Annotated in this window: 147 protein-coding genes, 2 tRNA genes, 1 other RNA gene and 1 riboswitch (1 of these 151 running past the window's edge); of the genes, 63 read left to right on the forward strand and 87 right to left on the reverse strand. The window is 72.0% G+C overall.

The genetic code is table 11. The features are described from left to right. Positions 1–54 carry the 5' end (the start) of a winged helix-turn-helix transcriptional regulator gene (locus tag ACZ56V_RS08095; protein ID WP_398910586.1) on the reverse strand. The gene continues 495 nt to the left of window position 1, outside the view, so only the first 54 of its 549 coding nucleotides appear in the window; it begins with the start codon at positions 52–54; its stop codon lies beyond the left edge, outside the window. A 143-nt stretch (positions 55–197) separates the two neighbouring features. On the opposite strand from ACZ56V_RS08095, the gene ACZ56V_RS08100 reads away from it, so the two are divergent. The 3 genes from ACZ56V_RS08100 to ACZ56V_RS08110 all read left to right on the forward strand — a co-directional run bounded on the left by ACZ56V_RS08100 (position 198) and on the right by ACZ56V_RS08110 (position 3306). Then, positions 198–1604 carry an MFS transporter gene (locus tag ACZ56V_RS08100; protein WP_468940234.1) on the forward strand — a complete coding sequence of 469 codons (1407 nt, stop codon included), beginning with the start codon at positions 198–200 and terminating at the stop codon, positions 1602–1604. Positions 1605–1714: 110 nt separating this feature from the next. Beyond that, positions 1715–2749, forward strand: a complete 1035-nt coding sequence (locus tag ACZ56V_RS08105; protein ID WP_398910582.1) for an SEC-C domain-containing protein — start codon at positions 1715–1717, stop codon at positions 2747–2749. 98 nt (positions 2750–2847) lie between these two features. Next, positions 2848–3306: an SRPBCC family protein gene (locus tag ACZ56V_RS08110; protein WP_468940236.1), complete on the forward strand. Its 459-nt coding sequence runs from the start codon at positions 2848–2850 to the stop codon at positions 3304–3306. A gap of 119 nt (positions 3307–3425) precedes the next feature. On the opposite strand, the gene arr is transcribed toward ACZ56V_RS08110, so the two are convergent. Then, positions 3426–3836, reverse strand: coding sequence for an NAD(+)--rifampin ADP-ribosyltransferase (gene arr / locus ACZ56V_RS08115; RefSeq protein WP_467378335.1), 411 nt, complete (start codon positions 3834–3836; stop codon positions 3426–3428). Between the two features lie 159 nt (positions 3837–3995). Here arr and ACZ56V_RS08120 point away from each other — a divergent pair, with 159 nt between their 5' ends. Further along, a complete protein-coding gene (locus ACZ56V_RS08120; RefSeq protein WP_468940240.1) occupies positions 3996–7145 on the forward strand; it encodes a DEAD/DEAH box helicase in 3150 nt (1049 codons plus the stop codon). A gap of 31 nt (positions 7146–7176) precedes the next feature. On the opposite strand, the gene ACZ56V_RS08125 is transcribed toward ACZ56V_RS08120, so the two are convergent. Then, entirely contained in the window at positions 7177–7839 is a 663-nt protein-coding gene (locus ACZ56V_RS08125; RefSeq protein ID WP_467378338.1) for an ATP-binding protein, read from the reverse strand. Between the two features lie 198 nt (positions 7840–8037). On the opposite strand from ACZ56V_RS08125, the gene ACZ56V_RS08130 reads away from it, so the two are divergent. Together ACZ56V_RS08130 and ACZ56V_RS08135 are read left to right on the forward strand one after the other, a co-directional pair. Beyond that, on the forward strand, positions 8038–8880 hold the full coding sequence (locus ACZ56V_RS08130; RefSeq protein ID WP_468940244.1) for a helix-turn-helix domain-containing protein: 843 nt from the start codon (positions 8038–8040) through the stop codon (positions 8878–8880). Between the two features lie 3 nt (positions 8881–8883). Then, positions 8884–9090 carry a DUF397 domain-containing protein gene (locus tag ACZ56V_RS08135; protein ID WP_467378340.1) on the forward strand — a complete coding sequence of 69 codons (207 nt, stop codon included), beginning with the start codon at positions 8884–8886 and terminating at the stop codon, positions 9088–9090. A gap of 281 nt (positions 9091–9371) precedes the next feature. Here the strand turns inward: ACZ56V_RS08135 and ACZ56V_RS08140 are convergent, their stop codons facing one another. Both ACZ56V_RS08140 and ACZ56V_RS08145 read right to left on the reverse strand, forming a co-directional pair. Continuing rightward, positions 9372–10652: a hypothetical protein gene (locus tag ACZ56V_RS08140; RefSeq protein ID WP_468940246.1), complete on the reverse strand. Its 1281-nt coding sequence runs from the start codon at positions 10650–10652 to the stop codon at positions 9372–9374. 251 nt (positions 10653–10903) lie between these two features. Then, positions 10904–11875: an SDR family NAD(P)-dependent oxidoreductase gene (locus ACZ56V_RS08145; RefSeq protein ID WP_468940249.1), complete on the reverse strand. Its 972-nt coding sequence runs from the start codon at positions 11873–11875 to the stop codon at positions 10904–10906. 56 nt (positions 11876–11931) lie between these two features. Here ACZ56V_RS08145 and ACZ56V_RS08150 point away from each other — a divergent pair, with 56 nt between their 5' ends. From ACZ56V_RS08150 to ACZ56V_RS08190, 9 genes are all read left to right on the forward strand, one after another. Then, positions 11932–12354 carry a MerR family transcriptional regulator gene (locus ACZ56V_RS08150; RefSeq protein ID WP_468940252.1) on the forward strand — a complete coding sequence of 141 codons (423 nt, stop codon included), beginning with the start codon at positions 11932–11934 and terminating at the stop codon, positions 12352–12354. Between the two features lie 88 nt (positions 12355–12442). Then, on the forward strand, positions 12443–13006 hold the full coding sequence (locus ACZ56V_RS08155) for a GNAT family N-acetyltransferase (RefSeq protein ID WP_467378347.1): 564 nt from the start codon (positions 12443–12445) through the stop codon (positions 13004–13006). A gap of 274 nt (positions 13007–13280) precedes the next feature. Continuing rightward, positions 13281–15935, forward strand: a complete 2655-nt coding sequence (locus ACZ56V_RS08160; protein ID WP_468940256.1) for a hypothetical protein — start codon at positions 13281–13283, stop codon at positions 15933–15935. Between the two features lie 561 nt (positions 15936–16496). Further along, positions 16497–18050: an ATP-binding protein gene (locus ACZ56V_RS08165; protein ID WP_468940259.1), complete on the forward strand. Its 1554-nt coding sequence runs from the start codon at positions 16497–16499 to the stop codon at positions 18048–18050. Positions 18051–18052: 2 nt separating this feature from the next. Beyond that, complete coding sequence (locus tag ACZ56V_RS08170) at positions 18053–18475, forward strand: roadblock/LC7 domain-containing protein (RefSeq protein WP_398910548.1); 423 nt, start codon at positions 18053–18055, stop codon at positions 18473–18475. Further along, positions 18472–18825 (forward strand): DUF742 domain-containing protein, encoded by a 354-nt coding sequence (locus ACZ56V_RS08175; protein ID WP_356361491.1) that lies wholly within the window; start codon positions 18472–18474, stop codon positions 18823–18825. Before ACZ56V_RS08170 ends, ACZ56V_RS08175 begins: the two co-directional genes overlap by 4 nt. A 103-nt stretch (positions 18826–18928) precedes the next feature. Continuing rightward, complete coding sequence (locus ACZ56V_RS08180; protein WP_356361697.1) at positions 18929–19477, forward strand: GTP-binding protein; 549 nt, start codon at positions 18929–18931, stop codon at positions 19475–19477. After that, the gene (locus ACZ56V_RS08185) at positions 19474–20706 is read left to right on the forward strand and encodes a cytochrome P450 (protein ID WP_468940264.1); all 1233 of its coding nucleotides are present in this window, start codon (positions 19474–19476) and stop codon (positions 20704–20706) included. Before ACZ56V_RS08180 ends, ACZ56V_RS08185 begins: the two co-directional genes overlap by 4 nt. Positions 20707–20717: 11 nt before the next feature. Continuing rightward, on the forward strand, positions 20718–21944 hold the full coding sequence (locus ACZ56V_RS08190) for a cytochrome P450 family protein (RefSeq protein WP_467378354.1): 1227 nt from the start codon (positions 20718–20720) through the stop codon (positions 21942–21944). Positions 21945–22004: 60 nt separating this feature from the next. On the opposite strand, the gene ACZ56V_RS08195 is transcribed toward ACZ56V_RS08190, so the two are convergent. Continuing rightward, positions 22005–22478, reverse strand: coding sequence for a carboxymuconolactone decarboxylase family protein (locus tag ACZ56V_RS08195; RefSeq protein WP_467378355.1), 474 nt, complete (start codon positions 22476–22478; stop codon positions 22005–22007). A 101-nt stretch (positions 22479–22579) separates the two neighbouring features. Continuing rightward, the gene (locus ACZ56V_RS08200; protein WP_468940269.1) at positions 22580–23464 is read right to left on the reverse strand and encodes an alpha/beta fold hydrolase; all 885 of its coding nucleotides are present in this window, start codon (positions 23462–23464) and stop codon (positions 22580–22582) included. Between the two features lie 152 nt (positions 23465–23616). Here ACZ56V_RS08200 and ACZ56V_RS08205 point away from each other — a divergent pair, with 152 nt between their 5' ends. Further along, positions 23617–23919, forward strand: a complete 303-nt coding sequence (locus ACZ56V_RS08205) for a hypothetical protein (protein WP_467378358.1) — start codon at positions 23617–23619, stop codon at positions 23917–23919. Positions 23920–23935: 16 nt separating this feature from the next. On the opposite strand, the gene ACZ56V_RS08210 is transcribed toward ACZ56V_RS08205, so the two are convergent. The 3 genes from ACZ56V_RS08210 to ACZ56V_RS08220 all read right to left on the reverse strand — a co-directional run bounded on the left by ACZ56V_RS08210 (position 23936) and on the right by ACZ56V_RS08220 (position 27302). Then, positions 23936–24295, reverse strand: coding sequence for a VOC family protein (locus tag ACZ56V_RS08210; protein ID WP_104635398.1), 360 nt, complete (start codon positions 24293–24295; stop codon positions 23936–23938). A 49-nt stretch (positions 24296–24344) separates the two neighbouring features. Beyond that, positions 24345–25859: an MFS transporter gene (locus ACZ56V_RS08215; protein ID WP_467378359.1), complete on the reverse strand. Its 1515-nt coding sequence runs from the start codon at positions 25857–25859 to the stop codon at positions 24345–24347. A gap of 72 nt (positions 25860–25931) precedes the next feature. Continuing rightward, positions 25932–27302 carry a DUF445 domain-containing protein gene (locus tag ACZ56V_RS08220; protein ID WP_468940274.1) on the reverse strand — a complete coding sequence of 457 codons (1371 nt, stop codon included), beginning with the start codon at positions 27300–27302 and terminating at the stop codon, positions 25932–25934. Positions 27303–27501: 199 nt separating this feature from the next. On the opposite strand from ACZ56V_RS08220, the gene ACZ56V_RS08225 reads away from it, so the two are divergent. Continuing rightward, positions 27502–28866 carry an SGNH/GDSL hydrolase family protein gene (locus tag ACZ56V_RS08225; RefSeq protein ID WP_468940277.1) on the forward strand — a complete coding sequence of 455 codons (1365 nt, stop codon included), beginning with the start codon at positions 27502–27504 and terminating at the stop codon, positions 28864–28866. Between the two features lie 20 nt (positions 28867–28886). Here ACZ56V_RS08225 and ACZ56V_RS08230 read toward each other — a convergent pair whose 3' ends face one another. The 4 genes from ACZ56V_RS08230 to ACZ56V_RS08245 are packed head-to-tail and all read right to left on the reverse strand — an operon-like array spanning position 28887 to position 32452. Then, positions 28887–29696: a DUF1707 SHOCT-like domain-containing protein gene (locus ACZ56V_RS08230; RefSeq protein ID WP_468940280.1), complete on the reverse strand. Its 810-nt coding sequence runs from the start codon at positions 29694–29696 to the stop codon at positions 28887–28889. A gap of 33 nt (positions 29697–29729) precedes the next feature. Continuing rightward, positions 29730–30797: an ATP-binding cassette domain-containing protein gene (locus tag ACZ56V_RS08235; RefSeq protein ID WP_398910531.1), complete on the reverse strand. Its 1068-nt coding sequence runs from the start codon at positions 30795–30797 to the stop codon at positions 29730–29732. 4 nt (positions 30798–30801) lie between these two features. Beyond that, positions 30802–31644, reverse strand: coding sequence for an ABC transporter permease (locus ACZ56V_RS08240; protein ID WP_468940482.1), 843 nt, complete (start codon positions 31642–31644; stop codon positions 30802–30804). A 1-nt stretch (position 31645) separates the two neighbouring features. Further along, positions 31646–32452, reverse strand: a complete 807-nt coding sequence (locus tag ACZ56V_RS08245) for an ABC transporter permease (RefSeq protein ID WP_398910529.1) — start codon at positions 32450–32452, stop codon at positions 31646–31648. A gap of 193 nt (positions 32453–32645) precedes the next feature. Between ACZ56V_RS08245 and ACZ56V_RS08250 the strand changes: the two genes are divergently transcribed. Next, positions 32646–35120: a transglycosylase domain-containing protein gene (locus tag ACZ56V_RS08250; RefSeq protein WP_468940284.1), complete on the forward strand. Its 2475-nt coding sequence runs from the start codon at positions 32646–32648 to the stop codon at positions 35118–35120. On the opposite strand, the gene ACZ56V_RS08255 is transcribed toward ACZ56V_RS08250, so the two are convergent. The 3 genes from ACZ56V_RS08255 to ACZ56V_RS08265 all read right to left on the reverse strand — a co-directional run bounded on the left by ACZ56V_RS08255 (position 35114) and on the right by ACZ56V_RS08265 (position 36303). Continuing rightward, the gene (locus tag ACZ56V_RS08255; RefSeq protein WP_019325643.1) at positions 35114–35434 is read right to left on the reverse strand and encodes a DMT family transporter; all 321 of its coding nucleotides are present in this window, start codon (positions 35432–35434) and stop codon (positions 35114–35116) included. The two genes, ACZ56V_RS08250 and ACZ56V_RS08255, sit on opposite strands and share 7 nt — an antisense overlap. A gap of 31 nt (positions 35435–35465) precedes the next feature. Next, a riboswitch (guanidine-III (ykkC-III) riboswitch) is annotated at positions 35466–35533 on the reverse strand. 57 nt (positions 35534–35590) lie between these two features. Further along, positions 35591–35947: a GroES family chaperonin gene (locus ACZ56V_RS08260; RefSeq protein WP_003975911.1), complete on the reverse strand. Its 357-nt coding sequence runs from the start codon at positions 35945–35947 to the stop codon at positions 35591–35593. Positions 35948–35970: 23 nt separating this feature from the next. Continuing rightward, positions 35971–36303, reverse strand: a complete 333-nt coding sequence (locus ACZ56V_RS08265; RefSeq protein ID WP_398910525.1) for a DUF3618 domain-containing protein — start codon at positions 36301–36303, stop codon at positions 35971–35973. A gap of 94 nt (positions 36304–36397) precedes the next feature. Here ACZ56V_RS08265 and bcp point away from each other — a divergent pair, with 94 nt between their 5' ends. The 4 genes from bcp to ACZ56V_RS08285 all read left to right on the forward strand — a co-directional run bounded on the left by bcp (position 36398) and on the right by ACZ56V_RS08285 (position 38393). Then, on the forward strand, positions 36398–36865 hold the full coding sequence (gene bcp, locus ACZ56V_RS08270; RefSeq protein WP_467378367.1) for a thioredoxin-dependent thiol peroxidase: 468 nt from the start codon (positions 36398–36400) through the stop codon (positions 36863–36865). Between the two features lie 133 nt (positions 36866–36998). Beyond that, complete coding sequence (locus ACZ56V_RS08275) at positions 36999–37643, forward strand: HNH endonuclease signature motif containing protein (protein WP_467378369.1); 645 nt, start codon at positions 36999–37001, stop codon at positions 37641–37643. Continuing rightward, entirely contained in the window at positions 37640–38356 is a 717-nt protein-coding gene (locus ACZ56V_RS08280) for an HNH endonuclease (protein ID WP_356361699.1), read from the forward strand. Before ACZ56V_RS08275 ends, ACZ56V_RS08280 begins: the two co-directional genes overlap by 4 nt. Further along, positions 38320–38393 (forward strand) — tRNA-Leu (locus ACZ56V_RS08285). Before ACZ56V_RS08280 ends, ACZ56V_RS08285 begins: the two co-directional genes overlap by 37 nt. A gap of 48 nt (positions 38394–38441) precedes the next feature. Here the strand turns inward: ACZ56V_RS08285 and rdgB are convergent. The 4 genes from rdgB to ACZ56V_RS08305 form a co-directional block, all read right to left on the reverse strand. Continuing rightward, positions 38442–39044, reverse strand: a complete 603-nt coding sequence (rdgB, locus tag ACZ56V_RS08290) for an RdgB/HAM1 family non-canonical purine NTP pyrophosphatase (protein ID WP_467378370.1) — start codon at positions 39042–39044, stop codon at positions 38442–38444. A 44-nt stretch (positions 39045–39088) separates the two neighbouring features. Then, positions 39089–39493, reverse strand: a complete 405-nt coding sequence (locus ACZ56V_RS08295) for a hypothetical protein (RefSeq protein WP_398910517.1) — start codon at positions 39491–39493, stop codon at positions 39089–39091. 187 nt (positions 39494–39680) lie between these two features. Next, positions 39681–40418, reverse strand: coding sequence for a ribonuclease PH (gene rph, locus ACZ56V_RS08300; protein ID WP_356361524.1), 738 nt, complete (start codon positions 40416–40418; stop codon positions 39681–39683). A gap of 76 nt (positions 40419–40494) precedes the next feature. Further along, complete coding sequence (locus ACZ56V_RS08305; RefSeq protein WP_003975905.1) at positions 40495–40728, reverse strand: PTS sugar transporter subunit IIB; 234 nt, start codon at positions 40726–40728, stop codon at positions 40495–40497. A gap of 158 nt (positions 40729–40886) precedes the next feature. Here ACZ56V_RS08305 and ACZ56V_RS08310 point away from each other — a divergent pair, with 158 nt between their 5' ends. Next, complete coding sequence (locus ACZ56V_RS08310) at positions 40887–42182, forward strand: PTS transporter subunit EIIC (protein WP_356361527.1); 1296 nt, start codon at positions 40887–40889, stop codon at positions 42180–42182. A 227-nt stretch (positions 42183–42409) separates the two neighbouring features. Next, on the forward strand, positions 42410–43660 hold the full coding sequence (locus ACZ56V_RS08315; RefSeq protein ID WP_356361529.1) for a PTS transporter subunit EIIC: 1251 nt from the start codon (positions 42410–42412) through the stop codon (positions 43658–43660). Between the two features lie 83 nt (positions 43661–43743). Here ACZ56V_RS08315 and ACZ56V_RS08320 read toward each other — a convergent pair whose 3' ends face one another. Next, entirely contained in the window at positions 43744–44496 is a 753-nt protein-coding gene (locus ACZ56V_RS08320) for an MBL fold metallo-hydrolase (protein ID WP_398910516.1), read from the reverse strand. 205 nt (positions 44497–44701) lie between these two features. On the opposite strand from ACZ56V_RS08320, the gene ACZ56V_RS08325 reads away from it, so the two are divergent. Continuing rightward, complete coding sequence (locus ACZ56V_RS08325) at positions 44702–45166, forward strand: type II toxin-antitoxin system PemK/MazF family toxin (RefSeq protein ID WP_398910514.1); 465 nt, start codon at positions 44702–44704, stop codon at positions 45164–45166. Between the two features lie 6 nt (positions 45167–45172). Here ACZ56V_RS08325 and ACZ56V_RS08330 read toward each other — a convergent pair whose 3' ends face one another. The 7 genes from ACZ56V_RS08330 to clpS form a co-directional block, all read right to left on the reverse strand. Beyond that, positions 45173–46123, reverse strand: coding sequence for a PLP-dependent cysteine synthase family protein (locus ACZ56V_RS08330; protein ID WP_104635382.1), 951 nt, complete (start codon positions 46121–46123; stop codon positions 45173–45175). A gap of 6 nt (positions 46124–46129) precedes the next feature. Then, positions 46130–46408 (reverse strand): MoaD/ThiS family protein, encoded by a 279-nt coding sequence (locus tag ACZ56V_RS08335; protein WP_104635381.1) that lies wholly within the window; start codon positions 46406–46408, stop codon positions 46130–46132. 99 nt (positions 46409–46507) lie between these two features. Further along, positions 46508–46603 (reverse strand): putative leader peptide, encoded by a 96-nt coding sequence (locus tag ACZ56V_RS08340; RefSeq protein ID WP_309546867.1) that lies wholly within the window; start codon positions 46601–46603, stop codon positions 46508–46510. A 79-nt stretch (positions 46604–46682) separates the two neighbouring features. Continuing rightward, the gene (locus tag ACZ56V_RS08345; protein ID WP_030180146.1) at positions 46683–47105 is read right to left on the reverse strand and encodes a M67 family metallopeptidase; all 423 of its coding nucleotides are present in this window, start codon (positions 47103–47105) and stop codon (positions 46683–46685) included. 166 nt (positions 47106–47271) lie between these two features. Beyond that, positions 47272–48699, reverse strand: coding sequence for an amino acid permease (locus ACZ56V_RS08350; protein WP_356361537.1), 1428 nt, complete (start codon positions 48697–48699; stop codon positions 47272–47274). Between the two features lie 351 nt (positions 48700–49050). Then, on the reverse strand, positions 49051–49659 hold the full coding sequence (locus ACZ56V_RS08355) for a DUF2017 domain-containing protein (RefSeq protein WP_104635379.1): 609 nt from the start codon (positions 49657–49659) through the stop codon (positions 49051–49053). 41 nt (positions 49660–49700) lie between these two features. Further along, on the reverse strand, positions 49701–50018 hold the full coding sequence (clpS, locus tag ACZ56V_RS08360; RefSeq protein WP_003975895.1) for an ATP-dependent Clp protease adapter ClpS: 318 nt from the start codon (positions 50016–50018) through the stop codon (positions 49701–49703). Positions 50019–50127: 109 nt separating this feature from the next. On the opposite strand from clpS, the gene ACZ56V_RS08365 reads away from it, so the two are divergent. Both ACZ56V_RS08365 and ACZ56V_RS08370 read left to right on the forward strand, forming a co-directional pair. Beyond that, positions 50128–51474: a nicotinate phosphoribosyltransferase gene (locus ACZ56V_RS08365; protein WP_467378379.1), complete on the forward strand. Its 1347-nt coding sequence runs from the start codon at positions 50128–50130 to the stop codon at positions 51472–51474. Positions 51475–51523: 49 nt separating this feature from the next. Next, the gene (locus ACZ56V_RS08370; RefSeq protein ID WP_356361542.1) at positions 51524–52111 is read left to right on the forward strand and encodes a nicotinamidase; all 588 of its coding nucleotides are present in this window, start codon (positions 51524–51526) and stop codon (positions 52109–52111) included. Positions 52112–52128: 17 nt separating this feature from the next. Here ACZ56V_RS08370 and ACZ56V_RS08375 read toward each other — a convergent pair whose 3' ends face one another. After that, on the reverse strand, positions 52129–52473 hold the full coding sequence (locus tag ACZ56V_RS08375; RefSeq protein ID WP_398910507.1) for a hypothetical protein: 345 nt from the start codon (positions 52471–52473) through the stop codon (positions 52129–52131). Positions 52474–52619: 146 nt separating this feature from the next. After that, positions 52620–54965, reverse strand: a complete 2346-nt coding sequence (locus tag ACZ56V_RS08380; RefSeq protein ID WP_468940302.1) for an immune inhibitor A domain-containing protein — start codon at positions 54963–54965, stop codon at positions 52620–52622. Positions 54966–55393: 428 nt separating this feature from the next. Here ACZ56V_RS08380 and ACZ56V_RS08385 point away from each other — a divergent pair, with 428 nt between their 5' ends. After that, a complete protein-coding gene (locus tag ACZ56V_RS08385) occupies positions 55394–55693 on the forward strand; it encodes a hypothetical protein (protein WP_468940305.1) in 300 nt (99 codons plus the stop codon). A 13-nt stretch (positions 55694–55706) separates the two neighbouring features. Here the strand turns inward: ACZ56V_RS08385 and ACZ56V_RS08390 are convergent, their stop codons facing one another. Both ACZ56V_RS08390 and ACZ56V_RS08395 read right to left on the reverse strand, forming a co-directional pair. Next, entirely contained in the window at positions 55707–56378 is a 672-nt protein-coding gene (locus ACZ56V_RS08390) for an RDD family protein (RefSeq protein ID WP_398910501.1), read from the reverse strand. Positions 56379–56584: 206 nt separating this feature from the next. Next, a complete protein-coding gene (locus ACZ56V_RS08395; protein WP_468940308.1) occupies positions 56585–58024 on the reverse strand; it encodes an RDD family protein in 1440 nt (479 codons plus the stop codon). Between the two features lie 246 nt (positions 58025–58270). Between ACZ56V_RS08395 and ACZ56V_RS08400 the strand changes: the two genes are divergently transcribed. Next, positions 58271–58699 carry an SsgA family sporulation/cell division regulator gene (locus ACZ56V_RS08400; RefSeq protein WP_398910497.1) on the forward strand — a complete coding sequence of 143 codons (429 nt, stop codon included), beginning with the start codon at positions 58271–58273 and terminating at the stop codon, positions 58697–58699. A gap of 13 nt (positions 58700–58712) precedes the next feature. Here the strand turns inward: ACZ56V_RS08400 and ACZ56V_RS08405 are convergent, their stop codons facing one another. Continuing rightward, entirely contained in the window at positions 58713–60155 is a 1443-nt protein-coding gene (locus ACZ56V_RS08405; RefSeq protein WP_467378388.1) for an FAD-binding oxidoreductase, read from the reverse strand. A gap of 91 nt (positions 60156–60246) precedes the next feature. Here ACZ56V_RS08405 and ACZ56V_RS08410 point away from each other — a divergent pair, with 91 nt between their 5' ends. After that, the gene (locus ACZ56V_RS08410; protein WP_468940313.1) at positions 60247–61683 is read left to right on the forward strand and encodes a tetratricopeptide repeat protein; all 1437 of its coding nucleotides are present in this window, start codon (positions 60247–60249) and stop codon (positions 61681–61683) included. A gap of 11 nt (positions 61684–61694) precedes the next feature. Here the strand turns inward: ACZ56V_RS08410 and hppD are convergent, their stop codons facing one another. After that, on the reverse strand, positions 61695–62840 hold the full coding sequence (hppD, locus tag ACZ56V_RS08415) for a 4-hydroxyphenylpyruvate dioxygenase (protein WP_468940316.1): 1146 nt from the start codon (positions 62838–62840) through the stop codon (positions 61695–61697). A gap of 126 nt (positions 62841–62966) precedes the next feature. On the opposite strand from hppD, the gene ACZ56V_RS08420 reads away from it, so the two are divergent. From ACZ56V_RS08420 to ACZ56V_RS08440, 5 genes are read left to right on the forward strand one after another with little or no spacing between them, the layout of a single operon-like run. Then, entirely contained in the window at positions 62967–63458 is a 492-nt protein-coding gene (locus ACZ56V_RS08420) for an Lrp/AsnC family transcriptional regulator (protein WP_356361562.1), read from the forward strand. A gap of 29 nt (positions 63459–63487) precedes the next feature. Further along, positions 63488–64135: an ABC transporter permease gene (locus tag ACZ56V_RS08425; protein ID WP_468940320.1), complete on the forward strand. Its 648-nt coding sequence runs from the start codon at positions 63488–63490 to the stop codon at positions 64133–64135. Then, on the forward strand, positions 64128–65399 hold the full coding sequence (locus tag ACZ56V_RS08430; RefSeq protein ID WP_104636339.1) for a betaine/proline/choline family ABC transporter ATP-binding protein: 1272 nt from the start codon (positions 64128–64130) through the stop codon (positions 65397–65399). The genes ACZ56V_RS08425 and ACZ56V_RS08430 overlap by 8 nt, the downstream gene beginning before the upstream one ends. After that, a complete protein-coding gene (locus tag ACZ56V_RS08435) occupies positions 65396–66256 on the forward strand; it encodes an ABC transporter permease (RefSeq protein WP_398910488.1) in 861 nt (286 codons plus the stop codon). The genes ACZ56V_RS08430 and ACZ56V_RS08435 overlap by 4 nt, the downstream gene beginning before the upstream one ends. Further along, a complete protein-coding gene (locus tag ACZ56V_RS08440) occupies positions 66253–67221 on the forward strand; it encodes a glycine betaine ABC transporter substrate-binding protein (RefSeq protein WP_468940325.1) in 969 nt (322 codons plus the stop codon). The genes ACZ56V_RS08435 and ACZ56V_RS08440 overlap by 4 nt, the downstream gene beginning before the upstream one ends. A gap of 11 nt (positions 67222–67232) precedes the next feature. Here the strand turns inward: ACZ56V_RS08440 and ACZ56V_RS08445 are convergent, their stop codons facing one another. From ACZ56V_RS08445 to ACZ56V_RS08460, 4 genes are all read right to left on the reverse strand, one after another. After that, entirely contained in the window at positions 67233–68012 is a 780-nt protein-coding gene (locus tag ACZ56V_RS08445) for a S16 family serine protease (protein ID WP_467378395.1), read from the reverse strand. Between the two features lie 57 nt (positions 68013–68069). Next, complete coding sequence (locus tag ACZ56V_RS08450) at positions 68070–68729, reverse strand: IclR family transcriptional regulator (protein WP_356361571.1); 660 nt, start codon at positions 68727–68729, stop codon at positions 68070–68072. A gap of 302 nt (positions 68730–69031) precedes the next feature. Then, on the reverse strand, positions 69032–70828 hold the full coding sequence (locus ACZ56V_RS08455) for a DEAD/DEAH box helicase (protein ID WP_398910482.1): 1797 nt from the start codon (positions 70826–70828) through the stop codon (positions 69032–69034). Positions 70829–70982: 154 nt separating this feature from the next. Next, the gene (locus ACZ56V_RS08460; protein WP_467378397.1) at positions 70983–72434 is read right to left on the reverse strand and encodes an MFS transporter; all 1452 of its coding nucleotides are present in this window, start codon (positions 72432–72434) and stop codon (positions 70983–70985) included. A gap of 183 nt (positions 72435–72617) precedes the next feature. Here ACZ56V_RS08460 and ACZ56V_RS08465 point away from each other — a divergent pair. After that, positions 72618–72692: transfer RNA gene (locus ACZ56V_RS08465), tRNA-Cys, on the forward strand. Here ACZ56V_RS08465 and ACZ56V_RS08470 read toward each other — a convergent pair. The 10 genes from ACZ56V_RS08470 to ACZ56V_RS08515 all read right to left on the reverse strand — a co-directional run bounded on the left by ACZ56V_RS08470 (position 72661) and on the right by ACZ56V_RS08515 (position 85120). Further along, a complete protein-coding gene (locus ACZ56V_RS08470) occupies positions 72661–73335 on the reverse strand; it encodes an SUKH-4 family immunity protein (protein WP_468940330.1) in 675 nt (224 codons plus the stop codon). The two genes, ACZ56V_RS08465 and ACZ56V_RS08470, sit on opposite strands and share 32 nt — an antisense overlap. A gap of 170 nt (positions 73336–73505) precedes the next feature. Beyond that, positions 73506–75827: a xanthine dehydrogenase family protein molybdopterin-binding subunit gene (locus ACZ56V_RS08475; protein WP_468940333.1), complete on the reverse strand. Its 2322-nt coding sequence runs from the start codon at positions 75825–75827 to the stop codon at positions 73506–73508. Beyond that, a complete protein-coding gene (locus ACZ56V_RS08480; RefSeq protein WP_468940336.1) occupies positions 75824–78076 on the reverse strand; it encodes a 2Fe-2S iron-sulfur cluster-binding protein in 2253 nt (750 codons plus the stop codon). Before ACZ56V_RS08480 ends, ACZ56V_RS08475 begins: the two co-directional genes overlap by 4 nt. After that, positions 78073–78966, reverse strand: a complete 894-nt coding sequence (locus ACZ56V_RS08485) for an FAD binding domain-containing protein (RefSeq protein ID WP_104636069.1) — start codon at positions 78964–78966, stop codon at positions 78073–78075. Before ACZ56V_RS08485 ends, ACZ56V_RS08480 begins: the two co-directional genes overlap by 4 nt. Before the next feature lie 290 nt (positions 78967–79256). Then, positions 79257–80891: a beta-N-acetylhexosaminidase gene (locus ACZ56V_RS08490; protein ID WP_398910473.1), complete on the reverse strand. Its 1635-nt coding sequence runs from the start codon at positions 80889–80891 to the stop codon at positions 79257–79259. Between the two features lie 4 nt (positions 80892–80895). Further along, the gene (locus ACZ56V_RS08495; protein WP_104636067.1) at positions 80896–81741 is read right to left on the reverse strand and encodes a carbohydrate ABC transporter permease; all 846 of its coding nucleotides are present in this window, start codon (positions 81739–81741) and stop codon (positions 80896–80898) included. After that, positions 81738–82703: a carbohydrate ABC transporter permease gene (locus ACZ56V_RS08500; RefSeq protein WP_467378404.1), complete on the reverse strand. Its 966-nt coding sequence runs from the start codon at positions 82701–82703 to the stop codon at positions 81738–81740. Before ACZ56V_RS08500 ends, ACZ56V_RS08495 begins: the two co-directional genes overlap by 4 nt. Further along, on the reverse strand, positions 82700–83998 hold the full coding sequence (locus ACZ56V_RS08505) for an extracellular solute-binding protein (protein ID WP_467378406.1): 1299 nt from the start codon (positions 83996–83998) through the stop codon (positions 82700–82702). The genes ACZ56V_RS08500 and ACZ56V_RS08505 overlap by 4 nt, the downstream gene beginning before the upstream one ends. A 234-nt stretch (positions 83999–84232) precedes the next feature. Continuing rightward, positions 84233–84517: a DUF3039 domain-containing protein gene (locus ACZ56V_RS08510; protein ID WP_030402030.1), complete on the reverse strand. Its 285-nt coding sequence runs from the start codon at positions 84515–84517 to the stop codon at positions 84233–84235. A 30-nt stretch (positions 84518–84547) separates the two neighbouring features. Next, positions 84548–85120, reverse strand: coding sequence for a YqgE/AlgH family protein (locus ACZ56V_RS08515; protein WP_198601862.1), 573 nt, complete (start codon positions 85118–85120; stop codon positions 84548–84550). A 233-nt stretch (positions 85121–85353) separates the two neighbouring features. Here ACZ56V_RS08515 and murA point away from each other — a divergent pair, with 233 nt between their 5' ends. Then, entirely contained in the window at positions 85354–86700 is a 1347-nt protein-coding gene (murA, locus tag ACZ56V_RS08520; RefSeq protein WP_356361597.1) for a UDP-N-acetylglucosamine 1-carboxyvinyltransferase, read from the forward strand. A gap of 185 nt (positions 86701–86885) precedes the next feature. On the opposite strand, the gene ACZ56V_RS08525 is transcribed toward murA, so the two are convergent. From ACZ56V_RS08525 to ACZ56V_RS08550, 6 genes are all read right to left on the reverse strand, one after another. Further along, complete coding sequence (locus tag ACZ56V_RS08525; RefSeq protein ID WP_004987462.1) at positions 86886–87167, reverse strand: HU family DNA-binding protein; 282 nt, start codon at positions 87165–87167, stop codon at positions 86886–86888. A 352-nt stretch (positions 87168–87519) separates the two neighbouring features. Next, positions 87520–88935, reverse strand: coding sequence for an NAD-dependent malic enzyme (locus ACZ56V_RS08530; RefSeq protein WP_104636062.1), 1416 nt, complete (start codon positions 88933–88935; stop codon positions 87520–87522). A 423-nt stretch (positions 88936–89358) separates the two neighbouring features. Further along, entirely contained in the window at positions 89359–91665 is a 2307-nt protein-coding gene (locus tag ACZ56V_RS08535; RefSeq protein WP_468940345.1) for a HelD family protein, read from the reverse strand. An 82-nt stretch (positions 91666–91747) separates the two neighbouring features. Then, positions 91748–92533 carry an anti-sigma U factor RsuA gene (rsuA, locus tag ACZ56V_RS08540; protein ID WP_398910464.1) on the reverse strand — a complete coding sequence of 262 codons (786 nt, stop codon included), beginning with the start codon at positions 92531–92533 and terminating at the stop codon, positions 91748–91750. A gap of 71 nt (positions 92534–92604) precedes the next feature. Beyond that, positions 92605–93129: a sigma-70 family RNA polymerase sigma factor gene (locus ACZ56V_RS08545; protein ID WP_007450155.1), complete on the reverse strand. Its 525-nt coding sequence runs from the start codon at positions 93127–93129 to the stop codon at positions 92605–92607. A 195-nt stretch (positions 93130–93324) separates the two neighbouring features. Then, positions 93325–93915 (reverse strand): CGNR zinc finger domain-containing protein, encoded by a 591-nt coding sequence (locus tag ACZ56V_RS08550; protein WP_467378412.1) that lies wholly within the window; start codon positions 93913–93915, stop codon positions 93325–93327. A 186-nt stretch (positions 93916–94101) separates the two neighbouring features. Here ACZ56V_RS08550 and ACZ56V_RS08555 point away from each other — a divergent pair, with 186 nt between their 5' ends. Further along, positions 94102–94659: an anthrone oxygenase family protein gene (locus ACZ56V_RS08555; protein WP_468940350.1), complete on the forward strand. Its 558-nt coding sequence runs from the start codon at positions 94102–94104 to the stop codon at positions 94657–94659. Between the two features lie 363 nt (positions 94660–95022). Here ACZ56V_RS08555 and ACZ56V_RS08560 read toward each other — a convergent pair whose 3' ends face one another. The 7 genes from ACZ56V_RS08560 to stgR form a co-directional block, all read right to left on the reverse strand. Beyond that, a complete protein-coding gene (locus tag ACZ56V_RS08560; protein ID WP_398910459.1) occupies positions 95023–96201 on the reverse strand; it encodes a uroporphyrinogen-III synthase in 1179 nt (392 codons plus the stop codon). Between the two features lie 109 nt (positions 96202–96310). Then, complete coding sequence (locus ACZ56V_RS08565) at positions 96311–97690, reverse strand: nitrate/nitrite transporter (RefSeq protein ID WP_468940353.1); 1380 nt, start codon at positions 97688–97690, stop codon at positions 96311–96313. A gap of 132 nt (positions 97691–97822) precedes the next feature. Further along, a complete protein-coding gene (locus tag ACZ56V_RS08570; RefSeq protein WP_468940356.1) occupies positions 97823–98749 on the reverse strand; it encodes a hypothetical protein in 927 nt (308 codons plus the stop codon). 97 nt (positions 98750–98846) lie between these two features. Next, complete coding sequence (locus tag ACZ56V_RS08575; protein WP_398911119.1) at positions 98847–100079, reverse strand: acyltransferase; 1233 nt, start codon at positions 100077–100079, stop codon at positions 98847–98849. A 98-nt stretch (positions 100080–100177) separates the two neighbouring features. Then, positions 100178–102382: a polysaccharide deacetylase family protein gene (locus ACZ56V_RS08580; RefSeq protein ID WP_468940359.1), complete on the reverse strand. Its 2205-nt coding sequence runs from the start codon at positions 102380–102382 to the stop codon at positions 100178–100180. Next, positions 102382–103626, reverse strand: a complete 1245-nt coding sequence (locus tag ACZ56V_RS08585) for a DNA polymerase III subunit gamma/tau domain-containing protein (protein WP_468940362.1) — start codon at positions 103624–103626, stop codon at positions 102382–102384. Before ACZ56V_RS08585 ends, ACZ56V_RS08580 begins: the two co-directional genes overlap by 1 nt. A gap of 301 nt (positions 103627–103927) precedes the next feature. Continuing rightward, positions 103928–104899, reverse strand: coding sequence for a LysR family transcriptional regulator StgR (gene stgR, locus ACZ56V_RS08590; protein WP_467378425.1), 972 nt, complete (start codon positions 104897–104899; stop codon positions 103928–103930). A gap of 83 nt (positions 104900–104982) precedes the next feature. Here stgR and ACZ56V_RS08595 point away from each other — a divergent pair, with 83 nt between their 5' ends. Further along, positions 104983–106278 carry an MFS transporter gene (locus ACZ56V_RS08595; RefSeq protein WP_468940365.1) on the forward strand — a complete coding sequence of 432 codons (1296 nt, stop codon included), beginning with the start codon at positions 104983–104985 and terminating at the stop codon, positions 106276–106278. A 161-nt stretch (positions 106279–106439) separates the two neighbouring features. Here ACZ56V_RS08595 and ssrA read toward each other — a convergent pair. From ssrA to ftsE, 5 genes are all read right to left on the reverse strand, one after another. Then, positions 106440–106839: a transfer-messenger RNA gene (gene ssrA / locus ACZ56V_RS08600) on the reverse strand. Between the two features lie 104 nt (positions 106840–106943). Next, positions 106944–107423: an SsrA-binding protein SmpB gene (gene smpB, locus ACZ56V_RS08605; RefSeq protein WP_052841735.1), complete on the reverse strand. Its 480-nt coding sequence runs from the start codon at positions 107421–107423 to the stop codon at positions 106944–106946. A 46-nt stretch (positions 107424–107469) separates the two neighbouring features. After that, positions 107470–108657: a S41 family peptidase gene (locus ACZ56V_RS08610; protein WP_468940369.1), complete on the reverse strand. Its 1188-nt coding sequence runs from the start codon at positions 108655–108657 to the stop codon at positions 107470–107472. A 68-nt stretch (positions 108658–108725) separates the two neighbouring features. Next, on the reverse strand, positions 108726–109643 hold the full coding sequence (gene ftsX / locus ACZ56V_RS08615; RefSeq protein ID WP_052841736.1) for a permease-like cell division protein FtsX: 918 nt from the start codon (positions 109641–109643) through the stop codon (positions 108726–108728). 31 nt (positions 109644–109674) lie between these two features. Next, the gene (gene ftsE, locus ACZ56V_RS08620; protein ID WP_003975843.1) at positions 109675–110364 is read right to left on the reverse strand and encodes a cell division ATP-binding protein FtsE; all 690 of its coding nucleotides are present in this window, start codon (positions 110362–110364) and stop codon (positions 109675–109677) included. Positions 110365–110577: 213 nt separating this feature from the next. Here ftsE and ACZ56V_RS08625 point away from each other — a divergent pair, with 213 nt between their 5' ends. Then, positions 110578–110772: a hypothetical protein gene (locus ACZ56V_RS08625; RefSeq protein ID WP_398910443.1), complete on the forward strand. Its 195-nt coding sequence runs from the start codon at positions 110578–110580 to the stop codon at positions 110770–110772. 140 nt (positions 110773–110912) lie between these two features. Here the strand turns inward: ACZ56V_RS08625 and ACZ56V_RS08630 are convergent, their stop codons facing one another. From ACZ56V_RS08630 to ACZ56V_RS08645, 4 genes are all read right to left on the reverse strand, one after another. Then, a complete protein-coding gene (locus ACZ56V_RS08630; protein ID WP_468940372.1) occupies positions 110913–111797 on the reverse strand; it encodes a hypothetical protein in 885 nt (294 codons plus the stop codon). Between the two features lie 325 nt (positions 111798–112122). Further along, positions 112123–113229 carry a peptide chain release factor 2 gene (gene prfB / locus ACZ56V_RS08635; protein WP_159328787.1) on the reverse strand — a complete coding sequence of 369 codons (1107 nt, stop codon included), beginning with the start codon at positions 113227–113229 and terminating at the stop codon, positions 112123–112125. Positions 113230–113304: 75 nt separating this feature from the next. Then, the gene (locus tag ACZ56V_RS08640; RefSeq protein WP_398910437.1) at positions 113305–114558 is read right to left on the reverse strand and encodes a serine/threonine-protein kinase; all 1254 of its coding nucleotides are present in this window, start codon (positions 114556–114558) and stop codon (positions 113305–113307) included. 105 nt (positions 114559–114663) lie between these two features. Then, positions 114664–116307: a serine/threonine-protein kinase gene (locus ACZ56V_RS08645; protein WP_398910435.1), complete on the reverse strand. Its 1644-nt coding sequence runs from the start codon at positions 116305–116307 to the stop codon at positions 114664–114666. Between the two features lie 397 nt (positions 116308–116704). On the opposite strand from ACZ56V_RS08645, the gene ACZ56V_RS08650 reads away from it, so the two are divergent. The 9 genes from ACZ56V_RS08650 to ACZ56V_RS08690 all read left to right on the forward strand — a co-directional run bounded on the left by ACZ56V_RS08650 (position 116705) and on the right by ACZ56V_RS08690 (position 134532). Continuing rightward, positions 116705–120649: an FHA domain-containing protein gene (locus ACZ56V_RS08650; protein WP_468940377.1), complete on the forward strand. Its 3945-nt coding sequence runs from the start codon at positions 116705–116707 to the stop codon at positions 120647–120649. Between the two features lie 242 nt (positions 120650–120891). Further along, entirely contained in the window at positions 120892–122292 is a 1401-nt protein-coding gene (locus ACZ56V_RS08655) for an ABC transporter substrate-binding protein (RefSeq protein ID WP_468940380.1), read from the forward strand. A 4-nt stretch (positions 122293–122296) separates the two neighbouring features. After that, on the forward strand, positions 122297–123652 hold the full coding sequence (locus ACZ56V_RS08660) for a carbohydrate ABC transporter permease (RefSeq protein ID WP_468940383.1): 1356 nt from the start codon (positions 122297–122299) through the stop codon (positions 123650–123652). Next, positions 123649–124584, forward strand: coding sequence for a carbohydrate ABC transporter permease (locus ACZ56V_RS08665; protein WP_398910428.1), 936 nt, complete (start codon positions 123649–123651; stop codon positions 124582–124584). The genes ACZ56V_RS08660 and ACZ56V_RS08665 overlap by 4 nt, the downstream gene beginning before the upstream one ends. 165 nt (positions 124585–124749) lie before the next feature. After that, on the forward strand, positions 124750–127035 hold the full coding sequence (locus ACZ56V_RS08670) for a bifunctional glycosyltransferase/CDP-glycerol:glycerophosphate glycerophosphotransferase (protein WP_467378440.1): 2286 nt from the start codon (positions 124750–124752) through the stop codon (positions 127033–127035). Between the two features lie 74 nt (positions 127036–127109). Next, a complete protein-coding gene (locus ACZ56V_RS08675) occupies positions 127110–129320 on the forward strand; it encodes a bifunctional glycosyltransferase/CDP-glycerol:glycerophosphate glycerophosphotransferase (protein ID WP_468940388.1) in 2211 nt (736 codons plus the stop codon). Between the two features lie 7 nt (positions 129321–129327). Continuing rightward, positions 129328–131562 (forward strand): bifunctional glycosyltransferase/CDP-glycerol:glycerophosphate glycerophosphotransferase, encoded by a 2235-nt coding sequence (locus ACZ56V_RS08680; protein ID WP_467378444.1) that lies wholly within the window; start codon positions 129328–129330, stop codon positions 131560–131562. Beyond that, positions 131559–132875: a hypothetical protein gene (locus ACZ56V_RS08685; protein WP_468940391.1), complete on the forward strand. Its 1317-nt coding sequence runs from the start codon at positions 131559–131561 to the stop codon at positions 132873–132875. The genes ACZ56V_RS08680 and ACZ56V_RS08685 overlap by 4 nt, the downstream gene beginning before the upstream one ends. A gap of 103 nt (positions 132876–132978) precedes the next feature. Beyond that, entirely contained in the window at positions 132979–134532 is a 1554-nt protein-coding gene (locus tag ACZ56V_RS08690) for a hypothetical protein (protein WP_468940394.1), read from the forward strand. 16 nt (positions 134533–134548) lie between these two features. Here ACZ56V_RS08690 and ACZ56V_RS08695 read toward each other — a convergent pair whose 3' ends face one another. Next, on the reverse strand, positions 134549–134962 hold the full coding sequence (locus ACZ56V_RS08695; RefSeq protein WP_104635062.1) for an organic hydroperoxide resistance protein: 414 nt from the start codon (positions 134960–134962) through the stop codon (positions 134549–134551). 141 nt (positions 134963–135103) lie between these two features. Between ACZ56V_RS08695 and ACZ56V_RS08700 the strand changes: the two genes are divergently transcribed. Together ACZ56V_RS08700 and galE are read left to right on the forward strand one after the other, a co-directional pair. Then, on the forward strand, positions 135104–135574 hold the full coding sequence (locus ACZ56V_RS08700) for a MarR family winged helix-turn-helix transcriptional regulator (protein ID WP_356361643.1): 471 nt from the start codon (positions 135104–135106) through the stop codon (positions 135572–135574). Between the two features lie 77 nt (positions 135575–135651). Continuing rightward, the gene (galE, locus tag ACZ56V_RS08705) at positions 135652–136632 is read left to right on the forward strand and encodes a UDP-glucose 4-epimerase GalE (protein ID WP_398910420.1); all 981 of its coding nucleotides are present in this window, start codon (positions 135652–135654) and stop codon (positions 136630–136632) included. 26 nt (positions 136633–136658) lie between these two features. Here galE and ACZ56V_RS08710 read toward each other — a convergent pair whose 3' ends face one another. From ACZ56V_RS08710 to ACZ56V_RS08725, 4 genes are read right to left on the reverse strand one after another with little or no spacing between them, the layout of a single operon-like run. Beyond that, on the reverse strand, positions 136659–137096 hold the full coding sequence (locus ACZ56V_RS08710) for a glutaredoxin domain-containing protein (RefSeq protein ID WP_398910418.1): 438 nt from the start codon (positions 137094–137096) through the stop codon (positions 136659–136661). Next, a complete protein-coding gene (locus ACZ56V_RS08715) occupies positions 137093–137704 on the reverse strand; it encodes a DinB family protein (protein ID WP_398910416.1) in 612 nt (203 codons plus the stop codon). The genes ACZ56V_RS08710 and ACZ56V_RS08715 overlap by 4 nt, the downstream gene beginning before the upstream one ends. Positions 137705–137732: 28 nt before the next feature. After that, complete coding sequence (locus ACZ56V_RS08720; protein WP_468940401.1) at positions 137733–138128, reverse strand: GNAT family N-acetyltransferase; 396 nt, start codon at positions 138126–138128, stop codon at positions 137733–137735. Positions 138129–138178: 50 nt separating this feature from the next. Continuing rightward, entirely contained in the window at positions 138179–138811 is a 633-nt protein-coding gene (locus ACZ56V_RS08725; RefSeq protein ID WP_398910414.1) for a TetR/AcrR family transcriptional regulator, read from the reverse strand. A gap of 172 nt (positions 138812–138983) precedes the next feature. Between ACZ56V_RS08725 and ACZ56V_RS08730 the strand changes: the two genes are divergently transcribed. The 4 genes from ACZ56V_RS08730 to ACZ56V_RS08745 all read left to right on the forward strand — a co-directional run bounded on the left by ACZ56V_RS08730 (position 138984) and on the right by ACZ56V_RS08745 (position 144827). Beyond that, positions 138984–139937: an ABC transporter permease gene (locus ACZ56V_RS08730; protein WP_398910412.1), complete on the forward strand. Its 954-nt coding sequence runs from the start codon at positions 138984–138986 to the stop codon at positions 139935–139937. Beyond that, entirely contained in the window at positions 139930–140769 is an 840-nt protein-coding gene (locus ACZ56V_RS08735) for an ABC transporter ATP-binding protein (protein ID WP_398910410.1), read from the forward strand. The genes ACZ56V_RS08730 and ACZ56V_RS08735 overlap by 8 nt, the downstream gene beginning before the upstream one ends. Positions 140770–140898: 129 nt before the next feature. Continuing rightward, complete coding sequence (locus ACZ56V_RS08740; RefSeq protein ID WP_468940405.1) at positions 140899–143115, forward strand: CDP-glycerol glycerophosphotransferase family protein; 2217 nt, start codon at positions 140899–140901, stop codon at positions 143113–143115. Beyond that, positions 143112–144827 carry a glycosyltransferase family 2 protein gene (locus ACZ56V_RS08745; protein WP_467378451.1) on the forward strand — a complete coding sequence of 572 codons (1716 nt, stop codon included), beginning with the start codon at positions 143112–143114 and terminating at the stop codon, positions 144825–144827. The genes ACZ56V_RS08740 and ACZ56V_RS08745 overlap by 4 nt, the downstream gene beginning before the upstream one ends. Before the next feature lie 222 nt (positions 144828–145049). Here ACZ56V_RS08745 and ACZ56V_RS08750 read toward each other — a convergent pair whose 3' ends face one another. The 3 genes from ACZ56V_RS08750 to ACZ56V_RS08760 all read right to left on the reverse strand — a co-directional run bounded on the left by ACZ56V_RS08750 (position 145050) and on the right by ACZ56V_RS08760 (position 151715). Next, complete coding sequence (locus ACZ56V_RS08750) at positions 145050–150011, reverse strand: NAD-glutamate dehydrogenase (RefSeq protein ID WP_467378453.1); 4962 nt, start codon at positions 150009–150011, stop codon at positions 145050–145052. 470 nt (positions 150012–150481) lie between these two features. Then, positions 150482–151153 (reverse strand): HAD family hydrolase, encoded by a 672-nt coding sequence (locus ACZ56V_RS08755; protein WP_398910404.1) that lies wholly within the window; start codon positions 151151–151153, stop codon positions 150482–150484. A 58-nt stretch (positions 151154–151211) separates the two neighbouring features. Continuing rightward, on the reverse strand, positions 151212–151715 hold the full coding sequence (locus ACZ56V_RS08760; protein WP_398910402.1) for a DUF6912 family protein: 504 nt from the start codon (positions 151713–151715) through the stop codon (positions 151212–151214). Positions 151716–152708: 993 nt separating this feature from the next. Here ACZ56V_RS08760 and ACZ56V_RS08765 point away from each other — a divergent pair. Beyond that, positions 152709–152978, forward strand: a complete 270-nt coding sequence (locus tag ACZ56V_RS08765) for an Rv3235 family protein (protein ID WP_398910400.1) — start codon at positions 152709–152711, stop codon at positions 152976–152978. Between the two features lie 81 nt (positions 152979–153059). Here ACZ56V_RS08765 and secA read toward each other — a convergent pair whose 3' ends face one another. Further along, positions 153060–155903, reverse strand: coding sequence for a preprotein translocase subunit SecA (gene secA / locus ACZ56V_RS08770; RefSeq protein WP_398910399.1), 2844 nt, complete (start codon positions 155901–155903; stop codon positions 153060–153062). Positions 155904–156183: 280 nt separating this feature from the next. On the opposite strand from secA, the gene ACZ56V_RS08775 reads away from it, so the two are divergent. Both ACZ56V_RS08775 and ACZ56V_RS08780 read left to right on the forward strand, forming a co-directional pair. Beyond that, a complete protein-coding gene (locus tag ACZ56V_RS08775) occupies positions 156184–156753 on the forward strand; it encodes a GNAT family N-acetyltransferase (RefSeq protein ID WP_398910397.1) in 570 nt (189 codons plus the stop codon). Between the two features lie 192 nt (positions 156754–156945). Further along, the gene (locus ACZ56V_RS08780) at positions 156946–158121 is read left to right on the forward strand and encodes a winged helix-turn-helix domain-containing protein (RefSeq protein ID WP_104635077.1); all 1176 of its coding nucleotides are present in this window, start codon (positions 156946–156948) and stop codon (positions 158119–158121) included. 29 nt (positions 158122–158150) lie between these two features. Here ACZ56V_RS08780 and ACZ56V_RS08785 read toward each other — a convergent pair whose 3' ends face one another. From ACZ56V_RS08785 to mtnA, 7 genes are all read right to left on the reverse strand, one after another. Beyond that, positions 158151–158909: a response regulator gene (locus ACZ56V_RS08785; protein ID WP_398910395.1), complete on the reverse strand. Its 759-nt coding sequence runs from the start codon at positions 158907–158909 to the stop codon at positions 158151–158153. A 226-nt stretch (positions 158910–159135) separates the two neighbouring features. Further along, positions 159136–159828, reverse strand: a complete 693-nt coding sequence (gene hpf / locus ACZ56V_RS08790) for a ribosome hibernation-promoting factor, HPF/YfiA family (protein WP_016326377.1) — start codon at positions 159826–159828, stop codon at positions 159136–159138. Between the two features lie 313 nt (positions 159829–160141). Beyond that, positions 160142–161056, reverse strand: coding sequence for a ComF family protein (locus ACZ56V_RS08795; protein ID WP_467378456.1), 915 nt, complete (start codon positions 161054–161056; stop codon positions 160142–160144). Between the two features lie 102 nt (positions 161057–161158). Then, the gene (locus ACZ56V_RS08800; protein WP_398910392.1) at positions 161159–163006 is read right to left on the reverse strand and encodes an LpqB family beta-propeller domain-containing protein; all 1848 of its coding nucleotides are present in this window, start codon (positions 163004–163006) and stop codon (positions 161159–161161) included. Next, positions 162996–165071: a two-component system sensor histidine kinase MtrB gene (gene mtrB / locus ACZ56V_RS08805; RefSeq protein WP_398910390.1), complete on the reverse strand. Its 2076-nt coding sequence runs from the start codon at positions 165069–165071 to the stop codon at positions 162996–162998. The genes ACZ56V_RS08800 and mtrB overlap by 11 nt, the downstream gene beginning before the upstream one ends. 1 nt (position 165072) lies before the next feature. Then, a complete protein-coding gene (gene mtrA, locus ACZ56V_RS08810) occupies positions 165073–165762 on the reverse strand; it encodes a two-component system response regulator MtrA (RefSeq protein ID WP_003975799.1) in 690 nt (229 codons plus the stop codon). Between the two features lie 4 nt (positions 165763–165766). Then, a complete protein-coding gene (gene mtnA, locus ACZ56V_RS08815) occupies positions 165767–166909 on the reverse strand; it encodes an S-methyl-5-thioribose-1-phosphate isomerase (protein ID WP_468940417.1) in 1143 nt (380 codons plus the stop codon). A gap of 140 nt (positions 166910–167049) precedes the next feature. On the opposite strand from mtnA, the gene ACZ56V_RS08820 reads away from it, so the two are divergent. From ACZ56V_RS08820 to ACZ56V_RS08840, 5 genes are read left to right on the forward strand one after another with little or no spacing between them, the layout of a single operon-like run. Beyond that, complete coding sequence (locus ACZ56V_RS08820; RefSeq protein WP_467378461.1) at positions 167050–168423, forward strand: DUF7847 domain-containing protein; 1374 nt, start codon at positions 167050–167052, stop codon at positions 168421–168423. A 4-nt stretch (positions 168424–168427) separates the two neighbouring features. Next, positions 168428–169177: a DUF4129 domain-containing protein gene (locus tag ACZ56V_RS08825; protein WP_468940420.1), complete on the forward strand. Its 750-nt coding sequence runs from the start codon at positions 168428–168430 to the stop codon at positions 169175–169177. Beyond that, complete coding sequence (locus tag ACZ56V_RS08830) at positions 169174–170391, forward strand: DUF4350 domain-containing protein (RefSeq protein WP_468940423.1); 1218 nt, start codon at positions 169174–169176, stop codon at positions 170389–170391. The genes ACZ56V_RS08825 and ACZ56V_RS08830 overlap by 4 nt, the downstream gene beginning before the upstream one ends. Further along, positions 170391–171380 (forward strand): AAA family ATPase, encoded by a 990-nt coding sequence (locus ACZ56V_RS08835; RefSeq protein ID WP_398911117.1) that lies wholly within the window; start codon positions 170391–170393, stop codon positions 171378–171380. The genes ACZ56V_RS08830 and ACZ56V_RS08835 overlap by 1 nt, the downstream gene beginning before the upstream one ends. Continuing rightward, on the forward strand, positions 171380–172690 hold the full coding sequence (locus ACZ56V_RS08840) for a DUF58 domain-containing protein (RefSeq protein WP_468940426.1): 1311 nt from the start codon (positions 171380–171382) through the stop codon (positions 172688–172690). The genes ACZ56V_RS08835 and ACZ56V_RS08840 overlap by 1 nt, the downstream gene beginning before the upstream one ends. Positions 172691–172834: the final 144 nt, after the last annotated feature.

Below are 172834 nucleotides of genomic sequence, written 5' to 3' on the forward strand. Positions count from 1 at the left end.
CAGCGCGCGGGCGATCGAGCACTCCTGCGTCGCGTAGTCCTTGCCCAGTGCCATGCCGTCCACTGTAGCCACTTTCCGCCATGAGGTTCAGTCATCGAACCGACGGTGCTAGGTTGGCTCACCTCAAGTAAGTTCGTTGACCGAACCCACTAGGTGAACCCATCCTCCGTCGAGCCATCGAGAGCGGACCGCCCCTCATGAGCGACCTTGGCACGGACTCCCCCACCACCCCGGCACCCACGGCAGCCGCGCCGCCCGCGGAACGGGCCTCCCCACCCCCGCACCCCGGCCGCACCCTCGCGCTGACCAGCGCCGCGACCGCGGTGGCCCTGATGGCGTTCACCGCGCCGATGGTCACGCTCCCCGAGACCGCCGCCGACCTGCACACCCCGCTGTCCGCCCAGGCCTGGCTGCTGAACGGCACCCCGCTCGGCCTGGCCGCCCTGCTCCTGGTGGCCGGCAGCCTGGCCGACGACTACGGGCGCCGCCGGCTCTTCGTCTCCGGCACGCTGGCCCTCGGCATCACCACCGTCCTCGGGGCCTTCGCGTCCACGACCTGGCTGTTCACGCTGGCCCGCATCGCACAGGGCGCGGCGAGCGCGGCGCTGCTGGCCAGCAGCCTCGGCCTGCTCGTCCACGCCTTCCCGACCCCCGCCGGGCGGCTGCGCGCGACCGGCGTGTGGGGCGCCTTCGTGAGCGGCGGGATAGCCGTGGGCCCCGTCCTCGTCGGGGCGATTCCCGACTGGCGGGTGGCGCACGGCATCCTCGGCGCCGCCGCGCTGGTGGTGGCGGGACTCGGCGCGCGGGCCCTGTCGGAGTCGCGCTCACCGCGGCCCGGCCGGCCGGACCTCGCCGGGGCGCTCACGTTCGGACCGGCGCTGGTCGCGCTCGTGGCGGCGCTGACGCTGGGCCGGGACGGGTGGCTGCGGGCGCCGGTGGGCCTGTTGCTGGGGGCGGCCGTCCTCCTCGGCGCCCTGTTCGTCGTACGGGAGCGCCGCGCGGCCGCCCCGATGATCGACCTGGCGCTGCTGCGCCGCCCGCTCTTCCTGGCGTCCTCCGCGGGCGGGCTGTTCACGGGCCTGTCGGTGATCGGCTTCTTCAGCTTCCTGCCGACGGTGCTGCAGCGGGCGCTCGGCCTGTCCCCGATGGACACGGCACTGCTCTCCCTGCTCTGGGCCGGTCTCGCCTTCGCGGTGGCCCTCCAGGCCCGCCGCATCGCCCACCGCGTCTCCGCGCGCCACCAGTTGACCGTCGGTTTCGCCCTGCACGCGGTCGGCGTCCTGACCATGCTCGGCGCGGTCGGCGCGAGCTCCTGGGCGCGGCTGCTGCCCGGTCTGGCGCTGGCGGGCGTCGGCAGCGGCCTGCTGAACGCCGCGCTGCCGCTGCTCGCGGTGGAGTCGGTACCGGCCGCCCGCGCGGCGATGGGCTCGGGCGCGCAGCAGACGTTCCGCTACATCGGTTCGTGCGCCGGGGTCGCCCTGACGGTCGCGATCGCGACGTCGGCGGGGAGCCCGGGGGCGGGCACGGACGTGGCGCTGTGGGTGTCGGCGGGGCTGGCCGTGGTGGCGGCGGTGCTGGTGGGAACGCTGCGGGAACGGCGCTGAGCGGGCCGACGCCACCCGGGCCTTCTCCGGCACCGCTCCCCGGCCTCCGGCCGGGCGGCGCCCCCCGGGGAGGCTGACCCTTGTCACCTCACGGCAGTACGGTGTCCCCCATGCGCCCCGACACGCCCGCCGAGAACGTCGACCACGCCGCCGAGGCGGCCCGCCTGGAACGGACCGCCGGCCTCTATCCGGAGGACGCCGAGGCCCTGCTCCTGCGCGCCGCCGCCCACCGGGAACTGTCCGGCGACCGCCCGGCCGCCACCACGCTCTACGACCGCCTGCTGGCCTCCGAGACCTCCACGCCTCTGGACAACCCGTCCCTGGTCCGCGCCCTGAAGGCGTCGAACCTCTGGGAGTACGACCACGAGGCGGAGGCCAGGGCGATCATCGACGGCGTGCGCGCGGCGTCGCCGCGCGACCCGGCCCCCTGGGTGATCGTGGCCGAGGCCCTGGAGTCCCACGACGAGTTGGAGGCGGCGCACGAGACGTTCACGGAGGGTGCCCGCCTGCTCCTGACGGACGTGCCGGAGCCCCCGTACTCGACCCACCCCCTCCTCTACGGCCGCCACCGCGTCCGCAGGATGCTGGGCCTGGCCCACGACGAGTGGGACACCCTGGCCGACACCCTGCACTCGATGCCGATCTCCCTGGACGAGCTGCACGACCCGAAGCGCGTCTGGTCCCTGGGCTCGGACAATCCGGCGGACCTGGAGGCGGAGATCTCCCGCCTGCGCGCCGAGCTGGGCGCCTACCGCGAGGCCCTGTCCCGCCCCTTCCCGGTCGCCATGCTCCACTGGCCGGCCGACGAACTGACGGAACTGATCGAGGCGTACCCCTCCCTCTCCTCCGAGTACCCCTCCTACGACGACCACCTGGCGTCGATAGAGGCGGCCCTGCGCGAACTGGCCTCGTCGGGCACCGCCAACCTGGGCGTGGTCCCGGGCACGGTCCCGTCCTACGAGGCCTTCGCGGCGTCGGAGGGCGCGTCCCCGGCCGACCCCACCCTGCTCCCGCAGTACGCGACGACCCTGGCGGCCCGGGGCCTCGCGGTGGCGTGGCCGCCGCAGCGCGGGGCGGCGTGCTGGTGCGGCTCGGGTCGGACGTACGGGGAGTGCCACGGGGAGGACGTCGCCGGGGGCCGATGAGATTCGGCGGCGCCGGGCGTCTACAGGTGCGAGAGCCTGACGCGGAACGCGACGCGTCAGCGGAGTCGACCCGATCCCCACCGAGGAGACACGACGACATGAGCACCGACCAGACGCCCACCGCGGCCGGCGACGGCTTCTCCTACACCCTGACCCGCACCCTGGACGCCCCCGCGCTCCAGGTCTGGCAGGCCTGGACCACCCCCGACCACTACGCCCGGTGGGCCTACGCCGTCCCGGGCTCCGTGGAGATGGACGTCCGTCCCGGCGGCACCTGGAAGGCCACGATGCGCACCCCGGACGGCACGGAGTTCCCGTTGACCGGCTCCTACATCGAGGTCGCCGAGCACCGGGCCCTGACCATCGGCATGGACGTCCCGGGCCGCCCGGACCCCTCGACGATGACCGTCGAACTCACGGAACAGGGCCCCCGCAACACGGTGATCACCCTCCGCCAGACCTGCGACACGGCAGAGGAGCGGGACGGCGCGGAGCAGGGCAGCACCATGCTGCTGGACGGGCTGACGGGGTTCCTGTCGGGCGGGGCGAAGTCCTGATCATCTTTCCCCGGCCGGACCCACTGCCAGAACACCGACCTCGCGGGGCGTGAACACTTCTCGGTGGAGTGTTCACGCCTCGCTCATAGGCCCAGCCCGTTCCCGCACTCCCGCTCGCGTCAGTTGATGATTTCGGCGCGCCCCTCCAGAACCATGGCGGCCAGCCGCTCTCGCCACATCCGGAGAGCTTCGGGAGTCTGTCGCGTCCAGTCGGTGGCCTCACCAACGACCCGCAGCGGCTCCTTGCTGCGATAGGAGCGGGTGGGGTTTCCGGGGAACTTCTTATCGGTGACGTTCGGGTCGTTCTCGAACTCCCCGGTCGGCTCGACGACATACACGCGCGGGTCCCCGTCACCGGCGGCAAGCTCGGCGGCGAGGCCCGCGCCGTCGCGCAACGCGGTGAAGTAGATGTGGTTCATAAGGATCTCGGGCCGGTAGTTCGAAGGAAAACCCGCGGTGAGGTGATCTCCGACCCGCAGATCGGCCTTCGTGCCGTGAAAGAAGGGGCCGCCGTCCAGTACCTCGTCCATCGCGGCAGGTTATCAACCACGCCGCCGCGACCACGGGCCGTTCACGATGCCCCCCCGACGCCGGTTGATCGGACTGAATACCGCCGGTCACTCCGCCTCGGTGTCAGTGGCTCCTGCTACAACTGCCTCCACATCAACGTGGTGCTGAAAGGGGTCGGGGTGGAGCAGCCGGGGAGTCCGGAGGGGCCGGTCGCGGGGGTCTACGAACAGTTGGTGACGGATCGCCTGCGCGGTGATCTGGATCGGCTGGAGACCGCGGGTTGGAAGACCATCGAAGCCGAGGTCGGTGCAGAATCGTCACCCCACGTGCTGGCTCGCCACGTCGGCGACATAGTGGCCCGCCATCTCAACCAACTCAGGCCCGAGGACCGAGTTCCCTTCGCAAATCGCGTTCTTGAGTCCCTGGCCGCCGATGCCGGTGAGCAGAGCGGTGCGGAGCCCGTCAGCACGATCGTCGAAGGGCCCCGCCAGTTGCTGGCGCTGGCAGAGCAGGAGGCGCCGGGCGCCTATGCGATCCGCCCGCTCACGCCCCTCTCCGAAACATCCCTCCTCACCAACTCGCCTGAAGACCTCAATCTGGGCGCCGAGCTGCGGGCCGAGCTGGCCACGGCGGATCGAATCGACCTGCTCTGCGCATTCGTGAAGTGGTACGGCATCCGCGTGCTGGAGGACTCGCTCCTCGCAGCGAAGGAGCGGGGCATCCCGATCCGCATCATCACCACGACTTACATGGGTGCCACGGACCGCCGTGCGCTCGACCGGCTCGTGCGCGAATTCGGCGCCACCGTGAAGGTGAATTACGAGACCCGATCGACGCGGCTGCACGCCAAGGCATGGCTCTTCCGGCGCAGGACGGGATTCGACACGGCGTACGTCGGCAGCTCGAATCTCTCCCGTGCGGCGCTGCTCGACGGCCTTGAGTGGAACGTACGCCTGTCGTCGGTGGCCACACCGGCGGTGATAGACAAATTCGAGGCCACCTTCGACGCCTACTGGAACGACGTGGCGTTCGAGACGTACGACCCTGATCGCGACGATGAGCGTCTCGACGCGGCGCTGGCCCAGGCGGGTGGAACGGCGTCGCCTACCACATTCCAGATCAACCTGTCCGGTCTCCAAGTGCGCCCTTTCCCGCACCAGCGGGACATGCTGGAGCGGCTGAGCGCGGAGCGCGAAATCCGGGGACGGCACCGCAACCTGTTGGTCGCAGCCACCGGCACCGGGAAGACCGTCATGGCGGCGCTCGACTACCGCGAGTTGAGCCAGGAGGGGGCCTCCGGTCGACCCAAATTGCTGTTCGTGGCGCATCGCAAGGAGATCCTCAAGCAGTCCTTGCGTACGTACCGCGAAGTGCTGGTCGACGCCTCGTTCGGCGAGTTGCTGCATGGCGGCGCCGACCCACAGGAGTGGAACCACGTCTTCGCCAGCGTCCAATCGCTCAACGTCCAGAGGCTGGAGCAACTGGCGCCGGATCACTTCGACGTCATCGTCATCGACGAGTTCCACCACGCCACGGCCAGTACGTACCGACGGGTGATCGAGCACTTCACGCCGAAGGAGTTGCTGGGGCTCACCGCCACACCCGAGCGGATGGACGGGCTCAATGTCCAGGACGAGTTCTTCGATGGCCGCATCGCCGCCGAGATGAGGCTTTGGGAGGCCCTGGAAAACGACCTGCTGTCCCCCTTTCACTACTTCGGCATCCCGGACGGAACCGACCTCACCAACCTCACCTGGCAGAAGGGGTCATACGCCGATCAGGAGCTCGGGAACCTCTTGACCGGCAACGACGCGCGCGCCCGCATCATCATCAAGCAGATCCGGGACAAGATCTCCGATCCCGGTGGCATGCGCGCGCTCGGCTTCTGCGTCACGAAGGCACACGCCCACTTCATGGCCGACTACTTCCGCAAGGCCGGGTTCCGGGCTGCTGCCCTCGACAGCGACTCTTCGGCCGAGGTACGCGCCCGAGCACTGTCCGACCTCCAAGCTGGCGAGCTCCAGGTCATCTTCTCGGTAGACCTGTTCAACGAGGGGCTCGACATCCCTGACGTGGACACCCTCCTTCTGCTGCGGCCCACCAACAGCGCCACGGTCTTCCTCCAGCAACTGGGGCGGGGGCTGCGGCGCACGGAGACGAAGCCGGTCCTCACGGTCCTCGACTTCATCGGACAGCACCGAGCGGAGTTCCGCTTCGAGGAGCAGTTCCGGGCCATGACCAACCTGTCGCGCAATCGGTTGGTCGAGCACATCGAGCGGGGCTTTCCCCAGTTGCCGTCCGGCTGCCAGATCATCCTGGAGGGCAAGGCGAAGAAACTGGTCCTCGACAACATCAGGACCCAGTTGGCCGCCACGGTGAAGACGCTGGTGAAGGAGGTCAAGGAGTACAGCACTCCGCTGCTCGCCGACTACCTCCACGAAAGCCGCCGGGAGATCAAGGAGCTGTACAAGAGCAGCAACTCCTGGACCCTCGTACTGCGCCGTGCCGGCCTGGCCACCGAACCGGGTCCACCGGGCGAGGAGGCGTTGCTCAAGCGGGTCCACGCTTTCCTGCACGTGGACGATCCCGAGCGCGCTCGGGCTTACCTGAGCCTTTTGGCGGATGACGCCCCGCCATACGAGGAGCTCGACCAGACCGGCCAGGCTTACGCACGCATGCTGTTCTTCAACCTCTGGGACAACGCGGGCGGTTTCACCAGTTATACGGAGGGCCTCGCGTCGCTACGTCCGCAGCGGGCCCTGAGGGACGAACTCCGGCAGGTGCTGTCGTACGTCATCGACCGAGCCGACCATGTCCCGATCCCACTGTCCGACGGCCTCGGCAGCCTGCCGTTGAAGGTCCACAGCTCGTACAACCGGTCGGAGATACTAGCCGCCCTCGGCATCGCCCGGTTCGGTGGACAGATGCCGAGATCCTTTGCCCAGGGCGTGCAGTGGGCGGAAGAGTTCCAGACGGACGCGCTGCTGATCACGCTTGAAAAGGACGAGAAGGACTTCTCACCCACCGTCCGGTACAAGGACTATGCGATCAGCCCGAATCTCTTCCACTGGGAGTCCCAGAACGCGACCTCCCCCGATTCCGCCACGGGCAGGCGCTACCAGCAGCACGCCGATCGCGGCACCAGCGTCCTGTTGTTCATGCGCCGCTACGCGAATACGGACACGGGTAAGTCCCAGCCGTGGATGCTCCTGGGACCGGCAACCTACGTGGAGCACACCGGCAGCAAGCCGATGGCGATCACCTGGCACCTCGATCATCCAATCCCGGCCGATGTGTGGTCCTACTCGGCGGCGATCCAGGCGAGTTGATCCACTTACGTCGGCCCATGACCGGAACGACTCAGGACAGTCGCACCTCACACTCCGCCTCGAAGTGCGACTGCGCCCGGTCGAGCGCGTCGTCCACGTCCCACCCTTGTGCGCGGAACCAGTAGAGCAGGTCGGTGATGGCGGTGATCGCGGCCTCCGCCGCCGTAGCCGCCGCCAACCGGCTCCGATCGATCGACTCCGGCATGGGCCCTGAACCGCTGTACAGGCTCAGCACGTCCGCGGCTCTCGCCAGCCGCGGCCTCGGCATGTGCTGCCGTTCGCCTCGGGTCGCGTCCATGCGGAACGCGCACCAGGTCACCTTGCGATCACCGGAGAGTTCCACTCCCCATCGGTCACTCACGGCGTCGACCAGCGCCATCCCCCGGCCCGCCTCCGCGTCGAGGCTCGCGCACGTGAGCGTCGGCAGGGCGCGAGCATCGGGATCGTGAACTTCGATGCGCAGGTGGGAGCCACCGAGTGAAGCGACGATGGTGGCCGGCGTCTCCGGCCCGACGTGCTTGATCACATTGGCGACGAGTTCGCTTGCGCAGAGCTCGGCCGCGTCCGTCAGCTCATGCAGTCCCCAGTACTCCAAGTGGATCCGCAGAGCGCGCCGAAGGGCCCACACCTGATCTGCCGCCGCCAGAAACGGCAGCGTCCACGGCTGCGTCGGCCTCCACAGGACGTCATCCATGTCTGTCTGCTCCCCACCGTCGATACCTCACTGTGATGCTTACGCAACTCAGAGTTGCATTGAAACTCTCGAAATGGAACTCTCATTACGCAGAGGCGAGAGCACGCGACCTAGTCACACGCCCCCGGCGCACACCGTCTTGCCCCCGCCGCAGGCGGGGCACCACGATCTACTGGACCAACGCGAAGGACTGAGGACATGCCAGTCGGACCCACTACTCGTAGGCGCCAGCTGGGCGCCGACCTGCGACGACTCCGGGAACGCAAGGGGCTGACGCTCGAAGAGGCGGGATCCCGCGTCGGCATCTCCAAGGCGACGCTGAGCCGCTATGAGACGAAAGAGGGCACGGTCAAATGGCCTGCCGTAGATGCCCTGTGCCGTGAGTACTCCGCAACGGACGAAGAGCGCTCGGCCTTGGTGGAGTTGGCGAAGGGCGCCAAGATTCAAGGATGGTGGCGATCACTCGCCGACCCCATCCCCGACTCCATGAACCTCATGCTCACCTTGGAAGACGAGGTCGTGCGCGAGGACCACTACGCGTGCATGTATATCCCCGGACTCCTCCAGACGCGCGCCTACGCGGAGGCGGTCCATCGCGCCTCAGAGGTGCACTGCGACGAGCGCGAAGTCCAGTACATGGTCGACATTCGGATGAAACGCCAGGAGTTGTTGGAGCGCGATGAGCCTCCGCGCATCTGGTGCGTGATCGATGAAGCCGCGATCCGCCGTCAGGTCGGAGGACTTGAGGTCATGCGTGAGCAACTCGCACACCTGTTGACCTGTGCCCAGCGGCCACATATCACCATCCAGGTGCTCCCGTTCTCTTTGGGTGCGCATGCTGCCGCAGTCGGAAGCTTCGTCGCACTTCGTGGCCAAGCCCGTGAACTGGACGTCGTCTACGTGGATCTTCTCGGTGGTGGGCTGTTCATGGAGAAGCCCGAGGAACTGGAGCGATATAGGTTGGCCTTCGACTACCTCAGCGCACAGGCGCTCGACCTCGAGTCCTCGGTCGAACTCATCGACCGGGTCAGCAAGGAGTGAGTCTTGATAGCAGCCAACCCGGCAGTCCACTGGTTCAAGTCCTCATACAGCGGTGGCAGCGGCACTGAATGCGTGGAGTGCGCGCACGTCTCACACGGCCTGTTGATACGCGACTCTAAGCGCATCGACGGCCCCGTACTCAGGGTAAAACAGACGCCCTGGCGCCGATTCATCGACTCGGTACGGCACGACGTGCAGAAGTCCTCCTGACGCACGCGGAGAAACAGACACGTGGCATCCTCACTGCCACCACCCTTGCGAACCGTCGGTGACCTGAGAGCCGCCCTGTATGCCGGTCACCGCTTCCCTGGCGACCTGGATGCCTTCGAGACAGACCTTCAGCGTGCGCTGGAGAGTTCCTCGGCGACCGACCTCACAGCCGTAGCCTCGGTGATCAGCGGTCCGGCGAAGGACTCCCCCAACTGCGGCTGCCTTTGGACTAACAACCGCCGAGCGGCCCCGTGCGGAGCCGCCCGCGGGGTTGGGGACCGTCAGACCCCGGTCAGGTCGAACGTTCCCGTGCCGTCCTGCCTGCCGGTGGAGTACTGGCGTATGAACTCACCGTCGGCGTACCGGTCGTAGCCCATCATGGAACCGGTGTACTTGTTCTGCACGCCGATCTTCGAGCTGCCGGGTACGTCGCGGTAGATGTAGAACCGCTGGAGGTCGTCCTCCGCGCAGGAGGCCGTCATCAGGACCGCTCGGTCGGTGGCCGCGTTCCCCGGGGTGATGGTCGCGCATCCGCCGTTGCCCCAGTTCCACAGGGTTGCCTCAAGGACCCCGTTGTTCTCCGTCACGTCGCACAGGCGCCAGTTGTCCAGGTGGGCGCTGAAGATGGACGAGGGCCGCAGCCGGACACCGTCGTCCGCCAGGAGCGGCGCGCCCCAGGACAGGGGCTTGCCGGGTACGGCGATCTTGTACACCTCGGCCGAGCAGTCGAGGGCGGCGCGCGCACGGTGCTCGGTGGCCCTGGGCTGTGCGGCGACGGAGGTGCCGCCGGTGGGAGCCGGGCCGGGGGCGGGGCGGGCCTGCTTCTGCTGTGCCGTCGGCGCCGCCGCACCCGCCGGGTGGTCAGCCTTCGCGGCCGCCGAGCCGCAGTCGAGGAGGGCCTGTGCCTTGGCCATGATGCTGTCGGCGGGCACGCTGTCCTGGCAGCGCACCGCGCCTTCCTCAAGGGTGGTGAAGGTGGTGAAGCTGCCGCTGCCGGGCCCCTCGGTCCACTCCAGCGCCCAGCTTCCGTCGTCCTGTTGGGCGCGGTTGCAGTTGAGGCTTCCGTACGTGCCGGTGACCTTCTTGGTGCCCTTGTAGAAGCCGTAGTAGCCCGGCTGGGTCAAGTTCCAGGTGACCGAGTTCGACTCCTTGCTGGTGGAGGTGTACTCGAGCTTCACGTCCAGACCGACGGCCGCCTTGACGTTGCTGAGCGCCTCGACCGCGAAACTGGTCTCGATCGTGTCGTTGAGGCCGACGGAGACCGCGATGACCGTCGTGGTGTCGGTGCTGACGGTCTGCTGGCCGGTGGTGCCCTCGGTGACGTACCAGCCCTTGAAGTGGGTGATCGTCGGCGACACTTCGGTGGACTTGATGTACGGGTGGCGGGTGCCGAGGTCGGCCGCCGTACAGGCGTCGCCGGGCCGGGGTGCCGTGGTGTCCGTGGGTGCCGCGGCAACCGGTGATGCGGCGAGACCCATGACGGCAACCGCCGAAGCGGCCGCCGTGGCGGTCACCGCCATGAGTGATCTGCCGATGCGACTGACGGTTCCTGTGGAGCGCATCGTTGCCTGTTCCCCCCTGGTCGAGTGGGCTCGGTCCGGGTGAATGTAGCGGCCACACGGGGTGGTGGTGTGAGCCCCGAACTAGCCACAAATGATCACGGAGGGTCTTATTCCGCCCCTGGCGGAGTCGTTTTCGGAGGTCGAGTCGGACAGAGTTGCACGAGGGCGAGAGGGCCAATCGCCGGCGCACCCGGATCTCTCCGCAGCTGCCCGCTCGCCGGGCGCCGCGCCGCATCATGCGGAGCGCGAGGTCATCGGTTCGTCGGCGAGGCGCCCGTCGCGGCGAGGGACATCTCCCAGAGCCGGGCGGCGTTGTCCGGGTCGACGGCGTACGCGCGTACGCCGTCGTCGTCCATGGGGGTGTCGGGGGCGAAGACGCGGGCGACGTCGCAGTCCGCCAGGTAGAGGCCGCCGCGGTCGTCGAGGAGTGGGGAGGTGGCGGCCCACAGGCCGGTGGCGGCACCCTGTGAGGGGGTCTTGAAGTCGGCGCCGACGACGTTGCCGTGCTCGTCCACCCAGCCCGCGTCGATCTGTTCCTGGAGCGCCATCTCCCGCTGGAGACCGGTGATGATCTTGCCGGGGTGGAGGGCGAACGCCCGGATGCCGTCGCCCTTGCCGAGGGCGTCGAGGTGCACGGCGAACAGGGCGTTGGCGGTCTTGGCCTGGCCGTAGGCCAGCCACCTGTCGTAGCCGGTGCGGAAGTGCGGGTCGTGCCGGCGGATGTCGGTCATGGCGTGTCCGGCGGAGCTGTACGCCACGACACGGGCTCCGTCCGCGGCGGCCAGGAGCGGGTAGAGCTCGCAGGCGAGCGTGAAGTGTCCGAAGTGGTTGGCGGCGAGCTGGAATTCCCATCCGGGCCCGACGCGCCGCTCCGGGGTGGCCATGACTCCCGCGACGGCCATCAGGAGGTCGATGCGGTCGAAGCGGGCGCTGATGTGCGCGGCGGCGGAACGGACGCTGCCGAGGTCGGTCAGATCCATGGGGACGACCTCGCTGCCCTTCACGTCCTGCAGGGCGGCTCGGGCGATTTCGGGCCGACGGGCCGGAACGACGACGCGGGCCCCGGCGGCGGTCAGGGCCCGGGTGGTCTCGAGGCCGAGCCCGGAGTAGCCCCCGGTCACCACGGCGGTCACGCCTGACAGGTCGCGGCCGGCCATGACGTCCTCGGCGGTGGTGGCGGCGGAGAAAGGCGAGTTGATCGGCTGCTGGTCGGTGTCGGTCATGCCGCCGACGCTACGATCTAGAGCGAGGTCTAGATCAAGTCCAGGGGGTGAGCGGCGTGACCAGCACCGAAGTGTCCGGGCAGTCGCTGAGCATCGGCGAGGTGGCCGAACGGACCGGACTGAGCGTGCACGCGCTGCGCTTCTACGAGCGCGAGGGTCTGCTCGTCGGGCCGGTCCGGCGCACGTCGGGCGGCAGCCGGCGGTACGGCTCACTCGACGTCGACTGGCTCCTGATCTGCGTCAAGCTCCGCGAATCCGGCATGCCGCTGGCCGACCTCAAGCGGTTCGCCGAACTGGTGCGCCAGGGACCGGGCAACGAGGCGGAACGCCTGCGTTTGCTCGACGCCCATCAACAGCGCGTCGACGCGCAGATCCAGGCGCTGGAGGAGTGCCGGTCCGTCATCGCCTGGAAGGTCGGTGTCTACGCCGAGCATCTCGCGCGCGGTGAAGCCGGTGGGCTCTGGGACCCGACGGCCTGAGGCCGTGGGTCCCGGTCGAGCGCTTCGACGACGCCTCGGTCGGATATTCGCTGTCCTGCCCGCCCCCCGAGAGCGCAGGATGACGGCCATGACTCTGGCCACCCCCACCCTGCACACCGATCGCCTGCGGCTGCGGCCCTTCGACGAGGCCGACGCGGACTTCCTCTACGCCATGCACAGCAGTGCCCATGTGATGCGCTACTGGGACTCCCCGCCGTGGACCGAGCGGGCTCGCGCCGAGCGCTTCCTCGCGATGTGCCGGACGATGGCGGACGAAGGCACCGGAGTGCGGGTGGCCGTCGAGCGCGCTTCCGACGGGGCCTTCGCCGGATGGGTCTGCCTGGTCGAATGGAACCCGGTCTACCGCAGCGCGTCGCTGGGCTACTGCCTCGACGAGGCGATGTGGGGCCACGGCTACGCGACGGAGGCCGCGCACGCCCTGCTGACATGGGCCTTCGACACGCTGGACCTGAACCGGGTCCAGGCCGAGGCGGACACGCGCAACGCGGCGTCCGCCCGGGTGCTGGAGAAGATCGGGTTCGTGCGCGAGGGGACGTTGCGGGAGGACTGCGTCGTGAACGGCGAGGTGTCCGACTCCTGGGTGTTCGGGCTGATCAGACGCGAGTGGCGGCCGTCGGCCATGCCGGTTTGATCGCACACGTCGTTGGGAGCGGTGGGGCCGTTCCGGCGACCCATGGTGCTGAACCAGCCGTTGGGACCGGCGCCGATGAAGTCCGGTGGGACCCGACCAGGGAACGCCCGGGCGGTCGTCGGCCGTCAGGTCCAGGACCCGTCCCGCGGGCTCACGTACGGGTGGGCGACGCGTTCCGCACGTGTCCCTGAAGTGTTTCCCCGCCACACCCCTTCTGTTCGCCGTGCCCGGCTACCTTCGCGTGGCCCGGTCCGGCAGCAGGAGAGGTATGTCCATGAGCGCCCCTGTCCAGCGCATCTCCGAACGGCCTTCCGCGGCCGCCCTGGCAGCGGCCCGGCAGCGTCGGGAGGAAGGAAGGACCGGGGCTTCGTCCGGGTCCGGGACCTCCGCGGAACAGGCGTTACTCGGGCTCCAGTCCAGCGCGGGGAACCAGGCGGCGGCCGCCACGGTGCAGCGCGCCAGGGGCAGGACGCTGGAGCGGGTACCGGAGACCGAGGCCGCCCGCCCCGGCTCGGCGCCCGGCGCCCGGCCCGGTCCCGCCGGTCGCACCCGGCGCGGCTCCGAGTCCGGCACCCACGGCATGGAGGCCGACCCCGCCCTCCGGGAGCAGGCCACCACCGCGAGGCGCGCCGCCCTCGCGGCCAGGTTCCCCCCTTCGGGCCGCAGCCGACGCGGCTCCGACACCGACACGCGGCCCGGCCCGGCCGGTCCCGCCCGGCGCGGCTCCGAGTCCGGCACCCACGGCGTGGAGGCCGACCCCGCGCTCCGGGAACAGGCCACCGCCGCGAGGCGCGCCGCCGAGGAGAAGGCGGCTGCCGAGGAAGCGGCAGAAGTACGACGACGGGTGCGGGCGGGGGGAGAAGCCGCGGCAGCCACGGCACGGAACCGCAACACGGCGAAGAGGGCGGCAGGCGAAGCGGCGGCGAAGGGAGCGCGTCTCCTCGAAGAGGCGGAAGCAGCCGCAGCGGAGGCAGCGGAGACAGAGCGACGACGTCGCGCGGGGGCGGAAGCGGCGGCGGCCAAGGCACGACAGCGCATCGCGGCAGCCCAAGCGGCAGCGGCGGAGGAAGACCGGCTGCGCCGTGAAGCGGAAGCAGCCGCCGAAGCGGACCGGCGTCGCCGTCTCGAAGAAGAAGCACGTCCGGCCGTCGTGGCGGAGACACACACCGCCGTCGATGAGGAAGAGGCAGCAGCGGCACGCACCCCCGTCGAAGAGGAGGAAGAAGCACGCACCGCCGTCGAGGAGGTCACGCTGACACCCGAGGAACGCGCGGCCAGGGACGCACGCCTAGCCGACCTCGCGGCCCGCTTCACCTCGTCGGGCCGCACGCGACGCGGCTCGGACCTCGACCTCCGGCCCGCCCCCGCCGACCTCACCCGACGCGGCTCCGACTCCGGCATCCGGTACTCGGAGGTCGGCACCGATCCCCGCGAACGCACCGACACGACCAGGGACGACACGAGCACCACCGCCGAGGAAGCGGCCCCTCCCACCGAGGAGGAGGCACGCCGCTCCGAAGAACGCGCCGCCGCCGAGGCCCGCTCGGAGGTCAGGAGTGATCGTCTGAAGGCGGTCGCCGAGAACGCGGACCAAGGCAAGAAGCTCCTCGAGCCCACGGACGCCTTGGGCAAGGGCGTCCAGGCCCCCACCGCCGCCGGCCTCGGTCAGGAGGCCACCGAGATGGCGGCCGCCGCCCCGAAGAACGACACCGCCGCCGCCGCGGACGCCTCCGCCCTGAAGCACGACGCCTCCGCCGCCGGGGTCTCCGGCGCGTCACTGAGCGCGGTCACGGAACTCCTCTCCTTCGGGGCCAGCGTCGCGGATTCGTTCAGGAACCTGAGGACGGCCCTGCGCAAGGGCAGCGGAGCCGGGTACCACAACGCGCACAAGAAGGGGAAGACCAAGGCGACCGACGCGGGCGTCAGTGTCGTCAGTACGGGCGCCAACGCCGGCACCATCGCCAAGGAGGCGGTCAAGCTCCAGGGCGTGGCAAGCACCGCGGCCTCCGCCGAGGCGAGCGGTGTACTCAGCGGTGTCGCCGGTGTGGCCAAGAGTGTCCGGGCCGCTTTCAAGTCCAAGGGTGCGATCGAGAAGATCCACGGTCTGAGGCAGCTCCAGAAGGCCAACGCCGCCCAGTCCAAGCGGCTGCTCCGACTGGAGGCCGAGGCCAACACCGCCGAGCTCAACGCCCGTTTCGCCCGCGAGGCCGTAGAGCGGGCGAGGAACGACCGCGAAGGCCGTACGGAGGACCAGTGGGCGGCAGGCATCAGAGCCGCCGGGGCCGCGTACGAGCAGGCGGCGCTGATCGAGGCCCGGGCCAAGGCCGACTTCCTCGGTAACGCGCGGGACCTGGAGGACCTGAACTTCGCCACGCATCTCGCGAAGAGCAGGAAGGTCAGCCAGGCGGTCAAGGAAATGGGGGGCGGCGTCATGGGCGAGGGCCTCAAGGGAGCGGGCGGCATCGCCACCGTGGCCATCGTCGCCACCGGGGCTCTGGCGTCCAACCCTGCGGGCTGGATCACTGCCGCGGTAGGGGCGGGCCTCGTCCTCACTACCGCCGCCTACAAGGGAGGCAGTGCGGCGTACGGACGATTCCAGGAGGCCCACCACCCCGAGCTCTACACGCCGGAGGGCGAGCCGATACCCACGGCCAAGGACACCGGGGATTCGCTGCTGCACGCCATGAAGTTCTGGAAGAAGATCACGAGGTACAAGCGCCAGCTGGCGGCGCACAAGCTCTACAACATGGTCTCGCGTGAGGGCACCGATCCCGCCCTGCGCGACTCCGCCCTGCAATTGCTGATCCTGATCAAGGCCGGTCACACGGACCACAAGATGGAACGGGAGGAGTGGGAGGAGAGCCTCAGGCAACCGGCGAAGAAGGCCGACTGGATCAAGGAGATCACAGACCAGCTCGCCTCCAGTTGACAGCAGCGGCTGCTGGACGAGTGGCTTAAGCGCCTCGCCGACGGCGCCTGAGCCTTCGCCGGGGCACCCGACCGGCCACTACCAGCGCACCGCCCGCTGAGCCAACTCTGTTTTCGGTCAAAGGGGTTTGGTCGCCATCCGCGCATTTTTCGCGTCAAACCCCCGGCGGCGCCGGGTCGTGCTCACGAGGCACACACCACGCATGAGCACAACGTGAGCACAAGCGGTATGGTCCCTTTCCGTACGTCGAACGCCGGTCGTGGATACGGGAGTTCGAGGCGCCTCGGGACGCGCGGTCCCGTTCCGTCTCGAGTCCGCGTCGTCGGCGCCCCCTGCTCGTACCGGCCCTCGCGTGTCCCTGGGAGATCCATGTCGTGCGCCTTCGCCGTCGTCCGCGTCGCTGCTGACTCCGCAGCGCGGGGTGGCCGTGGGAGACACCGGTCCGCTCCGGCCTGTTGAGAGCCCGGTCGTCATCGGGCCGGTCGGCGCCCCCGCCCCTGCGCGCCGTCCCGCCTCGGCCACCCTCGCCCACACCGACGGCTTCCGATCCGTGAGGACCTGATGACTGAACTGATAGTGACCGCCACCGCCGTGCTGGCGGTGGTTGGAGTCGGGGCCGCGTGGTACTTCCGGCGCAAGGGCGAGCAGGCCCGGCGCCGGGCCGAGCAGCTGCGCGAGCACGCCGACCGGCTCACCCTGCAACTCGTCGCGGCCGAGCAGTGCGTGGGACACCTCGCGACCACCGTGATCCCGGCGGCGGCGAAGGCCGGGCCCGGCGGCGCGGGCCCCGAGGGAGCCCTGCTCGTACCGGCGCAGCTCGACGGGACACCGCTCGCCGAGCGGCTGCGTGCCGTACCCGGCGCGGTGGCCTCGGCGGTGGGGGACATACGGGCGCGGGAGCGGGCGGCCGCCGAACAGGCCGCGGCCCACGCCGCCGACCTGGTACGGCAGGACACCGAGCGGCAGATCGCCCAGGTACGGCGCGAGTCCGTCGGCGTGGCCCGGGCCGCGGTGCGCGGCTTCGCCAACAACATCGTGGCCCGCTCGGCACGGCTGGGCCGGGCCGTCAGCCAGGGCGTACGGCGGCACATCTCGGACGAGGCGTACGCGACGCTGGTGGAGATCGACCACCTCGCGCAGCAGATGCTGCTCACGGCGTCGGGGTACTCCGTGCTCGCCGGGGACAAGCTGTCCCGGCGCTGGCCCGCCACCACGTTGACCGACATCGTGCGCGCGGCCATGGGCCGGATCGAGGGGTACGAGCGGATCAAGCACCCCGAGATGGGCTCCGTGGTGGTCGAGGGCCGCGCCGTGGAGGCGGTCGTGCACGCCCTCGCCGTACTGCTGGACAACGCGCTGCGCTACTCGCCGCCCGCCGCCAGCGTCCACGTCTCGCTGGAGCAGGGGCACCACGCCTGCTTCCTGATCGTGGACGACGCCGGGCTGCGCATGGACGACGAGCGGCTGCTGTGGGCCAGCGACGTGATGTCGGGCGAACAGCGCGACGACATCACGCGCCTGGGCGCCCACCCCCAGACCGGGTTGCGGGTCGCGTCCCTGCTGGCCGAGAACTACGGCTTCCGCGTCGAGCTGACCGCGCCCAACATCTACCAGGGGACCCGGGCCATGGTCGTCCTGCCGAAGAACCTGATCGTCGACCCGGGGGCGGCCCAGCCGGTGCCGCAGGCCGCGTCCCGGCCCATCGCGGCCCCCGCGCCCGCCGATCCGCCGGAGACCGCACCGGCCGATCCGCCGGAGGCCGCCCCCGTCCCCGCCCGTGCCGCGGCCCCCGCCGCCGAGCCGGTGCCCGAGCCCACCGCGGCGCACTCCGCCGCCACCCCCGCGGCCGCCGTTTCCCCGACCACCACCGCCAGCGGTCTGACCGTCCGCCGGCGCTCCACCGCGCCCACCCCCGCGCGCCGCCCCGCCGCCCCCGACGACACCGAACCCGGCCGTCCCGCCGTCGCCGCCGCCTGGGCGGCCGGCACCCGCAGCGGCCGGGAGGGGGAGCAGCCCTCGCCGGCCTCCGCCGACACCACCCGCACCGCCACGCACACCACCCACTCCGCCGCCCGCACCACCCCCCACGACGCCGCTGACGACGAAGGACTTTGATCGTGCAAGACACACACACCAACAGCCTGGGCTGGCTGCTGGACCAGGAACTCGGCAGCGTCGAGGGCGTCCGGTACGCCGTGCTGATGAGCAGCGACGGGCTGCTGAAGGCCCGCACCCGGACGATCGGCCAGGACGACGGGGAGAAGTTCGCCGCGCTGACGGCGGCGCTGCGCGCGGCGGGCAAGGCCTGGGACGAGTTCACCGGCGGTGCGGGGATGCGGCAGCTGCTGATCGAGTCGGTCGGCTGCATCGGCCTGACGACGACCGCCGCGAAGAACACCATGCTGTCGGTGTGCACGACCGGTCCCGACGCCGACGTCGGGCTGATCTCGCACCACATGGTGCGGCTCGCCACCCGGGTGGGACACGAGCTGGCCACGGAGGAGCGCGTCCCGGCCGCGGACGGCGGCTCACCGGTATGAGCGGGCCGCGGCGCGATCCCGACATGGTCCGGCCCTACGTCCGCACCGGGGGCCGGGTCCGCGCGCGCCAGGACGTGCGCCTGGAGAGCGTGGTCATCGCCGCGACCGGTCCCACGGACACCCTCGGCCCGGACGCCCGCCGGGTGATGCGGCTCTTCGCGGGTGCGGACGGCGGCCTGGCCGTCGCCGACATCGCGGCCGCGCTGGAGCTGCCGCCCTCCACGGTGCGCATCCTCGTCTCCTCGCTGATGGACTCCGGCCACCTCTCCAGCCCGGTCGCCGCGAGCGACGACCAGCCCGACTTCGACCTGCTGCAGGAGGTACTCCGTGGACTTCGCTCCCTCGTCTGACCGGACCGACGCGTCCGCCGGGGCCGAAAGCGCCGTCCGGTCCGGGCCGGACGACCGGTCCGTCACCTACGTTCCCGCCACGGTGACCCGGTCGGCCAAGATCGTGGTCGCGGGCGGCTTCGGCGTCGGCAAGACGACGCTGATCGGCAGCGTCTCGGAGGTGCGGCCGCTGCGGATGGAGGAGCCGATCACGCAGGCCAGCGCCGGTGTGGACGACCTGCGCGGCACCCCGCACAAGACGACGACCACCGTGGCGATGGACTTCGGCCGCATCCACATGGCCGGCGGCCGGCTCGCGCTGTACCTGTTCGGGCTGCCGGGGCAGTCCCGTTTCCAGCCGCTGTGGGAGGACCTGGCCGAGGGCGCCCTCGGCTGTCTCGTCCTGGCCGACACCCGCGACCTCGACGCCTCCCACGACGCCCTCGGGCTGCTGGACGGCGCCCGGATTCCGTACGCCGTCGCCATCAACACCTTCCCCGGCGCCCCGAGTTACCCCGAGGCCGAGCTGCGCGAGGCGCTGGCCCTGGAACCGGCCACGCCCCTGACGTACTGCGACGCCCGCGACCGCACCTCCTCCCTGCACGCCCTGATCACGCTCACGGAGTACCTCTCCGAGCACCGTTCAGCCGCCCTCCTGGAGTCCCGCCGATGACGTTGCCCTCCACCGAGACCGCGCCGACGAGTGAACCGGGCCGGATCGCCCTGTACGCCCCGGAGTTCGCCGCCGACCCGCACGCCGCCTACCGGAGCATGCGCCGCACCCACGGTCCGCTGGTCCCGGTGGACCTGGCGCCCGGCGTCCCCGCGACCCTGGTGATCGGCTACTACCAGGCCCGCCGCATCCTGAACGACCCGCTGCACTTCCCGGCCGACCCCCGCGCCTGGGAGAGGCTGATCCCGGCTACCTGCCCGGTGCGGCCGATGATGGAGTGGCGGCCCAACGCGCTGCGCTCGGGCGGCGCCGAGCACGCCCGCTACCGGGCGGCCAACACCCAGGCCATCGACCAGGTCGACCAGCACGGGCTGCGCGCCCTCGTCGAGCAGGTCGCCTCCGACGCGATCAACGGGTTCCGCGCCGTCGGCTCGGCGGACCTGCTCACCCAGTACTCCTTCCCCATCGCCTTCCGCGTGCTGAGCGCGCTGCTGGGCTGCCCGGACGAGATCGGGCAGCGCATCGCCGACGGCATGGCGAAGATCTTCGACACCACCAACGCCGACCAGGGCAACCTGATCCTCGCCCAGGCCGTGTCCGACCTCGTGACCCTGCGCCGGACCCACCCCGGCGACGACATCACCTCCCGGCTGGCCCTGCACCCCGTCGAGCTGAGCGACGAGGAGATGAGCCACCAGCTCGTCACGCTCTACGGCGCCGGGATCGAACCCATGACCAACCTGATCAGCAACACGATCCTGAAGATCCTCACCGACGAGGAGTTCTCCGCGGACCTGCACGCCGGGCTCTCCACGGTGCGCGACGCGCTCGACGCCGTCCTCTACACCGACCCGCCGATGGCGAACTACTGCATCTCCTATCCCCCGTACCCCATCGACGTGGAGGGCGTGCTGCTGCCGGCCGACCAGCCGGTGGTGATCTCGATGGCGGCCGCGAACAACGACCCGGCCCTCACCGAGGGCGTGCCCGCGGGACAGCACGGCGGCAACCGCGCCCATCTGGCCTGGAGCATCGGCCCGCACACCTGCCCGGCCCGCTCGCACGCCTACCTCATCGCCGAGACCGCGGTCACCCACCTCCTGGACGCGCTGCCCGAGACGGACCTCGCCCGTCCCGCCGCCGAACTGACGTGGCGCCCCGGTCCGTTCCACCGCGCCCTCGAATCCCTGCCCGTCACCTTCCCCGCCGCGCAACCCGCCGCACACTAAGGAGCCAGGCCATGGCGACCCAGCAGCCCGCCCTCGTCCTCGACCCCCACGGCGCCGATCACCACGCCGAGCACCGCGCCCTGCGGGAGGGCGGCCCCGCCACCCGGGTGGACGTCCTCGGGGTCCAGGCCTGGTCGGTCAGCGACCCCGCCCTCCTCAAACAGCTGCTCACCAGCCCCGACGTCTCCAAGGACGCCCGGGCGCACTGGCCCGCCTTCGGCGAGGTCGTCACCACCTGGCCGCTGGCGCTGTGGGTGGCGGTGGAGAACATGTTCACCGCGTACGGGCAGGGCCACCGCAAGCTGCGCCGGCTGGTGGCGCCCGCGTTCAGCGCCCGTCGCGTCGACGCGATGCGGCCGGCCGTCGAGTCGATGGTGACCGGGCTCGTCGACCGGCTCGCGGAGCTTCCCGCGGGTGAGCCGGTGGACCTGCGGCAGGAGCTGGCCTACCCGCTGCCCATCGCGGTGATCGGCCACCTCATGGGCGTGCCCGAGGACCGGCGCGCCGGCTTCCGCGCCCTCGTGGACGGCGTCTTCGACACCACCCTGGACCAGGCCGAGGCGCAGGCCAACACCGCGCGCCTGTACGAGGTCCTGGACCAGCTCATCGCGGCCAAGCGCGCCACGCCGGGCGACGACATGACGTCCCTCCTCATCGCCGCGCGGGACGACGAGGGGGACGGCGACCGCCTCTCCCCCGAGGAGCTGCGCGACACCCTGCTGCTGATGATCAGCGCCGGGTACGAGACCACCGTCAACGTCATCGACCAGGCCGTGCACACCCTGCTGACCCGCCCCGACCAGCTCGAACTGGTCCGCAAGGGCGAGGTCGCCTGGGGGGACGTGGTGGAGGAGACGCTGCGCCACGAACCGGCGGTCAAGCATCTGCCGCTGCGGTTCGCGGTCAGGGACATCCCGCTGCCGGACGGTCGGACCATCGCCCGCGGGGAGGCGATCCTCGCCTCGTACGCCGCCGCCAACCGCCACCCGGACTGGCACGAGGACGCCGACACCTTCGACGCGACCCGCACGGTCAAGGAGCACCTGGCGTTCGGCCACGGCGTCCACTTCTGCCTGGGCGCGCCGCTGGCCCGCATGGAGGTGACCCTCGCGCTGGAGAGCCTGTTCGGCCGCTTCCCGGACATCCGCCTCGCCGATCCGGCCGAGGAGCTGCCGCCGGTGCCCTCACTGATCAGCAACGGCCACCAGCGGCTCCCGGTCCTGCTGCACGCCGGCTGAGCGGCGCGCCGCGGGACCGGGGGGCGTGACGCCGGGGACCGACGGCCGGAGCCGGTGGGCTCAGCCGAACATCCCCGGCTCGTAGTCGCCGGCGGGCTGCTGGGTGATGACGTTCAGGCGGTTGTAGGTGTTGATGACGGCGATCAGTCCGACGAGGGCGGTGAGCTGCTCCTCGTCGTAGTGCTTCGCCGCGTTCGCCCAGGCCTCGTCGGTGACGCCGCCGGAGGCGTCGGCGAGGCGGGTGCCCTGCTCGGTCAGTTCGAGGGCGGCGCGCTCCGCGTCGGTGAACACCTTGGCCTCCCGCCAGGCGGCGATCAGGTTGAGGCGCAGCGGGGTCTCCCCGGCCTCCGCGGCGTCCTTGGTGTGCATGTCGAGGCAGAAGCCGCAGCCGTTGATCTGGCTGGCGCGGATCTTCACCAGCTCCTGGGTCGCGGCCGGCAGCGTCGAGTCGCCCACGGCCTTGCCCGCGGAGTTGATGTGCCGCAGCAGCTTGCCCGCGAGCGGGTTGGTGAAGAGGTCGAGACGCGCTTCCATGATGGTTTCCTCCGTCGTCGCCGGTTGGTCGTACACAGCTACGACGTATGCCGGCGGCCCGGTGTGACAGGCCGGGGCGCGGCCCGTCTGTGACCTGCGTCTCACCCGCTGCGGGTGGTTCGTTCCAACAGCCGGCCCAGTGCCTCGGTCACGGCGGCCGGGCGTTCGTCCATCACCCAGTGGCCGGCGTCGTCCAGCATCGTCAGCTCGGCGCGGGGCACCGACCCGGCCAGCTCGGTCGCGATGGCCGGGCTCAGGTACGGGTCCGCGCGGCCCCAGACGACCGCCGTCGGGCAGGTGATGTCCCGCAGCCGCCGACGCAGTCCGGGGCGGGCCGGGGTGCGGTAGTCGCCGAAGTAGTGGAGCAGCCAGCGGCGGCCCTCGGGCGTGGCCATCCAGCCGACGTAGCCGTCCAGGACACGCGGGTCGAGGTGCCCGGCGCGCACCAGCGGCGCCAAGGCACGGCGGTGGAGGGTGGCGTACGGCAGGTGCCGGGCCGGGCGGCGGAGCACCCGGCTGCGTCCGACGAGGCTGATCAGGCTGAACACGGCGTACCAGCGGCGGGTGAAGGTGGCGTGCGCGCGGCTGTTGAGGAGCGCCAGCCTGCGGACCCGGCCCGGGTGGTTCTCGGCGAAGCCGAGGGCGAGGAAGCCGCCGTAGTCGTGGCCGACCAGGTTCACCGAGTCCAGCTCCAGCGCGTCGAGGAGCCGGCCGAGCCGGGCGACCTCCGTGTCGTAGTCGAAGGACAGGTGCAGGGGGCGCTCGGAGGCGCCCCAGCCGAGGAGGTCCGGCGTGATGACCCGGTGGCGGGCCGACAGGGCCGGGACCTGGTGGCGCCAGCACCGGTGGTCGGCGGGGTAGCCGTGCAGGAGCAGGACGGGCTCGGCGTCCGGCGGTCCCGACTCCCAGCAGGCGACGCGGGCGCCGTCCACCGTGATCGTCCGGGGGCGGGGCGGGTCGTACGTGCCGGGACGCTGTGTGGTCATCGGTCTCCTCCGGGTGCTCGTCCCTCCCAACGGAGCGGATACCCGGAAGTGTCACGATCAGGGCTCGGTGTTCGGCCGAAAGGGGCGGGGATTAGCCTCGGTCCCGACAAGTCGGTACGGCCGGAGTCGGTCCGGCGGAGCAGGAGGCAGACATGGCGAAGGTTCCCAGCGCGGTGGTCGCCGCGGGCGGTCTCGTCGGCGGGTACGGCGTGGCCCGCTGGACCAGGAAGCGGCAGCTGGGCGGCGTCGTGCTCGCCGTCGCCGGGGCCGCCGCCGCGCAGCAGTGGCGGGCGCGGGCCGGCGGGAGGGCCGCGGGCGCGCTGACGGCGGCGTACGTCGCCGGGTTCGCCGGGTCGCACCCGCTGGCCAAGAAGGTCGGCGCCTGGCCCGCCGTGTTCGGCGTCGCGGGCGCCGTGGCCCTGGCCTCGTGGGCGGTCGCCGACCGGCGCGCCTGAACGCCCGCGGCGCGGGTCAGGAGCGGTGGGTGAGCACATTGATCACCCGGCCGTTCGGGTCCCGTACGAAGAAACGGCGTACGCCCCAGTCCTCGTCCCGCGGCTCCCGTACGATCTCGGCGCCCGACGCGACCACCTGGGCGTAGACCGCGTCGACGTCCTCGACCTCGACGCTCAGATCGGGGACGACGGGCGCCGTGCGCTCCTCGGTGAAGAGGCTGATCTGGGCGGTGGGGTTGGACGGGGAGGCCAGAGTGGTCACCCAGCCCATGTCCATGACCTCCTCGAAGCCGAGCAGGCCGTAGAACTCGCGGCTGGTGTTCCACTGCCCCTCGGCCTCGACGTGGATGTTGGGGACGATTCTGCGGATGGTCATCGGGGCTCCTCGACGTCTGTGCCGGGTCGGGTCGGCGGCGTGTGCGACGCTAGCCGGTCTTCGCGGCGGAGCCCGCCGTTCCGGGGGTGTCCGGCGCCGCCGTCGACAGCGGTTCCGCGATGTCCTCCAGCGAGCGCCGTTCCGCCTTCACCGCGAGGAACGCCGCGACCAGACCGGCCGCGCACATCAGCCCGGCGCCGATCTGGAAGGCCAGGACCGTGTCGCCGACCACACCGGACTCGGTCAGGTCGGCGAAGAGCAGCGGGCCGCTGATACCGCCGGCGGCGGTGCCGAGGGCGTAGAAGAAGGCGATGGCCATGGCGCGGGTCTCCATCGGGAAGATCTCGGAGACGGTCAGGTACGCGCTGGAGGCGCCCGCCGAGGCGAAGAACAGCACCACGCACCAGCAGGCCGTCATGGTCGTCGCCGTGAGCGAGCCCTGGTCGAAGAGCCAGGCCGTGCCGAAGAGCAGGATGCCGGAGAGCAGATAGGTACTGGAGATCATGATCCGGCGGCCGACGGTGTCGAAGAGGGGCCCGAGCACCAGCGGACCGCAGAAGTTGCCGGCGGCGATGACGGCGAAGTAGTAGCCGGTGCTGCCGGTCGGCACGTCGAAGAAGGTGATGAGGATGGTGCCGAAGCCGAAGGTGATCGCGTTGTACAGGAAGGCCTGGCCGATGAAGAGGGACAGGCCGAGGACCGCGCGGCGCGGATAGCGGCCGAAGACGGTCTTGGCGATCAGCCCGAAGCCGATGCTCTTGCGCTGGTGGATGGTGATCTCACCGGCGGGCGGCGGCAGCTCCTCGCCCTTCTCCCGCTCGATCTCCCGTTCGACGGAGGAGACGAGGGTGTCCGCCTTCTCGCCCTGGCCGTGGATGAACTGCCAGCGTGGGCTCTCCGGGACGTGCCGCCGCACGAGGAGGATGACCAGACCGAGGACCACGCCGAGGGCGAAGCTGAGCCGCCAGCCGAGGTCCTTCGGGAAGATGCCGGTGTCCAGCATCACGATCGACAGCAGGGCGCCGCCGATCGCGCCGAGCCAGTAGCTGCCGTTGATGATGAGGTCGACCCGGCCCCGGTAGCGGGACGGGATCAGCTCGTCGATCGCGGAGTTGATCGCCGCGTACTCGCCGCCGATGCCGAAGCCGGTGAGGAAGCGGAAGAGGAAGAACCACCAGGACTCGAAGGAGACCGCGGTCAGCGCGGTCGCCACCAGATAGACCACCAGCGTGATCATGAACAGCTTCTTGCGGCCGTGCCGGTCGGTCAGCCACCCGAAGAACAGGGCGCCGGAGCACGCCCCCGCCACGTACAGGGCGGCGGCGAGGCCGGTGATCTGGGCGGAGCTGATGTCCAGCCCGCTGCCGTCCTCGGCGATGCGCCCGGCGACGTTGCCGACGATCGTGACTTCCAGGCCGTCCAGGATCCAGACGGTGCCCAGACCGATCACGATCATCCAGTGCCAGCGTGACCAGGGCAGCCGGTCCAGGCGGGCGGGGACGGCCGTGGTGACCGTCCCCGTGGAGGCGGGCACCGAGCCCGACGACGACGCTTCTGCTGTCATGGCTCCCTCTCCGTCGAGCGAACGCCTCACGTGTGCCCGGCGCCGGAGGGAACACGCCCGCCGCGTCGGGAGCTACGCCCCCAGGATGCGGGAGACCGTGTAGATCAGCAGCCCGGCCAGCGAGCCGACGACGGTGCCGTTGATGCGGATGAACTGGAGGTCGCGGCCGATGTTCGCCTCGATCTTCTTCGTGGTGTGCTCGGCGTCCCAGCCCGCCACCGTGTCGGTGATCAGGGAGGTGATCTCCTTGCGGTAGGTGGTGACGACGTACACCGCGGCGCTCTCCACCCAGCGGTCGACCTTGCCCTGCACCTTGGGGTCGGAGGCCATCCGGGAGCCCAGGGACAGCAGCGAGGCGCGCACCCGCAGCCGCAGTTCGCTGCGCTCGTCCTCCGCCGCCGAGACGATCATGGACCGTACGGCCGTCCAGGCGGACGCGATCAGGTCCTGGACCTCGCCGCGGCCCAGCACCTCGGTCTTCAGCCGCTCCACCCGCGCGCGGGTCTCCGTGTCGGACTGGAGGTCGGCGGCGAAGTCGGTGAGGAAGCGGTCGAGGGCGCCGCGCGCGGGGTGGGCGGGCATGTCGCGCATCTCGGTGACGAAGCGCAGCAGCTCCTTGTAGACCCGGTCGCCGATCTTCCGGTCGACGAACCGGGGGGTCCATCCGGGCGCACCGCCCTGGACGGCGTCCATCACCGAGTCGCCGTGCAGGATCAGCCAGTCGTGGGCGCGGGAGACGATCAGGTCGACGGCGCGCCGGTGACCGCCGTCGGAGACGACCCGGTCCAGCATCTTGCCGATGCCGGGGGCGATCTCCTGGGCGTCGGCACGGCGCGTGATCGCCTCGCCGACCACCGCCTGGACGTCGGAGTCGCGCAGCACGGTGAGGGCGCCGCGCAGGGCGGCGGACAGCTCCGCCGTCACCCGGTCGGCGTGCTCCGGCACGGCGAGCCAGGCGCCGAGGCGGCTGCCGATGCCGACGGCGCGCAGCCGCTGGCGCACGACGGCCTCGGAGAGGAAGTTCTCCCCGACGAACTCGCCCAGCGAGACGCCCAGCTGGTCCTTCTTCTTCGGGATGATCGCGGTGTGCGGGATGGGGATGCCGAGCGGGTGGCGGAAGAGGGCGGTGACCGCGAACCAGTCGGCGAGCGCGCCGACCATGCCGGCCTCGGCGGCGGCCGACACATAGCCCGCCCAGGCGCCCGCGCCCCGGTGGGAGGCCCACTCGGACAGGACGTAGACCACGGCGACGAAGAGCAGCAGACCGGTGGCGGTGAGCTTCATCTGCCGCACACCGCGGCGCTTGGCCTCGTCGGCCGGGCTGAAGGACGTCATCGCGCGGTCGCGGACCGCCCCCGCGCCGGTCGCAGCGGCCCCCGCGCCCTCCCGGGCGCCTCCAAAACCTCCGGTACCTTCAGGAAGTTCCGCTTTCGTGCGTTCCATCCGCTCCACCGTTCGCTGATACGTCCCTCACACATTGTCCCTTCCTGACCGACTCCCGGAACGGAACACAAGTTCCCGGCGTCTGTCCCGGGAGAGGGAACGCCCGGGGCTCCTGCGGCCTTTCCTCCGCCCATGACGCATCATGGGTTCATCGGACCGGAGCCTCGGGGCTCCCCTCGCCCGAGGAGAACAGAACAGCATGACCCGGGGTCGTGACGGGGGTGCGGGGGCGCCTCCCACCAAGCACCGTGCCCTGCTCGCGGCGATCGTCACCCTGATAGTGGCGATCTCCGCGGCGATATTCGCCGGAGCGTCCGCGGACGACGGCATCAGGGACCACGCGCTGCAGGCCGGAGGCCGTCTCCCACGGGGTGACGCCGCCCCCGCCTCCACCGGCGCCTGGGTGGGCGCCTGGGCCACCGCGCCGGCCGCGGCCGAGCCGGGCACCGAGACGACCGGCATGGCGGGCCGCTCCGTGCGCAACGTCGTGCACACCTCGGTCGGCGGCACCAGCGCGCGGATCACCCTGTCCAACCTGTACGGCCAGTCGCCGCTGACCGTCACACACGCCTCGATCGCCCTGGCCGCGGGGCCCGGCACGGCCGCCGCGAACCCCGACACCATGCGCGTGCTGACCTTCGGCGGCAACACCCGGGTGATCATCCCGGCGGGCGGTCAGGTGATGAGCGACATCGCCCGCATCGCCATCCCCTACGGGGCGAACGTCCTGGTCACCACGTACTCCCCGGTCCCGTCCGGGCCGGTGACCTACCACCCGCAGGCCCGCCAGACCAGCTACCTCGCCGACGGCGACCGCACGGCCGACGTCACCGCCGTCGCGTACACCACGCCCACGCCGTACTGGCGCTACCTGACCGCACTGGACGTGCTGAGCCACGAGGCCGACGGCACACTGGTGGCGTTCGGCGACTCGATCACCGACGGCCTCGGCGCCGAGACCGACGCCAACCACCGCTGGACCGACGTCCTCGCCGCGCGCCTCCACGAGGCGGCCGGCACCGGCCGGGACACGCCCCGCTACAGCGTCGTGAACGAGGGCATCAGCGGCAACCGGATCCTGACCAGCAGGTCGGGCCGCCCGGCCGACAACCCGAGCGGGCTGAGCCGCTTCGAACGCGACGTGCTGGAGCGCACCAACGTCAAGGCCGTCGTCATCGTCCTCGGCGTCAACGACATCCTGAACAGCCCGGAACTCGCCGACCGCGACGGCATCCTCACCGGCCTGCGCACCCTCGTCGACCGGGCGCACGCCCGCGGACTGCGCGTCGTGGGGGCGACGATCATGCCGTTCGGCGGCCACCGCGGCCACACGAAGGCCCGCGAGACGATGCGGCAGGAGGTCAACGAGGAGATCCGCTCCGGCCGGGTCTTCGACACGGTCGTCGACTTCGACAAGGCCCTGCGCGACCCGTACGACCCGCGCAGGCTGCGCTCCGACTACGACAGCGGCGACCACCTGCACCCCAGCGACAAGGGGTACGCGCGCATGGGCCGGTTCCTCGACCTGGACGCACTGAAGGGCGCTGCGCCGGTGGCGGCGTAGCTCACCGGCCGGGGCGGCGCTCAGCCGTCCCGGCGCCGGTCGCGTTCCCGCTCCAGCTCGCGTTCGCGGTTCCCGCCGTGCAGGTCGTGCAGGTCGTGGCGGGAGGCGTCCAGCTCCCTGCGGCCCGAGCCGCGCTCCAGCCGTTCCCGCTCCCGCTCCCGGCGGCGCTCCAGCTTCTCCTGTCGGCGCTCCTCCCTCAGCCGCTCCCGCTCCGCCCGCGTCACCTTGCGTTCGACGCCGACGCCGCCCCAGAAGGCGAAGCCCGTCACGACCACGCGCGGGGCGCCCGGGTCGCCCGGGACGCCCTCCTCGCTGTGGTCGAAGCCGCCCATGATGCCGATGCCGCGCACGACGACCTCGACGCCCGGCGGCACGACCACCTGCATCCCGCCCATGATCGCGACGCAGTTGATCACGACCTCGCCGGCCGAGAAGTCCGCCTCGCGCAGGTCGATCTCCCCGCCGCCCCAGAACGCGAAGCAGTTGAACCGCCTCGGCACCGTCCAGCGGCCCTTGCGCTGGAAGCCGGACATCACGGCGACCGCCCAGGTCGACGAAGCCTCCGCGCCGGTGATCCGCCCCGCCCAGCCCCCGTCCCGCACGGGCTCCTTGGTCATCGACACCCGGGGTGCCGCGGCCCCCGCGCCGACCGGCAGGTCCCGGGTGATCGGCGCCAGCTCCCCGTACGTCCGCGCCTTGTAGGTGGCGTCCAGCCGCTCCTCGAACTCGGTCATGTCCAGCCGCCCCTCGGCGAGGGCGTCGCGCAGGACCTCGGCGACTCGTTCACGGTCGGCGTCGGAGGCGCGGAGTTCCGGGGCGTCGTCGGTCATGTACAGCAGCCTACGAGGTCACCGCGCCCGGCACTACGCGCCCGCGCGTTCCGCGTACATCTTCGCGATCACCGATTCGATGTCCGGCTCCCGCACCGACAGGTCCACCAGCGGATACTCCGCCGCGATCCGCGCCACCAGCCCGGCCGCCGACGCCGACGCCGGGAACGCCAGCCACTGCCGCGGCCCCTCCACGCGCACCACCCGCGCGGGCTCCGGCGCCTCGATCGGCGGCAACTCCCGTTCCAGGTCCACCACCAGGGTGCGTTCGCTCTCCCCCGCCTCGTGCAGGCCGTCCAGGGGGCCGTCGTACATCAGCCGCCCGTGGTCGATGACCATCACGCGCGAGCAGAGCTGCTCGATGTCCTGGAGATCGTGCGTGGTCAGCAGCACCGTCGTGCCGCGCTCGGCGTTCAAGTCCCGCAGGAAGCCCCGCACCTTGGCCTTGGAGACCACGTCCAGGCCGATCGTCGGCTCGTCCAGGTACAGCACCTCGGGGTCGTGCAGCAGCGCCGCCGCGATGTCGCCGCGCATCCGCTGGCCGAGCGACAGTTGCCGCACCGGCACGTCCAGCAGCTCCCGGAGCTGGAGGAGTTCGACGCAGCGGTCCAGGTTCTCGCGGTAACGGGCGTCCGGGATGCGGTACATGCGGTGCATCAGCCGGTAGGAGTCGATCAGCGGCAGGTCCCACCACAGCGTCGTCCGCTGCCCGAAGACCACCCCGATGCGGTGCGCCAGCCGGGTCCGCTCCCGGGACGGGTCGATGCCGGCCACCCGCAGCCGCCCGCCGCTGGGCGTCAGGATGCCGGTGAGCATCTTGATCGTGGTCGACTTCCCGGCGCCGTTCGGACCGATGTAGCCGACCATCTCGCCGCGCGACACCGTGAACGACAGCCCGTCCACGGCCCGCACCTGCCGCCGCTCCCGCTTGAGGAACCCGGCCTTCTTGCGCACCTCGAAGACCTTCTCGACGCCGTCCAGCTCGATGAAGGCCCCCGCCGCGCCCACCGCCGCCGAAGCCTTCCTCCCCGTATGCAGCCCCGTACCGGTATCCGTATCCGTATCCGTCCCGGACTCCGCCATCTCCGCCCTCTCCGCCATCTCGTCAGCTCCCCGTACTCCGGTACGAACGCAGGCCCGCCCGCCAGGCCAGCCCGGCCGGCGCACAGCAGGCCGCGGCCACCAGCGGCGGTGTGAACGCCACCCACCCGGGCAGGTCCAGCGGGTACGGCCGCCCCAGCACATAGCTCGCCGGCAGCCAGTTCACGAACGCCAGCGGCACCACGAACGTCGCCCCGCGCACCAGGTCCAGCGCGAACACCGTCGGCGGGTACTGCAACATCGTCGTACCGCCGTAGGTGAAGGCGTTGGACACCTCCGAGGCGTCCTGCGCCACGAACTGGAACGCCGCCGCCGCCACGAACACCGCGCAGAAGATCGCCGCCCCGCTGAGCACCGCCACCGGCATCAGCAGCAGCTTCCCCGCCGTCCAGTCGACGTCGACGACCACCAGCGCGTACCCGAGCACCAGCAGCCCCTGCACCACCCGGCCGAGCCGGCGCAGCCCGAACCGGTCCGCCGCCACCTGCGCCAGCACCGGCACCGGACGCACCAGCAGCGTGTCCAGCGTGCCGTCCCGCACCCGGCGCCCCAGCCGCTCCATCGAGCCGATCGAGAGGTCCGCGAGCCCGAAGGACACCCCGGACAGCCCGTACAGGAACGCCACCTCGGGCAGCGACCAGCCGCCCAGCGCGTCGACCCGGGAGAACATCAGCAGGATCGCCACGAAGTCCAGCGCGGTCATCGCGAAGTTCCCGAACGTCGTCAGCGCGAAGGACGTCCGGTACGCCATCGTCGACCTGATCCACATCCCGGCGATCAGCCCGTACGCGCGCACCCCCTCGACGACCCGCCCGCGCCGCACCTCCGTCCCGGCCGCCTCAGGCACCTCAGCCACCCTGGACCACCACCCGTCGCGTCGCCGCCGACTGCACCAGCCGGCCCAGCGCCAGCAGCGCCACCGCCCAGGACGCCTGGAAGAGATACGTCCCCAACGGATCCGCCTCCCCAAGGAGCACGTCCGCCGGCGCCTGGAGCAGCGACGACCACGGCAGCGCCCGCACCACCTCGCCGAGCACCCCCGGGAACACGTTCAGCGGCAGCAGCATCCCCGAGCAGAACAGCCCCGCCAGCCACGCCATCTGCGTCACCCCGGTGCCGTCCAGCAGCCAGAACGCCGAGAGCGCCACCAGATAGCGCAGGGCGAAACCCACCAGCATCGCCAGCAGCAGCGTCACCAGGAACGCCGCCCACACGGACACCTCCCGCGGCAGCGCCACCGGGAAGAACAGCGACCCGAACACGAACGGCACCACCCCGCGGCCCAGCAGCTGGAACAGCGCCCGGCCCACGTCCGCCGCCAGCCACCACAGCTGGAGATCCGCCGGCCGGTACAGATCGACGGCCACGTCACCCGAACGGATGCGCTCCATCAGCTCGTCCTCGAACCCGCCGCCCCCGATCGCCAGCGCCGCCAGCAGCGCCTGCCCCAGCCAGACGAAGGTCACGGCCTGCGCCTGGTCGTACCCGCCGAGCTGCGGCTTCTCGTCCCACAGCGCCAGGTAGGTGTACACCAGGATCAGTCCGAAGACGGTGTTGGTGAACACCCCGGCGGCGGTGGCCGCCCGATACGTCGCGTACCGTCGGAATCCACCCGCCGCGACGGCCACGTACAACCGCCCCGAGCCCGTACGCACTGCCCCTCCCCTCCGACCGGCACCAAAGCGCAGGAGCCTAGTGCGCCCGAGGGGGCCCCTGCCACGGAATTTCACGGGTGTGCCGTCGAGTGGGAACGGAACCCACGGTGCGAGAGTCTTCTTCAGAAGAACTCAGACGTTCCGAAAACCGTACGAAGCAAAGCAGAAGCCGAAACAGGAGTCCGTGCACGAGATGAGCGACGAGCCGCAGCCGCAGCCGCCGAACCAGGGCTGGGCCCCGAGAGAGCCACAGGCGGCCGGCGAGGGGCACACGGCGGAGCCCGGAGCACCGGGAACGCCGGACGCGTCCGGCAAGGCGAAGAAGCCCAAGCGGCCCAAGCGCACCGGATGGCGCCGACTGGTCCCCACCTGGCGCATCACGCTGAGCACCGTCGTCGTCGGCCTCCTGCTGATCGTCGGCGGCTTCTTCCTCGGCTACCACCTCGTGCAGATCCCCGCGGCCAACGCGCTCGCCACCAAGCAGTCCAACGTCTACCTCTACGCCGACGGCAGCGTCCTGGCCCGCGACGGCGAGGTCAACCGCGAGAGCGTCGGCCTCGCCCGCATCTCCAAGGACGCCCAGCACGCCGTCCTCGCCGCCGAGGACCGCGACTTCTACACCGAGTCCGCCATCGACCCCGGAGCGATGGTCCGGGCCGGCTGGAACACCGCCACCGGCAAGGGCAAGCAGTCCGGCTCCACGATCACCCAGCAGTACGTCAAGAACTACTACCTGGGCCAGGAGCAGACCGTCACCCGCAAGGTGAAGGAGTTCTTCATCTCGATCAAGCTCGACCGGGAGAAGAGCAAGAGCGAGATCCTCGAGGGCTACCTCAACACCAGCTTCTTCGGCCGCGGCGCCTACGGCATCCAGGCCGCCGCCCAGGCGTACTTCGGCGTCGACGCCAAGGACCTCACCGCCGCCCAGGGCGCCTACCTCGCCTCCCTGCTCAACGCCCCCAGCCAGTACGACGTCGTCGCGCACCCCGAGAACAAGCCCGCCGCCGAGGCCCGCTGGAACTACGTCATGAACGGCATGGTCGACAAGGGCTGGCTCAGCCCCGCCGACCGCGCCGCCGCGAAGTTCCCCAAGCCCAAGCAGTCCACCGTCTCCACCAACATGTCCGGACAGCGCGGCTACGTCGTCAACATCGTCAAGAACTACCTGACCGAGAACGGCATCGTCGACGAGGAGGAACTCGGCCGCGGCGGCTACCGCATCACCACCACCCTCCAGAAGGACAAGCAGGACGCCTTCGTCAAGGCCGTCGACGACAAGCTGATGTCCCAGCTGGACCAGAAGGAACGCAAGGTCGACACCTACGTCCGCGCCGGCGGCGCCTCCGTCGACCCGAAGACCGGCAAGGTCGTCGCGATGTACAACGGCATCGACTACGTCAAGCAGTACACACCCAACGCCGTCCGCCGCGACTTCCAGGTCGGCTCCACCTTCAAGCCCTTCGTGTTCACCTCCGCCGTCGAGAACCACTCCGAGACGCAGAGCGGCGAGACGATCAACCCGAACACGCGCTACGACGGCACCAGCGAACGCCCCGTCCAGGGCTGGGACGGCGGCCGCTACGCCCCCGAGAACGAGGACCACCGCGACTACGGCCACGTCACCGTCCGCGAGGCCACCGACAAGTCCATCAACGCCGTGTACGCCCAGATGGCCGTCGACGTCGGCTCCGACAAGGTCAAGCAGACCGCGATCGACCTCGGACTCTCCAAGAACACCCCCGAGCTGACCCCCTCCCCCTCCATCGCCCTCGGCGTCGCCACCGCCAGCCCCCTCGACATGGCCGAGGCCTACGCCACCCTCGCCAACCACGGCAGGCACGGCGCCTACACGCTGGTCGAGAAGGTCATGAAGGACGGCAAGCAGGAGGTCGAGCTGCCCGAGCGGCGCGAGCACCAGGCCGTCAGCCGCGAGGCCGCCGACACCACCACGTCCGTCCTGCGCAGCGTCGTCCAGAACGGCACCGCCACCGCCGCCCAGGCCGCAGGCCGCCCCGCCGCGGGCAAGACCGGCACCGCCGAGGAGGACACGGCCGCCTGGTTCGCCGGCTACACCCCGGACCTCGCCACCGTCGTCGCCGTCATGGGCCAGGACCCCAAGACCGCCGCCCACAAGCCCCTCTACGGCGCCATGGGCCTCGCCCGTGTCAACGGCGGCGGCGCCCCGGCCGAGATCTGGGGCCAGTACACCCGCCACGCCCTCGAGGGCGAGCCGGTCAGCGACTTCGACCTCCGGCTCCAGGACGGCGCCGACGTCACCGCGCCCCCCTCCGGTGACGCCTCGGACGAACCGGGTGGCGGCGACGAGAGCGGCAGCGGCGAACCCGACGAGAACTCCACCGGCGACGAGAACGGCTCCGGCACCGAGACCCCGGGCGACTCGGGCAGCAGCACCGCGCCCGGCGACTCCGGCGGCACCGAGTCCGACCCGCCGTCGACCGGCGGCGGCACCCCCACCACGGGCGGCCCCAGCACCGAGCCGGGCCCCACGGGCGGCGGCGACGGAGGCGGCGACGACTCCTCGAACGGGGGCACGGGGCCGGGTCCGGGCGGCGGGGACTCCAGCGGCGCGGGCGGCGGCGACTCCGACGGCACGGGCACCACCGCCGGTGCGGTCGCCGGCATCCCCGTCACACCCCGGCGTCAGTGACCGGAGGTCGCCTTCAGACCCACCACGGCGACCAGCAGCAGACAGATGAAGAAGATCCGGGCGGCGGTCGCCGGCTCCCCCAGCACCACCATGCCGAGCACCGCCGCCCCGGCCGCGCCGATGCCCACCCACACGCCGTAGGCCGTACCGATGGGCAGCGTCCGGGCCGCGTACGACAGCAGCATCATGCTCGCGACGATCCCGGCACCGGTGAACACACTCGGCCACAGCCGCGTGAAACCGTCGGTGTACTTCATCCCGATCGACCAGCCGACCTCGAGCAGACCGGCGACGACAAGCAGAACCCACGCCATGACAGGCACCTCCGTGAACGAACTGAACGGTGGTGCGTCGTCTTTGCCTTCAGCCCGGTACGGCGCGTCTCGTCGGGGTGCTTCCCAAGGTAGCAAAGGAAAGGGAAAGGGGCTGGTGACACCGGTCACCAGCCCCTACTGCCCTACTGCCGCCGCTTACAGATACAGCCCGGTGGAGTCCTCCGACCCCTCGAACCGGTCCGCGGCCACGGCGTGCAGATCACGCTCACGCATGAGCACGTAGCCCACACCCCGCACCTCGACCTCGGCACGGTCCTCCGGGTCGTACAGCACCCGGTCGCCCGGCTCCACGGTCCGTACGTTCTGCCCGACCGCGACCACCTCGGCCCAGGCCAGCCGCTTGCCGACGGCCGCCGTCGCGGGGATCAGGATGCCGCCCCCGGAACGCCGCTCGCCCTCGCCGGTGTCCTGCCGCACCAGCACGCGGTCGTGCAGCATCCGGATGGGCAGCTTGTCGTCCTGGGGACCGTGCTCGTTTCTCTTGGCGCTCACGCCCTGAACCTACCTGCCCGCGCTCAGCGCCTGCGCCGCCGGGTGCCGCCCAGGGCGAGCAGCCCCACGACCCCGACCACCACCAGGGCGACGGGCACCACCCGCTCCATCCGCGGGGCGCCCTCCTCGTCCACGAACTGCGACTTCACATCGCTGACCACCCGATTGACCTGAACGTACGCCCGGCCGAGGGTGTGGTCGACGCTGGAAGCGACCTTGGCCTTGGCATCGTCGACGATCGTCTTCGGGTGCACCCGCATCCCGAGCTCGTCGAGCGTCTCGGCCAGCGCCTCGCGGCGGCGCTTGATGTCCGCCTCGATCTGCGCCGGGGTTCTGATGTCCGACGTGTCCGCCACCGTACGCCTCCGGAGTCTGCTCTCACGCTGTCCCGGACAGTCTGTCAGCTACTCGCTCCTCCGCACTGTCAGGACCCCCCGTTACGCTGGATCGATGAGCGAGCGACTCCAGCCCGGGGACACGGCCCCCGCCTTCACCCTCCCGGACGCCGACGGCAACGAGGTGTCCCTGTCCGACCACCAGGGCCGCAAGGTCATCGTCTACTTCTACCCTGCCGCGCTTACCCCCGGCTGTACGAAGCAGGCCTGCGACTTCACGGACAACCTGGAGCTGCTGACCGGCGCCGGGTACGACGTGCTCGGCATCTCCCCCGACAAGCCGGAGAAGCTGGCCAAGTTCCGCGAGACCGAGTCCCTGAAGGTCACCCTCCTCGCCGACCCGGACAAGAAGGTCCTCGACGCGTACGGCGCCTTCGGCGAGAAGAAGAACTACGGCCGCACCTACATGGGCGTCATCCGCTCCACGATCGTCGTCGACGAACAGGGCAAGGTGGAACGCGCCCTGTACAACGTCCGCGCCACGGGCCACGTAGCCAAGATCATCAAGGACCTGGGGATCTGAGTTCCTCTTTGGCGGGGCCCGTGCCGAACCTTCCTGGTACGGGCCCTTCCGCATGCCGTACGTGACTGTCCGATAACCGGTTCGTTACTCCGTACGAGGCTGTGAACGCGCGGCTGGGAACGGAGGGGATCCGATGGGGGCGAGCGCGTACAGCCGGGAGCGGCTGGAGGAGGCGGCTCGGGGGGCACGGACGTTGTCGGAGGCGTTGGGGCGGTTGGGGGTGGAGCCGAAGAGTTCTACGCGGCGCTACGTCCTGGCGCGGATGAAGAAACTGGGGGTTGACACCTCACACTTCCAGCGTGAGGGAGTGAAGTGGACCCCGGATGTCCTCCAGGAGGCAGTCACAGCCTCGACGAACATGTGCGAAGTGCTCCGACATCTCGGACTGGAAGTGGTCGGCGGGCACCACACGCACATCAGCCGACGCATCAAGGCATATGGCATCGACATCTCGCATTTCCGGATGCCGACCCGGAAGGGGAAACCTTGGCGCCCCCGGACGCCTGAGGGCTTGCTCGTCGAGCAGGCGCCCGCCGCGGCGAGGCGTGTCCCCAGCGATCGCATCAAGTGGGCGATGGCAGCCGTGGGCGCACCCGAGCGGTGCGCCCTGTGCGGCAACGACGGCATGTGGCACGGACGCCCGATCCCCTTGGAGGTCGACCACATGGACGGCGACTGGCGCAACAACCGCATCGAGAACCTTCGGCTCCTGTGCCCGAACTGTCACTCGATCACGGACACTTACCGAGGACGTGGCAAAGGACGTGCCAACCGGTGAGCAGTGGCGTGCGATACACGCGTGATCGACTCGCAGAGGCAGCCGAGCAGTGCTCCGACCTCGATGAAGTGATCGACTTCTTTGGCGCTCAGCCGTCCGGCCAGCTGCGGAGGTACCTAGCGAAAAGGTTCACCCACTACGGAATCGACATCTCGCATTTCGCCCCTGCCACTAGCCAGCTCCGGCCTTCTGGTGAGGAGCTGCGTGCCGCAGTCACCGAATCCGTTTCGGTCGCGGGTGCGCTCCGTCGACTGGGGCGTCCCGACAGCGGTGCGCAACGCACCCTCTTGCGACGATGGATCGCTGACGACCATCTGTCGACAGCGCACTTCCTGGGGCAGGCACACCGACGGGGCAGGCCCAGCACGGCCACACCGCTCAGACAGCCTGAGGACATCTTGGTCAAGCACATCGGCGAACGCCGAACGAAGACCGCACTGCTGCGTCGTGCACTCCGCGCAGTTGGCGTACCCAACAAATGCGCCGAGTGCGGCACAGACCCCGAGTGGCTCGGCAAGCCCATGACGTTGGAAGTGGACCACGTCAACGGGGACTGGAGCGACGATCGCCAGGAGAACCTGCAGTTACTGTGCCCCAACTGCCACGCCGCCACTGCCACCTGGTGCCGAGGCGGCCGACGACGGCATACTGCGCCCAGTAAAGTAGGCCCGGACGGGCGCCCGTACGCCAACTGGCCGAGCGGCAATCTTTAGGTGGTTGTGTTTGTCGGTTCGAATCCGACCGGGCGCACAGGGCCCTGTACCTACGAATCGCAGGTATAGGGCCCTCATTCTTGAGTCACCCCAAAAGCTCCCGCACCACCGGTACCAGCGCCCGGAACGCCTTGCCGCGGTGGCTGATCGCGTTTTTTTCCGCTGCCGTCAGTTCCGCGCAGGTGCGCATCTCGCCGTCCGGCTGGAGGATCGGGTCGTAGCCGAAGCCGCCCGTGCCGGCGGGCTCGTGGCGGAGGGTGCCGCGGAGTTGGCCCTCGACCACCCTCTCCGTGCCGTCGGGCAGGGCCAGGGCGGCCGCGCAGGCGAAGTACGCGCCGCGGTGTTCGTCGGCGATGTCGCCGATCTGGGCGAGGAGGAGGTCGAGGTTGGCCTGGTCGTCGCCGTGGCGGCCGGCCCAGCGGGCGGAGAAGATGCCCGGGGCGCCGTTCAGGACGTCGACGCAGAGGCCGGAGTCGTCGGCGACGGCGGGGAGTCCGGTGGCCTGGGCGAGGGCGTGGGCCTTGAGCAGGGCGTTCTCGGCGAAGGTGACGCCGGTTTCCTTGACGTCGGGGATGTGCGGGTAGGCGTCCGCGCCGACGAGGTCGTGGGGCAGGCCCGCGTCGGCGAGGATGGCCCTCAGTTCGGTGATCTTTCCGGCGTTGCGGGTGGCGAGGATCAGGCGGGTCATGGGGCCAGTATTCCGGACCCCTGGCCTTTCCCCGCTCCCCGCCCCTACGGCGTGCAGACCTTCGTCAGTTCGCCCGCCGCGTCGGTGACGGGGCTGAGGTCGGGGGTCTCGTCGCCGTTCTTCACCGAGGTGCGGACGTTGTCGACGGCCGTGCCGAGGTCGTCGACGGCCTTGTTGACGTCGGTGTTGTCGGTCTGGTCGCCGATCTTGTCGAGGTTCTTCTCGATGGAGTTGAGGGACTCCTCCCACTGCGTGGGGTCGTCCGTGTTCTCCACCGCCTGCTGGAGTTCGGTGACGCTGTCGGCTATCGCGTCGGCCGTGCGCACGCAGTCGAGTGCCTTGTCGACGGCGTCGCAGCCGGTGGTGAGGCCGGCCGTCAGGGCGATGGCCGCCGCGGTGGCGACGGCGGTGGCGGTGCGGCGAAGGCTGCGGTGGCGGCTCGCGGCCATGGGTCTCGGTCCTCCCCTGGAACCGGGCCGGGCGGCCCGTGTGCGGTGCGGCGTCGGGCGTACGGCGAGGTCTGCCGTACGCCCGTGGTGCTGTACTGCTAGGGACGCGCCGGTGGGCGGCCGAGTTGCGTGTCCGGCCGCCTTTCCTTGGGACGTCTTTGGTGTTCCCTTTACCTTGCGCGCATCCTCAGCGTTCGAGGGTCGCGTCGAGGGCCTTGCGCTGGAGTGCGGCCAGCTCCGTGCAGCCCCCGGCGGCGAGGTCGAGCAGGGCGTTGAGTTCGTCGCGGGCGAAGGGCTCGGCCTCGGCGGTGCCCTGGACCTCGACGAAGCGGCCGTCGCCGGTGCAGACGACGTTCATGTCGGTGTCGGCGCGGACGTCTTCCTCGTAGCGCAGGTCGAGGAGCGGGGTGCCGTCGACGATGCCGACGGAGACGGCGGAGACGGTGCCGGTGAGCGGCTTGCGGTTGGCCTTGATCAGTTTCCTGCCCTGGGCCCAGCCGATGGCGTCGGCGAGGGCGACGTAGGCGCCGGTGATGGCGGCGGTGCGGGTGCCGCCGTCGGCCTGGAGGACGTCGCAGTCCAGGACGACGGTGTTCTCGCCGAGCGCCTTGTAGTCGATGACGGCGCGCAGGGACCGCCCGATGAGGCGGCTGATCTCGTGGGTGCGGCCGCCGATGCGGCCCTTGACGGACTCGCGGTCGCCGCGGGTGTTGGTGGCGCGCGGGAGCATGGCGTACTCGGCGGTGACCCAGCCTTCGCCGCTGCCCTTGCGCCAGCGCGGGACGCCTTCGGTGACCGAGGCGTTGCAGAGGACCTTGGTGTCGCCGAAGGAGACGAGGACGGAGCCTTCGGCGTGCTTGCTCCAGCCGCGTTCGATGGTGACGGGGCGGAGTTGTCGGGGGGTGCGGCCGTCGATGCGTGACATGCGGGTGAGCCTAGCGGCCCATGGGGAAGGGGCCTGTCCCGGAGTGGGAAAGGCCCCTTGCCGGTGAGCCGGTGGCTCACATCATGTCTTCGATCTCCGCCGCGATCGGGTCGGCGTCGGTGCCGATGACGACCTGGATGGCGGTGCCCATCTTGACGACGCCGTGGGCGCCGGCGGCCTTGAGGGCGGCTTCGTTGACCAGCGCGGGGTCGTTGACCTCGGTGCGGAGTCGGGTGATGCAGCCTTCGATCTCGTCGATGTTGTCGATGCCGCCGAGGCCGGCGACGATCTTCTCAGCCTTGCTGGCCATGTTCGTTCTCCCTGATCCGAGCCGCTTTGTCGCAGTAACCCACAGTTGGCCCATCTTCGCGAGCGGTCATGCGGTGCGTACCGAATGATGGCGTCACGACGGCGGTGCCGTCCGTCAACTGGTCTACACCAGTGTACCGGCGACCGGATGGAGACCGGATGAGTGCCGAGAGTGCGGTCAGTCCCGCCCGCGCCCGCTGGAACACGGCGTTCCAGGGGTTGCAGAAGATGGGTCGCAGTCTTCAGTTGCCCATCGCGGTCCTGCCCGCCGCCGGCATTCTCAACCGGCTGGGGCAGCCGGACGTGTTCGGGGACGACGGTCTCGGCTGGACGAACGTCTCGAAGGTGATGACGGGCGCAGGCGGTGCGCTGCTCGACGGGTCGCTGGGGCTGCCGCTGCTGTTCTGTGTGGGCGTGGCCATCGGGATGGCGAAGAAGGCCGACGGTTCGACGGCGCTGGCCGCGGTGGCGGGGTTCCTCGTCTACTACAACGTGCTGCGGCAGTTTCCGGAGGACTGTCCCGAGGGGTCGAAGGTGGTCCCGCAGATCGGCTGCCAGGTGACCGACGGTTCGGGCGAGGTGACCGCGTTCGTCTTCCAGAATCCCGGGGTGTTCGGCGGCATCGTCATGGGGTTGCTGACGGCGTACTTCTGGCGGCGTTTCCACCGGACGAAGCTGGTGGACTGGCTGGGCTTCTTCAACGGGCGCCGGCTGGTGCCGATCATCATGGCGTTCGTGGCGATCGTGTTCGCGGCACTGTGTCTGTGGGTGTGGCCGCCGATCGGTGACGCGCTGGAGAGCTTCAGCGACTGGATGACCGGGATCGGCGCGTGGGGCGCGGGTGTGTTCGGTCTGGCGAACCGGGCGTTGCTGGTGATCGGTCTGCACCAGTTCCTGAACGTGCCGATGTGGTTCCAGTTCGGTTCGTACACGAAGCCGGACGGCACGGTGGTGCACGGCGACATCAACATGTTCCTGGCGGGCGACCCGGACGCGGGTCAGTTCACGACAGGCTTCTTCCCGATCATGATGTTCGCGCTGCCGGCGGCGGCACTGGCGATCACGCACTGCGCGAAGCCGCACCGGCGCAAGGAGGTCGGCGGGCTGATGCTGTCGGTGGGACTGACGTCGTTCGTGACGGGGATCACGGAGCCGCTGGAGTACTCGTTCCTGTTCATCGCTCCCCTGCTGTACGCGGCGCACGCGGTGCTGACGGGTGTGTCGATGGCGGTGACGTGGGCGCTGGGGGTGAAGGACGGGTTCAGCTTCTCGGCGGGGCTGATCGACTACGTCATCAACTGGAACCTGGCGACCAAGCCGTGGCTGATCATTCCGATCGGGCTGGGTTTCGCGGTGGTGTACTACGTGGTCTTCCGGTTCGCGATCACGAAGTTCGATCTGAAGACTCCGGGAAGGGAGCCCGAGGAAGAGGTGGAGGACGTCACCAAGGTGTAGACCGGTTCGCGTCCTCACGTACCCTTTGAGGGTGGTCTCGCGAAGGCCCCCGGACCAACGGTCCGGGGGCCTTCGCCGCGCCCTCGCACGCGTGTGAGCAGGGGACTTGACCGGGCACTGCGCGTAGCGGTCCGGTCGCGGAATCACGGGTTCCTTACGCCGCCTTCATCGTGCTACAACAGGTCTACACCACTGAGTGGTGTAGACCACCACCCGATGGAGGAAGCATGAGCACCGCCACCGACACGGCGGCCCCCGCAAAGAAGCGGGGATCCGGTCTTTTCCAGGGGCTGCAGAAGGTAGGACGCAGCCTCCAGCTCCCGATCGCCGTTCTTCCGGCGGCGGGCATCATGGTCCGGCTCGGCCAGGACGACATCTTCGGCAAGGACGGTCTCGGCTGGGACAAGGTCGCCGCCGTCTTCAACAACGCGGGCGGTGCCCTCACCGGCTCGTTGCCGATCCTGTTCTGCATAGGCGTGGCCATCGGCTTCGCCAAGAAGGCCGATGGCTCGACCGCGCTGGCAGCGGTGGTCGGCTTCCTCGTCTACAGCAAGGTGCTCGAAGCCTTCCCCGTCACGGAGGCGGTGGTCAAGAACGGCGAGGACGTCGCCGCGACCTACAACGACCCGGGTGTGCTCGGCGGCATCATCATGGGTCTGCTCGCCGCCGTGCTGTGGCAGCGGTTCCACCGCACCAGGCTGGTGGACTGGCTGGGCTTCTTCAACGGGCGCCGGCTGGTGCCGATCATCATGGCCTTCGTCGGCATCATCGTGGGTGTCGTCTTCGGTCTGGTCTGGGAGCCCATCGGCGACGGCATCTCGAACTTCGGCGAGTGGATGACCGGCCTCGGCTCCGGCGGCGCGGCCCTGTTCGGCGGCGTGAACCGCGCGCTGATCCCGGTCGGCATGCACCAGTTCGTGAACACGGTGGCCTGGTTCCAGCTCGGCGACTTCACGGACGCGGCCGGTCAGGTCTGGCAGGGCGACATCCCGCGCTTCCTGCACGGCGACCCGTCCGCGGGCATGTACCAGTCCGGCTTCTTCCCGATCATGATGTTCGGTCTGCCGGCCGCCGCCCTGGCCATGGCGCACACCGCCCGCCCCGAGCGTCGCAAGGCCGTCCTCGGCATGATGGTCTCCCTCGCGCTGACCTCGTTCGTCACCGGTGTGACCGAACCCATCGAGTTCTCGTTCATGTTCATCGCGCCGCTCCTGTACGTCATCCACGCGGTACTCACCGCGGCCTCGATGGCGATCACCTGGGGGCTGGGCGTCCATGACGGCTTCAACTTCTCGGCCGGCTTCATCGACTACGCCCTGAACTGGAGCCTGGCCACCAAGCCATGGATGATCATTCCGATCGGTCTGGTCTTCGCGGTCGTCTACTACGTGGTCTTCCGCTTCGCGATCGTCAAGTTCGACCTGAAGACCCCGGGCCGCGAGCCCGAGGAGGAGGTCGAGGACCTCACCAAGGCGTGAGCCCCGGCCGTACGGCGTGACGAAGGCCCCGGAACCGCGAAGGTTCCGGGGCCTTTCCGCCGTGCGTACCGGGTGTCGCGGGGTCAGATCTCGTACACCGCGCCCGCGGCGGCGACCTCCACCGTCCCGTCGTACACCTCGCGCGCGTCGGCCAGGTTGACCGCGGGGTCGGTCCACGGGGGGATGTGGGTGAGCACCAGGCGCCGGGCGCCGGCCCGGGCCGCGCTCTCGCCCGCCTCGCGTCCGTTGAGATGCAGGTCGGGGATGTTCTCCTTGCCGTGCGTGAAGGCGGCCTCGCACAGGAACAGGTCGGTGTCGCGGGCGAGTTCGTCCAGCACCGGGGTGGCGCCCGTGTCGCCGGAGTACGTCAGTGAGCGGCCGCCGTGCTCGACGCGGATGGCGTAGGCCTCCACGGGATGGGCGACGCGCTCGGTGTGCACGGTGAACGGGCCGACCTCGAAGGTGGAGGGCTTGACCGTGTGGAAGTCGAAGACCTCGCTCATGGAGGAGGCCGAGGGGGTGTCGGCGTAGGCGGTGGTCAGCCGGTGCTCGGTGCCCTCGGGTCCGTAGACCGGGAGCGGGGCGCAGCGGCCGCCGTCGTGCCGGTAGTAGCGCGCCACGAAGTAGGCGCACATGTCGATGCAGTGGTCGGCGTGCAGATGGCTGAGGAAGATCGCGTCGAGGTCGTAGAGACCGCAGTGGCGCTGCAACTCGCCGAGGGCACCGTTGCCCATGTCGAGGAGCAGCCGGAAGCCGTCGGCCTCGACGAGGTAGCTCGAGCAGGCCGATTCCGCGGACGGGAACGACCCCGAGCAGCCGACGACGGTGAGCTTCATGAAGCAGAAACCTCCGCTGGCGCGTGTGGAGAGACGGGGGTCGTGCGGTCCGTCGAGCGTAAGGCGCAAAACCTGCGGTCGCTCCTCCGCCAGGGGCCGTTGTGGGCGAACTCACCTGCGGGATCACCGGTTCGGCTGGAAGCGGGGCGCGCGGGACCCTGGAGGGGGCGCGCGGTCGCGGCGCACGCCGGTACTGTCGGTCGGTATGGACACGTCCTGGTGGCTCGTCTTCGCGGCGGTGGTGCTGCTCGCACTCGTCGCCACGGTCGTCGACGGCTGGGGCCGGGGACGACGGCCGCCCCGGCCGGGCGGCGTCCGGCGGCCGCCGGGGCATCCCGGAGGGCCGGGAGGACGGGCGGTCCGGCCGCGCCCCGCGGAGATCTGGTGGGCGAACGTGCCGTACGAGGACTCCGACGGCGCGAAGGACCGGCCGTGTCTGGTGATCTCGGTGCGCGGGCGGCGGGCGCTGGTCGCGAAGATCACCACGCGTCACCGGGACGGACGGGCCGGGGTGATCACGTTGCCGCCGGGTTCGGTCGGCGACGCGCGGGGCCGGACGAGCTACCTGGAGACCGACGAGCTGCGCGAGGTGCCGGTGGGTGACTTCCGGCGCCGGGTGCGGGTGGTGGACCCGGCCCTGTGGGACCGGGTCCGTCACCTCGCCGAGTAGGGCTCCTCAGGCCCAGAGCTGGCCGTGGAGGGTTTCGATGGCCTCTTCGGTGGTGGCCGCGGTGTAGACGCCGGTGGAGAGGTACTTCCAGCCGCCGTCGGCGACGACGAACACGATGTCCGCGCTCTCCCCCGCCTTGACCGCCTTGTTGCCGACACCGATCGCGGCGTGCAGGGCGGCGCCGGTGGAGACGCCCGCGAAGATGCCCTCCTGCTGGAGCAGCTCACGGGTGCGGGTGACCGCGTCGGCGGAGCCCACCGAGAAGCGGGTGGTGAGGACGGAGGCGTCGTACAGCTCGGGCACGAAGCCCTCGTCGAGGTTGCGCAGGCCGTACACGAGGTCGTCGTAGCGCGGTTCGGCGGCGACGATCTTCACCTCGGGCTTGTGCTCGCGCAGGTAGCGGCCGACGCCCATCAGGGTGCCGGTGGTGCCGAGGCCCGCGACGAAGTGCGTGACCGAGGGCAGGTCGGCAAGGATCTCCGGACCGGTGCCGGCGTAGTGGGCGCCGGCGTTGTCCGGGTTGCCGTACTGATAGAGCATCACCCAGTCCGGGTGCTCGGCGGAGAGTTCCTTGGCGACCCGGACCGCGGTGTTGGAACCGCCCGCGGCCGGGGAGGAGATGATCTCCGCGCCCCACATGGCGAGCAGGTCCCGGCGCTCCTGGGAGGTGTTCTCGGGCATCACGCAGACGATGCGGTAGCCCTTGAGCTTGGCGGCCATGGCCAGCGAGATGCCGGTGTTGCCGCTGGTCGGCTCCAGGATCGTGCAGCCCTTGGTGAGACGGCCGTCCTTCTCCGCCTGCTCGATCATGTGGAGCGCCGGGCGGTCCTTGATCGAGCCGGTCGGGTTGCGGTCCTCCAGCTTGGCCCAGATGCGGACGTCGTCGGACGGCGACAGCCGCGGCAGGCGCACCAGGGGGGTGTTGCCCACCGCGGCCAGCGGGGAGTCGTAGCGCATCGGCGATCAGGCCATGCCGCCGGCCACGGCCGGCAGGATCGTGATGCTGTCGCCGTCGCCGAGCTTGGTGTTGATGCCGTCGAGGAAGCGGACGTCCTCGTCGTTCAGGTAGACGTTGACGAAGCGGCGGAGCTGCTCACCCTCGACGATGCGGGCCTGGATGCCCGTGTGCCGGGTCTCGAGGTCGGCGAAGAGCTGGGCGAGGGTGTCCCCGGTGCCCTCCACCGCCTTCTGGCCGTCGGTGTACTGGCGGAGGATGGTCGGGATGCGGACCTCGATGGCCATGGCTGAGTGCTCCTGTCGGAAGTTTGTCGTGGGTTCGTAGGGCGCGCGGCGGCACACGTCAGCACGCCGCGGCTCACGGCCGTACGGCGGCAACGAAGATCAACAGATGGCGCTTTTCAGCCTGCACAGGTCGACGTGCAGCCGCGCCACGAGCAGCGTGCCCGGCGCCTTTTCGCTCACGTCGAGAAGAACCATGGGCTCATCGTATCGATTCCCGGTCCGGCATCCGGAGTGTGATCTCACCTGATGGACCATTTCCGTCCACTGCGCGAGATCAGTACGCCTCGACGACCTTGACCTCCTCTTCCGTGACCTCGCCCTCCACGATGCGGAACGAGCGGAACTGGAACTCGCCGGCACCGTCGGTGTCCGCGGTGGAGACGAGGACGTAGTGGGCGCCGGGCTCGTTGGCGTAGGAGATGTCGGTGCGGGAGGGGTGGGCCTCGGTGGCGGTGTGGGAGTGGTAGATGACCACCGGCTCCTCGTCGCGGTCGTCCATCTCGCGGTAGAGCTTGAGGAGGTCCTGCGAGTCGAACTCGTAGAAGGTGGGCGAGCGGGCCGCGTTGAGCATGGGGATGAACCGCTCGGGGCGGCCCTCGCCGACGGGACCGGCCACCACGCCGCACGCCTCGTCGGGGTGGTCCTCGCGCGCGTGGGCGACGATCTGGTCGTACAGGGCCTGGGTGATGGTCAGCATGCGGCCAGGATAAGCAGACGGGCCCCCGCGTACCGATGGGTGGTACGCAGGGGCCCGCATGCCGGACATCCTGAGCGGTGGACGCGCCGGGTGCCACGAGCGCCCCGTGCGGCCGGACTTCCGCGGTGCGCGCGAACGCGCTGGTCGGCGGCGTTCGGTGGGTCCGTCAGCCGATCTTCTCGAGCTCCGGCTCGCCGGGCCGTTCGGTGATCTGCGGGTTGCGGCTCTTGAGCACCGCCCAGCCGATGCCGAGGGCGACGGCCCAGCCGGCCATCACGTACAGGCAGACACGGGCGTCGGCGTCGTAGGCGATCAGGCAGGTGACGAAGAGCAGGAAGGCGATGGCGATGTAGGAGCACACCGAGCCGCCCGGCGCCGGGAAGGAGGAGGCGGGCAGGCGGCCCGCGACGACCTTGCGGCGGTACCGCACGTGGCTGACCAGGATCATCAGCCAGGTCCAGATGCCGGCGGCGGTGGCGACGGAGGTGACGTAGCCGAACGCCTTCTCCGGGACGAGGTAGTTCAGGACCACGCCGATGGCCATGAAGACCACCGAGACGGCGATGCCGATGGCCGGGGTCTTCGTCGAGGACAGCTTGTTGAAGACCCTGGGGGCCTCGCCGTTGTCCGCGAGGGTGCGCAGCATGCGGCCCGTGGAGTACATGCCGGAGTTGCAGGACGACAGGGCGGCGGTGAGCACGACGAAGTTGACGATGCCCGCGCCGGCCGGGATGCCGATGACCGCGAAGGCCTCCACGAAGGGGCTGACGCCCTCGGCGAACTCGGTCCACTTGACCACCGCCAGGATGACGGTGAGGGCGCCGACGTAGAAGAGGGCGATGCGCCAGGGCAGGGTGTTGATCGCCTTGGGGAGGGTCTTCTCCGGGTTCTCGGACTCACCCGCGGTGACGCCGACCAGCTCGACGGCGAGGTAGGCGAACATGACGCCCTGGAGGGTCATCAGGGAGGAGCCGATGCCCTTGGGGAAGAAGCCGTCGAACTCCCACAGGTTGGAGACGGCGGCGGTGTCGCCGGCCTGGCTGAAGCCGAAGGTGAGCACGCCGACGCCGATCACGATCATGCCGATGATGGCGGTGACCTTGACCATCGAGAACCAGAACTCGATCTCGCCGAACAGCTTCACCGAGATCAGGTTGGCCACGAACAGCAGTACCAGGAAGACCAGGGCCGAGACCCATTGCGGGATGTCCGGGAACCAGTAGTGGATGTAGATGGCGGCGGCGGTGAGTTCCGCCATGCCGGTGACCACCCACATCAGCCAGTACGTCCAGCCGGTGAAGTAACCGAAGAAGGGGCCGAGGAACTCGCGCGAGTACTCGGCGAAGGAGCCGGAGACGGGTCGGTAGAGGAGCAGCTCGCCGAGCGCCCGCATGATGAAGAAGATGATCACACCCGCGAGGGCGTACATGAGGATGATGCTGGGGCCGGCCTTGGCGATGTTGGCCCCGGCGCCCAGGAAGAGGCCGACGCCGATGGCGCCGCCGATCGCGATCATCTGGACCTGGCGGCTGTTGAGACCGCGCTCGTAGCCCTCTTCGGGGGCCTTGTCCGTGTCGACCTGCGCAGAGGTCATGTGTGGTGCGCCTTTCTCCATGCCGACCCGGACCTTGACTCGGCCTCGGATCGGGTCTCGATCCCCCCGGATGATGGAGCTGAGCGGGCCTCACATCCCGCTCGGTGCCTGGCCGGCGGTCTGCCGGCTCGGTGGCGCACCCGGCCGAACATTCGGGTGGTGTTCGCCGGGCGGTCGTGAAGATTTACCACGACGGCGGCGCTGATCACAGGGGCCGACTGTGACGTGTCACACAGGGAGAAGCGGACAGAAGCCGCGCCTGCGGGGCAAAAACGGCGCGGCTTTGACGGGATCGTTATCCGGATTTGAGGCTCCGCTGAGCGGACACGGAGAGTGACGAAACCGCGCCGCTCAGGACATAAGGGTCGCAACGAGCGACTCCTGGAGCCCGCCGAGCCACAGGTACGCCATCACCATCGGCTTGCGCGGGTCCTCGTCGGGCAGCCGGTAGAGCAGGTCGGTGTCGTCCTCGTCGGCGATCTCCAGTCGGGAGCCGATCGCCAGGCGCAGGTCGTTCAGGGCGCGCAGCCACTGCTGGGACTCCTCGGGCGACAGCTTCAGCACCGCGCCCTCCTCGCCCGCCGACGCCGAGGAGAGGGCGTCCAGGGTGCGGACCACCGCCAGCGCGTTGTCCCGCTTGCCGGCCCGCAGGTCGTTCTCGGTGTAGCGGCGGAACTCCGCGGAGTGCGCCCGCTGCTCCTCGGCCTCCCGCGCCTGCGGGGCGCCCTCGGGGTCGCCGTAGGCGTCCGGGAACAGGCGGCGCAGCACCGGGTCGGAGGGCGGCTCGCTCGGGCCCTCGGCGAACAGCTCGGCGAGCGGGTCGTCGGAGGCGTCCTCGGCGGGTCCGGGGCCGATCAGCTCAAGGAGCTGCACGGCCAGGGAGCGGATGATGGAGATCTCGACGTCGTCGAGCGCGACGGCCGCGCCGCCGCCGGGGAGCGGTTCGAATTGTCCGGGCATGAAGGCGATTCAGCTGCTTCCGTCCTGCGGGCGGGCGTGGGTCATTTCCGGTCCTGCTGGAGGGTGGCCCACAGACCGTAGCCGTGCATGGCCTGTACGTCCCGCTCCATCTCCTCCCGGCTGCCGCTGGACACGACCGCCCGGCCCTTGTGATGGACGTCCATCATGAGCTTGGTGGCCTTGTCCTTGGAGTAGCCGAAGTACGACTGGAAGACGTACGTCACGTAGCTCATGAGGTTGACGGGATCGTTGTGGACGATCGTCACCCAGGGCACGTCGGGCTCGGGTACGGCGAAGACCTCCTCCGCCGACTCGGTCTTCTCGATCTCCATGGGTGCGGCTGCCGTCACACAGCCCATGCTGCCACCACAGGGGGGCACCCGCACAAACGGGCCTGTGGCGGGCGCCACGCGAACCGGTCGGACATCGAAATCGTCAGACTGACGAAATGGGGGTACGATCCGTCGTATGAACACAGCGGACCTTGGGCTGCCGGTGGACGTCCCCTCGACGGCGCTCTTCACGGACCAGTACGAGCTGACCATGCTCCGAGCCGCGCTGAAGGCCGGTACGGCCGGGCGGCGGAGCGTGTTCGAGGTCTTCACCCGGCGCCTGCCCGACGGGCGCCGCTACGGCGTCGTGGCGGGCACCGGGCGGGTGCTGGACGCCGTGGAGAACTTCCGCTTCGACGCGGGCGTCCTGCGCTTCCTGCGCGAGAAGGACATCGTCGACGAGGAGACCCTGGACTGGCTGGCGCAGTACCGGTTCAGCGGGGACATCTGGGGCTACCCCGAGGGCGAGGTGTACTTCCCGGGCTCGCCGATCATGCGGGTCGAGGGCACCTTCGGCGAGTGCGTGCTGCTGGAGACGGTGATCCTGTCCATCCTCAACCACGACTCGGCGATCGCGGCCGCCGCCTCCCGCATGTCCTCCGCCGCCGGTGACCGGCCGCTGATCGAGATGGGCGCCCGCCGCACCCACGAGCTGGCCGCCGTCGCCGCCGCCCGCTCGGCCTACGTCGGCGGCTTCGCGACCACCTCCGACCTCGCCGCCGGCTTCCGCTACAACATCCCCACCGTCGGCACCTCCGCCCACGCCTTCACCCTGCTCCACGACCACGAGCGCGACGCCTTCCGCGCCCAGGTGGACGCCCTGGGCCGGGACACCACGCTGCTCGTGGACACCTACGACGTCGCCGAGGCCGTCCGTACGGCCGTGGAGGTCGCCGGGCCCGAGCTGGGCGCGGTGCGCATCGACTCCGGCGACCTGCTGCTGGTCGCCCACCGGGTGCGCCAGCAGCTCGACGAGCTGGGCGCCACCGGGACGAAGATCGTGGTGACCTCGGACCTGGACGAGTACGCCATCGCCTCGCTGGCGGCGGCGCCCGTGGACGCCTACGGCGTCGGTACCCAGCTGGTGACCGGCTCCGGGCACCCGACGGCCTCGATGGTCTACAAGCTGGTCGCCCGCGCCGAGTCCGGCGAGGAGGGCGCGCCGCTGGTGCCGGTGGCCAAGAGGTCCAGCGGCGGCAAGACCTCCATCGGCGGCCGCAAGTGGGCCGCGCGGCGCCTGGACGCGTACGGGCACGCCGAGGCCGAGGTGGTCGGCACCGGGCCGGTGCCCGACGCGCTGGCCGACCGGCAGCTCCTGGTCGAGCTGGTCAAGGGCGGCGAGGTCGTCGCCCGCGAGCCGCTGGACGCCGCCCGGGACCGGCACGCCGCCGCCCGCGCCAACCTCCCGCTGTCCGCCACCCAGCTCTCCCGAGGGGAACCCGTCATTCCGACGGAGTACGCACACGGGGGCTCGGGTAGCTAAAGCTGGTGCCCCCCAACCGCACATCCGACCCAGTCGAAGGACACCGACCATGCGCCGCGCCTTGATCGTCGTAGACGTGCAGAACGACTTCTGCGAGGGGGGCAGCCTCGCCGTGTCCGGCGGTGCCGACGTGGCCGCCGCCATCACCGAGCTGATCGGGCAGGCGCCCGCCGGCTACCGCCACGTGGTGGCCACCCGCGACCACCACGTCGCCCCGGGCGGCCACTTCGCCGACAACCCGGACTACGTCCACTCCTGGCCGGCGCACTGCGTCGCCGGCACCGAGGGGGTCGGCTTCCACCCGAACTTCGCCCCCGCCGTCGCCTCCGGCGCGATAGACGCCGTCTTCGACAAGGGGGCGTACGCGGCCGCCTACAGCGGCTTCGAGGGCGCCGACGAGAACGGCACCGGCCTCGCCGAGTGGCTGCGCTCCCGCGGGATCGACGAGGTCGACGTCGTGGGCATCGCCACCGACCACTGCGTGCGGGCCACCGCCCTGGACGCCGCCCGCGAGGGCTTCCGTACGCAGGTGCTGCTCGACCTGACCGCCGGAGTGGCCCCGGAGACCACCGAGCGGGCGCTGGAGGAGCTGCGGGAGGCGGGCGTGGAGCTGTCTGGGAAGCCGGTCGTGCAGTAGCGCCCTCGGGGGCCGGCCTACGTCTGGGCGGTCGGGCGTCTGAGCAGGGCCCGGATCGGGTGCCACAGCTCCTGGACCAGGTCCGGGCCGCCCACGGCGTCCGCCACCGGTGCCGTGCGCCATATCAGGCCGTCCGGGTGGTGCAGGACCGCGGTGACCTCGTCCGGGGTCGGCGGAGCCGCGTTGCCCCGCAGGTAGACGCTGCGCAGCCCCAGGTTGCGCAGCCTGGTCAGGGCGCGCGCCCGGTTCTGGGCGTGGACGAGAAAGCGCACGCTGGCGCCGCCCGCCGGGCTGGGGCTGGGCAGGTTCAGTGCCACCACCACCATGCCGTTCGGCAGCTTGCAGAAGCCTCCTGCGGCCATGCGGTCATACCCCCGAGTCAGCCTGGGTCGGTCCGGGCGCCGGGCCCGGTGTCAATAAGAGAACCACAGGACGCACCTAAACACGGATCGGCGGCGACCCGCCAGGGGGTCACCGCCGATCATGCTCTGACCTGGGCAGATGCTATTTACCTGCCCGCGGGGCCAACCTCCAGCTCGATCGTCGAGCCGTTCTTGGCCTCCTTCAGGATCTTGATCTTCGTGTTGGTGTCAGTGATCTTGACACCGCCGGTCGGGTTCGCCGGGTCGTAGTAGTCGTTCTTGCGGTCGTTGAAGACCGAGACGCCCTTCGAGCCCGGGACGTACTTCGCGACGTCCGCCTTGTGCAGCGTCATGCCGTCCGTGCGGTAGAGGCTGAACGGCGAGTCGTACGCCTGGAAGCGGTTGCGCATCAGCGTGCCGTCCTTCCACTTCAGCGCGGTCGGGTGCGAGTCGATCGGCAGGACCAGGCCGGTGCCCGGGTGCTGGCTGGTGTTGTTGTCCGCCTGGGAGGTGTCCCACTTCCAGATCAGCAGGCCGTTCTGGTACGCGTAGTGCTCGACCCAGTTCGGACGCTCCGAGAAGCCGAAGTTGTACGGGCCGGTCTTCAGCGTCTTGTCGTACGACACGTACTGCCGGTTCTCGGCGATGTAGTACTGCGCGTACTCCTTGGTGAAGGAGGCGCCCTTGCGGGTGAAGCCGTTCGCCGTCCACGCGGCGTCCTCGGTCTCCGCGTTGTCGGAGAACAGCGTCGCGCCGTCGGCCGTCACCGCGATCTGGTCGGCGGTGAAGCCCTTCATCGCCAGGCCGCCGTCGGTCTGGTAGCGGAAGCGCAGGTCGATCTTCTTGCCCGCGTAGGCGTCCAGCGGGTAGACCAGCTTGCCGTAGGCGTCGACGGTGCCGCTCAGGGCGGGCTTGTCGCTGCCGTCGCGCTGGATCGGCCGGCCGTCGAAGGTGCCGTCGATCGCGGTCCAGTTGGCGCCGCCGTCGGTGGAGACCTCGGTGTAGAGGAAGTCGTAGTCGGCCTCGATGTCGTACCAGCCGTCCAGGGTGAGGGAGGCGGACGACTTGCCGGTGAGGTCGACGCTGCGGCTCAGGGTGTTCTTGAGGTCGTTGCCGCTGCCGCTCCACCACTGGGTCTTGCCCTCGGCGGGGGTCACGATCTCGGTGGTGACCTCCTCCTTCGGCAGCTCGACGACCAGGCCCTGCTTGTGCTTGGTGTTGTACTCGGCCACACCCAGCTTGTGCCAGGAGTTGACGCCCGCCTTGGCGGTGTCGTAGTTCAGCCAGCCCAGCTGGAGCTTGTCCCAGGCGTTCATGTCGCCGGGCAGGTCGCCGATCTCGTTGCGGCCGGTGCCCAGCCACGAGCCGGACGACATCAGCGTCCAGAAGCCGGTGGAGTTGTCGCCACCGGCGGTGTCGTAGTGGTCCGGCAGGCCGAGGTCGTGGCCGTACTCGTGCGCGTAGACGCCGAGTCCGCCGTTCTCCGGCTGGATGGTGTAGTCGCCGACCCAGATGCCGGTGTCGCCGATCTGGGTGCCGCCGAGCTTGTTGTCGGCGGGGCCGGTGGCGCCGGCGTCGGTGCCGAAGGCGTACCAGCGGTGGGCCCAGATGGCGTCCTCGCCCTGCGCGCCGCCGCCCGCGGACTCGTCCTCGCCGGCGTGCACGATCTGGAAGTGGTCGATGTAGCCGTCGGGCTCGTTGAAGTCGCCGTCGCCGTCGAAGTCGTAGCGGTCCCACTGGTCGTACTGGGTCAGCTGGGACTTGATCTGGGCGTCGGTGCGGCCGGCCGCCTTCTGGTCGGCGACCCAGGCGGTGACGCCGTCCTGCACCGCGTACCAGGCGCAGTTGTCGGGGTCGCACTTGTTGGAGCCGTAGCGGGCCTCGTTGTAGGGGACCTTGACCCAGTCGGAGACCTCGCCGTCGACCGAGTAGCGGCCGGAGGACTGCTTCTCGTAGTAGGTCTTGACCGAGTCGACGCCCTTGCCGGAACCGAAGTACAGGTCCTGGAAGTGCTCCTGGTCGTAGTCCTCCTGCCAGGCCGTGGAGTTGTCCGTCTTGCGGTTCGGCTTGGCTATCTCGTTGTGCAGCGGGCCGGGGGTGCCGCCGTAGCGGCTGTCGACCTTGTCGCCGAACTCGACCAGGATGGTGAAGATCTTGTCGGTCTTCTCCCGGCCCAGCTCGACGTACTTGGCGTCGCCCTTCTTGCTCTTCAGCTGGACGACGTTGGAGCCGTCCTTCTTCTTCACCGAGGCGTTGCCGGATATGACCTGGTTCAGGGCTTCCTCACGCTGGGCGGCCTGAGTGTCGCTCAGGGGACCCTTGAGGTCGTGGGAGCGCGTGGTCTTGTCCGGGCCGGGGTCGTGGCGGTTCACGGCCTCCGGCCGGGACGGCGAGTCCGCCTGCGCCACACCGGCCGCCGAGAGCGTGGCGGTCGCGGCGGCGAGTGCGACGGTGGTCGCCGCGGTTCTGAACGTCCAGGATCTGCTGGTCACTTGAGTTCCTCCCCCGCGTCCACGCGCGCGGATGGGGGACAAGGACAGAGCAAAGCCCGCGCACACGTGATCAACGCGTGTAGTCAAGTGACGACATTTGACTAGAGGTTCGGCGGAAAAGACAGACCTTGACTTGAGCAGAACAAGTGCACTATGCGGAGTGGCCGTTCGCTTTGCGGACACCGGATCGTGACCTTCGGCCGGTCCCGCGGGGTGGCCCGGGCCCGACGGGCGCGCGGGACCGTCCACTTCCCGGACGTCATGAATCCGTGCGCCCCCCGTGCATCGGCCGTGCCGGTTAGGTCGTGCTTACTGCTGGTTCCACTCGGGCACACAGCGGGTTAGAGTCGCTTGGCGGAACGCCCGGAAGCCGGCGGAAAGCCAGGCCGACAGCCCGTCTCACCCCATGATTGTCTTCCGAGGACACGATGGCCATGCCCCGTCCGACTGCCGCCCAGTTCGCCTACGGTTCGTGCACCGTGATCTTCTCGACGCTCGCCATGCTGCTGCTGTCGCAGACGAGTTCGGGTCCCGGAGTCGCCCTCATCGCCGTCGCGGCCCTCGCCCTCGGGCTGCTGGTCGCCATGACGGTCCCCCTGCCCAGGACGCGCGCGGTGACCGCCGTGCCGACCCACCGGTTCACCGCGGACCGGGAACGGGTGCAGGTGCCCGCGGGTGCCCGGGTCTCGGCCGGTGCGGGCGAGGCCACGCGCGGGCGGGCCGCCTGAGCGTCCGCGACCGTCAACGGGCGCTGACCACGACCGTCTTGGCCGCCTTGTCGTGCAGGCCCTGCTTGTAGGGCTTGTCGAAGAAGCTCCAGCCGCCCGCGATGATCGTCCACACGCAGGCACAGCAGAAGGCGAACGGGATCCACAGCACCAGGGCCCGGATCAGCGACGTCTGTACGGAGGGCGTCGCCCCGTTGTCCAGGTTGGCCACCCGCAACCCGAGCCACTTCTTGCCGAGGGTCTGACCCGTCCTCGTCGTCATGTAGGTGTCGTACGCGATGTAGAGCACGGCGGCGATCACGGACTGCCCGAAGGACTTGCCGACGGAGACGTCGTCGCCGTCGACCGTGTACTCCTGGACGTTGAAGGCCCAGCTGAGCAGCCAGACCACGATGCCCACGAGGATCATGTCGACGATCCGGGCGAGCGTGCGCCGCCCGCTGTCGGCGAGCGGGGGCATGCCGGCCAGCGGATCGCCGGGGTAGCCGCCACCGCCGTACGGGTCACCGCCGTAGGGGCCGCCGCCACCGGGGGGAGGGGGGCCGCCGTAAGGGCCGCCGCCACCGGGGGGTGGGGCCCCGTAAGGACCTCCGCCGCCGGGGGGCGGGGGCGGGTTGTCGTAGGGGTTCTTCCTCAGCGGGTCGTCTTCCGGCGGCTGCTGCCCGGGGGGCGGTTCGCTGCTCATGTCCCGAGTGGACCTCGGGGTCTGTTACGGCGCATCCGGCGAGCGGCCGTCCGGAGTAGTGCGGGTACGTCGTGGTTGCTCGCGCAGTTCCCCGCGCCCCTTGTGGGGCGCGTCCAGTGCACGTACCTCAAGGGGCGCGGGGAACTGCGCGACCAGCCCCCACGCACCCGGAGACGAGACCCGCGTTCTCCCGACCCCCCGTCCAGCTAGCCCGCGACGAACGTGTTGGCGGCCTTGTCGTGCCAGCACTGGTGCCACGGGCGGTCGAACAGGCACCACGCGACGCCGACCACGCCGACGACCAGGAGTCCGGGGACGCTGTAGACCAGCCAGCGGCGCAGGGCCGCGCCGAAGGACGGCGGCTCGTGGGCCTCGATGTCCCGCACCTCCAGACCGAGCAGCCTCTTGCCCAGGGTGCGGCCCCACTTGGCGGTGGGCAGCGCCTCGTAGACGACGCCGAAGAGCAGCAGGACGGCGAGCACGATGCCCAGGTACGTGGACGTCGTGCCGTCCAGCAACCAGACCGTGACGGTCTCGCCGGACAGCTTGGCCTCGTCGATCTTGTCGTTGACGTGGTCGATCGCCTTGACGCCGAGCGGCACGGCGGCCACGGCGGTGACGCCCGCGAGGACGACCGTGTCGATCAGCCGGGCGGCCAGCCGCTTGCCGAGCCCGGCGGGCCGGGCCGCCGCCTGGCGCCGGGCGGCGGCCTGGAACACGTCCTCGACCGGCGGCTTCCACGGTGTGACGGGCTGCTCGTCGCCGCCCGCCCCGGCCAGCCGGTGCACCTGCTGCGCCCAGGAGGTCTGGCCGCCGCCGGGACCGCCCGCCGCGACCGGCGCGGAGGCGGCGGGCTGCGGCTGCGGGGGTGCCTGGTGAGGCACGCCGGAGGCGGCGGGCGCCACAGGAGACTGAGCGGCGGCGGCCCGGGCGGCGGCCGCCTTGCCGGCTCCGAACCCGGGTCCGGAGCCGGAGTTGGGGCCGGGAGTGGGAACGGGACCGGGACCTGAACCAGGAGCGGGTCCGCCCGGCTGCGGGCCCGGGCGCGGGGCGACCGCGCGGAAGGTCATGGTGCCCTCGTCCTGTGCGGCGGCGGGGGCGCTCTGCCGGCCCGCCGCCGGACGGCGGAAGACGAAGGTGTTGCCGGCCTCCCCCTCCTCCGCCCCCGCTGCCGCCTCCGGTGAGGCGGAGGCGGCAGCCGCGGCGGCGCCCTGCCCGCCGGAGCCGGCGGCGCCCTGGGCGGGCGGTGCCTCCTGCCGGGCGTGCGGGACCCTCGGGTCCGCGGCCTGCGCCGTGCCCGGCCAGGCGACGGGCTGTTCCGGGGCGTCGGCGGGGCCGCCGGACGGGCCGGAGCGGTCGGCGCCCCACGCGGTGGCGGACTCCGGACGGCTGCCGTGCTGGGACGCGGCGGCCGGCGGCGGGTCCTCGACCGGGTCCTCGTCGAAGAAGTGCGGCCCGGTCTCCTCGACGGAGGGCCGCGCGCCGGGCGGAGGCGCGAGCGGCTCGCCGTCCTTGGGGGCGGGGCGGCTGGTGCCCGCCACCCAGGAGGCGCCGTTCCAGTACCGGACGTATCCGGGAATGGACGGGTCCGGGTAATACCCTTCGCGGGGCCTGTCGTCACCGGGGGCCGGGGTTGGGGCGCTCATGTCCGTCGTCCCGTATCTGCTCGGGGGTTGATAAGGGGGCCTCAACATCTATCAGACGGGCGCAATCCGCACCGCCGGTCCCGCCGTACCCGCCCCTTTCCGGGCAACCTCGTGCCGGGACCTTCACATCCGGGCCGCGCCCTGGTTCCGGGTGCGGAAAAAAGTTCCCCGGACCCGCGTAATGCTCCGGCCTCCGGCCGCTCTCCCCGGGCAAGGACCGCACGAGACCCGGGAGAGGAACCCGCCATGCACCCCAACCCCACCGGCCCCACCGTCGTGGAACGCGAGCTGGAGCTGAGGCTCGTCCTGTCGCCCGAGCGCGGCATCCCGGTGCCGGCCAGGCTCGGCTACCACACCGACGATCCCTACGCCGTCCACATCACCTTCCACATCGACTCCGGGCACCCGGTGCACTGGACGTTCGCCCGCGATCTCCTGGTGGAGGGCGTCTTCCGGCCCTCCGGTCACGGGGACGTGCGGGTGTGGCCGTCGAAGGCGGAGGGGCGCAGCGTCGTGCTGATCGCGCTGAGCAGCCCGGACGGCGACGCCCTCCTGGAGGCGCCCACGCCCCAGGTGTCGGCCTGGCTGGAGCGGACCCTGCGGGCGGTGCCGCCGGGGACCGAGGGCGCGCAGCTGGGGATCGACGACGGGCTGGCCGAGCTGCTCGCCCGGTGAGGGACAGCAGGGATCAGAAGAGCTTGCCCGGGTTGAGGATGCCCAGCGGGTCGAAGACCTGTTTGACGGCCCGCTGCATCTCCAGGCCCACCGGGCCGATCTCCCGGGCCAGCCACTCCTTCTTCAGGACGCCCACGCCGTGCTCGCCGGTGATGGTGCCGCCGAGTTCCAGGCCGAGCGCCATGATCTCGTCGAAGGACTCGCGGGCCCGCCGGGACTCGTCGGGGTCCGAGGCGTCGAAGCAGACGGTGGGGTGGGTGTTGCCGTCGCCCGCGTGGGCGCAGACCCCGATGGTGAGGCCGTACCTGGCGGCGACGCGCTCGATGCCCTCCAGCATGTCGCCGAGCCGGGAGCGGGGCACGCACACGTCGTCGATCATCGTGGTGCCCTTGACGGCTTCGAGGGCGGTGAGGGCCAGGCGCCTGGCCTGGAGGAGGAGTTCGGACTCGGCCGCGTCCTCGGCCGGGACCACCTGCGTGGCGCCGGCGGCCTCGCACAGCGCGCCGACGGCGGCGAGGTCGGCGGCCGGGTCGGTGGTGTCGAAGGCGGCGAGCAGGAGCGCCTCGGTGCTCTCCGGCAGACCCATGTGGGCGAGGTCGTTGACCGCCTTGACGGTCGTACGGTCCATCAGTTCGAGGAGGGACGGCACGTGCCCGCCCTCCATGATCCGGCAGATCGCGTCGCAGGCGGCGGACGCGGAGGCGAACTCGGCGGCCAGCACCAGCTGCTCGGGCGGCCGGGGACGCAGCCCGAGGACCGCCTTCACGACGATGCCGAGGGAGCCCTCGGAGCCGACGAAGAGCCGGGTCAGGTCGTACCCGGCGACGCCCTTGGCGGTGCGGCGGCCGGTGGACATCAGGCGGCCGTCGGCGAGGACGACGTCGAGCCCGAGGACGTACTCGGCGGTCACCCCGTACTTGACGCAGCACAGGCCGCCGGAGGCGGTGCCGATGTTGCCGCCGATGGTGCACATCTCCCAGCTGGAGGGGTCCGGCGGGTAGGAGAGGCCGTGTTCGTTCACCGCGCGGGAGAGCGTGGCGTTGACGACGCCCGGTTCGACGACGGCGACGCGGTCGACCGGGTTGATCTCCAGGATGCGGTCCATCTTCGTCAGGGAGAGGACCACGCAGCCGTCGGTGGCGTTGGCCGCGCCGGACAGGCCGGTGCGGGCGCCCTGCGGGACCACCGGGACGCGCAGCTCGGTGGCGGTGCGCATGACGTGCTGGACGTCCTCGACGGTGCGCGGCAGGACGACCGCGGCGGGGGCGCCGGCCCGGCAGAAGCTCGCCATGTCGTGGGCGTAGGAGGCCGTGACGTCGGGGTCGGTGAGGACGGACCCGGCGGGAAGACCGGCGAGCAGGCGGTCGACGAGGATGCTCCGGTCGCCGGGGGTGCGGTGGACCGTCGCGGCTGCGTCGTCTTCGTCGCGAGGCGCTTCGATACGGCTCATGATCACAGGCTCGCATCCACGGCCATCGGTGTGAACCCCGCGGGCGGCACCCGTCGCCTGCCCGGTGTGATCGTCGTACGGGCGCACAGTGAGCCCCATGGAGGTCATGGAGAGGCTCACCCGGCGGGAACAGGGCGAGGCACCGGGACCCGGCCGGCGGTCGCGCCGCGGGCGCCGGGTACTGATCGCCTCCGTCGCCGGTGCCGCCGTGCTCGGCGGGGTCCTGGTGCTGCTCCCCCGGGAGGGCGGCGACGCTCCCCCGCCCGCGCCGGGGCCCGCGGCGCTGGCGCGCGGTGCGGTCACCACGGGGGTGCCGGCCGCGCTGCCGGACCTGGCGGCGCTGATCGGCGACCGGGAGACCCACGTGCGGGCGCATCCGCTGGACGGCGCGTCGTGGGCGGTGCTCGGCGCGGCGTACGTCGAGCAGGGCCGCCGTACGGCGGACGGCGCGAACTGGCCGAAGGCCGAGAAGGCGCTGCGCACCTCGCTGAAGACGGGGCCCGAACGCAACCCGCAGGCCCTGGAGGGGCTCGCCGCGCTGGCGGTCGCGCGCCGGGACTTCCCGGCGGCGAAGAAGTGGGGCGAGAGCGCGGTGCGGGCGGCGCCGAAGCGGTGGACGGCGCACGCGGTGCTGATCGGCGCGTACACCGGGCTCGGCGACGACAAGGGCGTGGGCCGGGCCCTGGACAAGGTGATGGAGCTGCGTCCGGGCGCTCCGGCAGTGGGCGCGCTGGCCGCGTCCGTCTACCGGGACCGGGGCTGGCGGGAGGACGCGGCGGCCCGGATCTCGGACGCGGCGGCCGCCGCCGAGGCACCGGCGGAGCGGGCGGCGTACCTGGAGCAGGCCGGGCGGCTGGCCTTCGAGCGCGGGGACCGTGCGGAGGCGCTGCGGTTCTTCCAGGAGGCGCTGCGCACGGACCCCGACCAGCGGGCCGCGCAGGCCGGGCAGGGCCGGGCGCTGGCGGCGCTGGGCCGGACGACGGAGGCGCTGTCCGCGTACCAGGCGGCGCTGGCCAAGCAGCCGAACCCCGAGTACGCGCTGGAGCTGGGCGAGCTGTACGAGTCGCTGGGCCTCGGGCAGGCGGCGCGGGTGGAGTACGACCTGCTGCGGGAGCGGGCGCGGGACGCGGAGGCGGCCGGGGCCGACGAGCAGCTGGTACTCGGGCGGCTCGACGCCGACCACGGCGATCCGGCGGCGGCGGTGGAGCGGCTGCGCGCCGAGTGGGGACGGCAGCCGGGGACCGCGGTCGCCGACGCGCTGGGCTGGGCGCTGCACCGCACCGGCGCGGACGAGGAGGCGCTGGAGTTCGCGACGATCGCGACCGACGGCGACAAGGGCGGCGGGGTGCGCAGCGCGCTGTACGTCTTCCACCGGGGCGTGATCGAGCGGGAGCTGGGGCGGTCCGCGTCCGCGCGGCGGCATCTGCGGGAGGCGCTGACGGTCAACCCGTACTTCTCGCCGCTGTGGGCTCCGGAGGCGGAGCGGGCGCTGGCGGAGCTGGGCGAGCCCTCGCTGGAGGGCCCGCCCGACTGACCCCGTGCGGATCAGAGGTTGCCGCGCTTCTCCTGCTCGCGCTCGATCGCCTCGAACAGGGCCTTGAAGTTGCCCTTGCCGAAGCCCATCGAGCCGTGGCGTTCGATCATCTCGAAGAAGACGGTCGGACGGTCCTGGACCGGCTTGGTGAAGATCTGCAGCAGGTAGCCGTCCTCGTCGCGGTCGACGAGGATCTTCAGCTCGCGCAGGACGTCGACGGGCACCCGGGTCTCGCCGGCCCACTCGCCGAGGGTGTCGTAGTACGAGTCGGGGGTGTCCAGGAACTCGACGCCGGCCGCCTTCATCGCGCGGACGGTCGCCACGATGTCGTTGGTGTTCAGCGCGATGTGCTGGACGCCGGCGCCGCCGTAGAACTCCAGGTACTCGTCGATCTGGGACTTCTTCTTGGCGACGGCGGGCTCGTTGATCGGGAACTTGACCTTGAGGGTGCCGTCGGCCACGACCTTCGACATCAGCGCGCTGTACTCGGTGGCGATGTCGTCGCCCACGAACTCCTTCATGTTCGTGAAGCCCATGACCTTGTTGTAGAAGCCGACCCACTCGTTCATGCGGCCGAGTTCGACGTTGCCGACGCAGTGGTCCACGGCCTGGAACACGCGCTGCTTAGGCGGGGCGACCATCGGCTTGGCGGGGACGTAGCCGGGCAGGTACGGCCCGTCGTAGCCGGTGCGCTCGACGAGGGTGTGCCGGGTCTCGCCGTAGGTGGCGATGGCGGCGAGGACGACGGTGCCGTGCTCGTCCTTGACCTCGTGCGGCTCGGCGACCGAGCGGGCGCCGTGCTCGACGGCGTAGGCGTGGGCGGCGCGGGCGTCCGGGACCTCGATGGCGAGGTCGACGACGCCGTCGCCGTGCTCGGCCACGTGCTGGGCGAGGAAGCGGCCCCAGTCGGTCGCGGGCTTGATCACCGAGGTGAACACGAAGCGGGCGGAGCCGCTCTCCAGGACGTAGCTCGCGGTCTCCCGGCTGCCGTTCTCCGGTCCGGAGTAGGCGACCAGCTTCATGCCGAAGGCGGTGGAGTAGTAGTGCGCGGCCTGCTTGGCGTTGCCCACGGCGAAGACGACCGCGTCCATTCCCTTGACCGGGAAGGGGTCGGCCTGCCGGGCGGTGTCGGGAGTGTGGTGTGTGGTCTGCGTCATAGCCGCAGGTTCTCCCGTGTCCGCAAGGTGCGCAATAGTTTGCGTTTTCACTGGGCAACCTGACCAGTGATACGCCGGGAGTGCCGGGCGATCTGTACAGGATGACCAGCCGGGAGGGTGAGGGGTATGGCGGGTACGGGGATCGACCGGCTGGACGGGCGGATCATCTCCCTGCTGGCCCGGGAGCCGCGGATCGGGGTGCTGGAGATGTCCCGGCGGCTCGGGGTGGCGCGCGGCACCGCGCAGGCGCGGCTCGACCGGCTTCAGTCGAACGGAGTCATCCGCGGATTCGGTCCGGAGGTGGACCCGGCGGCCCTCGGCTACCCGGTCACCGCGTTCGCCACGCTGGAGATCAGACAGGGCCAAGGAGCCGACGTACGGGCGCACTTGACGCATGTGCCGGAGGTCCTGGAGCTGCACACCACGACCGGAACCGGGGACATGCTGTGCCGCCTCGTGGCCCGCTCGAACGCCGATCTCCAGCGGGTGATCGACCGGGTTGTCGGTTTTGATGGCATCGTCCGGGCCGCCACGGCGATCGTGATGGAGAACCCCGTTCCGCTGCGGATCATCCCGCTGGTGGAGCAGGCGGCCGGGGACGGCGGCGGACAGGACTGAGGCGGGCCCGATCCCGGAGGTGAGCGGACGTGAACTTCTGGGACTTCCTGGGCAGCCGCCACCAGCAACTGCTCGCCGACGCCTATCAGCACGCCAGCGCGGTCTTCCAGTGCATGGTCGTGGCGACCCTGCTCGGGGTGATGATCGGCGTCCTCACCTACCGCAGCGACTGGGCGGGGAACCTGGCGACCCTGTCCACGTCGACCATCCTCACCATCCCGTCGCTGGCCATGATCGGTCTGCTCATTCCGATCGTCGGCCTCGGCGTGCCGCCGACGGTCACCGCGCTGACCCTGTACGGGCTGCTGCCGATCGTGCGGAACTCGATCGTGGGCCTGCGCGGGGTCGACCCGGCGCTGGTGGACGCCGCCACGGGCATCGGGATGTCGCGTCCGGCGCGGCTGCTGCGGGTGGAACTGCCGCTGGCCTGGCCGCCGATCCTGACCGGCATCCGGGTCTCCACGCAGATGCTGATGGGCATCGCGGCGATCGCCGCCTACGCCTCCGGGCCGGGCCTCGGCAACGAGATCTTCCGCGGGATCGCCTCGCTGGGCAGCAAGAACGCGCTCAACCAGGTCCTCGCGGGCACGCTCGGGATCATCGTCCTGGCCCTGCTGTTCGACGCGGCGTACGTGCTGCTGGGACGGCTGACCATTCCGAGGGGGATCCGTGTCTGAGACAGCGGAGTCCGTGGCCGGGAACGGCCACGACGGCACCACCGGCGCGACCATCGAGCTGGAGTCCCTCACCAAGCTCTACCCGGGCAATCCGCAGCCCGCCGTCGAGAACGTGTCGATGGAGATCAAGGCCGGGGAGACGGTCATCTTCGTCGGCCCCTCGGGCTGCGGGAAGTCCACCACCCTGAAGATGATCAACCGGCTGATCGAGCCCAGCGGCGGACGCATCCGCATCAACGGCGAGGACGTCACCGACATCGACCCGGTGAAGCTGCGCCGCAAGGTCGGCTACGCGATCCAGTCCTCCGGTCTCTTCCCGCACATGACCGTCGCCCAGAACATCGCCCTCGTGCCGAGGATGATCGGCTGGTCCAAGTCCCGCATCCGCTCCCGGGTGGAGGAGATGCTGGACCTGGTCGGACTGGACGCCGGGGAGTTCCACGGCCGCTATCCGCGCCAGCTCTCCGGCGGCCAGCAGCAGCGGGTGGGCGTGGCGCGGGCGCTGGCGGCCGATCCGCCGGTGCTGCTGATGGACGAGCCGTTCGGCGCGGTCGACCCGATCACCCGGGACCACCTCCAGGACGAGCTGATCCGCCTCCAGCACGAACTGCACAAGACGATCGTCTTCGTCACCCACGACTTCGACGAGGCGATCAAGCTGGGCGACCGGATCGCGGTGCTGCGCGAACGCTCCCACATCGCGCAGTTCGACACCCCGGAGGCGATCCTCACCAACCCGGCGGACGACTTCGTCTCCGGCTTCGTCGGCGCGGGCGCCGCCCTCAAGCGGCTGAACCTGACCCGGGTGCGGGACGTGGGCATCACGGACTACCCGACGGTGACCGTGGAGGACCCGCTCCAGCACATCTTCGACCGGCTGCGGGAGTCGGGCACCAACGAGATCCTGCTCCTGGACCGGCGCGGGCGCCCCTACAAGTGGCTGCGGCGCGGCGACCTGATGCGGGCCAGGGGCTCGCTGGCGCGGGCCGGGACACTGGTCCACGACACGGTGACCCGGGACGCGACGCTGCGGGACGCGCTGGAGGCGGTGCTCACCGACAACGCGGGGCGGGTCGCGGTCACCGGGCGGCACGGCGCGTACGAGGGCGTCGTCGACATGGAGACGCTGATGAACTCCGTGCACGAGCTGCTGGAGGCCGACCGGCTGGACGCACTGGAGCACCAGCACGACCTGGAGGAGACCCGGGCCACGCAGACACACACCGAGCAGGAGGGCTTCGGCGGGGTCGGGGGCCGCGCGTGAGCGGCTCCTCGCGCCCCTCCCCCGGCCGCCGTCCCGCGGGCGAGCACGAGGTCAAGGGGCTCGCCTTCCGCGACGAGGAGGAGAGCGAGGCTCCCCCGCCGTCCCCGGTGGCGGCGGGTCCCCGGGTCGGCTGGCGCAAGCTGACCTTCCTGCCCGTCGTCCTGATCGCCGTACTGCTGGCGACCTGGCTGTGGTTCCGGCAGGCCGACCTGGACGCGCTCAGCCGGAACGCGCTCGGCAACGGCCAGGTCACCAAGGCGCTGTGGCAGCACGTCCAGCTGACGGTGATCTCCACCTTCTTCGTGCTGATCATCGCGATCCCGCTGGGCATCCTGCTCACCCGCGGGGCGTTCCGGAAGGCCACCCCGTTCGCGATGGCGTTCGCCAACATGGGCCAGGCGACCCCGGCGATCGGTCTGCTGGCGCTGCTGGTGATCTGGCTGGGCATCGGCCGCAGGGCCGCGCTGATCGGCATCATCATCTACGCCGTCCTGCCCGTGCTCTCCAACACCATCGCCGGTCTGAAGGCGAACGACCCGACGCTCCTGGAAGCGGCCCGCGGCATCGGGATGTCCCCGCTGGGCGTGCTCACCCGGGTGGAACTCCCGCTGGCCGTCCCGCTCATCCTGGCCGGTGTGCGCACGGCGCTGGTCCTGAACGTCGGTACGGCGACGCTGGCGACCTTCGGCGGCGGCGGTGGCCTGGGCGTGCTGATCACCACCGGCATCACCAGCCAGCGGATGCCGGTGCTGGTCCTTGGCTCGGTCCTCACCGTCGCCCTGGCCCTGCTGGTGGACTGGCTGGCCTCGCTGGCCGAACTGCTGCTGCGGCCGCGGGGGCTGGAGGTGAGCACATGAGACGGCGTACCTGCTGGACGCTGGCCGCCGCACTCCTTTTCGCCTCCGCCGGGTGCGGTCTGACCAGCGGCTCCCCGATGGTCGACGACGTGGAGCCGGGCTCGATCGGGAAGGGGCGGCCCCTGGAGGGCGCCGATCTGACGGTCACCTCGAAGGAGTTCACCGAGCAGCTGGTGCTCGGCGCGATCATGGGCATCGCCTTCGAGGCGGCCGGCGCGGAGGTGCTCGACCGCACCGGCATCCAGGGCTCGGTCGGCACCCGCGCGGCGGTGGAGAACGGCGACGCCGACGCCACGTACGAGTACACGGGCACCGCGTGGATCACCTACCTGGGCAACAGCAAGCCGATCCCCGATCCAAAGCAGCAGTGGAAGGCGGTGAAGGAGGCCGACGCGAAGAAGGGCCTGACGTGGCTGGAGCCGGCCCGCCTGAACAACACGTACGCGCTGGCGATGAACCAGGCCAACTACAAGAAGTACAAGACCAAGACCCTCTCGGAGGTCACCGCCCTGTCGAAGTCCGACCCGGGCGCGGTGACGCTGTGCGTGGAGGGCGAGTTCGCCAACCGCGCGGACGGCCTGCCGGGCCTGGAGAAGGCGTACGGCATGTCGCTGCCCGCCGGGAACATCACGCAGATGGACACCGGCATCATCTACACCCAGACCGCGAAGGGCGCCTGTACGTACGGCGAGGTGTACACCACCGACGGGCGGATCAAGTCCATGAACCTGGTGGTGATGGAGGACGACAAGAAGTTCTTCCCGAACTACAACGCGGCACCGATGGTCCGCACGGCGACCCTGAAGAAGTGGCCGGCGATCGCCTCCGTCCTGGACCCGGTCACCGAGGCGCTGACCAACGACGTGGCGCGGACCCTGAACGCGAAGGTCGACGTGGACGGTGAGGACCCGCACCAGGTGGCGCTGGACTGGATGAAGGAGAAGGGCTTCGTGACGGAGGGGTAGGGCCGGTCCGCTCAGCAGGCGGGGACGCCGCCCCTGCCGCTCTCCAGCGCCTTGAGGGAGTCGACCGCGCCCTTGAGCGTCGTCACCGGGATCAGCCGGAGCCCCTTCGGCAGCTCGGACTGCGCGTCCGAGCACTCCGCCTTCGGTACGAGGAACACGGTGGCGCCGTCCCGCCGGGCGGCCTGCGTCTTGAGCGGCACCCCGCCGACGGCACCGACCTTGCCGCCGTCGGTGATGGTCCCCGTCCCGGCGACGACCCTGCCGCCGGTGAGGTCGCCGGCGCCGAGCTTGTCGACGATGCCGAGCGAGAACAGCAGCCCGGCGCTGGGCCCGCCGACGTCCTCCAGCCGGAGTTCGACGTCGACGCCGTCCTTGTCCATCCGGAGGTAGCGGAGCGCGGCCGTGGTGGCGGAGTCCTGCGACTCCTTCATCTGCTCCTGGTTGTACTGCTCGATCTCGCTCACGTCGTCGCCGCTCGGGTAGACGGCGTCGCGCGGCATCACGGCCCGGTCGGTGTCGAACCAGCTGCCGAGCACGTCCCCGAGGTGGATGCTCGCGTCCGGCCCGGTCGCCTCGATCGTCGTCATCCGCAGCTGCCCGCTGGTGTCGTGCGTCGGCGCACCGCTGATCGTGATCACCTCGGCCCCCCGGTTCTCGCCCAGCACATCGGCCGTCAGCCCCGGCTGCGCCACGGAGAACGGCAACGGCGCGAACACGGCGGTCGCGAGCAGCGCCACGACGGGCAGACCGCAGACGGCGAGGAACTGGGGACGCGTGAGACGAGAGAGCACGGGGTCAATCTAACGTGGCCCGGTCCCCGGGCCTCCGACGCCCGGACAGGACCCGGCTCAGCGCAGGGCCTCCGCCACCTCGCGGGCCGCGTGCATGACGCGTTCGCCGACTCGTTCGGGGACCACGTCGGCCAGCATGACGACGCCGACGCTGCCCTCCACTCCCGTCACTCCGAGCAGGGGTGCGGCCGCGCCGCAGGCGCCGGCCTCCAGTTCGCCGTGGGTCAGGGTGTAGCCGGGGGCCTCTGCGGTCTCGCCGGGGGGCTGCGCGGGCCGGCGGGCGGAGAGGATGGCCTTGCCCGCGGCGCCCCGTTCCAGGGGGTGGCGGAAGCCCGCGCGGTAGGCGACGTGGTAGTCGGTCCAGGTCGGCTCCACGACGGCCACGGCCAGGGCTTCCGCGCCGTCCACCAGGGTCAGGTGGGCCGTCGCCCCGATGTCCTCGGCGAGCGCGCGCAGGGCCGGCATCGCGGCCTCGCGGACCAGGGGGTGCACCTGGCGGCCGAGGCCCAGGACGCCGAGGCCGACGCGGGCCCGGCCGCCCAGGTCGCGGCGTACGAGTGCGTGCTGTTCCAGCGTGGCGAGCAACCGGTACACGACGGTCCGGTTGACGCCCAGTTTGTGGGACAGCTCGGTGACGGTCAGCCCGTGGTCCGTATCGGCCAGCAGTTTGAGGACCCGCAGTCCCCTGTCGAGCGTCTGAGAGGTCTCCGCGGTCACGACGCCCACTCCTTAGTGGTGAGGTCGGCGGCCCTCCTCGCGGGGATGCGTCACCGAGTCCCGTCAGTGACGCGCTTCAGAGGCCGCCGATCGGCTGACGGCCCGGCCTTGTCCCGGGCCCAGTCGCTTCACGGCTGCGCTCCGCGGCGGCGCTGCCACGGGGCGTGTGCGTAGCGGGACAGTAACTACCAGGTCCGCTCAGCGGAAGGCTCCGTCCAGAATCCGGGCGCCAACCGTTATCGACTGCCGGTGTTTGTCCCGGTACGTTCCGCACACGCCTCCGGCGCCGCAGCGACCCCGCCTCACTTCATGCGCGTCGCCCACTCCTGCACCTTGGCGATGCGCTGGCGCAGCTGTCCGCCGGTCGCCTCGGCGCTGGGCGGGCCGCCGCAGACGCGGCGCAGTTCGGTGTGGATCACGCCGTGCGGTTTGCCGCTCTGGTGGACGTAGGCGCCGACCATGGTGTTGAGCTGCTTGCGCAGCTCCATCAGCTCCTTGTGGGAGACCACCGGGCGCCGCTCGGCGGGCAGTTCGAGCAGGTCGGCCTCTTCGTCGGGCTTCTTGCGGCTGTGCGCGATCTGCCTGGCCTGCCGCTTCTGGAGCAGCAGCTGCACCTGGTCGGGCTCCAGCAGGCCCGGGATGCCGAGGTAGTCCTGCTCCTCCTCGCTGCCCGGGTGGGCCTGCATCCCGAACTCGGCGCCGTTGTACATGACGCGGTCGAAGGTGGCCTCGGACTCCAGTGCCTCGAAGGCGAACTGCTCCTGTTCGCCGGTGTCCTCGTCCTGTTCCCGGTTCGCCTCGTCCATCTCCTTCTCGGACTCGGCGTAGGGGTCCTCCTCGCCCTCCTTCTTGGGCTTGTCGAGGACGTGGTCCCGCTCGCGCTCCATCTCGTTGGCGAAGGTGAGCAGGTCGGGCACGGTGGGGAGGAAGACGGAGGCGGTCTCGCCGCGCCGGCGGGACCGGACGAAGCGGCCGACCGCCTGGGCGAAGAAGAGAGGGGTGGAGATCGTCGTGGCGTAGACGCCGACCGCGAGGCGCGGGACGTCGACGCCCTCGGACACCATGCGGACGGCGACCATCCAGCGGTCGGTGCTCTGGCTGAACGTGTCGATGTTCTTCGAGGCGCCCGCGTCGTCGGACAGCACGACGGTGGCCTTGTCACCGGTGATCTCCCGGATCAGCTTGGCGTAGGCGCGGGCGGAGTCCTGGTCGGCGGCGATGACGAGCGCCCCGGCGTCCGGGATGGCCTTCCTGACCTCGGTCAGCCGCTGGTCGGCGGCGCGCAGCACGGCCGGCATCCACTCGCCGCGCGGGTCGAGCGCGGTGCGCCAGGCCTGGCTGACGGCGTCCTTGGTCATCGGTTCGCCGAGCCGGGCGGCGATCTCGTCGCCCGCCTTGGTGCGCCAGCGCATGTTGCCGCTGTAGCTCATGAAGATGACGGGACGCACCACGCCGTCGGCGAGCGCCGAGCCGTAGCCGTACGTGTAGTCGGCGGCGGAGCGGCGGATGCCGTCGTTGCCCTCCTCGTACGCGACGAAGGGGATCGGGTTGGTGTCCGAGCGGAAGGGCGTGCCGGTGAGCGCGAGACGGCGGGTGGCCGGCTCGAACGCCTCCAGGCAGGCCTCGCCCCAGGACTTGGAGTCACCGGCGTGGTGGATCTCGTCGAGGATCACCAGGGTCTTGCGCTGCTCGACGCGGTTGCGGTGCAGCATGGGGCGTACGCCGACGCCCGCGTAGGTGATGGCGATGCCCTGGTACTCGCGGCTGAGCGGCCCCGCGCTGTACTCGGGGTCGAGCTTGATCCCTATCCGTGCCGCGGCCTCGGCCCACTGCTTCTTCAGGTGCTCGGTCGGCGCGACGACGGTCACCTGCTGCACGACGTGGTGGTGCAGCAGCCAGGACGCCAGCGTCAGCGCGAAGGTCGTCTTTCCGGCGCCGGGGGTGGCGACGGCCAGGAAGTCCCGGGGCTGGTCCTGGAGGTACTTCTCCATCGCCCCCTGCTGCCAGGCCCGCAGCTTGCCGGCGGTGCCCCAGGGGGCACGGCCGGGGAAGGCCGGGGACAGGTGGTGCGAGGTGCTGGAGCTGGCGGTGGTAGTCACGGTCTCCGAAGGGGGTAGAGCGGCTCGGCCACGTATGACAACCGGGCCACCCTACCGGCGGGCCGACGTGATCAAAGCGCGCACGGGGGCGGGTCACCCCCGGGTGGGACGGACGTCACAGCCGCCCCGCCCGCCCCTTCGGGTCGTGGGCGGCTCACTTCTCCCGCACCCGCGTCGCGACCCACGCCCCCACCAGCGCCACCGCCGCCATCGGCAGGAACACCGCGGCGAAGGCGGCCGGGTGGGAGCCGGTCGCCTCGGTGGCCGCGTGGCTCACCGTGCCGCCGCCGAGGGCCGCGAAGGCCGCGCCGCCGGCCGACAGCAGGACGACGTTGGAGAGGCCGTCGGAGATCTGCAGGGCGGCGGAGTTGGCGCCGGCCTCCTCGGGGGCGGAGAGCTTGAGCAGCAGCACGCTGGTGGAGGAGATCACCAGGCCCATGCCGAAGCAGCCGAAGGCCCAGGCGACGGCGACCGTCCAGGCGGGGACGGCGTCGATCAGCACACTGGGCGCCGTGGCGACGGCCGCCGCGACCAGGAGCATGCCGAGGGCCATCAGGCGCTCCCGGTGCGGTTCCAGACGCGGCCGGGACTGCAGCCAGGAACCGGCGGCCCAGGTCGCCCCGCCCGCCGCCAGGGAGAGTCCGGCGAGGGTCGGGCTGAGCCCCCGCTGTGTGACCAGCATGAGCGGGACGAAGGACTCGGCGGCGATGAAGGACCCCGCGGCCACCCCGCGCAGCAGGACCACGGAGGGCAGGCCGCGCACCGCCCGGTAGGTGCCGCGCGGCAGCAGTCCGAGGACCGCGGGGACGAGCAGCGCCACGCCCACCGCGCCCGGCAGCAGCGACACCCAGCGCAGGTCCTGGGCGGCGTACTGGAGCAGGCCCGCGCCCAGCGAGATGGCGAGGGCGAGGCGGATCCGGCGGCGGTCGAAGGAGGCCGGGGTGCCCGCTCCCCCCACGGAACCTGCCGCGCGGCTGCGTATCTGCGGCAGCGCGAGGGCGAGCGGGACGACGACCAGCACCGGGATGCCGACGAACACCCAGCGCCAGCCGAGGTGCTCGGTCACCGCGCCGGAGGCCAGCGGGCCGACGACGGACGGGACCACCCAGCCCGCCGCGAACGCCGCCATGATCGCGGGCCGCAGCCGCTCCGGGTAGGCCCGCCCCACGACGACGTACAGCGCGACGATCACGAGCCCGCCGCCGAGCCCCTGCACGGCTCGCCCGAGGATGAACAGCCACATCGCGCCCGCCGTCCCGGACAGCACGAGACCGGCCGCGAAGGCGGCGATGCCGGTCGTCAGGGGCGCCAGCGGCCCGCGCCGGTCCGACCACTGACCGGAGAGCACCATCCCGAACAGGCTGGTCGTGAAGTACCCCGAGAACGCGAACGCGTACAGCGACACCCCGTCCAGTTCCCGCGCCGCCACCGGCATCGCCGTGCCGACCGCCGTCGCCTCGAAGGCGATCAGCACGATGACGGAGACGATGCCGATGCTCAGCGCCCGGTAGGCGCGGCTCAGCACGGTCTCGGCGGGGGCGGCGGTGGCGAGGGAGGGCTCGGCGGGGACGGCGACATCGGTGTCGCGGGGCTCAGGGACGGTCATGGTCGCCAGAGTAAGGGCCGACGCCCGCTGTGACCCCTGTCGGGAGACGGGGCGGGACCGGGACCTTGGTCGTACGACCGCCCGCCGTTCGTGAACGCGGTATGGCAGTCGTGTTGCGGCCTCCCCGGATTCCTTGAGCGCCTGTCCCCGCTCCGCCTACCGTCGAGTCACGAAGTCGGACACGGCCGTGTGCCCGAGTGGTTGAGGGGCTCGCCTGCAAAGCGAGTTACGCGGGTTCGATCCCCGCCACGGCCTCCAGCAGCGCCGCGCGGCGCAGTGCCCAGAGGGTGAGGGCTAGGGCGGAGACGTCCGCCACCAGGGGGTGGAGGGTGCCGTCGGGCGTCCTCCAGGTGAGGACGGCGCCCGTGGTGCCGTCGACGACCACGTGCGCGCCGTCCGCGAGCCGTCCCAGGCGTACGAGGTGCTCCGCGCCGGCCGGGACCGGGTGCCCGGGGTACTCCTCGCCGTACTCGGCCAGCGTCGGCAGCGGCAGGTCGTCCGCGTCCAGCCGGAAGGGGTGGGCGTCCTCGGGCAGGCCCGTCTCGCGCAGGAAGCGGCGGGTGGGCGCGTGGGTGAGGGTCTTCGGGAAGTCGATGTCCTCGAAGCGCGTCACCCGCTGACGGCCGAACTCCCGGTCAAGGAACCGGGCCGGAAGCTCCTGGGCGGTCCCCGGCTCCGCACGGTGGCTCACCGCCAGGAGCAGGCAGCTCATCAACGCCGACGTGTTCCACAGGGACGGCCGCTCGCAGCTTCCCTGGGACCGACGGGAGGCGCCGCGCGTCCACGACGGGTCCTCCACGGACGTCGCGAGGCGGACCCGGGAGACCAGCGAGGGGATCGGCGCCCGGACGTCCGCCGCCGCGTCCCGCATGGTCGTCGTACCACCAGTGACCGCCTGCATGGTCTCCCCCGAGCTGTATGGCCGTCCGTGTGCCGACGGCTGTCGTTCGCACTCCTTCGGAGACTACGCGCCACCACTGACAACGCGTCTGCGCACGGACGCCGTCGCCCGGTAGGACGCGCCGGGCCCCGCGCCCGTTGCCTCACGCGCGCGGGCGGATCGGCTGCCGCTCAGTGACCGGTGGCCACCGCGGCCTGCGGGCGGATCGGGAGGCGGTTCACCGGGCGTCCCGTGGCCGCGCGCACCGCGGAGGCGACGGCCGCCGGGGACGCCACCACCGGTGCCGCGCTGACGGCCTTGGCGCCGAAGGGCGCGACCACGTCACGCTCCTCGACGAGCTTCACGATCCGGATGTCCGGGGCGTCCAGCGCGGTCGGCAGGGCGTAGCCGGTCAGGTCGGGGTGACGGATCAGACCGCGCGGGGTGCGGAGGTTCTCCGTGAGGGCGATGCCGACGCCCTGGGTGACGCCCGCCTCGATCCGGGCGGTCAGCTGGGCCGGGTTCAGGACCCGGCCGACGTCCTGGGCGACGGCCAGCTCCACGACCCGTACCGAGCCGATCTCGATGTCCACGTCCACCACCGCGCGGATCGCGCAGAAGGCCATGCCGACGAACGCGTCGCCCTGCCCGGCCTCGTCGAGCGGCTCGGTCGGGTGCGGGCGGCACTGGGCGGTGGCCCACAGCTCCTTGCCGTCCAGCGCCTCGCTGACGGTCGTCGACAGCACGCCGTCGTATGAGGTGATCTTGCCGTCGGCGATCTGGAGCAGCTCGGTCGACATCCCGAACTGGTGCGCCAGCGGCTGGAGGAGCTGGGTGCGGACCATTTTGGCCGCCCGCTCCACCGCACCGCCCGACACCCAGGTGTGCCGGCCCCGGCAGCCCGGTCCGGCCGGGGGCTGGTCGGTGTCGACGGGTGCCACCTGGACTTCGTCGACGCCGAGGGTGTCCTGCACGATCTGCCGGGCCAGCGTGGTGAAGCCCTGGCCGGTCTCGACGGCCGCGCACAGCACCGTCGCGACGCCGTCCTGGACCTTCACGGTGGCCGTGGAGACCTCGTCGGCGCCCTCGGCGCCGAGCATGTGCACCATGCCGATGCCGTAGCCCACGCCCCGGCGCACCGCGCCCGGTTCGCCCGCGCCCTCGGGGCCGCCGGGCAGCAGCCACTCCTCCTCGGGCGTGTCCTTGGGCAGCGCGGGGAGCGGGAAGTCGCGGACCGCCTGGAGGAGTTCGGCGACCGGGGCGGGGCACGTCACGGTCTGGCCGGTGGGCAGCACGTCGCCGGTGGCCAGGACGTTGCGCAGCCGCACCTCGGCCGGGTCCAGGCCGAGCTTCTTGGCGACCTTGTCCATCTGCGCCTCGTACGCGGCGCACACCTGCATGGCGCCCTCGCCGCGCACATGGCCGGAGGGCGGGTTGTTGGTGCGTACGGCCCAGCCCTCGATGAAGGCGTTCGGGACGACGTAGGGGCCGCAGGCGAAGGCGACCGCGGCGGCCAGGGCGTCGGAGGAGGTGTCCGCGTAGGCGCCCGCGTCGAGCAGGATCTGCGCCTCGACCTTCACGACCCGGCCCTCGGCGTCCGCGTGGTGGCGGTAGCGCAGCAGGGTGGGGTGGCGGTGGGTGTGCCCGAGGAAGGACTCCTCGCGCGTGGCGGTCAGTTTGACCGGGCAGCCGGTCTTCAGCGCGAGAAGGCCGAGCGGCAGCTGGAAGCCCTGGTCCTCGCGGTCGGCGGTGGCGCCCGGCACCCCGGTGACCACGATCTTCACCTGTTCGGGGGGCAGGCCGTAGCAGGCGGCGGCGATGTCGCGGTCGCCGTGCGGATCGGTGGAGGCCAGGTACAGCTCCACGCCGCCGTCGGGGCGCGGTACGGCCAGACCCGCCTCGGCCCCTATGGGCGCCGGGTCCTGGCGGCCGATGCGGTACAGGCCCTCGACGACGATCTCGCCGGCCGCCTCCGGGTCGCCGTGACGCAGCGGGATGTGCCGGATCAGGTTGCCGTCGGGGTGCAGCGGCTCGGCCTCGAAGGCCTGCTCCGGGTCGGTGACCGGGTCGAGCACCTCGTACTCGACGATGACGGCGGCGGCGGCCATCCGCGCGGTGTCGGGGTGGTCGGCGGCGACGGCGGCGAGGGGCTCGCCGTGGTGGCGTACGACCTCGGAGGCGAACACAGGGCGGTCGGCGTGGCCGCCGCGGCCGTGCAGCGGGGTGCCGGGCACGTCCTCGTGGGTGACGACCGCGCGTACGCCGGGCATCTCGCGCGCGTGGGTGGTGTCGATGGACACGATGCGCGCGTGCGGGTGCGGTGAGCGCAGGACGGCCGCCCACAGCAGGCCCTCGGCCCACAGGTCGGCGGCGTACGGGAAGGTGCCCTCGGTCTTGGCGCGGGCGTCGGCGGGCGGCAGGGACGCGCCGATGCCGTGCGGGACGGGCTCGGGGACGGGGGTCGCCGCCTCGGCGGTTCCCTCGGCCTCCGCAGTCGCGGCGTCGTTGCTCACGCGTGGCCTCCGTCCCGGCCGTGGGTGCCGTGGTCTCCGTGGTCGCCGTAGGGCGACTGGTCGTGCGGTCCTGTCGGGTCCTGCGCCCCGGGCGGTGGCCGGGACTCGAACGCCGCCGGGTTGACGCCGCCCGCGCCGGGACCCGCCTGGTGCGGGATGCGGGGCTCCTCGGTGTCGGCGCCCGCCTGCGCGTCGGCGTCGGCGTGCGCCTCGCGTTCGGCGACGACCTCCTGGACGGCCTCCAGGACGCCCCGGTAGCCGGAGCAGCGGCACAGATTGCCGCACAGGGCCTGGCGGGCCTCCAGTTCGGTCGGGGCCGGGTTGCCCTCCAGGAGGTTGTGCACGGTCATCGCCATGCCGGGCACGCAGAAGCCGCACTGCACGGCGCCGCGCCGGGCGAGCGCCCGCTGCACGTCCGACGGCTGTCCGTCGGTGGCCAGGCCCTCGACGGTGCGCACCTCGCTGCCGGCCGCGGTCACGGACGGGACCAGGCAGGAGGCGACGAGACGCCCGTCGACCTGCACGTTGCAGGCGCCGCACTCGCCCTGCGAGCAGCCGTCCTTGGCGCCCGCGAGGCCGAGCCGCTCGCGCAGCACGTACAGCAGCGATTCTCCGATCCAGGCGTCGGTGACGGGCCGGTCGGCGCCGTTGACGCGCAGCACGTAGGAGGCGAGGGGGTGTTCCTCCTGCGGGCCGGCGGGGGCCGCCGGCTCCTGGGCGCCGTCGGGGTCGGTCTCGGTGGCGCCCGCGTCGGTCCCGTCCCCGTCCGCGCCGGTACGGGCGTCGACCGCGTCGACCGCGTCGACCGCGTCGTCCCGGGGGCCGTGCTCCTGGGCGGGCTCGGGCACGGGCTCCCGACCGGCCGCGGGTTCCTGGCCCGGCAGGGGGCCCTCAGGGGCCTCCGGGTGAGACTCGGGCCTCGCCTCCTCGGCGGGGCCCGGTGAGCGCCCTGTCGGCCCGTCAGGGGCCTCCTCGGCCCCACGGGGCCCGTCGGCGACCGTCCCGCTCCCGGCGGCGAGCCCGGTGACCGGTCCGGCCGTTCCGCCGTCCGCCGGTACGCCGGGATCGGCGGCGGCTTCGGTCTCGGGCTCCGGCTCGGCGATGTCGCCGGGCGCGTGGGCGTACGGGCCGTCGGCGGGGCGGAAGCCGTCCGGGCTCGCGCCAAGGTCGCGCCCGTGCGCGGATGCGGTCGGCTCCGGCTCGTGCGGTGCGACGGCGGCGTCGGGGCCGTGCCCGTGCCCGCCCTCGGTGGAGTCGTATCCGTGCCCGCTCACGCCGGTGCCCGGCCCGTGCGCGGGCGCGTCCGGCTCGGGCAGGCCGACGGCGGCGTCGGGACCGTGCCCTTGCCCGTGTCCACCCGCGGTGGGGTGGTAACCGTGCCCGCTTTGGGCGGGACCCGGCCCGTGCGGGCTCGCGGCGGACCGCTCCGCGTCGGACGGTCCGGTCGGCGCTGCGGCCTCGCCCCAGGGCTGACCGGCGGGCCGGGCCGACGGTGTGCCCCGGTCCTCGGCGGGCCCGGTCTGTGCCGGGTCCTCGCCCCACGGCTGGCCGGTCGGCTGGGTCGCCCAGGGCGCGGGGGCGCCGCCGGGGAGGGTGGCGGGAGCGCCGGTGCCCCACTGCTCGGCCAGGGACGACGTGGTGAACTCGCCCGACTCGTCCGGCAGGTCGCCGTCGGCCACGGGGATGGACCACTGCCCGGTCACGTCCTGGCCCTGCGCGTGTCGGTCCGCCCCGGCCTCCGGGTCGTTCTGCGACGCCTGCGAGAAGTCCCACTGTCCGGTGGCGCCGGGCTGGTAGGCGAACCGGTCGTCGTGCCCGGGGACGCCCTGCCCGGCGTGCCCGCCGTAGGGCGCTGCCCCGCCGTAGGGGTCCTGCTGGGCCACGTAGTCGCCGTACCCCTGGTGGGCGGCGGGGTCCTGACCGGCGTCCGGGGCCTGCCACTGGGCGCCGTCCACGGGCGCGGACGGGGCCGACGGCACCGCCCAGGAGCCGGTGGCGGCCGGGTCGGTGCCGGCGGTGGTGGCGGGCGCGACCGTGATCTGGGGCGGCACGTAGCCGTGTCCGGGCGCGGCGAGCGGACTCTCGGAGGAGGCGAGGAGCGCGTCCACGCCGCCCTCGGGGAGTTTCACGAAGGCGGTGGCGCCGTCGTCGTAGTCGCCCTGGGGCAGCGGGTCCCAGCGGCTGCCGCCGGGGGGCGTGCCCCCCGCGTGCTGATCTCCGTGCGGGTCGCCGTGCTGGTCGTCGGTCACGACAGCGCCCTCCCCAGTGCTCGTCGGGCCAGCGCGGCGACGGTGCGCCGCAGGTGCAGTACGGCGGGCGGAAGCTGCGGCACGGAGCCGTCCTCTTCCGGGGCCGCGTCGGGGATGCAGGCCGCGGCGACGTACTCGCCGAATCCGTGCAGCGCCTCCGGGACGACGGCGCGGCCGTTGTCCCAGTCGATGAGCGAGGCCACCCACTGCTCGGCTTCCAGGGGCCGCAGCGGCATCGGCGCGATGGCGCCCACCGCACACCGCACCCCGCGCCGGGCGGGGTCGAGGACCAGCGCCACGGAAGCCGTCGCGCGGCCGGGTCCGGTGCGGCCGGTCGCCTTCAGGAAGACCTGCGGCGCGTGCAGCAGCGGCACGCGCACGTAGCCGATGAGTTCTCCCGCGCGGAGCATCTCCATGCCCGCCAGCAGGTGCGAGACCGGCATCTCCCGGCGGGCGCCGTCCGGGCCCGCGATGATCAGGGTGGCCTCCAGGGCGGCCAGCACCGGCAGCGCGTCCCCGGTGGGGGCGGCCGAGGCGATGTTGCCGCCCAGGGTGCCGGCGTTGCGGATCTGCGGCGGTCCGGCGGCCCGCGCGGCGGCGGCGAGCGCCGGGATGAGCGCGGCGAAGTCGGGGCGGCCCATACGGGCGTGGGTGAGTCCCGCGCCCAGCAGCGCGTGCCCGTCCTGGTACTGCCAGCCGCGGATCTCGCTGATCCGGCCGAGGCCCACCAGCGCGGCGGGCCTGAGCTGACCGGAGTTGACGGCCGCCATCAGGTCGGTGCCGCCCGCGACCGGAACGGCCGCGGGCATCGCGGTGAGCGCCGCCACGGCCTCGTCCAGTGTCGTGGGCAGCGTGACGGCCTGCGCCGCCTGCGGTGCGTGCGTGGTCAAACCGACTGCCCCTTCCCGCTGTCCCACCTGGTCCCGCCCATGTGGCCGTACGGTACGACCTGACAGGGCGGACGTGGCAACTCTGGCACATCTTCGCAGGGCCCGAACGCAGGGGTCCGCTAGGAGGCATTCGCCCGCCTCGTCGGCGAGATGGTCCGTTTTCACACGGGATCTCCGACGATCGGAGCTACGCGCGATGCGCACGAGTTGCCACTCTTCGGTGACGTTTGGGGGCGTTTCCCTTGCTTGCTCACGTGCTCACTCGGTCACCCGCTCACTTGGCCACCTGCTCACATGTTCGGCGGCGGCCCGTCCATCGGCCGGCCGAGCACTCCGGGCCGCCGCTGCCAGGGCCGCGGGCCGGTGGGCGGACGGTAGGCGACGCCCAGGGCGTCGAGCCGCCGGTAGTGGGTCGCCATCCGCCGCTCGAAGGCGCCGTAGTCCCGGTCGGCGGGGGCGGGCAGGGCGCTCCAGGCGACCTCGGCGAAGGCGGCGAGCCTCGGGAAGAGCTGGTAGTCCACCCGCTCCTGGTTCTCCGTCACCTCGGTCCACAGGTTCGCCTGGGTGCCGATCACGTGTCCGGACTCCTGCGGGGTCAGTTCCGCCGGAACCGGCTCGAACCGGTAGACGTCCTCCAGGGTGCGCACGAAGGCGATCGGCACGGGTTCGTCCTCGCCGCCGTCCTCCCGGAAGTTCAGGTACACCTGCTGCTCGGGGCACATCACCACGTCGTGCCCCGCGCGCGCGGCGGCGATCCCGCCCGCGTAACCGCGCCAGGAGGACACGGCCGCGCCCTTGGCGAGTCCGCCCTCCAGGATCTCGTCCCAGCCGATGAGCCGGCGCCCGCGCGCGGTGAGCCAGGTGTCGAAGTGCTGGATGAACCAGGCCTGGAGTTCGTCCTCGTCGGCGAGGCCGAGTTCCGCGATCCGCGCCTGCGCGGTGGCCGAGGCCCGCCACTGGTCCTTGGGGCATTCGTCGCCGCCGATGTGGACGAACTCCGAGGGGAAAAGCTCCAGGAGTTCCTCGAACACGCCCTCGTAGAAGCGCAGTGTGTTCTCGGTGGGGGCGAGCACGTTCGGGCAGACGCCCCAGGTGTCCCAGACGGAGAGGGCGGTGGTGTCGATCACATCCGTGTTGCCCAGTTCCGGATACGCGGCGATGGCGGCCTGCGAGTGCCCGGGTACGTCGATTTCGGGGACGACGGTGATGTGCCGTGCGGCGGCGTAGGCGACGATCTCCCGGATGTCCTCCTGGGTGTAGTAACCGCCGTGGGGTTTGTCCTCCCACAGCGGCGAGGCGCGGTGGCCGAATTTGGTGCGCGCCCGCCAGGAACCGGTCTCGGTGAGCTTCGGGTGGCGTTTGATCTCGACGCGCCAGCCCTGGTCGTCCGTCAGGTGGAAGTGCAGGACGTTGAGTTTGTGGGCGGCCATCAGGTCCAGGTGGCGCAGGACGCCTTCCTTCGGCGTGAAGTGCCGGGAGACGTCCAGCATCAGTCCGCGCCAGCGGAAGCGGGGCGCGTCCTCGATGCGGCCCAGCGGCAGCCGCCACCGGCGGTCGGGCAGCGGGGCGCGCCGGAAGGCGTCCGGGCCGAGCAGCTGGCGCAGCGTCTGGGCGCCCCAGAAGAGGCCGGCCGGGTCGCCGCCGGTCAGGTGCACGCCCTGTGGCGCGATGTCGAGGCGGTAGCCCTCCTCGGCCAGTTCGCCGTCCAGGGACAGCCGGACGAGGCCGCCGCCGCCCGCCCCGGGCGCCAGGGGCAGGCCGGTGGCCGCGCCCAGCGTGGCGCGCAGCCAGCGCTCGGTGTGCTCGGCGCCTTCGCCGGCCACCAGAGCGGTGTCCGCGCCGAGTTCGAAGAAGGCGTCGGCGTCCCGGGCCGCCACTTGACGCGGCTGGGGGATCACGTCGGTCGCGTGCGTCACGTCGGTCACGTTGTCAGTCCTTCACCGCTCCGCCGAGGCCGGAGACGAGTCGTCGTTGTACGAGTACGAAGAAGACCAGCACCGGGATCGTCATCACCGTGGACGCGGCCATGACGCCGCCCCAGTCGGGATCGTCCGGTTTGTAGAAGACCAGCAGCGCCATCGGCAGCGTCGACTGGGAGGTGTCGCTGATGATGAACGACTTGGCGAACAGGAAGTCGTTCCAGGTCGAGATGAAGGAGAAGACGCTGGTGGCCACAAGCCCCGGCAGGACCAGCGGGAAAAGGATCTGCCACAGAAAGCGCGACCGGCTCGCCCCGTCGATGTAGGCGGCCTCCTCCAGGGCCTCCGGCACCGCTTTCACGAAGCCCCGCAGCATCCAGATCGCGAAGGGCAGCGAGAAGGCGATGTGGGGCAGGATCAGCGAACCGAGCGTGTTCAGCTGGCCGAAGTCCCGCATGAGGAAGAACAGCGGGATGGTGAGCGCCTCCACGGGCACCATCTGGGCCACCAGGAACATGATCAGCAGGGTGGTCCGGAAACGGAACCGGAATCGCGTCACCGCGGTCGCCGCGAGGAACGCGATCAGCGCCGAGGCGATCACCACGCAGCCCGCCACGATCAGGCTGTTGAGAAAGTAGCGGCCGAATTCCTGCTGCTCGAACACCCGCCGGAAGGAATCCAGCGAGGGGGTCAGCGTCCAGGGCCGGGGCTCGCTCGACTCGATCTCCCCGGCCGGTTTGAAGGCGCTCAGCACCATCCAGTACAGCGGGAAGGCGACGACCACCGCGATCAGCAGCGCGGACACCTCGGCCGCGAGCCGCCACGGACGGCGCACTTGGGCGCGCAGAAGATTCACAGCTCCTCCCCCTGGCGGCGCAGCAGCCGCAGGTAGACCAGCGTCACCGCGAGCAGGATCAGCAGCATGACCACGCCGATCGCGGAGCCGAGGCTGTACTGCGAGGACGCGAAGGCCTTCTGATAGGCGTAGACGTTGAGGACGAGGTTCTGGCCGGCGATGCCGCCGCCGTTGGTCATGACGTAGATCTGGGTGAAGACCTTGAAGTCCCAGATGACCGACTGGATGGTGACGACGACCAGGATCGGCCGGAGCATCGGCGCGAGCACCGAGCGCCAGATCCGCCACTGCGAGGCCCCGTCCAGTGACGCGGCCTCCAGCACCTCGGACGGTACGGCCCGTATCCCGGCGTAGACGGTCACCATGACGAACGGGAAGGAGCACCAGACCACTTCGAGCAGCACGAGCAGGAAGGCACTGTAGCGCCCGTACGTCCACGAGTGGTCGCCGAGGCCCAGCATCCGGTTGACGGGCCCGAAGTCCGGGTCGAACAGCAGCAGCCAGACCGTGGACCCGGTGACCGCCGGGGTCGCCCACGCGCCCAGCCCCGCCAGCATCAACACCAGCCGCGGCACGGCCCGCACCCGCGTCAGCAGCACGGCGAGCGCACACCCGACGGCCAACGTCGACACCACACAGGCGGCGGCGAACACCACCGTGGCCAGCAGCACCCGCCAGAACTCACCGTCCCCGAACAGCTCGGCGTAGTTCCCGAACCCCTGAAAGGTCGCCGGCTCCCCACCGGACACCTGAGCCTGCGTGTACTCCAGGAAGGAGATCAGCCCGAGCTGATAGACGGGGTAGACCAGCAGCCCACCGAGGACGACGAGAGCGGGCGCGAGATATATCCAGGGAGTAGCAGAGGAGCGCCCGAAGGGGCGCGGGGAACGGCGCGAGAAACCACGACGTCGCCGCACCCGCCCACGAACAACGCCCCCCGAGCTACTGGGCGACACCGTCATCCGGCGGAGCCAAACGCGTCGTCCATCTTCCGAGCCGCGTCCCCAGCGGCAGCGTCCACGTCCTTCTTGCCGCTGACCACCTCCTGGAACATCGTCGGCAGCACCTGCGAGGAGTCGATCGTCGCCCACGCGGGAGAGGCCGGCACGAACTTCGTGCCCGCGGCGAGCGTGTCGACGAACGGCTTCACGAACGGCTCCTTCGCCGCCACCTGCTGCCGTACGTCCGTGAAGGTCGGCAGGAAGCCCATCGCGTCGAACAGTTCACCCTGCGCCTTCTTCGACGCGAGCCGCTTCATCAGGTCGACGGCGAGGGTGCGGTGCGAGGTGCTCTTCAGGACGCCGATGTTGTTGCCGCCCGCGAAGGCGGGGGCGATGGAGCCGGACTCGACGCCCGGCAGCGGCACGACCGCGTACTTGCCCTTCGCCTTGCCGGCCTCCACGGCCTGGTGGCTGAAGTCGCCGCCGATGGCCATGGCCGCCTTGCCGGAGGCGAAGGCGGTGACCGTGTCGTTGCCGCCCATGCCGGCGCACTTGGCGGCGGGGCAGTTGTCGTCCCCGAAGAGGGACGTGTACGCCTTGATGCCCTTGCGGGCGGCGGCGCTGTCGATGGCGGAGGCGTACGAACCGCCCTTGCCGGTGGCGAGTTCGCCGCCGTTGGCCCAGATGAACGGCATCGCGCCGTAGGTGTAGGCGCCGCCGACCGCGATGCCGTAGAGGCCGGGCTTCGCGGCGTGCACCTTCTTGGCGGTGGACGCCAGCTCCGTCAGCGACCTGGGAGGTTCGAGACCGAGTTCGTCGAAGACGTCGGTGCGGTAGTAGAGGGCGCGGACGCCGACGAAGTAGGGGGCGCCGTAGACCTTTCCGTCCACGGTGACCGACTGGCGGGCGGTGGGGTCGGCGTCCTTGGCCTCGTCCCAGGCCGCGAACTCGTCGGTGACGTCGGCGAGTCCGCCGTCCTTGACGTAGCCGGCGGTGTCGGTGTTGCCGAACTCGATGACGTCGGGGGCGCTCTTCGGGTCGTTGAAGGCGGCCTTGATGCGCTGGGCGCGGGTCTCGACCGGGATGTACTCCACGGTGACCTTCGTGTCCTCGTGCGCCTTCTCGAAGTCGGCGAGGGCCGCGTCGACGACCTTCTCCTTCGGCTTGTTGTTGACCTCCTGGAACAGCCAGACGCGCAACGTGCCGCTCTTCTCGTCCTTGCCGGAGGAGGAGTTGTCGGACGTCTGGGGTGCGCAGGCGGTCGCGGCGACGACGGCCGCGGCCAGCAGTACGGCCAGGCGGGGGGCGAGCTTCATGGAGTCTTTCCTCCGGGCGTGCGTTGCAACATATGCAATGACGGTTTCGCTCTGCACAACACCCAGGAGCGTAGGGAGACATGAACCTGTCCACAAGAGGTCTGAACCAATTCGTAAACCTCTTTGTTAATCAGCCCTGACGCACGAAGGCCCCCGGAGTGCGCGCGGGCACACTCCGGGGGCCTTCGGGACGATCTGAGGGGCTGTACGGGCAGGGGCGCTACGTCTCGGCGCCTACTTCTTGTCGCCGCCCTTGCCCTCGTCCCCGCCGCCGCTCATGGATTCGTAGATCTCCTTGCACATGGGGCACACGGGATACTTCTTGGGATCGCGGCCCGGTACCCAGACCTTGCCGCACAGCGCCACGACGGGGGTGCCGTCGAGGGCGCTCGCCATGATCTTGTCCTTCTGGACGTAATGCGCGAAGCGCTCGTGATCGCCGTCGCCGTGGGACGTCTGCGGCGTCGGCTCGACGAGGGTCCCCGTACCTGTCCCGCGCTCGGGCTCGAGAGTGCTCATAACCGCCAAGGGTACTGAAGCTCACACGCTTCAGTTGAGCGACGGGTCGTCCGGATACGTCGCCACCATCGCCAGGTCGCCCCGCTGGCGGCGCAGCACCTCGCGCCAGAGTCGCTCCGGGAACGGCGAGGAGACGTCGCCGGGCTCGGACTCGACCACGTACCAGGCGCCCTCGGTCAGCTCGTCCTCCAGCTGGCCGGGTCCCCAGCCCGCGTACCCGGCGAAGATCCGCAGGGCGCCCACGGCGGACGCCAGCAGCTCCGGCGGTGCCTCCAGGTCCACCAGGCCGATCGCGCCGTGCACCCGCCGCCAGCCCAGCGGCGCCCGCTCGCCGGACTCCCCGCCGGGGACGACGGCGACGCCGAGGGCCGAGTCCAGCGAGACCGGGCCGCCCTGGAAGACGACGCCCGGCTCGCCGGCCAGGTCCGCCCAGTCCTCCAGGATGTCGCCCACGTCGACCGGCGTGGGACGGTTGAGGACGACGCCGAGGGAACCCTCCTCGTCGTGGTCGAGGAGGAGCACCACCGCACGCTCGAAGTTCGGGTCCGCCAGGGCGGGCGTTGCCACGAGCAGCCGCCCCGTGAGCGAGGACACCTCGGTCATGCCAGACATGATCCCGCATGTTCCCCTCCCATGGGGAGGCAATCGGGGGCACGGGAGTGAACACGCACCCGCGCACACCGCTCGATCGTGACCCCCCGTGCGCGCCGGTGAACACCGCGTGTTGTGACAAATCCATGACGTTGCCGGACCGTGCGGAGGCGCCATGAAGGGGGGTACAAGACGATTACCCTTTCCCTTCTGGCCCCTGCCCAACACCACGGAACGCGAGATTCATGACCGTCAACGGCGCTGATGACGTACTGCTTGTCCACGGCGGGACCCCGCTGGAGGGCGAGATCCGGGTCCGCGGTGCGAAGAACCTCGTGCCGAAGGCGATGGTGGCGGCCCTGCTGGGCAGTGCGCCGAGCCGGCTGCGCAACGTGCCGGACATCCGCGACGTGCGGGTCGTACGCGGGCTGCTGCAGCTGCACGGGGTGACCGTCCGTCCGGGTGAGGAGCCCGGCGAGCTGATCCTCGACCCCTCCCACGTGGAGAGCGCGAACGTCGCCGACATCGATGCCCACGCGGGTTCGTCCCGCATCCCGATCCTGTTCTGCGGCCCGCTGCTGCACCGCCTCGGGCACGCCTTCATCCCGGGCCTGGGCGGCTGCGACATCGGCGGCCGGCCCATCGACTTCCACTTCGAGGTGCTGCGCCAGTTCGGCGCGAAGATCGAGAAGCGGGCGGACGGCCAGTACCTGGAGGCTCCGCAGCGACTGCGCGGCACCAAGATCCGGCTGCCGTACCCGTCCGTCGGAGCGACCGAGCAGGTGCTGCTGACGGCGGTGCTCGCCGAGGGCGTCACGGAGCTGTCCAACGCGGCCGTGGAGCCGGAGATCGAGGACCTGATCTGCGTCCTGCAGAAAATGGGCGCGATCATCGCCATGGACACCGACCGCACCATCCGCGTCACCGGCGTGGACGAGCTGGGCGGCTACACCCACCGTGCCCTCTCGGACCGCCTGGAGGCGGCCTCCTGGGCCTCGGCGGCGCTGGCCACCGAGGGCAACGTGTACGTCCGCGGGGCCCAGCAGCGCTCGATGATGACGTTCCTGAACACCTTCCGGAAGGTGGGAGGCGCGTTCGAGATCGACGACGAGGGCATCCGCTTCTGGCACCCGGGCGGCCGGCTGAAGTCCATCGCCCTGGAGACGGACGTGCACCCCGGCTTCCAGACGGACTGGCAGCAGCCCCTGGTGGTCGCGCTGACCCAGGCCACGGGCCTGTCCATCGTGCACGAGACGGTCTACGAGTCCCGGCTGGGCTTCACGTCCGCGCTCAACCAGATGGGTGCCCACATCCAGCTCTACCGCGAGTGCCTCGGCGGCTCCGACTGCCGCTTCGGCCAGCGCAACTTCCTGCACTCGGCCGTGGTCTCCGGACCGACCAAGCTGGAGGGCGCCGACCTGGTCATCCCCGACCTGCGCGGCGGCTTCTCGTACCTGATCGCCGCCCTCGCGGCCCAGGGCACCTCCCGGGTCCACGGCATCGACCTGATCAACCGGGGCTACGAGAACTTCATGGACAAGCTCGTGGAACTGGGCGCCAAGGTCGAACTGCCCGGCAAGGCACTCGGCTAGCCGCCGGCACGAACGCCGATGGGGCGGTCACCCGGACTCGGGTGACCGCCCCATCGGCGTTGTGCTGTGCGCCCCTGTAAGGGGCGCGGGGAACTGCGCGACCAGCCACACCCGACCCGCAGCCGCGAAACGACCACAGCCCGGACGAACGCCCCGCACAGTCCCCGGCACTCCAGGCGGAGCGCTTACTTACCCTTGGCGGCTTCCTTGAGCTTGGAACCCGCGGAGACCTTGACGCTGTAGCCGGCCGGGATCTGGATCGGCTCGCCGGTCTGCGGGTTGCGGGCGGTGCGAGCGGCACGGTGGGTGCGCTCGAAGGTCAGGAAGCCGGGGACGGTGACCTTCTCGTCGCCCTTGGAGACGATGTCGCCGACAACCTCGGCGAACGCGGCCAGCACGGCGTCGGCGTCCTTGCGGGTCACCTCGGCGCGGTCGGCCAGCGCGGCCACCAGCTCACTGCGGTTCATGTTGTTACTCCCGTGTTCTTCTTGCCGTTGAGGCGTGCCACGCGGCGGAGCCGCATGTTGGGCACAGCGATGCCGATGCTGCCAGGGCCCTCTGACATTCCCCGGACCCGGGTCGGTCGTCAGACCCTCGCGCCCAGGGAGGCATCCTGCCTCCACCTGCGGCGGTAAAGCCAATCCGGCACCCCCAGGAGTCGTGAGAACACCCTTGGGAGTCACACGCCGAGAGGGCCTGAGCCTTGCGCAACCCTAGAGGGCGATCCAAGGCCCGACATCCCGCGACGCGCCGGAGGGGCGGCCCGCCGTGGTGATCCTCACCACCACGCCACAGGCCGCCTTCCCCCGCCGGGGGAACCTACGCCACCACTCCGGCGGCCTTCGCCGCCTCCCGCACGGCGCCCGCGACGGCACCGGCGACCTTGTCGTTGAAGACGCTGGGGATGATGTAGTTCGGGTTGATCTCGTCCTCGGTCACCACGTCCGCGAGGGCGTGCGCGGCGGCGAGCATCATCTCGGTGTTGACGGTGCGGGACTGGGCGTCCAGCAGGCCGCGGAAGACGCCGGGGAAGACCAGCACGTTGTTGATCTGGTTCGGGAAGTCGCTGCGGCCGGTGGCGACGACCGCGGCCGTCTCGCGGGCGATCGCCGGGTCGACCTCGGGGTCGGGGTTCGCGAGCGCGAACACGATGGCGCCGTCCGCCATGGCGGCCACGTCGTCCCCGTCGAGGACGTTGGGGGCGGAGACGCCGATGAAGACGTCGGCGCCGTGCACGGCCTCCTTGAGGGTGCCGGTGAGGCCCTCGGGGTTGGTGTTGTCGGCGATCCAGCGCAGGGCGGACTCGGGCGCGGCGTCCACCAGGTCGGCGCGGCCCGTGTGCACGACGCCGTGGATGTCGGCGACGACGGCGTTCTTGACCCCGGCGGCGAGCAGCAGCTTGAGGATGGCCGTACCGGCCGCGCCGGCGCCGGACATGACGACCCGTACGTTCTCGATGGGCTTGTCCACCACGCGCAGGGCGTTGGTCAGCGCGGCGAGCACGACGATGGCGGTGCCGTGCTGGTCGTCGTGGAAGACGGGGATGTCGAGGGCCTCGCGCAGCCGGGCCTCGATCTCGAAGCAGCGGGGCGCGGAGATGTCCTCCAGGTTGATGCCGGCGAAGCCCGGGGCGATGGCCTTGACGATCTCGACGATCGCGTCGGTGTCCTGGGTGTCCAGGCAGATCGGCCAGGCGTCGATGCCGGCGAACCGCTTGAACAGGGCCGCCTTGCCCTCCATCACCGGAAGCGCGGCCTTCGGGCCGATGTTGCCCAGGCCCAGCACGGCGGAGCCGTCGGTCACGACCGCAACGGAGTTGCGCTTGATGGTCAGACGGCGGGCGTCCTCGGGGTTCTCGGCGATCGCCATGCAGACGCGGGCCACGCCGGGCGTGTAGACCATGGACAGGTCGTCGCGGTTGCGGATGGGGTGCTTGGACTGCATCTCGATCTTGCCGCCGAGGTGCATGAGGAAGGTACGGTCGGAGACCTTGCCCAGGCTGACGCCCTCGATGCCGCGCAGCTGCTCCACGATCTCGTCGGCGTGCGCGGTCGAGCCGGCCGCGATGGTGACGTCGATCCGGAGCTTGTCGTGGCCGGAGGCCGTGACGTCGAGGCCGGTGACCGAGCCGCCGGCGGACTCCACCGCTGTGGTGAGCTGCGAGACGGCGGTTCCGCCCGCGGGCACCTCCAGTCGGACCGTCATCGAGTAGGAGACGCTGGGCGCCGTTGCCATGGCCGACTTCCTCTGCTTTCACCGTGTAACTGGGTTGTGCCGTCCGATCGTCGCACCTACCACTGGGTACGCGGTAGCCGCCCCGGATTGCGAACTTTTTGTTCACTCCGATTTCGGAAAACGACTTCCACCATACGAGAAGTAGCCCGTCGGGGGAAGGGGTAACCGGAAGCCGCGGGCAGGACGCGCCCGGGTCGCGGAAGGAACCCGCGGGACGGGAATTGTCTTGCGGGGATCGTTTGTTACCTTGGACGTGGCACCGGCCCGATCCAAGCCCCCGGGCCCAACCATCGTCGCTACGAGCGACCACTTGCCGCGAGGCGAGCATGGCGGGTCGGTGCCACTCAGACGGGACGAAGGGCCCGCGCCGTCGGACGGCGCGGGCCCTTCGCACGTCTCCGGGCCGGTCCCCCGGCCCGGCGCTCAGTCGCGCAGCAGGTCCGGCACCCCCGAGGCGTCCGGCTCGTCCCGCTCGCACGAGACGACCGTCAGCTGCTGCGTGGCCCGGGTCAGGGCGACGTACAGCACGCGCAGCCCGGCGGGCGACTCGTCGGCGATCTCGGCCGGGGAGACGACGACCGTGGCGTCGTACTCCAGGCCCTTCGCCTCCAGGCTGCCCAGCGCCACCACGCGGTCGCCGAGCCCGGCCAGCCAGCGCCGGGCCTCCTCGCGCCGGTTCATGGCGACCACGACGCCGACGGTGCCGTCGACGAGGCCGAGCAGCCGGGCCGCCTCCGCGCGGACCGTCTGGGCGAGGGAGTCCCGCACCACCGCGAAGCGCGGCTGCACGCCGGTCGAGCGCACGGCCGACGGGGACGGCGAGCCGGGCATGGCCAGCGCGAGGACCTTCGCCGCCAGCTCGGCGATCTCGGCCGGGTTGCGGTAGTTCACGGTCAGCTCGAAGCGGCGGCGCGGGCGGGTGCCCAGGGCCTCGTCACGGGCGGCGGCCGCCTCGTCGGGGTCGGACCAGGAGGACTGGGCCGGGTCGCCGACGACCGTCCAGGTGGCGTGCCGGCCGCGGCGGCCGACCATCCGCCACTGCATGGGGGTGAGGTCCTGGGCCTCGTCGACGATGACGTGGGCGTACTCGGTGCGTTCCTGCGCGAGGCGCTCGGCGCGCTCCCACTGGGTCTCCTCGCGCTGCGGCATCAGCTCCTCCAGGCCGGTGAGCTGGTCCAGCGGGTCCTGCTCGCGCCGCTTGCGGGGGCGGGCCGGGGTGCCGAGGATCGCCTGGAGCTCGTCGAGCAGCGCGATGTCGTGCACGGAGTGGCCCTCCCGCCGCAGCGAACGGGCGACCTTGCGGACCTCGCCCGGGTTCAGCACGCGCCGCGCCCAGCGGCCGAGGCGACGCTCGTCCGCCATGGCCGCCAGCACGGCGCCCGGGGTCAGCTCGGGCCACCAGGCGTCGAGGAAGGCGATGAAGGAGTCCTCCGAGGTGACGTCGTCGTCGAAGGAGGAGCGCAGCTCGGCGGCCAGCTCGGGGTCGGAGTGCCGGGTGCCGGCGCCCGACTTCTCCCACAGGGCGTCCAGGAGCAGCCGGCGGGCACGGGGGCGCAGCAGGTTGACGGGCGCGGTGCCGCCGAGGACGGTGCGGCGGATGCCGGCCAGCTCCTCGGCCTCCAGTTCGAGGCGGCGGCCGAAGGCGACGACCCTGAGCAGGGTCGGCGAGTCGGCCGGTTCCAGCGCCCCGCGCGCGGCCTTGCGCAGCACCCGGAGCATGCGGGCGGAGCCCTTGGCGCGGGCGGTGGCCGGGGAGTCGTACAGCGTGGCCTCGGCGCCCGCCGCGTCGTCGGCCAGTGAGCCGATCGCGCGGATGGCGACCTGGCCCTCCTCGCCGAGCGAGGGCAGCACGCCCTCGGTGTAGGCCACGAGCAGCGGTGTCGGCGAGACGATCAGGATGCCGCCCGCGTACCGGCGCCGGTCCTGGTAGAGCAGGTACGCCGCCCGGTGCAGCGCGACGGCGGTCTTTCCGGTGCCGGGGCCGCCCTCGACATAGGTCACGGAGGCGGCGGGGGCGCGGATCACCTGGTCCTGCTCGGCCTGGATGGAGGCCACGATGTCCCGCATGGAGTGGGTGCGGGCCTGCCCGAGGGCGGCCATCAGGGCGCCGTCGCCGACGACGGCCAGCTCCTCGCCGTCCAGCCGGGCGGTGATCTCGGGCCGCATGAGGTCGTCCTCGACGCCGAGGACGCGCCGCCCCTTGGAGCGGATCACCCGGCGGCGCACGACCCGGCCCGGATCGACCGGCGTGGACCGGTAGAAGGGGGCGGCGGCGGGCGCCCGCCAGTCGATGACCAGCGGGGCGTAGTCCTCGTCCAGGACGCCGATCCGGCCGATGTGCAGGGTCTCGGCGATGTCGGCGGTGCCGTCGGGCCCGAGGGCGCCCTCGGCGGGCTCCACGGCCGTGTACGCGCCGTCCGGGCCCTTCTTGCCGTCCTTGCCGAGGAGCAGGTCGATGCGGCCGAAGAGGAAGTCCTCGAACTCGTTGTTCAGGCGGTTGAGGTGGATGCCGGCCCGGAAGACCTGCGCGTCGCGCTCGGCCAGGGCGCCGGGCGTGCCGACGTGGCCGCGCTGGGCGGCGTCGTGCATGAGGAACTCCGCCTCGTGGATCTTCTCCTCGAGACGTCGGTACACCCGGTCGAGGTGCGCCTGTTCCACGTCGATCTCTCGGTCCCGTACGGAGTCGTGCTCCGAGTCGACCGCTGAATCCTGCTGAGCCTGTGCGGCCACCGGGCCCCCTTCTGACGTGCTGGGCAGCCGTCAAAAATACGCGAAGGGGGCCCGGGAAGCTACGCCGCGCCTGGCGCCGGCGCTACGCGTCGACCTCCACCAGTCGCTTCCCGTCGAAGGTCATGACCTCGAAGTGGGAGATCTGGTTGGGTTCGAAGGCGGCGCCGCCGTGCACGTAGAGCGGTTTCTTGGCCTTCTCGGTGGTGGCGCCCGGTATGCCGTAGCCCCAGTCGGGGACCGTCCAGGAGCTGAGCGTCTCCCGCTCGCCGTTCTTGCCGACGGCGATCAGGGAGCACTTCTGGGGGCCCTTGAGGTTCTTCAGCTCCAGGACCGTCTCGGTGCCCCAGGCCTTCTTCTCCAGCGCCACGGTCGCGCTGACCTGCGTGGCCGGGTCGGTGGCGGTGACCCGGTCCGGCATGGCGGCGAACGCGGACTCGGCCGGGCTCGCGGCCTGCTGCGACGCCTCGGCCTTGCGGCCGCCGCCTCCGTCGTCGTCGCCACCGCCGCCCGTGGTCGCCACGGCGGCGAACGGGCCGCCGATGATCAGCGCGGCCGCGGTGCCCACCAGGTAGAAGTTGCGGCGGCGCTTGCTCGCACGGCGTTCGGCGACCTCGTCGACGAGCTTCTCCGAGAGCCGTGGGCTGGGCTTCGCGGTGAGCGACTCGGCGATCGCGGGCGTACCGGTGCCCGGCAGGTCGGCGAGCGCCGCCATCATCGGCTCCATGCCGGCCAGCTCGTCGAGCTGCTGGGCGCACCACTCGCAGGTGGCGAGGTGGGCCTCGAAGGCCGTCGCCTCGGCGTCGTCGAGGATCCCGAGGGCGTAGGCGCCGACGGTCTCGTGCTCGTTCGGCGCCGGTGATCCCTGCATGGGGGCAGGATTACCCGGATCACCCGGGCCGAATCCCCCGCCGAACCCCTGAACTCCCCCGTACCCGCTCATCACGCCGTCACCCCCCGCTCCTCCAGAGCCAGCTTCATCGAACGCAGGGCGTAGAACACCCGGGAGCGAACGGTGCCGCTGGGTATGCCCAGTGTCTGCGCCGCCTCATTGACGGTACGCCCCTTGAAGTACGTCTCGACGAGGACCTCCCGGTGGGCCGGGGTCAGGTCGTCGAGCGCGTCCGACAACGTCATCAGCCACAGCGCCTTGTCGATCTCGTCCTCCGCGGGGATGACCTCCAGCGGCGACGGATCGACCTCCTGCGGCCGGGCCTGCCGGCTGCGGTGGCCGTCGATGACGATGCGCCGGGCGACCGTCACCAGCCAGGGGCGTACCGATCCGGTCGCACGGTTGAGCTGACCGGCGTTCTTCCAGGCACGGATGAGCGTCTCCTGGACGACGTCCTCGGCGCGCTGGCGGTCCCCCGCGACCAGCCGCAGCACGTAGGCCAGCAAGGGGCCGGCGTGCTCGCGGTACAGCGCGCGCATCAGCTCCTCGTCGGGTTCCGAGGACGACTGCGACATGCGATGTCGGGCCCTCGCACCACGTTCATTGGCCACGACGGAATCCTTGCGCACGCCCACCTCCGATGTCCGGGGGTTCCCCCAGTCGGTCGCTCGCCCATCCGGTACGGACGCCAAGTGCGGCGTGTTCAAAACGGGATGAGAGTTTTCTCCGAGGGGGTGTGACGAACGGGACGCGAGGGAATCTACGGGTGCTTACCGGGCGAGGGCCGCGCGGCGGCGGTGGCGGGCGACGCGTTCGCGGTTGCCGCAGATCTCGCTGGAGCACCAGCGCCGGCGGCGGCCGCGGGAGGTGTCCACGTACACGATGGGGCAGTTGTCGCCCGCGCACTGCCTGAGGCTCGCCCGCGCGACGGGGTCGGTGAGCAGGTCCACGGCGTCCCGGGCGAGGGCGCCGAGCAGCGCGGCGCACCGCGGCGGCCCGGTCAGCTCCCGCACCAGTGCGCCGTCCTCGCCGGGTACCGCGCGGGGTGCGGGCGGTGCGGCGAGGGCGAGTTCGTTGACGCGGGCGAGGGCGAGTTCGTGGGGGTGGGTGCGGGGCACCGGCCGGGTGCGCACCAACCTCGCCGTCTCGCCGCGCAGTTCGCGGAAACCGGTCAGCCAGGAGGCGTCGGCGTGCGCCAGCGGGGTGCCGGGCGGGACGAGTCCGGAGCCGGTGATCCAGGCGCGCAGCGCGTCCAGGGAGTCGAGGCGTTCCGCGGGGTGGGTGGTGGCGATGAGGTCCAGACAGATCCGCCCGGTGTCGAAGCGCAGCTCGTACGGGTCGGTGGCCGTACCCAGTGCCATGTTCCTGTCACCACCTTGGATTGCCCGGTGGGGCGGGCCGGAGAGGGGAGCAGGGGAACGCTCCCTCTACAGTGCCTGCCCGTCTCCGCGCCCGGAACCCCTCGTACCGCCCTGCGTGGACGCTTGCGCATGCGCCCGCGCGCCCGGGCCATGTCCGGCGCGCCGCGGCGCCCGTTGACTGGACGCATGACAGACATCGACGGGGAACGGCGGTCCCTGACCGCAGACGGAGTGCTGGCCGCGGCCACGGTCGCCGCGGGCCTGATGGCCGGCACCTTCTACGTCTTCGCCTGCGCCGTGATGCCGGCGCTGGCGCGCAGCGATGACGGGGTGTACGTCGACGTGATGCGCGACGTCAACGACGTGATCCAGAACCCGGTGTTCCTGCTGGCCTTCATGGGCGCGCTCGCCCTCGCGGGCCTCGCGGGGTGGCAGTCGCGCCGGACGCCGGGCCGCTGGTGGATCTGGGCGGGCGCGACGGCGTACGCGCTCGCCTTCCTGGTCACCGTGGGCGGCAACATCCCCCTCAACGACGCCCTGGCCCGCCCCGGTGACCCGGCGGCGCTGCGCGAGCGGTTCGAGGACCCGTGGGTGGCCTGGAACGTCGTACGTGCCGTGCTGTCGACGCTGGCGACGGCTTGCCTGGCCTGGGGCTCGGCGGTCCGCGGCCGTCCGACGCACTCAGCGCCCCGGACACCGCAGCGGCCCACGCCCCAACACGTCCCACCCACAGCGCCCCGCTGAACACCCGGCACCCCACGGCCCGCGGCCCGGCAGGACTGCGCATCGGCAGGCTCGCTCGCGGACAGCCTCGCGGGCGGGGAAAGGCGCCCTGATGACACGCACCGGCGCCCGGGCCTCCGGCCCGTCGGCCGGTGAACCAGCGGCGCGGGCGAAGGTGCCGTGAGCGGGGCGGCCCGGCGGTCGTCCACGGCACGGCGCCGGAAACCGCGCCCCTTGCGGCCCCGCCCGGCGCCCAGGGCCCACGGCACGAGGCACAGCCGTCGCACCGCCCGTGTTCTCGCACCGGGTACCCGGGGTGGACGCCAGGGCGGCCCGTGTGCGTGCCGCTCGCGGCGTGGCGGGGGCCGGCCGGGGCGCCGGGGGTCAGTCGGTCGTGTACTTGGCGTCCGTGGCCGGGTCCAGGGCGAGGCGGTAGCCGCGTTTCACCACCGTCTGGATCAGCTTCGGGGTGCCGAGGGACGTGCGCAGGCGGGCCATGGCCGTCTCGACGGCGTGTTCGTCGCGGCCGGTGCCCGGCAGGGCGCGCAACAGCTCCGCGCGGGGCACGACCCAGCCGGGCCGCCGGGCGAGGGTACGCAGCAGGGACATGCCGGCGGGCGGCACGGTCCGCAGCTCCCCGTCGACGAGCACCGCGTGCCCGCGGATCTCCAGCCGGTGCCCGGCGACCGGCAGGGCACGGGCGCGGGCCGGCAGCTCCTGGCACAGCAACTGGACGAGGGGCCCGAGCCGGAAGCGCTCGGGCCGGCTCGTGTCGACGCCGTGCGCCTGGAGCGGCACCGCGGTGACCGGGCCGACGCAGGCGGGCAGCACGTCGTGGCCGAACGCGGCGAGCAGCTCGGGCAGCAGGCCCCGCTCCTCGGCCCGGCCCAGCAGCGAGACCGCGGCGGGCGCGCTGGTGAAGGTCACGGCGTCCACGCCCCGCGACACGGCGGCGTCCAGCAACCGGTCCACGGGCCCGAGGTCCTCCGGCGGCAGCCACCGGTACACGGGCACGCCCACCACCTCGGCGCCGCCCTCCCGCAGCGCCTCCACGAACCCCGGCAGCGGCTCACCGTGCAGCTGTACGGCGATCCGGCGGCCCTCCACGCCCTCCTCCAGGAGCCGGTCCAGGACCTCGGCCATGGACTCCGAGGCGGGTGACCACCGCTCCGTCAGACCCGCGGCCCGCACCGCGCCCTTGACCTTGGGCCCGCGCGCCAGCAGCTCCACCGTGCGCAGCCGCTCCAGCAGCGTCTCGCCGAGCCCCCAGCCGTCGGCGGCCTCGACCCAGCCCCGGAACCCGATGGCGGTGGTGGCCACGACGACGTCCGGTGCCTGGTCGACGATGCGCTTGGTCGCGGCCATCAGCTCGCCGTCGTCGGCCAGCGGCACGATCCGCAGCGCCGGCGCGTGCAGGACGGTGGCACCGCGCCGCTGCAGCAGCGCGCCCAGTTCGTCGGCCCGGCGGGCGGCGGTCACGCCCACGGTGAACCCGGCCAGCGGGCCGTGGTCGGGTCGCTGCGGTTCGTCGCCCACGCCGCCCACCTCGCTTACGTCGTCCATCGCTCGCCGCGCTCCGATCCGTTCACATCCACGTGCACACTCACGTGGCGACCGAGCCTGTCAACCGTGCGTGACGGGCTCGGTTCACCCGCATGTCACCAGTGTTACGTCACACCTCGGCGCGGCTGAGCCGGGCCTCGGCCCTTTCCGCCTCGACCGGGTCGACCGTGTCGGCCGTGTCGGCCCGGGGCGGCGCGGCCGGTCGGCGAAGGTATACCGCCCAGGTGAGGACGAGGCACACGGCGTAGAAGGCGAGGAAGGCGAGGAAGGCGCCGGTGCCCGTGCCGAAGGAGAGGAAGGACTGCCGGAAGGCGAGGTTGATGGCGACGCCGCCGAGCGCGCCCACCGCGCCGATCAGCCCCATGGAGGCCCCGGAGAGCCGCCGCCCGTACGCCACCGCGGCCTCGCCCCGCAGCCCCTTGGCCAGCGCCTTGTTCTGGAAGATCCCGGGGATCATCTTGAACGTCGAGCCGTTGCCCAGCCCGCTGAGCACGAACAGCACCACGAACACGGCCACGAACAGCCCCAGCGACTTCGCCATGCCGGCCGCGACGAGTACGGCGGTGGCGGCGGCCATGGCGACGAAGTTCCACAGGGTGATCCGCGCGCCGCCGTACCGGTCGGCGAGCCTGCCGCCCAGCGGACGGATCAGGGAGCCGAGCAGCGGACCGATGAAGGTCAGGTACGCCGCCTGGAGCGGGGTCCGCCCGAACTGGCTCTGGAGCACCTGCCCGAAGGCGAAGCTGTAGCCGATGAACGAGCCGAACGTACCGACGTACAGCACGGACATGATCCAGGTGTGGGCGTCCCGCGCCGCGTCCTTGGCGGCCCCGGTGTCGTTCTTCACGGAGGCGAGGTTGTCCATGAAGCACGCGGCGAGGACGGCGGCCACCAGGATCAGCGGGATGTAGATGCCGAGCAGCACCCGCGGCCCGCCGCTCGCGCCGATGACCGCGAGCGCGGCCAGCTGGATGACGGGCACGCCGATGTTCCCGCCCCCGGCGTTGAGACCGAGGGCCCAGCCCTTCTTCCTGAGCGGGAAGAAGGCGTTGATGTTGGTCATGGAGGAGGCGAAGTTGCCGCCGCCGATGCCGGCCAGCATGCCGACCAGGAGGAAGGTCGAGAAGGACGTCCCCGGCTCCATGACGGCGAAGGCCGCGACGGTCGGCACGAGCAGCAGCCCGGCGGAGACGATCGTCCAGTTCCGTCCGCCGAAGACGGCGACCGCGAAGGTGTACGGCACCCGTACGACGGCCCCGACCAGCGTCACCACGGACGTCAGCAGGAACTTGTCGGCCGGTGTCAGCCCGTACTCCGGGCCCATGAAGAGCACCAGCACGGACCACATCGTCCAGACGGAGAACCCGATGTGCTCGGAGAGGACGGAGAAGAACAGGTTCCGCCGGGCGGTCCGCTCCCCCGTCCGCTTCCAGAAGGTCTCGTCCTCGGGATCCCAGTACTCGATCCAGCGGCCGCCAGGGACTGTCATGACGCCTCCACGGTGCTCCACAGCTCGGTTGCGTCGACGCTAGGCAGGACGCGTTTCGGGCCGGTGGGGCTGTGGATGACCGGAAGGGAACGTTGCTCTCACCCGGCGCCGGGGCGGGGTGAGAGATCGCGGTCAGCCCTGCGGGGGCCGGGGCTGCCAGTGCGGGTTCTGCTGCGGGTAGGGCTGCGGCGGATAGGCCTGCTGGGGCTGCGGGGGCGCGTACGGCTGCTGCGGCGGCTGGACGTACGGCTGCGGGGGCTGCTGCGGCGGGTAGGGCTGGTGGGGCTGCGGGGGCGCGTAGGGCTGGTGGGCCTGCGGGACCGGCTGCGGTGCGTACGGCTGCGGGGCCTGCGGCGGTGCGCCGTACGGCTGCTGCTGCGGCGGCTGGGGAGCGTACGGGCCGGGGGCCGGCTGGCCGTAGCCGCCGGGCGCGGTGGCGCCGAACGGGTTCCCGTGTCCCGGCAGCTGCCCGCCGGGCGGCAGGTACCGCACCCGTCCCGTCTCGTCGGCCATCGGCACGAACCCGGCGGCCTGCAGCCGGGTCGCGAACCTGGCGTTGCGCCTGCGGGTCACGAGGAAGCCGATGCCCAGGGCCGCCATGAGGACCAGCCAGATGATCCCGGAGAGGACGAAGTCGTCGGACGAACCGCCCTCGCGGAAGGCGAGGACGACACACGCGACGGTGCCGCCGAGCGCGCCGTAGCCCATGTTCTTCTGGGCGTTCTTGCCGGTGAGGTCGAAGTTGATCCGCGCCTTGAGGAGTTCGAGGGCGTCCGGCACGAGCGGCGGCAGCGACACGCCGTCGCCCGCGTTCGGGTACTGCGCCCAGGTCTGCACGGCCCGGGTGCGGGCCTGCGGGCTGGGGTCGGGGACCAGCAGCATGGTGAGCGCGGCGTTGTTCCCGCCGCTCTGGCGCACGTCGGCGTACTCGTACCCGAACTGCTGGGCGACGAAGGCGAGCTTGGCGAGCTTCTTCACGGACGACATCCGGCTGGTGAGCTGGACCGCCTCCCCGCTCGCCATCAACTGCAGCATCTTCTGCGTCTGCCGCTTGCTCATCCCGCAGCTCCCCCTGACCGGCTCACGCCACCCTGTTCACTTCCGCAACCGGGGCAGTCTCGCACGGAGGACCGACGGCCGTCAGCCCCGGTACGCGTCAGCCCCGGTGCGCGGCACGGGCCCTGGGCTGCTTCGGTGCCGGGCGCTTGCCGCCGTCCGGCCACAGCTGGGGCGGGCGCTTGGCGGCCACGTCCTCCATCCAGCCGAACCAGACGACGCAGCTCCCGATCAGCAGCCAGGCGATGGCCAGGACCGGCCAGGGGCTCTCCAGCAGCCAGGGGACGTGCTCGCCCAGGACGTCGAATCCCCACAGCCGGTCCCACAGCGTGGCCGCGACGAGGATGCAGACGTTGTGCCACAGGTAGATCGTCACCGCACGGGAGTTGAGCAGGGTGATCAGCCGGTCCCAGCGGCGCAGCCGGCGCGGCCACTCGGTCCACGAGGGGCTGACGTGCAGGAGCAGCAGCACCGTCGCGAAGGACCAGACGGCCTGCGCGAAGGGGATGGAGTCCAGGTCGTACCCGGTCCTGAAGCCCTCCCGGAAGGCGTACCAGAGGCCCAGCGCGGCGATCACCGGGGCGACCGAGGGCACGACGTAGCGCGGCAGCCGTTTCAGGACGCCTTCCTGGTGGGCCATGCCGAGGACCCAGCAGGCGCCGAAGGTGCTGAAGTCCGTGAGCGCCGACGGGAAACGCTCGCCCGGCAGTTCGAGGTAGCCGAACTGGAAGGCGGCCGACAGCACGAGCGGCGCGAGGATCGTCAGCCACGGCAGGGCGCGCAGCGCACGCAGCAGGACCGGGGAGAGCAGGACGTACCAGAGGTAGGCGCGGATGTACCAGAGCGGCCCGGCGAGTTCCGCGGCCCAGTCCTCGCCGAGGATGCCGTGGACTCCCGGCAGGCCCTCGGCGAAGGGCGGGTCGCTCAGCGGCAGGACCCAGTAGAGGAGGTGGAACCACCACCAGCCCGGGTGCCCGTCGTCGCCCGGTCCCCAGCCCTGCAGCACCATGCCGGTCACACCCACCGCGCCCAGCAGCCACAGCGGGGGCAGCAGGCGGCGCATGCGGCTGCGGACGACCTGGACGGCCGGCCGCTTGAGGCTGCGGGCCATCAGGTTGCCCGCGAGGGCGAACATCACGCCCATGGACGGGAACACCACCGGCAGCCAGGCCCATCCCATCAGGTGGTACAGGACCACGCGGAAGAGGGCCACCGCCCGCAGCAGGTCGAAGTACCGGTCGCGCACGGGTGCGCGCCGGGCCTGCTTCTGCTGGGGGATCACCGGTACGGCGGTGTCCGCGCCGACGGGCGGGTGGAGGGGTGGTGCGGTCATGTGCGGGGTGCTCCGGGTCGGACCAGGCAGGGGCGGGGCGGGCACGGCGGGGCCGGGCGTGGCGGCGGTCGGCCGCGTCGGGTCGTAGGGCGGGGTGGTCATCCGACCGGCCTCCCGTCCATGGCGCGGGACCGCCGCTGGGACGGGACGCCCTCGGCGCCGGGCGGCGGCGCGGACACCCCGCCGCTGCGCCGCAGCTTCTGCCAGCGCAGCCGGCCGCCGGTGAGCGCCGTGATCCAGGACTGGAGCAGCACCACGTACATGATCTGGCGGTACAGGATCTGCTGGAGGGGCAGCGAGATGAGCGGGGTCAGCTTCTCCCGGTCCAGCCGGAAGGCGTACGCCGCGCACACCGCCTGGATGGCGAGGACGCCGAGCCAGGCCACGATCGTCTTGTCGGTCGGGCCGAAGACGAGGCCGTAGAGCAGGAAGACGTCGATCAGCGGGGCCAGCAGCGGGGCCACCACCATGAACAGCGAGACGAAGGGCAGGCCGACGCGGCCGAAGCGGCCCGAGGGACCCTTCTCGATCACCGCGCGGCGGTGCTTCCAGATCGCCTGCATGGTGCCGTACGACCAGCGGTAGCGCTGGGACCACAGCTGGCTGACGGATTCCGGTGCCTCGGTCCAGGCGCGGGCGTTCTCGGCGTAGACGACCCGCCAGCCGGCGCGGTGCAGCGCCATGGTGACGTCGGTGTCCTCGGCGAGCGTGTCGTCGCTCATGCCGCCGATGGGCTCCAGGGCGGAGCGGCGGAAGGCGCCGACCGCGCCGGGGATGGTCGGCATGCAGCCGAGGACGTCGTACATCCGGCGGTCCAGGTTGAAGCCCATCACGTACTCGATGTGCTGCCAGGCGCCGATGAGGCTGTCCTTGTTGCCGACCTTGGCGTTGCCCGCGACGGCCCCCACTCTCGGGTCGCCGAAGGGCTGGACGAGTTCGCGGACGGTGGAGGGCTCGAAGACGGTGTCGCCGTCCATCATCACGACGATGTCGTGACGGGCGTTGGCCAGGCCCCGGTTGAGCGCTGCGGGCTTGCCCGCGTTGAGCTGGCGGATCACCCGGACACCGGGCAGGCCGAGCCCCTCCACGATGCGTGCGGTGCCGTCGCTGGAGCCGTCGTCGATGACGATGACCTCGATCGGGTGGTCGCCGGCCACCAGGGAACGCACCGTGTTCTCGATGCACTTGGCCTCGTTGTACGCCGGGACCAGCACCGTCACCGGTTCGGTGACCGCCGGGCCCCAGCGGAAGCGCCTGCGGCGTACCCGGCGGGCGTGGACCCCGGACAGCAGCAGCATCAGGCCGAAGCGCCCGATGACCAGCGTGCCGATGACCGCCAGGCCCACCACCAGGCCGTCGGTGAGCTTCTCCGAGGCCTGGACCAGGAAGACCCACGCCTTGCCCTTCCACAGTTCGGCGCCGGTCACCGGGGTCATGGCGCTGGGCGCGTCCAGGGCCTCGGTGAGGTTGTCGAACTCGTAGCCCTGCTTCTTCAGGTCGGGCAGGAACCTGTCCAGGGCCTGCACGGTCTGGTGGCGGTCGCCGCCGGAGTCGTGCATCAGGACGACGGCGCCCTTGCCGCCGTGCGGCGTGGCGCGGCGGATGATCTCGTCGACGCCGGGCTTCTTCCAGTCCTCACTGTCGGTGTTGTTGACGACGGTGATGTAACCGCGGCTGCCGATGTACTCGGTGACCGGCCAGGACTTGTCGTCCATGGCGTCGGCGAAGGAGGAGTAGGGCGGGCGGAACAGCGAGGTGCGCACCCCGGCCGCGCCGGTGAGCGCCAGCTGGTTCTGGGACAGCTCCCAGTCGATGCGCTTCTTGGACTGGAAGGAGAGATCGGGGTGGTTGAAGGTGTGCAGGCCCACCTCGTGGCCCTCGTCGACCATGCGCTCGACGAGGTCGGGATAGCGGGAGGCCATGGTGCCGGTGACGAAGAAGACCGCGTGCGCGTCGTGCTTCTTCAGCACGTCCAGCACGCGCGGCGTCCAGGTCGGGTCCGGGCCGTCGTCGAAGGTGAGGACGAGCCGGTGGTCGGGCACGCTCAGGCTCTCGGTGCGGCCGCCGCGCACGTCGATGACGGGGCCGCCCTCGAGGATCTTCTCGGGTACGCCGGTGGTGGCGGCGGGCGGCTGGACGCGGTGGTCGGCGAGGATCTCGCTGTGCACGTATCCGCGCAGCATGAGCATCGCCACCAGGGCGACCAGGACGAGCGGCGGAAGCAGCAGACGCAAGGGCACACGGCGGCGGGAGCCCTCACGGGAGCTGCGCGCGGCCCCGTGACGGCGGGTGCGGGATGCCATCAGAGGGTGTTCTCCGGGGACAGGGAAGGGGACGTGGAGGTGTCGGCGGGACCGGCGACCACGACGGGTGCGCCGGCCTGACCGGCGATGGGGTCCGGGGCGCCCGCGCCGTTGGCGTCGGTGCCGCCCGCCCCCGGGTCGGTGGCCGTGGTGGAGCCGCCGGTGGGCCCGGTCGGGTCGGCGGAGGTGCCGCCGCCCGTCGGGGCCGACGGGTCCGTGGTGCCGGCGGGCGGGGCCTGCGTCGACTGCGTCGGGTCCGGACCGCTCGCGCCGCCACCGCCCGGATTGCGGTCGGTCCCGGGCACCGAGGACTCGGTGTCGGCGCTCGTGCCGGACTGCCCCGTGGAGCCGCCCGTCACGCCGGACGTACCGGACGCGGGTGCCTCGACGCCCGGTTGGGCGGTCGCACCGGCGCCTGCCGAGGGCGTGGCCTGCGGGGCCGGGGCGCCGGTGCCGGAGGGCTGCGCCGACCGGGAGGGCAGCGGGGTGGTGTCGACCTGACCGGCCGGTGCGCCCTCCTCCTGGCCCGGTACGGGCATCCAGGGCGCGTCGGAGTTGCCGGAGAGCAGCGTGGAGACGATGACGACGGCGTAGACCGCGCAGGCGACGCCGACCAGGATGCCGAGGCGGCGGTACAGGCGGCTGCGGCGGCCGGACGCGTCGACGAAGACGGGCCCGTCGGAGGGCTCCGGGCCGCTCTTGCGGTGTCCGCCGTCGGCCCGCAGGAGCACGCCGTCACCGAGGTGGACGGCGTCGAGCTGGACGGTGACCTCGTGCGGGTCGTGGGTGTGCCCGGCGGCGGCGCCCGCGTCGCCGTCCGGGTCCGGCAACTCCTGCCAGGGGTCGCGGAGTGCGGCGGTGGCGGGTCCGGGCGGGGGCACCGGCGAGGGTGCGGGTGCCGGTGCGGGGAAGGCGCGGGTGGGGGCGACCGGGGCGGCGGGACGGGCCGCCGGGAGGACGTCCGTCCGGTCGGGGTCCGGGAAGGGACCGGGGCCGGTGCCCTGGGCGTGACCGGTGCCGTGGCCGGTTCCGGGCGCCGGGGCGGCGTTGCCCGGGTTCGCCCCGGCCGGTTCGGTTCTGCCCCAGGTTGTCCGCGCCTGGGCCAGCGGGTCCGGGCCCCGCCCGTAGGGAGCACGGCCGCCTATTCGGGAGCCCAGGACCTCCGTCCGGTCGGCGTCGGAACTCCCGCGGCCACGCGGGCCGTCACCGGAATCGCCGAACCACCCCGAGCCCGACGCGGTCACCGGAGGTTCCCCGGCCGGGGGGAAGGGGCGGGTCGGGGGCAGCACCTCGGTGGCGTCAGCATCTCGTCTCGCCTCCGGGAGATCACGAGCTCCGGACTCGGCCTCGGGCCACTCCGGTTGGGCGTCTTCTTGCCAATTCTTCACGCGCGCGCACTTCCCCCCACGGAACACTTCCGGGTGCGCATACGACTCCGAGCACTCGTCGGCCGAACCGGCCCCCACCAGGTTCGAGCGCCCCCTGTATCACACCGTGCTCAGGCAAAGAATGTAGCGCACGCGGAGGATGTGTGGTGGCCGAGTGTCACTTGTGGAGGGACATCACAGCGGCGTCGACGGCCGGAATCCATCCGTCGCCGGGGGCCTCCAGCCAACCCTTTTCGGTCGCGACCTGCGACGCCGCCCGGCGCAGCGCGTCGAGCGCGGGATGCACCAGTCCCTTTCGCCACACGAGCGAGACCGGCGACAGCGGCACGGGGTCGACGAGGGGGCGCACCACGGTCGAGGCCATGGCCGGAAAGCTCTCCACGGCGAGGATCGGATTGCGCGTCTTGTCCATGATGCGCTGGAACTCCTCCTCGCCGACCGCCAGCGGAGCGGGGGACGCCACGTGGATGCCGCGCCCCTCGAACAGGCGCTGCGCGAGGTCGGTCCACTCCGGCGTGCGCGGGTTGCCGGCCCCGGCGTACACGGACTCTCCGGCGAGTGCGGAGAGCGGCACCTCCGCCAGCCGGGCCAGCGGATGGTCCTCGGGCAGGACGACCGCCATGGGCTCCAGGCGCACGGGCTGGTGGGCGAGTCCGGCACGCAGGGCGGCGGGCAGCCCCGCGAACCGGCCGAAGGAGGCGTCGAGGCGGCCCGCGACCAGTTCACCGGCGGCGTGGGTCAGTCCGCTCTCGTAACGCGCCATCAGCTCCTGCTCCGACGCGAGCGCACGGGCCCGCTCCAGGACCAGGCGGCCGGTGACCAGACCCGGGGAGTTGAGGTCGACCAGCAGCGGGCGGGCCTGGCCGAAGGCGGCCAGCAGGTCGTCCTGCGCCTGGAGGACCCGGCGGGCGTGGGGCAGCAGCCGCTCGCCGTCGGCCGTCGGCGTCACCTGCCGGGTGGTCCGGACGAACAGCTCGGCGCCCAACTCCCGCTCCAGGCGTCGCACATCCCTGCTGAGCGCCTGCTGGGCGACGTAGAGGCGGGCGGCGGCGCGGGTGAAGTGCAGCTCCTCGGCGACGGCGACGAAGGCGCGCAGGAGGCGGGGGTCCAGGTGGGCGGGTGCGGGCACCCGGTGAATTTACAACGCCGGTGCGTGAATGGCCACGGAGAAGGTGTTGGACCCCCCGACCGTCGCCGGGCGACGGTGGACGCATGCCGCAACCCACTCCGGCGCGCCCGGCCCGTCCCGGTCGGGCCGCCCCCCTCCTGGCCGTCACCGCCGACACCCTGGTCGCGGCCGACTTCCGCCCCCGCACCGGACGCCGGCCGCCCGGCCCGTACCGGCGCCTCCTCGCCACGCCCGGCGCACGTGCGTTCACGATCGGGAACCTCATCGCCCGGTTGCCCATGGGCATGTTCAGCGTCAGCGCCGTGGTGATGATCGCCGGCACCCGTGGTTCCTACGCCCTCGCCGGCGCCGTCACCGCGACCGGGCTGGCGGCGACGGCGCTGGTCGCCCCGTGGACCGCGCGGCTCGTGGACCGGTACGGCCAGGCCGGAGTGGCCCTGCCCGCCACCCTGTTCGCCGCGCTGGGCTCCCTCGCGCTGCTGCTGTGCGTGCGGTACGGGGCGCCCGCCTGGACCCTGTTCGCCGCGTACGCCGCGACCGCGACGACGCCCAACACCGGCGGCATGGCCCGCGCCCGCTGGGCCCACCTGCTGAAGGGGGACGCCGACGCGCTGCACACCGCGAACTCCTTCGAACAGGCCACGGACGAACTGTGCTTCATGCTCGGGCCGGTCCTCGCGGCGTTCCTGTGCACCGCGCTGTTCCCGGAGGCGGGCACGCTCGTGGGCGTGGTGCTGCTGGTGACCGGCATGCTGCTGTTCACCGCCCGGCGCTCGACCGAGCCCCCGGCCCGGCCGCGCCCGACGGCGAAGGCTCCCTTCCGGGCCCCGGGCATCCCGTCGCTGCTGGTGGTGTGCCTGGCGATGGGCGGGGTGTTCGGCGCCATGGAGGTCGTCACCATCGCCTTCGCGGACGCACAGGGGCACCGTGCGGCGGCCGGTGCGGTCCTCGCCCTGCAGGCGGCCGGTTCCTGCGCGGCGGGTCTGCTCTACGGCGCGATCAAGCCCGTCGGACCGGCCGAGCACCGCCTGCCGTGGTGCGTGGCCGCGATGACCGCCCTGCTGACACTGCCGCTCCTCGCGGCCTCCCTCAGCGGCTCACTGCCCCTGCTGGCACTCACCCTGCTGGCCGGCGGGATGGCGACGGCCCCGACGATGGTGACCACGATGACGCTGGTCCAGCACCGCACCCCGGAGGGCCGCCTGAACGAGGGCATGACCCTCGCGGTGACCGGCCTGCTCGGCGGCATCGCCTGCGGCAGCGCGGCGGGCGGCTGGACGGTGGAGCACGTCTCCCCCGCCGCGGCCTACGGCATACCGGTCACGGCGGCCGCGACGGCCCTCCTCCTGGCCCTGCTGCCGACCCGGCGGGCCGCGTGAACGCGAGAACCCCCGGATCGTCGGCAGTGTGCCGGTGACCAGGGGGTTCCCCCCGTACGGGGGTGCGGGTGGCGAAGCCCCCGCAGCGCGCGGCGCAGCCGCGCAAACACGACGAGGGCGACGTGGCTCGCGCTTACCGCGAGCACACGTCACCCTCGACCTCGTGGAGATGGCGGGAATCGAACCCGCGTCCAACGGTGCGGAATCAGGGCTTCTCCGTGTGCAGTCCGCTTCGATTTTCTCAGCCCCGGAGATCACGCGGACAAGTCTCCGACGGGCTCAGTCACTGTTTGGTTTCCCTCTTCACCCCGTGACCGGGATCAAGGTTTAGTCCCCTAGCTGATGCCAGGATCCGGGTCGGGAACAGCCCCGGGCTGACACTCCCTTAGTAGGAGGCTCGCTTCGCTACCTGAGATCAGGCAGCGAGGGCGAAGGCCTGCTGGGAGGAATCGCGCTTGGTGTTGGCGATTATTTTTTTCGGCCTGTGGTTTACGAGATCATGGCCGCTTCCTCGACACGCTTCCCCTGCTTCGACAGCCGCTGTCGAAACCGATCATCCCCATGTTGATTTTTCAAGTCCTCCGAAGAGGGGCGCGCACCCTCTGTGGGGTGCAAGTGCCATCGTACGTGACCAACGCACGCACGTGCCAGCCTATTCCCGCGGCTCAGGCCCGCTGCTTGCGCCGGATCGCCGAGATCGTCCGCTCCGCCTCGCGGCGGTCCTGCTTCTCCCGGAGGGTCTGCCGCTTGTCGTACTCCTTCTTGCCGCGCGCCAGCGCGATCTCGACCTTGGCCCGCCCGTCCTTGAAGTAGAGCGCCAGCGGCACGATGGTGTGACCGGTCTCCTGGGACTTCGACTCCAGCTTGTCGATCTCCACGCGGTGCAGCAGCAGCTTCCGCTTGCGGCGGGCGCTGTGGTTGGTCCAGGTGCCCTGGCTGTACTCCGGCACGTGCACGTTGTGCAGCCACGCTTCGTGACCGTCCAGCTGCACGAAGCCGTCGGCCAGCGAGGCCCGCCCCTGGCGCAGCGACTTCACCTCGGTACCGGACAGCACGAGGCCGGCCTCGTAGGTGTCGAGGATCTGGTAGTCGTGCCGCGCCTTCTTGTTCTGCGCGATCAGCTTGCGCCCTTTTTCCTTAGCCATAGTGCGGTCCATTTTGGCACTACGGAGGGGCCTGACGGAAAGCCGATTACGCGGTCGGCCCGAGCCCGCTCAGCACCGTACGGGCCCGCGCGAGGGCGGCCGGGTCCGCCGGGTCGACCTCCAGGTCGGGCGTGATGCCCCTGCCGTCGACGCCGCGCCCGGAGGGGGTGCGGTAGTGCCCGACGGTCAGCTCGGCCACCGTCCCGCCGGGCAGCCGGCTCGGCATCTGCACCGAGCCCTTGCCGAAGGTGCGGGAGCCCAGGACGACCGCCCGGCCGCGGTCCTGGAGGGCCCCGGTGAGCAGCTCGGCCGCGCTCATCGTGCCGCCGTCGACGAGAGCGACCAGGGGCCTGGCGGTGTCGCCGCCGGTCTCGGCGTGCAGGGCCCGCTGGTCGCCGTCGACGTCGTACGTGGCGACCAGGCCGCCGTCGAGGAAGGCGGAGGCGGCGGTGACGGCCTCGGTGACCAGGCCGCCGGAGTTGCCGCGCAGGTCGAGGACGACCCCGGCGCCGGACGGCACCCGTGCCACGGCCTCGCGCACCTGCTCTCCGACGCCCTTGGTGAAGGAGGCGACCTTGACGACGGTGAGGCCGTCGGCGAGCGTGCGGACGGTCACGGGGTCCGTGGACAGCCGGGCGCGGCGCACGGTCTCGGTCCACGCGCGCGTGCCGCGCTCCAGGCCGAGCCGGACGACGGTGCCTGCGGGCTCCGGCTCGGCGTCGCCGCGCAGTATGGAGACGACCTCGGTGACGGGCCGCCCGTCGACCCGCTCGCCGTCGACGCTGCGCAGCCGGTCGCCCTCGCGGATCCCGGCGTCGGCGGCGGGTGAGCCGGAGCGCACCCTGGTCACCTGGATGCGGCCGTCGCGCTCGCGGCGCGCGGAGAGCCCGACGCCGGTGTACCGGCCGTCGAGGGCGTCCTCCAACTCCTCGTACTCGCCCTCGGAGTAGACGGCGCCCCAGCGGTCCCCGCTGCGGCTGACCGCGCGTTCGGCGGCCTCCACGGGGGACTTGCCGTCGGCCACGGCCTCGGCCGCCGCGCGGGCGACGTCGTCGTGGCGGGCCTGCTGACCGACGGGGGCGGCCGAACGGGCCGTGCCGGGCTCGGACTTCCGCTCCGGCCCGGGGAGCGAGCCGGTGGCCGCGCCCGCGACGAGCACACTCGCGAACACCAAGGTCAGGGCGGCCCCGTGGCGCACGCGACGGGGCTGACAGAACAGGTCACGACCTGACATGCCGGTGAGTCTAGGACAACGCGTAAGGGCCGCACGGTCCCTTGACCACGCGGCCCCCTTGGTATGCGTCACACCTTCAGGTACTTGCGCAACGCGAAGAACGCCGCCAACGCGGGCATCAGCAGACTCGTGGCCAGGATGAGCGGCAGCTTCGTCAGGACCGCGTCCCAGCCGATGAAGTTGATCAGGTTCAGCTTCTCGGACAGGGCGAGTCCGTGATCGATGATGAAGTACCTGGCGATCACGAGGAAGCCGCAGGCGACACCACCGCCGATCAGACCGGCGACCGCCGCCTCCATGATGAACGGCGCCTGGATGTAGAAGCCGGAGGCGCCCACGAGGCGCATGATGCCGGTCTCGCGGCGCCGGCTGAACGCCGAGACGCGCACGGTGTTGACGATCAGCATCAGGGCGACCACGAGCATGAGGGCCATCACCGCGCGGGCGGCCCAGTTCATGCCGTTGAGGAGACCGAAGAGGTTGTCCAGGATGCCCTTCTGGTCCTGCACGGACTGCACGCCGTCCCGGCCGTCGAAGGCGGTCGCGATGACCTGGTACTTCTCCGGGTCCTTCAGCTTGATCCGGTACGACTCCTGCATCTGGTCCGGCGTGAGGGAGCTGGCCAGCGGCGAGTCGCCGAACTGCTCCTTGTAGTGCTTGTACGCCTCGTCCTGCGACTCGTAGGTCACCTTCTCGACGACGGCCATCTCGTCGAGGTCGGACATGATCTGCTTCTTCTGGTCCTCGGTCACCGCGCCCTTGGCGCAGTTGGGGTCGGACTCGGCGTCGCTCTTGTTGCAGAGGAACACCGAGACGTTGACCTTGTCGTACCAGTAGCCCTTCATGTTGTTGACCTGGTCGCTCATCAGCAGCGAACCACCGAACAGGGCCAGGGACAGGGCGACCGAGACGATGACCGCGAAGGTCATCGTCAGATTGCGGCGAAGACCGACTCCGATCTCCGAGACTACGAACTGGGCGCGCATGGCGTCTCGTTAAGCCTTTCGTTCCTCGTCGTCAGTGCTGGTAGCCGTAGACACCGCGTGCCTGGTCCCGGACGAGGCGGCCCTTCTCCAGCTCGATGACGCGCTTGCGCATCTGGTCCACGATGTTCTGGTCGTGCGTGGCCATCACCACGGTGGTGCCCGTCCGGTTGATCCGGTCGAGCAGCTTCATGATGCCGACCGAGGTCTGCGGGTCGAGGTTGCCCGTGGGCTCGTCGGCGATCAGCAGCTTGGGCCGGTTGACGAAGGCGCGCGCGATGGCGACGCGCTGCTGCTCACCGCCGGACAGCTCGCCGGGCCTGCGGTCCTCCTTGCCGCCGAGTCCGACGAGGTCGAGGACCTGCGGCACGGACTTGCGGATCTCGCCGCGGGACTTGCCGATGACCTCCTGGGCGAAGGCGACGTTCTCGCCGACCGTCTTGTTCGGCAGCAGGCGGAAGTCCTGGAAGACCGTCCCCAGCTGGCGCCGCATCTGCGGCACCTTCCAGTTGGACAGGCGGGCGAGGTCCTTCCCGAGGACGTGCACCTGTCCGTGGCTGCACCGCTCCTCGCGGAGGATCAGCCGCAGGAAGGTGGACTTTCCGGAGCCGGAGGACCCCACGAGGAAGACGAACTCGCCCTTCTCGACCTCCAGGGAGACGTCCCTGAGGGCTGGGTGGCTCTGTTTGGGGTAGACCTTGGAGACGTTGTCGAATCGGATCACGGATGCACCACGGGTCGCCGGGGGTAGATGAGCGTGACCTTACGCGAACCGGGGAGCGGACCGCAGTCACCGGTCGGGGTTGCGTATCAGTTGTGTGTTTTGTCCCCACGGGAGGGCGCGCGGGGCCCCTCGGAACCTGGCACAGTGGAGGGGAACGTTCGTGTCGTCGCGGGCGTTGTTCCGAACGGAGCCGGTGGCAAGGAGGGCGAGCGCATGACGTACGACCGGTTGGTGTGCGCGAACTGCGCGGCGCCCGTGAGTGAGGGCAGGTGCCCGGTGTGCCGGGCCAACCGCGAGCGGCTGCAGCAGGAGAGCAATTTCCTGGCGGGACTGAATCCGACGACGCTGATCGCGCTGGTGGCGGTGCTGATCGCGGCGATGGCCCTGCTGGCCCACCAGACCGTCTGAGGCGCCGGGAGCGGCCTTCAGGGCCGCCGGGACGCAGCCGGACGGGTCCGCAGGCACCCGGAAGACAGGGAAGGGGCCCGGAGCGATGACGCTCCGGGCCCCTTCGTCCGCGTGCGCGGTGCGTACGCGGTCCGCTACCGTCAGGCAGCGGCTCCGCCGCGGCCGTTCATCAGACGCGGCAGGAAGCGGAAGCCGATGCCTCCGGCGATCATCGTCGCGGCGCCGACCAGCAGGAACGTGGTCTCCGCGGCGCCGGTCTCGGCGAGCTCCTCACCGCTGCCCTGGGCGGCGGGGTCGGAGGAGGCCGGGGCCTCCTCGCCGGTGTCGGTCAGCGCGGAGGAACCCTCCTCCTGAGCGACGTTGTCGTTGCCGCCGCCGTCGGGGGTGGTGTTGTCGCCGCCACCGGAGTTTCCACCGTTGCCGCCGTTGCCGCCGTTGCCGCCGTTGCCACCGTTGTCGCCGTTTCCGCCGTTGTCGCCGGAACCGCCGTTGTCACCGTTGCCGCCGTTGTCGCCGGCGCCACCGTTGTTGCCGTTGCCGCCGTTGTCGCCGGCGCCACCGTTGTCGCCATTGCCGCCGTTGTCGCCGTTACCGCCGTTGTCGCCACCCTCGGACGTGCCGGTGGAGGTGCCCTCGGAGGTGCCCACAGAAGTGCCCACCGAGGTCCCCTCGGAGGTGCCCTCGGACGTACCGACCGAAGTGCCTTCGGAGGTGCCCACCGAAGTTCCCTCGGAGCCGCCCTCAGTACCCTCGGAACCACCCTCGGTGCCCTCGGAACCACCCTCGGTGCCCTCAGAGGTGGCGCCCTCGATCAGGCCGACGCTGGTGTTGCCCTCGGTCGCACCTTCGGTGTCCCCGTCGCCGCCCTGGACGCTGACGCCGAGGCCGACGCCGTCGCCGTCGGCGCTGGCGTTCACGCCGATGTCGAGCGCCGAGGCGGCACCCGCAGCGGTCAGGGAGGCGCCGGCCGCGATCACGGCACCGGCCGCTATGCGCGCGACACGGATGCGCGTCTTCTTCGTCATGTAGTTGCTACCCCCAGTAGCCGATTAGTCGGTGAGGCCGCACTCGGGGGCCGTGATCGACGGGGGTGGCTGCGTGTGTGCTCAAGTCCCCCGGTTCACATGCGCCCCAGAAATACGCATGCCGAGCCTCACCATTCCGAGTTTTCAAAGCAACGTCAAGGCCATTGCGTACGCGATGTCCAGGTAAGGGACGTATGCCGGACACAAAGGCTGTGAGTGTGATGCAAAACCCAGACATCACCGGCGAACAGGGGCCAGACAAAAGGCAACCGCCGCCAATGGGGCGGCAGTTGCCTTGTCGACAAAGCGGCGACTCCGCTTCGCGTTACTTCTCCCGCTGCTTGCGCCAGCGAATGCCGGCCTCCAGGAAACCGTCGATCTCGCCGTTGAACACGGCCTCGGGGTTGCCCACTTCGTGCTCCGTGCGCAGGTCCTTGACCATCTGGTACGGGTGCAGCACGTACGAACGCATCTGGTTGCCCCAGGAGTTGCCCCCGTCGCCCTTGAGGGCGTCCATCTTGGCCTGCTCCTCCTGGCGGCGCCGCTCCAGGAGCTTGGCCTGGAGGACGTTCATGGCGGTGGCCTTGTTCTGGATCTGGGAGCGTTCGTTCTGGCAGGAGACGACGATGCCGGTGGGGATGTGGGTGAGGCGCACCGCCGAGTCGGTGGTGTTCACGCCCTGGCCGCCGGGGCCGGAGGACCGGTACACGTCCACCCGCAGCTCGGACTCGTCGATCTCGATGTGGTCGGTCTGCTCGACCACGGGGAGGATCTCGACGCCCGCGAAGGAGGTCTGGCGGCGCCCCTGGTTGTCGAAGGGCGAGATGCGCACCAGCCGGTGCGTGCCCTGCTCGACGGAGAGGGTCCCGTAGGCGTACGGCGACTGCACGGCGAAGGTGGTCGACTTGATGCCGGCCTCCTCCGCGTACGACGTCTCGTAGACCTCGGTCTTGTAGCCGTGCTGCTCGGCCCAGCGCAGGTACATGCGCTGGAGCTTCTCGGCGAAGTCGGCGGCGTCCACGCCACCCGCCTCGGCGCGGATGTTGACGAGCGCCTCACGCGCGTCGTACTCGCCCGAGAGCAGGGTGCGGACCTCCATCTCGTCCAGCGCCTTGCGGACGGCCGTGAGCTCGGACTCGGCCTCGGCACGGGTGTCCGGGTCGTCCTCCTCCTCGGCCATCTCGAAGAGCACGCCGAGATCGTCGATCCGGCCGCGCAGGGCCTCGGCCTTGCGCACCTCGGCCTGGAGGTGCGACAGCTTGCTGGTGATCTTCTGCGCCGCCTCCGGGTCGTCCCACAGCGAGGGCGCTGCCGCCTGCTCCTCGAGCACGGCGATGTCTGCCCTCAGCCTGTCGAGGTCCAGGACGGCCTCGATCGACTCCATGGTCGAGGAGAGGGACTTCAGCTCTTCGGATACATCGACGACTGCCACGCGTCCAGCGTAACGGCTCCGGCCGGCGGTCCACGCCCGGCGGGTGCGGGCACGGGCGCCGGGGGCGGTGCGGCCTCAGGGAGCGGCAGGTGCCGAGTTCCGCGTGTCCTGGGGCCCGGTGCCCTCCTGGTCACCGCCCGTGGCCAGCCACGTACCGACGCCGATCGCCGCGACCAGGGCGACCGCGCCGGCGCCCACCGCGATCCGGCGCCGCCGCGCGGTGGCGCGGTTGCGGGCCGAGCCGGGGCGCGGGGCACCCGCGGCGCGCGGGGCGCGGGCGGTGCCGCGGGCGCCGCCGGCCAGCTCGTCCGGGGCGGGGACGCGCATCGACGTGTGGGTGTCGCGGTTGGAGTCGGCCGGCTTGGCCCCCGGTACCAGGGGCACCGCCCCCCGGCGCCGCACGGGCTCGGCGGCGGACGCGGAGGCGGCCGGGGACGCCGGGGACTCATCGGGGGCGTCCTCCTGCTGCTCGGCGTCGGGCTCGTCCACGTCCAGCGGGGCCATTCCGGCGAGCATCGGCAGCAGCTCGCGCAGCCGGGCGCTCAGCTCGGAGGCGCGCAGCCGGGAGGCCGGGGCCTTGGCGAGGCACTGGACGAGGAGCTGCCACAGCTCGTCGGGGATGCCGGGGAGCGGGACGACGGTCTCGGTCACATGGCGGCGCAGCACCGCGCCGGGGTGGCCGCCGCCGAACGGCGTGAAGCCGGCGAGCAGCTCGTAGAGCACCGTGGCCAGCGCGTAGATGTCGACCGCCGCGCGCGGGGGCAGGCCCTCGACGATCTCCGGGGCCAGGTAGTCGGGCGTGCCGATGATCTTCGTGGCGCGGGTGCGCCGCGGGGTGTCGATGAGCTTGGCCACCCCGAAGTCCGTCAGCAGCGCCGGGTGCGCGCCGCCGGGGCCGAGCGGGCCCTGCATGTCGAGCAGCACGTTCTCCGGCTTGACGTCGCGGTGCACGATCCCGGCGGCGTGCGCGGCGGCCAGCCCGTCGGCGACGTCCGCGACGACGGCGACCGCGGCCTCGGGCGCCATGCGCCGCTCCCGGTCGAGGCGGGTGCGCAGGTCGGTGCCCCGGACCAGGTCCATGACCAGCGCGAGGTCGTTGCCGTCGACGACGAGGTCGCGCACGGAGACGACGTGCGGGTGCTCCAGGCCGAGCAGGGCGGTGCGCTCCTGCACGAAGCGGGAGACGAGTTCCTGGTCGGACGCCAGGTCCTCGCGCAGCAGCTTGATCGCGACGGGTCCGTCGGGACCCTCGCCCAGCCACACCGTGCCGGCGCTGCCCCGTCCGAGGATCTGGTGGGCGGTGTACCGGCTGCCGATCTTCCGTGCCAAGACTGCTCCTACCGACGCGTGTTGCGCCTAAAAGTACGCGTCCGAGGAGCCGGCCTTCACCGCGGAGGCGGAAATCACCCTCCGGATGTCGACAAGTCTCCAGACTCAGCCTCCGCCGGAGCCGCCCAGGTCGCCGATCCAGTCGGTCACGGTGGTGAACCAGTCGGTGAGCTGGTCCCAGTAGCCCTTGCCGGTGCCGATCCAGTCCTGGAGGGGGCTCAGCTCCCACACGAGCCAGCCGGCCACGAACAGGATGACCAGTGTGAACAGGCAGCCCTTGAGGCAGCCGAGGCCCGGGATGCGCATCGGGTTGGCGCTGCGCTGCCGCGGCGGCCTGGGCTCGCGCCGGGGCGGCTGCGGCTCGGGCGTGGGCGGCGGGGCGTACCGCTGCGGCTGGGGGCGCTGCGGCTGCTGGGGCTGGGGCTGCGGGGTGGCGTAGCGCTGCGGCTGTTGCTGCTGCGGGTAGCCGTAGCCGGGCTGCTGGGGCGGCGGGGCCTGGCGCGGCTGCTGCGGCTGGCGGGAGACCTGCCGCTGGGGACGGCGGCGCAGCGGGTCCTGGTTCGGGTCGAGGTACTGGACCTGCGTCTGCTCGTTGCGGTCGCGGGCGGCGCGCAGCTGGTTCTGCCAGGGGTGCGGGTCCTCGGGTCCGCCCTGTCCCGGGGCGGCGGGCTGCCCCGGCGGCACCGGCGGCATCACGGCGGTCGGGTCGGGAGCCCCGGTGCTGGGGAGGACGGCGGTGGGGTCGGCGGCGCCCGCCGGGCCCGAGGTGTGCGGCAGAACGCTGGTCGCGCCGTTCGGGTCGTAGGCGGCGCCGGGCGCGTCCGGGACCTGTGCGGGCGCCGGGTCGGGGGCCAGGAGCGCGCCCACGTTCTCGGCGGCGCCGATCTGCGCGCTGTTCGCGTGCACGCCGATGCCCTCGGCGACGACGCGCAGACCGCGGGCGAGGTTCTCCGCGCTGGGGCGGTCGTCGGGGTTCTTGCGCAGGCAGCGCTCGATGACCGTCCACAGCGGGTCGGGGACGGTGGAGGGGCGGCGCGGTTCGGCGCTCAGGTGCTGGTGCAGCACCTCCAGGGCGGAGCCTCCGCCGAACGGGGGGCGGCCGGTGACCAGCTCGTACAGCAGGATGCCGGCGCCGTAGACGTCGACGGCGGAGGTCTGCGGGCGGCCCTCGGCGGACTCCGGCGCGACGTACGCGGGCGTGCCGACGAACTCGTGGGTGCGGGTGAGGCCGGGCGAGTCGGCGAGGCGGGCGATGCCGAAGTCGGTGAGCATCGGGTGCATCTCGCCGCCGGTCTGCTTCAGCAGGACGTTGGCCGGCTTCAGGTCGCGGTGGACGACGCCGTCGGCGTGGCTGGCGGCGAGCGCGTCGGCGATCTGCGCGGTGAGCAGGGCCGCGGCAACCGGGGTGAGCGGCCCGTTTTCACGCAGGTAGCGGTGCAGGTCGGGGCCGTCGACGAGGTCCATGACGAGGGCCAGCAGCTCGCCCTCGACGACCAGGTCGCGGACCCGGACGATGTTGGGGTGGGTGAGCCGGAGCAGGACGGAGCGCTCGCGCAGGAAGCGCATCACGATGTCGGCGTCGCTCGCGAGCTCTTCCTTGAGGACCTTGATCGCGACGGTCTCGCCGGGCTGCCCGGCCACGGCCGCCTCGGCGCCCGCGGTCTCGCGCTGGCGGGCACGCCAGACGGTGCCCGTGGCACCGCGGCCGAGGGGCTCCTCGAGGAGGTACTTGCTGCCTACCGGCCGCACGTCATGCGCTCCTAGTTGCTTGCTGGCTGTTCGGACCCACTGTTCCAGAACCGGTCGGTCCCGGTCGGACCCAACTGTAGTGCCGCCCCCTGGGCCACGTTCGAAGGAAAGACGCTCGACCCGGTCCCTTGGTTGCCGCTGCCCGTACGTGACCGATCTCAAGCGGGCGGTATCCGATCATCCACGGTTCACCTGTCAGGCATTTTTGGGGGCAGAGCCGACCAATCAAGATCATTTGAAGGCGGGGGGCGGGCGCGTTGTCAGTGGCGGGTGCGAGGATGCGTGCAGTACTGGCCGACGTGCTCGTGTGACGGTGGGGGAAGTCCGCGGTGGGGGACCGCGGTGACGGCTTCTGTCCCGGCGTGCGGGCGCCCGCGCGAAGGGACCGCTTACGGCGATGCAGATCCGGCTGACCGTCGTAGACCCGCTGGGCCCGCATGCTTCGGCTGCCTCGGCCGCTCCGGCGGGGGACCGCGCCGCGCGGTGTGACGTACTCGTCACCGCCCCGGCCGGCACCGCCCTGGCCGCGGTCGCCTCCGCGCTGGCCGCCGCGCTCCCCGGCGAGGGCCCGGGCTCCGGCCAGGTGGTGCTGTACGCCGGTGCGCAGCGCCTCGACGCCCAGCGCAGCACCCTGGGCGAGCCCCCGCTGATCGACGGTGCCGTGCTCTGCCTGGGCGCCCCGGGCGAGCCCGACCCGCACACCGAGCCGGCCGACGTCCCCGCCCAGCTCCACGTGGTCGCGGGTCCCGACGCGGGCGGCGTCCACCTTCTGCACGGCGGCCAGATCCGGCTCGGCCGCTCCGCCGACGCCGATGTGGCGCTCGACGACCCGGACGTCTCCCGGATGCACTGCGCGGTGACCGTCGGTCCCGACGCCCGCGTCTCGGTCGCCGACCTCGGCTCCACCAACGGCACCACCCTGGACGGCGTCCGGGTGGGCGACCGCCCGGTCCGTTTCCCGCCGGGTGCGCTGCTGCGGATCGGCGAGTCGGCCCTGCGGCTCGTGCCGGTGCCGCCGGCCGCGGAGGTGCGGGTGGAGACGACCCCGGACGGGGAGGGCCACGTACGGCTGTCCGGGTCCCGGACGCCCCCGTCGGGCGCCGGGGACGGCGACACGGTGGCCCACGCGCGCGTGGCCGACGGGGCCGAGGGGCAGGTGCGCGACGCGGACGGCCGCTCCCGCGCGACGGGCCCGGCCCACGGCCCCGCGGACCGACCGGCCGGCTCGACGGGATTCGCCCGGGTGACCGGTGCGGGCGGTGAAGACGGACACCGGACCGCCGCGGCGGACGGGACCGCACCGGACACCGCTCCCCCCGGCACCGGACCGGACGGCACACCCCGTCCTCACGGGCGCACCCACCACGCGTACGGGACCTCGGGGTACGAGACGACGGGCCGGGTGCCCGTCGAGCCGCCGCAGGTCCCCGGCCAGGGCGGCGCGCCCCGCATCGAGAGCCACGGCACCGGCCCCGCGGCGGGCCTGCCCCGGCGGGCCCCGGCCGGCGGCGAGACGCACGGCGGCGCGCGGGGCGCGGGGACGTACGCGACCGGCGGGTCCGGCGCGGACGGCTACGGCAGCCCGCCCCCGCGGACACCCGGCCGGGACGCGTACGGCGAGGGTCCTGCCACGCCTGGCGCGGCCCGTACGGACGGGGGCGCCTCACGCGGCAGCGGGCCGGGCGGGGGCGCTTACGGCGCTCCGGTCCCGGGCGCACCCGGCCGGGGCGCGTACGGCGACATCCCTTCCGGGCCGGACGCGACCGTCCCGGGCCCGGCCGACGCGGACGCCCCCCGCGCGGGCACGTCCGGTGCCGCCGTTCCCCGTACGAGCGCGACCGGTGCGGCGGCTCGCCGCCCCGCCACCGCGCCCGGCCGGGAGGACGGCGCCGGCCCGGACCCCCGCACCGGCCGTGACGGCGCTCCGGGCGCCCGCTCCGGACGCAAGGGGACTCCCCTGCGCGGTACCGACGTGCCGCAGGAGGTGCGCAGGCGCGGTGGGATAGGAGCGTGGGCGCGGCGGCTGACCGGCGGCCGCGGGACCGCTCCGGAGGCCACCGTGCCCGGCGCGTACGCGCCCGACGAGGCGGGGCCGGGACCGGCACCGGCGTCCCCGTCCGGCACCTCGCACGCCCAGGAGACCTGGCCGGACCCCGCATCGCTGCTGCTGACGGCGCTGGGACCGGGGCCGCGGCTGTGGGAGCGCGGCCCGGGCCATCCGGAGGCGCTGACCGTGCGGCTCGGTACGGCCGACCGGGTGGTGCCGGGCGGCGACGCCCCGCTGCCCGCCGTGCCGGTGACCGCCGACCTGCGCGAGGTCGGCGCGCTCGGCCTCGCGGGCCCGCGGGAGCGGCTCGCCGGGCTGGCCCGTTCGGTGCTGGCGCAGCTCGCCGCGCTGCACTCCGCGGACACCCTGGAGATCGTCCTGATCAGCGCGGACCGTTCCCGTCCGCTGGCCGAGCGGACGGCCGAGTGGTCCTGGCTGGGCTGGCTGCCGCAGGTGCGCCCGGGACACGGCCAGGACTGCCGCCTGCTGCTCGCCCACGACCGCGAACAGGCCACGGCCCGCGCCGCCGAACTCCTCCGCCGTCTGGACGACCACCTCGCCGACGAAGCCCGGTCCGAAGCCCGCCCCCAGGGCACGACCACGGACAGGACCACGGATACGGACACGGCCCCGGCCGCGACCACAGAGGCCGTCCGCCCGCAGCCCTCCTGGGCGCGGCCCGACCCCGGCACCGACCCCTCCGGCGGCTTCACCAGGCCGTACACGGTGGTCGTCGTGGACGGGGACCCCGGCGGCGCCGACGTGCGCGAGGCGGTGGCGCGGCTGGCCCTGGAGGGACCGCGGGCCGGTGTCCACGTCGTGTGCCTCGCCGAGACGGCCGCCGCCTCCCCCACCTCGCCGGTGACGCGGACGTACGAGGCGGCCTGCGCGGTGTCGCCGGTCTTCCGCGACTGCGGCGCCGTCGCGCTGCTCAGCGGCGACGTGGCGACGACCCTGCGCCTGCTGCGCGTCGCCCGCGCGGGCGCGGCCCCGGGCACCCCGCCCGGTCCGGTCGGTCACGGCACCCTCGGCACGGTGGACGCCGTCTCCCCGCCCTGGGCCGAGCGGTTCGCGCGTGCCCTGGCCCCGCTGCGCACCGACACCGCCACCGGCGGCGAGCGGCACACGCGCGTGTCCGCGCCGCTGCCCCAGGCGGCCCGGCTCCTCGACGAGCTGGGCCTGGCCCGGGCCACCCCCGCCTCCCTGATGGCCCGCTGGGCCGCCGCGGCCGACGACACGGAGTCCCTGGGGGGACGCGCGCACGCGGTGCTGGGCGCCGGTCCGCGCGGCCCCGTCCTGGTCGACCTGGCCGCCGAGGGCCCGCACCTGCTGATCGAGGGACCCCCCGGCAGCGGCCGCACCGAGCTGCTGCGGGCGGTCGTCGCCTCGCTCGCCTCCGCCGAACGCCCCGACCGGCTCGGCGTCGTCCTCATGGACGGCCGCGACAGCGTGAGTTCGGGCGCCGCCCACGGCGAGGGCCTGCGCGTGTGCACGGACGTACCGCACGTCACCACCCACCTCACCGCCAACGACCCGGTACGGATGCGGGAGTTCGCCCAGTCCCTGAGCGCCGAGCTGAAGCGGCGCGCCGAACTGCTCGGGCGGTCGGACTTCGCCGAGTGGCACACCGGGCGCGAGGTGTCCGGCCGGCTCGTCGCCCAGCGCACGCCGACGCCCGCGGGGCCCGCGCCGGTCTCCGACTCCGGGGACGTCGAGTCCCCGCCCAGCTCCACCCTGCGGCTGCGCCCGGCCGCCGCCAGGCGCCGGACCGGGCCCGTCCCGCCGCTTCCCCGCCTCGTCGTGGTCGTCGACGACCTCGACGCCCTGGTCACGCCCCCGCTCGGCTCCCCCGGGCGGCCCGCGGCGGGTTCGGTGATGCGGGCGCTGGAGGCCGTCGCGCGGGAGGGCGAGCGGCTCGGCGTCCACCTGGTGGCCGCCACCGCACCCGGCGGCCGTACGGACCGTACCGAGCCCGCCCTGCGCGCGACCCTGCGCATCACCCTGGACGCGCCGGCCCCGGGCGCGGACGAACCGGCGCCCGGACGCGGGCGGTTGGCGCACCCCGACGGACGCACCACCGCCTTCCAGGGCGGCCGCGTCACGGGCCGCATCCCGCGCACGGCGACCCTGCGCCCCACGGTGGTCCCCCTGGAGTGGCACCGCATGGGCGACCCGCCCACCCGGCGCCCGGTACGCGAACTGGGCAACGGTCCGACCGACTTGGCTCTCCTGGCCAGCGCGCTGGAGCGGGCGGCCCGGGAGGTCTCGGCGGCCGAGGTGCCCTCACTCCTGTAGCACCGGTTCCGTTCGGCCCGTCCGGCGATCGGGGACGAGGCCGTCCGGGCCGAAGCGGAGGCCCGGGGGCGGCAGCCCCTGAGTCGCCCGCACCGACGCCGGACGCCTGATCATGGTCACGACGCGGTCACGATCCCCCCGTTGACCGCGGACGCGCCCTTGCCGCCCTCACCCCCCTGGCGTACACCAGAGCGCACGGGAGAGCGCCGAGCGTTCGACGAGGAACGAAGAACGGGGCAGTGATGCGCACGAGCAGCACCATCCGGACACGCAGAACCGTCAAGAGGGCGACCAGGATCTCCGCCACCCTCGCCGCGGGAGCGCTCGCGCTCTCGCTCACCGCGTGCGGTGGCGACGACGACAGCGGCAGCGCCGACGGCGGCGACAAGAGCGGCGGCGGCGGCAAGCAGCCGGGCGCCTCCGTCACCCTCCCGAAGCTGGACGGTGAGAGCCTGGAGGTCGCCGCCGTCTGGACCGGCACCGAGCAGGAGAACTTCAAGAAGGTCCTCGCCGAGTTCGAGAAGCGCACCGGCGCCAAGGTGACCTTCGTGCCCGCCCAGGACCCGATCATCAACTTCCTCGGCTCGAAGATAGCGGGCGGCGCCCCGCCGGACGTGGCGATGCTCCCGCAGCCGGGCGCCATCAAGCAGGCCGTCGACAAGGGCTGGGCCAAGCCGCTGGGCGCCGAGGCGACCAAGGAACTCGGCGAGAACTACTCGCCGGGCTGGCAGGACATCGGCAAGGTCGGCGGCAAGCAGTACGGCGTGTACTACAAGGCCGCCAACAAGTCGCTGATCTGGTACAACGCGAAGGTCTTCGAGAACGCGGGCGCCGCCGAGCCCAAGACCTGGGACGAGCTGCTCAACACGGCCCAGATGGTCTACGACTCGGGTGTCACCCCGTTCTCCGTGGGCGGCGCGGACGGCTGGACGCTCACCGACTGGTTCGAGAACGTCTACCTCTCGCAGGCGGGCCCGGAGAAGTACGACCAGCTCGCCCAGCACGAGATCAAGTGGACGGACCCGTCCGTGAAGGAGGCGCTGACCACCCTCGCGGAGATCTGGGGCAAGAAGGACTTCGTCGCGGGCGGCGCGTCCGGCGCGCTCCAGACGGAGTTCCCGGCCTCGGTGACGCAGACCTTCACCGGCGGCGACCAGCCCAAGGCCGGCATGGTCTACGAGGGCGACTTCGCCCAGGTCAACATCGGCGAGACCAAGGCGAAGGTCGGCACGGACGCGAAGGTGTTCCCGTTCCCGGCCGTGGGCGACACCGCGCCGGTGGTGTCCGGCGGCGACGCGGCCGTGGTCCTCAAGGAGTCCAAGGCGGCGCAGGCGCTGGCCACCTGGCTGGCCTCGCCCGACGCGGCGGCGATCCAGGCGAAGCTCGGCGGTTTCCTCTCGCCCAACAAGAGCATCGACTCCTCGGTGTATCCGAACGAGGTGCAGAAGAAGATCGCCGACGCGCTGATCGCGGCCGGTGACGACTTCCGCTTCGACATGTCGGACCAGGCCCCGCAGGCCTTCGGCGGCACCCCCGGCAAGGGCGAGTGGAAGACGCTGCAGGACTTCCTGAAGAACCCTGAGGACGTCGCGGGCGCCCAGGCGAAGCTGGAGGCGGACGCGGCCGCCGCCTACGGAGACTGACGCGATGGCGTCGGCGACGGCGGCGGGAGCCTCGCGGGGCCCCGCCGCCCCCAAGTCACCCAAGTCGCGCAAGAGCGTGACCGGCACCCGCAGGTCCGTGGCGGCGCTGTTCCTGCTGCCCTCCCTGGTGCTGCTCGGCGCGCTCGTGGTCTACCCGATCGGGTACTCGCTGATCCGCAGCTTCTACGACCAGTCCGGCGACTCCTTCGCCGGGTTCGACAACTACGAGACGCTCTTCACCGACGACGGCATCCGCACCGCCCTGAAGAACAACATCATCTGGGTGGTGTTCGCGCCTACGGTCGCCACCGCGCTCGGCCTCGTCTTCGCGGTGCTGACCGAACGCATCCGCTGGGGCACGGCGTTCAAGCTGGTCGTCTTCATGCCGATGGCGATCTCGATGCTCGCGGCCGGCATCATCTTCCGCCTGGTGTACGACCAGGACCCGGACAAGGGCGTCGCGAACGCGGTGTGGGTCGGGGTGCACGACACGTTCGCCGAGTCGTCCGCGTTCCCGAAGGCGCACCCGGGCCGCGACTCGCCGCTGAAGCCCGCCGGCGGGGGCGCGTTCATCACCAAGCAGCCGGTCACCGCGGGCACCCCGGTCGTCCTGCCCCTGGTGGGCGTGGCCCCCGACCTGATGCCCGACGGCGCGAAGAAGGCCGCGACCGCCGAGCCCGCGGACGGGAAGGTCACCGGCACCACCTGGCAGGACTTCACCCGCGGCAAGGGCGTCGGCAAGCTGGGCGGCGTCGACGCGGCCGAGCTGGGCTACGCCGGGATGAGGATCGAGGCGGTCAAGGACGGCGAGGTCGTCGCGTCGGCCACGGCGGCCGGGGACGGCACCTTCACGCTGCCCGCGGCGGCCGACGGGGCGCTGCTCAGGCTGCCCGCCGACAACTTCAAGGAGCCGTACAACGGCCTGAACTGGCTCGGCCCCTCCCTGGTCACCCCGGCGATCATCGGATCGTACGTGTGGATGTGGGCGGGCTTCGCGATGGTGCTGATCGCGGCGGGGCTGGCGGGCATGCCGCGGGAGCTCCTGGAGGCCGCCCGGGTGGACGGCGCCAACGAGTGGCAGGTCTTCCGACGGGTCACGGTGCCGCTGCTCGCACCGGTCCTCGCGGTCGTGGTCGTCACCCTGATGATCAACGTGCTGAAGGTCTTCGACCTGGTCTTCATCATCGCCCCGGGCTCCTCCCAGGACGACGCGAACGTGCTCGCCCTGGAGCTGTACCGCAAGGGCTTCGCCTCGGACCAGCCGGGCGTCGCCAGCGCCATCGCGGTGTTCCTGCTGCTCCTGGTCATTCCGGTGATGTGGTTCAACGTACGGCGACTTCGGCGGGAGGTGCGGCGATGACCGCGGACGCGGGTTCCCTCACCGGAACCGGACCCGGCACCGGGACCACCGCCGCGGCGCCCGGGAAGACCGTGAAGGCGAAGCAGTCGCTCGGGTCCCGGCTCGCCGAGGCCGTCAGCGGCGGCCTCCTCCGGGTGTTCCTGATCGTGGTGGGCCTGTTCTGGCTGGTCCCGACGATCGGGCTGCTGCTGTCCTCGCTGCGCACGCCCGAGGACATGGCGGCGAGCGGCTGGTGGAAGGTCTTCACCGAGCCGTCGCAGCTCACCTTCCAGAGCTACGAGGAGCTGCTGAAGAACGGCGACATCACCTCCTCCCTCCTCAACACCGCGCTGATCACCGTCCCCGCGACCGTCCTGGTCGTGGTCATCGGGGCCCTGGCCGGTTACGCCTTCGCGTGGATGGAGTTCCCGGGCCGCGACTGGTGGTTCCTGGCCGTGGTCGGGCTGCTCGTCGTGCCGGTGCAGGTCGCCCTGATCCCGATCGCCGAACTCTTCGGCAAGATCGGTCTGTTCGGGTCGATGCTCGGCGTGATCCTCTTCCACGTCGGTTTCGGTCTGCCGTTCGCGGTGTTCCTGCTGCGGAACTTCTTCGCGGAGATCCCGAGGGAGCTGCTGGAGGCGGCCCGCCTGGACGGCGCCGGTGAACTGCGGCTGTTCGCGCGGGTGGTGATGCCCCTCGGCGGGCCCGCCATCGCGAGCCTGGGCATCTTCCAGTTCCTGTGGGTGTGGAACGACATGCTGGTCGCGCTGATCTTCTCGGACTCCGGGAGCCAGCCGATCACGGTCGCCCTGCAGACGCAGGTACGGCAGTTCGGCAACAACATCGACGTGCTGGCACCGGGCGCGTTCATCTCCATGGTGATCCCGCTGGCCGTGTTCTTCGCGTTCCAGCGGCAGTTCGTCTCCGGCGTCATGGCGGGCGCCGTCAAGTAACCGCCACGAAACCACCCTTGAGGGGGCGGACCGGTCTCCGGTCCGCCCCCTCATCCGTACGGGCACAACGTCCCCCGAATGCCCCGGGGACCGTAACCAAGTCGCGCCACCGGCCGTTGCCGGGCCGAACGCCCGCACCGATCCCGCCGACCGATGGATGTCCCCGTGCCCAGGTTCAGTGTCATCGTTCCCGCGTACCAGGTGCAGGCGTATCTGCACGCGTGCCTGGAGTCGGTGCTGGCCCAGTCGTACCCGGACTTCGAGGTGATCGTGGTCGACGACTGCTCGCCGGACGCCTGCGGCGCGATCGCCGACGAGTTCGCGGCCCTGGACCCGCGCGTCCGCGTCGTACGCCTGCCGCGCAACGAGGGACTGGGCCCCGCCCGCAACGCCGGGATGGAACGGGCGAGCGGCGACTACCTGGTCTTCCTCGACGGCGACGACACCCTCACCCCGCACGCGCTGCGCGGCATCGCCGACCGGATCAAGGAGACCGGCGAGCCGGACGTCCTGGTCTACGACTACGCGCGCACGTACTGGACCGGCGAGACGGTGCGCAACCAGGCCGCCGCGCACCTCGCCGAGCAGGGCCCGGCGCCGTTCCGGCTCACCGACCGGCCGGGGCTGCTGAAGCTGCTGATGGTGGCCTGGAACAAGGCGGTGCGGCGGGAGTTCGCCGAGCGCGAGGGCTTCGCCTTCCCGCCGGGCTACTACGAGGACACGCCGTGGACGTACCCGGTCCTGATGACGGCGGGGTCCGTCGCCACCCTGGACCGGGTCTGCGTCCACTACCGGCAGCGCCTGCGGGGCGGCATCCTGGGCACGCCGAGCGAGCGGCACCTGGACGTCTTCACGCAGTACGACCGCGTCTTCGCGTTCCTCGAGGCCCGTATGGAGACGCACCCGGAGTCGCGCGAGGAGCTGGCCCGCTGGCGGCCGGTCCTGTACCGCCGCATGGCCGACCACCTGACGACGGTGTACACCCGCCCCGACCGCCTCCCGCGTTCCCTGCGCGCCGAGTTCCTGCGCCGGGCCCGCGTGCACTGCCGCCGCTACCGGGTCCCCGGCGCCCGTGCCCCGCTGCCCGTCCGCCTCCGCCACGCCCTGCTCCGCCTCGGCCTGCGCCGCACCTACGGCTCCCTGCGCCTCGCGTCCGCGCTACGCCGCCGTACGGCGAGGCTCACCGGGAGACTGCTGCGCGCCGCCCGGACCGGCGCCCTCCGCCTGCACTACCGCGTCCAGCGCTGCCTCCCGCTGCGCGCCGACCGCGCCGTCTTCGCCGTCGAGGGGCACCGGGGGTACGGCCGCGACCCGGGCGCGCTGGAGGAGGCGTTCCGCCGTCTCGCGCCGCACCTGCGCACGGCGTGGGCCGCCGCCCCCGTGCACCACCACACCGTCCCGCCCGGCACGCGCCGCCTGACGCCGGGCACGGCCGCCCACTGGACCGCCCTGGCCCGTTCCCGCTACCTGGTGTGCGACGCCGCCTTCGACGCCGGCCTGGTCAGGCGCCGGGGGCAGGTCCTGGTCCAGACCCGGTCCGGGACTCCGCTCAAGCACATGGGCCTGGACCTCCAGGAGCGCCCGGCGGCCGCCCACGGCACCGACTTCGCCCGGCTGCTGCGCGAGGCCGGTTCCTGGGACTACGTGGTCTCCGCCAACCGCCACTCCACCCTGACCTGGGAACGCGTCCACCCCGGCGACTGGACCACCCTGGAGTGCGGCCAGCCGCGCACCGACGTCCTCCAGCGGGCGACGGCGTCGGACGTGGCCCGGCTGCGGGAGACCCTCGGCATCCCCGAGGGCACGGTCGCCGTCCTGTACGCGCCCACCCACCGCGACTACCGGCGCACCCAGCGCGCCGCCCTGGACCTGGAGCGCGTCGTGCGCCGCCTCGGCCCGCGCTTCATGGTGCTGGCCCGCGCCCACCCCCGGCACGGCGGCCCGCTCGCCGCCTCCGCCGGCCGGGTCCTTGACGTCAGCGGCCACCCGCACGTGGAGTCGCTGTGCCTGGCCTCGGACGCCCTGGTCACCGACTACTCGTCCCTGATGTTCGACTACGCGGGCCTGGACCGCCCGATCGTGATCCACGCCCACGAGCCGGAGGCGTACGAGGCGGCCCGCGGCACCTACGTCGACCTGCGCTCCTTCCCGCCGGGCGCGATCGCGCGGGACGAGGACGAGCTGATCGGCCTGTTCGCGAGCGGCGAGTGGCACGGCACCCGGTCGGCGCGGCTGCGGGCCGCCTTCCGGGAGCGGTTCTGCCCCTACGACGACGGCCGCGCCGCCGAACGTGTGGTGCGCAGGGTCGTCCTGGGCGAGACGGACCTGCCGCCGGTCGTCCCGCTCGCCGAGCGCCGCCCCGCTCCCTCGGCCGCGGCCGTCCTCGCCCGCACCCCGCTGGCCACGGTGCCGCAACCCGCGGGGCCCCGCACCGTCACCGACAGCCTCTGACCACCGTTTGCCCACGGGGAGTTCCCCCCTGGTACCAGGACGAGTCGGACCAGGACCACGACAGAAAGAGCAGTATGCCCCGCTTCAGCATCATCGTCCCGTCCCATGGGGTCGCGGGGCGGCTCTCCCAGGCACTGGACTCGGTCCTCGGCCAGTCCTTCGGCGACTTCGAGCTGATCCCGGTCTGCGACGGCCCGGACAGTCCCGCGGCGGACGTCGCCGGGGAGCACGCCCGGCGGGACTCCCGGGTGACGCCCGTGCACTCGCCGCCGTCGGCCGGTCTGGCCGGGGCGCGCAACGCCGGGATGCGGGCGGCGACCGGTGCGTACCTGCTGTTCCTCGACGGCGACGACACCCTGGTGCCGGGGGCGCTGGCGGCCCTCGACGCGCGGCTCGCGGACACCGGCGGCGTCGACGTCCTGTACTTCGAGCACGAGCGCGTGCCCTGGTGGGAGGGCGAGACCACCAACCCGGCCGCCCCGCTGCTCGCGAAGGCCCCGGACGGCGCCTTCGCCCCCGACCGCGCCCCGCGGCTGACCGGCGTGCACCTGCCCGCGTGGAGCGCGGTCCACCGCCGCACCTTCCTCACCGAGCGCCGGCTGGACTTCCCCGCCGGGCACTACACGGACCTCGGCTTCGGCGCCCGGGTCGCGGCGCGCGCCGAGCGCGTGGCGGTGCTGCGCGAGGTGGTCGTACGGCACCGGGTGCGGCGCCAGGGCAGCCGGCTGAACCTGCCCGGCGAGCACCACGCGGACCTGCTCGACCAGGCCGAACTGGCGCTCACCCACGCCGCCGGGCTGGGCCTGCCGCCCGAGCGGCGCGGCCCGCTGTTCGAGCAGCTCTTCGCGGTGGTCCTGAAGACGGCCGCCCACCCTCGGCGTCTGCCCCGGCGGGCGCGCCGCGCCTTCTACCGCCGGGCGAGCCGCCTGTACCGGCGCCACCGCCCCGCGGGCTTCAGGCCACCGGGCGGACGGCTCGGCGTGCAGCACCGGCTGCTGGCGTCGGGGTCGTACACCGGCTTCCGCGCGCTGCGCGCCGCCAACCGGGCGGCGACCGGCCTGCTGCGCCGCCTGCCGTGGCCGCGGGGCCTGCGCACCCGCCTGCGCTACCGCCGCCACCTGCGCCGCCCGCTGGACCCGAACCTCGTCGTGTACTGCGCCTACTGGGGCCGCGGCTACGCCTGCAACCCGGCCGCGATCCACCGCGCGGCCCGGGAGTTGGCCCCGCACCTGAAGTCGGTGTTCCTGGTCGAGCCGGACCAGGCGCACACCGTGCCGGAGGGCGTCGACCACGCCGTCATCGGCAGCCACCGGTACTGGGAGGTGCTGGCCCGCGCCACGTACCTGGTGAACAACGCCAACTTCGCCGAGGGCGTCGTCAAGCGCCCCGGCAGCGTGCACCTGCAGACGCAGCACGGCACTCCGCTGAAGACGATGGGCGTAGACCAGTCGACGTACCCGGTGGTGGCGGCGGCCACCGGCAGCTTCACCAAGCTGCTCGGCCGCGTGGACCGCTGGGACTTCAACCTTTCCGCCAATCGGCACTCCACCCAGATGTGGGAGCGCGCCTTCCCCGGCTCCTACGAACACCTGGAGTACGGCTATCCGCGCAACGACGTCTACTGCACGGCGACCGCCGAGGACGTGGCCCGCGTCCGCCGCGAACTGGGCGTCCCGGAGGGGAAGACGGCGGTCCTGTACGCGCCCACCCACCGGGACTGGGAAACCGGCTTCGGCGCGGGCGGCCTGGACCTGGAGGCGTTCTGCGAGGCGGCCGGCGAGGACGTCGTGGTGCTGCTGCGCGCCCACTACTTCTACGACCGGGGCGCGAGCCGGGAACGCACCGGCCGGGTCGTCGACGTGACCTCGCACCGCTCCTCCGAGGACGTCTGCCTGGCCGCGGACGCACTGGTCACCGACTACTCGTCCATCATGTTCGACTACGCCAACCTGGACCGCCCGATCGTCGTGTACGCCGAGGACTGGGACGTCTACCGGGAGACCCGCGGCGTCTACTTCGACCTCATGGCGGCCCCGCCGGGACCGGTGGCGCGCACGCCGGAGGAACTGGCCCGCGTCTTCGCCGACGGCACCTGGGCGGGCCCGGAGTCGACGGCGCTGCGGGCGGCCTTCCGGGAGCGGTTCTGCGCGTTCGACGACGGCCGCGCCGCCGAGCGCGTCGTACGCCGGGTGCTGCTCGGCGAGCCGCCCGAGGCGCTGCCGCCGGTGATCCCGCTCGCGGAGCGCGTCCCGGCCCCCGCCGCCGCCACCCTCGTAAGGAGCTGACCCCGCCGTGCCCCGCTTCAGCGTCATCCTCCCCTGTTTCAAGGTGCAGGGCTTCCTGCGCGAGTGCCTCGACTCGGTCCTGGACCAGTCCTTCCGGGACATCGAGGTGATCGCCGTCGACGACTGCTCCCCGGACGGTTCGGGGGCGATCCTGGACGAGTACGCGGCCCGCGACGAGCGGGTGCGCGTGCTGCACCTGGAGGAGAACGTCGGTCTCGGCCGGGCCCGCAACGCCGGGCTGCCGCACGCCGGAGGCGACTACCTCTTCTTCCTCGACAGCGACGACACCCTCACCCCGGGCGCGCTGCGCGCCATGGCCGACCGGCTCGCGGAGACCGGCGATCCGGACGTGCTGGTCTTCGACTACGCGCGCACCTACTGGTGGGGCGGCACCCGGCGCAACGTCCTGGCCCGGGTGCTCGCGGAGGCGGGCGACGGCACGTTCACGGCGGCCGGGCACCCCGAGATCCTCGATCTGCTGATGGTGGTGTGGAACAAGGTCTACCGGCGCGACTTCGTCGAACGGGAGGGCTTCACCTTCCCGCCCGGCTACTACGAGGACACGCCCTGGACCTTCCCGGTCATGTTCAGCGCGGAGCGGATCGCCGCGCTGGACCGGATCTGCCTGAACTACCGCCAGCGCCGCCAGGGCAACATCCTGTCCACCACCAGCCGCAAGCACTTCGACGTCCACGCGCAGTACGAGCGGGTGTTCGCCTTCCTCGACGCCCGCCCGGAACTGGCGGCCCGGTGGCGGCCGTTCCTGCACGCCAAGATGGGCGAGCACTGCCTGGACATCCTGTCCAAGCCGGACCGGCTGCCGCCGTCCGACCGGGCCGAGTTCTTCCACCGCACCGCCGAGATGTTCCGCGCGTACCGGCCCAAGGACACGGCGACCCCGGCCGGACTCCGGGTGCTGGAGGGGCCGTACGCCGTCTACCGGCTGCACCGGCAGTCCGGGCGGGCGGCCCGGGAGGCGGAGCGCCGGACCCGGCAGGCGCGCGGCGCGGTCGCGGCGCGGGCCCGCCGGGTCGCCGCCGCGCTCCCCCGCCGTGCCCTGGACCCCCACCTCGTCGTGTACTCGGCGTTCTCCCACCGGGGCGCCCTCGGCGACCCCGCCGCGATCCACCGCGCGGCCCGCGAACTGGCGCCGCACCTGCGCGGGGTGTGGGTGGTGCGGGACGAGGAGTGCGCGGCGGACCCCGCCCTGCTGCCGCCGGGCACCGAGCACGTGATCCTGGGCACCGCCGCCTTCCGCCGGGTGACCGAGCGGGCGGCGTTCCTCGTCAACAACGTCAACTGGCCCGGCACGGTGGCCAAGCGGGACGGCAGCGTCCACATCCACACCCACCAGGGCACCCCGCTCAAGTACATGGGCGTCGACCTGCTGGGCAGGCCCGGCGCCCGGCACGGTCTGGACGTGCCGCAGATGCTGCGCCGGGCCGACCGCTGGGACCACAGCCTGGTCGCGAGCCGGTACGCGGAGCGGATCTGGGAGCGGGCCTACCCCTGCCACTTCACGTCCGCGCGGACCGGCAGCCCGCGCAACGACGTCCTGGTCAACGCCGGTGCCGAGGAGGGCCGCCGGGTCCGCGAGCGGCTCGGCGTCCCCGAGGGCCACACCGTCGCGCTGTACGCGCCGACCCGGCGCGAGTACCGGCGCGGCGGACTCGTCGAGCGTCTCGACGTGGCCCGGCTCGCCGCCGACCTCGGCGAGGGCCACACCCTGGTGGTGCGCCTGCACCCGTCCCTCGCCACCGGCCCGGCGCGCGGCCTGGGCCTGGCGGAGCTGCACCGGCGGGGCGTGGTGATCGACGCGACGGACGAACCGCACGTGGAGGATCTGATGCTCGCCTCCGACCTGCTGATCACCGACTACTCCGCCCTGATGTTCGACTACGCCCTCCTGGACCGGCCGATCGTGATCCACGCCGACGACTGGGGCCCGTACACGGCGACCCGCGGCACGTACTTCGACGTCACCGAGGAGGCGCCCGGGCACGTCTCGCGCTCCTACCGGGAGCTGGCGTGGCTGCTGGCGTCCGGGGCGTGGCGGGACGAGGAGGCGGCGCGGCTGCGGGCGTCCTTCCGGGCCCGGTACTGCGAGTACGAGGACGGGAGGGCCGCCGAGCGGGTGGTGCGGACGCTGCTCCTCGGCGAGCCGATGCCCGCGCCGGAACCCTCCGGCGTGCCCGGTGCCCGCGCCGTCCCGTCCGGACGCGACCTGCTGCCCTCCACATGAGACCCCGCGGCCCGGTGAGCCGCCGGGTACTGGGTGTGCTGCTCCTGGCCGCCGTGTTCGCCGCGCTCCAGCTGGCGAACGTCACCGGCCGGGACACGCCCGACACCAGGAACTACCTGTCGTACGCCCTGAGTCTGACCGGGGAGAGCAAGCGCGGGGCGGCCACGGCCACCATCGACTACGTGTGCGCGAGCCGGGCGGAGCGGGCCCGCCGGGACCAGAGCGTGCACGTGGTCCGCTTCCACCGCCCCGACCCCTCCGCCGGGGTGCTGGCCGAGTGCCGCGCGCGGGAGTGGGCGGCGGTGGAGCCGCGGCTGGCGGCCGGGCAGACCGGCGGGCACACGGTGCCGTACATGTCGGAGCGCTTCATGGCGATCTTCGAGGCGCGGCCGGGCTATCCCGCGTTCCTGGTGCCGTTCGTCCTGGCCTTCGGGACGACGTGGGGCCTGTGGGCGGCGGGGGTCGTGATCGCGGGCGCGGGCGGCGTCCTGGTCTTCCTGATCCTGCGGTCCCTGTCGGTGCCGGTGCCGCTCGCGCTGGCCGGGCAGGCGCTGTACTACGTGCTGCCGTGCGGGACGACCGCGATGCGCCCGATGACCGAGGGCCTGCTGATGGCGCTGACCCTGGCGGCGGTGTGGGGCTGCGCGCTGGTGCTGCGGGCGGGCCGACGGCGGACCGGCGTCGCCCTGGTCGCCGGGTCGCTGCTGGCCCTGTTCACGGTGAAGCACTCCCAGGCGCTGTTCCTGGGCCTGTGCCTGGCGGCGGCGGGCGGGGTGATCGCCCTGCGCCGCCACCGGCGGCTCCGGCGGCGGCCGGGCGGCCCGGCGCCCGGGGAGGTGCTGCCGCTCGCGGCCGTGGGCCTGGCCGGCGTCGCAGCGACCCTGTTGCTGGCGCGGCTGCTGCACTACCCGTCCGAGGCGGAAAGCCTCCAGGATCTCCTCACCGGCCACTTCGCCCGCCCCGACCGCGTGCGCCCGTGGCCGGAGTTCTGGCAGTTGCAGGGCAACTTCTGGGTGGAGTGGCTGCGCAGGCAGGCGTGGCAGCCGCTGTTCGTGGCGGCGCTGGCCGCCGGGGCGTGGGGCGCCCTGCGCCGTGGGGGCGCGGTCGGCGGCTTCCTGGTCGCGGCGGCGTTCACCGGAATCCTCACCCAGGCCGGGCACCCGGACATCAACATCTGGGGCGAGCGGCTGATCGTGCTGGCGTGGCTGCTGCCGGTGGTGGGGGTGCCGCTGCTGCTGGAGCCCGTGGTGCGCGGCGCCCGGGTGCCGCTGCCGGCGCAGGGACAGCCGGACCGGGCGAGCGCGATGGGCTGAACGTCCGCTGGCCGGGTGACTTGGGCCGGTGAGGGATTGACGGGGGCGACCCCGCCGGGAACATACGCCAAATGTCCCGAATGCCCCACACTTCCGCTGTGTCGTGAGCGCCGACGTCCTCGTCCGGCGGCCGGTGCGCGGCGCGACGGCGCTGCGCGGCGGACGCGCCTGGCGTCCCACCCCGTACCAGGCCGCCGGTCTCCTCTTCTTCCTCGTGATGACGCTGGCGTACTGGGCGGTGCCGCTGTGCTGCGACGCCGGCCAGCACGCGGCCGTGGTCGAGCGCCTGAGGGAGAATCTCCTCCACCCCCGGCATCCGATGGCCGACCTGCCGGGCGCGGGCAGCGCGTACTACTCGCCGTACGCGGTGGCGCTGGGCGCGTTCGCCCGGCTGACGGGGCTGGGCGGCTGGGAGGTGGTGCGGCTCGCCGGGCCGCTGAACCTGCTGGTGCTGCTGACCGGCCTCGGCCGCTTCGTGCGGGTGCTGACCCCGCGGCCGTGGGCGCCGGTCCTCGCGCTGGGCGCGATGACGCTGCTGTGGGGGACCGAGCGGGCCTGGTGGAGCGGCTATCTCGGGCTGATGTCGATGACGGGCAACCTCGGCTACCCGTCGACGTTCGCGATCGGACTGACCTTCTGGGCCTGGGCGCTGACCGGCGCACGGGCGCGGGACCGGCGCCGGGTGCGGTACGTGGGGCCGAGCGGACTGCGCGGCCTGCCGGGTTACGCGGGGCTCGGCGCCCTGTACGGCCTGATCCTCCTCGTCCACCCGATCACCTCGGTGGCCGCGGTGCTCGGCGCGGTGGCGCTGGTGGCCGGATGGCAGCGCGGGTGGCGCGGGCCGGTCGTGGGGCGGTGGGCGCTGACGGGCGCCGTGGCGGTGGGGGCGGCCGCGGCCTGGCCGTACTTCGACGTGTTCGCGCTGGCCGGCGACGGCAGCGTGGACGCCATGCACCGGGTGCTGTACCTCCACCTGCCCGGGGAGTTCTGGCTGGCCCTGCTCGGCCTGCCGGCCCTGTGGGCGCGCGGACGCCGCTCGCGGCGGGACCCGCTGGTGCTGATGTTCGCGCTGGACTGCGCGGTGGTGGCGTACGGCTGGTTCAGCGGCCACTACACGTACGGCCGGATCCTCGGGCTCACGCTGGTGCCGCCGCAGTTCGCCCTGGCGGTGGAGCTGGCGGCGCCCCGGCCGTGGGGGCGGTGGCGGGCGGCGCTGGGCTGGACCGCGACGGCCGGCGCCCTGCTCGGGTTCCTCACGGTCCACGCCGGGGCGGTGGTGCCGCGCGCGCTGGACCCGGTGGGCTTCGAGCAGCCGCCGAACTGGCCGACGTACGCGTGGGCGGCCCGGCACATCGGGCCCGGCGAGGTGGTGATCACCGATGGCTACTACGCCGGGCACGCCATCGCCGGGTACGGGCCGAACCTCGCGGCGCCCGCCTGGCCGGACCCGTCGCTGGACGAGCGGGAGCGGGGGCGGCGGGTGGCCGACGTCGAGGCGTACCTCGCGCCGGACTCCACCCGCGCCGGGCGCGCCGCCGTCGCCCGCCGCTACCACGTCCGCTGGCTGCTGCTGACCCGCTGGCACCCGGTGCCCGAGGAGGCGGTGGTCGTGGCCTGGAGCGAACGGACCGGTGAGGTGCTGGCGCGGGTCGGGTGAGCCGGGCCCCCGACGGCTACTCGATGACGAGATCGACCGGGATGTTGCCGCGGGTGGCGTTGGAGTAGGGGCAGACCTGGTGGGCCTGCTCGACCAGCTTGCGGCCGGTCTCCTCGTCGAGCCCCTCGGGCAGCTCGACCCGGAGGGTCACGGCGAGCGCGAAGCCCTCGCCCTGCTTGCCGATGCCGACCTCGGCGGTCACCGCGGCATCACTGACGTCGACCTTCGCCGCCCGGCCGACCACCCCGAGGGCGCTGCCGAAACAGGCGGCGTACCCGGCGGCGAACAGCTGCTCGGGGTTGGTGCCCGCGCCGTTGCCGCCCATCTCGACGGGGACGCCGAGGGCGAGGTCGAGCTTGCCGTCGGAGCTGACGGTACGGCCGTCGCGGCCGTGGGTGGCGGTGGCGGCGGCGGTGTAGAGCGCGTCCATGGGAGAACCGTCCCTTTCAGGGATTCGGGGGGAGACCTGCGTGCCTGACAGCCACAAGTAGAGCACGCGGTTTAATGGAGCGCAACTAAGTTGCCCGCAACTAAATAGCGCACCAAGAGCCGATCGGCTACCCTGGAGCGCATGACCACGCCCGCGACCGACTGGCTCCGCCTGGACCAGCAGATCTGCTTCTCCCTGAACGCCGCGTCGCGCGCCTTCGGCAGCGTCTACCGCGTCGTCCTCAAGGACCTGGGGCTCACCTACCCGCAGTACCTGGTCATGCTGGTGCTGTGGGAGCACGGCGAGCTGCCGGTGAAGAAGCTCGGCGAGCACCTCCGTCTCGACTCCGGCACGCTGTCCCCGCTGCTCAAGCGGCTGGAGGCGGCCGGTCTGGTCCGGCGTGAGCGCAGCGCGCGCGACGAGCGGTCGGTGGAGGTGCGGCTGACCGGGGAGGGCGCGGCGCTGCGCGAGCGGGCCGTCGAGGTGCCGCGCCGGATCTCCGCGGCGACCGGCCTGGACCTCACCGAGGTCCAGGACCTGCGCGCCCGTCTCGACCGGCTCACGACGGCGCTGGACGCGTACCGCACCGATCCGGCCCCCGACCCGTCCTGAGGGGTGCGGGCGCCCGGCGGGCGCGGGGATGACGGATCATGGCTACCAAGGACCACTGAACGAAGGGGACGGCCGCAATGACCTGGCTGATCACCGGCGGCGCCGGATACATCGGGGCGCATGTCGTACGGGCGATGACCGAAGCGGGCGAGAAGGCCGTGGTCTACGACGACCTGTCCACGGGGATCGCCGAGCGCGTGCCCGACGGTGTCCCCCTGGTGGTGGGCTCGGTCCTGGACGGCGAGCGCGTCGCGCGCGCCCTGGCCGACCACTCGGTCACCGGCGTGGTGCACCTGGCCGCCAAGAAGCAGGTCGGCGAGTCGGTGGACCTGCCCCTGCACTACTACCGGGAGAACGTGGAGGGCCTGCGCGTCCTGCTGGACGCGGTCACGAAGGCCGAGGTCCCGTCCTTCGTCTTCTCCTCCTCCGCCGCCGTGTACGGCATGCCCGACGTCGACCTGGTGACCGAGGAGACGCCCTGCGTGCCGATGTCGCCGTACGGCGAGACCAAGCTGGCCGGCGAGTGGCTGGTCCGGGCCACCGGCAAGGCCTCGGGCCTCGCCACGGCGTCCCTGCGCTACTTCAACGTGGCGGGCGCGGCGAGCCCGGAGCTGGCCGACACCGGCGTCTACAACCTCGTCCCGATGGTCTTCGAGAAGCTGACGGAGTCCGCGGCCCCCCGGATCTTCGGCGACGACTACGCGACGCCGGACGGCACCTGCGTGCGCGACTACATCCACGTCGTCGACCTGGCCGAGGCCCATGTGGCGGCGGCCCGCGCCCTGCGGTCCTCCCCGGGCCGTGCCCTCACCCTCAATATCGGCCGGGGCGAGGGCGTCTCCGTCCGCGAGATGATCGACCGCATCAACGCCCTCACCGGCTACGACCAGCCGCCGACGGTCACGCCCCGCCGCCCCGGCGACCCGGCCCGCGTCGTCGCCTCGGCCGACCGCGCCGCCGTCGAGCTGGACTGGAAGGCCAAGTACGACGTCGAGGACATGATCACGTCGGCCTGGGCGGGCTGGGTACGGCTCCACCCCGAGGCGGCCCGGGACTGACGCGCCGGGCGCGGGGCGGCGCCGGGTCAGCGGGGCGAGGAGACCTGTTCACGCACCCACGCGGGATCGGGGTTGGTGTACGGCCGACCCGCCACGAGCAGCGTGGGCACGGTCTCGTTGCCGTCGTTGACCCCTCGCACCAGCTCCGCCCCGGCCTCGTCCCGCCAGATGTCGACCCAGTGCAGCCGCCGGGCCCTCCGCCCCAGCCGGATCCGCAGCCGCATGCAGTAGGCACACCCCGGCCGCCAGAAGACGACCGGCCGCCCGTCGACGGCGCTGCGCCGCCGTGCCTCCAGCGCACCGATCGACCGGGGGAACACCAGCGGCGAGGTCAGCCCCGCCAGCAGCGCGAACACCAGCGACAGCACGGCACCCGTCCCCGGACGTCCCTGGACGAACGGCCCGGTCGCGGCCCCCGCTCCGGCGATCAGCAGCAGCACCGGGCCCGTCCACGCCCGCCTCATCGGTCCTGCCCCGGGGCTTCCCGGCGCCCGGCTTCCCGAGCCGCCTGCTCCAGCCGGTCCCGGTACCCCTCCCACCAGGCCGCGTCACCGGTCGGCACACCGACGTTGTCCTCGCGCATCCCCACGGCACCGTCCGTCAGCTCCCGGATGATGTCGGCGTGACCGGCGTGCCGCTGGGTGTCCGCGATCACCCGGATCACGGCGTGGTGCAGCGTCACCTCGTCCTCGCCCTCTGGCCACCAAGGCACCGTGCCGACCGTGTCCAGCGCCAGCGCGTCGATCGTCGCGTCCGCGTGGACCCACGCCCGGCGGTACACCCCCACGACGTACGCGCGTGACTCGTCGGCGGTGGCCCACATGTCCGCGTCGGCCTCGGCGCCTTCCGCCATCCAGGGCAGCGGCTCCTCCACCGGCCGCCCGAAGACCTCGCCGAGATAGCCCAGCTCCACGGTGGCGGCGTGCTTCACCAGCCCCAGGAGGTTGGTGCCCGTCGGCGTCGCGGGGCGCCGTATGTCGTACTCCGAGAGCCCTTCGAGCTTCCAGAGCAGGGCGTCGCGGGCGGACTGGAGGTAGAAGCGGAGGTTGGCCTTGGGATCGGTTGGGATCATCGGACCAGTGTGCCGTCCGCCCGGCGCGTCACAGGGCGATGAGACCGGCCGCCGTCTCCCTGAAGCCGCAGGCGTCGAAGTAGAACGCGCGCAGGTGGTCCTCGAAGTCGACGTGGAGCCACTCGCAGCCCGCCGCCCGGGTCTGTTCGGCGGCGACCGCGACCAGTCGGGCGCCCACCCCGCGGGAGCGGCGGTGCCGGGCCACCACCGTGTCCAGGAGGAAGGCGTGTGCCCCGCCGTCCCAGGCGACGTTGACGAAGCCGACCAGCGAGCCGTCCTCCCGGGCGCAGACCCAGCCGAGGCTGTGCCGCTCCAGCCGGGTGCGCCAGTCGGTCTCCTCGACGGGGTGGCCGAAGCCGTCGGCGTGGAGGGCGTCGAGGAGGGCGTTGTCGACGTCTCCTCGCCACAGGTAGGTGATCGTCACGGTCCGATCGTATGCGGGCGGGCCGGACGCCACCGACGGTCGGTCCCGGCTCAGAGCGCCTTCAGGCCCTCCGCCGTGGCCCGGGCCAGCGAGCCCAGGTAGCCCTTCGGCAGCTTCGGGCTGCGGACGACCACCGAGCGCCAGTACAGCGGTCCCGAGATCAGGTCCAGGGCCAGGTCGGTGTCGAGGGCGGGGTCCAGTTCGCCGCGTTCGGCCGCCGCCGCGAGGATCCTGCTGGCGACGCCGTCCTGGCCCTCGCGCAGGGTCTTCCGCAACGCCTCGGCGAGGTCGGGGTTGCGGGCCGCCTCCGCCTGGAGGTCGGGGATGACCTGGGAGGCCACTGGGTGGCGCAGGGCGCGGGACGTCACCTCGTACAGCAGCCGCAGGTCGCCCTCCAGGGAGCCGGTGTCCGGCGCGGGCAGGCCCTGGACGGCGAGGGCGGAGACGATGTCGAGCACCAGGTGCAGCTTGGAGCGCCAGCGCCGGTAGACGGCGGTCTTGCCGACGCCCGCGCGGCGCGCGATGCCCTCGATGGACATCCGGGCGTAGCCGACCGCGGCCAGTTCCTCGAAGACCGCCGTCCGGATGGCCTCCGTCACGTCCTCGCGGAGCACCGCCGCCCCCGCGGGGGCCCGGCGGCGCGGGCGCGGCGTCGGCTCGTCGGCGGCGGCGTTGGTCGTCATACGGGGCAAGCATAGGGCGTCACGACGAAACGGTTGCGTTCCGGCGTCGCCACGCCCTACGCTCACGTTACGACGATACGGTGCCGTCCCGACGTAAGTGAACACCCACGGTCACCCGGGTGAACGACGGGCGTCGCCCTCTCGCCCCCTCCCCCGAGCGAAAGCACCGGATGTGAGCCAGGTCCTCGACCCCCCACCCCCGACCCGGGCATCGGCCCAGGCCGCCACCCTCACCGATCCCGGCCCCGCCGCCGACCACGACCTCGCGGCGCTCGCCGCCCGGCACGGACTGTCGGTCAGCGGCGCCCGCCCCTCCCTGTCCCAGTACGTCCGCCAGCTGTGGGCCCGCCGGCACTTCATCGGCGCCTTCTCCACCGCCAAGCTCACCGCCCAGTACAGCCAGGCCAAGCTGGGCCAGGTCTGGCAGGTGATGACGCCCCTGCTCAACGCGGCGGTGTACTACTTCATCTTCGGCCTGCTGATGGACACCAAGCGGGGCGTGGAGGACTTCGTCCCGTTCCTGGTCACCGGCGTGTTCGTGTGGACGTTCACGCAGAGCTCGATCATGGCGGGCACCCGCGCCATCTCCGGAAACCTCGGCCTCGTACGCGCCCTGCACTTCCCGCGGGCGGCGCTGCCGGTGTCGTTCTGCCTCCAGCAGCTCCAGCAGCTGCTGTTCTCGATGGCGGCCCTGCTCGTGATCCTGCTGGCCTTCGGCGTGCCGCCGGCCCCGTCCTGGGTGCTCGCGGTCCCGGCGCTGGTGCTGCAGTTCGTGTTCAACGCGGGCGTCGCGATGGTCATGGCCCGGGTGGGCTCGAAGATCCCTGACATGGCCCAGCTGATGCCGTTCCTGCTGCGCACCTGGATGTACGCCTCGGGCGTCATGTTCAGCATCGAGCACATGACGGGCCCGGACAGCGGCCTGCCGTCCTGGGTCGGCACCGCCCTCCAGCTCAACCCCGCCGTCGTCTACATCGACCTGATGCGCTTCGCCCTGATCGACACCTTCGGGGGAAGCCAGCTGCCGCCCCATGTGTGGGCGCTCGCGGTGGGCTGGGCCCTGGTCGCCGGGATCGGCGGCTTCATCTACTTCTGGAAGGCCGAGGAGACGTACGGTCGTGGCTGACAACACCCCCGCCGAGCGGGTACCCACCGTCGTCGCCGACGGTGTCGACATCGTCTACCGGGTCAACGGCACCGGTGCCGGCCGCGGCTCCGCGACCGCCGCCCTCAACCGCATCCTGCGCCGGAAGAAGACCGAGAAGGCCGCCGGCGTGCGCCGGGTGCACGCCGTGAAGAACGTGTCCTTCGCGGCGTACCGCGGCGAGGCCATCGGCCTGATAGGCACCAACGGTTCGGGCAAGTCGACGCTGCTCAAGGCGGTCGCCGGCCTGCTCCCGGTGGAGAACGGCCGGATCTACACCGACGGCCAGCCCTCCCTGCTCGGCGTCAACGCCGCCCTGATGAACGACCTCACCGGCGAGCGCAACGTGTACCTCGGCGGCCTGGCGATGGGCATGTCCCGCGCGCAGATCAAGGAGCGGTACCAGGAGATCGTCGACTTCTCGGGGATCAACGACAAGGGCGACTTCATCACCCTGCCGATGCGCACGTACTCCTCGGGCATGGCGGCCCGGCTGCGGTTCTCCATCGCCGCCGCCAAGGACCACGACGTCCTCCTCGTCGACGAGGCCCTGGCCACCGGCGACCGCTCCTTCCAGAAGCGGTCCGAGGAGCGCATCCGGGAGCTGCGCAAGCACGCGGGCACGGTGTTCCTGGTCAGCCACAGCAACAAGTCCATCCGCGACACCTGCGACCGGGTGCTGTGGCTGGAGCGCGGCGAGCTGCGCATGGACGGGCCGACGGAGGAGGTGCTGAAGGAGTACGAGAAGTTCACCGGCGGTCCGGACCGGGCGGCGAAACCCAAGCCCGCACCCAAGGCGAAGGCCGCCGCCTGACCCGCCCCGAACGGCCTCTTCGCCCGGAAGGCGTACGTACGATTAACCCTTTTGCCTGATTAGTGCCACTATGGCCGGACGAACGAGCAGGAGTGTGCCGGGAGCGCCGACGGCGAAGGAGTCCCCGCGATGTCCGAGACCCCCGAACTCAGCGTCATCGTCCACGGCCCCAACGTCCAGGACCACCTGCCCGACCTCCTCGACTCCCTGGACGCCCACCCCCTCACCGGCGTCGAGGTGATCGTCGCCGCCGTCGGGGACTGGGCACGGGAGGTCGCCGAGCGGCACGCCCCCGCCTTCACCGTGCTGCCCCTGCCGGAAGGGGCGGGCGACGCCGCGGCCCGCTCGGCGGGGGCGGCCCGGGCGCGGGGCCGGTGGCTGCACTTCGTGCACGCCAAGGACGGCCTGCCCGTCGGCGCCCCGCCCGCCGTCGCCGAGCACCTCGGCGGCCTGCCCGGCACCGTGGACGTCCTGCTCCTCGACCACGTCCGCAGCTCGTGGCGGGCCGCGGGGCTGCCCTCCCCCGACGGCCCCCGCCTCGCCCGCGCGGGCCGCGCCGATCTCGCCCTGGACGACCGCGCGGCGCTGCTCCGGCTGACCCCGCTGCTCGGCAACCGCGCCGTGCGCGCCGCTTTCTGGCGGGCCCGTGAACGGCTCCTGACCACCGAGGACGAGCCGTTCGCCGCGTACGCCGCGCTGCTGCTCGCCGACCGTGTCGCCTGCCTGCCGCACCCGGCGTACGAGGACCGCCGACTGCGCCCCGAGAGCCTCCCGCCGCCCACGCCGGCCGAGCGGTACGCGCTGGTCGACCGCTACGAGGCGCTCCTGGGCCTGGCCGCCGGCCGGCCCGCCGTCCAGGGCGTCCTGTACGACCTGATGGTCCGCGACTGCCTGCACACCTTCGCCCGTGCCGGGATGCCGGACGACGTGGCGCGGGAGTTCTTCCACCGGGCGTCCGTGACCGCCCGGCGCCACCGCCCCGAGGGACTGCGGCGCCCGGCCGGTCTGGAGGGCGTACGCCGGTCGCTCCTGGAGGAGGGCGCCTACGGCAAGTACCGCGCCCTCCAGACCGCCAGCCACGCCCGCCGGGGGGTGCGCTCCGCCGTGCGCACCGGCAGACGGCGGGCCGGCACGCGGCTGCGCACCCTCCAGTACCGCGGCGCCCTGGCCCGCCCCCTCGACCCGCACCTCGCGGTGTTCTCGGCGTACTGGAACCGCGGGGTGGCCTGCAGTCCGGCCGCGATCGCCGCCAAGCTCGCCGAACTCGCCCCGGGCGTCCACCCGGTGTGGGTGGTCACGGCGCAGGGCGCCGCCCTGCTGCCGCCCGGCACCGACCACGTCGTGCCCGGCACCCGCCGCTACTGGGAGGTGCTGGCCCGCGCCAAGTACCTGGTCAACAACGTCAACTTCCCGGACGCGGTGGTCAAGCGCCCCGGCACCGTCCACCTCCAGACCCACCACGGCACCCCGCTCAAGCGCATGGGCGTGGACCAGCTGCCCTACCCGGCCGCCGCCCACGGCCTGGACTTCCAGGCCCTGCTGGAGCGCGTCGACAAGTGGGACTACAGCGTCTCCGCCAACAGCCACTCCACCCGCATGTGGCAGCGGGCCTACCCGTCCCGCCACATCTCGCTCGACCACGGCTATCCGCGCAACGACGTGTACTACACCGCCGGTCCCGCCGAGGTCCGCGCGGCCCGCGAACGCCTCGGCATCGCCCCCGGCCGCCGCGCGGTCCTCTACGCGCCGACCCACCGCGACTACGAGGCCGGCTGGACCCCGCGCCTCGACCTCGCCGCCCTCGCCTGCCAACTCGGCGAAGAAACGGTTCTGCTGGTGCGCGCCCACTACTTCTACGACAGCGCCGCCTCCCCCTCGGCCCCGCTGGCGGGCCTGCGCCGCACCGGCCGCCTCGTCGACGTCTCCGCCTACGAACCCGTCGAGGAACTGTGCCTGGCCGCCGACGCGCTGGTCACCGACTACTCGTCGATCATGTTCGACTACGCCAACCTCGACCGCCCGATCGTCATCCACGCCGACGACTGGGAGACGTACCGCACCACCCGCGGCGTCTACTTCGACCTGATGGCCGAGGCCCCCGGACCGGTCGCCCGCACTCAGGCGGAACTGACGGAGATCCTCACCACCGACGCCTGGCACGACGAGCGCGCGGCGAAGGCACGGGCCGCCTTCCGCCGCCGGTTCTGCGAGTACGACGACGGCCGCGCCGCGGAACGCGTCGTGCGCCGGGTCTTCCTCGGCGAGGACGAGCGGACCCTGCCCCCGGTCCTGCCGGTCGAGGACCGCACCCCGGCCCCGAGCCCCGAGGAGGCCTGCGCGTCATGAGGACAGCCACCACGAGCCCCGCCACGGGCACGCTCCTGCCGCCCATGAGCATCCCGGACGTCACCGTCACGGTCATCGTCTACAACGACGCCGAACGCCTCCCCCGCGCCGTCGCCTCCGCGCTGCGCCAGACCCACGCCAACATCGAGGTCGTCATCAGCGACGACCACTCGACCGACGCCACCGAGGAGGTCGCCCGCGAGCTGGCCGCCCACGACCCGCGGATCGTGTACCTCCGGCTGCCCGAGAACAGCGGCGGGTGCAGCGCCCCGCGCAACCGCGCCCTGGAGATCGCCCGGGCGCCGTACCTGATGTTCCTGGACAGCGACGACGAACTCCCCGAGCGCGCTGTCGAGGTCCTGCTCGCCGCCCACCGCGAACGCGACCTGGACTTCGCCATGGGCGCCGTGCACCGCATCCGCGTCGACGGCGGACGCCGTACGACCTGGATGCCGCACCTGGTCGCCGAGCGCCGCACCCTCGACGGCATCGAGGCCGACCCGCGCCTGTTCTTCGAGCACCTCTCCACCAGCAAGATGTACGCCCGCACCTTCCTCGACCGGCACGGCCTGCGCTTCCCCGAGGGCATCCACTACGAGGACCAGCTCTTCTCGGCGCAGGCGTACTGCCTGGCCAAGACCTTCACCGTCGTCCCCGAGCCGGTCTACCGCTGGTACATCGCCCCGTACGCCGCCTCCGACGCCGCCTCCATCTCCAACCAGCGGCACAAGCTCACCAACGTCCGCGACCGCGTCCACGTGCAGCGGCTCATCGACGCGTTCCTGGCCGAGAGCGGGCACGAGGCGCTGCGCGAGGACAAGGACTTCAAGTTCCTCAAGCACGACTTCCGGATGTACGCCGGTGACCTCCCCTACCGGGACGACGCGTGGCTGACGTCCTTCGCGGACCTGGTGAACCCCTACCTCGACACGCTCGCCGAGGGCGCCTACGCCCGGCTGCCCCGCGCCGAACGGGTCGTCCTGCGCCTGCTGCGCGACCGGCGCCTGTCCGAGGTACGCACGGCGGCCCGCGGCCTCGGCCACGACGTGGCCCCGCGCCGGGTGACGCCGGACGAGGAGAGCGGCCGCGTGTACTGGGGCGAGGGCGTCCCGGATTCCCCCGACGCCCGGCGCGAGCTGGACCTGACGGACCTGGAGCTGGACACCCGCCCGTTCTTCACCGCCCTGCTCCGGCACGAGATCACGGAGGTCACGCGCGGTCCCGGTGCCTCGGTCGACCTCACCGTCCGCACCTACGACCCGGCCCTGCGCCTGCCGGTCGGCCCCCAGCGCGCGGTGCTCCACCTCTCCCCCGGCCGTCGGCGTCTCACGGTCGCCTTCCGGCTCTCGCCCGTCCGCCCCGGCCTCTTCGAGGGCCGCGTCCGCCTGGACCTGGCGGCGGCCCGTCTCCCGCTCCACGGCTTCGCCGGGACCCGCCATCCCGTGCTCCGCCTGCGCCACCGGGGCCGCACCCACACGGGGATCCTCCTGGCGCCGCTGACCTTCCCGCCCCTCACGGCCCGCGTCGCCTACCGCGCCGGCCTCACCCCCCACCGCGTCACCCTCCGCCCGGAGGGCCACAACCCGGGGCGCCTGCAGATCACCTGGCAGCCGGTGGGGACCACCGCCGCGGTACTCCGCCCTGCCGCGCGCCGCCTGTCCACCCCGAGAACCCGAAGAGCAGCCCGCCTGGTGGCCAACGTCCTCCGTTGACGCCCGCCCCCACCCCAGCTGCGGGCAGTCGTGCCGCTGGGGCGGCACGGGTGGGCGCTGGGGGTACCTCCCAGGCCGTTCAGGCACTGGGGGAGGCACCCCGCCAGCGCCGGGCTGCGTCCCCACCCCCGCCCAGCCCCACCCCGCCGCAGACGCCAAGGCGCCCCGGACCGAACACGGCCTGGGGCGCCTCACACAGCAACGGCGCGAACGCCGCACCGCCTACGAATGCGTACGCAGCAACGTCCGCATCGTCCGCATGGCCACCGAAAGGTTCGACAGATCGAACTCGTCCGACGACCGGATCTCCTCCAGCGTCGTCCGCGCCCGCCCGAGAATCGCCGCGTTCTTCTCCTCCCACGCCTTGAACCGCTGCTCCGGCGTGGACGTGCCGTTGCCCACCGCCAGGACATCCGCGGTCAGCGACGCGTGCGCCGAGTACAGGTCCTCGCGGATCGCCGCGCGGGCCATGGACTGCCAGCGGTCGTTCCGGGGCAGGTCACTGATCCGGTCCATCAGCTGGGTGACGCCGAGCCGGTCGGCGAGGTCGTAGTACACCTCGGCGACGTCCAGCGGCTCCTTGCCCATGCGGTCGGCCACCGACACGATGTCCAGCGTCGCGAAGGCCGAGGAGAACCCGGCCACCCGCGTGGCAGGCTCGTCCGGGACCCCGGCGGCGGTCAGCTCGTCGTGGATGTGCTGGTACCACTCCGCGTCCGCGCCCCGCAGCAGCTTCGGCAGCTGCGACCACACCTGCTCGACCCGCTCGGCGAAGAACTCCACCGTCTTGGCCAGCTCCAGCGGCTGCGGCCGGTTGTTGAGCAGCCAGCGCGTGCCGCGCTCGACCAGGCGGCGCGAGTGCAGCCGGATCCGGGTCTGGACGGCGGCGTCGACCTTGGTGTCCAGGGCCTCCACCGCGTCCCACACCGGGGAGGAGCTGAAGATCGCCCGGGCCACGGTCTGCGCCCGCACGATCTCCTCGAGCGACGCGCCGGTCTCCTCGCGCATCCGGTGCAGATACGTTGTACCGCCCGTGTTGACCGTGTCGTTGACCAGGACGGTCGTCGTGATCTCGCGGCGCAGCGGGTGGCTGTCGACCTGCTCGGCGAACTGCTCGCGCAGCGCCGTCGGGAAGTACGCGTGCAGCAGACCCTTGAGGTACGGGTCGTCCGGCAGCGAGGTGTGCAGCAGCTCCTCGGCGACCGTGATCTTCGTGTACGCCAGCAGCACGGCCGTCTCCGGGCCGGTCAGGCCGTGTCCGCTGCTCAGCCGCTCACGGATCTGGCGGTCGGTGGGCAGGAACTCCAGGGCCCGGTTGAGGTGGCCCTCCCTGACCAGGTGCCGCATGAAGCGCTGCTGGGCGTGGAGCATGTCCTTGGACTGCGCGAGCGCGTTGGCGATCGCCGTGTTCTGCGCGTAGTTGTTGCGCAGGACCAGCGCGCCGACCTCGTCGGTCATCTGGGCGAGCAGCTTGTTGCGCTGCTTGACGGTCATGTCGCCATCCTTGACGAGACCGTTGAGCAGGATCTTGATGTTCACCTCGTGGTCGGAGGTGTCCACGCCCGCGCTGTTGTCGATGGCGTCGGTGTTGATCCGGCCGCCCTGGAGCGCGAACTCGATCCGGCCCAGCTGGGTCAGGCCCAGGTTGCCGCCCTCGCCGACGACCTGGACCCGCAGGTCCTTGCCGTCGACGCGGATGGCGTCGTTGCCCTTGTCGCCGACGTCCGCGTTGGACTCGGTGGACGCCTTGACGTACGTACCGATGCCGCCGTTCCACAGCAGGTCCACCGGGGAGCTGAGGATCGCCTTCATCAGCTCGGCCGGGGTCATCTTGGTGATGCCCGGCTCGATGCCGAGGGCCTCGCGGACGTGCGCGTTGACCGGGATCGACTTGGCCGTGCGCGGGAAGATGCCACCGCCCGCCGAGAGCAGCTCGGTGTTGTAGTCCTCCCAGGAGGAGCGGGGCAGTTCGAACAGCCGGCGGCGCTCGGCGTACGAGGTGGCCGCGTCCGGCGTCGGGTCGATGAAGATGTGCCGGTGGTCGAAGGCGGCGACCAGGCGGATGTGCTCGCTGAGCAGCATGCCGTTGCCGAAGACGTCGCCGGACATGTCACCGATGCCGACGACCGTGAAGTCCTGGGTCTGGGTGTCCACGCCCAGCTCCCGGAAGTGCCGCTTGACGGACTCCCAGGCGCCGCGGGCGGTGATGCCCATGCCCTTGTGGTCGTAGCCCGCGCTGCCGCCGGAGGCGAAGGCGTCACCGAGCCAGAAGTTGTAGGACTCGGCGACCTCGTTGGCGATGTCGGAGAACTTCGCGGTGCCCTTGTCGGCGGCGACGACGAGGTAGGTGTCGTCCTCGTCGTGCCGGACGACGTCCGCGGGGTGCACGACCTCGCCGGCCACCATGTTGTCGGTGATGTCGAGCAGCGCCGAGATGAACGTCTTGTAGCTGGCGATGCCCTCCGCCATCCACGCGTCGCGGTCGACGCTCGGGTCGGGCAGCTGCTTGGCGACGAAGCCGCCCTTGGCGCCGACCGGCACGATGACGGTGTTCTTCACCATCTGCGCCTTGACCAGGCCGAGGATCTCGGTGCGGAAGTCCTCCCGGCGGTCCGACCAGCGCAGACCACCGCGCGCGACCTTGCCGAAGCGCAGGTGCACGCCCTCGACGCGCGGCGAGTACACCCAGATCTCGAACGCCGGGCGCGGCGCGGGCAGGTCGGGGATGGCCTGCGGGTCGAACTTCATGGAGACGTAGTCGTGCGGCTTGCCGCCCGCCGCCTCCTGGAAGAAGTTCGTCCGCAGCGTCGCCTTGATGACGGTGAGGAAGGACCGCAGGATCCGGTCCTCGTCGAGGCTCGCCACCTGGTCCAGGGCGGCGTCGACCTCTTCGAGCAGGGCGTCGACGATCTCCCGCCCGGCCCGCTGCCGCTCCGGCGCCATCCGCGCCTCGAACAGGTTGATGAGCAGGCGCGTGGTGTGGACGTTGTTGCGGAGGGTGTCCTCCATGTAGTCCTGGCTGAAGGTCGAACCGGCCTGCCGCAGGTACTTGGCGTACGCGCGCAGCACCATCGCCTCGCGCCAGGTCAGTCCGGCGCTGAGGACGAGGGCGTTGAAGCCGTCGTTCTCCGCCTTGCCGGTCCAGGTGGCGGCGAAGGCGTCCTGGACGCGCTCGCGGGCGTCGTCGCCGAGGTAGTCGGCGCCACCGGCCGGGGCCTTGGGCATGCGCAGGCCGAAGTCGTAGATCCAGGCCGTGGTGCGGTCCGCGCAGCGCAGCTCGTAGGGCCGCTCGTCGGTGACCTCGACGCCGAGCCGGCTGAGCACCGGCAGTACGGCGGACAGGGAGACCGAGCCGCCCTTCTGGTAGATCTTGAAGCGCCGTTCCTCGGGCGCGGCGCCGACCGGCTCGTACAGGCTCAGCGCGAAGGTCTTCTCCTCGTCGAGCTGCTCCAGGTGGCCGAGGTCGGCGACCGCGGAGCGCGGACCGTGGTCGGCCTTGTAGCCCTCGGGGAAGGCAGAGCCGTAGTAGCGCAGCAGCTCCGCCGCGCGTTCCTCGCCGAACTCGGCCGTCAGTGCCTCGCCGAAGCCGTCGGCCCAGGAGCGGGCGGCCTCGACGAGTCGGGCCTCGACGCGCTCCTTGTCGGCGTCGGACAGGTGCGGCAGCTCGGTGCCCTGCGGGACCCGGACCACGAAGTGCAGCCGGGACAGGATCGACTCGGTGTTCCACGCCGTGAAGTCGACGCTGGTGCCGCCGAGCTCCTCCTTGAGGATGTCGATGATCCGCAGCCGGACACCGGTGGTGTAGCGGTCGCGGGGGAGGTAGACGAGAGCCGAGTAGTAGCGGCCGTACTCGTCCTGGCGCAGGTAGAGCCGCAGGCGGCGCCGCTCCTGGAGGTAGAGCACGGAGGTGACGATCGGCTCCAGTTCCTCGGCGGAGGTCTGGAACATCTCGTCGCGCGGGTACGTCTCCAGGATCTGCAGCAGGTCCCGCCCGTCGTGGCTGTTGGGCGAGAACCCGGCCCGCTCCAGCACCTCCTCCACCTTGCGCCGCACGACCGGCACCCGGCGGACGGACTCGGTGTAGGCGGCGGAGGAGAACAGGCCGAGGAAGCGCCGCTCGCCGACGACGTTGCCGTTCTCGTCGAACTTCTTGACGCCGACGTAGTCGAGGTACGACGGCCGGTGCACGGTGGCCCGGCTGTTCGCCTTGGTCAGCACCAGCAGCCGGTGCTCGCGGGCCTTGGCCCGGGCGTCGGCGGGCAGCCGCTCGAAGGAGGGGCTGACGGGGTGGCTCTCGTCGGTCGCGTGGTGCGGGTCGGAGCGCAGGATGCCGAGGCCGGTGCCGGCGACGGCCGCGAGGGAGTCGTCCTCGCGCAGCTGGTACTCGCGGTAGCCGAGGAAGGTGAAGTGGTCGTCGGCCAGCCAGCGCAGCAGCTCGCGGGCCTCCTCCAGCTCGCGCGCGGGGAGGTCCTCCGGGGTGGCCTCGGTCGGCAGCTGGTCGGCGATGCGGACGGCGGCGTCCCGCATCTTGCCCCAGTCCTCGACGGTCTCGCGGACGTCGTTCAGGACGCGCAGCAGGTCGGCGGTGATCTGCTTCAGGTCACCGCGGTCGGTCTCGCGGTCGATCTCGACGTGGATCCAGGACTCGACGTGCGCGTCGTGCGGCAGGTCGGCGGTGGGCCGGCCGGCCAGCACCTCGACGAGCTTGCCGGCGATGTCGCGCCGCACCACGATCTGCGGGTGGACGACGACGTGGATGCCGCGGCCCTGGCGGGTCAGCTCGTTGGTCACGGAGTCGACGAGGAAGGGCATGTCGTCGGTGACCACCTCGACGACGGAGTGGCTGCACGTCCAGCCGTTCTCCTCGACCGTCGGGGTGTGCACCCGGACGTTCGCCGTGCCCTGCGGGCGGCTCTCGGCCAGCCGGTAGTGCGAGACGGCGGCTCCGAAGACGTCGACCGGGTCGCGGTCGGCGAGGTCCTCCGGGGCGGTGTGCCGGTAGTAGCGCTGGAGGAACGCGAACACGGACGCGTAGTCCGGGGCGCCGTCCGGGCCGTCCGGGGTGTCCGGAGTTCCCTCGTCCGTCGTCCCGGTCGGTAGGTGCCCCCCGACCGGGCTGTTCTCAGCTACCCGGGCAGCCCTTTCGAGCAGCTCGGCCTTGGCTTCGTCCAGCTTGGTCTGCATTGTCCTCTGACTCCTGTCGCGCGCCGTTGCGTGACGTAGAAGGAAGTACGGTCTCCTGCCTTCCGGCATGACGTCGGGACACGGGGTGTCCGGTCTTCTCCGACGCTATGCCGCAAGATGAGAGGAGCGGGGGCATATCAGCCAATGTCGCCGCTCCCACCGGGTGTGACTTCGCTCTCGCCGTCACCGTCCGGGGAGTGCGCGGCGCCGTACCGGGGGTCTTCGATGCCCCGTCCCGCCCGCGAGGATCAGCGACCGCCGCCCGGCCACGGATGTCGTCCGTGGGCGCCGGGCGCAGGGCAGGGGCACCAGTGCCCCCGCGAGCTATCGCGCTGATCACGCCACAAGGCTATCGCCCTCCGAGGGCTCCCCGTCATGAGCCGCATGTGTACAAAACCGGGCCCTCGACTTGGACGTTCCGCACAGCTACGCCCGGGTAACGGCGTGGTCCGGGACACCGGCCGCCGTCGTCATCCCGCCAGCCGCTCCGCCACCACCACGGCCTCCCCGAGCGTGTCCACCACGGGCACCCCGACCTTCTCCAGGCTGGCCCGGCTGTGCGACCCCCCGGTGTAGAGCACCGCCCCGGCGCCCACATGGCGCGCCGCCACCGCGTCGTCGGCGGCGTCCCCGATCACCACCGTGCGAGCGGGCTCCACCCCGGACAGCGCCAGCTGCGCGAGGTGCCGCACCATGTGCTCGGCCTTGCTGCCCCCGGACGGCCCGGTCCGTCCGTCGACGCGTATGAAGTGCGTCTCGATCCCGAACCCCTGGACCAGCGGCACCAGCTCGTCGTGGCCGTACATGCTGAGGATGGACTGGCTGCGCCCCGCCGACCGCCACCGGGCGAGCAGCTCCGCGACCCCCTCGGCGAGCGTGCACCGGCTGCGGTGCACGCTGTAGTAGCGCTGGAAGGTCGCGTCCATGACCTCCCACTCGGCGTCGGTGGGCAGCCGCCCCATCAGCCGCTCGTAGAACTTCGGCACCGGTACGCAGTACAGCGACCGGTACCGCTCCAGCGTGATCGGCGCCAGCCCCAGCTCGGCGAACGCCGCGTTCGTCGCCCCGATGATCGCGTCGTTGTCGTGGAACAGCGTGCCGTTCCAGTCCCACACGATGTGTGCGCCCGTCTGCATCCCCATGCCCGAAAACGTACCCGCCGCCACTGACAATCGGGACACCGCGATGCGACGTGCCCGGTCACACCAGGTTCGGGATCTCCTGCGTCGCGTACCAGAGCAGCTCGTGGTCCTCCGCGCCGTCCACGACGAACTGGGCGCCGTCGTCCCCGCCGTCCGCCGCCGCGAGGGCCTGGGCCGCGGCGCTCACGTCCGCCTCCGCGTCGGCGGAGTCGACGTGCACCGCGGCCGCCTTGGCCAGCGGCAGCGGCCCGGCGACCCGGACCTCGCCCAGCGCCGCCGGGTCGAGCCCCCGGTCCGGATCGGCCGCGGCGGCGCCGTCGGGTACGTCGGCGGCGACCACGACCCGGCGCCGTGCCGCGCCCGGGTCGGCCGCCAGCAGCCGCAGCGAGGCCAGGGCGGCCCGGTTGAGGGCGGCGTACTCCAGTTCCTCGGTGTCGTCCGACAGGTACCACTCGCGCAGCGCCGGTGTGACGGCGTAGGCGACGAGCGGTCCGGTCCCCAGCTCCCCCGCCCGGTGCGCCTCGGCGAGGCCGGACAGGGTCAGGGGGACGTAGACGCGCATGAGTCTGCCGCTTTCGTGGTCGGGGACGCCGCCGGAGCGCTCGGCGGCCCGGCGGGAGAGCCTTCAGGATACGTGCGGGTGTCCCCTTTCGGGTCCCCACCCGGGGCGTCCGAGGCGTCCATCCCGGGCCCCGCGTTCACCCGGTCCACCCCCGGCGTCCCGGGCTCTGCGGCCGCCCCGCTCACTCGGATAGGTGAACTTCTCCGCCCCCTCGACGCGGTCGCCCGCCTCCTTGCCGTGCCGCCCCTCCAGCCCGTACAAGATCACCGACCACGAAGTTACCGCCCGGTATCACCCGGGCCGCCGAACGGGGACCCCATGCGCAAAGTCATGACCAGGACCCAGCTCCGCCCCACACCCACTGGCCCTCTCACCCCACCCCCGCCCTACGGCCCCGGAGCCGTGCCGTCCGGCGGACCCGGCGGGCTCCCTCGTACTGCCGTCGGAGGCCCGGTGCCCCCGCCCGGTCCCGCATCCCCGAGCACCGCCCCCGGCTATGTCCCGTCCGGCGGACCCGGCCGCGTGCCGACCCGCGCGTCCGGAGACACCACGCCCCACGTGCCCGGCGGCGCCCCGTCCGACCAGTCCGGCGACACCGTGCCCCGTGCGCCCGGTGGTGTGCCGCCCCGCAGGCCGGGGGCGCGCGGAGCGCGTGCCGCGGCGGCCGGTGGGCGACCGCCCGGGACTCCGGGCCGGTCCCAGCGGTCCCGTACCCGGCCGGCGGACACCCGTCCGCCCACGGCCGGACCCGGCCGTGGCACGAGGCCGGGCCCCCTCACCGAGCCGGCCGCCCCCGCCACGGGGCCCGGGCCCGTCACGGCCCCCGTGGCGGGGCGGAGCGCACCGGAGGGCCACCGACGGGTCGCCCGGCCCTCCGCGGCGCCTGTCGTCCCCGCTCAGCCGCCTCGCCGCCCCGTCCCGCAACTGCGGCCCACCGATCACTTCGCCGAGCTTCTCGTGGGCGTTCTCAGCGGTCGGCGTCCCGTCCACTCGATGCTCCGCCACACCCTCGGCCGCGCCTACGACGACCTGGCCGACCTCGCCGAACGGGGCCCGCTGCGCACCCGCGGCGCCGCCCCCGTCGTCCGCGACATCGGCTACTTCGAGCCCCGGCCGGGCGCCCTGGAGGTCTTCGCACGCATCGGCGCGGGCGACCGGCTCCGTGCCATGGCGTTCCGCCTGGAGCAGGGCCGGGACCTGCGCTGGCGCTGCACGGCGGTGGAACTGGGCGGCCCGCGAAGGCCCCGCGCGGAGGACGACTGACCTCCCCGGGCAGGCCGAAGGGCCGGTCACCCGAGATGACCGGCCCTTCCCACCGCCACGGCGCCCGCGGGCACCGCACGGTCACTTCTTGCGGCGCCGTCCGCCCTTGGCCTGCTTGCGGCGCTCCGCGCGGGTGAGTCCGTCGGACTGGGCCTGCCCGGGCTCGCCGTCGGTGAACTCGCCCTCGACGACACCGCCCTCGCCGTCCACGGTCGGCGCGGAGAAGTGCAGGTCGCGGCGCTGCGGAGCGTCGAGGCCCTTGGCCCGGATCTCCGGACGGGCACCCGCCTGGGCCGGGACCGCGTCCTGCGCGCCCTTGTCGAGCGACGGCGCCGCGTCCTCGACCGGGACCTCCTCGACCTGCTGCTCGACCTGGACCTCCAGGTTGAACAGGTAGCCGACGGACTCCTCCTTGATGCCCTCCATCATGGCCTGGAACATGTCGAAGCCCTCGCGCTGGTACTCGACCAGCGGATCCTTCTGCGCCATCGCGCGCAGGCCGATGCCCTCCTGGAGGTAGTCCATCTCGTAGAGGTGCTCGCGCCACTTGCGGTCCAGGACCGACAGGACGACCCGACGCTCCAGCTCGCGCATGATCTCGGAGCCGAGCTGCTTCTCCCGCGCCTCGTACTGCTCCATGACGTCGTCCTTGATGGACTCCGCGATGTAGTCGGCGGTCAGGCCGGCCCGGTCGCCGGCCGCCTCCTCCAGCTCCTCGACGGTGACCTTCACCGGGTAGAGCTGCTTGAAGGCGCCCCACAGCCGGTCGAGGTCCCAGTCCTCCGGGAAGCCCTCGGCGGTCTCGGCCTGCACATAGGCGTCGATCGTGTCGTTCATGAAGTGCTGGATCTGCTCCTGCAGGTCCTCGCCCTCCAGGACGCGGCGACGCTCGCCGTAGATGACCTCACGCTGGCGGTTGAGGACCTCGTCGTACTTCAGGACGTTCTTACGGGTCTCGAAGTTCTGGGTCTCGACCTGCGACTGGGCGGACGCGATCGCGCGCGTGACCATCTTGTTCTCGATCGGCACGTCGTCCGGCACGTTCGCCATGGACATCACGCGCTCGACCATCTGGGCCTTGAACAGCCGCATCAGGTCGTCGCCCAGGGAGAGGTAGAAGCGGGACTCGCCGGGGTCGCCCTGACGGCCGGAACGACCGCGCAGCTGGTTGTCGATGCGCCGCGACTCGTGCCGCTCGGTGCCCAGGACGTAGAGGCCGCCCAGCTCCTTGACCTCTTCGAACTCGGCCTTGACCGCCTGCTCGGCCCGCTCCAGGGCGGCGGGCAGCGCCGCGGCCCACTCCTCGATGTGCTCCTCGGGGTCGAGGCCGCGCTGGCGCAGCTCCGCCTCGGCGAGGTCCTCGGGGTTGCCGCCGAGCTTGATGTCCGTACCACGGCCGGCCATGTTCGTGGCCACCGTCACCGCGCCCTTGCGGCCCGCCTGGGCGACGATCGTCGCCTCCCGGTCGTGCTGCTTGGCGTTCAGCACCTCGTGCTGGACACCGCGCTTGCTGAGCTGCTGCGAGAGGTACTCGGACTTCTCGACCGAGGTGGTGCCGACGAGGATCGGCTGGCCCTTGCGGTGCTTCTCCTCGATGTCGTCGACGACGGCCTCGAACTTGGCGACCTCGGTGCGGTAGATCAGGTCCGACTGGTCCTTGCGGACCATCGGCCGGTTGGTCGGGATGGGCACCACACCGAGCTTGTAGATCTGGTGGAACTCGGCGGCCTCGGTCATCGCCGTACCGGTCATGCCGGACAGACCGGGCTGCTCCTTGCCGCTGTGGTCGTGGCGCTTGTAGAGGCGGAAGAAGTTCTGGAGGGTGATCGTGGCGAGCGTCTGGTTCTCGTCCTTGATGTCCACCCCTTCCTTCGCCTCGATCGCCTGGTGCATGCCCTCGTTGTAGCGGCGGCCGGCGAGGATACGGCCGGTGTGCTCATCGACGATCATGACTTCGCCGTCGAGGACGACGTAGTCCTTGTCCTTCTTGAACAGTTCCTTGGCCTTGATGGCGTTGTTCAGGTAACCGACCAGCGGGGTGTTCACCGACTCGTAGAGGTTGTCGATGCCCAGCCAGTCCTCGACCTTGGCGACGCCCGACTCGTGGATGGCGACGGTGCGCTTCTTCTCGTCGACCTCGTAGTCACCGGTCTCCTCGATGCCCTTGAGGGTGTTGCCGGCCTCGCCCTTCTTCAGGCGGGTGACCAGCTTGGCGAAGTCGCCGTACCACTTGGTGGCCTGGTCGGCCGGGCCGGAGATGATCAGGGGCGTACGGGCCTCGTCGACCAGGATGGAGTCGACCTCGTCGACGATGGCGAAGTTGTGGCCGCGCTGGACCAGCTCGTCCTTGGACCACGCCATGTTGTCGCGCAGGTAGTCGAAGCCGAACTCGTTGTTCGTGCCGTAGGTGATGTCGCAGGCGTACATCTCGCGGCGCTGGGCCGGCGTCTGGTTGGCCAGGATGCAGCCGACGTTCAGACCGAGGAACTTGTGGACGCGGCCCATCATCTCCGAGTCGCGCTCGGCCAGGTAGTCGTTGACCGTGACGATGTGCACGCCCTCGCCGGACAGGGCGTTGAGATAGGCGGGCAGCGTGCCGACGAGGGTCTTGCCCTCACCGGTCTTCATCTCGGCCACGTAACCCATGTGCAGGGCGGCGCCGCCCATGATCTGCACGTCGTAGTGGCGCTGGCCCAGGACGCGCTTGGCGGCCTCGCGGACCGTGGCGAAGGCTTCGGGCAACAGGTCGTCCAGGCTCTCACCGTCGGCGTAGCGCTGCTTGTACTCGTCGGTGAGGGCCCTCAGCTCGGCGTCGGAGAGGTCAGCGAAGTCCTCTTCGATGGAGTTGACCTGGTCCGCGATGCGGTGCAGCTTGCGCAGGATCTTGCCTTCGCCTGCACGCATGATCTTGGAGAGGACGGACACGGGGGTTGGTCTCCTTGCCGGTCGGGCCTGGGACGGTCGGTTTCCTGTGACGGACTGAGCAACGGCCATCGTATGCGAGGACCCGGCCGCCCCGGGAGGCCTGCCGCAACGGGGACCGTCCCCTCCTTGCGGCCGGCATCCCTGTCTGCCGTCACTTCTTTCAACGTCCGGGCCCCGCGGATGGTGCCGCACCCTTCCGGCGAATCACACGCGAGGTGACCGGACGTTCACGGACGGCAAAGCATTGGCGCCGCCGCCGGGCTCCCCGCAGAATCGGCCGATGGAACCCGTCACGCTCACCACCGACCGCCTCGTCCTGCGCACGGTCGGCCCGCAGGACATCGACGCCGTGTACGCCGCCTGCCAGGACCCCGACATCCAGCGCTGGACGACGGTCCCCACTCCCTACCTCCCGGAGCACGCGCGGAGTTTCGCGGAGCAGATGGTCCCCGACGGCTGGGCGAACGACTCGATGTTCACCTTCGGCCTCTTCCTCCCCGCCGGGGACCTGGTCGGCATGCTGGGCGTCACGATGATCTCCCTGGGCGTCGGCGAGATCGGGTTCTGGGGCACCAAGGAGCACCGCGGCCGGGGCTACGTCACCGAGGCCGCCGTCGCCGTCGCCCGCTGGGCGTTCACCGAGCGGGCCGTGGACCGCCTGGAGTGGCGCGCCGAGGTCGGCAACACGGCCTCCCGCGCGGTGGCCGAACGCGCGGGCTTCACCATGGAGGGCACGCTGCGCTCCGCGATCAACAACAAGGGCGTACGCCGCGACTCCTGGATCGGCTCCCTCCTCCCCTCGGACCTCGCCCTCCCGTCCACGTCCCCGTACTTGCCGGCACAGGCGTAGCTGCCGCCCAGCAGTCGCAATCACCGCGGCTACGGACGGTCGTGCCACCGTCCCGTGCCGCTGCGCCGACCCGCGCCCCCGCCCCGCCCCCCGCACTCACGCCGGGTGCCACCAGAACCCCGGACCACCGCATCCACCTCCCTCCCCTCACCCCACCCCCACTGTCAGACCCACCCCCTATCGTGCGGACGTATGACGACCCTCCCGCCCCCCGCCACGGAACTGTCCGCAGACGAGGCCCGCCGCCTCGCCCTCCGCGCACAGGGCTTCCTCGGCGCCCCCGACCGCCGCGCAGGCGTCCGCGGCGTACTCCGTCATCTGGGCGCGGTGCAGCTCGACACCATCTCGGTCCTCGCCCGCTCCCACGAACTCGTCCCGTACGCCCGCCTGGGCGCGGTCGGCCGCCGTACCGTCGACGACGCGTACTGGACGGACACCCACGCCTTCGAGTACTGGTCCCACGCCGCGTGCATCCTCCCCATCGAGGAGTGGCCCCACTTCGCCTTCCGCCGCCGCGCGTACCGCAACCGCCCGCACTGGAACCACCACCTCCCCGACGGCGACTACGACCGCGTCGTCAAGCAGCTCCGCACCGAGGGCCCCCTCACCGCGACGGACCTGGGCGGCGCGAAGAAGACCAGCGAGTGGTGGGACTGGTCGGGCACGAAGGTCGCCGTCGAGCGCGCGCTCATGTACGGCGAGGTGGTGTGCGTGGAGCGCCGCGGCTGGAAGCGGGTGTACGACCTGGCCGAGCGCGCGGTCCCGGCCGCGCTGCTCCACGACGACCTGGACGACACCGAGTGCCTGCGCCGCCTGGTCCGCCTGGCCGGCCAGTCCCTGGGCGTGGGCACGCGCGCGGACATCGCGGACTACCACCGGCTCAAGGCCGAGCAGGTCGACGCCGTGATCGCCGACTCGGGCCTGGTGCCGGTCACGGTGCAGGGCTGGGGCCGGCCGGCCTGGGCGGACCCGGCGGCCCTGGAGACTCCCCCGCGCGGCCGTCACCGCACGACGCTGCTCTCGCCCTTCGATTCCCTCATCTGGGAGCGGGCGCGCACGGAGCGGATCTTCGGCTTCACCCACCGGCTGGAGGCCTACGTGCCCAAGCCGAAGCGGGTGCACGGCTACTTCGCGATGCCGGTCCTGGCCGGCGGCCGGCTCGTCGGCCGCGTGGACCCGGCCCGCGAGGGGCGCACCCTGGTCGCCAAGCAGGTCACGCTGGACGGCCCGAAGGCGGCCCCGGCGGTGGCCCAGGCGCTGGTCGAGGCGGCGAGCTGGGTGGACTGCACGGACGTACGCGTGGAGCGGGTCGAGGCACCGGAGCTGCGCGAGCCCCTCACCCGGGAGCTGGCCCGGCTGCTCGCCTGACCGGGGTCGGACCGGGGCCCGGGGCCGGCTCAGCGGATCTCGAGGATCTTCTCCCGCATCGCGTAGACCACGGCCTCCATCCTGGAGTGCAGCTGCAGTTTCTCCAGGATGTTGCGCACGTGGTTCTTGACGGTGTTCTCGGAAATGAACAGTTCCTTCGCGATGTCGCGGTTGTTCATTCCCGTGGCGACGAGTTTGAGGACCTCCAGCTCGCGGTCCGTGAGCCGCGGCGCGGGCACCAGTCGCCGTTCGTCGGTCCGCTGGATCATCGACTTGAACTCGGTGAGCAGTTTCGACGCCATGGAAGGACTGATCTGGGACTGCCCGTCTGCCACCGCGCGAATGGCGGTGGCCACCTCGTCGGTCGAGATCTCCTTGAGGAGATAACCGGTGGCGCCCGCCTTGATCGCTTCGTAGAGGTCGGCTTCCTCGTCGCTGATCGTCAGCATGATGATCTTGGCGCTGGGTGCCACCTCTTTGATCGAGGTGCAGGCCTCGATCCCGCCCCGCTTGGGCATCCGCACATCCATCAGGACGATGTCCGGCAACAGGTCGGCGGCCTTCTCCACGGCCTCGGCGCCGTCACCGGCCTCTCCGACGACCTGGATGTCCTCCTCGGCCGCCAGCACGATCTCCAGGCCGCGGCGGAAGAGGGCGTGGTCGTCCACGACCAGCACCCTGATCGGCTCCTCGCGTGCGGAGCCCGCGTCCGGGCCCATGCCGGATGCCCCGTCGTCGATCCCGTGGTCGACGCCCGCGCCCCGCATCGGTCCGAAACTGTCCGCCATCGTTCCTCCCCCTGAAGGCTGTGGCACGTGGTCCCGAGCCATCGCCAACCCAGAGCAACGACCCACCGGTTGGGCCGTTGCCGCCATGATTCCATGTCCGGCGGACAGCGGGGTGACCGAACGGGCAGCGTTGGGGTCGCACACCCTCGCGCACCGTCGCACGACGGTGCCCCTGGGGGCGCACACGCGCTCCAGGGGCACCGGATCGCTGTCACCCGGCGGAGTGTCAGCCGCCGAGCGCGTCCCCCGCGTCGGGAGCGTGCGCCTGGGTGACCATCGTGTCCGTGGTCAGGTGGATCACGCCGTAGTCGTAGGCGTGCCGCCGGTAGACGACGCTGGGCTCCTTCGTCTCGGAGTCGACGAACAGGTAGAAGTCGTGCCCGACCAGCTCCATCTCGTAGAGCGCCTGGTCGAGGGACATCGGGGCGGCCACGTGGGTCTTCTCCCGGACGACGAGCGGGCCGTCGCCCTGGACCTCCAGCGAGCCGATCTTCTTGGTGGGTACGCCGTCCTGCTTCTCCGTCGGGACGACGTCGCCGTTCCCGTTGAGCGTCGCCGCGCCGGGTACGTGGTCGGCGACCTCGGCCGCCGAAATCCGGCGTGCGCCGCGGCGCGAGAAGCGCTTGTCGTGCTGCTTGCGCAGCCGCGCGCCGAGCTTCTCCGCCGCCAGGTCGAGCGCCGCGTAGGGGTCGCTCGCCGCCGCCTCCGCCCGAATCACCGGACCGCGGGAGCGGAGCGTGATCTCCACTCGGTCACAGCGGTCGGCCTGCCGGGGGTTCGGCTCCTTGGACACCTCGACGTCGAGGCTGATCACCTTGCCATCGAGCTTCTGGATCTTCTCCAGCTTCAGCTTCTCGGCCACGTGCTTCCGGAACCGCTCGGGCACCTCGGTCTTGCGGCCCTTGACGACGATGTCCACGCAGAACTCCGTTCCCGGATCGCTCCGCTTCGACGGCGGAGCATCTCCCTTTTGCACCAGGTTCCGGTCCATCCCGGAACCTCGGACTCGGTGACGTCCACCTCCTCCCCCACGGGCGGGATCTCCACTCCACCGGTGCGGGTGATGACGGTAAAACCCGCAGCACGGCATTCGGATTTGAGAGGTGTGGCCTGCGGCTTTGCCTCACAACCGAACATATCTCGCCCGGACGGATGTCGTCACCCTCTACCGCCGCGTACCTCCGTTCCGGTGAATTGACTCTCTCATTACCTGCAACGACGTAAGTCCTCAGTCAGTTCCGGTTTATTTCGAAAGCATCCGGTGAAGCCGCGACCACTGCCGCACAGATCGCTTCACGGGTCACGCCACCGCCTCCGTACTGACCCGCCATTCGGGGCCCGGTCTTCCGTTCCTCTCTGCCTTCCCCCGCCGCCGCCGGATACACAGCCGATCTCGCCGTCCCGTACGTGCCGGGCCCCGCCCCCGACTCAACGGCGGCGGCCGTCGCCGCACGCACCGCGCGTGCCGCCTCGGCCAGCGACGCCCCCGTCGTCATCAGGTCGTCGACCAGGACGACCGACCCGCCGCCGCGCAACAGCCCGCCACCGCCGGGAGCCACCCTGAGCGCGCCCGCGAGGTTGTCCAGTCGCCGCCGGGCGTCGAGGCCGGACTGGTCGGCCACGGCGTACCGCTGCCGCAGCACCGCCAGCACCCGGGCCGGCACTCCAGTGCGCCGCAGCTCGCCCGCCGCCGCGAGGGCGATCCGCCGCGCCGGGTCGTGTCCGCGCGTCCGCACCGTTCTGCGTGCCGAGGGCACGGGCACCAGCAGCACCGGCCCCCGCACCCGTATGCCACCCGCGTCACCGGCACCCGCTCCGCCCGGGGCCGTCCACGCCTCCCGGAGCCCCGCCCGCACCGCTCCCGCCAGCGCCGCGCCGAGCGGTGCCGCGAGGACCAGCACGCCCCGCTCCTTGTGGGCCAGCAGCGCTGCCCGCACCTCGTCCGCGTACGGCGCGGCCGCGTGCACCGCGGGCAGACCGGGCGGCTCCGGATCAGGACGCACGCGGCGCGGCGGGTGGCCGCTCAGCGCCGTACGGCACCCGGGGCACAGCACCGCGCGAGCCCTGCCGCAGCCGCCGCACTCGGCCGGCAGCACCAGGTCCGTGACGTCCGCCCACCATTCCCGCACTGTCCGCAATCCCCGCATGGCCACCACTGTGCCCACGTATGCGGAGACCTGCCAGGCCTGTGGAAAACCCGGCCCGGCGTCCTGTGGAAAACCCGGTCGGCCACCGAACGGCCGGGCGCCTCACCCCGGATAGACCGGCGCGGTCCCCTCCGTCACCTTCTGCCACTGGAGCCCGGACGGCAGCCGCACGATCAGGTCCTCCGAGTACGCCACCAGCGGCAGCCGCTCGTCCTCGGTCGCGGCGATCTCCTTGACGCCGGTCAGCGCCGCGGGCACCGATGCCTCCGGCGTCGAGCCGTCGACCTGGACGTATCCGATCTGCTGGACGCCCCCGCGCTCCCGCCCGACCACCACGAGCCGGGCGTCACCGGCCCAGGACATGGCCGTGACCTCCTCCAGCTCAGGAGTCGCGGAGCGCAGTTCGAGCACGGTGACCGCGGGCGGTTCGCCCGCCTTTCCGTCCCGCTCGATCCGTCCGATGAGCAGCGACCGCTTGCCGTCCTTCTCCACGACGAGCGCGATCCGCACCCCGTCGGCGGCCACCCGCACGGACTGGACGCGCCCGTCGAGCCCCGGCGTCCGCACCTCCACCGGATCGCCCGCACCGTCCTTCAGCAGCAGCAACCGCGGATCGGCCGGGTTGCGGTCGGCGATCCACAGGTCGCCCTGCGTGTCCCAGCTGGGCGGGGTCAGCCGGTCCGTCTCCGACTTGCCCTGGCTGGTCAGCACGGGGTCGCCGAGCGAACCGGCCGACACCAGCGATCCGACGTACAGCGACTTGTTGTCGAGACCTATCCCGGCCGCGCTGTGCTCGTCGCGCGAGACCGCCACCGACCGCAAGGCGCGGTGGCCCTCGCCCAGCGGGCCGGGCACGGGTTCGGCCCGGGTCCCGTTGCTGCCCGCGGCGAGCCGCACCAGGCGGTCCTTCTCGTCGACGAAGTACAGGTAGTCGGGCCGCTGCGCCGAGCCGCGCGTCGCCACCGTCTCGGCGCGGTCCTCGGAGAGCGAGCACAACTGCTCGCCGCCCGAGCGCAGCTCGACGTCCTCCACCGCCGGGGTGAGGTTCTGCAGGGTGAACAGGAGCTGCGCGGCCATCTCGTCGCACTTGTCCGCGCCGGCCCGGGCCGCCTTGTCGTTCAGCGGAACGGTCAGCTTGCCGCGGTCGTCGGGCGTCAGCGAGACGTCGTTCTTCGCCAGCGCCGTCCCGGTCGGGAAGCTGGACCTGACCACGGGGCCCAGCAGGCTCGTCGGCCCGCTGAGCAGGGAACGCACCACCTGGGTCATCGGATCCACGCGACGGCGCACATAGACGGGATCGGCGACGGCGGCCGGCTCCCCGACCGCTCCGGTATCGGCGTCCGCGCGCACCGCGGTGTTCGAGGCGAAGTAGTACCGGTTGACCGACATGTAGTTGCGCTGGAAGTCGGACTTGCCCATGACGACGCCCTGCGGCAGCGCGTCGATGCGCCACTGCTTGGTCTTGCCGTCCCGGCTGAGGTGCACCGACTCGCGGTACGCGCCGTCGGCCGGCGAGTACGACTGCTGCCCGTCCACCGTGGCCACCTTGGCGCCGGTCAGGGTCACCGAGTAGTCGTTGGCGTCCTCGCGGTTGCCCGAGTGGTCGGACTCCGTTCCGGGCCCGCCCGCGAGCACGGTCGCCGACTCGTCCGGCCGCCAGTTCTTCGCGGCGGCGCCGGTCAGATACTTGCGCGCCGTCTCGTAGTGCGGGTCGTCGCTGGTCAGCGCCTCCAGAAAGCCCTGCACGATGTCGGAGGGCGGGGCGTCCTCCTGCGGCGGCATCGCGAACACCCGCACCTGCGGGTCCTGCCGGGGCGTGGACTCCACGCCCCGGAGGTCCCCGCTGTCGGGCATGGACGCACATCCGGCCAGCAGCACGACACCGCCGACGGCGTACGCCACCACGCGGGCCGGCCCGCGCCGACCGCCCCTCCCGCGGTCAGCGCCCACGAGATGCCTCCCCTTGCCTGCTCGTGTCCTCGGGACCGGCGTCCGGGCGGTCCGCCGCCTCGGGTGCCGGCCCGCCGTCCTGTCTCCGGGCGCCCGAGGCGGGCCTCGGCACCACGCGCGCGCCGTTGCCCGGCAGTGCCGTCGGATCGGCCGTGGGGGCCGCCGCGGCCTGCCGCGGCGTTATCGGCCCCCGCGCGGGCACCGCGGAGGCCTGCCCGGCCGACGCCTGCGCCGGGACGCCGACCGGCCTGTCCGCTCCGTGCGCCGCCGCGGTGTTGTCGAGGCCCGCGTCGTGCAGACCGCGGTTGCGGCGCGAGTCCTTCGGCTCCAGTGGTATCGGCGAACCCCTGAGCGGCTCGTCCGCGGTCCTGGGCAGCGTCAGCCGGAACTGCGAGCCGCCACCGGGTTCTCCCCAGGCCTGCAGCCAGCCGCCGTGCAGCCGCGCGTCCTCCAGGGCGATCGACAGGCCGAGTCCCGTACCACCGGTGGTACGCGCGCGGGCCGGGTCGGCCCGCCAGAAGCGGCTGAAGACCCGGGTGGCCTCGCCCGGCTTGAGCCCGACGCCGTAGTCGCGCACCGCGACGGCGACCGCGCCCCCGGCGGCGGCGAGCCTGACGACGACGTCCCGGCCCTCGCCGTGCTCGACGGCGTTGACGACGAGATTGCGCAGCACGCGTTCCACGCGCCGGGCATCCGCCTCGGCGACGACGGGCTGCTGGTCACCGACGACGCGTATCCCCGTGCCCTTGCGCTCGGCGAGCGGCTCCGCACCACTGACGACGCGCCGTACGACCTCCCTGAGGTCTATCGGCTCCGCCTCCAGCGCGGCGGCGCCCGCGTCGAAGCGGCTGATCTCCAGCAGGTCCGCGAGCAGCGTCTCGAACCGGTCCAGCTGGTCGGCGAGCAGTTCGGCCGACCGCGCGGTCACCGGATCGAAGTCCACGCGCGCGTCATGGATGACGTCGGCCGCCATCCGTACGGTCGTCAGCGGCGTCCGCAGCTCGTGCGACACGTCGGAGACGAACCGCCGCTGCATCCGCGACAGGTCCTCCAGCTGACTGATCTTGAGCTGGAGGTTCTGCGCCATCTTGTTGAAGGCCTCGCCGAGCCGGGCGATGTCGTCCTCGCCGGTGACCTTCATCCGCTCCTGCAGCCGCCCCGCGGACAGCCGCTCGGCGATGCTCGCCGCCATGCGTACGGGCGTGACGACCTGGCGCACCACGAGCCAGGCGATGGCCCCCAGCAGTACGACGACGAAGAGCCCGGCCGTCGCCAGAGTGCCCCTGACCAGGCTGAGCGACTTCTCCTCCTGGGTGAGCGGGAAGAGGTAGTACAGCTGGTACGGCTCGCCGTTCGGGTCGTTGACCTGCTTGCCGATGACCAGCCCGGGCTGGGACGCCTGGTCGGAGTTGTAGACGATCCGGGTGTAGCTCTGGGCGGCCGCGGTGTCGCCGTCGATCCGCTCCCGCAGGTCCTCGGGGACGCTGACCGCCCAGTCGACCGACCCGGAGGCGCGCGGACCGCGCCCGCTGCCGCTCTCCCCGCCCATGGGGAGGGTGACCACGTCGAAGGCGCTCTGGCCTCCGCTGGAGAGCGACTTCACCAGCTCGCTCATCCACTGGATGACGTTCTGCGAGGGACGCCCGTCCGCGGGGGTGCCGTCGTCGCCGTTGGTGCTCGCCGCCTCCTCGGCCTTCTGCTTGGCCGCGGTGAAGCCACCGGTGGCCTGGCTCTGGGAGGCCTTCACCTTGGCGTCCAGCAGTCCGTTGCGGACCTGCCCGATCACCACGAAGCCGAGCAGCAGCACCACGCCCAGCGACATCAGCAGGGTGGTGGCGACGACCTTGAGCTGGATGTTGCGCCGCCACAGCCGCATGACCGGCAGCAGCGGACGGCGCACCCAGCGCATGAACAGACGGAGCACCGGGCTGCCCTGCACCCCGCCGTGCAGCAGCCCGCCCTCCAGCACCTGGCTGAAGAAGCGGGAGCCGGCGCTCCGGTGGCCGACAGGCCGTCCGGCGCGGGCCTCGGACCCGGGCGCCGAAGCGGCACTGTCCCTGGCCATGTCAGCTCGGTCCGGCCTTGTAACCGACGCCGCGGACGGTCACCACGATCTCCGGCTTCTCCGGATCCTTCTCGACCTTGGAGCGCAGCCGCTGGACGTGCACGTTGACCAGGCGGGTGTCGGCGGCGTGCCGGTAGCCCCAGACCTGCTCGAGGAGCACCTCGCGGGTGAACACCTGCCACGGCTTGCGGGCCAGCGCCACCAGCAGGTCGAACTCCAGCGGCGTCAGCGCGATCGACTGCCCGTCCCGCTTCACGGAGTGACCGGCCACGTCGATGACCAGGTCGCCTATGGCGAGCTGTTCCGGCGCCGGCTCCTCCGACCGCCGCAGGCGCGCCCGGATGCGGGCCACCAGCTCCTTCGGCTTGAACGGCTTCACGATGTAGTCGTCGGCGCCCGACTCCAGACCCACCACGACGTCGACGGTGTCACTCTTCGCCGTCAGCATCACGATCGGCACACCCGACTCCGCCCTGATCAGGCGGCACACCTCGATGCCGTCCCGACCGGGCAGCATCAGGTCGAGCAGTACCAGGTCGGGCTTGGTCTCCCGGAAGGCGGCCAGCGCCTTGTCGCCGTCGGCTACGAAAGATGGCTCAAAACCCTCACCACGCAGCACAATGCCGAGCATCTCGGCCAGTGCGGTGTCGTCGTCGACGACAAGGACTCGTCCCTTCATAAACGACATCATCCCATTAGCTAATCGTTACCTGGCGTGACCTGGCACACAGCGCGGCCAGGGCCTCGGTCGTCACGGGCGAAACCACGCCCTCCTCGGTGACGATCGCCGTCACCAGTTCGGGCGGAGTCACATCGAACGCCGGGTTGTACGCCTGGGTCCCCAGGGGTGCCACCGGAATCCCACCTCCCGCTCCCGCCACCGGCACCTGGGGTGCTGTGACCTCGGTCACCTCATGTCCGGGGCGCTGCTCCACTTCGATGGACGCCCCGTCCGGCGTGTCCGGATCCACCGTCGTGACCGGTGCCACCACGATGAACGGCACGTGGTGGTACCGCGCGAGCACCGCGAGCGGATAGCTCCCCACCTTGTTCGCCACCGAACCGTCGGCCGCGATGCGGTCCGCGCCGATCAGCACCGCGTCCACCTCGCCCGCCGCGAACAGCGAACCCGCCGCGTTGTCGGTGAGCAAGGTGTACGCCATGTCGTTGCGGGCCGCCTCGTATGCCGTCAGGCGAGCACCTTGCAGCAACGGACGCGTTTCGTCCACCCACAGCCGTCGCAGCCGCCCCGACCGGTGCGCCGCGAGCGCCACCGCGAAGGCGGTCCCCTCACCGCCCGACACCAGCGAACCGGTGTTGCAGTGCGTGAGGACGCGGTGCCCACCGGCGGGCAGCAGCTCGTCGAGCAGCGCCAGCCCGTGCACGGCCATCCGGGCGCTGGCCCGGGCGTCTTCCTGGTGCAGTGCCCGCGCCGCGGCCAGCGCCGCGGCGGCGGCCTGCCGGGTGTCCCCGGTCCTGGCGAGCGCCTCCCGGTGGGCGTCCTGCGCCCGCCGTACTCCGACGGCGAGGTTCACCGCGGTGGGGCGGGCCCCGGCCAGCGCCGCCGCGGCCTCCTCGACCTCGAAGCCGCGCACGGCGGCGAGCGCGACCCCGTAGGCGCCCGCGATGCCCAGCAGCGGCGCCCCGCGCACGGCGAGCGAGCGGATCGCCTCCACCAGCGCGGCCGGGTCCGTGCACACCAGCTCGACCTCCTCGGCCGGCAACCTGGTCTGGTCCAGCAACACCAGCACCGGGCCCTCGGGGGGTTCCTCCCAGCGAAGGACCGGTATCCCGGTCGGCCGCTTGTCCTCGCCGCTTCGCGCGTCCTGATCAGCCATGCGGTCAGTCTGCCCCCTGTACGACGGACAATTGAAGGCGTGCAGCCCCTACCGCGCCCGGTCCGCACCCGACGCCCCCATGGCACGATGGCTGCCAACCTGCCGCCGCGACCGCGGACGGGCACCGTGAAGGAGCGACGATGAACGACACTCCGGGCTGGGCATCGCCCGGATCCGCCCCGTCCGACGGGCACGAGCCCGGCGCGTCCGGCCCCGCCGAGCCCGCCGACCGCCCCGCCGGCACCGATCAGCCCGCGCCGCCCGCGGACCGGCCGGGAGCGGAACCGACGAGCCCCGGCACGAAGTGGTCCAAGGAGCAGCCGCCTCCCGGCCAGTGGTCCGCGCCCACCGGCCCCGCGGACCAGGGCCAGGCCCCGCCTCCGCCACCGCCGGGCCCGGGCTGGGGCACCCCGCCACCCGGACCTCCCGGGGGCGGCTACGGACCTCCCGGAGGCTACGGCGGCCAGCGCGGGGGCTACGGCGGCCCCGGTGGACCCGGCGGCTGGGGAGGCGGCTGGGGCGGTCCCCCGCCCGCGGCCAAGCCCGGCGTGATCCCGCTCCGCCCGCTCGGTGTCGGCGAGATCCTCGACGGCGCCGTCTCCACCATGCGCACCTACTGGCGCACCGTCCTCGGCATCTCCCTGACCGTCGCCATCTTCACCGAGGTCATCGTCGTACTGCTCCAGGGCCTCGTCCTGGACGACACCAGCAGCGAGGCACTCAACGACCCCGACGCCACCCTGAGCGAACTCGGCGACGCGCTGGCCGACACCACGATCAACTCGGGCGTCATCTTCCTGATCTCCCTGATCGGCACCGTACTGGCCACCGCCCTGCTCACCACTGTCACCAGCCGCGCCGTGCTCGGCAGGCCGGTGACCACCGGCGAGGCGTGGCGGGACGCCCGCCCCCAGGTGCTGAAGCTGTTCGGCCTGATCGTCCTGCTGCTGCTCATCGTCGCCGGACTCCTCATGGCCGGCATGACACCCGGTCTCCTGGTCACGGCGACCGCGGGCGGCGAGGCCGGGGTGGCCCTGACCGCCCTGGGCTTCCTGGCGGGCGGCGTGGTCGCGATCTGGCTCATGGTCCGCTTCTCGCTGGCGTCTCCCGCCCTGATGCTGGAGAAGCAGGGCATCAAGAAGGCCATGGGCCGCTCGGTGAAGCTGGTGCGCGGCTCCTGGTGGCGCGTCTTCGGCATCCAGCTGCTCGCCACGGTCATCGCCAACATCGTCGCGTCGATCATCGTGATCCCCTTCACCTTCCTCGCCGCGACCCTCGGCGGCGACGGCGTCGGCGGCTTCCTGGAGGGCACCGGCGACCTCGGCTGGACGTTCCTCATCGTCAGCGGCATCGGCTCGGTGATCGGCTCCATGATCACCTTCCCGATCACGGCGGGCGTGACCGTCCTGCTGTACATCGACCAGCGCATCCGCCGCGAGGCCCTCGACCTCGAACTGGCCCGCGCCGCCGGCAGCCAGGGCTCCGGCGCCTCCGGCGCCGTCCCGGGGAGCTGACGGGGTGGGTCCGGCGGGGGGAGTTCTCACCGAGGTGCTGTCACGCACCGCCGTACACACGGTGGCGCGCTCCGGCGACGAACCGCCGGTGACGATCCCGCGCGACCCCGCCCGGGAGGCCGCGCGGCGCGAGCTGTCCAAACGCATGTACCACGAGAACGACCCCAGCTGGTTCCAGCGGGCCCTGAACGCCTTCTGGGACTGGATCGAAGGGCTCTTCAGCAGGGCGTCCACCGCGACTCCCGGGGGGACGCTCGGCCTGGTCGTCGTCATCGTGGCCGTCCTGGCGGTACTGGGCGCCCTCTGGTGGCGCCTGGGCACCCCCCGCCGCGGTCCCGTCCCGGCCTCCGCCCTCTTCGACGACCGTCCCCGCAGCGCCGCCGACCACCGCGCCGCCGCCGAGGCACACGCCGCCCAAGGACACTGGACCCAGGCCGTCCAGGAACGCATGCGGGCCGTCGTCCGCGCCCTCGAGGAACGCGCCCTGCTCGACATCCGCCCCGGCCGCACCGCCGACGAGGCGGCCACCGAGGCGGGCCACGCCCTGCCCGCCCACCGGGACCGGCTGCGCGCCGCCGCCCGGGACTTCGACGACGTCGCGTACGGCGGCCGGTCCGGCAGCGAACCGTCGTACCGCCGCCTCGCCGAACTCGACCACGACCTGGAACGCAGCAAGCCGCATCTGGCCGGCAGCACGATCGGCGGCCCCGCAGGGGACGCGGACCGGGACACCCGCCGGGGAGCCGCCGAATGACCACCGATGCCACGCTCCCCACCACCGCGGCATCGCCCACCGCCCGCCAGGTGTGGACCCGCGCGCGGGGCATCGCGCTCGCCCTCGTCCTGCTGCTCGCCGGGGCCGTCGCCATCGCGGTCGTCCGCTCCGACGCCCGGCACGGGGAACTCGACCCGCGCTCCGCCGACCCCTACGGCAGCCGCGCCGTCGCCGAACTCCTCGCCGACCGGGGGGTCTCCACGCGCGTGGTCACCACCCTGGACGAAGCGCGGGCCGCGGCCGGCCCGGACACCACCCTGCTGGTCGCCGTGCCCGACCTGCTGACGGAGCGCCAGCAGACGCGACTGCACTCGGCGACGACCGGCTCGGGTGGCCGCACCGTCCTCGTCGCCCCCGGCGGCGGTGCCGTCGAACGCCTCGCCCCCGGCGTCACCGCCGACCCCGCACTCAGCTTCGACTCGACGCTGGCCCCCGCCTGCGACCTGCCCGCCGCACAGCGCGCGGGCAGCGCCGACACGGGCGGCATCCGCTACGTCACCCACCTCGAAGCCGACACCTGCTACCCCAGCCGGCGACTGGCCACCCTGCTGCGCATCCCCGACCCCTCCGCGAAGGCACCGGGGGACGGCACCCCGGGCGACACCGTCGTCCTCGGCGCCCGCGACATCCTCTTCAACAACCACCTCGACGAGCACGGCAACGCCTCGCTCGCCCTCCAACTCCTCGGCTCCCGCGACCACCTGGTCTGGTACCTCCCCTCCCTCTCCGACCTCCCGGACCCGGACGACGAACGGAGCTTCTTCGACCTGCTCCCGTCCGGCTGGCTCTGGGGCACCCTGCAACTCTTCGTCGCCGCCGCCCTCGCCGCCCTGTGGCGGGCACGCCGGCTCGGCCCCCTGGTGCCCGAGAAACTCCCCGTCGCGATCCGCGCCTCCGAAACCGTCGAAGGCCGCGCCCGCCTCTACCGCAAGGCCAATGCCCGCGACCGCGCCGCCACCGCTCTTCGCTCCGCCACCCGCACCCGCCTCGCCCCTCTCGTAGGCGTCCCCGTCACCCAGGCGCACACGCCCGAGTCCCTGCTCCCCGCCCTGTCCGCCCATCTTTACGGCGCGCACGGGGACGGACAGGCCCTGCACACCCTCCTCTTCGGCCCGCCGCCCGGCGACGACGCGGCCCTCATCGCACTCGCCGACCAACTCGACGCCCTCGAAAGAGAGGTACGCCGTCCATGATGGACCCGACCACTGACAACGCCGGGCAGACCGCGGCCGCGGGCAACGCCCGCGCCGCCCTCGAAGCCCTGCGCGCCGAGATCGCCAAGGCCGTGGTCGGCCAGGACGCCGCCGTGACCGGTCTCGTCGTAGCTCTGCTCTGCCGCGGCCACGTCCTCCTGGAGGGCGTCCCCGGAGTCGCCAAGACCCTCCTCGTCCGCACCCTCGCCGCGGCCACCGAACTCGACACCAAACGCGTCCAGTTCACCCCCGACCTGATGCCGAGCGACGTCACCGGCTCCCTGGTCTACGACGCCCGCACCACCGAGTTCTCCTTCCAGCCCGGCCCGGTCTTCACCAATCTCCTCCTCGCCGACGAGATCAACCGGACGCCCCCGAAAACCCAGTCGTCCCTCCTCGAAGCCATGGAGGAGCGCCAGGTCACGGTGGACGGCACGCCCCGCCCGCTCCCCGAGCCCTTCCTCGTCGCGGCCACCCAGAACCCGGTCGAGTACGAGGGCACCTACCCCCTCCCGGAAGCCCAGCTGGACCGCTTCCTCCTCAAACTCACCGTCCCCCTCCCCACCCGCCAGGACGAGATCGACGTCCTCACCCGCCACGCCGCCGGCTTCAACCCGCGCGACCTGCACGCCGCCGGCGTACGCCCCGTCGCCAGTGCCGCCGACCTGGAAGCCGCCCGCGCGGAGGCCGCCAAGACGACCGTCTCCCCGGAGATCACCGCCTACGTTGTCGACATCTGCCGCGCCACCCGTGAGTCGCCGTCCCTCACCCTCGGCGTCTCCCCGCGCGGAGCCACGGCCCTGCTGTCGACCTCCCGCGCGTGGGCCTGGCTGACGGGCCGCGACTACGTCACCCCCGACGATGTGAAGGCCCTGGCCCTCCCCACCCTCCGGCACCGCGTACAACTCCGCCCGGAGGCCGAGATGGAGGGCGTGACCACGGACTCGGTCATCAACGCGATCCTCGCCCACGTCCCCGTTCCCCGCTGATGGCACTCACCGGACGCGCCGCGCTCATCGCGGCCCTGGGCTCCGTCCCCATCGGCATCTGGGACGCCGGCTGGACGGGCATCCTCGCGGTCAACGCCCCGCTGGCCGCCGCCTGCGCCTGCGACTTCGCCCTGGCCGCCCCCGTACGGCGCCTCGGCCTGACCCGCTCCGGCGACACCTCCGCCCGCCTGGGCGAGACCGCCGACGTCACCCTGACGGTCACCAACCCGTCGGGCCGCCCACTCCGGGCCCGGCTGCGCGACGCCTGGCCGCCCAGCAGCTGGCGGCCCGGCACCGAGACGGCGGCCTCCCGGCACAGCCTCACGGTGCCCGCCGGCGAACGCCGCCGCGTGACCACCCGCCTGCGCCCCACCCGTCGCGGCGACCGGCACGCGGACCGCGTCACGATCCGGTCCTACGGCCCCCTGGGGCTCCTCACCCGCCAGGGCACCCACCGGGTCCCCTGGACGGTACGCGTCCTCCCCCCGTTCACCAGCCGCAAGCACCTCCCCTCCAAGCTGTCCCGGCTCCGTGAACTCGACGGCCGCACCAGCGTCCTCACCCGCGGGGAGGGCACGGAGTTCGACAGTCTGCGCGAGTACGTGCCCGGCGACGACACCCGTTCCATCGACTGGCGCGCGACAGCCCGCCACTCCACCGTCGCCGTACGCACCTGGCGCCCCGAACGCGACCGGCACATCCTGCTCGTCCTCGACACCGGCCGTACCTCCGCCGGCCGGGTGGGCGACGCCCCGCGCCTCGACGCCGCCATGGACGCCGCTCTCCTCCTGGCCGCCCTGGCCTCCCGCGCCGGCGACCGAGTCGACCTCCTCGCCTACGACCGTCGGGTACGCGCCCTGCTCCAGGGCCGCACGGCGGGTGACGTCCTTCCCTCCCTGGTCAACGCCATGGCAGCCCTGGAGCCCGAGCTGGTGGAGACCGACGCGCGCGGTCTCACCGCCACCGCTCTCCGGTCGGCCCCCCGCCGGTCCCTGATCGTGCTGTTCACGACGCTCGACGCGGCCCCGATCGAAGAGGGGCTGCTCCCCGTCCTGCCGCAGCTGACCCAACGCCACACGGTTCTCGTTGCCTCGGTGGCCGACCCGCACGTCGCGCGGATGGCCGAAGCTCGCGGCCACACGGACGCCGTCTACGAGGCCGCGGCGGCCACACAGGCCCAGTCGGAACGCCGTCACGTCGCCGACCAACTACGCCGGCGCGGTGTGACGGTCGTCGACGCGACCCCGGACGAGCTTCCCCCGGCACTCGCAGACGCCTACCTGGAACTCAAAGCAGCAGGCCGCCTGTAAAAAAGGCGGGGCCAAAGGCCGCGCCCGAACTCGTTTTCAACGACCCCTGAACGCAGAAAACCCCGCACCGTTCCCGGTGCGGGGTTTCCTCGCAATAATTGTTCGGCGGCGTCCTACTCTCCCACAGGGTCCCCCCTGCAGTAC

The sequence above is a fragment of the Streptomyces sp. NPDC034099 genome (genome assembly GCF_055575415.1).

What these genes read in the sequence shown, in the direction of transcription:
- ACZ56V_RS08100 (WP_468940234.1), top strand. Translation starts at nt 198, where the DNA reads ATGAGCGACCTTGGCACGGACTCCCCCACCACCCCGGCACCCACGGCA.
- ACZ56V_RS08105 (WP_398910582.1), top strand. Translation starts at nt 1,715, where the DNA reads ATGCGCCCCGACACGCCCGCCGAGAACGTCGACCACGCCGCCGAGGCG.
- ACZ56V_RS08110 (WP_468940236.1), top strand. Translation starts at nt 2,848, where the DNA reads ATGAGCACCGACCAGACGCCCACCGCGGCCGGCGACGGCTTCTCCTAC.
- arr (WP_467378335.1), bottom strand. Translation starts at nt 3,836, where the DNA reads ATGGACGAGGTACTGGACGGCGGCCCCTTCTTTCACGGCACGAAGGCC.
- ACZ56V_RS08125 (WP_467378338.1), bottom strand. Translation starts at nt 7,839, where the DNA reads ATGGATGACGTCCTGTGGAGGCCGACGCAGCCGTGGACGCTGCCGTTT.
- ACZ56V_RS08130 (WP_468940244.1), top strand. Translation starts at nt 8,038, where the DNA reads ATGCCAGTCGGACCCACTACTCGTAGGCGCCAGCTGGGCGCCGACCTG.
- ACZ56V_RS08140 (WP_468940246.1), bottom strand. Translation starts at nt 10,652, where the DNA reads ATGCGCTCCACAGGAACCGTCAGTCGCATCGGCAGATCACTCATGGCG.
- ACZ56V_RS08145 (WP_468940249.1), bottom strand. Translation starts at nt 11,875, where the DNA reads ATGACCGACACCGACCAGCAGCCGATCAACTCGCCTTTCTCCGCCGCC.
- ACZ56V_RS08155 (WP_467378347.1), top strand. Translation starts at nt 12,443, where the DNA reads ATGACTCTGGCCACCCCCACCCTGCACACCGATCGCCTGCGGCTGCGG.
- ACZ56V_RS08160 (WP_468940256.1), top strand. Translation starts at nt 13,281, where the DNA reads ATGAGCGCCCCTGTCCAGCGCATCTCCGAACGGCCTTCCGCGGCCGCC.
- ACZ56V_RS08165 (WP_468940259.1), top strand. Translation starts at nt 16,497, where the DNA reads ATGACTGAACTGATAGTGACCGCCACCGCCGTGCTGGCGGTGGTTGGA.
- ACZ56V_RS08175 (WP_356361491.1), top strand. Translation starts at nt 18,472, where the DNA reads ATGAGCGGGCCGCGGCGCGATCCCGACATGGTCCGGCCCTACGTCCGC.
- ACZ56V_RS08185 (WP_468940264.1), top strand. Translation starts at nt 19,474, where the DNA reads ATGACGTTGCCCTCCACCGAGACCGCGCCGACGAGTGAACCGGGCCGG.
- ACZ56V_RS08190 (WP_467378354.1), top strand. Translation starts at nt 20,718, where the DNA reads ATGGCGACCCAGCAGCCCGCCCTCGTCCTCGACCCCCACGGCGCCGAT.
- ACZ56V_RS08195 (WP_467378355.1), bottom strand. Translation starts at nt 22,478, where the DNA reads ATGGAAGCGCGTCTCGACCTCTTCACCAACCCGCTCGCGGGCAAGCTG.
- ACZ56V_RS08200 (WP_468940269.1), bottom strand. Translation starts at nt 23,464, where the DNA reads ATGACCACACAGCGTCCCGGCACGTACGACCCGCCCCGCCCCCGGACG.
- ACZ56V_RS08205 (WP_467378358.1), top strand. Translation starts at nt 23,617, where the DNA reads ATGGCGAAGGTTCCCAGCGCGGTGGTCGCCGCGGGCGGTCTCGTCGGC.
- ACZ56V_RS08210 (WP_104635398.1), bottom strand. Translation starts at nt 24,295, where the DNA reads ATGACCATCCGCAGAATCGTCCCCAACATCCACGTCGAGGCCGAGGGG.
- ACZ56V_RS08215 (WP_467378359.1), bottom strand. Translation starts at nt 25,859, where the DNA reads ATGACAGCAGAAGCGTCGTCGTCGGGCTCGGTGCCCGCCTCCACGGGG.
- ACZ56V_RS08220 (WP_468940274.1), bottom strand. Translation starts at nt 27,302, where the DNA reads ATGGAACGCACGAAAGCGGAACTTCCTGAAGGTACCGGAGGTTTTGGA.
- ACZ56V_RS08225 (WP_468940277.1), top strand. Translation starts at nt 27,502, where the DNA reads ATGACCCGGGGTCGTGACGGGGGTGCGGGGGCGCCTCCCACCAAGCAC.
- ACZ56V_RS08230 (WP_468940280.1), bottom strand. Translation starts at nt 29,696, where the DNA reads ATGACCGACGACGCCCCGGAACTCCGCGCCTCCGACGCCGACCGTGAA.
- ACZ56V_RS08235 (WP_398910531.1), bottom strand. Translation starts at nt 30,797, where the DNA reads ATGGCGGAGAGGGCGGAGATGGCGGAGTCCGGGACGGATACGGATACG.
- ACZ56V_RS08250 (WP_468940284.1), top strand. Translation starts at nt 32,646, where the DNA reads ATGAGCGACGAGCCGCAGCCGCAGCCGCCGAACCAGGGCTGGGCCCCG.
- ACZ56V_RS08255 (WP_019325643.1), bottom strand. Translation starts at nt 35,434, where the DNA reads ATGGCGTGGGTTCTGCTTGTCGTCGCCGGTCTGCTCGAGGTCGGCTGG.
- bcp (WP_467378367.1), top strand. Translation starts at nt 36,398, where the DNA reads ATGAGCGAGCGACTCCAGCCCGGGGACACGGCCCCCGCCTTCACCCTC.
- ACZ56V_RS08275 (WP_467378369.1), top strand. Translation starts at nt 36,999, where the DNA reads ATGGGGGCGAGCGCGTACAGCCGGGAGCGGCTGGAGGAGGCGGCTCGG.
- rdgB (WP_467378370.1), bottom strand. Translation starts at nt 39,044, where the DNA reads ATGACCCGCCTGATCCTCGCCACCCGCAACGCCGGAAAGATCACCGAA.
- ACZ56V_RS08295 (WP_398910517.1), bottom strand. Translation starts at nt 39,493, where the DNA reads ATGGCCGCGAGCCGCCACCGCAGCCTTCGCCGCACCGCCACCGCCGTC.
- rph (WP_356361524.1), bottom strand. Translation starts at nt 40,418, where the DNA reads ATGTCACGCATCGACGGCCGCACCCCCCGACAACTCCGCCCCGTCACC.
- ACZ56V_RS08305 (WP_003975905.1), bottom strand. Translation starts at nt 40,728, where the DNA reads ATGGCCAGCAAGGCTGAGAAGATCGTCGCCGGCCTCGGCGGCATCGAC.
- ACZ56V_RS08310 (WP_356361527.1), top strand. Translation starts at nt 40,887, where the DNA reads ATGAGTGCCGAGAGTGCGGTCAGTCCCGCCCGCGCCCGCTGGAACACG.
- ACZ56V_RS08315 (WP_356361529.1), top strand. Translation starts at nt 42,410, where the DNA reads ATGAGCACCGCCACCGACACGGCGGCCCCCGCAAAGAAGCGGGGATCC.
- ACZ56V_RS08320 (WP_398910516.1), bottom strand. Translation starts at nt 44,496, where the DNA reads ATGAAGCTCACCGTCGTCGGCTGCTCGGGGTCGTTCCCGTCCGCGGAA.
- ACZ56V_RS08325 (WP_398910514.1), top strand. Translation starts at nt 44,702, where the DNA reads ATGGACACGTCCTGGTGGCTCGTCTTCGCGGCGGTGGTGCTGCTCGCA.
- ACZ56V_RS08330 (WP_104635382.1), bottom strand. Translation starts at nt 46,123, where the DNA reads ATGCGCTACGACTCCCCGCTGGCCGCGGTGGGCAACACCCCCCTGGTG.
- ACZ56V_RS08335 (WP_104635381.1), bottom strand. Translation starts at nt 46,408, where the DNA reads ATGGCCATCGAGGTCCGCATCCCGACCATCCTCCGCCAGTACACCGAC.
- ACZ56V_RS08340 (WP_309546867.1), bottom strand. Translation starts at nt 46,603, where the DNA reads ATGGTTCTTCTCGACGTGAGCGAAAAGGCGCCGGGCACGCTGCTCGTG.
- ACZ56V_RS08345 (WP_030180146.1), bottom strand. Translation starts at nt 47,105, where the DNA reads ATGCTGACCATCACCCAGGCCCTGTACGACCAGATCGTCGCCCACGCG.
- ACZ56V_RS08350 (WP_356361537.1), bottom strand. Translation starts at nt 48,699, where the DNA reads ATGACCTCTGCGCAGGTCGACACGGACAAGGCCCCCGAAGAGGGCTAC.
- ACZ56V_RS08355 (WP_104635379.1), bottom strand. Translation starts at nt 49,659, where the DNA reads ATGCCCGGACAATTCGAACCGCTCCCCGGCGGCGGCGCGGCCGTCGCG.
- clpS (WP_003975895.1), bottom strand. Translation starts at nt 50,018, where the DNA reads ATGGGCTGTGTGACGGCAGCCGCACCCATGGAGATCGAGAAGACCGAG.
- ACZ56V_RS08365 (WP_467378379.1), top strand. Translation starts at nt 50,128, where the DNA reads ATGAACACAGCGGACCTTGGGCTGCCGGTGGACGTCCCCTCGACGGCG.
- ACZ56V_RS08370 (WP_356361542.1), top strand. Translation starts at nt 51,524, where the DNA reads ATGCGCCGCGCCTTGATCGTCGTAGACGTGCAGAACGACTTCTGCGAG.
- ACZ56V_RS08375 (WP_398910507.1), bottom strand. Translation starts at nt 52,473, where the DNA reads ATGGCCGCAGGAGGCTTCTGCAAGCTGCCGAACGGCATGGTGGTGGTG.
- ACZ56V_RS08385 (WP_468940305.1), top strand. Translation starts at nt 55,394, where the DNA reads ATGGCCATGCCCCGTCCGACTGCCGCCCAGTTCGCCTACGGTTCGTGC.
- ACZ56V_RS08390 (WP_398910501.1), bottom strand. Translation starts at nt 56,378, where the DNA reads ATGAGCAGCGAACCGCCCCCCGGGCAGCAGCCGCCGGAAGACGACCCG.
- ACZ56V_RS08395 (WP_468940308.1), bottom strand. Translation starts at nt 58,024, where the DNA reads ATGAGCGCCCCAACCCCGGCCCCCGGTGACGACAGGCCCCGCGAAGGG.
- ACZ56V_RS08400 (WP_398910497.1), top strand. Translation starts at nt 58,271, where the DNA reads ATGCACCCCAACCCCACCGGCCCCACCGTCGTGGAACGCGAGCTGGAG.
- ACZ56V_RS08410 (WP_468940313.1), top strand. Translation starts at nt 60,247, where the DNA reads ATGGAGGTCATGGAGAGGCTCACCCGGCGGGAACAGGGCGAGGCACCG.
- hppD (WP_468940316.1), bottom strand. Translation starts at nt 62,840, where the DNA reads ATGACGCAGACCACACACCACACTCCCGACACCGCCCGGCAGGCCGAC.
- ACZ56V_RS08420 (WP_356361562.1), top strand. Translation starts at nt 62,967, where the DNA reads ATGGCGGGTACGGGGATCGACCGGCTGGACGGGCGGATCATCTCCCTG.
- ACZ56V_RS08440 (WP_468940325.1), top strand. Translation starts at nt 66,253, where the DNA reads ATGAGACGGCGTACCTGCTGGACGCTGGCCGCCGCACTCCTTTTCGCC.
- ACZ56V_RS08460 (WP_467378397.1), bottom strand. Translation starts at nt 72,434, where the DNA reads ATGACCGTCCCTGAGCCCCGCGACACCGATGTCGCCGTCCCCGCCGAG.
- ACZ56V_RS08470 (WP_468940330.1), bottom strand. Translation starts at nt 73,335, where the DNA reads ATGCAGGCGGTCACTGGTGGTACGACGACCATGCGGGACGCGGCGGCG.
- ACZ56V_RS08500 (WP_467378404.1), bottom strand. Translation starts at nt 82,703, where the DNA reads ATGACGGTGTCGCCCAGTAGCTCGGGGGGCGTTGTTCGTGGGCGGGTG.
- ACZ56V_RS08505 (WP_467378406.1), bottom strand. Translation starts at nt 83,998, where the DNA reads ATGAAGCTCGCCCCCCGCCTGGCCGTACTGCTGGCCGCGGCCGTCGTC.
- ACZ56V_RS08510 (WP_030402030.1), bottom strand. Translation starts at nt 84,517, where the DNA reads ATGAGCACTCTCGAGCCCGAGCGCGGGACAGGTACGGGGACCCTCGTC.
- ACZ56V_RS08515 (WP_198601862.1), bottom strand. Translation starts at nt 85,120, where the DNA reads ATGACCGAGGTGTCCTCGCTCACGGGGCGGCTGCTCGTGGCAACGCCC.
- murA (WP_356361597.1), top strand. Translation starts at nt 85,354, where the DNA reads ATGACCGTCAACGGCGCTGATGACGTACTGCTTGTCCACGGCGGGACC.
- ACZ56V_RS08525 (WP_004987462.1), bottom strand. Translation starts at nt 87,167, where the DNA reads ATGAACCGCAGTGAGCTGGTGGCCGCGCTGGCCGACCGCGCCGAGGTG.
- ACZ56V_RS08530 (WP_104636062.1), bottom strand. Translation starts at nt 88,935, where the DNA reads ATGGCAACGGCGCCCAGCGTCTCCTACTCGATGACGGTCCGACTGGAG.
- rsuA (WP_398910464.1), bottom strand. Translation starts at nt 92,533, where the DNA reads ATGCAGGGATCACCGGCGCCGAACGAGCACGAGACCGTCGGCGCCTAC.
- ACZ56V_RS08545 (WP_007450155.1), bottom strand. Translation starts at nt 93,129, where the DNA reads ATGTCGCAGTCGTCCTCGGAACCCGACGAGGAGCTGATGCGCGCGCTG.
- ACZ56V_RS08550 (WP_467378412.1), bottom strand. Translation starts at nt 93,915, where the DNA reads ATGGCACTGGGTACGGCCACCGACCCGTACGAGCTGCGCTTCGACACC.
- ACZ56V_RS08555 (WP_468940350.1), top strand. Translation starts at nt 94,102, where the DNA reads ATGACAGACATCGACGGGGAACGGCGGTCCCTGACCGCAGACGGAGTG.
- ACZ56V_RS08560 (WP_398910459.1), bottom strand. Translation starts at nt 96,201, where the DNA reads ATGGACGACGTAAGCGAGGTGGGCGGCGTGGGCGACGAACCGCAGCGA.
- ACZ56V_RS08565 (WP_468940353.1), bottom strand. Translation starts at nt 97,690, where the DNA reads ATGACAGTCCCTGGCGGCCGCTGGATCGAGTACTGGGATCCCGAGGAC.
- ACZ56V_RS08570 (WP_468940356.1), bottom strand. Translation starts at nt 98,749, where the DNA reads ATGAGCAAGCGGCAGACGCAGAAGATGCTGCAGTTGATGGCGAGCGGG.
- ACZ56V_RS08575 (WP_398911119.1), bottom strand. Translation starts at nt 100,079, where the DNA reads ATGACCGCACCACCCCTCCACCCGCCCGTCGGCGCGGACACCGCCGTA.
- ACZ56V_RS08580 (WP_468940359.1), bottom strand. Translation starts at nt 102,382, where the DNA reads ATGGCATCCCGCACCCGCCGTCACGGGGCCGCGCGCAGCTCCCGTGAG.
- ACZ56V_RS08595 (WP_468940365.1), top strand. Translation starts at nt 104,983, where the DNA reads ATGCCGCAACCCACTCCGGCGCGCCCGGCCCGTCCCGGTCGGGCCGCC.
- smpB (WP_052841735.1), bottom strand. Translation starts at nt 107,423, where the DNA reads ATGGCTAAGGAAAAAGGGCGCAAGCTGATCGCGCAGAACAAGAAGGCG.
- ACZ56V_RS08610 (WP_468940369.1), bottom strand. Translation starts at nt 108,657, where the DNA reads ATGTCAGGTCGTGACCTGTTCTGTCAGCCCCGTCGCGTGCGCCACGGG.
- ftsX (WP_052841736.1), bottom strand. Translation starts at nt 109,643, where the DNA reads ATGCGCGCCCAGTTCGTAGTCTCGGAGATCGGAGTCGGTCTTCGCCGC.
- ACZ56V_RS08625 (WP_398910443.1), top strand. Translation starts at nt 110,578, where the DNA reads ATGACGTACGACCGGTTGGTGTGCGCGAACTGCGCGGCGCCCGTGAGT.
- ACZ56V_RS08630 (WP_468940372.1), bottom strand. Translation starts at nt 111,797, where the DNA reads ATGACGAAGAAGACGCGCATCCGTGTCGCGCGCATAGCGGCCGGTGCC.
- ACZ56V_RS08650 (WP_468940377.1), top strand. Translation starts at nt 116,705, where the DNA reads ATGCAGATCCGGCTGACCGTCGTAGACCCGCTGGGCCCGCATGCTTCG.
- ACZ56V_RS08655 (WP_468940380.1), top strand. Translation starts at nt 120,892, where the DNA reads ATGCGCACGAGCAGCACCATCCGGACACGCAGAACCGTCAAGAGGGCG.
- ACZ56V_RS08660 (WP_468940383.1), top strand. Translation starts at nt 122,297, where the DNA reads ATGGCGTCGGCGACGGCGGCGGGAGCCTCGCGGGGCCCCGCCGCCCCC.
- ACZ56V_RS08665 (WP_398910428.1), top strand. Translation starts at nt 123,649, where the DNA reads ATGACCGCGGACGCGGGTTCCCTCACCGGAACCGGACCCGGCACCGGG.
- ACZ56V_RS08675 (WP_468940388.1), top strand. Translation starts at nt 127,110, where the DNA reads ATGCCCCGCTTCAGCATCATCGTCCCGTCCCATGGGGTCGCGGGGCGG.
- ACZ56V_RS08685 (WP_468940391.1), top strand. Translation starts at nt 131,559, where the DNA reads ATGAGACCCCGCGGCCCGGTGAGCCGCCGGGTACTGGGTGTGCTGCTC.
- ACZ56V_RS08695 (WP_104635062.1), bottom strand. Translation starts at nt 134,962, where the DNA reads ATGGACGCGCTCTACACCGCCGCCGCCACCGCCACCCACGGCCGCGAC.
- ACZ56V_RS08700 (WP_356361643.1), top strand. Translation starts at nt 135,104, where the DNA reads ATGACCACGCCCGCGACCGACTGGCTCCGCCTGGACCAGCAGATCTGC.
- galE (WP_398910420.1), top strand. Translation starts at nt 135,652, where the DNA reads ATGACCTGGCTGATCACCGGCGGCGCCGGATACATCGGGGCGCATGTC.
- ACZ56V_RS08710 (WP_398910418.1), bottom strand. Translation starts at nt 137,096, where the DNA reads ATGAGGCGGGCGTGGACGGGCCCGGTGCTGCTGCTGATCGCCGGAGCG.
- ACZ56V_RS08715 (WP_398910416.1), bottom strand. Translation starts at nt 137,704, where the DNA reads ATGATCCCAACCGATCCCAAGGCCAACCTCCGCTTCTACCTCCAGTCC.
- ACZ56V_RS08725 (WP_398910414.1), bottom strand. Translation starts at nt 138,811, where the DNA reads ATGACGACCAACGCCGCCGCCGACGAGCCGACGCCGCGCCCGCGCCGC.
- ACZ56V_RS08740 (WP_468940405.1), top strand. Translation starts at nt 140,899, where the DNA reads ATGTCCGAGACCCCCGAACTCAGCGTCATCGTCCACGGCCCCAACGTC.
- ACZ56V_RS08745 (WP_467378451.1), top strand. Translation starts at nt 143,112, where the DNA reads ATGAGGACAGCCACCACGAGCCCCGCCACGGGCACGCTCCTGCCGCCC.
- ACZ56V_RS08750 (WP_467378453.1), bottom strand. Translation starts at nt 150,011, where the DNA reads ATGCAGACCAAGCTGGACGAAGCCAAGGCCGAGCTGCTCGAAAGGGCT.
- ACZ56V_RS08755 (WP_398910404.1), bottom strand. Translation starts at nt 151,153, where the DNA reads ATGGGGATGCAGACGGGCGCACACATCGTGTGGGACTGGAACGGCACG.
- ACZ56V_RS08760 (WP_398910402.1), bottom strand. Translation starts at nt 151,715, where the DNA reads ATGCGCGTCTACGTCCCCCTGACCCTGTCCGGCCTCGCCGAGGCGCAC.
- ACZ56V_RS08765 (WP_398910400.1), top strand. Translation starts at nt 152,709, where the DNA reads ATGCTCCGCCACACCCTCGGCCGCGCCTACGACGACCTGGCCGACCTC.
- ACZ56V_RS08775 (WP_398910397.1), top strand. Translation starts at nt 156,184, where the DNA reads ATGGAACCCGTCACGCTCACCACCGACCGCCTCGTCCTGCGCACGGTC.
- ACZ56V_RS08780 (WP_104635077.1), top strand. Translation starts at nt 156,946, where the DNA reads ATGACGACCCTCCCGCCCCCCGCCACGGAACTGTCCGCAGACGAGGCC.
- ACZ56V_RS08785 (WP_398910395.1), bottom strand. Translation starts at nt 158,909, where the DNA reads ATGGCGGACAGTTTCGGACCGATGCGGGGCGCGGGCGTCGACCACGGG.
- ACZ56V_RS08795 (WP_467378456.1), bottom strand. Translation starts at nt 161,056, where the DNA reads ATGCGGGGATTGCGGACAGTGCGGGAATGGTGGGCGGACGTCACGGAC.
- mtrB (WP_398910390.1), bottom strand. Translation starts at nt 165,071, where the DNA reads ATGGCCAGGGACAGTGCCGCTTCGGCGCCCGGGTCCGAGGCCCGCGCC.
- mtrA (WP_003975799.1), bottom strand. Translation starts at nt 165,762, where the DNA reads ATGATGTCGTTTATGAAGGGACGAGTCCTTGTCGTCGACGACGACACC.
- mtnA (WP_468940417.1), bottom strand. Translation starts at nt 166,909, where the DNA reads ATGGCTGATCAGGACGCGCGAAGCGGCGAGGACAAGCGGCCGACCGGG.
- ACZ56V_RS08820 (WP_467378461.1), top strand. Translation starts at nt 167,050, where the DNA reads ATGAACGACACTCCGGGCTGGGCATCGCCCGGATCCGCCCCGTCCGAC.
- ACZ56V_RS08830 (WP_468940423.1), top strand. Translation starts at nt 169,174, where the DNA reads ATGACCACCGATGCCACGCTCCCCACCACCGCGGCATCGCCCACCGCC.
- ACZ56V_RS08835 (WP_398911117.1), top strand. Translation starts at nt 170,391, where the DNA reads ATGGACCCGACCACTGACAACGCCGGGCAGACCGCGGCCGCGGGCAAC.
- ACZ56V_RS08840 (WP_468940426.1), top strand. Translation starts at nt 171,380, where the DNA reads ATGGCACTCACCGGACGCGCCGCGCTCATCGCGGCCCTGGGCTCCGTC.